The organism is Polyangiaceae bacterium, assembly GCA_015075635.1.
Taxonomy (GTDB): Bacteria; Myxococcota_A; Polyangia; order Polyangiales; family Polyangiaceae; genus JADJKB01.
This window is the reverse complement of the sequence record JABTUA010000001.1, coordinates 1775573-2003880: the sequence shown is the minus strand read 5'-3', so window position 1 is coordinate 2003880 and position 228308 is coordinate 1775573. Positions and strand designations below refer to the sequence as shown.

General features: G+C 70.2%; 210 protein-coding genes, 1 tRNA gene and 3 pseudogenes (1 of these 214 cut by a window edge). 101 read left to right on the top strand and 113 right to left on the bottom strand.

The window, feature by feature from the left end:
- Positions 1 to 472: the beginning of a dicarboxylate/amino acid:cation symporter gene (locus tag HS104_08985; GenBank protein MBE7480104.1), read on the bottom strand. 779 nt of this gene lie to the left of the window's left edge; the window shows 472 of its 1251 coding nt (coding positions 1-472); it begins with the start codon at positions 470 to 472; its stop codon lies beyond the left edge, outside the window.
- A gap of 26 nt (positions 473 to 498) precedes the next feature.
- Here HS104_08985 and HS104_08980 point away from each other — a divergent pair, with 26 nt between their 5' ends.
- From HS104_08980 to HS104_08955, 6 genes are read left to right on the top strand one after another with little or no spacing between them, the layout of a single operon-like run.
- Positions 499 to 852: a hypothetical protein gene (locus HS104_08980; GenBank protein MBE7480103.1), complete on the top strand. Its 354-nt coding sequence runs from the start codon at positions 499 to 501 to the stop codon at positions 850 to 852.
- Complete coding sequence (locus HS104_08975; GenBank protein ID MBE7480102.1) at positions 849 to 2111, top strand: imidazolonepropionase; 1263 nt, start codon at positions 849 to 851, stop codon at positions 2109 to 2111. The genes HS104_08980 and HS104_08975 overlap by 4 nt, the downstream gene beginning before the upstream one ends.
- Before the next feature lie 3 nt (positions 2112 to 2114).
- Positions 2115 to 3335, top strand: a complete 1221-nt coding sequence (locus HS104_08970) for a hypothetical protein (protein ID MBE7480101.1) — start codon at positions 2115 to 2117, stop codon at positions 3333 to 3335.
- 44 nt (positions 3336 to 3379) lie between these two features.
- Complete coding sequence (locus HS104_08965; protein ID MBE7480100.1) at positions 3380 to 4978, top strand: amidase; 1599 nt, start codon at positions 3380 to 3382, stop codon at positions 4976 to 4978.
- A 3-nt stretch (positions 4979 to 4981) separates the two neighbouring features.
- A complete protein-coding gene (locus HS104_08960; protein MBE7480099.1) occupies positions 4982 to 5383 on the top strand; it encodes a hypothetical protein in 402 nt (133 codons plus the stop codon).
- Positions 5380 to 6837, top strand: a complete 1458-nt coding sequence (locus HS104_08955; protein ID MBE7480098.1) for a hypothetical protein — start codon at positions 5380 to 5382, stop codon at positions 6835 to 6837. The genes HS104_08960 and HS104_08955 overlap by 4 nt, the downstream gene beginning before the upstream one ends.
- Here the strand turns inward: HS104_08955 and HS104_08950 are convergent, their stop codons facing one another.
- Positions 6838 to 7296 (bottom strand): FixH family protein, encoded by a 459-nt coding sequence (locus tag HS104_08950; GenBank protein ID MBE7480097.1) that lies wholly within the window; start codon positions 7294 to 7296, stop codon positions 6838 to 6840.
- Positions 7297 to 7354: 58 nt separating this feature from the next.
- Here HS104_08950 and HS104_08945 point away from each other — a divergent pair, with 58 nt between their 5' ends.
- The 6 genes from HS104_08945 to rimO all read left to right on the top strand — a co-directional run bounded on the left by HS104_08945 (position 7355) and on the right by rimO (position 14497).
- Positions 7355 to 8542 carry a hypothetical protein gene (locus HS104_08945; GenBank protein MBE7480096.1) on the top strand — a complete coding sequence of 396 codons (1188 nt, stop codon included), beginning with the start codon at positions 7355 to 7357 and terminating at the stop codon, positions 8540 to 8542.
- Between the two features lie 21 nt (positions 8543 to 8563).
- Entirely contained in the window at positions 8564 to 8995 is a 432-nt protein-coding gene (locus tag HS104_08940) for a hypothetical protein (protein ID MBE7480095.1), read from the top strand.
- Positions 8992 to 10515: a GMC family oxidoreductase gene (locus HS104_08935; protein ID MBE7480094.1), complete on the top strand. Its 1524-nt coding sequence runs from the start codon at positions 8992 to 8994 to the stop codon at positions 10513 to 10515. Before HS104_08940 ends, HS104_08935 begins: the two co-directional genes overlap by 4 nt.
- A 61-nt stretch (positions 10516 to 10576) precedes the next feature.
- Positions 10577 to 11893 carry a dihydroorotase gene (locus HS104_08930; protein MBE7480093.1) on the top strand — a complete coding sequence of 439 codons (1317 nt, stop codon included), beginning with the start codon at positions 10577 to 10579 and terminating at the stop codon, positions 11891 to 11893.
- Positions 11890 to 13017, top strand: coding sequence for a glutamine-hydrolyzing carbamoyl-phosphate synthase small subunit (carA, locus tag HS104_08925; GenBank protein ID MBE7480092.1), 1128 nt, complete (start codon positions 11890 to 11892; stop codon positions 13015 to 13017). Before HS104_08930 ends, carA begins: the two co-directional genes overlap by 4 nt.
- 52 nt (positions 13018 to 13069) lie before the next feature.
- Entirely contained in the window at positions 13070 to 14497 is a 1428-nt protein-coding gene (gene rimO, locus HS104_08920) for a 30S ribosomal protein S12 methylthiotransferase RimO (protein MBE7480091.1), read from the top strand.
- Positions 14498 to 16187: 1690 nt separating this feature from the next.
- Here rimO and HS104_08915 read toward each other — a convergent pair.
- Both HS104_08915 and HS104_08910 read right to left on the bottom strand, forming a co-directional pair.
- Positions 16188 to 16277: pseudogene (locus HS104_08915) on the bottom strand (bacteriocin microcin).
- A 121-nt stretch (positions 16278 to 16398) separates the two neighbouring features.
- Complete coding sequence (locus HS104_08910) at positions 16399 to 16728, bottom strand: hypothetical protein (protein MBE7480090.1); 330 nt, start codon at positions 16726 to 16728, stop codon at positions 16399 to 16401.
- 230 nt (positions 16729 to 16958) lie between these two features.
- On the opposite strand from HS104_08910, the gene HS104_08905 reads away from it, so the two are divergent.
- Genes HS104_08905 through HS104_08895 form a run of 3 tightly spaced genes read left to right on the top strand, consistent with a single transcriptional unit; the run spans position 16959 to position 24442 of the window.
- A complete protein-coding gene (locus tag HS104_08905) occupies positions 16959 to 19562 on the top strand; it encodes a hypothetical protein (protein MBE7480089.1) in 2604 nt (867 codons plus the stop codon).
- Between the two features lie 51 nt (positions 19563 to 19613).
- Positions 19614 to 22475 (top strand): protein kinase, encoded by a 2862-nt coding sequence (locus tag HS104_08900; GenBank protein ID MBE7480088.1) that lies wholly within the window; start codon positions 19614 to 19616, stop codon positions 22473 to 22475.
- 20 nt (positions 22476 to 22495) lie between these two features.
- Complete coding sequence (locus HS104_08895) at positions 22496 to 24442, top strand: hypothetical protein (GenBank protein MBE7480087.1); 1947 nt, start codon at positions 22496 to 22498, stop codon at positions 24440 to 24442.
- 9 nt (positions 24443 to 24451) lie between these two features.
- Here HS104_08895 and HS104_08890 read toward each other — a convergent pair whose 3' ends face one another.
- From HS104_08890 to HS104_08860, 7 genes are all read right to left on the bottom strand, one after another.
- Complete coding sequence (locus HS104_08890; GenBank protein ID MBE7480086.1) at positions 24452 to 27796, bottom strand: fused MFS/spermidine synthase; 3345 nt, start codon at positions 27794 to 27796, stop codon at positions 24452 to 24454.
- A gap of 4 nt (positions 27797 to 27800) precedes the next feature.
- Positions 27801 to 28676: a hypothetical protein gene (locus HS104_08885; protein MBE7480085.1), complete on the bottom strand. Its 876-nt coding sequence runs from the start codon at positions 28674 to 28676 to the stop codon at positions 27801 to 27803.
- Positions 28677 to 28722: 46 nt separating this feature from the next.
- Positions 28723 to 29214 carry a hypothetical protein gene (locus HS104_08880; protein ID MBE7480084.1) on the bottom strand — a complete coding sequence of 164 codons (492 nt, stop codon included), beginning with the start codon at positions 29212 to 29214 and terminating at the stop codon, positions 28723 to 28725.
- A gap of 112 nt (positions 29215 to 29326) precedes the next feature.
- Positions 29327 to 29920: a type II secretion system protein gene (locus tag HS104_08875; GenBank protein MBE7480083.1), complete on the bottom strand. Its 594-nt coding sequence runs from the start codon at positions 29918 to 29920 to the stop codon at positions 29327 to 29329.
- Between the two features lie 118 nt (positions 29921 to 30038).
- Positions 30039 to 30572 (bottom strand): type II secretion system protein, encoded by a 534-nt coding sequence (locus HS104_08870; GenBank protein MBE7480082.1) that lies wholly within the window; start codon positions 30570 to 30572, stop codon positions 30039 to 30041.
- 180 nt (positions 30573 to 30752) lie between these two features.
- A complete protein-coding gene (locus HS104_08865) occupies positions 30753 to 31331 on the bottom strand; it encodes a prepilin-type N-terminal cleavage/methylation domain-containing protein (GenBank protein MBE7480081.1) in 579 nt (192 codons plus the stop codon).
- 77 nt (positions 31332 to 31408) lie between these two features.
- Positions 31409 to 32839: a sigma-54-dependent Fis family transcriptional regulator gene (locus HS104_08860; GenBank protein ID MBE7480080.1), complete on the bottom strand. Its 1431-nt coding sequence runs from the start codon at positions 32837 to 32839 to the stop codon at positions 31409 to 31411.
- Between the two features lie 102 nt (positions 32840 to 32941).
- Here HS104_08860 and HS104_08855 point away from each other — a divergent pair, with 102 nt between their 5' ends.
- Both HS104_08855 and HS104_08850 read left to right on the top strand, forming a co-directional pair.
- The gene (locus HS104_08855) at positions 32942 to 34549 is read left to right on the top strand and encodes a hypothetical protein (GenBank protein MBE7480079.1); all 1608 of its coding nucleotides are present in this window, start codon (positions 32942 to 32944) and stop codon (positions 34547 to 34549) included.
- Between the two features lie 51 nt (positions 34550 to 34600).
- On the top strand, positions 34601 to 36862 hold the full coding sequence (locus HS104_08850; protein ID MBE7480078.1) for a hypothetical protein: 2262 nt from the start codon (positions 34601 to 34603) through the stop codon (positions 36860 to 36862).
- A gap of 19 nt (positions 36863 to 36881) precedes the next feature.
- Here the strand turns inward: HS104_08850 and HS104_08845 are convergent, their stop codons facing one another.
- Positions 36882 to 37727, bottom strand: a complete 846-nt coding sequence (locus HS104_08845) for a rhomboid family intramembrane serine protease (protein ID MBE7480077.1) — start codon at positions 37725 to 37727, stop codon at positions 36882 to 36884.
- A gap of 220 nt (positions 37728 to 37947) precedes the next feature.
- Here HS104_08845 and HS104_08840 point away from each other — a divergent pair, with 220 nt between their 5' ends.
- The 10 genes from HS104_08840 to HS104_08795 are packed head-to-tail and all read left to right on the top strand — an operon-like array spanning position 37948 to position 48287.
- Positions 37948 to 38568 (top strand): RNA polymerase sigma factor, encoded by a 621-nt coding sequence (locus HS104_08840; GenBank protein MBE7480076.1) that lies wholly within the window; start codon positions 37948 to 37950, stop codon positions 38566 to 38568.
- Positions 38565 to 39182: a hypothetical protein gene (locus tag HS104_08835; protein MBE7480075.1), complete on the top strand. Its 618-nt coding sequence runs from the start codon at positions 38565 to 38567 to the stop codon at positions 39180 to 39182. The genes HS104_08840 and HS104_08835 overlap by 4 nt, the downstream gene beginning before the upstream one ends.
- Positions 39182 to 39763, top strand: coding sequence for a hypothetical protein (locus HS104_08830; protein MBE7480074.1), 582 nt, complete (start codon positions 39182 to 39184; stop codon positions 39761 to 39763). The genes HS104_08835 and HS104_08830 overlap by 1 nt, the downstream gene beginning before the upstream one ends.
- Positions 39760 to 40203: a hypothetical protein gene (locus tag HS104_08825; protein ID MBE7480073.1), complete on the top strand. Its 444-nt coding sequence runs from the start codon at positions 39760 to 39762 to the stop codon at positions 40201 to 40203. The genes HS104_08830 and HS104_08825 overlap by 4 nt, the downstream gene beginning before the upstream one ends.
- Positions 40200 to 41159 (top strand): lysophospholipid acyltransferase family protein, encoded by a 960-nt coding sequence (locus HS104_08820; protein ID MBE7480072.1) that lies wholly within the window; start codon positions 40200 to 40202, stop codon positions 41157 to 41159. The genes HS104_08825 and HS104_08820 overlap by 4 nt, the downstream gene beginning before the upstream one ends.
- Before the next feature lie 33 nt (positions 41160 to 41192).
- Positions 41193 to 42677 carry a DnaJ domain-containing protein gene (locus HS104_08815; protein MBE7480071.1) on the top strand — a complete coding sequence of 495 codons (1485 nt, stop codon included), beginning with the start codon at positions 41193 to 41195 and terminating at the stop codon, positions 42675 to 42677.
- Between the two features lie 32 nt (positions 42678 to 42709).
- Entirely contained in the window at positions 42710 to 44536 is a 1827-nt protein-coding gene (gene dnaK, locus HS104_08810) for a molecular chaperone DnaK (GenBank protein ID MBE7480070.1), read from the top strand.
- Positions 44537 to 44564: 28 nt separating this feature from the next.
- Positions 44565 to 45386, top strand: coding sequence for a hypothetical protein (locus HS104_08805; GenBank protein MBE7480069.1), 822 nt, complete (start codon positions 44565 to 44567; stop codon positions 45384 to 45386).
- Positions 45370 to 47334: a M1 family metallopeptidase gene (locus HS104_08800; GenBank protein ID MBE7480068.1), complete on the top strand. Its 1965-nt coding sequence runs from the start codon at positions 45370 to 45372 to the stop codon at positions 47332 to 47334. The genes HS104_08805 and HS104_08800 overlap by 17 nt, the downstream gene beginning before the upstream one ends.
- Positions 47331 to 48287, top strand: a complete 957-nt coding sequence (locus tag HS104_08795) for a hypothetical protein (protein ID MBE7480067.1) — start codon at positions 47331 to 47333, stop codon at positions 48285 to 48287. Before HS104_08800 ends, HS104_08795 begins: the two co-directional genes overlap by 4 nt.
- Here HS104_08795 and HS104_08790 read toward each other — a convergent pair.
- Positions 48180 to 49565, bottom strand: coding sequence for a glycogen/starch synthase (locus HS104_08790; GenBank protein ID MBE7480066.1), 1386 nt, complete (start codon positions 49563 to 49565; stop codon positions 48180 to 48182). The genes HS104_08795 and HS104_08790 overlap by 108 nt on opposite strands.
- Before the next feature lie 98 nt (positions 49566 to 49663).
- Here HS104_08790 and argB point away from each other — a divergent pair, with 98 nt between their 5' ends.
- Complete coding sequence (argB, locus tag HS104_08785) at positions 49664 to 50551, top strand: acetylglutamate kinase (GenBank protein MBE7480065.1); 888 nt, start codon at positions 49664 to 49666, stop codon at positions 50549 to 50551.
- A 27-nt stretch (positions 50552 to 50578) separates the two neighbouring features.
- Complete coding sequence (locus HS104_08780; protein MBE7480064.1) at positions 50579 to 51595, top strand: RluA family pseudouridine synthase; 1017 nt, start codon at positions 50579 to 50581, stop codon at positions 51593 to 51595.
- Here HS104_08780 and HS104_08775 read toward each other — a convergent pair.
- The gene (locus HS104_08775) at positions 51592 to 52116 is read right to left on the bottom strand and encodes a hypothetical protein (protein MBE7480063.1); all 525 of its coding nucleotides are present in this window, start codon (positions 52114 to 52116) and stop codon (positions 51592 to 51594) included. The genes HS104_08780 and HS104_08775 overlap by 4 nt on opposite strands.
- Positions 52117 to 52171: 55 nt before the next feature.
- On the opposite strand from HS104_08775, the gene purH reads away from it, so the two are divergent.
- The 5 genes from purH to HS104_08750 all read left to right on the top strand — a co-directional run bounded on the left by purH (position 52172) and on the right by HS104_08750 (position 56777).
- Complete coding sequence (gene purH, locus HS104_08770; GenBank protein MBE7480062.1) at positions 52172 to 53737, top strand: bifunctional phosphoribosylaminoimidazolecarboxamide formyltransferase/IMP cyclohydrolase; 1566 nt, start codon at positions 52172 to 52174, stop codon at positions 53735 to 53737.
- Positions 53734 to 54201, top strand: coding sequence for a dihydrofolate reductase (locus tag HS104_08765; GenBank protein MBE7480061.1), 468 nt, complete (start codon positions 53734 to 53736; stop codon positions 54199 to 54201). Before purH ends, HS104_08765 begins: the two co-directional genes overlap by 4 nt.
- Before the next feature lie 127 nt (positions 54202 to 54328).
- A complete protein-coding gene (locus HS104_08760; protein ID MBE7480060.1) occupies positions 54329 to 55354 on the top strand; it encodes a ParA family protein in 1026 nt (341 codons plus the stop codon).
- Positions 55351 to 55662, top strand: a complete 312-nt coding sequence (locus HS104_08755) for a hypothetical protein (GenBank protein MBE7480059.1) — start codon at positions 55351 to 55353, stop codon at positions 55660 to 55662. Before HS104_08760 ends, HS104_08755 begins: the two co-directional genes overlap by 4 nt.
- A gap of 35 nt (positions 55663 to 55697) precedes the next feature.
- Entirely contained in the window at positions 55698 to 56777 is a 1080-nt protein-coding gene (locus HS104_08750; protein MBE7480058.1) for a membrane dipeptidase, read from the top strand.
- Between the two features lie 28 nt (positions 56778 to 56805).
- Here the strand turns inward: HS104_08750 and HS104_08745 are convergent, their stop codons facing one another.
- Complete coding sequence (locus tag HS104_08745) at positions 56806 to 57297, bottom strand: hypothetical protein (protein MBE7480057.1); 492 nt, start codon at positions 57295 to 57297, stop codon at positions 56806 to 56808.
- A gap of 398 nt (positions 57298 to 57695) precedes the next feature.
- Complete coding sequence (locus HS104_08740) at positions 57696 to 58214, bottom strand: hypothetical protein (protein MBE7480056.1); 519 nt, start codon at positions 58212 to 58214, stop codon at positions 57696 to 57698.
- Between the two features lie 989 nt (positions 58215 to 59203).
- On the opposite strand from HS104_08740, the gene HS104_08735 reads away from it, so the two are divergent.
- Genes HS104_08735 through HS104_08720 form a run of 4 tightly spaced genes read left to right on the top strand, consistent with a single transcriptional unit; the run spans position 59204 to position 63678 of the window.
- The gene (locus HS104_08735; protein ID MBE7480055.1) at positions 59204 to 60034 is read left to right on the top strand and encodes an alpha/beta hydrolase; all 831 of its coding nucleotides are present in this window, start codon (positions 59204 to 59206) and stop codon (positions 60032 to 60034) included.
- 53 nt (positions 60035 to 60087) lie between these two features.
- Positions 60088 to 60954 (top strand): ABC transporter permease, encoded by an 867-nt coding sequence (locus tag HS104_08730; protein ID MBE7480054.1) that lies wholly within the window; start codon positions 60088 to 60090, stop codon positions 60952 to 60954.
- A complete protein-coding gene (locus HS104_08725; protein MBE7480053.1) occupies positions 60929 to 62683 on the top strand; it encodes an ABC transporter substrate-binding protein in 1755 nt (584 codons plus the stop codon). The genes HS104_08730 and HS104_08725 overlap by 26 nt, the downstream gene beginning before the upstream one ends.
- Positions 62683 to 63678 carry an ABC transporter permease gene (locus tag HS104_08720; protein MBE7480052.1) on the top strand — a complete coding sequence of 332 codons (996 nt, stop codon included), beginning with the start codon at positions 62683 to 62685 and terminating at the stop codon, positions 63676 to 63678. Before HS104_08725 ends, HS104_08720 begins: the two co-directional genes overlap by 1 nt.
- A 3-nt stretch (positions 63679 to 63681) precedes the next feature.
- Here the strand turns inward: HS104_08720 and HS104_08715 are convergent, their stop codons facing one another.
- Positions 63682 to 63834, bottom strand: coding sequence for a hypothetical protein (locus HS104_08715; GenBank protein MBE7480051.1), 153 nt, complete (start codon positions 63832 to 63834; stop codon positions 63682 to 63684).
- Positions 63819 to 66266 (bottom strand): PAS domain S-box protein, encoded by a 2448-nt coding sequence (locus tag HS104_08710; protein ID MBE7480050.1) that lies wholly within the window; start codon positions 66264 to 66266, stop codon positions 63819 to 63821. Before HS104_08710 ends, HS104_08715 begins: the two co-directional genes overlap by 16 nt.
- 62 nt (positions 66267 to 66328) lie before the next feature.
- On the opposite strand from HS104_08710, the gene HS104_08705 reads away from it, so the two are divergent.
- Entirely contained in the window at positions 66329 to 67291 is a 963-nt protein-coding gene (locus HS104_08705; GenBank protein ID MBE7480049.1) for a polysaccharide deacetylase family protein, read from the top strand.
- A 17-nt stretch (positions 67292 to 67308) separates the two neighbouring features.
- Here the strand turns inward: HS104_08705 and HS104_08700 are convergent, their stop codons facing one another.
- The 3 genes from HS104_08700 to HS104_08690 all read right to left on the bottom strand — a co-directional run bounded on the left by HS104_08700 (position 67309) and on the right by HS104_08690 (position 72686).
- Entirely contained in the window at positions 67309 to 69729 is a 2421-nt protein-coding gene (locus HS104_08700) for a response regulator (GenBank protein ID MBE7480048.1), read from the bottom strand.
- A gap of 97 nt (positions 69730 to 69826) precedes the next feature.
- Positions 69827 to 71305 carry a serine/threonine protein kinase gene (locus HS104_08695; protein MBE7480047.1) on the bottom strand — a complete coding sequence of 493 codons (1479 nt, stop codon included), beginning with the start codon at positions 71303 to 71305 and terminating at the stop codon, positions 69827 to 69829.
- A gap of 46 nt (positions 71306 to 71351) precedes the next feature.
- Positions 71352 to 72686, bottom strand: coding sequence for an SPFH domain-containing protein (locus HS104_08690; GenBank protein ID MBE7480046.1), 1335 nt, complete (start codon positions 72684 to 72686; stop codon positions 71352 to 71354).
- Positions 72687 to 72841: 155 nt separating this feature from the next.
- Here HS104_08690 and HS104_08685 point away from each other — a divergent pair, with 155 nt between their 5' ends.
- Positions 72842 to 73966: a hypothetical protein gene (locus HS104_08685; protein MBE7480045.1), complete on the top strand. Its 1125-nt coding sequence runs from the start codon at positions 72842 to 72844 to the stop codon at positions 73964 to 73966.
- Positions 73967 to 74201: 235 nt separating this feature from the next.
- Here the strand turns inward: HS104_08685 and nikR are convergent, their stop codons facing one another.
- From nikR to HS104_08670, 3 genes are all read right to left on the bottom strand, one after another.
- On the bottom strand, positions 74202 to 74633 hold the full coding sequence (gene nikR, locus HS104_08680; protein ID MBE7480044.1) for a nickel-responsive transcriptional regulator NikR: 432 nt from the start codon (positions 74631 to 74633) through the stop codon (positions 74202 to 74204).
- Between the two features lie 32 nt (positions 74634 to 74665).
- Positions 74666 to 75529, bottom strand: a complete 864-nt coding sequence (locus HS104_08675) for an SPOR domain-containing protein (protein MBE7480043.1) — start codon at positions 75527 to 75529, stop codon at positions 74666 to 74668.
- Positions 75530 to 75641: 112 nt separating this feature from the next.
- The gene (locus HS104_08670) at positions 75642 to 76886 is read right to left on the bottom strand and encodes an anthranilate synthase component I family protein (GenBank protein ID MBE7480042.1); all 1245 of its coding nucleotides are present in this window, start codon (positions 76884 to 76886) and stop codon (positions 75642 to 75644) included.
- A gap of 60 nt (positions 76887 to 76946) precedes the next feature.
- Between HS104_08670 and HS104_08665 the strand changes: the two genes are divergently transcribed.
- Positions 76947 to 78281 carry a hypothetical protein gene (locus HS104_08665; protein ID MBE7480041.1) on the top strand — a complete coding sequence of 445 codons (1335 nt, stop codon included), beginning with the start codon at positions 76947 to 76949 and terminating at the stop codon, positions 78279 to 78281.
- On the opposite strand, the gene HS104_08660 is transcribed toward HS104_08665, so the two are convergent.
- A complete protein-coding gene (locus HS104_08660) occupies positions 78269 to 79135 on the bottom strand; it encodes an NTP transferase domain-containing protein (GenBank protein MBE7480040.1) in 867 nt (288 codons plus the stop codon). The two genes, HS104_08665 and HS104_08660, sit on opposite strands and share 13 nt — an antisense overlap.
- A gap of 104 nt (positions 79136 to 79239) precedes the next feature.
- On the opposite strand from HS104_08660, the gene HS104_08655 reads away from it, so the two are divergent.
- The 6 genes from HS104_08655 to HS104_08630 all read left to right on the top strand — a co-directional run bounded on the left by HS104_08655 (position 79240) and on the right by HS104_08630 (position 83568).
- Positions 79240 to 79731, top strand: a complete 492-nt coding sequence (locus HS104_08655; protein ID MBE7480039.1) for a hypothetical protein — start codon at positions 79240 to 79242, stop codon at positions 79729 to 79731.
- On the top strand, positions 79715 to 80251 hold the full coding sequence (locus HS104_08650; GenBank protein ID MBE7480038.1) for a hypothetical protein: 537 nt from the start codon (positions 79715 to 79717) through the stop codon (positions 80249 to 80251). The genes HS104_08655 and HS104_08650 overlap by 17 nt, the downstream gene beginning before the upstream one ends.
- 45 nt (positions 80252 to 80296) lie before the next feature.
- Positions 80297 to 81154, top strand: coding sequence for a hypothetical protein (locus HS104_08645; GenBank protein MBE7480037.1), 858 nt, complete (start codon positions 80297 to 80299; stop codon positions 81152 to 81154).
- 49 nt (positions 81155 to 81203) lie between these two features.
- The gene (locus HS104_08640) at positions 81204 to 82013 is read left to right on the top strand and encodes a rhomboid family intramembrane serine protease (GenBank protein ID MBE7480036.1); all 810 of its coding nucleotides are present in this window, start codon (positions 81204 to 81206) and stop codon (positions 82011 to 82013) included.
- 65 nt (positions 82014 to 82078) lie between these two features.
- Positions 82079 to 82627, top strand: a complete 549-nt coding sequence (gene pyrR / locus HS104_08635) for a bifunctional pyr operon transcriptional regulator/uracil phosphoribosyltransferase PyrR (GenBank protein ID MBE7480035.1) — start codon at positions 82079 to 82081, stop codon at positions 82625 to 82627.
- Positions 82624 to 83568 carry an aspartate carbamoyltransferase catalytic subunit gene (locus HS104_08630; protein MBE7480034.1) on the top strand — a complete coding sequence of 315 codons (945 nt, stop codon included), beginning with the start codon at positions 82624 to 82626 and terminating at the stop codon, positions 83566 to 83568. The genes pyrR and HS104_08630 overlap by 4 nt, the downstream gene beginning before the upstream one ends.
- 6 nt (positions 83569 to 83574) lie before the next feature.
- Here the strand turns inward: HS104_08630 and HS104_08625 are convergent, their stop codons facing one another.
- From HS104_08625 to HS104_08600, 6 genes are read right to left on the bottom strand one after another with little or no spacing between them, the layout of a single operon-like run.
- A complete protein-coding gene (locus tag HS104_08625) occupies positions 83575 to 86652 on the bottom strand; it encodes an efflux RND transporter permease subunit (protein ID MBE7480033.1) in 3078 nt (1025 codons plus the stop codon).
- Between the two features lie 7 nt (positions 86653 to 86659).
- Positions 86660 to 87724, bottom strand: a complete 1065-nt coding sequence (locus HS104_08620) for an efflux RND transporter periplasmic adaptor subunit (GenBank protein MBE7480032.1) — start codon at positions 87722 to 87724, stop codon at positions 86660 to 86662.
- Positions 87725 to 87781: 57 nt separating this feature from the next.
- The gene (locus tag HS104_08615) at positions 87782 to 88627 is read right to left on the bottom strand and encodes a glutamate racemase (protein ID MBE7480031.1); all 846 of its coding nucleotides are present in this window, start codon (positions 88625 to 88627) and stop codon (positions 87782 to 87784) included.
- A gap of 1 nt (position 88628) precedes the next feature.
- On the bottom strand, positions 88629 to 90002 hold the full coding sequence (locus tag HS104_08610; protein ID MBE7480030.1) for a homoserine dehydrogenase: 1374 nt from the start codon (positions 90000 to 90002) through the stop codon (positions 88629 to 88631).
- Positions 89939 to 92629 carry a M1 family metallopeptidase gene (locus HS104_08605; protein ID MBE7480029.1) on the bottom strand — a complete coding sequence of 897 codons (2691 nt, stop codon included), beginning with the start codon at positions 92627 to 92629 and terminating at the stop codon, positions 89939 to 89941. The genes HS104_08610 and HS104_08605 overlap by 64 nt, the downstream gene beginning before the upstream one ends.
- 3 nt (positions 92630 to 92632) lie before the next feature.
- Positions 92633 to 94267 carry a hypothetical protein gene (locus HS104_08600; protein ID MBE7480028.1) on the bottom strand — a complete coding sequence of 545 codons (1635 nt, stop codon included), beginning with the start codon at positions 94265 to 94267 and terminating at the stop codon, positions 92633 to 92635.
- Between the two features lie 310 nt (positions 94268 to 94577).
- On the opposite strand from HS104_08600, the gene HS104_08595 reads away from it, so the two are divergent.
- Together HS104_08595 and HS104_08590 are read left to right on the top strand one after the other, a co-directional pair.
- Positions 94578 to 95285: an ROK family protein gene (locus HS104_08595; protein ID MBE7480027.1), complete on the top strand. Its 708-nt coding sequence runs from the start codon at positions 94578 to 94580 to the stop codon at positions 95283 to 95285.
- Entirely contained in the window at positions 95270 to 96406 is a 1137-nt protein-coding gene (locus HS104_08590) for a hypothetical protein (GenBank protein MBE7480026.1), read from the top strand. The genes HS104_08595 and HS104_08590 overlap by 16 nt, the downstream gene beginning before the upstream one ends.
- A 1-nt stretch (position 96407) precedes the next feature.
- On the opposite strand, the gene lon is transcribed toward HS104_08590, so the two are convergent.
- Positions 96408 to 98843 (bottom strand): endopeptidase La, encoded by a 2436-nt coding sequence (gene lon / locus HS104_08585; protein ID MBE7480025.1) that lies wholly within the window; start codon positions 98841 to 98843, stop codon positions 96408 to 96410.
- 133 nt (positions 98844 to 98976) lie between these two features.
- On the opposite strand from lon, the gene HS104_08580 reads away from it, so the two are divergent.
- Genes HS104_08580 through yfcF form a run of 5 tightly spaced genes read left to right on the top strand, consistent with a single transcriptional unit; the run spans position 98977 to position 104547 of the window.
- On the top strand, positions 98977 to 99909 hold the full coding sequence (locus tag HS104_08580; protein ID MBE7480024.1) for a methionyl-tRNA formyltransferase: 933 nt from the start codon (positions 98977 to 98979) through the stop codon (positions 99907 to 99909).
- A 39-nt stretch (positions 99910 to 99948) separates the two neighbouring features.
- Entirely contained in the window at positions 99949 to 100545 is a 597-nt protein-coding gene (locus tag HS104_08575) for a hypothetical protein (protein ID MBE7480023.1), read from the top strand.
- A complete protein-coding gene (locus HS104_08570; GenBank protein MBE7480022.1) occupies positions 100542 to 103367 on the top strand; it encodes an Hsp70 family protein in 2826 nt (941 codons plus the stop codon). Before HS104_08575 ends, HS104_08570 begins: the two co-directional genes overlap by 4 nt.
- The gene (locus HS104_08565; protein ID MBE7480021.1) at positions 103364 to 103918 is read left to right on the top strand and encodes a J domain-containing protein; all 555 of its coding nucleotides are present in this window, start codon (positions 103364 to 103366) and stop codon (positions 103916 to 103918) included. Before HS104_08570 ends, HS104_08565 begins: the two co-directional genes overlap by 4 nt.
- A complete protein-coding gene (gene yfcF, locus HS104_08560; protein ID MBE7480020.1) occupies positions 103915 to 104547 on the top strand; it encodes a glutathione transferase in 633 nt (210 codons plus the stop codon). The genes HS104_08565 and yfcF overlap by 4 nt, the downstream gene beginning before the upstream one ends.
- Before the next feature lie 528 nt (positions 104548 to 105075).
- Here the strand turns inward: yfcF and HS104_08555 are convergent.
- Positions 105076 to 105813 (bottom strand): triose-phosphate isomerase, encoded by a 738-nt coding sequence (locus HS104_08555; GenBank protein ID MBE7480019.1) that lies wholly within the window; start codon positions 105811 to 105813, stop codon positions 105076 to 105078.
- A gap of 136 nt (positions 105814 to 105949) precedes the next feature.
- Between HS104_08555 and HS104_08550 the strand changes: the two are divergent.
- The 10 genes and pseudogenes from HS104_08550 to HS104_08505 all read left to right on the top strand — a co-directional run bounded on the left by HS104_08550 (position 105950) and on the right by HS104_08505 (position 112039).
- A pseudogene (locus HS104_08550) lies at positions 105950 to 106408 on the top strand (RpiB/LacA/LacB family sugar-phosphate isomerase).
- A 246-nt stretch (positions 106409 to 106654) separates the two neighbouring features.
- Entirely contained in the window at positions 106655 to 107386 is a 732-nt protein-coding gene (gene deoC / locus HS104_08545; GenBank protein ID MBE7480018.1) for a deoxyribose-phosphate aldolase, read from the top strand.
- Between the two features lie 26 nt (positions 107387 to 107412).
- Positions 107413 to 108048, top strand: a complete 636-nt coding sequence (locus tag HS104_08540) for a hypothetical protein (GenBank protein MBE7480017.1) — start codon at positions 107413 to 107415, stop codon at positions 108046 to 108048.
- Between the two features lie 3 nt (positions 108049 to 108051).
- Entirely contained in the window at positions 108052 to 108672 is a 621-nt protein-coding gene (locus HS104_08535; GenBank protein ID MBE7480016.1) for a hypothetical protein, read from the top strand.
- Positions 108673 to 108728: 56 nt separating this feature from the next.
- Entirely contained in the window at positions 108729 to 109046 is a 318-nt protein-coding gene (locus tag HS104_08530; protein MBE7480015.1) for a BMC domain-containing protein, read from the top strand.
- A gap of 12 nt (positions 109047 to 109058) precedes the next feature.
- The gene (locus HS104_08525) at positions 109059 to 109373 is read left to right on the top strand and encodes a EutN/CcmL family microcompartment protein (GenBank protein MBE7480014.1); all 315 of its coding nucleotides are present in this window, start codon (positions 109059 to 109061) and stop codon (positions 109371 to 109373) included.
- Positions 109374 to 109391: 18 nt separating this feature from the next.
- Positions 109392 to 110843, top strand: a complete 1452-nt coding sequence (locus HS104_08520) for an aldehyde dehydrogenase EutE (GenBank protein ID MBE7480013.1) — start codon at positions 109392 to 109394, stop codon at positions 110841 to 110843.
- Between the two features lie 7 nt (positions 110844 to 110850).
- A complete protein-coding gene (locus HS104_08515) occupies positions 110851 to 111471 on the top strand; it encodes a BMC domain-containing protein (GenBank protein MBE7480012.1) in 621 nt (206 codons plus the stop codon).
- Entirely contained in the window at positions 111468 to 111770 is a 303-nt protein-coding gene (locus tag HS104_08510) for a EutN/CcmL family microcompartment protein (protein ID MBE7480011.1), read from the top strand. The genes HS104_08515 and HS104_08510 overlap by 4 nt, the downstream gene beginning before the upstream one ends.
- A complete protein-coding gene (locus HS104_08505) occupies positions 111767 to 112039 on the top strand; it encodes a EutN/CcmL family microcompartment protein (protein ID MBE7480010.1) in 273 nt (90 codons plus the stop codon). The genes HS104_08510 and HS104_08505 overlap by 4 nt, the downstream gene beginning before the upstream one ends.
- A 199-nt stretch (positions 112040 to 112238) precedes the next feature.
- Here the strand turns inward: HS104_08505 and HS104_08500 are convergent, their stop codons facing one another.
- A complete protein-coding gene (locus HS104_08500; protein ID MBE7480009.1) occupies positions 112239 to 112583 on the bottom strand; it encodes a hypothetical protein in 345 nt (114 codons plus the stop codon).
- A 130-nt stretch (positions 112584 to 112713) separates the two neighbouring features.
- Here HS104_08500 and HS104_08495 point away from each other — a divergent pair.
- Together HS104_08495 and HS104_08490 are read left to right on the top strand one after the other, a co-directional pair.
- Positions 112714 to 112992: pseudogene (locus HS104_08495) on the top strand (zinc-ribbon domain-containing protein).
- Entirely contained in the window at positions 112888 to 114270 is a 1383-nt protein-coding gene (locus HS104_08490; protein ID MBE7480008.1) for a zinc-ribbon domain-containing protein, read from the top strand. The pseudogene HS104_08495 and the gene HS104_08490 overlap by 105 nt, the downstream one beginning before the upstream one ends.
- A gap of 28 nt (positions 114271 to 114298) precedes the next feature.
- On the opposite strand, the gene HS104_08485 is transcribed toward HS104_08490, so the two are convergent.
- From HS104_08485 to HS104_08470, 4 genes are all read right to left on the bottom strand, one after another.
- Positions 114299 to 116764, bottom strand: a complete 2466-nt coding sequence (locus HS104_08485) for a HEAT repeat domain-containing protein (protein MBE7480007.1) — start codon at positions 116762 to 116764, stop codon at positions 114299 to 114301.
- Positions 116765 to 116798: 34 nt separating this feature from the next.
- The gene (locus HS104_08480; protein ID MBE7480006.1) at positions 116799 to 117818 is read right to left on the bottom strand and encodes a CDP-alcohol phosphatidyltransferase family protein; all 1020 of its coding nucleotides are present in this window, start codon (positions 117816 to 117818) and stop codon (positions 116799 to 116801) included.
- Between the two features lie 13 nt (positions 117819 to 117831).
- Positions 117832 to 119745, bottom strand: coding sequence for a histidinol-phosphate transaminase (hisC, locus tag HS104_08475; GenBank protein MBE7480005.1), 1914 nt, complete (start codon positions 119743 to 119745; stop codon positions 117832 to 117834).
- A 479-nt stretch (positions 119746 to 120224) separates the two neighbouring features.
- Positions 120225 to 120944, bottom strand: a complete 720-nt coding sequence (locus HS104_08470; GenBank protein MBE7480004.1) for a phosphocholine cytidylyltransferase family protein — start codon at positions 120942 to 120944, stop codon at positions 120225 to 120227.
- Between the two features lie 50 nt (positions 120945 to 120994).
- Here HS104_08470 and HS104_08465 point away from each other — a divergent pair, with 50 nt between their 5' ends.
- Positions 120995 to 122308: an inositol-3-phosphate synthase gene (locus tag HS104_08465; protein ID MBE7480003.1), complete on the top strand. Its 1314-nt coding sequence runs from the start codon at positions 120995 to 120997 to the stop codon at positions 122306 to 122308.
- 420 nt (positions 122309 to 122728) lie between these two features.
- Here HS104_08465 and HS104_08460 read toward each other — a convergent pair whose 3' ends face one another.
- From HS104_08460 to HS104_08450, 3 genes are read right to left on the bottom strand one after another with little or no spacing between them, the layout of a single operon-like run.
- Complete coding sequence (locus HS104_08460) at positions 122729 to 124930, bottom strand: hypothetical protein (protein ID MBE7480002.1); 2202 nt, start codon at positions 124928 to 124930, stop codon at positions 122729 to 122731.
- Entirely contained in the window at positions 124927 to 125691 is a 765-nt protein-coding gene (locus HS104_08455; GenBank protein MBE7480001.1) for a DUF4159 domain-containing protein, read from the bottom strand. The genes HS104_08460 and HS104_08455 overlap by 4 nt, the downstream gene beginning before the upstream one ends.
- Before the next feature lie 16 nt (positions 125692 to 125707).
- Positions 125708 to 126352 (bottom strand): nuclear transport factor 2 family protein, encoded by a 645-nt coding sequence (locus tag HS104_08450; GenBank protein ID MBE7480000.1) that lies wholly within the window; start codon positions 126350 to 126352, stop codon positions 125708 to 125710.
- A 63-nt stretch (positions 126353 to 126415) separates the two neighbouring features.
- Between HS104_08450 and HS104_08445 the strand changes: the two genes are divergently transcribed.
- Both HS104_08445 and HS104_08440 read left to right on the top strand, forming a co-directional pair.
- Entirely contained in the window at positions 126416 to 126946 is a 531-nt protein-coding gene (locus HS104_08445; protein MBE7479999.1) for a hypothetical protein, read from the top strand.
- A complete protein-coding gene (locus tag HS104_08440; protein MBE7479998.1) occupies positions 126946 to 127128 on the top strand; it encodes a hypothetical protein in 183 nt (60 codons plus the stop codon). Before HS104_08445 ends, HS104_08440 begins: the two co-directional genes overlap by 1 nt.
- Position 127129: 1 nt before the next feature.
- Here the strand turns inward: HS104_08440 and HS104_08435 are convergent, their stop codons facing one another.
- From HS104_08435 to HS104_08415, 5 genes are all read right to left on the bottom strand, one after another.
- Positions 127130 to 127975 (bottom strand): hypothetical protein, encoded by an 846-nt coding sequence (locus tag HS104_08435; protein ID MBE7479997.1) that lies wholly within the window; start codon positions 127973 to 127975, stop codon positions 127130 to 127132.
- Between the two features lie 73 nt (positions 127976 to 128048).
- Entirely contained in the window at positions 128049 to 129053 is a 1005-nt protein-coding gene (locus tag HS104_08430; GenBank protein MBE7479996.1) for a glycosyltransferase family 2 protein, read from the bottom strand.
- Positions 129054 to 129479, bottom strand: a complete 426-nt coding sequence (locus tag HS104_08425; protein ID MBE7479995.1) for a peroxiredoxin — start codon at positions 129477 to 129479, stop codon at positions 129054 to 129056. It abuts the gene before it with no gap.
- A gap of 93 nt (positions 129480 to 129572) precedes the next feature.
- The gene (locus HS104_08420) at positions 129573 to 130469 is read right to left on the bottom strand and encodes a serine/threonine protein kinase (GenBank protein MBE7479994.1); all 897 of its coding nucleotides are present in this window, start codon (positions 130467 to 130469) and stop codon (positions 129573 to 129575) included.
- A gap of 16 nt (positions 130470 to 130485) precedes the next feature.
- Entirely contained in the window at positions 130486 to 131412 is a 927-nt protein-coding gene (locus HS104_08415; protein MBE7479993.1) for a CAP domain-containing protein, read from the bottom strand.
- Positions 131413 to 131479: 67 nt separating this feature from the next.
- Between HS104_08415 and HS104_08410 the strand changes: the two genes are divergently transcribed.
- The 3 genes from HS104_08410 (at position 131480) to HS104_08400 (ending at position 134905) form a co-directional block, all read left to right on the top strand.
- A complete protein-coding gene (locus HS104_08410) occupies positions 131480 to 131956 on the top strand; it encodes a hypothetical protein (GenBank protein ID MBE7479992.1) in 477 nt (158 codons plus the stop codon).
- A gap of 114 nt (positions 131957 to 132070) precedes the next feature.
- Positions 132071 to 133483 carry a hypothetical protein gene (locus HS104_08405; GenBank protein ID MBE7479991.1) on the top strand — a complete coding sequence of 471 codons (1413 nt, stop codon included), beginning with the start codon at positions 132071 to 132073 and terminating at the stop codon, positions 133481 to 133483.
- Positions 133484 to 133498: 15 nt separating this feature from the next.
- Complete coding sequence (locus HS104_08400) at positions 133499 to 134905, top strand: hypothetical protein (protein MBE7479990.1); 1407 nt, start codon at positions 133499 to 133501, stop codon at positions 134903 to 134905.
- Between the two features lie 67 nt (positions 134906 to 134972).
- Here the strand turns inward: HS104_08400 and HS104_08395 are convergent, their stop codons facing one another.
- Positions 134973 to 135503, bottom strand: coding sequence for a gamma-glutamylcyclotransferase (locus tag HS104_08395; protein MBE7479989.1), 531 nt, complete (start codon positions 135501 to 135503; stop codon positions 134973 to 134975).
- Between the two features lie 30 nt (positions 135504 to 135533).
- Complete coding sequence (locus HS104_08390) at positions 135534 to 136121, bottom strand: superoxide dismutase (protein MBE7479988.1); 588 nt, start codon at positions 136119 to 136121, stop codon at positions 135534 to 135536.
- 164 nt (positions 136122 to 136285) lie between these two features.
- Here HS104_08390 and HS104_08385 point away from each other — a divergent pair, with 164 nt between their 5' ends.
- The 3 genes from HS104_08385 (at position 136286) to HS104_08375 (ending at position 139804) form a co-directional block, all read left to right on the top strand.
- A complete protein-coding gene (locus tag HS104_08385) occupies positions 136286 to 136792 on the top strand; it encodes a hypothetical protein (protein ID MBE7479987.1) in 507 nt (168 codons plus the stop codon).
- On the top strand, positions 136789 to 138321 hold the full coding sequence (locus HS104_08380; protein ID MBE7479986.1) for a GMC family oxidoreductase: 1533 nt from the start codon (positions 136789 to 136791) through the stop codon (positions 138319 to 138321). Before HS104_08385 ends, HS104_08380 begins: the two co-directional genes overlap by 4 nt.
- 196 nt (positions 138322 to 138517) lie before the next feature.
- A complete protein-coding gene (locus tag HS104_08375; GenBank protein MBE7479985.1) occupies positions 138518 to 139804 on the top strand; it encodes a DUF839 domain-containing protein in 1287 nt (428 codons plus the stop codon).
- On the opposite strand, the gene HS104_08370 is transcribed toward HS104_08375, so the two are convergent.
- Positions 139796 to 140359 (bottom strand): hypothetical protein, encoded by a 564-nt coding sequence (locus tag HS104_08370; GenBank protein ID MBE7479984.1) that lies wholly within the window; start codon positions 140357 to 140359, stop codon positions 139796 to 139798. The genes HS104_08375 and HS104_08370 overlap by 9 nt on opposite strands.
- Between HS104_08370 and HS104_08365 the strand changes: the two genes are divergently transcribed.
- From HS104_08365 to HS104_08355, 3 genes are read left to right on the top strand one after another with little or no spacing between them, the layout of a single operon-like run.
- Positions 140358 to 141182 (top strand): methyltransferase domain-containing protein, encoded by an 825-nt coding sequence (locus HS104_08365; GenBank protein ID MBE7479983.1) that lies wholly within the window; start codon positions 140358 to 140360, stop codon positions 141180 to 141182. The genes HS104_08370 and HS104_08365 overlap by 2 nt on opposite strands.
- A gap of 60 nt (positions 141183 to 141242) precedes the next feature.
- Positions 141243 to 142223: a DUF2891 domain-containing protein gene (locus HS104_08360; GenBank protein ID MBE7479982.1), complete on the top strand. Its 981-nt coding sequence runs from the start codon at positions 141243 to 141245 to the stop codon at positions 142221 to 142223.
- Between the two features lie 54 nt (positions 142224 to 142277).
- Positions 142278 to 143774, top strand: a complete 1497-nt coding sequence (locus HS104_08355; protein MBE7479981.1) for a hypothetical protein — start codon at positions 142278 to 142280, stop codon at positions 143772 to 143774.
- Between the two features lie 206 nt (positions 143775 to 143980).
- On the opposite strand, the gene HS104_08350 is transcribed toward HS104_08355, so the two are convergent.
- The gene (locus tag HS104_08350) at positions 143981 to 144727 is read right to left on the bottom strand and encodes a hypothetical protein (protein ID MBE7479980.1); all 747 of its coding nucleotides are present in this window, start codon (positions 144725 to 144727) and stop codon (positions 143981 to 143983) included.
- A 47-nt stretch (positions 144728 to 144774) separates the two neighbouring features.
- Between HS104_08350 and HS104_08345 the strand changes: the two genes are divergently transcribed.
- The gene (locus tag HS104_08345; protein ID MBE7479979.1) at positions 144775 to 146589 is read left to right on the top strand and encodes a hypothetical protein; all 1815 of its coding nucleotides are present in this window, start codon (positions 144775 to 144777) and stop codon (positions 146587 to 146589) included.
- A 16-nt stretch (positions 146590 to 146605) separates the two neighbouring features.
- Here the strand turns inward: HS104_08345 and HS104_08340 are convergent.
- A tRNA-Leu gene (locus HS104_08340) sits at positions 146606 to 146688 on the bottom strand.
- Positions 146689 to 146702: 14 nt separating this feature from the next.
- The gene (locus HS104_08335) at positions 146703 to 147461 is read right to left on the bottom strand and encodes an SDR family NAD(P)-dependent oxidoreductase (GenBank protein MBE7479978.1); all 759 of its coding nucleotides are present in this window, start codon (positions 147459 to 147461) and stop codon (positions 146703 to 146705) included.
- A 174-nt stretch (positions 147462 to 147635) separates the two neighbouring features.
- Between HS104_08335 and HS104_08330 the strand changes: the two genes are divergently transcribed.
- Both HS104_08330 and HS104_08325 read left to right on the top strand, forming a co-directional pair.
- On the top strand, positions 147636 to 148511 hold the full coding sequence (locus HS104_08330; protein ID MBE7479977.1) for a serine/threonine protein kinase: 876 nt from the start codon (positions 147636 to 147638) through the stop codon (positions 148509 to 148511).
- A gap of 21 nt (positions 148512 to 148532) precedes the next feature.
- On the top strand, positions 148533 to 149108 hold the full coding sequence (locus HS104_08325; GenBank protein ID MBE7479976.1) for a DUF721 domain-containing protein: 576 nt from the start codon (positions 148533 to 148535) through the stop codon (positions 149106 to 149108).
- Here HS104_08325 and HS104_08320 read toward each other — a convergent pair.
- The 4 genes from HS104_08320 to HS104_08305 form a co-directional block, all read right to left on the bottom strand.
- Positions 149002 to 149886, bottom strand: coding sequence for an FHA domain-containing protein (locus HS104_08320; protein ID MBE7479975.1), 885 nt, complete (start codon positions 149884 to 149886; stop codon positions 149002 to 149004). The two genes, HS104_08325 and HS104_08320, sit on opposite strands and share 107 nt — an antisense overlap.
- A gap of 45 nt (positions 149887 to 149931) precedes the next feature.
- Entirely contained in the window at positions 149932 to 150678 is a 747-nt protein-coding gene (locus tag HS104_08315; GenBank protein MBE7479974.1) for an FHA domain-containing protein, read from the bottom strand.
- On the bottom strand, positions 150679 to 151545 hold the full coding sequence (locus tag HS104_08310; protein ID MBE7479973.1) for an FHA domain-containing protein: 867 nt from the start codon (positions 151543 to 151545) through the stop codon (positions 150679 to 150681).
- Between the two features lie 101 nt (positions 151546 to 151646).
- Positions 151647 to 152084 carry a hypothetical protein gene (locus HS104_08305; protein ID MBE7479972.1) on the bottom strand — a complete coding sequence of 146 codons (438 nt, stop codon included), beginning with the start codon at positions 152082 to 152084 and terminating at the stop codon, positions 151647 to 151649.
- A 78-nt stretch (positions 152085 to 152162) separates the two neighbouring features.
- Here HS104_08305 and HS104_08300 point away from each other — a divergent pair, with 78 nt between their 5' ends.
- Both HS104_08300 and HS104_08295 read left to right on the top strand, forming a co-directional pair.
- A complete protein-coding gene (locus tag HS104_08300; GenBank protein MBE7479971.1) occupies positions 152163 to 152903 on the top strand; it encodes a hypothetical protein in 741 nt (246 codons plus the stop codon).
- 191 nt (positions 152904 to 153094) lie between these two features.
- Positions 153095 to 154504 carry an IS4 family transposase gene (locus HS104_08295; protein MBE7479970.1) on the top strand — a complete coding sequence of 470 codons (1410 nt, stop codon included), beginning with the start codon at positions 153095 to 153097 and terminating at the stop codon, positions 154502 to 154504.
- Between the two features lie 109 nt (positions 154505 to 154613).
- On the opposite strand, the gene serC is transcribed toward HS104_08295, so the two are convergent.
- From serC to purD, 4 genes are all read right to left on the bottom strand, one after another.
- Positions 154614 to 155696 carry a 3-phosphoserine/phosphohydroxythreonine transaminase gene (gene serC, locus HS104_08290; protein ID MBE7479969.1) on the bottom strand — a complete coding sequence of 361 codons (1083 nt, stop codon included), beginning with the start codon at positions 155694 to 155696 and terminating at the stop codon, positions 154614 to 154616.
- Between the two features lie 114 nt (positions 155697 to 155810).
- Positions 155811 to 157118 carry a DUF1015 domain-containing protein gene (locus tag HS104_08285; protein MBE7479968.1) on the bottom strand — a complete coding sequence of 436 codons (1308 nt, stop codon included), beginning with the start codon at positions 157116 to 157118 and terminating at the stop codon, positions 155811 to 155813.
- Positions 157119 to 157129: 11 nt separating this feature from the next.
- A complete protein-coding gene (locus HS104_08280; GenBank protein ID MBE7479967.1) occupies positions 157130 to 157756 on the bottom strand; it encodes an L-threonylcarbamoyladenylate synthase in 627 nt (208 codons plus the stop codon).
- Positions 157753 to 159045: a phosphoribosylamine--glycine ligase gene (gene purD / locus HS104_08275; protein MBE7479966.1), complete on the bottom strand. Its 1293-nt coding sequence runs from the start codon at positions 159043 to 159045 to the stop codon at positions 157753 to 157755. The genes HS104_08280 and purD overlap by 4 nt, the downstream gene beginning before the upstream one ends.
- A 75-nt stretch (positions 159046 to 159120) precedes the next feature.
- Here purD and HS104_08270 point away from each other — a divergent pair, with 75 nt between their 5' ends.
- Positions 159121 to 159726: a hypothetical protein gene (locus HS104_08270; protein ID MBE7479965.1), complete on the top strand. Its 606-nt coding sequence runs from the start codon at positions 159121 to 159123 to the stop codon at positions 159724 to 159726.
- A 20-nt stretch (positions 159727 to 159746) separates the two neighbouring features.
- Here HS104_08270 and HS104_08265 read toward each other — a convergent pair whose 3' ends face one another.
- Together HS104_08265 and HS104_08260 are read right to left on the bottom strand one after the other, a co-directional pair.
- Entirely contained in the window at positions 159747 to 160730 is a 984-nt protein-coding gene (locus tag HS104_08265; protein ID MBE7479964.1) for a D-alanine--D-alanine ligase, read from the bottom strand.
- Entirely contained in the window at positions 160727 to 161164 is a 438-nt protein-coding gene (locus tag HS104_08260; GenBank protein MBE7479963.1) for a dCMP deaminase family protein, read from the bottom strand. The genes HS104_08265 and HS104_08260 overlap by 4 nt, the downstream gene beginning before the upstream one ends.
- Before the next feature lie 95 nt (positions 161165 to 161259).
- Here HS104_08260 and HS104_08255 point away from each other — a divergent pair, with 95 nt between their 5' ends.
- The 3 genes from HS104_08255 (at position 161260) to HS104_08245 (ending at position 164072) form a co-directional block, all read left to right on the top strand.
- On the top strand, positions 161260 to 161757 hold the full coding sequence (locus HS104_08255) for a hypothetical protein (GenBank protein ID MBE7479962.1): 498 nt from the start codon (positions 161260 to 161262) through the stop codon (positions 161755 to 161757).
- Positions 161754 to 162839, top strand: a complete 1086-nt coding sequence (locus tag HS104_08250) for a hypothetical protein (GenBank protein ID MBE7479961.1) — start codon at positions 161754 to 161756, stop codon at positions 162837 to 162839. Before HS104_08255 ends, HS104_08250 begins: the two co-directional genes overlap by 4 nt.
- 117 nt (positions 162840 to 162956) lie before the next feature.
- On the top strand, positions 162957 to 164072 hold the full coding sequence (locus HS104_08245) for a hypothetical protein (protein ID MBE7479960.1): 1116 nt from the start codon (positions 162957 to 162959) through the stop codon (positions 164070 to 164072).
- On the opposite strand, the gene HS104_08240 is transcribed toward HS104_08245, so the two are convergent.
- Genes HS104_08240 through hisZ form a run of 4 tightly spaced genes read right to left on the bottom strand, consistent with a single transcriptional unit; the run spans position 164035 to position 168538 of the window.
- Positions 164035 to 165009: a tetratricopeptide repeat protein gene (locus HS104_08240; protein ID MBE7479959.1), complete on the bottom strand. Its 975-nt coding sequence runs from the start codon at positions 165007 to 165009 to the stop codon at positions 164035 to 164037. The two genes, HS104_08245 and HS104_08240, sit on opposite strands and share 38 nt — an antisense overlap.
- Entirely contained in the window at positions 165006 to 165980 is a 975-nt protein-coding gene (locus HS104_08235; GenBank protein MBE7479958.1) for a hypothetical protein, read from the bottom strand. The genes HS104_08240 and HS104_08235 overlap by 4 nt, the downstream gene beginning before the upstream one ends.
- Positions 165981 to 166013: 33 nt before the next feature.
- Positions 166014 to 167318, bottom strand: coding sequence for an adenylosuccinate synthase (locus HS104_08230; GenBank protein ID MBE7479957.1), 1305 nt, complete (start codon positions 167316 to 167318; stop codon positions 166014 to 166016).
- Entirely contained in the window at positions 167315 to 168538 is a 1224-nt protein-coding gene (gene hisZ / locus HS104_08225) for an ATP phosphoribosyltransferase regulatory subunit (protein ID MBE7479956.1), read from the bottom strand. The genes HS104_08230 and hisZ overlap by 4 nt, the downstream gene beginning before the upstream one ends.
- Before the next feature lie 170 nt (positions 168539 to 168708).
- Here hisZ and HS104_08220 point away from each other — a divergent pair, with 170 nt between their 5' ends.
- Together HS104_08220 and HS104_08215 are read left to right on the top strand one after the other, a co-directional pair.
- Entirely contained in the window at positions 168709 to 169455 is a 747-nt protein-coding gene (locus HS104_08220; GenBank protein MBE7479955.1) for a chlorite dismutase family protein, read from the top strand.
- 94 nt (positions 169456 to 169549) lie between these two features.
- The gene (locus HS104_08215; GenBank protein MBE7479954.1) at positions 169550 to 170218 is read left to right on the top strand and encodes an HAD-IA family hydrolase; all 669 of its coding nucleotides are present in this window, start codon (positions 169550 to 169552) and stop codon (positions 170216 to 170218) included.
- On the opposite strand, the gene HS104_08210 is transcribed toward HS104_08215, so the two are convergent.
- From HS104_08210 to HS104_08195, 4 genes are read right to left on the bottom strand one after another with little or no spacing between them, the layout of a single operon-like run.
- Positions 170200 to 170919 (bottom strand): DnaJ domain-containing protein, encoded by a 720-nt coding sequence (locus HS104_08210; protein MBE7479953.1) that lies wholly within the window; start codon positions 170917 to 170919, stop codon positions 170200 to 170202. The two genes, HS104_08215 and HS104_08210, sit on opposite strands and share 19 nt — an antisense overlap.
- A gap of 9 nt (positions 170920 to 170928) precedes the next feature.
- A complete protein-coding gene (locus HS104_08205; protein ID MBE7479952.1) occupies positions 170929 to 172371 on the bottom strand; it encodes a MerR family transcriptional regulator in 1443 nt (480 codons plus the stop codon).
- The gene (locus HS104_08200) at positions 172371 to 172856 is read right to left on the bottom strand and encodes a hypothetical protein (protein MBE7479951.1); all 486 of its coding nucleotides are present in this window, start codon (positions 172854 to 172856) and stop codon (positions 172371 to 172373) included. The genes HS104_08205 and HS104_08200 overlap by 1 nt, the downstream gene beginning before the upstream one ends.
- Before the next feature lie 27 nt (positions 172857 to 172883).
- Entirely contained in the window at positions 172884 to 173885 is a 1002-nt protein-coding gene (locus tag HS104_08195) for a hypothetical protein (GenBank protein ID MBE7479950.1), read from the bottom strand.
- Between the two features lie 235 nt (positions 173886 to 174120).
- On the opposite strand from HS104_08195, the gene HS104_08190 reads away from it, so the two are divergent.
- Together HS104_08190 and obgE are read left to right on the top strand one after the other, a co-directional pair.
- Entirely contained in the window at positions 174121 to 174759 is a 639-nt protein-coding gene (locus HS104_08190; protein ID MBE7479949.1) for a hypothetical protein, read from the top strand.
- Between the two features lie 53 nt (positions 174760 to 174812).
- A complete protein-coding gene (obgE, locus tag HS104_08185) occupies positions 174813 to 175826 on the top strand; it encodes a GTPase ObgE (GenBank protein ID MBE7479948.1) in 1014 nt (337 codons plus the stop codon).
- Here obgE and HS104_08180 read toward each other — a convergent pair.
- The 8 genes from HS104_08180 to HS104_08145 all read right to left on the bottom strand — a co-directional run bounded on the left by HS104_08180 (position 175823) and on the right by HS104_08145 (position 182095).
- Positions 175823 to 176776 (bottom strand): hypothetical protein, encoded by a 954-nt coding sequence (locus HS104_08180; GenBank protein ID MBE7479947.1) that lies wholly within the window; start codon positions 176774 to 176776, stop codon positions 175823 to 175825. The genes obgE and HS104_08180 overlap by 4 nt on opposite strands.
- Positions 176777 to 176829: 53 nt before the next feature.
- Entirely contained in the window at positions 176830 to 178338 is a 1509-nt protein-coding gene (gene dnaB, locus HS104_08175; protein MBE7479946.1) for a replicative DNA helicase, read from the bottom strand.
- Positions 178339 to 178549: 211 nt separating this feature from the next.
- Positions 178550 to 178996, bottom strand: coding sequence for a 50S ribosomal protein L9 (locus HS104_08170; protein MBE7479945.1), 447 nt, complete (start codon positions 178994 to 178996; stop codon positions 178550 to 178552).
- Positions 178997 to 179019: 23 nt separating this feature from the next.
- Complete coding sequence (locus HS104_08165; protein ID MBE7479944.1) at positions 179020 to 179295, bottom strand: 30S ribosomal protein S18; 276 nt, start codon at positions 179293 to 179295, stop codon at positions 179020 to 179022.
- Positions 179292 to 179813 carry a 30S ribosomal protein S6 gene (rpsF, locus tag HS104_08160; GenBank protein ID MBE7479943.1) on the bottom strand — a complete coding sequence of 174 codons (522 nt, stop codon included), beginning with the start codon at positions 179811 to 179813 and terminating at the stop codon, positions 179292 to 179294. Before rpsF ends, HS104_08165 begins: the two co-directional genes overlap by 4 nt.
- Positions 179814 to 179864: 51 nt before the next feature.
- Entirely contained in the window at positions 179865 to 180440 is a 576-nt protein-coding gene (locus tag HS104_08155) for an aminoacyl-tRNA hydrolase (protein ID MBE7479942.1), read from the bottom strand.
- On the bottom strand, positions 180437 to 181120 hold the full coding sequence (locus HS104_08150) for a 50S ribosomal protein L25 (protein ID MBE7479941.1): 684 nt from the start codon (positions 181118 to 181120) through the stop codon (positions 180437 to 180439). The genes HS104_08155 and HS104_08150 overlap by 4 nt, the downstream gene beginning before the upstream one ends.
- 27 nt (positions 181121 to 181147) lie before the next feature.
- The gene (locus HS104_08145) at positions 181148 to 182095 is read right to left on the bottom strand and encodes a ribose-phosphate pyrophosphokinase (GenBank protein MBE7479940.1); all 948 of its coding nucleotides are present in this window, start codon (positions 182093 to 182095) and stop codon (positions 181148 to 181150) included.
- A 192-nt stretch (positions 182096 to 182287) separates the two neighbouring features.
- Between HS104_08145 and HS104_08140 the strand changes: the two genes are divergently transcribed.
- Positions 182288 to 182488, top strand: coding sequence for a hypothetical protein (locus HS104_08140; protein ID MBE7479939.1), 201 nt, complete (start codon positions 182288 to 182290; stop codon positions 182486 to 182488).
- 6 nt (positions 182489 to 182494) lie between these two features.
- Here HS104_08140 and HS104_08135 read toward each other — a convergent pair whose 3' ends face one another.
- The 10 genes from HS104_08135 to gatB form a co-directional block, all read right to left on the bottom strand.
- The gene (locus HS104_08135) at positions 182495 to 183955 is read right to left on the bottom strand and encodes a protein kinase (GenBank protein MBE7479938.1); all 1461 of its coding nucleotides are present in this window, start codon (positions 183953 to 183955) and stop codon (positions 182495 to 182497) included.
- 3 nt (positions 183956 to 183958) lie between these two features.
- Positions 183959 to 184969 (bottom strand): hypothetical protein, encoded by a 1011-nt coding sequence (locus HS104_08130; protein ID MBE7479937.1) that lies wholly within the window; start codon positions 184967 to 184969, stop codon positions 183959 to 183961.
- Positions 184970 to 185073: 104 nt separating this feature from the next.
- On the bottom strand, positions 185074 to 186471 hold the full coding sequence (locus HS104_08125; protein ID MBE7479936.1) for a 2-oxo acid dehydrogenase subunit E2: 1398 nt from the start codon (positions 186469 to 186471) through the stop codon (positions 185074 to 185076).
- A 17-nt stretch (positions 186472 to 186488) separates the two neighbouring features.
- Positions 186489 to 187466 (bottom strand): alpha-ketoacid dehydrogenase subunit beta, encoded by a 978-nt coding sequence (locus tag HS104_08120; GenBank protein ID MBE7479935.1) that lies wholly within the window; start codon positions 187464 to 187466, stop codon positions 186489 to 186491.
- A 109-nt stretch (positions 187467 to 187575) separates the two neighbouring features.
- Positions 187576 to 188709 carry a pyruvate dehydrogenase (acetyl-transferring) E1 component subunit alpha gene (gene pdhA, locus HS104_08115; protein MBE7479934.1) on the bottom strand — a complete coding sequence of 378 codons (1134 nt, stop codon included), beginning with the start codon at positions 188707 to 188709 and terminating at the stop codon, positions 187576 to 187578.
- Between the two features lie 361 nt (positions 188710 to 189070).
- Complete coding sequence (locus HS104_08110) at positions 189071 to 189634, bottom strand: tellurite resistance TerB family protein (GenBank protein ID MBE7479933.1); 564 nt, start codon at positions 189632 to 189634, stop codon at positions 189071 to 189073.
- 41 nt (positions 189635 to 189675) lie between these two features.
- Complete coding sequence (gene lipA / locus HS104_08105; protein MBE7479932.1) at positions 189676 to 190653, bottom strand: lipoyl synthase; 978 nt, start codon at positions 190651 to 190653, stop codon at positions 189676 to 189678.
- Positions 190654 to 190725: 72 nt separating this feature from the next.
- Positions 190726 to 191649: a VWA domain-containing protein gene (locus tag HS104_08100; GenBank protein MBE7479931.1), complete on the bottom strand. Its 924-nt coding sequence runs from the start codon at positions 191647 to 191649 to the stop codon at positions 190726 to 190728.
- Positions 191650 to 191705: 56 nt separating this feature from the next.
- The gene (mtnA, locus tag HS104_08095; GenBank protein MBE7479930.1) at positions 191706 to 192758 is read right to left on the bottom strand and encodes an S-methyl-5-thioribose-1-phosphate isomerase; all 1053 of its coding nucleotides are present in this window, start codon (positions 192756 to 192758) and stop codon (positions 191706 to 191708) included.
- The gene (gatB, locus tag HS104_08090; protein ID MBE7479929.1) at positions 192758 to 194194 is read right to left on the bottom strand and encodes an Asp-tRNA(Asn)/Glu-tRNA(Gln) amidotransferase subunit GatB; all 1437 of its coding nucleotides are present in this window, start codon (positions 194192 to 194194) and stop codon (positions 192758 to 192760) included. The genes mtnA and gatB overlap by 1 nt, the downstream gene beginning before the upstream one ends.
- Before the next feature lie 90 nt (positions 194195 to 194284).
- On the opposite strand from gatB, the gene HS104_08085 reads away from it, so the two are divergent.
- Positions 194285 to 195217, top strand: a complete 933-nt coding sequence (locus tag HS104_08085; protein ID MBE7479928.1) for an SUMF1/EgtB/PvdO family nonheme iron enzyme — start codon at positions 194285 to 194287, stop codon at positions 195215 to 195217.
- On the opposite strand, the gene HS104_08080 is transcribed toward HS104_08085, so the two are convergent.
- The 9 genes from HS104_08080 to HS104_08040 all read right to left on the bottom strand — a co-directional run bounded on the left by HS104_08080 (position 195214) and on the right by HS104_08040 (position 205006).
- A complete protein-coding gene (locus HS104_08080) occupies positions 195214 to 196452 on the bottom strand; it encodes a hypothetical protein (protein MBE7479927.1) in 1239 nt (412 codons plus the stop codon). The genes HS104_08085 and HS104_08080 overlap by 4 nt on opposite strands.
- 502 nt (positions 196453 to 196954) lie before the next feature.
- Entirely contained in the window at positions 196955 to 197614 is a 660-nt protein-coding gene (locus tag HS104_08075) for an NADH-quinone oxidoreductase subunit I (GenBank protein MBE7479926.1), read from the bottom strand.
- A gap of 11 nt (positions 197615 to 197625) precedes the next feature.
- On the bottom strand, positions 197626 to 199404 hold the full coding sequence (locus HS104_08070) for an NADH-quinone oxidoreductase subunit H (GenBank protein ID MBE7479925.1): 1779 nt from the start codon (positions 199402 to 199404) through the stop codon (positions 197626 to 197628).
- Positions 199401 to 200999: a (2Fe-2S)-binding protein gene (locus HS104_08065; protein ID MBE7479924.1), complete on the bottom strand. Its 1599-nt coding sequence runs from the start codon at positions 200997 to 200999 to the stop codon at positions 199401 to 199403. The genes HS104_08070 and HS104_08065 overlap by 4 nt, the downstream gene beginning before the upstream one ends.
- Before the next feature lie 3 nt (positions 201000 to 201002).
- Positions 201003 to 202217 carry an NADH-quinone oxidoreductase subunit D gene (locus HS104_08060; GenBank protein ID MBE7479923.1) on the bottom strand — a complete coding sequence of 405 codons (1215 nt, stop codon included), beginning with the start codon at positions 202215 to 202217 and terminating at the stop codon, positions 201003 to 201005.
- Position 202218: 1 nt separating this feature from the next.
- A complete protein-coding gene (locus HS104_08055) occupies positions 202219 to 202791 on the bottom strand; it encodes an NADH-quinone oxidoreductase subunit C (GenBank protein ID MBE7479922.1) in 573 nt (190 codons plus the stop codon).
- A 57-nt stretch (positions 202792 to 202848) separates the two neighbouring features.
- Complete coding sequence (gene nuoB / locus HS104_08050) at positions 202849 to 203430, bottom strand: NADH-quinone oxidoreductase subunit NuoB (protein ID MBE7479921.1); 582 nt, start codon at positions 203428 to 203430, stop codon at positions 202849 to 202851.
- On the bottom strand, positions 203418 to 203777 hold the full coding sequence (gene ndhC, locus HS104_08045; protein ID MBE7479920.1) for an NADH-quinone oxidoreductase subunit A: 360 nt from the start codon (positions 203775 to 203777) through the stop codon (positions 203418 to 203420). The genes nuoB and ndhC overlap by 13 nt, the downstream gene beginning before the upstream one ends.
- A 119-nt stretch (positions 203778 to 203896) precedes the next feature.
- A complete protein-coding gene (locus tag HS104_08040; protein MBE7479919.1) occupies positions 203897 to 205006 on the bottom strand; it encodes a hypothetical protein in 1110 nt (369 codons plus the stop codon).
- Between the two features lie 131 nt (positions 205007 to 205137).
- On the opposite strand from HS104_08040, the gene HS104_08035 reads away from it, so the two are divergent.
- The 5 genes from HS104_08035 (at position 205138) to HS104_08015 (ending at position 208477) form a co-directional block, all read left to right on the top strand.
- A complete protein-coding gene (locus tag HS104_08035) occupies positions 205138 to 205983 on the top strand; it encodes an MBL fold metallo-hydrolase (protein ID MBE7479918.1) in 846 nt (281 codons plus the stop codon).
- On the top strand, positions 205980 to 206360 hold the full coding sequence (locus HS104_08030; protein MBE7479917.1) for a GFA family protein: 381 nt from the start codon (positions 205980 to 205982) through the stop codon (positions 206358 to 206360). The genes HS104_08035 and HS104_08030 overlap by 4 nt, the downstream gene beginning before the upstream one ends.
- Positions 206320 to 207390: an A/G-specific adenine glycosylase gene (gene mutY, locus HS104_08025; protein ID MBE7479916.1), complete on the top strand. Its 1071-nt coding sequence runs from the start codon at positions 206320 to 206322 to the stop codon at positions 207388 to 207390. The genes HS104_08030 and mutY overlap by 41 nt, the downstream gene beginning before the upstream one ends.
- Before the next feature lie 505 nt (positions 207391 to 207895).
- Entirely contained in the window at positions 207896 to 208156 is a 261-nt protein-coding gene (locus HS104_08020) for a type II toxin-antitoxin system ParD family antitoxin (GenBank protein ID MBE7479915.1), read from the top strand.
- A 42-nt stretch (positions 208157 to 208198) separates the two neighbouring features.
- A complete protein-coding gene (locus tag HS104_08015; protein MBE7479914.1) occupies positions 208199 to 208477 on the top strand; it encodes a type II toxin-antitoxin system RelE/ParE family toxin in 279 nt (92 codons plus the stop codon).
- Positions 208478 to 208751: 274 nt separating this feature from the next.
- Here the strand turns inward: HS104_08015 and HS104_08010 are convergent, their stop codons facing one another.
- On the bottom strand, positions 208752 to 212036 hold the full coding sequence (locus tag HS104_08010) for a hypothetical protein (GenBank protein ID MBE7479913.1): 3285 nt from the start codon (positions 212034 to 212036) through the stop codon (positions 208752 to 208754).
- A gap of 99 nt (positions 212037 to 212135) precedes the next feature.
- On the opposite strand from HS104_08010, the gene HS104_08005 reads away from it, so the two are divergent.
- Positions 212136 to 213236, top strand: coding sequence for a mechanosensitive ion channel (locus HS104_08005; protein ID MBE7479912.1), 1101 nt, complete (start codon positions 212136 to 212138; stop codon positions 213234 to 213236).
- Between the two features lie 46 nt (positions 213237 to 213282).
- On the opposite strand, the gene HS104_08000 is transcribed toward HS104_08005, so the two are convergent.
- The 15 genes from HS104_08000 to HS104_07930 all read right to left on the bottom strand — a co-directional run bounded on the left by HS104_08000 (position 213283) and on the right by HS104_07930 (position 226500).
- A complete protein-coding gene (locus tag HS104_08000; GenBank protein ID MBE7479911.1) occupies positions 213283 to 214110 on the bottom strand; it encodes a carbohydrate ABC transporter permease in 828 nt (275 codons plus the stop codon).
- Positions 214107 to 214916: a sugar ABC transporter permease gene (locus HS104_07995; GenBank protein MBE7479910.1), complete on the bottom strand. Its 810-nt coding sequence runs from the start codon at positions 214914 to 214916 to the stop codon at positions 214107 to 214109. The genes HS104_08000 and HS104_07995 overlap by 4 nt, the downstream gene beginning before the upstream one ends.
- Positions 214917 to 214978: 62 nt before the next feature.
- Positions 214979 to 216232 (bottom strand): extracellular solute-binding protein, encoded by a 1254-nt coding sequence (locus HS104_07990; GenBank protein ID MBE7479909.1) that lies wholly within the window; start codon positions 216230 to 216232, stop codon positions 214979 to 214981.
- A gap of 287 nt (positions 216233 to 216519) precedes the next feature.
- Entirely contained in the window at positions 216520 to 216867 is a 348-nt protein-coding gene (locus HS104_07985; protein ID MBE7479908.1) for a hypothetical protein, read from the bottom strand.
- Positions 216868 to 217030: 163 nt separating this feature from the next.
- Positions 217031 to 217855 carry a DUF2878 family protein gene (locus HS104_07980; GenBank protein ID MBE7479907.1) on the bottom strand — a complete coding sequence of 275 codons (825 nt, stop codon included), beginning with the start codon at positions 217853 to 217855 and terminating at the stop codon, positions 217031 to 217033.
- Positions 217852 to 219159 (bottom strand): radical SAM protein, encoded by a 1308-nt coding sequence (locus HS104_07975; GenBank protein MBE7479906.1) that lies wholly within the window; start codon positions 219157 to 219159, stop codon positions 217852 to 217854. Before HS104_07975 ends, HS104_07980 begins: the two co-directional genes overlap by 4 nt.
- On the bottom strand, positions 219156 to 219779 hold the full coding sequence (locus HS104_07970; GenBank protein ID MBE7479905.1) for a TetR/AcrR family transcriptional regulator: 624 nt from the start codon (positions 219777 to 219779) through the stop codon (positions 219156 to 219158). Before HS104_07970 ends, HS104_07975 begins: the two co-directional genes overlap by 4 nt.
- A 51-nt stretch (positions 219780 to 219830) precedes the next feature.
- On the bottom strand, positions 219831 to 220052 hold the full coding sequence (locus HS104_07965; protein ID MBE7479904.1) for a hypothetical protein: 222 nt from the start codon (positions 220050 to 220052) through the stop codon (positions 219831 to 219833).
- 180 nt (positions 220053 to 220232) lie between these two features.
- On the bottom strand, positions 220233 to 220661 hold the full coding sequence (locus HS104_07960) for a type II toxin-antitoxin system VapC family toxin (GenBank protein ID MBE7479903.1): 429 nt from the start codon (positions 220659 to 220661) through the stop codon (positions 220233 to 220235).
- Entirely contained in the window at positions 220658 to 220945 is a 288-nt protein-coding gene (locus HS104_07955; GenBank protein MBE7479902.1) for an antitoxin, read from the bottom strand. Before HS104_07955 ends, HS104_07960 begins: the two co-directional genes overlap by 4 nt.
- A 172-nt stretch (positions 220946 to 221117) precedes the next feature.
- The gene (locus HS104_07950; GenBank protein ID MBE7479901.1) at positions 221118 to 221444 is read right to left on the bottom strand and encodes a four helix bundle protein; all 327 of its coding nucleotides are present in this window, start codon (positions 221442 to 221444) and stop codon (positions 221118 to 221120) included.
- Between the two features lie 361 nt (positions 221445 to 221805).
- Positions 221806 to 223443, bottom strand: a complete 1638-nt coding sequence (locus HS104_07945) for a hypothetical protein (GenBank protein ID MBE7479900.1) — start codon at positions 223441 to 223443, stop codon at positions 221806 to 221808.
- An 82-nt stretch (positions 223444 to 223525) separates the two neighbouring features.
- Complete coding sequence (locus HS104_07940) at positions 223526 to 224233, bottom strand: hypothetical protein (GenBank protein MBE7479899.1); 708 nt, start codon at positions 224231 to 224233, stop codon at positions 223526 to 223528.
- An 18-nt stretch (positions 224234 to 224251) separates the two neighbouring features.
- Positions 224252 to 225574 carry a GTPase gene (locus HS104_07935; protein ID MBE7479898.1) on the bottom strand — a complete coding sequence of 441 codons (1323 nt, stop codon included), beginning with the start codon at positions 225572 to 225574 and terminating at the stop codon, positions 224252 to 224254.
- 20 nt (positions 225575 to 225594) lie between these two features.
- Positions 225595 to 226500 (bottom strand): DMT family transporter, encoded by a 906-nt coding sequence (locus HS104_07930; protein ID MBE7479897.1) that lies wholly within the window; start codon positions 226498 to 226500, stop codon positions 225595 to 225597.
- A gap of 49 nt (positions 226501 to 226549) precedes the next feature.
- Here HS104_07930 and HS104_07925 point away from each other — a divergent pair, with 49 nt between their 5' ends.
- Positions 226550 to 227521, top strand: coding sequence for a hypothetical protein (locus tag HS104_07925; protein MBE7479896.1), 972 nt, complete (start codon positions 226550 to 226552; stop codon positions 227519 to 227521).
- Positions 227521 to 228126, top strand: a complete 606-nt coding sequence (locus tag HS104_07920; protein MBE7479895.1) for a phospholipase — start codon at positions 227521 to 227523, stop codon at positions 228124 to 228126. The genes HS104_07925 and HS104_07920 overlap by 1 nt, the downstream gene beginning before the upstream one ends.
- Positions 228127 to 228308: the final 182 nt, after the last annotated feature.

The following is a 228308-nucleotide window of genomic DNA, read 5'->3' as shown; positions in this document are numbered from 1 at the left end:
TCGCCAACATGTCGCCGTTGGCCGCCGCCTTGAACACGTTGTCCGGGAAAAGGTTGACGATCAGCGCCACCGGCGAAGTGTCCGTGGGGGCGGCAGCCGCCTTCAGCGTCGCCATCTGGCTGCCCAGGGCCAGCCCGGCCGTCGAGACGCCGCGTCCTGGTCCGATCACGTTCACCAGCGTGATGCCGATGGTCACGGCGATGGCCGAGACCACCACGGTGTAGCCGAGCATGCGCCCGCCCAGCCGGCCCAGGTGCTTGAGATCCAGCTCGCAGACCCCGAGCACCAACGCCGAGAACAACAGCGGGATGACCAGCATGAACAACAGGCGCAGGAAGATCTGGCCCAGCGGCAGCGCGACGTAGTCCGTGAGCAGGCGGGCCCAACGGGCGTCGTGCGCGAAGGCGTTGACCCCGAGGCCCCCGAAAGCGCCCGCGATCAGACCGAGCAGCATCCCACGGTGGTTCGTCACGGGCTCATGCTAGCCTCCGCCGGGCCATGCCCCTGATCCAAATCGTGAGCTCCGCGGAGCCCCCGGCCGCGGCGGCGCGCGCACGCCTGCTGGACGAGCTGTCGCGGCTGCTTTCGGCGCATTTCGCCAAGCCCGAGCAGTGGGTCATGACCAGCCTGATGCCGCGGGCGGAGATGACCTTCGGCGGCACCAGCGAGCCGTGCTGCTACGTGGAGATCAAGAACATCGGCACGATGACGCCTGACGACGCGCGCGCCGTCAGCGCCAAGGTGACCCGAGCGCTCTCGCTCGCCCTCGGCGTGCGGGAGAACCGCGTCTACATCGAGCTCACCGACGCAAAGCCGCACCTCTGGGGCCACGACGGAGACACGTTCGCATGACCGACGCCGATCTCCTGATCGTGAACGCGGCGGAGGTCGTGACCTGCGCGGGCTTCTCCGACGCGCCAGCGCGAGGGGCGGACCAGGGCGTCGTGCGCATCGTGCGCGACGGCGCCGTGGCCATCGCGGGCGATCGCATCCTGGCCGTGGGCGCCAGCGATCGGCTGCGCCGCGAGCACCGGGTGAGCGACGATCGGGTGCTCGACGCCGCCGGCGGCATCGTGCTGCCCGGCTTCGTGGACTGCCACACGCACCTGGTGTTCGCCGGCGATCGCGCCGCGGAGTGGGAGCAGCGTTTGGCGGGCAAGCCCTACCTGGACATCTTGCGCGAAGGCGGCGGCATCCTGAGCACGGTCAAGAAGACCCGCGCCTCGGCCATCGGGGCGCTGGCCACCAACGCGCTGCGCTGGGCCACCACCTGCATGGAGCACGGCACCACCACGCTGGAGGCCAAGAGCGGCTACTGCCTGGACCACGACGGCGAGCTCAAGCTGCTGGAGGTCGCGCGCGCGGTGGCGAGCGAGCTGCCGCTCGAGATCGTCAGCACCTTCCTCGGCGCCCATGTGGTGCCGCCGGAGTACCAAACCCGGCGCGAGGACTACCTCGCCCTGCTCGAGCAGCTCATGGTCGAGGTCAAGGAGCGCTCGCTGGCCGAGTTCGTGGACGTGTTCTGTGAAAAGGAAGCCTTCACCCTCGCCGAGTCCGAGCGCATCCTGACGCGCGCCAAGGCGCTCGGCTTCGGCCTCAAGCTCCACGCCGAGCAGTTCAGCGCGAGCGGCGCCGCCGCCCTCGGCGCGCGCCTCGGCGCGACCAGCGTGGACCACCTGGAGCACGTGGACGCTTCCGCCGTCGCCGCCCTCGCCGCCGCCGAAGAGCCCCCGGTCGGCGTGCTCTTGCCGGGCGTGGCCTTCCACCTCGGCCAGAGCGAGCACGCCCCAGCGCGCAAGCTGATCGAGGCGGGCGTCCCGCTGGCCATCGCCACGGACTTCAACCCGGGCTCGTCGTTCACGCCGTCGCTCCCGATGTGCATCGCCCTCGCCTGCCGCACCAACAAGATGACGGCCAGCGAGGCGGTGGTGGCCTGCACCATCAACGCCGCTCACGCCCTGGGCCGAGGCCGCGAGATCGGCAGCCTGGAGCCCGGCAAGCGCGCCGACGTGATCGTGTGCGACGTGCCCGACCACCGCTGGCTCGGCTACGCCTTCGGCTACAACCCCGTGCGAGCCGTCGTCGTGGACGGCGAGCGCGTGTTCGACTGAGTCGTGCCGGATCGACCTCCGCTCAACCTGTGGCGGGTGGTGCTCGCGCTCGCGCTCTTGCCCGTCGTGCTCGGGCTGGATCGCTGGGCGTATTGGCTGAGCCGCAGCGTGCTCTGGCTGCACCTTCGCGACATCGGCTTGCCGATCTCCACGACCGGCAGCCTGATGACCACGCAGGCGACCCTGAACGCGTTCCTGGTCGTGGCCGGTGGGCTCGTCGCGCTGGGCACCGGTCCGGTGATCCCGCTGGTGGTCGGCCTCGTCCTGTCGGCGCTCGGCTACCTGGTGATCGCCGGCGGCCAGAGCCCCGGCGCGGTCTGGCTCGGCATCGGCGTCTTGGCCATGGGCCAGGGGCTGGCCAAGCCCGCCTGCTTCGCCATCGCGGCGGCGGAGCTCGGGCACCCGCGGGAGCAGCTCCGCGCGCTGGCGTTCGTGTTGCTGTACGCCGTCTTGAACGCCTCGGCGCTGAGCTCCGGCAGCACCGCGGGGCTCTTGGCCACCACCTTCGGCGCACGCGCGGGGTTCGCTTCCGCGGCGGGCGCGACCGGGCTCGGGGCGCTCTTCGCCATCGCGCTCGGCGTGGCCTGGCTCCTGACCCGCCGGAGCGAGCCGGCACCACCGGAGCCGCTCCGCACCGGCCGCGTCCTGCTCGGCGCCGCAGGCCTGGTCGCTCTCGGCGCCCCGTACTCTGCGCTCCTCACCGTCGTGTCTTCGACCAGCTTCTCGGCCACCGGCAGCACCTCGATGGCGTGGGTCACGGTGGTGAACCCCGGCATGGTGATCGCGACGTCGCTCCTGGTGATCCCGATCTTGACGCTGCTCCATCTCAGGGGCGTCGCGCTGCCTGCGCTCTTGGTGGTGGCGGTCGGGCTCTGCCTGGCGGCGCTCGCCGCGGTGCCGCTGATGCTGGCGCGCTCCAGCGTGGCCGCGGCGGCGATCTCCGAGGGCGCGCTGGGCGTGGCGGAGGTGCTGGTCGGCCCGTTCGCGATGGCCCGCGTGGTCGGCGACGTGCCGCGGCGCTTTCAGACGCTGGTCATGAGCGGCTGGTTCGTGGTGTCCGGCGCCGTGCCCATCGCGACCTCGTTCGTCACGCGGAGCTTCCCCAAGGCCGAGCTGATAGTGCTCGCGCTGGTCGCGCTCGGCGTGTTCGTGGCGGGCGCCGTCCTGCTCTTCACGGCGAAGCCGCTGTCGCGCTGGCTGTACGCGCCGGCAGCGGCCGACTGAGCAGGCTCGGCGCGGGGCTCGAAATGCTCTAGCCTCCCCCCGCCGTGGCAGAGACCCCCGATTCCTTGCGCGAACCGTCGATCGTGACGCGGCCCCGCGAGTGGCACCGCGCGAGCGTGCGCGAGATGGCCGAGGCCCTGGACAAAGGCGAGCTCACGAGCCAGGAGCTCGTGGGCGCGCACCTCGAGCGCATCGCCGAGGTGGATCGCGAGATCACCGCCTTCACCGAGGTGTTCCACGACAGCGCCCGGCGTGCCGCCGCGCAAGCGGACGAGGAGCGGCTCGCGGGCAAGCGCCGCGGCCCGCTGCACGGCGTACCGGTCAGCATCAAGGAGTGCTTCGACTTCGAAGGCCGCCCGACCACGCTCGGATTGCCGGCGCGCCGAGCCGCGCGCGCCGAGAGGGACAGCGCGATGGTGCGCGCGCTTTCCGACGCCGGCGCCGTGATCTTGGGCCGCACCAACGTCGCCCAGCTGCTGCTCGCGCTCGAGAGCGACAACCCCGTGTTCGGGCGCACCTCGAACCCGTTCAGCCCACGCCACAGCGCCGGCGGCTCGAGCGGCGGCGAAGCGGCGGCCATCGCCGCGGGGCTCTCCCCCTTGGGCTTCGGCACCGATCTCGGGGGCAGCGCCCGGGTGCCGGCGCACTTCTGCGGCATCGCCGGGCTCAAGCCCACGCCCGGGCGGCTGCCGAACCATGGCTCCCGCGGACCGCTGCCGGGGCAGACCGTGATCGCGCTGCAGACCTCGCTGCTCGGACGCAGCGTGGGCGATCTGGAGCTCGCGCTCGAAGCGCTGCCCGCGAGCGCGCTCGCTCACCTGGATCCAGCGGTGCCGCCGATCACGGACGCGCCTGGCAAGCCCCTGCGCGGCCTGTCGGTGGGGGTCTTCAAGGACAACGAGCTCCTGAGCCCCTCGAGCGCGCTGGTCGGCGCCCTCGAGCGGGCGAGCGACGCCCTGCGCGCGGCGGGTGTGACGGTCGTCCCGTTCTCGCCGCCGGGACTCGCCGAGCTGTTCTTCGACACCGCCGCGCTGTTCGGCGCGGAAGGCGGGCACGCCATGCTGGCGGCCCTCGGCAGTGGTCAGGTCGCGGAGTCGCTGCGCTCGCTGCACAAGCTGGTGCGCGCGCCGGGCGCGGTGCGCGCGGCGCTGCGCAAGGTCGCCGAGCTCTCCGGGGACAAGGAGCTCGCCCGGCTCATCGCCTGCATCGGCGAGCGGAGCGTGGGCGAGTATCAAGCCCTGTGCGAGCGGCTCGACGCGGCAAAGCACGTCATGCTCGAGGCCTGGCGCAGCGCCGGCATCGACGCGCTGCTCTGTCCCCCCTACGCCACGCCGGCTCTGCCTCACGGCCTCTCGGCGGACTTCCTGGTCGCTTCGTCGTATTGCCTACCCTGGAACGCCGTCGGCTTCGTCGCCGGCGTGGTCCCGGTCACGCGGGTCCACGGCGCCGAAGCGCGGCGCGATCGCGCCAAGGGTCAGCTCGGCCGGCTCGCGCGCCGCATCGACGAGCAGAGCGCGGGGCTGCCGGTCGGCGTGCAGATCGTGGCGCCGCCCTGGTGCGAGCGCACCGCGCTCGCGGTGATGAGCGCCATCGAGACGAACGTCTCCGGCGACGTGGACTTCCCCCGCACTCCGGTGTGGTGAGCGGTGAAGCGCCTGGCGTGCCTGCTCGTGCTCGTCGGCTGCTCGGAGGACGCCGACCCGCGCCCCGCCTGCCTCGGCGATCTGCCCGCGACCTGCGCGCCGCTCTACGCGCCGGAGTTCGATCAGATCTACGCCCAGACCCTGAGCAAGAAGTGCGCGACCTCCGGTGGAAGCTGCCACGGCCCGGCCGGAGACAAGGGCGGGCTGACCTTCGCCGACGCGGATGGCTCTTTTGCCGAGCTCACCAGCGAAGGCCGAATCGTGCCCGGCGATCCCGCCTGCAGCGAGCTGGTCGTGCGCCTGGACGCGACGGGTCATGCTTGGAGCATGCCTCCGGGCAAACCCCTCTCGAGCGGCGAGCGCTGCGCCATCCGCACCTGGATCGCCCAGGGAGCCGAGCGGTGAAGCGGGCGCTCCCGCTCCTCGCGCTCTCGGTCGCCGCCTGCGGCGACGACGCCGAGGTGGCGCAGAAGGCCCTCAGCCGTGCCGAGCTCATGAGCCCGGAGACCTGCAAGGGCTGCCACTCTCGCCACTACCAGGAGTGGTCCGGCAGCATGCACGCCTACGCCGCCGAAGATCCGGTGTTCCGCGCCATGAACCGCCGCGGGCAAGAAGAGACCCAAGGGGCGCTCGGCACCTTCTGCGTCAATTGCCACGCGCCCATGGCGGTGCGCGAGGGCGCGACCGCGGACGGCCTGAACCTGGACGAGCTCGACGCCTCGCTCAAGGGCGTCACCTGCTACTTCTGCCACAACGTGGTCGAGGTCCAGGGCAGCCACAACGCGCCGCTCCGGCTGGCCAACGACACCACGCTGCGCGGCGGCATCGCGAACCCCACACGGAATTCCGCGCACGGCTCGAAGTACTCGAAGCTCCACGATCGCGAGGCGCTCGAGAGCGCGAGCCTGTGCGGCGCCTGCCACGACATCGTCTTGCCGTCACCACCGGCGCCGGCGCCGGTCCACCTGGAGCGCACCTTCGCCGAGTGGCAGGGGACCGTGTTCAATCGACCGCCGTCCCAGGGCGGCCTGACCTGCGGCGGCTGCCACATGACCGGGCGGGACGACGTCGCCGCCGACGTCGATGGAGTGCCGCTCCGGCGCGTACACGCCCACACCTGGCCCGGAGTGGATCGGGCCATCACCGACTTCCCGGAGCGCGCGGCGCAGCAGGCGCTGATCGAGCACGAGCTCGACCAGACGCTGCGCTTCGAGCTGTGTGTGCGCCAGCTGCCGGGCGTGGCGTCCTTGCACGTCACGCTGGAGAACGTCGCGGCTGGCCACCATTTCCCGAGCGGTGCTGCGCAAGACCGCCGGGTCTGGGTCGAGATCGGCGCCTGGTCTGGCAGCAGCTTGCTCTACGAGAGCGGGGACGTGCCCGTGACCGAGGCCGTGACCAGCGACCCCGATCCCGCGCTCTGGCTGCTGCGCGACAGAGCGATCGGGGCGGACGGCAAGGACGCGCACATGTTCTGGCAGGTGGCGGAGCTCGAACCGAGCACCATCCCGGGCCCCGTCAGCTTCGACCCCAAGCACCCCGACTACTTCATCACGCACCTCTCCCACCGCTACCCCGCCGGGAGCGAGCTCATCGCCGGCGCGCCGGACCGCGTCAGCTTGCGCGTCCACATCGAGCCCATCGGCCGCGACGTGCTCGACGATCTGGTCCAGAGCGGACATCTCGGCGCCGCCGAGCGCGACGCGGTGGAGCGGCTCGAGCTGTTGCCGAACCGCGGCAAGGCGAGCGTGGCTCTGGAGTGGACGCCGAGCGCCGCGGCCACGCCGCCCCTCGGCTTTCAGAAGACCATCGACGCGGTGCCCGCGGCGTGTGTGACCTCCAGCGTGGCGAAGGCGAACTGATCAGCCCTCGACGCAGAAGGTGTAGACCACGCTGTCGCTCTGCCCACCGGGCAGGCCGACGTCGAGCGTGATCTCCCACTTGCCCGGCATCAGGAGGTTCACCGGGAACAGCTCGTAGCGACCGTCGCTCTTCGGGGTGACCACCGCCTGCACGCTGGTGCCGTGCCCGTGCTCGGGCATGAAGGGCGTGACCGTGACGGTCGCGTCCGAGATCGCCGCCCCGGCCGGGTCGGTCACGCGGATGGTCCAGCGATTGTCGCCCTTCTGCGGCGGCGCCGGATCCGCGGACTCCAGCGTGACCGTCAGCTTGCCGCTCTTGCCGGTCCTCTGGAGCCCGGCGCTGAAGGTGTCGCCGGCGCAGGAGGCGCCGCCTTGCCCGCCGCTGCCGCCGCTCTCGGACTCGTCGGAGCAGCCAGCGACGGAGATCACCGACAGGACGAGCAACAACGCCCAGCGCACGCGCGGAGCCTGACCGCTGGTCCTGGCTTCGTCAACCGGACCGACGTAATCTGCATCGATGCGGCAGTGGATTTCGGCGTGGTTCGGGCTCGCGCTCCTCTCGGCATACGCTTGTGGCGGCGAGGAGTTCAGCGCCGAGAGCAGCGGCGGCGCAGCCGGAAGCACAGTGGGCGGAGCGACGAGCGGTGGGGCCGGCGGGAGCGGTGGCGGCGCTGGGGCCGGCGGTAGCGCCGGCGCGAGCGGCGGCAGCGCGGGCTCCGGCGGCAGCGCGGGCTCCGGCGGCAGCGCGGGCTCCGGCGGCAGCGGCGGTCTGGACGCCAGCACCGGCGGCGGCGGCGGAGCGGACGCGAGCACCGGCGGTAGCACCGGCTGTCCCGCGCCGACCTCGCCGACGCTGCTCACCACGGCGACGCCGAACCCGGAGTACCCGGTCGTGTCCGGCGGCAACGTCTACTTCAGCACCGACCTCTCGATCATGCGCGTGCCGGTCGCCGGCGGGACAGCCGTCCCGCTGCACACGGACATCGCACCGACGCAAATCGAGGGCGTCGCGGTCGCCGGCACGGATCTGTACTGGGCAGATCAAGGCCGCAGCGAGCTCAGGCACGTCGACTTGAACAACAACCAGTTCACGGTCGTCACCTCCGGTCAGACCGGCATCCAGACCGTCGCGGCGGACTCGACGCACGTCTACTGGGCGTCCGACGTCGGCATCCGCCGCCGCGCCGGGGGTGGCAGCAACGAGAACCTCTACGCCTCCGCCGGCGCCTACGCCATCGCGCTCGGCGAGTCGGACGTGTTCTGGGTCACGCTCGCGGGCGGCGTCCACCGCGGCCCGAAGAGCGGCGGGAGCTCGCAGCCCCTCACGAACAAGGCGAACCCCCTGGGCGGCAACTGGAGCGCGGTGAGCATCGCGCTGGACGCGACCCACGTGTACTTCAGCGTGCGTACCCCGACCGGTACGGCGACGCCCCCCGACGCCGTGTATCGCGTTCCCCGCGCCGGCGGCGCGCTGGAGCAGGTGCTCGTGATCTCCGGCGCGGAGGGCATCGCGCTCTCGCCGACCTGCGTCTACATGGGCCACCGCGGTGTCAACGGCCGGATCTACGTACGCCCGAAGAACCTCACCGGCGGGGGCATCGTGAACCTCGGTGGCTTCCAGTACCCGCGAGGTTTGGCCATCTCGGGCGGCTCGCTCTTGATCGCCGACTCGATGGCCGGAACGGTTCAGCGAGCCACGCTCTGACCTGCTACATTCGCTGCCGCCTTGAACTGGTGGTCCTTCGAACGCCGCTGGCTCGCCGCCATCTGGGCGACCATCCTGCCGAGCGGCACCCCCGGCGGCCTCGCGCTCGGCGCGAGTGACGTGCCGCTCGACCGCTTCCTGGACCAGCTCATCGCCCTCGCGCCGGCCCGCGTCAGCTTCGGCGCGCGCGCCTGCGTCTGGCTTCTGACCTTCTGCCCGCTGCTGGTGCTGGGTCGCTTCGCGCTCTTCCCGAGCCTCGAGACCGAGGCACGCCTGGCGCTCCTGGACAAGCTCAGGTCGAGCGACGTGTACCTGGTGAGGGAGCTGCCCATCCTGTTCAAGATGCTGGGCGCGCTCGGCTACGCCGGCCTGCCGGAGGTGCAGCGCCAGATGGGGATCCCGCTCGACGACGACACCCCGCGGCCGGACTGGGCAGCGGAGCCGAAGCCATGAGCGGCGCCATCCTCGAGCTCCGGGACGTCTCCGGCAAGCCGCGCGTCCAAGACGCCGCCGACGTGGTCGTGATCGGCAGCGGCGCGGCCGGCGCCACGGCGGCGCGGGTCTTGACCGAGGCGGGCCTCGACGTGGTGTTGATCGAAGAGGGCGCTCACGTGAGCACCGCCGACCTGCAGAACGACATGTGGTCGAGCTTCAAGCAGGTCTGGCGCGACCTGGGCTTCCAGGTCGCGAACGGGCGTGCGCTCACGCCCATTCTGCAGGGACGCTGCGTGGGCGGCACCACGGCCATCAACGGCGCCATCATCCACCGCATGCCGGAGAAGATCTGGGCCCGCTGGCGCGACGAGTTCGGGCTGGGCGACGCCCTGCCCTACGCGGAGCTCGTGCGCATCTGGGACACCCTCGACCAGGAGCTCCACGTGGGCACCGCGCCGGAGGCAGTGCTCGGCCAGAACAACGCGCTGATGCGCACCGCCACCGAGCGCCTGGGCATCGCCGGCAACCTGATCCGGCGCAACGTGAAGGACTGCCAGGGCAGCGCCCACTGCAACCAGGGCTGCCCCACCGCTCGGCGCCAGAGCATGAACGTCTCGTACGTGCCGCGCTCCGTGGCGGCCGGCGCCCGCGTCTACGCCACCTGCACCGCGACCTCGCTCCTCACCCGGGGCGGGCGGGCCACCGGTGTGATCGGGCGCTTCCGCGATCCGCTGAGCGGCGAGAGCGGACCGGAGCTCCGAGTCGAGGCCCGCCGCGCGGTGTTCTTGGCCGCGAGCGCCATCCAGACCCCGCTGTTTCTGGCGCACAATCGCGTGGGCCGCGGCTCCGGCGTGCTGGGCAAGCGCCTGCAGGCGCACCCGGGCACGGCCGTGGTCGGCGTGTTCGACGCGCCGGTGAAGATGTTCCGAGGCGCGACCCAGGGCTACGAGAGCGTCCACTACTGGGACGAGCGCATGAAGTTCGAGACTGTCGCCATGCCGCCGGAGCTGGCCATGGCGCGCTTGCCCGGGCTCGGCCCCGAGCTGATGCGCGAGCTCGCCCGCTACGCCCACCTGGCGGTCTGGGGCGTGCAGGTGCGCGCGGAGGCGATGGGCTCGGTGCGTGCGGGCCTGTTCGGGGGCACGCACATCGAATACGACATGACCGATGCCGACATCCGCGTGCTCAAGCTCGGCGTGCGGCGACTGACGGAGATGATGTTCGCCGCCGGCGCCCGCGCGGTGCTGCCGGGCGTGCACGGTTTGCCGGCCTCGATCGCCAGCGTGGACGAGCTCCAGCCCATGTTCGACGCCGCCGACGACCCGCGCCTGTTCCACACCATCGCTGCGCACCTGTTCGGCACGGCGCTGATGGGCGGCTCGGCGTTCAACAGCGTGGTCAAGCCCAGCTTCGAGACCCACGATCTGCCCGGCCTGTACGTGATCGACTCCAGCGTGTTCCCGACCAACATGGGCGTGAACCCCCAGCACACCATCTCGGCCCTGGCGTGGCTCGCGGCGGAGCGTCTGGCCTCGTGAAAATCCCGGGTCCGCGCCGGCGGTACCCTGCCCTCGCCGGAGCGTGCTAAGGAGGTCCGCCGTGACGTCGCCAGTCGAGCTCCTGGTCGTGAAGAGCGTGCGGGCCGTCGATCCCGCTGCGGGTCTCGACGGCGAGGTGGATCTGGTGGTCGAGCACGGGCGCATCACCCGGCTCGGCAAGGGCGCCGGGCGCGAGGCCGCCGGGAGCGAGCGCGCCCGGGTGGTGGACGGCGCCGGCAAGTGGCTCCTGCCCGCCTTCGTCGATCTGCACGCCCACCTGCGCGAGCCGGGCCAGGAGTACAAAGAGGACATCGCCAGCGGGCTCGCCGCCGCGGCGGCCGGCGGCTACGCGCACGTGTGCGTGATGCCGAACACCAAGCCGGTGAACGACACCCGCGCCGTCACCGAGATGATGCTCAGGCGCGCGGCGGAGGTCGGCGGCCCGCGCCTGCACCCCATCGCGGCCATCACCATGGGGCAGAAGGGCAAGGAGCTGACGGAGATGGCCGAGCTCCGCGACGCCGGCGCGGTCGCGGTCAGCGACGACGGCGTGTGCGTGATGTCCAGCGCGGTGATGCGCCGCGCCCTCGAGTACGCCAAGACCTTCGACCTGCCGGTGATCCAGCACGCCGAGGACCACGAGCTCAGCGCCGGCGCCGACATGCACGAGGGCGCGGTGAGCGCGCGGCTCGGGCTGCGGGGCTGGCCGCGGGTGGCCGAGGACGTGATCGTCGCCCGCGACGTCTTGCTCGCAGAGTACACCCGGGCGCGCTACCACGTGGCCCACGCCTCGACGCTGGGCACGGTGCGCATCCTGCGCGAGGCCAAGAGCCGCGGCCTGCCGGTGACCGCCGAGGTCACGCCGCACCACCTCTTGCTGACCGACGCAGCGGTGATCGGCTACGACACGGCCTGCAAGGTCAACCCGCCGTTGCGCGAGGAGGCCGACGTGGAGGCGCTCCGCGCCGCGCTGGCCGACGGAACCCTGGACGCCATCGCCACCGATCACGCCCCGCACACCTCGCTGGAGAAGGACTGCGAGTTCTCCTTCGCGAAGCCCGGCATGATGGGGCTCGAGCTGTGCTTCGGCCTGCTGCTCGGCCTGGTGGGCAAGAACGGGCTCACGCTCGGGCGGCTGATCGACGCTCTGTCCACGCGCCCCGCGCGCATCGCCGGGCTCGACGCCCCCAGCCTGCGCGAAGGCGCGCCGGCGGATCTGGTGCTGGTCGATCCGGAAGCGCTCTGGACGCCGGAGCGCGGCAAGCTCCGCTCCAAGAGCGACAACACTCCCTTCCTGGGGCGAGAGCTCCGCGGGCGCGTGCTCGTCACGCTCGCAGACGGTCGCGCCGTGTTCGACGCCCTCGGTGACGCCCGATGAGCGCCACGCGCAAGGCCCACCTGGCCCTGGCCGACGGCACGCTGTTCGAAGGCGAAGCGTTCGGCGCCGACGGCAGCACCACCGGCGAGGTCGTGTTCACCACCGGCATGACCGGCTACCAGGAAGTGCTGACGGATCCGAGCTACACCGGCCAGATCGTCACGATGACGGCGCCGGAGATCGGCAACACCGGCATCAACGACGAGGACGACGAGGCCGTCGGCGGCCGGCCGCAGGTCTCCGGCTTCGTGGTGCGGAGCCCCAGCCCCGTCACCTCGAGCTGGCGCGCCAAGGGCAGCCTGGACGAGTACCTGGCGCGACACGGCGTGGTCGCCATCGGCGGCGTGGACACCCGGCGCCTGACCCGCCTGATCCGCGATCGCGGCGCGCAGAACGGCTGCATCGGCACCGAGCCCCCGGACGTGCTGGTCGAGCGCGCCCGGAGCGCGCCCAGCATGGAGGGCCTCGACCTCGCGGCGCGCGTCACGCCCCAGGAGCGCTACGAGTTCCAGGAAGGCTGCGGCGCCTGGAGCGCGCTCGGAGACGAACCGGCGGCGCAGGCGGAGCGGCCGCGCATCGTGGCCATGGACTTCGGCGCCAAGCGCAACATCTTCCGCTGCCTCGTCCAGAGCGGCTTCCGCGTCACCGCAGTGCCCGCCGCGACCAGCGCCGCCGACATCCTCGCCCTGTCACCCGACGGCATCTTCCTGTCCAGCGGCCCCGGCGATCCCGCCGCGGTCACCTACGCGGTCGCGACCATCCGCGAGCTCCTGGGCAAGAAGCCCATCTTCGGCATCTGCCTCGGCCACCAGCTGCTCTCGCTCGCCCTGGGCGGCCGCACCTACAAGCTCAAGTTCGGTCACCGCGGCCTGAATCAACCGGTCAAGGACCTGACCACCGGGCGCGTCGAGATCACCACGCAGAACCACGGCTTCGTGGTGGACATCGACTCGCTGAAGGGCCACGCGCGCTCGACGCACGTGCACCTGAACGACGGCACCAGCGAAGGCCTGGAAGCGCCGGAGGCGCGAGCGTTCAGCGTGCAATACCACCCCGAGGCCGCCGCCGGCCCGCACGACGCGCTCTACCTGTTCGAGCGATTTCGGCAGTTGGTCGCTGGCTGAGCTCCCTCCCCACTGGCCAATCCGCCCCCCGCGAGCTAAGAGCCGGGCGGCCTTGGCTCGCAAAACCATCCACTTCGTCTCGCTCGGCTGCCCGAAGAACCGGGTGGACAGCGAGGTCATGCTCGGCGTCGCCGAACGCGCGGGCTACCGTCACGTGCCCGACGCGGCGGACGCCTCGGTGATCGTGGTCAACACCTGCGGCTTCATCGACGCGGCCAAGAAGGAGAGCATCGACACCATCCTCGAGCTCGGCCGCCACAAGGAGAGCGGGAGCTGCCAGAAGCTGGTGGTCGCCGGCTGCCTCAGCCAGCGCCACCCGGACGAGCTGGCGGACGGCCTGCCGGAGGTGGATCACCTGCTCGGCTCGAGCGACATGCTCAAGCTCGAAGGCGTGCTCACCGGCAAGGCCGAGCGCATCCTGGTCGGTAGCCCCGCCGACTGGGTGGTGAAGGCCGCCGACCCGCGCACGATCTCGACCCGCGGCGCCAGCGCCTACGTGAAGATCGCCGAAGGCTGCAACCGCAAGTGCTCCTTCTGCGTGATCCCGGAGCTCCGGGGGCTTCAGCGCTCGCGCTCGGTGCGCGACGTGGTCGAGGAGGTGAAGCGGCTCGCAGACGCCGGCGTCCTGGAGGTGAACCTGGTGTCGCAGGACACCGTGGCCTACGGCCGCGACCTGCCGGGCGACCGCAGCCTGGCCCAGCTGGTCGAGCGCGTGGCGGCGGTGTCCGGCATCCGCTGGGTGCGCCTGTTCTACCTGTACCCGGAGAAGCTCGGCGACGAGCTGATCGAGCTCATCGGCCACCACGAGCGCGTCGTGCCCTACGTGGACATGCCGCTCCAGCACGCGGCGGACGCCATGCTCCGGCGCATGCGCCGCGGACACGGCGGCGCGCGCCTGCGCGAGCTGGTGAGCCGCCTGCGCGAGCGCGTGCCGAACCTCACCTTCCGCACCGCCTTCATCGTGGGCCATCCCGGCGAGAGCGAGGCGGAGTTCGAAGAGCTGTGCGACTTCGTGCGCTGGGCGCGCTTCGATCGCATGGGCGTGTTCCGCTATTCGGACGAGGAGTCGTCGAAGAGCTATCACCTGGCCGACAAGGTGCCGCCGCGGGTCGCCGCCTCCCGCGCCAAGAAGCTGATGGCCATCCAGCGCAAGATCAGCCGCGAGAAGCAGCGCGCGCTGATCGGGCAGGAGCTCACCGTGCTGGTCGAGGGCCCGAGCGAGGAGAGCGAGCTGGTGATGGTGGGCCGGCACGCCGGCCAGGCACCGGAGATCGACGGCCAGGTGTTCCTGTCCGGCGCCGAGGTGCGCCCCGGGCAGATGCGCCGCGTGCGCATCGAGCGCGCCACCGACTACGACTTGCTCGGCGAGGTCATCGACGAGGAGCCCAGCGAGCGCGCCCCGCGGCGGAAGCAACCGGGCGCGCCGGTCGTCCACCGCGAGAGCGACGGCCGCAAGGTCGGCCTGCGCGTCGTCACTTGAGGACGGTCACGAGCCGCGCTGCCAGCGCGTCCATCGCCGCGTTGTAGCCGTAGGCGCTGCCCGACGGGTTGGCGACGTCCTTGGGGCAGATGGACGCCACCACCGCCTGGTCACCGACGTCCTTCAGCACCTCGAGGTGGCGCGTGCCGGGATAGGCCTTGGCGAAGGCCTGGAGCTTCGAGTACTGACCGCTCGAGCCCTGGCAGAGTGGGTTGTCCTCAGTGTAGCCCGGGCCGACGTCGTCGCAGGAGCACGCTCCGCCTCCCGAGGAGCCGCAGTCCTTCGGCGTCGAGAGCGGGAAGATGCAGGCGTACTGAAGGTCGCCGTCGCCGGTATTCCACTCGTGCCCGTTGATCTTGCTCGCCATGGGTCCCGCGCTCGGGCCGGCGATCGCCTCGCCGGTGGCCGGGTTGTTCCCGTTCCGGGGCTTCGGGGACTCGACCATGAACGGATCGTCCGGTTGATCCGCCAGGTTCCAGCGCTTGCAGATGCTCATCGGGCGCGGCAGCTCGCTCGGGCTCACCGGCTCCTGACACTCCGGCACGAGCCAGCCCCAGCGACCCTTGGCGGCGAGCTCGCCGGCGCTGAGCAGCGACAGCTCGCTCGGAGAGGCGAGGGTCGCGTCGCTCGCCAGATCCTGCCAAGGCACACCGACGATGCCGACCAGGAACACGAGCCCCGGGTGCCGTCCGCCGGCGAAGAGCGGGTTCGGTACGCGCGCGCCGTTGCACTCGCCCAAGGACAGCGCGGTCGTGGTGCCCAGCCAGCTGTCGCAGATGGTCGGCTGCGTGAGCGCCTCGGCGTATTTTCTCGTCGGATACAAGAAGTCGAGGCCGAAGCGCCGCTTCTGCTCCCAGCAGCGCAGGTTCGGGTGGTCGCCCTGATCGTCCCATGCGCCCTTGCTGCACTCCGGATCGGCGCCGAGGGGCGTGCAGCCCGCTGGCGGCGCCGGCTCCGCGGCTTGGCACGAACGGCAGCAGGGGCTGTTTGGATCGGTCGCGCAGGCGCTGGTCGCGCGCGGCAGGTGGAAGGGGGTGTTGTTCGGGTTCGAGGTCTGCGCGGCGATCCAGTTGAAGCCGCCGTCCATGATGGAGCAGTCGTTCTCGTCCGAGAGCATCAGCACCACGACCGCGGAGTCGGGTCTTAGGAAGTCCTGGCGCTGCTTCAGCACGACCTGATCGACGCCGGTGACGGTCGCGACGTTGTCCTGCACCACCACGTCCTCCGGCGGTGAGGGATCGATCAGGAAGCGGTACCAGGCCTCGAGCGGTGCCTCGTAGCCGCAGCCGCTCTCGCCGACGGCCTCGATGTGGGCGATGAACTGCGTGATGAGCTTGGCTTGGTCGGTCTCGCCGCCGCCTTTGCCTGCGGGATCCCACCACAGGAAGCCGAGGCCTTGGTGGCTGTCGAGGCCCTGCCGCACGCTGGGCATCAGGCGCGCGTGGTCGTTCTGGGTCGGGTTGCCCGCCGGACTGTTCGGGCTGCACTGATCCCCGCCATGCCCGCCCAGGCTCGACGAGATCACGCCGATGTGCAGATCCGTCACCGGCTTGCCGCCGCCGTTGGGGCTCAGGAGCTGGTTCACCAGGCGAGGCACGGCTTCAGCCAAGATCGCCTGCTTGTCCGCCATCGAGCGCGAGTTGTCGACCATCAGGAGCAGATCGACCTTGTCCGTCGGTTGGAGCGGCGCGCCACCGCTACCGCCCAGGCCGCCGCTGCCGCCTGCGCCGCCCGCGCCGCCGGTGCCGCCACTGCCACCGGATGCTCCAGTTCCGTCGCTCGAGCTGTTGCCGCCGCAGCCCGCGCTCGCTAGCGCCGCCGCGAGCATCACCGCGCCCAACCCCGTTACGAGCTTCATGCTGACTCCTGTTACGCGCTCTCGGCGCGCGCTGCCCCCGGGCTCACTTCGGAACCTTGAACACGATCCCCGGGCTGGTCGTCGTGCCCACTTGATACCAGAGCTCGAGCTCGTCGCCGACGACGGCGGCGATGGCGAAGCGATAGTGCCCATCGGGGCCAGTGAACTGACCGCGGATCTCGCCGGTGCGCATGTTGGCGGCGAACACGGTGGCCTCCCCTTCGACGTAGCCGTCGAGGGTGACCATGCCCTGCTGGTCGGGGCCCTCGACCACCGGCTTGCTCGGCGGCGGCAAGGGCAGCGTGGGCGACAGGCAAGCGGTGGCGGCGAGCGAGAGCCCGATGAGCCAGCCGCGGCGCGAGAACCGTCGCATATCTGCCAACAGAGTAGCACGCCGCGTGCCACGCTGGGGCCTGGACAATGTCAGGGCAATGCCGCCAGACACGCCAACCGAGTTGTCGCTGCCGGCAACCGATTGGGCGCGGGCCTCGGGCATGGCTGCCGCTCCGGGAAGATGCTAACCGCGGGCTCGCGTTTTCTCGGGAGATGACGGTGGACAGCGGGCCGAGCGGCACAGCGCCAGCGCAGGCGGTCTCCCCGCGCGTGCCCGAGCTGCGTCCGTGGATGCGAAAGCTCGGCGGGCTCGCGCGCCCGCTGCCGTTCTTGATGGTGCTCGGCTGGCTCGTCGCACCCCGTGCCGCGCCGGCTCCGGCGCGCGCGGAGCCCGAGCGAGCCCGCGCGCTGTGCCTTGCCCTGGCAGAGCGAGGAATGAGCGCGGTCGCCGAGGAAGCGCACTTCCTCGATCCGGCGCCGGGGCGCCTGAGCGCAGGCGGCGGGCGCGTGCGTGCGCTGGTGCGCGCGCAGAGCGGGAGCGAGCCCGCGGACATCTGGCTCACCACCAGCCGCTGGTCACCCGAAGGGCGACTGCTCGAGCTCACCGGGCTCTACAACCTGAGCGACACTTCCGCGGTGGACGAGCGCGAGCTCACGGTGGACGGCCCGCGCGCGGCATGGGTGATCGGCAGCGACGGCAAGGCCTACACGCTCAAGCTCGCGGATCTCTCCGGCGAGCCGGTGCCGAGCGGCTGGTCGGCGCGCTCGCGCTGGCAGGCCAAGATCACCAACCTTCAAGAGACCGGACAAGCGAGCGGCGTCGGGCAGCGGAGCTTCCGCCTCGATCCGCCAGCGGAGCGCGCGGTCTTGAGCTTCGACGAAAACGCGCTCAACGCCGACGTGGACGGGCGCAAGATCCGCATCCCGACCTCGGGCGATCCGACCATCGAAGGCGCGCGCCACTTGATGGAGCAGACGCCGGAGAAAGGCCGTCCCGGCAACCTGGTCACCTGGGCCGTCGATCGCGTGCGCGCGCTGCCCTGGTTCGGCAGCGATCGCATGCAGCTCGTCAAAGCCGTCGCGTTCGAGGCCCTCGACGCCTTCGAGCGCGTGATGGGCGGAGTCACCGGTGACACCGGCGCCGAGCGCGTGAAGGAGGAGCTCGCCGGGCTCGAGGCAGCGCCGCTCGCGCCAGACCTTCCCGATCCCGAGACCGGTTGGCCCCCGGCGCCCATGGAACCGATGATCTCGCCGGCGCTCGAGGGCGAGGGCAAGTGGCGCCCGCTCGAGAAGGATCCGTTCATCCCCACGAATCCCGACGCGCCCGCGCCCTTCGTGCAGTCGTTCATCCGCACCGATCAGAAGCGCGCCTACAACCAGACCTGGGTGCTGGTCTGGGATCCGCGCCAGATCGCGCTCCACGCCATGAGCGGCACCCTCGAGCCGAAGAGCGCCACGGGCGAGACGGGCTCGGGCCTCGTGCCGCGCAAGCCGGAGGTGATGAGCCGGCTCGTCGGCGGCTTCAACGGAGGCTTCCAGGCGACGCACGGCGAGTTCGGCATGATGGCCGACGGCGTCACCTACCTGCCGCCGAAGCCCTACGCCGCCACCGTCGCGGAGCTCGCGGACGGCTCCACGGCGTTCGGCACCTGGCCCAACGACGAGAAGGTCCCGGACGACATCATCGGCTTCCGCCAGAACATGACGCCGCTGGTGATGGACGGCACCATCAACCCGTACAAGCGGAACTGGTGGGGCGGCGTGCCTCCGGGTTGGACCGACGAGAGCCGCACCACGCGCAGCGCGATCTGCCAGACCAAGGAGGGTTTCGTCGCCTACTTCTACGGCGCCAGCATCGACGCCGATCACCTGGCGCTGGCCATGCAGCGTGTGCGCTGCGTGTACGGCATCCACCTGGACATGAACCCGGGGCACACGGGCTTCGAGTTCTACCGCGCGGCGCCCGCGAACGAGCTGCCGTCCCTCGGACGCAAGCTCGACGCGCAGTGGGAGGCGGAGGGCGACGTGCGCGACATGCCCGGCTGGCGCTTCATGGGCCGGCGCATGCTGCGCTACATGGGCCTGATGAACTTCCCGCGTTACATCCAGCGCGAGTCGCGGGACTTCTTCTACCTGACGCTGAAGCACCTCGTGCCGGGCGCGAAGCTCGCGCCGCGCGTGACCCCCGCCGAGCCCGGCGAGGGCGAGTGGAAGGTCAAGGGCCTGCCGCAGCACGGCTGGCCCTACGCGGTCGCGACGACCTGGCTGCGAGCGGAGCCGAGCCGCCCGGACACCAAGCTCACCATCCTGAAGCTCGACCCCAAGGCGGTGCGCCCCGAGAAGCCAAGCGAAGCGGACCCGCAGGTCGTGATCGCGTTCCCTCGCGCCGGCGAGCAGGGACCCGGACTGTGGCTCGGGCCCGCGGGCTTCGCGGTAGGCCCGACTGGCCCGGACGGTGCCGTCGCGGTGGCGCGCGGGCTCTCCACCCGCGGCCCGGACGCGCTGGCCGCCCTCGGCATCGACGGCGCGGGCATGCTCGCCTACGTCGAGGTCACGAGCGGACGCGACGCAACGCGGGACGGGGAGCTGCTCGACTCCGTGCTCGACTCGCTCGGGGCCAAGCCGCGACTGTACTTATCGAAGCCGCTCGGCCTGGCGCTCGGGGGCGATCGCGACCTCGGCGGTCGCGCCCTCACGGCGGGGCCGGACGCGCTCCGGCTGGTGCGGCGGCCTTCGCCGGGGGCCACTCGGATCTTTCCGGACACCCCGGTCGTTCCGGTCAACGTCTGGTACCCGCTCCAGGCCAAGCGGGTGCGCTACTTCCCCAAGCCGAAAAAGGAAGAGAGCGAGGCCGGCGGGGCCGAAGCGGAGTGACATTTCTCAAAATCAGGGGCGGTTTGTGCCAGACTTCTCGCCGGAGATCCGTTGCCCCCGACGCAGCTCTACGGCCCCTTCGAGCTCATCCAGCGCATCAGCGTCGGCGGAATGGCAGAGGTCTTCCTGGCGCGCCACACGCGCACCCGCGACGTCGTCGCGCTCAAGCGCATCCTGCCCAACGTCTCCGAAGACGAGGAGTTCATCGAGCTCTTCCACGACGAAGCGCGCATCGCCACGCACCTCGACCACCCGAACATCGCCCGCACCATCGACGCGGGCCAGGTGGACGGCAGCCACTACATGGCGCTCGAGTACGTCAACGGCCAACCGCTGCGCACCTTGATGGATCGCGCGGCGTCGAACCGCTACACGCTGCCCCCCGAGCTCGCCATCCACATCCTCACCGAGGTCTGCACGGGGCTCGCCTACGCGCACGACCGGCGGGACGGCCAGGGCCGCCCGCTCAACATCGTGCACCGCGACGTGAGCCCGCAGAACATCCTGGTCTCCTACGACGGCCGGGTGAAGCTCATCGATTTCGGCATCGCCAAGGCGGCCGGCAAGATCACGCGCACCCAGGCCGGCATGATCAAGGGCAAGGTCGGCTACATGTCGCCCGAGCAGGTGACCGGCAAGGACGTGGACCGCCGCGCCGACATCTTCGCCCTGGGCATCTGCCTGTGGGAGGCGCTGGCGGGCCGCAAGCTCTACGACGGGGCGAACGAAATCGTCGTGATGAACAAGATCCGCACGGATTCGGTGCCGGCGCCGACCTCCGTGAACCCGCGCCTGCCCCGCGGCGTGGACGCAATCGTACTCAAGGCGCTCGCCAAGGACCCAAACCAGCGGTACGCTACCGCGTCGGAATTAGAAGCGGATTTGCGTGCGCTCTCTCGAACGCTCTCAGCGCCGGGAGACGCAGCGCGGCTGGCCCAACTGATGAGCCAGATGTTCCCTACGGAGGCAGCCCGGGCCGCCTCCGGTCCGCAGGAGATCAACGGGATGAGCGAAAAAGGCGGTTCTGATCTGGACGTTTTCGACGGCCTGGCGAAGAAGTCGGGCCGGCCGGGCCCGCCCTCGCAGGCCCCCCGCTCGCTCCCGGCGCCCACACCGCCCCCCGGGCAGAAGAAGACACTGCTCGGCCTGCCGGCGCCGACCCCTCCGCCGCCCCAGTCCGGCAGGAACCTACCGCCGCCCCCCAGCCTGCGCAGCGGTCCTGCGCCGCTGCCCCCGCCGAGCCGCGCTGGCTCCGGGCTGCCGCCCCCCGCGGTGCCCCCGCCGGTCTCGAAGCCCCCCATGCCCGGGCCACTGCCGCCCAAGCCGCCGCCGGCCGCGGCCGCGCCGGTGGACATGGACTGGGACGACGAGGACGAGAAGACGGCGGTCTTCGACAAAGAGCCCAACGAGGCCCCGTCGCAGGCGCTGCTCCGCCCGGCGCCCCCCACTCCCGCCGCCGGTGGCGGCGCGCCTTCGGCTCGGGTCGGGAGCGCTGCGGCGCTGATGGGCAGCTCCGGCGGCGCCGCAGCCTCCGCTCCGCCGAGCTTCCCCGGCGCCGGCGGCCCCTCGACCGTGCGCGGCATGGGCCCGGGCGGAATGCCCGGTCCCGGCGGAATGCCCGGCCCCGGCGGAATGCCCGGGCCAGGTGGAATGCCGCCGATCCCGGCCTCCATCCCGGGCCCCGGCATGATGCCGCAAGTGCCGGGGCAGATGCCCGGGCAGATGCCGGGCGCGCCCCCGCAGATGTCGCCGCACATGCCGCCGGTCGTCCCGGCTGCCTACCCCGCACCCGCCCCATCTTCCGGCGGCGCGGGTCGCATGATCCTCTTGGCGGTCGCGGGCCTGCTGGTGGTCGGCCTGGTCGCGGCGATGGTGGTGTTCTTCATCCCGCGGAACGGCACCCTGGTGGTCACCGTCGCCGGCCCCGGAAACAAGAGCGTGGACGCGGTGCAGGTCTTCGTGGACGGCAACAAGCGCTGCGACACCTCGCCCTGTCGTGTGACCGAGCTCAGCACCGGCACGCACATGGTCAAGGTCACCGCGGCAGGCTACCAGCCCACCGCCGAGCAAGGCGTGAAGGTCGCGACCGGTGAGGACGCGGTGCTCAACGTCACGCTCTCGCGGGCCAGCGAGGGCACCGGCGTCAAGGTCAGCGCCGACACCATCGGCTCCGTGAAGCTCTACGTGGACGGCAAGGAGATCGGTCCCCTGCCCCAGGAGCTTCGCGACATGACCCCTGGCGAGCACGTGATCAAGATCGCCGGCGACCGCTACGAGGCGTGGGAGAAGCGCATCGCGGTCGAGGAGGGTCAGGTCCAGAGCATCGAGCCCAAGCTGAAGGTCGTGAAGGGCCTGGCCACCATCAAGGCCGGCACCGGCGCCGAGAACGCACGGGTGCTCCTGGTCAGCGGCAACGAGCGGCGCCCGATCCCGAAGCTGCCCATCAAGATCGACATCACCACGGACAAGCCGTGGAGCATCGTCGCCACCAAGGCGGGCTTCGAGGACTTCAGGAAAGACATCAGCTTCCAGGATGGAAAGGCCGAAGAGACCTTCACCATCGACCTGTTCGAGAAGGGCAAGGCGCCCAAGCCCGAGGGCCCCGCCGCCACCGGCGGTCAGACCCCCGTGGGCGGCGGCACCGAGAAGCCCGAGGTCGGCAAGCCCCCTGTCGGCGGAGGCGTCACGCCCCCCGTCGCGGCCGCAGGCACCGGCACCCTGAACATCAACAGCATCCCGGTCTCGAACGTGATCCTCGACGGCAGGCCGATGGGCTCGACGCCCAAGGTCGGCCTCAGCGTACCGGCGGGCAACCACACGGTGGTGTTCGTCCACGCCGAGCACGGCCGCAAGTCGCGGGTGGTGAACGTGCCCGCGGGTGGGTCGGCTACGGCGGCGGTGAGATTTCCCTGAGAGACCCGGGGCCGCCGGCCGTGGCACCAACCGGCGGTGGACTGGAGCCGCTTCCCGCCCGCTGGGTCTGGTTCCTCACTGTTGCGGCCTCCATCGCGGTGGTGGGCGCTGTTCTGGTTGCGCCATACCTCCCGAGCCAGGACGGGCCGCAACACCTGTACCTGGCCCACCTCTCCATCCACTACTCGGACCCGGGCTCCATCTACGCGGAGACGTATCGGCCAACGCAGGCCGTGACCGCTCAGGGGTTCAACTTCCTCTACTCGCCACTGGCCGAGCTTTTGCCCTGGCGAAGAGCACTGCAGGTCACGCTGGGCATCATCCTGCTCGGGTGGTCATGGGCCTTCGTGGCGCTCACTCGCGCCCTCCGTCCGGAGCGATTCGTACTCGGGTTGCTCGGCTTTGCCACAGCGTTTCAGTGGGCGCTGTACATGGGGTTCTTCTCGTTCCTCATCTCCACGTCCGTGTCGCTCGCCATCATCGCGCTGGCTTTGCGGTTCAGCACATGGGACTTGCGCCACCGTGTCCTGCTCGGAGTGCTGGTGACGTTGCAGGGCGTGTTTCACCTCTTCGGGGCACAAGTCACGCTGTTGTTTCTGGGTGTCCTCACGCTGGTGAGACACGAGCGAGGGAGGTGGCTCCGCGAAGTCGGAACCCTCGCGCTCATCAGCTTGCCGATCGCGTGGCTCGTAGCGCGGACTGCCGGAGCGTTCTCGGCGAGCTCGAACCTGCCGAGCGCTGGACCTGACGCTCCGCTTCCCGTCGCTGAACGGCTGTTGCTGATCCGAGGAGTATTCGTCGGTGGGCCCGCGTGGCGCGGATGGCCAGTCTTCGTCCTCGCGCTCGTTGCGCTCGCGTCTTGGTCTTACCGCTGGCGGCGGGGACGCGGCTCGCGCGACGAGCTCGCCTTGGGCGTAACTTCCGCCTTGCTGCTGAGCGCCGGGGTGCTGGCACCTCTCCACCTGGCTACATGGCAGTTCTTCTCCCCTCGCTTCCTTCCGCTCGGCGTGATGCTCGCCCTGCCGCTCTTGTCGGTGGAGGCGCTCACCCGACGGTTCGCGCGACTCGCGTCAGTCGGCGCGATCGTGCTCTTCTCTGGGGCCTCGCTCGCATGGTCCGGATGGTTCAACCGCGCCGCCTACGAGCAATGCCGCAACAGCCTGGCGGGACTCGAGCAGCCCATTCGACGCCAGGGGTACCGCCTCCCCGTAGTACTGCAGGCTGCGTGCGAAAGAGACGTCCACCCAACGATTGCCGAGGCCTATCCCTTCGTCGAGCCCGTGACCAACATCGGCGCACTCTATGCGGTCGAGCAGGGCGGCGTCGTTCCGTACACGTTCACTGCCCGCGCAGACCTCCACCCTTTCGTGCTCACCGACCAAGCGAAGGCCAGTCTTCCCCCTGTTTCGCCACGTTCGCAGTTCTGGTGGGTCTACGAGAACCGACTCACGCGGCTCGACGAGCGCGCTCGCTTTCCGTTGACGACGACGCTGGCTTCCCAGGGCTCTCGCTTCGAGGATGTCCTGTTCCACGGACTGGAGGAAGACCGGCAGGTCTTCCTCCAGCGCGGCTTTCGCACGGTGTGGGACTCGGGGAAGATGGCGATTCTCCAGTTCGAGGGCTGCACTTTGGACCTGACAGTCGAGAGTGCCGCGGAGCCGAAGCACCCGACGCTCCTCGAGTACAGCTGGTTCCCTTCCGACAGTGTCTTCTCTGCGCCGCCCATCCTCGCGAAGGCATTTGCGGGAACCGGAACGGCCACCGCCAGCCTCCGGGGCGTCCCTTGCGGCGTCGTGCGCTTGCGGGTGTTCGTGGACGAGGACGAGTCCGCCGACTTCTCGGCGGCCGACACGACTTGCGAACGGAGCGAGCAGGACGGGGCGGTATTGTTCGACGTCTCACGCGAGAGCCCCCACTTCCGGTGCCGTTTGCCCCCGAAGCCAGTGGATCGGCCCGGCCTGCGCTGATCGGTGGTTCTACTCTGCGGCGTCGGTTGCTGGCGCGGAGCCAGACTTCGCCGAGGCGTCCGCGTCGCTGTGGCCGGCGCCATCCGGGGGCGAACCACGCTCGAGGGGGAAAGCAGCGTCTGCGTGCGGCGGCGTGACCAGGCCGGCATCCAGCCCGTCTTCTGGCTCGAAGCTCGGCAGCAGCGGCGGTGGCAGCGTCAGCCCTACCTCGACGTTTCCGGACGAGCTCGCTACCCACTCGGCCAATTCGGCGCGCGCGCGTCCGGCCGCCGGATGCCCGGCCTTCTCCAGACACTCCGCCCGCGCCGCCAAGAAGCGGAGCTGCCACCAGGGCAGCGCCAGGTTCTGCCCCAGGGACTGCACGCAGAGCGCGGAGTCCCCCGACTGAAAGGCCAAACGCTGCGCCACATTGATGCGCCGTTCTTCTTCGTTGTAGACCGCCAGCGGGCCCGCGAGCAGGCCACGTGCGGCTTTCGCCGCCAGCGCGGGCTCTCCCCGGACGACGAAGAGCAACAGATCGATGGCTTGCCGGTTAGCGTCGCACAGGGGGAGCGCTGTCTTCCGCAATTCGCCGATCGCCAACAGCAGCTCATCGAGGGACTCGACTCGTTTCCCCTGCCCCGCCAAGTAGCGCGCGCGGACGATGTGTTCCTCGGCCGTGTAGCCCTCCTGGCCGAGCTCACCCGCCAGCACGAGCGCACGGTCGTCCTTCTGTTGCGCCAAGATCTGGGCGAGCACGTACTTCTCGACGACGTCCCTCGGAGCAGCGTCCTTCTGCGAGAACCAGAGCCGCTGCGCGGACGCGATGTCACCGGAACATCCGGCCGCAAAGGCTTGGGCTCGTGCCCGTGCGTCTGGGTCGGGAAGCGGCAAATCTGGCCCGGTGCCCGAACCGATGACGAGCCACGCGCGCCCTCTGAGCTCGTCGACACGCCTCCAGTCGACACTGCCCCGAACTTCGGGCCGCGCGAGGCCCCGCGACTGGGTGAGCGAAGCCAGCTGCACCGGGAGCTCAGCGCCACCGATTCCGACTTGGCGCGCGAAAGCGTACTCGAGCACGTTGTCGTCGTCGCTGTTGACGGGTGGCGCACTCGCTTCGCCGATGGCCTTGACCAGCGCGTTCCCAGCGATCAAGCGGGATAAGACCCCCTCCGCGTCACTGATCAATCCTGCGCGGGGCAGAATCGTGCGGTAAGGCTCGACCTGCACGCGCCGGCGCAATTGCTCGGCGTCGTACACTCGCGGCTCCATGCCAGCGAGCAACAGGAGGTCGCCGCCCTGGGTCTGCCAGGCCTCGACGAACGGAAACACCGAGCGCAGCGTGGCGATCACGATGCGCACGGTCTGAACATCGACCTCGTAGCCCTGCACCCACTGCCCAAATAGTCCGTTGGGCTTCATGCGCCGCGCGGCCACCCGATAGAATTCGTGGGTGAACAGCGACGCCACCCCGGCCCGGTAGGGGTTGCTCGGCTCGCTCACGATGAGGTCGTACTTGCGCTCGTGCGTGAGCAGGAACTCGCGTCCGTCGCCCAGGAACATGTGAACGTTGGGGCGTTCGAGCACGTTCTGGTTGGCCAAGGACGCGGCGCGTGCCACCTCGACGATGGCCGGTTCGAGCTCTGCAACATCGACCCGCTCCACGCCCGGCACTGCCGCGAGCCAGCCCGCGCTCATTCCCGTGCCGAGACCGAGCACGAAGGCGCTCTTGATGTCGTCGTGGAGCAACGCCGGGATGATGCCGAGCAGCGTCTGCGTGCCGCGGTCCCCGAACACCGCACCGTCAGCCTTGCCGCTCACCAAGAACGTGATGCCGCCGCCATACGTGACGCCCAGGCTGCTTTCGACCCCGTCGCGCTCCCAGAGCACGCGCAAGCGCATGCGGTGACTCCAGTCTCGGAGCTGGTTGCGATCCAAGCCTGCAAGCGTCACGCGCCCGGCACCGATGGGCGTATGGCGACTGACCGCGGTGGGACCCTCCGCGGTGAGCATCCACAGAGTCAGTACGGCGAAGGCGACGGCGAGCCGCGCGCGTCGGAGCCCCTGTTTCGCGGACGCCTTGAGCTCGAATCCGATCAGAACGAGGGCGAGCACCAGCAGAATTGCGCCCACGAGCTTCCAGATCCCGACCGCTCCGAGGCGAGGCAGGAGCACGAAGCCCACCGTCAGCGCGCCGGCGATGGACCCGGCAGTGTTGAAGGCGTAGGTGAGCCCAACCTGCCGCGCCACTTTGGAACGACCGCTGCCGAGCAGGGCGAACAGCACCGGGAACTGATAGCCCGCAACGACGGCCGCGGGCAGGACTACGACGCTGGTGATGGCGAGCCACGTCACGACCAGCGGGACAAATCCGAGACTCGCCATCGGACGGGTGTACGCCGCGAGATACGCGACACTGTCGCCCAAGGCGAGCGGGGTGAGCACACACACGGCTTCGAGGGCGACAGTGAGCGCGAGCAGCGACAGCGTCGCCGGCCGGTTCGCCGTCCTGCGTGTGTAGATGAAGCTACCGACACCAATGCCCGCCAGCGCCACCGCCAGAACCAGGCCGAAGGTGAAGCTCGAGCCGCCCAGGATCGGACCGAGCATCCGGTACCAGACGATCTCGAGGCTCAGGAACGCAAAGCCGACCACCGCCGCCGCGACGTACACGAGGCGCGATGAAATCCGGCTCGGCGCCGATGCACTGGCCTCGTGCGGGGCCTCGCTCGCTCCGCCGGTCACGGGGACCGGAGCCAGACTGCTGCCGAGCTGCCGCGCGAGCACGGCAACCAGAAGGTTCACGAGCGCGGCGATCCACAACGACAAGCGCGTCCCGAATACTTCGAAGAGCACGAAGGTGCCCAGCAAGGCGCCGGCCACCGCACCGATCGTGTTGGCGGCGTACAGAGTCGCTAGCTGCCCGCGCGAGAGGTCGTCGTCGCGCTCCACAGCGCGCGCCGCCGCGGGCAGCGTGCCGCCCATCAGCACGACCGGCGGGCCGAGAACGATGGCGGCCAAGAGCAGGCGCAGAGCCGTCGCTCCCCCCGTGCCCAGGGTGCCACTGCCGCCGAGCCCCCAGTAGACGCGCGCGACCAGATCCACGAGGAACGGCGTCACCGCTGCCGACAGCGCTACGCCCACCTCGAGGCTGCCGTACAGCCTTAGCGGGCGATCCGCTGCTTCGGCGCGCTTGCCGAGCCAGGCCCCACCGAGCCCGAGCCCGCCGAGGAAGATCGCGAGCACCGCAGACGACGCCGCCGTGGACGCGCCGAACACGAGGCGCAGCATGCGTTCCCAAGCGGTCTGGTAGACGAGCGCCGCCAGACCCGACCCGAACAGGAAGGTGGCGACCCTTGGCGTCAAGGAGCTCATTGCCTCACCTTCGCTCGACTCGCTCTCCCCACGCCCTCCAGCTCGCGCTGCAGCCTGCGGCGCCTCCGGCGCAGCGAGCCGCGTCGATCGGGGGGCCGACGGTCAGGAGCGCATCCTTGCTCACGTAGGACAGGTCCTCGTGCCAGACGTTGGCGAAGCGTTCTACGCGCCAGTGGACCTCGTCACGCTCGCGCTCGCCAACCGTCCTGTTGAGATAGCCGGCGGCCAAGGCACGGACTTGCTCGTCGTCCACCACGGTGAGCACGCGCTCCAGGAATTGGATCGTCGCTTCGCGCTCCCCTGCCTTCGAAAGCAGCGTGGCCGCGGTGATGCAGTGGTAAGGCATGTTCTCGTTGTGGCCCACGAGCTCGCAGGCCCGGGCCAACCGCCGGGCCCCCTCCAGCTTCCACTCCTTCTTGAGCTCCTCGTCCTTGAAGGTGGACGGTGCCAGATAGGCCATGAACTGGCCGGCTTGCGTCCAGAGCTCACCGTCATGAGGGAGCTCCTGCATGCCTCGCTCCAGAATCTTGCGTGCCCGAGCATAGTCTTCGGGGTGCGGGGCGACCGTTCCGAGCGTGAGCAACGTGTCCGCGTAGCGGTAGGGCGCTCGGAATTTGGGATCGAGCTCGTTGATGGTCTCGAGGTAGTTGCCCACGAACTCGAAGCGGCGCCGCTCCTGGAGATGGATTCCATACGAAACGAGGACATTGGAAAAGATCAGGTCGGCGAGCGCGGAGCGCCAGCCGAGGCTCACCACGACCGTCTGCTCCGGGCTCGGCAACGCATAGACGTCACTCGTGGCCTTGATCTCGTGGAAGCGTGTTGTAAGCCGCGTCCTCGTGAATCCGATGACCAGCACCGCCAGGGCTATGGCCAGCACAGCCACCACCTCGGCGCCGCGTGACCTCGAGCGGGTGGACGGCCGCTCACTCGATTTCACGGTACATGTCCATGGCGGAAGTGCTGGGCTCGCCTCCGGCCCGAACTTCGCCCGAGATGGCGAACTCGCTGGTGCTGCCGTCGCCATCGAGGTCGCCCAAGGCCCGCGCCCGGAAGCGCGCGTGGTCGAGGTCGCCCCCGCTCTCGAACGCGAAGCTGAAGGAGTGCGGCACGGTGAACCCGAAGTCGAGCAAGCGCCAAGTCGGGTGATCCCAAGTGCCCGGGGGGTCGGTGACGCGAACGCCCGCCGGCACCTGTCCCGGTGTGAGCCCAACGCTTTCGGGGTAGGCGGACGCGACAGGCCGGCCGGCAGCGAGCGCCATGGCTCGGGTCGCGATTCGGTTCAGCCCCTCGACGGGCTCAACGAGCTTGGATGCGTGGAGGTTGCGCACGAAGGACGGCAAAGCCGTGGCCAACACCGAGCCCGCCACGGCCACCGCAACGGCTGCTTCCAGGGGAGTCAGGGAGCGCACTGCCATGGATTTGCCCCTTTCGAGCGCGGGACACAAGCGCGACCGCGCAGCGCAAATGCGACTACGCCCGCGGATCCTGTTGGGAGCCGCGGGCGTAGGCCATGGAACAAGCGAGAGCCTACTCCTCGGGATTGCTCTCGACGAAGTTCGGCGCGATCGTGAGCTCTAGCGCGCCGTTGCTGCCCGTCTGCACCTTGCCCGTCAGCGTGAACGTCGACAGGATGGTGTCACCGTTCAGGTCGCCGTTCGCCGTCGCGGTGAATTCCGCGCCGTTGCCGCCGCCCTGAGTACCGCCGTTCTGCTTGTAGTCGTACATGTAGTACTGCGGATCGGTCATCTGAAACTTCAGGCAGGCGAACCCGGTGTGAACGAGGGTGCCATCCGCCGCCCACTCCCCCGGATCCGACTGGTACTTCTGGCCCTTGATTGGGCCAGGGCCGGACGGAATGGTCGCCGAAGCCGACGCGCACAGCTTGTTGTTGATACCCGCGACGCTGCCCAGTGCCAGCACTTGTCCTGCCATACCTTCACGCGCATATGCGCTCGCCGCATCCTTGCCGATCTGGCCCAGCGAGTTGCGCGCCTCTGCGGTCTTGGCGTTGGCGATGTACTTGCGCACGCCGTAGATGGCGAGTGCGGCCAGCACGCCGACGATGGCGACCACGATCATGAGCTCGACGAGCGTGAAGCCTCTCTTCAGTTTCTTTTTCATGACTGCTCCTTCTTGTCCTGTCGGGTGGCAGGGTCTCGTCCTCGCGCCCGGCCACCCGCCGCGCGCGTTCGTTTTGGTCGTCACCGGCCACAGCACGGGCCGAGCGATGACGAGTTCGCTACTCGCCTTCGTTCTCCGCGTAGATCTCCGAGGTGAAGCTCGAGCCGACGAACTTGGAGTAGGTGCCGTTGGCGTTCAGATCTCCGACCGCCAACACCAAGAACCAAGGCTCTCCGCCCGTGCTTGCTGGCGGCCAGCCGGGCTGGCTGGTGCCGAGCCCGGGCGGAAGGGTGTTGGAGTCTCCTGACTTCGAGATGTAGCCAAACTGCACCGGGTTCGGAGTCGACACGCCGAGGAAAAGCCACTTCTGCCGGTCACCATGGGACTCGTTCACCCAGTGTCGCTTGGTGTCGCTAGGAACGTCCGGGTAATAGCTCGTCAGCGAGCTCGACACGTCGTAGTAGGCGTGAAACTCCTCGCGCCAGGCTTCTTGCTGGGTCTTGATCTGGCCAATCATGTAGATCGGCTCGGCAGACTTGGACGCGAACACATACTTCCTGACACCGTAGACAGCGAGGGTCGCGAGCGCCGAGACGATGGCCACGACCACCATCAGCTCGACCAGCGTGAAGCCCCGTTGCCTGCCGCGCATCGAGGGACGACGAATGCACCTCCCGTACCAAGCTCGCTTCGCAGGCGCTCCTCGACTCATTCGCGGGATTATGGCACTCGCCAGGTCGGGCGGGGCAAGCCAAGTGACAATTCTCGGCACCCGGCCCGGCGTCGGCTGACCAATCGCGGCAGGGGCCGAGGTGAGTCCTCCGCCCACATGCTACTCCCCTTCTTGTTCCTTGTAGATCTCGCCGTTCAGGCTGGCGGCGACATAATACGACTTCACGCCGTCGGCGTCGGTGTCGCCCATCGCCTGGATGACGAACCACGGTTGCGTCATGTCCGTGGCTTGTGGCCAGGTCGGCTTGTCCACCGTCTCCGGGTCCGGCATCGCCGTGCCCGGCGGCCCCGCCTTGGTCACGTAAGCAAACTGCACCGGGCCGGAAACTGTTGGATTCAGCAGCATCCACTTGGCGTAGTCGTTCCCGGAGACCTGCTTCCAGGCGTACAGCGTGCGGTTGGGCGTCGTGGTCGGATACCACGCGGCCATGTTGTCGGAGACGTCCATGTAGGCTCCGGTCTCCGAGCGCCAACGCTCCTGGGCCACGCGGATGCTCTGGAGCATGCCGATGGCCTCGACGCTCCGAGAATGGAAGACCCACTGCCGAAATAGCACGATCCCCACCGTCGCGAGGATGCCCACAAGCATCACCACTACCATCAGCTCGACCAGGGTGAAGGCCCTGCGTGCCGTGCGCCGGAACATGGATCGCGGACAGGGATGCACGGGCCGTTCCATGGGCGTGCGGCCATTCTAGCGCCGGCAGAGCAGGGATGCCCGCTTTTGGGCTCCGCAACGGATAGCGGCAGCGGAAGTTATTGCGGACCGGAGTCCCCGTCGGACGGCGGCTCGTCGTCCCCGCCCAGGCCGTGCTTCGATAACCGGTAACGCAGCGACCGGAACGTGACCCCGAGCAACTTGGCCGCGGCAGTGCGGTTGCCGCCGGTCCGGTCCAGCGCCGAGACCAGGAGCCGGCGCTCCACCTCGTTCAGGAGCTCGTCGAGGTTCGCGCCCTCCGGGGGCAGGGTCAGGAGCTGGGAGGTAGGGTTGCTCGCCGCACCCGCGACCTCCGCCGGCAAATCCCCGAGGCCGATGGAGCGCGCGCCCGCCAAGGCCACCGAGCGCTCGACCACGTTCTCGAGCTCGCGCACGTTCCCTGGGTAGGCGTAGCGTTCCAGGGCGCGGAGGGCGTCGGCGGTGAAGCCGCCGACGTCCTTGCCCATCTCGGCGGCGAAGCGCCGGAGGAAACGCTCGGCCATCAGCGGGATGTCCTCGCGCCGGTCGCGGAGCGGCGGCAAGACCACCCGGATGACGTTCAAGCGATAGTAGAGGTCTTGACGGAAACCCCCGCGGGCGACCTCGGCTTCGATGTCCCGGTTGGTCGCCGCGAGCACGCGCACGTCCACCGCCGTCTCCTGCGTCGCCCCGACCGCGCGCACGCTACGCTCCTGGAGCACGCGCAAGAGCTTGACCTGAAGCGACGCCGGCAACTCGCCCACCTCGTCGAGCAAGAGAGTGCCGCCGTCCGCCTCGCGGAACAGGCCGTTGTGCCGGGTCTGGGCGCCGGTGAAGGCCCCCTTCTCGTGACCGAACAGCTCGCTCTCCATCAGCGCCTCGGGCAGCGCGCCGCAGTTGACCACGAGGAACGGCCGGCTGCGGCGATCGGAGCGCTCGTGGATGGCCCGCGCCACTCGCTCCTTGCCGGTCCCGCTCTCGCCGGTGATGAGCACCGTGGTCTTCGTCGCCGCGATGCGATCGACCAGCTCCATCACGGCGCGCATCGCGGGGCTCCGGCCGAGCACGCCGCTGTCGGCGCGCTCCACCCGGGCTCGGAGGCGGGTGTTCTCGCGGGTGAGGTCGTGCTTCTCCAGCGCCTTTTGGACCAGCGCGGCGAGCTCCGAGGGCTGGAAGGGCTTGGTCACGAAGTCGTATGCGCCCCCGCGCATCGCGGTGATGGCGTTCTCGACCGTGGAGTGCGCGGTGATCAGGATCACCTCGCTCGACGGGTCCCGGCGCTTGGCTGCGGCGAGCACGTCGAAGCCCGAGCCGTCCGGCATGGAGAGGTCGGTGAGCACGACCGGGAAGGCCTGAGGGCTCGTGGCCAGGGCTTCGGCGGCGGCGCGGAAGCCCGCCACCGAGACCACCTCGTAGCCCTCGCGCTTGAGGGCGATCTGGAGCATCTGGCGGATCGACGGCTCGTCGTCCACCACGAGCAGCCGGTGCGGCTTGGGGATCAGGGACTCCATCCCACCTGGCTAGATACCACGCGGGAGGGGCGTCGCGTGCCCCGCCAGCGCCTTGCTTTGTCGCCCCGAAAGTCTACGCTAGACGCTCTCTTCCCTTCAGACATGGCTAGCCTGGTTCAGCTCTTCGGACGCGCCCGCTGGGCGCTGCCGGTCGCCCTCTCGCTCGCCTCGGGCGCGTGCGGTGGTGACGGCGACGAAGCGGGCAGCGGCGGGAGCGGCGGGAGCGCGGGCACGCCGAGCGGGCCGAGCTCGCTCGCCTTCGACCCGGCCGAGACGCTGACCCTGGTGCCCGGCGAGGTGCGGAGCGTGGCGGTGGTGACCAAGCCGCCCGGACACTACCTGGTGCGCTTCGCCCTGCTCGGCGACGCCAGCGACGCCGCGCTCGACCAGAGCGAGACCACCACGGACGGCTCGGGGCGAGCCGAGGTGGCCGTCACCGCGCCGAGCTCCGCCAGGACCTTCAGCATCCGCGCCAGCTCCGGCGACAAGCTGTCCACCAGCGTGGCGGTGAGCGTGAGCGCGAGCGGCTTCGCTTCGCTCCAGGTGGCGCCGGCCTACAGCGGCAAGCGCAGCGTGTCGCACTGGGTGGCCAGCGCCCGAACCGGGGTCAGCTGCGCGGAGCTTTCGGGCGAGCTCTTGACCGACGGTGACCTCAAGGGAAAGGCCCCGTTCGACAAGGTCCCGCAGGTGGACGACGTCCCGGTGGGACCGGCCATCGCGGTGACGCTGCGGGGAGCGGAGTCCATCGCCGGCTGCAAGGAGGTGGGCAATCTGAGCGCGGGAGAGATCCGCTCGCTGACCGTGCCGGTCTTCGATCTGCCGATGAAGCTCGAGGGCGTGGCGCTCGAGCTCGAGCTCGGGCTCGAAGGCGCCACGGGCAAGTGGCCGGAGCTGTTGCAGGTGAACGCCGCACTCGCCGCGCTCTCTCCCGCGTCGAACGACGCATCGGCGCTCTTGGACGCGATGCAGAGCCAGAGCGCCGACCCCGCCGCGTTTCAGGCTGCGCGCAAGACGGGGAGCTGGGACGCTCAGGTCCAGGGCGCAATCGGCGGGCCGAACGCCATCCGCAGCTTGGTCGACCCTTGGCTGAAGCAGGGCGCGGCCGCGTTCGCAGCACCAGACGCGCTCAGGGGCAGCTTGACCAGCGCCGCGGGCAGCCCGACCAAGGCCTGGCTCGAGCTCGCGAGCGCCGGTGGTGCGGACGCGACGCGCGCGGGCTTCCCGAGCAAGTACCTGACCTCGTGGCAAGCGCACCCCGACGACAGCGTGGCGCTGGGGGTGGAGCTCGCGCTCTTGCCGTCGCGACTGGTGACGGCGCTGGCGCTGGGTCCTGCCCGGGCCGAGGTCAGCGGCGCACCGAGCGTGCCCGACGCGCTGGCGGATCTGCTCGCCTGCAAAGACGTGGCACTGACCCTGGTGGCCGCGGGGTCGGGGCCCGGCGAGGCGTACGCCAAGTGCGATTCCGTGTGCGCCGAGAGCCTGTGTCGCGAAGGGCTGGTCGAGCTGTGGGCTCTGGCGGCGGATGCTTCGGCGGCTCCGACTGCGCCGGTCTCCACGCTGTCGGTGGCGGCGACGGCAACGGCAAGCGTCGACGACTTCGCTCGTCCGTTTGCCTTCTCGGGGACCTGGGTCGGGGCGTTCAGCACGGGCTCCACCTCGGCACCGGTGAGCGGCGCCGCGAACGCGAAGAAGCCCGGACCGCCGGAATGATCGACCCCTGATCGCTTCCCGCGCGCGAACTCCAAGTCTAGGAGTGGTCACATGCCTCTACCCAGGGCGGCGATCCCGGCGCTGGTGGCCCTCCTTGGGGTTCTTCTGGTCCGGTGGGTCGTGGCTCGCTGGGGAAGGACGCGACCCGAGCTCGGCTGGGGCATCGCGCGGCCCTGGAGGGAGACGGGGCTCGTAGTGTGCGGGGCGCTGCTGGCTTCAGCGCCCGTCTTGGCCATCGCTCCGCACCTGCTCTCGCCGAGCTCGCTGCTGCCGTCGGATGCAATCGGTCACGCGGGAGTGGCGCATGCCATCGCTCGGCACGGGCTGCCGCACGGATGGGTCGACGCCTACTACGGCGGGTTTCCCTTCGGCCTTCACTACCAGAGCGTGCCGCTGCTGCTCCTGGCCGGACTGATGCGACTGGGCATCGATCCTGTGGTCGCGGCCAATGCCCTCGGCTTGCTCGGGATTCTCGCTGTCCCGGTGGTCTACGCCGGAGGCGCCTCGCGGGCCGGAGCGTCCGCGGCGGCAGCACTCTCCGGGGCGCTGGTCTTGAGTTGGGTTGCGCCGAGCATGGCGTTCATCGGGGGGCCCGGTGTCTACACGGACCAGGGCCTGTTGTCGCAAGCCGTCGCGATGCCCGTGCTGCTCGGGGCAGCGGGGGCAGTGGTGCTCGAACCGTCCGGCGACCAGCCGCGGGTGCGCTGGGCGCTGCTCCTAGGAGCGCTCAGCATCGCCTGCCACGTCCAGGCGACAGCAGCGCTCATCACCGCCACACTCCCCGTCTGCCTTCTTCTGTGCGGGCCCGGCGTTCGCAGGCGCTGGCTGGAAGCTGCAGGCGGCGCGCTCGTCCTCGGCGTCGCGCTCTACGGTCCTGGACTCTCCAGGTTCCGAGTTCCATTCAGCTGGGTGGCGGTACCACCGTGGAAGATTGTCGGCTTCGGACCGCGCGTCTTCGCGGAGCGCTTGGCGGACGGGTTGTGGTTGGACGCGAATCGAGCTCCCGTGATGACGGTGGCTGCTGCGGCAGCCTGCTGCCTGTGCCTGCTCTTGCCGAGCCGTGTCGGCGTGGCGGCGCTCGCCTTCTTCGGCACAGTGTGCGGGCTCTCTGCGTTGGGGGAGCCCCTACCGAAAGTCGTCCCGCTCGCTCAGAAGCTCGTAGAGGTGTACTCGCCGGTGCGATTGATGGCGTTTCTCCCGCTGGCTGTGGCCATTGCAGTCACCGTGTCCAGCCACGAGCTCCTCGCGCACCTCCGCCAGGTCGGCGCGGACCTCGGCTGGAGCGCTTGCAGGTCGCGTCGCGCCGTGATGGGCGTGATCGCATTCGCGGTCGCGGGGCTCACGGGCGGTGCGCTGCCCGAACGCGTTGACTGGGCCAAGCAGCGCGCCCGGGTCGAACGGGACTGGTCCGGAAGTCAGCAGTGCGGTCCAGTCACACCAGTCGGGTATGATGCCAAACTGATCGCAAGCTGGATACGGGACCTTCGCGGAGCTCGACTGGCCGTCGACCAAGCCTCGTTTCCGACGAGCTGTCCCGGGCTGCGCGGCCTCGACGCACGCGCCCCGGTGCCGCTCGGCACACACGTGGGCGGTCCGGGCACCCAGGTCGGTATCCTGAGCGCGGCATTCGACGCGATTCGTCCGGATCGGGAGGGAAGCGCGCTCCGAGCCGAAGCGATGGGAGTGCGGTGGGTTCTCCTGGCGCGGCGCGAACCACTGCTGCTCGACGGATGGCGAATCCGTCGCCAGGCGGGGGACGTCGTACTGTTGGAACGAGTCAGCGGCGGCGACGAAGTGGGCATCGGATGCATCACCTCGGAGTGGAGCGGTCCAGACCGCGCGCTGCGCGACGCCCTCTGGACCGAATTGCGTCAGCCCAAGAGCTTCCTGGACACGCCGCTCGAGCTGACGCTGCTGCAAGAAGCTCCTGGCGCGTTCGCCAAAGCAACCCTATCAGTTGGCCCCTGCGTCGAGGACGCGGCAAGGGTCGAGCAAGTGCCACGCGAACCCGGCGCGTACCAAGCTCGCATCTCGTCACCGCAGCCCGTGGACGTAGTCGTTCGAGCCACCTATGTGCCGGAGTGGCGCATGACCGTCGATGGTCAGTCGGTCCCCCATCGCAAGGTGGCGCCGGGTTTCGTCGCCGTCCGCGTTCCTTCGGGTGCTCACGAGCTCGTGGCCGTGGTCAGTCTGCCACACGGCTACGTTTGGGGGATCCTCCTTGCCACCGTGGTACTGCTCGGAATCGCGTACGGCGACCTGCTGCGAGACCGGTGGCGACGGCGGGACGCTCGGGGCCGCCTGGAGGCTTGAGGCTCGTCGTTGGTGGACCTCAGTCCCTCCCCATCAAGAGCTCCTGCCTCCGCACCTCGCGCCACACGTCCGAGGTCTGGCAGAGCACGATGGAGGCCACGCTGGCCAGCACCAGCACGACGGCGATGACGCCGAACAGCTTGTTCCTGCCCCACGGCGAGCGCTCCTTGTAGAAGGCGTAGCCGAGCGGGAAGCCCGTGGCGAAACCGCCGATGTGCGCGGCGTTGTTGACCGACATCGCCACCGCGAAGATCACCGCGTAGATGACGACGCGCACCAGGAACTGCTTCCAGGCTGGATCCTTCGCCGCGTACAGGTAGCCGATCAGCGCGCCCGTCAGGCCGAAGAGGCCGCCGCTCGCGCCCGCGGTCAGCGCTGGCGCCCCGGAGAAGGCGTACCAGAGATCGCTGACCACGAAGCCGAGCACGCCGGTCAGGACGAAGATCAGCGTGAAGCGCCCCGAGCCGAGCCGCTGCTCGGTGGCGCGGCCGAAGTCCCAGAGCGCCATCATGTTGAAGCCCAGGTGCAGGGCGCCGAAGTGCACGAACATCGCCGACAGGTAGCGCCACGGCTCTTCGCGCCCGAGGGTGCCGAACACCGCGCCCCAACGCAGCGCCTCGGAGACGCGCACGCCGCCGAGCATCTGGAGCTTTTTGCTGGCCAGCGCGGTCATCACGAAGACCGCGACGCACAGGATCACGTACAGCTTGGTCAGCGGAAATTCGCGGCCCAGCGCCGTGGTCACGAGGCCCATCGCCGAGCGCGTCAGCGGCCCCGGCAGGCGCTGGCCGCAGCGGAAGCACGTCTTCTCGTCGATCGAGTTGAGGCCCCCGCAGTGGGGGCAGATGCTGGAGCCGGAGGCCAAGGCAGGCGGGAATCTTTCGGTCGGAGCCGGCGCTGGCAAGCCCTTTGTCGCCAAATCGCCTGCCGGGCCGGCACTGAACGGGCGGGCGTAAGCTCCGGGGCCCGCCGGCCGTTTCGGGGACATGAGCGCGCTTTGCCTGCCGGCCCCTCTGAGCCTGCCCGCCCCGGCGGGCGGCGCAGCTCTGGGCGGTTGGGCCCTGCTCTCGGGGCTGTTCGGCCCAATGCCCCCGTGTAGAGTCCCCGCCGTGTTGGATCGGGACCCGGCGGAGCTCGAGGAGGAGCGGGTGCTGGCGGTGCAGGCCCAAGCCGGCGACCGCGACGCGCTCGGGACGCTCCTGCGCCGCTACGGCCCGCGCCTTTACCGGAGCGTGCTCCTCCCCCGCCTGGGCAGCGCCGCTGCGGCCGAGGAGGCGCTGAGCGCGACCTACATGAAGGTGGTGGAGCGCTTCGATCAGTTCACCTGGCAGAGCGTCGGCGTGTACCCGTGGCTCCGGGTCGTGGCGCTCCGGGTGGCGCTCGACCAGCTGCGCGCGCGAAAGCGCGAGGTCCTGTTCGAGCCGGCCGACGTGGAGCGCGAGATCGACGCCGCCGGTCGCGAGTCGCGGGAGGCCGAGGTCATCGAGCAGCACGACCTGGCCCATGCCCGCAGCCGGGTCGTGGCGTTGCTCGGCCGGCTGAACCCGCGCTACGCCACCGCCATTCGGCTGCGGGTGCTCGAGGAGCGCTCGCGCGAGGAGGCGGCCAAGGAGCTCGAGGTCAGCGTGGCCACCTTCGACGTGGTACTGCACCGGGCGATGGCCGCGCTGAAGAAGGCGCTCGCGAGCGAGACGGGTGGGTCATGAAGAGCGATCCCCGAGACCTGCTCGACGACGCGCTCCCGCTCCTGCCCGAAGAGCAGGAAGAGGAGCTGGCGCGGGCGCTGCGCGCGGCCTGGGCGCCGAGCGCGCTCGACCCGGCGGTCAACGAGGCGCTGATCGCGCTGGCGCTCGAGGATCCCCTCGCCCCGCCCACCGAGGAGGAGATCGCCGAGAGCGCCCGGCTGCGCGACGCCCTCGAAGGCAAAGGACAACATCCGTCCGCCGAGCTGGCGCGGGCGCTGCGCGCGGCGGCTCATCCGGCGGAGCTCCGACAGCTGGACGCCGAACGCGTGGCGAGCCGTGTGCTCGGGCGGCGGGCGAGCCGCGCGAAGGTCCTGGTCATTGCTTTCGGCAGCGTCGCGACGGCGGCGGTGGCCCTCGCGGCGTCGTGGTTCTTGGTGATCGCCCCCGCGCTCCGCGACGGGCCCGGCGCGGAGCTGGCGGAGCAGGCCCAAGCGCTGGCCGTGTCCCGCTCCACCGCGGCCATGTTCCCCGAGAAGTTCGAGCCGGGCGCGACCACCGCGCGGGTGGACCGCATCGCGCTGGCCCGCTCGCGCGAGCTGCGCTCGAACCGCTACGCCCTGTGGGGGGTGCGCTGATGGCCCGCCGCCTCGCGTTGCTCCTGATGTTGGTGCTCGCCTCGGTCGCGTGCGCCGTCGGCTGCAGCAAGGGCCCGAGCCCGACCGAGGGCGCCGCCGGCGTGCCGGTGGATCCGGTGCTGCTCGCCTTCCTGTCGCGCGCTCGCAGCGCGCACCACATCGCCGATCAACACGAGGAGGCCGGCCGCCTCGAGCAGGCCGTCGATCCCTTGCAGCGACTGGTGGACGGCCCGCTGCCGGGCGGCAACGCGCAGGCGGCGCCGGCCGAGGTGCGCGAGGTGATGGCCGACACGCTGGCGCGGATGGCCGATCTGAAGAGCCAGCTCGGTCGCCACGACGCGGCGCTCGGGGACGTCGAGCGCGGCCTGGAGCTCGCCAAGGAGATCACCTACTTCCGAGGTCACCTGTTCGAGGTGCGGGGTCTGGTCGAAGAGCGCCTGGCCAAGAGCCTGGAAGCCAAGGGCGACGCGAGCGGCGCGGAGGAGGCCAAGAAGCGCGCGCTGGACGCCGCCGAGAAGTCGATGGCCATCCAGGCGGAGGTGATCGAGAAGGCCACCGCCAGCGCCGAGGCCGGCAAATGAGGCTTGGCCTCGTGCTGGCGTGCGCGCTGGGCGTCTCCGGCTGCGGCGCGTCCCAGAAGGCGGCGCCGCCCGCGTCGGCGCCGACCGGTGAGGCCCCGGAAACGCCGGAGTCCAGCGGCGGAGATCTGCTGCAAAAGGGCGAAGGCAGCGAGGAGCCCGAGCGGCCCGGCTTGGGCGGACAGCCGGGCTACGCCCAGCCGCCCCCGGCGGCCCTCGACGAGGCCGAGTCGCTGCTCGAGCGCGACTTCAAGGACGTCGCCCGCGCGCTCGGCAGCGCCAAGGACTGCGAGACCGCGAAGAAGGCCCTGGATTCGATGAAGCGCTCGGCGAGCCGCATCTGCGATCTGAACGGCCCCGACGACCCCGGCGGACGCTGCGCCAGGGCTCGGGACCGCGTGGACGCGGCCAGCGACAACGTGCGGCGCGGCTGCGGGACATGAGCCCGAGGCTCGACTCGCACAGTCTTGCCATGGCGCGCAGCGTGAGCCGCGATCTTCGCCTGGGCGGGCACTGGCGCTGGGGGCAGCGCCTCAAGAATGGAGCGATCCGGCTGTGTGTGATCGGTCTCCTCGGCCTCGCCGATCGCCTGCCGGAGCGCCTCCTCTACTCGGTGTGCCGCGCGGTCGGGCGTCTGGTCTACTGGACGGCGCCGTCGCTCGTGCGCAGGGCGCGGGAACGCGTGGGCCTGGCGCTGCCGGACGCCGAAGTGTCGCGCGTCGTGCGTGAGTGCTTCCTGAACGCGGGCACCACGCTGGCAACCAGCCTGCTTCTGCGCCGCCCGAACGTGAAGGCCAGCGCACTGGTGGCGATCGACGCTCCGGCGCGCGAGCTGCTCGCGGGAGCCGGCGGTGCCGTGGTCGTCAGCGCACACCTCGGCCCCTTCGAGTTAGTGGCGCCCGCGGTCGCCGAGCTCGGGCTGCCGACGGCGATCGTGGTGCGCGAGAGCTACGACCCCGCCCTCGACGCGCACGTGGACGCTCACCGTCGCGCGCGGGGCGTCACGGTGATCCACCGCGGTGACCCCGGGGCCGGGGCGCGCATCGTGCGCGCGCTCCGATCCGGACAGCTGGTCGGCGTGCTGCCCGACTTGCCCGCGCGAGTGGAGAGCGCCCGCGTGGACTTCCTGGGTACCCCGAGCGAGATGCCGATCGGCCCGGCGCGCATCGCCCTCGCGGCCGGCGTACCGCTGCTCGCGGCTTGTCTGGCCCCGCTCGGGGATGGGCGGCGATTCCGCCTGGAAGTGAGCCGTATCGACCCCGCCGGGCTCTCCGCGACGACGTTGACGCAGCGCGTTGCAAATGCGCTTTCCAGGGCGATTTTACTGGCGCCGGCGTGGTGGCTCTGGATGGCCGCGAAGGGGCCGGGCGATTTGGAGAAAAAGCGGTCAGCGCGCTAGGCTTCGACGGTATTTTGGCCGCCGGGAGATCGAGTGCCGCCGAGTGAAGAGGGTCAGCTGCCACGCCTGGTCGATGGCGTGGACATGCGGAAGCTGCCCATCGGCCCAGAGGAGGCGTTCGTGCTGACGCGCATCGACGGCCGCTCGAGCGAGGCGGACATCGCAGCGGCCACCGGCCTCGACGGCGGGCGGGTGCACCAGAGCTTGGTCCGCCTCGTGGAGCTCGGCGCGGTGCGCTACGACGGCGTCGTGGCGAGCTCCTCGCCACCCCCTCGGGAGCGCCCGACCGTGCCCCCCCAAGTGCGGCTCTCGCACCCGGTCATCGAGACGAAGGCGACCGAGCACCCCGACGCCGAGCATCCGGCTGCTGCGCTCTACGACCCCGCGGAGCTCGACGAGCCGGTGGACCTCGACCTTCCGCGCAGGCGCAAGATCCTCGACTACTTCTACCGGCTCGACACGGCCTCGCACTACGAGATGCTCGCGGTGCCCGAGACCGCCGACAAGAAGGACGTCAAGGAGGCGTACTTCAAGATCGTAGGCGTCTTCCACCCCGACAAGTACTACGGAAAGAACCTCGGCAGCTTCAAGACCAAGCTCGAGCGCGTGTTTCAGCGCTTGACCGAAGCCCAGGAAGTGCTGAGCCGCAAGCAGACCCGCGACGAGTACGACGCCTACCTCGCCTCGCAGCGCCGTACCAAGCGCCTCGAGCAGGCCTTCCGCGGCGAGAGCACCGAGCTCGAGGCGATTCGGCAGAAGATCGAGCAGGAAGCTCGGATCTCGGAGCGCCAGAGCCAGGCGCCACCGAGCGGGTCGTCACCGACCGTCACGGATCCCGAGGAGCGGCGCCGCGCGCTGGCCCGCAAGCTGCGAGGCTCCCTCGCGCCCCCGGCCCGCACCTCGGCGCCGCCGGAGCCTCAGGTCAGTCGGGCGGCGATTCAAGAGCACGTCGCCGACGAGCTGAAACGGCGCTACGAGGCGCGGCTCAGCCAGGCCCGCGACAACCAGGTCAAGAAGTACATCGAAGCCGCCGACGGTGCGCTCGCCACCCGCGACGTGGTCTCGGCGGCGAACGCCCTGCGCATCGCCGTCACGCTCTCGCCCGACGACGCCGAGCTGAAGGCTCGCTTCGAAGAAACCCAGACCAAGGCGTCCGCGCTGCTCGCAGACACGTACCTCGAGCAGGCCAAGTACGAGGAGACCAACAAGCACTGGCTCGAGGCCGCTGCGACCTACGAGAAGGTGGCGCGTGGCAAGCCGAGCGCGAACATCTGGGACAAGATCGCGATGTGCCTGTACGAGGGCGGCGGAGACATGAAGAAGGCCGGCGAGATGGCTCGCAAGGCGGTGGCCGCAGCGCCCAAGTCCGCCGAACCGCGGCTCACCCTGGCGAAGATCTACGTCAAAGCCGGGATGAAAGAGAGCGCGCTGGCCGAGTTCGAGCGCGTCAGCCAGATGACGCCCGGGGATGATAACATCAAGGACTGGATCAAACGCATCAAGCGCGGTGAGGTCTGACGTGAATCGCTCGAAGCTCCCGAAAGGCAACAATGGCTGAAAAGGTCATCGGTATCGACCTCGGCACGACCAACTCGTGCGTCGCCGTGATGGAGGGCGACGCACCCGTCGTGATCCCGAATCGCGGCGGCTACAAGACGACGCCCAGCATCGTCGCGGTCACGGAGGCAGGGAAGCGGCTGGTCGGCCACATCGCCAAGCGTCAGGCCATCACCAACGCCGAGAACACGGTGTACGCGGCCAAGCGACTGATCGGCCGGAAGTGGAACTCGCCACAGGTCAAGAACGCGCTGATGACCTCGAGCTACTCGATCGTGGAAGGGCCGCACGGCGACGTGCGCATCAAGCTCCGCGACAAGACCTACTCGGTGCCGGAGATCAGCTCGATGATCCTCCAGGAGATGCGCGTCATCGCCGAGGACTACCTCGGACACCCGGTCAGCAAGGCCGTGGTCACGGTGCCGGCGTATTTCAACGACAACCAACGCCAGGCCACCAAAGACGCCGGCGCCATCGCCGGGCTCGACGTGATCCGCATCATCAACGAGCCGACGGCTGCGTCCCTGGCCTACGGCTTCGGCAAGGACCTCGACCGCACGGTGGCCGTCTACGACCTCGGCGGCGGCACCTTCGACATCAGCATCCTGGAGATCGGCGCCCACGGCGTGTTCAAGGTCGTCAGCACCACCGGCGACACCTTCCTGGGCGGCGAGGACTTCGACGCCCGCGTCATCGATTGGCTGGTCGAGAGCTTCAAAGAGGAGCACGAGATCGACCTGCGCCAGGACCGCATGGCGCTGCAGCGCCTGCGCGACGCGGCCGAGAAGGCCAAGTGCGAACTCTCCAGCGTCAAGGAGACCGAGATCAACCTGCCGTTCATCATCTCGACCGGTCGCAACGAGGCGCTGCACCTGCAGCGCACGATGACCCGGCAGACGCTCGAGCAGCTCACCGAGGACCTGGTCGAGCGCACGGTGGACATCTGCAAGCAGGCCCTGGACGACGCCAAGCTGGGCGTGGACGAGGTCGAGGACGTGATCCTGGTGGGCGGCATGACGCGCATGCCTGCGATTCAGAAGTCGGTCGCCGACTTCTTCAACCGCGAGCCCAGCAAGAGCGTGCACCCGGACGAGGTCGTCGCGCTCGGCGCCGCCATTCAGGGCGCGGCGCTGGTCGAGGACAAGCACGAGATGATCCTGCTCGACGTCACGCCCCACGCCCTGGGCATCATGACGTTCGGCAGCTACTTCGAGGAGCTGATCCCGCAGAACACGACGGTGCCGACCAGCCGCACCAAGGTGTTCACCACCAGCCGGGACAACCAGACCGCGGTGAAGATCCTGGTGATGCAAGGGGAGAGCAAGAAGGCCGACGAGAACGAGTTGCTCGGGGAGTTCATCCTGACCGGGCTCCGGCGCGCTCCCAAGGGCCACGTCGAGATCGAGGTCACCTTCGAGATCAACACCGACGGCATCGTCAGCGTGCACGCCAAGGACCTCGAGACCGGCCAGGCTCAGTCCATCCAGGTGACCGCCACCAGCGGCCTCACCCAGGACGAGATCAAGAGCATGATGGAGAACGCCAAGGACTACATGGTCGAGCGGCGTCAGGACGAGGAGTTCGAGGGCATCAAGCAGCAGGCCGAGTCCTTGATCGCGGAGGTCGAGCGCCTCTTCCCCGACGTCGAGCGCGTGGTCGGCGGCGCGGACTTCGGGCGGGACGCGATGAGCAAGGCCAAGCGCATCGTGGACGCGACCCGCAGCGCCATCGAGCGCAGCGACACCGAGGCAGTGAAGGAGCAGATCGAGCAGCTGCAGCGCACCGAGCGCATGTTCAAGGGCGTGGTCGCCCGTTCCTGAGGACGGGAGCTGACGCCGGGTCGGGTTCATGGGTACGGACAGCGGCAAACCGAGCAAGAAGGGTCCCGAGATCGACCTGATCGATCTCGCCTGGGACGACGACGCGAGCGGAGAGATCCCGGTCGTGGGGCTGCACGCCGTCCCGGACCTGGACGCGAGCGAAGGCGACCGGGTCACGGCCATACCTGTGGAGCCGCCCTCCGAGTACGTGCGCCAGGCCATGGCGCAGGCGGAGGAGCGCGAGGAGAAGTCCGGCGTGCAGCCGGTGGGCGAGCGACCCAGCGCGCGCCCCACGCCGGCGCCGGCCGCTGCTCTCGAGCTCGACATCCCGGACCTCGACGAGCACGACGACCTGGGACTCGACCTCGAGTCCCCCAAGGCGCCGGATCCGATGCAGCTCGGCTTCGGCGCTCGGGACTTCGAGCTCGAGCTGGAGACCCCCGCGGCACCGCCCGTCGAAGAGCCGGCCGTGACTCAGATGCGGGACCGCTACGCGGCGGGTGACTTCACTGGCGCGCTCGTGCTCGCCGAGAGCCTGCTGGAGAGCGATCCGAGCCACCCGGACGCGCTGCGCTTCGCGGAGAGCTGCCGTGACGTCTTGACCCAGATGTACGCGTCCCGGCTCGGCGCCCTCGACCAGCCGGTACACGTCGCGGTTCCGCCGGACCAGGTGCGCTGGCTCTCCCTCGACCACCGCGCCGGTTTCCTGCTCTCGCTCGTGGACGGCAGCTCGACCATCGACGAAATCCTCGACATCAGCGGCATGCCGCGCCTCGACGCCCTGCGCATCATGTACACCCTGTTCGAGCAGCAGATCATTCGGCTCGGCGCCGGTGTCTCGCCTCGCTGAAACGCTGTCCGGTGCCGCGCTCGCGGCCCTCGGGCTCCTGCTCTCGAGCGCCGCTGCCGAGACCCTGTCTCCCCCGCCGCCCGCGCCAGAGGCACCCACCCGTGCGGCCGCCGTCGCGTCGTACGTCCTCGACGCGCGCCTCGACAGCGCAGGCCACCTGATCACCGGGAAGGGCACGCTGACCTGGGTCAACACGGCGTCCACGCCGACGCGCGAGCTGTGGTTTCACCTGTACTTGAACGCCTTCAAGAACGACAAGACGGTGTTCTTGCGCTCACCGTTCGGAGCGGGGCGGAGCGGGGAGCACGCCTCGGACTGGGGCTACATCGACGTGTCGCGGCTGTCGATCCGCGAGCTCGGCGGCAAGGATCTGTGGCCGGACGCGGCGCGCACGAGCCCCGACGACCCCGACGATCAGACCGACATCCGCCTGCCGCTGCCGAGCGAGGTGGCCCCCGGGGCGACCCTGACCATCGACTTCGAGTGGACCAGCCGGTTGCCGAGCATCGTCGAGCGCACCGGCTACTCGGGCAGCTTCCACCTGGTCGGCCACTGGTTCCCCAAGCTCGCGCGCCGGGAGCCCGACGGGCGCTGGGCGCACTTCGCCTTCCATCCCCAAGCGGAGTTCTATGCCGACTTCGGCAGCTACCGCGTCACGCTGGACGTTCCGGCCGAGATGGTGGTCGGCGCCACCGGCAAGCAGACCAACAGCGAGAGCCTGGGGCCGCGGCGGCGCGTGTCGTTCGAGGCCGACTCGGTCCACGACTTCGCCTGGACCGCCTGGCCGGACTTTCGCGAGCGCCTGGAGCGCGTCGAAGGGGTCGAAGTTCGCTTCCTCTACCCGCCCGGCCACGACGCGAACGCCCGGGACAGCGCTCTTGCAGTGCGCTTCGCGCTGCCGCACTTCAACCGGCTCTACGGAGCCTACCCTCACCCCACCCTCACCGTGGTCCACCCGCCGGAGCACGCCAAGAACGCCGGTGGCATGGAGTACCCCACCTTCATTACGACCGGTGGGCCCTGGTGGGCCGCCTGGTCCGGGGTGCGCGCCGTCGAGGGGGTCACCGTGCACGAGCTCGGCCATCAGTGGTTCCAGGGCATCGTGGCCACGAACGAATACGACTGGCCGTTCCTGGACGAAGGCCTCACCACCTTCGCGGAGGTGCGCGCGCTCGACGCGCGCCATGGCCCGCCGTCGTTGTTCTCGTTCGGCGGCGCCAGCGTGTCCGGCAGCGCGGCGCGGCGCGCCGTGGCCATCCCGCGCGGACACGACACCGCCATCGCCCAGCCGGCCGCGCGTTTTCCCGGCTTCAACAGCGTCGGCGCGCTGGTCTACGCCCGCACGTCCATCGCGCTCGAGAGCGTCGGCAACGCCTGGGGCCACACCGCCCTCGAGCGCGCATTCGAGAGCTACACGCGGCGCGAGCGCTTTCGCCACCCTTCTCCGAAGAGCTTCCTGGGAGACGTGAGGGAGCACGTGGGCGCGGACGCGCACGACGCCCTGCACGCCGCGCTGTTCGAGAAGGGCTGGGTGGACTACGAGCTCGGCGAGCTCACCTGCGTCGAGAGCGCGGCGCCGAGCGGCGTGTTCGGTGACGACGACGCGCGCAAGACCACACCGCGAGAGAAGGCGGAGGAGCGCCCCGAGAAGTCGTGCCGCGCGCTGGTGCGCCGCAAGGGCACGCTGCGCTTTCCTGTCACCGTCGAGCTGATCTTCCAGACCGGCAAGCGGGAGCGACGCCGCTGGGACGGTCGCGAGGAGTGGGCGACCTTCGATACCCGCGGGGACGAGGAGCTCGTGGCGGCCATCGTCGATCCCGAGCGCGCGATCCTGTTGGACGAGACGTTCGCCAACAATGCGCGCAGGAAGCGGCACGAGTTCGGCCATCGCACGCTCGAGCGGCTCACCTACGCGGCCCAGCTGGGCCTCGGGGCATTCGGTCCATGAGCGCGCTCGGGCGAGCCTTCGGGACGACGCGGCGCTGCCTGGGTGCCGTCGTCTATGCCTACGCGCTCCGGCTGCTGTGCGCGTGGATCCTGGCAAGCCCCATCGCCCGAGCGTTGACCGCCCCGGTCGCCAGCCGCCACCCGCGGGGCGACGCCATCCTCTTCGACCCGGGCGGGCTCGAGCTCTTGGAGTCGCTGCGGCTCTCGTTCGGCGTGCTCGCCTCCGAGGCCCGGGGCGCGATGCTCGTCGGCAGCGTGCTCGGGTGGCTGGCGCTGATCCCGGCTGCGGGCTTGTTGGTCGCCCTCGACGAACGCGAGCGGAGCGGCCCCGCCGAGTGGACCCGCCGTGGCATCGAGCTCCTGCCGCGGTTCACGCTGACCTTCGGCTCTCGGCTCTTCTGCCAAGGGGTCGTGGCGGTGCTCGCCGCGGTGGGGCTCTCGGCGCTCGATCGCCGGCTGAGCTCGCTCTGGGACGAGCGTCGGACCGACCTGACGCTTCTGTCGCTCGCGCTGCCGGTCTTGGCGGTCCTGATCCTGTTCGGGGTCTTCGAGGATCTGGTGCGGGTGGAGCTGGTGCGCGGGGTTCGCTTCTTCGAGGCGGTCCGCCGCGCCTGGACGCGCCTGGCTCGGCAAGTGTGGGCGCTCTCTGGCGGCTGGCTCCTGATCGGCGCGTGCTCGCTCGCGCTGCCGATCTTGGCGGCACCGCTGGTCGGTCGCCTGGACGTGAGCCGCCCCGAGGCCTGGCGCGTCGTCGCCGTGACGCTCCTGCACCAGGCCGTGGTCTTCTCGCTCGTGGGCCTCCGGGCGCTCTGGCTCGCGCTGCTCCTGGCAGAGCGCTCAGCCGAGTCAGCGCCCCGCGCCGAGCGCCTGGCGGTAGACCTGCAAGTAGCGGCGGGCGGGTCGGTCCCAGCCGACGTCCAGGCGCATGATCCGGCGCCTGAGCCGCGGCAGTGAAGGCGAGGCGTAGGCCGCTAGCGCGCGACCGACCGCCCCGAGCAGCGCCGCTTCCGTCTCGTCGTCGAACAGGAAGCCCGTCCCGGTGTCGAGGGACGCGTCGCAGTCGACCACGGTGTCGATCAGGCCTCCCACGGCGCGAGCGATCGGCAGCGTGCCGTAGCGCTGCGCGACCAGCTGGCCCTGCCCGCAGGGCGCGTGGCGCGGGCAGAACAGCGCCATGTCCGCGGCCGCGTACAAGCGCCGGAGGGCCGCGGCGTTCGGCCGCTCCACCAGCGCGAAGTCGTCCCGGCGCCGCGACTGCGTGAGGCGCAACTTCTTGGCGACCGCGGCCGGGAGCTCCGAGGCCACTACGATCGCGAGCTCCGTCTTCAAGAGCGAGGGCAGCGCCGCGAGGATCAGCTCGGAGCCCCCCTCGGGCAGGAGCGGCCCGTCGATCAACAAGAGCGGGCGGTCGAGCTCGATGGGCAGCTCCAGCTCGCGCAAGACGGCGCTCTTGCAGATCCCCTTGTGGGAGGCGTCCTCGGCGTCGTAGCGGCTGGGCAACGCGGAGTCCGTGGCCGGGTTGTAGACGGCGTAGTCGATGCCGTTCACGATGCCGGTCAGCGGCTTGCCCTGAGTGAGATCCGAGAAGCTCGCACCGAGCTCGGCCGCGTAGGTCGGAGAGACCGTCGTGACGGCGTCGGCCTGCGCGACGCCGGCCCTGAGCAGGTTCGGGTCGGCCTTGAGCTCCTCGAGCAGTCCCTCGGCGTCGCCGGCGTCGAAGGCTCCCTGGCGCGTGGCGTCGTGGATGGTGAGCACCGTCGGCACGCTGGGTCCCGGCACGCGCGCGAGCGCCGCCGGGACGAGCGCCGCGGCCGCGTCGTGCAGGTGGACGATGTCGAACGCCGTCCCCTGCTGGGCGCGCTGCCGCACCAACGCCGCGGCGGCCTGCCCGAGGAGCGCGAAGCGCTTGGCATTGTCGGGGTGATCGACGCCAGCCACCGAGTAGGGAGACGGGCGGTCGAAGAGCACCGGGGCGTCGAACAGCGTGACCGTCACGCCCGAGGGCAGCTGGGCGTCGAGCACCGGAACCTCGCCGCCTCCCGGCAGGGGCAGCGGCGTGAGGCGCCGCGCCATCAGGAGCCCGGACTCCTCGAAGCCGGGCTGACGCGGGATCGCGACGGTCACGTTGTGTCCGAGCTGTCGCAGGGCTTTGGCCAGGGACTGAACCGCGTCCGCCGCCTCCGTCTCGCGGACGAACGGGCTGAGCTCCAGCGCGACCATCAGGATTTCCATCGTGGCGGCGGTGTATCACGGGCGCTCGGCCTCGGGAATGCGGGAGAGCAAACTGTGACGGGCGCTCGACCCGGGGGTCGGCTACGCTCCGCGGCCGCATGGACGAGCTGGTCGAGAAGGCCAAAATCCTCCACGAAGCGCTGCCTTACATCCGGCGCTTCCAGGGCCGGACCTTCGTGGTCAAATACGGCGGCCACGCCATGGTCGACGCCGAGCTCAAGGAGAGCTTCGCGCGCGACGTGTGCTTGCTCCGCTACGTCGGCATTCGGATCGTCGTCGTCCACGGCGGCGGGCCTCAGATCGACCAGATGCTCGAGCGCATGGGGATCTCGTCGTCTTTCCAGGCCGGGCTGCGCGTCACCGACGACGCGACCATGGAGGTCGTCGAGATGGTGCTGGGCGGCGCCGTGAACCAGGACATCGTGGGCCTGATCTGCAAGCACGGTGGCCGCGCGGTGGGGCTCAGCGGCAAGGACGATCACTTCATGCGAGGCGAGCGGCTGTCGGAGGTCCCGGCCAAGGACCCGAGCGGAGCGGACGTGCTGGTGGATTTGGGGCGCGTCGGCGACGTCGAGACCGTGGAGCCCCGTATCGTGGACAAGCTGCTCGACAGCGGCTTCCTGCCGGTCATCGCTCCGGTGGCGGTGGACGCCGAAGGACACGCGCTCAACGTCAACGCGGACACCGCCGCCGGTCGCATCGCCGGGGCGCTGGGCGCCGCCAAGCTGGTGCTGATGACCGACGTGGAAGGCGTGAAGGACGCCGGCGGCACGCTGCTCTCGTCTCTGGGCGCTCGTGAGGCGGAGTCGTTGATCGCCCGCGACGTGATCCGCGGCGGCATGATCCCGAAGGTGCGCTGCGCCCTGGACGCCGTCGCCGAGGGGGTCGAGAAGGTGCACATCATCGACGGCCGCCGGAGCCACGCGCTCCTGCTCGAGATCTTCACTGACCGCGGCGTGGGCACGGAGATCCGGCGCGGGGATTAGGCGCATCATCGTCAGATCGCGATCGTCATGAGCGGCGAAGACGACGAATCCGAGCTGGTGCGTCCGACCGGCATCCCGCCGGACGCCATCGTGCGCGTCGTACGCGTGCCGCCGGAGTCGGAGGGCATGCGGCTGGACGTGTTCCTGGCGACCCAGCTCCGCAACACCAGCCGCACCCGCGCCCGCTCGATCATCGAGAACACTGCGTTTTCGCCCAGCGGAAAGAAGCTCAGGCACAACGATCGCGTCCGCGCCGAAGACCGCATCGTGCTCTGGCGGATGCCCTTCGAAGAGCAGGATGCTCCGCAGGAGCTCGGCGTGGTGTACGAGGACGCCCACCTGCTCGTGATCGACAAGCCGGCGCTGATGGCGGTCCACCCCACGGCGCGCCACCACCACTCGACGGTGGTGAAGGTGCTCCAGAAGTCCCGACCCGGGGAGTTCTTCTCGCTCATCCACCGCATCGATCGCGAGACCAGCGGCCTACTGCTCGTGGCCAAGACTCCGGAGGCGGACCGCGCCTTCAAGAAGCAGCTCGAGGACCGCACCGCGGCTTCGGGCAAAGGGCAGGCCCCGCTGGAGATGGTGAAGGACTACCTGGCCATCACCTGGGGCGTCCCGGAGAGCGGCTTGGTCGAGCTGCCGCTCGAGCTCGACCCGGACAACTCCCTCAGAGTGAAGATGCGCGTGGCGGGTCGAGGCGGGCTGGAGGCCCGCACCGAGGTCACGCTGCTCGAGGCCCGGGGCGGCTACGGCTTGGTTTGCTGTCGGTTGCACACCGGCCGGCAACACCAGATCCGGTTGCACCTCAGCGCCACCGGCACGCCCATCGTCGGCGACAAGCTGTACGGGCCCGACGAGCGCATGCTCGCGCGGGCGGCGGACGGCGAGCTCAGCGAGGCGGATCTGGCGCGGCTGGAGCTGCCGCGTCACGCCCTCCACGCGCACCGCTACCGCCTGACCCACGCGCTCACGGGCGAGGAGTTGCTGCTCGAGTCGCCGCTGCCGGCGGATCTCGCGGCGTTCTGGCGGGCGCGGGGCTAATCCGCCAGCGCGTCGCTGGCCGCTTCTGCGGGTGCGTCGTCGCCTGCATCGGCGCCGGCGTCGACCTCGGCGTCCTCCGTCGCGTCCTGCCCCGAGTCCTCCGGCGCGTCGGGCCCGGCGTCGAACACCGGGCAGCCGTTCGGGGCGGAGCCGGCGAGGACCTTGACCGCGCACTTCTTCTTGGAGAGCGCGTCGCAGCTCGCGTGCCCGGCGATGTACGCGACGCACGCCTCCACCGTGCCCTGATCGTACTGGGAGCAGGTTGGGTTCGACTTGGCGAGGTAGCCCGGACAGGGCGGCCGGGTCACCGGACCGCAGGAGAGCGCGGCGCGCTTCGCGTCCTCGGCGTCGGTGATGGCCTTGCAGGCCTCGCTCTCACCCATCGGCAGGCCGTTGCCGGCGGGCTCGTAGATCGGGTCGCCGCCGCCCCCGCCGCTCGAGTCGTCCGACGAGCAAGCCGCCGCCACGAGCGCGGCAGCCAGGGAAAACGCGCCCAAAAAGCCAGTGAAGGTCCGTCGCATGGCGGCGCAGCATACATGATTGACGCCGCACCGTCCTCCGCTATAGCGACGCGCCATGCCGATTCGACGCGCCTTGCTCTCGGTGTCAGACAAGACCGGTCTAGTGGAATTCGCTCGGGAGCTCGTGAAACGCGACGTCGCGCTGCTCTCCACGGGTGGGACGTTCAAGGCGCTCGAGGCCGCGGGCATCCCGGTCGAGAGCGTCGAGAGCTACACCGGCTCGCCGGAGGTGATGGACGGCCGCGTCAAGACCCTGCACCCGCGCGTGCACGGCGCGCTGCTCGCGCGCGAAGGCACGGACGAAGCGGATCTGGAGCGCATCGGCGCGCGCTTCATCGACCTCGTGGTCGTGAACCTCTACCCGTTCGAGCAGACGCTCGCCAAGCCCGGCGCGAAGTTCGAGGAGCTGATCGAGAACATCGACATCGGCGGACCCAGCATGCTGCGCTCGGCGGCGAAGAACCACGCGCGGGTCACCGTGCTGTGCGATCCCAGCGACTACGCCGGCGTGCTCGCCGAGCTCGAGGCCGACGGCAGCACCACGCCCGAGACGCGCCAGCGGCTCGCCGCCAAGGTCTTCGCGCACACGGCCGCGTATGACGCCGCGATCAGCGGCTGGCTCAGCGCCCAGGGCGAGGCCGACGGCTGGCCGCGTTACCTGACCTGGCCCCTCGAGAAGGGCTACGGCCTGCGCTACGGCGAGAACCCGCACCAAGGCGCCGCCTTCTACCGCGACCGGAGCGCGCTCGACGGCTCGCTCGCGCGCGCACAGAGCCTGGGCAGCGGCGCCAAGGAGCTCTCCTTCAACAACCTGGTGGACGCCGAGGCGGCCCTCGACGCGGTGCGCGAGCTCGACGCGCCCGGGGCCGTGGTCGTCAAGCACACCAGCCCCTGCGGCGTGGCGATCGCGCCGAGCCTGGCCGACGCCTACCGCGCGGCCCGGGACGCCGACGCCATGAGCGCGTTCGGCGGCATCGTGGCACTGAACCGCGAGGTGGACGAGGCCACGGCGGCCTTGCTCGCCGAGACCTTCCTGGAGTGCGTGATCGCTCCGGGGTTCGCGCCCGCCGCCTTGGAGCGGCTGCGCGCCAAGAGCGCGTTGCGCCTCCTGGCCACCGGCCCCTGGCTCGGCAAGGACCACCGAGCGCGGCAGGCCAAGCGCATCGGCGGCGGCTACGTGCTTCAAGACCGCGACGCGAGCGGCGCTGGCGAGGTCGAGAGGGGCAAGGTCGTCACCGAGCGAGCTCCGACCGACGCGGAGCTCGCCAGCCTGGAGTTCGCCTGGCGCGTGGTCAAGCACGTGAAGAGCAACGCCATCGTGCTCGCCCGCCCGAGCGAGAAGCCCGGCACGTTCGTGACCGCCGGCATCGGCGGCGGCCAGACCGCGCGCGTGCTCGCGGTAGAGGTCGCGGTGAAGACCGCCGGCGAGCGGGCTCACGGCAGCGTGCTCGCGTCCGACGCCTTTTTCCCCTTCCCCGACGGCGTCGAGACCGCCGCCGCCGCCGGCATCACCGCGGTCGCGCAGCCCGGCGGCAGCAAGAAGGACGCCGACGTGATCGCCGCCGCGAACCGCCTGGGGCTCGCGATGGTGTTCACGAACGTGAGGCACTTCCGGCATTGAGCCTGCTGCAAGCCATCCTGGCCGTCGCAGACAACGGCGTGATCGGCAGCGCAGGGCGGCTGCCCTGGGACCATCCCGAAGACCGCGAGCACTTCCGCCTCACCACCTGGGGCCACGCCGTGCTCATGGGTCGCCGCACCTGGGAGGAGGTCGGAAGCGCGCTGCCCGGTCGCGAGAACGTGGTGCTGAGCTCGCGCCTCGTCGCGCCGGCCGGCGCGCGCGTGGCCACTTCCCTCGACGCGGCGCTCGAGCTCGCGTTCGCTCTCGATCCGGAGCCCTTCGTGATCGGTGGAGCAGCGCTCTTCGCGGCGGCCTGGCCACGGGTGAGGCGCGTCTACCTGACCCGGATCCCGGGCGCTCCGCCCGGCGACACGCGCTTCGAACCGGATCTGGCCGGCTTCCGTCTGCTCGAGGAGCGGGCCGGCCTGGCGGGGCTCCGCTATCTCGTGCTGGAACGCGCGTGAAACTTGGCCCTGATCGGGGGGCCATGACATCCGGTCGAGCACGCTTCGATAACCGGAAGCGCCTCGCCCCATGCGCCGAAGCTGTAGCATCTGCCAGACCGAGTTTCAGGTTCAGTTCCGCTACCAGATGGAAGTGCGGACCTGCGACGGCGCCGACGCGCTGGCGTTCTTCTGCTCCCAGGCCTGTTTGTCGCGGAGCGCCAGCGGGAAGGTCCTCTGCGACGCCTGCGGCTCGGAGTTCGCCGTCGAGCTTGCCGCGCAGGTGTTCTACCTCGGCGGGCAACGGCGCTACGCGTGCAGCGAGCTGTGCCGAGCGCGCGTCGCCGAAGGGGCACGACGCCCCGCCGTCGCAGCGCCTCCGGCAGAGGGGCGCTCTGCCCGCGTGCTCGCGGTCTTCAACCACAAGGGCGGCACGGGCAAGACCACCACCGCGGTGAGCGTGGCCGCGGGCCTCGCCGCCCGCGGCTCGAAGGTGCTCCTGGTGGACACCGACGGCCAGGGCAACGTGGGGGCTTCGCTGGCGCTCTCCTCGGAGCGCTCGCTCTACCACGTGCTGGTGATGGGGCTGCCGGTCGCGGACGCGGTGGTGAGCGCGCGCCCGGGCCTCGACGTGCTCCCCGCCAACGAGACGCTGGCGGCCGCGGAGCTCTACCTCGCAGGTCGCCGCCAGCGCGATCGCGTGCTGGCCGAGCGCCTGGCACCCGCCCGCCACCAATACGACTTCGTGATCGTGGACTGCTCGCCGAGCCTCTCGCTGATGAACCAGAACGCGCTCGTCTTCGCCGACTCCGTGCTGTGTCCGGTCGCCTGCGACTACCTGTCGCTGATCGGCGTGCGCCAAGTGCTGCGCACCATCCGCCAGGTCAACCGGCTGCTCGGCCACAAGGTGGCGCTGTGGGGCGTCCTGCCGACGCAGTTCGACGCGCGGGCGCGCATCTGCCACGAAGCCCTGGCGACCCTGCGCGAGCACTTCGGCGAGCGCTGCCTGCCGCCGGTGCGCCAGACCATCAAGGTCAAGGAGGCGCCGGCCGAGGGCAAGACCCTGTTCGAATACGCACCGGAATCGAGCGCCGCGTGCGACTACGACCACGTCGTGGACGAGCTGCTCGGAAATTCGACTTCGGAGATTTCCAGTTTGGGAGGTGTGGCGTGAGCGAACGAGACGATTTCAGGGATGCGACGGCCAGGGTGCTCGACCGCGAGGAGGTCGAGGGCGTGCTTTCTTCCAGCTTCTACGCCAGCCCGCGGCCGATCACGAGCGCGCGAGCCGAGCGCTCCCGTGACGACAAGCCGACCCACTACAAGGTCATCTGCATCTCGATGTACACCGACGACCTCAAGCGTCTGGACGACATGGTGGACACGCTGAAGGCCAAGGGGCTGACCAAGGCGAACCGCAGCGCGTTGATCCGTTTCGCGCTGAACGGCGTGGACCTCGAGAACGTGCCCAAGGGGCTGTAGCCTCGCTCCGGCGGGCGCGCTATGGGGTGAGCCCCATGGGCGCGCTCGTCTTCGAGGACCACCGGCAAGACCCGGCCGGCTGGGCCAAACGCTTGGGCATCTCCCGGGAGGCCGTCGAGCTCTACCTCTCGAGTGACGTCATCGACCTCCACGTCGACTCGTTCATCTGGCACCGGGTCGCCGGCTACGACCTGACCCGACGCCACGGTCACGGCCTGTTCGGCGCCCGCTTCTACAGCCAGGTGGACTTTCCCCGCGTGCTCGAGGCGCAGCTCTCCGGCGCCACCTGGGTCATCACCACCAACCCCGCGCGGAGCGCCGAGTCTCGGGCCGACACCTTCGTCCGAAACCTGGCCGAGCTCCGCGCCCAGTTTGCGCGCGTGCCGGAGCAGTTCGCCGTGGTCACGAACGTGGCGGAATATCGCGCCGCGCGCGCCCGCGGCCAGCACGCCGCGTTCATCGGCATCCAGGGCGGCAACGCGCTCGACGTGGCGCCTGATGCCCTCGACCGCATCCCGCCCGGCCTCGTGCTGCGAGTGACGGTGGTGCACCTGTCGTCGTCCAGCCTGGGCGTGACCAGCTCGCCGCTCGCCTCGAGGCGCGACACGGGCCTCACGGGCCGCGGGCGGGAGTACGTGCGAGGGCTGAACGCCCGGAAGCTCTTCGTGGACCTGGCCCACATCAGCAAGCGTGGTTTCTGGGACGCGGTCGAGGTCCACGACAAGTCCCAGCCGCTCATGGTCACGCACACCGGCGTCTCCGGCGTGTTCGAGCACTGGCGCAACCTGGACGACGATCAGCTCCGCGCCGTGGCCGACACCGGCGGCACCATCGGGGTGATGTACCAGTCGAGCTTCCTCGGCGACCCGCTGCTCGGCGGCAAGGCGACCAGCATCGTGCGCCACCTCCAGCACATCGTGAGCACCGTGGGCGCCGACCACGCCTCCCTCGGCAGCGACTGGGACGGCGCGATCTGGCCGCCTCGGGACATGCCGACGTGCCTGGAGCTGCCGAGGCTGGTTCAGCTCATGCTCGACGCCGGCATGGATCCCGACACGGTGCAGAAGATCCTCGGCAAGAGCTTCCTCCGCACCGTGCAGGCACTACGGGGCTGACCGGAGCTGGCGCAGGCGCGTTCGCGCGTCAGGCGTCCAGGGCGTCGAAGTCCGCGTCGTCGCCGTCGAACTCGTCGCTGTCGTCGTCGAGCTCCGGCTTGGGGGCCAGGTCCGACTTGGTCAGCTGCGGCAGGCGACGCTTGCCCACCGGGCCCTCGTCCACGTAGTCGCGCAGCGCCATCATGTCGCGCAGGGCCTCCAGCTTGGCCAGTGCCTTCACCTCGACTTGACGGATCCGCTCGCGCGTCAGATTCATGATTGCTCCCACGTCCTCCAGCGTCGTTCCACCACGGTCGGCCACGTCCAGCGCGCAAGACTCGTTGAGCTCCCAGACCTCGAGGTCGGGGAAGTTGAGCTTGATGGCGCCGGTGCGCGGGGAGACGTCGATGTAGAGGTGGTGCTTGCAGGAAACGTAAGGGCAAGGCCGCGGACCCTCGGCGCACTCGGCGCGCGAGCGCGGTTTCTCGTAGTCGGTCTCCGGGTAGAGCAGCCGGCCGATCTCCAGCTCGCGCTTGGTCATGCGCTTGACGCTGATGGTGCGGGCGCGCACGTCACGCTTGCGGCGCGAACGGCGTTGCTCCCGCGTGATCGCCTCACCCTCCGGCGCTAGAGCGAGGGCGGTCGCGCCCTCCGTCTCGGGCTCTACTTGGGTCTCGCTCATCGACGTATCGGGCGTGCCGCCCTGCTTGTTCGAATCCATGGCCTGCCTCCAGAACTTCCCGTTTCCGCTCTTGTGCACGCACGATCCCCGTCGCGGCCGGGTGCCTGTCCCGATCACGTGGTTTTCGCCTCGACTCTTCCTCACACACCCGCGACACCGTGCCCTTCGTGTGACGAGCCTGCCGTCCCACGCTGGGTTCCCCTGCTCGGCGCCGCGCTAAGTCAGCTGTTCCCCCGGGTACCTTCCGCAATGTTCCATCATGAAGCCACAGCCCTCTCGATCTTCGCCCGCGACGTGAGCCGCGATTCGATGGCCCCGAGCCGGGCCAGCAAGTCTTTGCTGAGCGTGCGCGCGTCGCTCACGTCCCGGGCCACGGCCTTCGCCGTCGCCTCCCCGCGCTTCTTGTCGCCGACGATCCGCCCGAGCTTGTCGAACAGCCCGTCCAACGTCTGCTCGAGCGCCTGCAGGTCGCTGCGCATGAACAGGAACTCGCGTTGGATCTGTTCGATGGTGTAGCTCTCCGACATCATCTGCTTGATGCGCAGGATCTGCCGCACGACGCCCACCGGGTAGATGCCCTGGGAGCCCTGGTGCTTGCCCTTCTTGCCCACCCGGACGCTGCGGGGCAGAAGCCCGAGCTGCACGTACTTACGCAGGGTGGCCTCCGAGAGGGTCACGCCATGGGTCGCGAAGAGGTCCAGGATCTCGGCCGAGGTCAGACCGGTGGGGTGCTCCCGCTCGATCTTGGTCAACGTGGCGTCGTCGAATCCCGGCATGGCGCTCTCGTCGGAACGCCGCGGCGCGGCACCCTCCGACGCGAGCGAATATATTCTATTGAGTGGATCACCCAAAACCCTTTCCCCCATTTTTTTTGCAGTCGAACCGGGGCCGCTCCATGGACGCGGGAGCAGCGCACAGATGAGACATTTATTGTCACAGCAGAGGACTTGTCCATGGAGCTGATTCACTGTCCATGCGCACATGGAACTACATCGTTAAACGGGTCGAGCACGCCGAGTGCTGCACGAGTGAACGCGCACGCGTGTGCAGGTGAATGTCCATTCCCCACTCCATCACACATGGACTCAGATGGAACTACCTCGCGCGCTCGGGCGCGAGGCGCGCAAACTGCGGCGCTGTGACGGAAGCGCGAGCACGATCTCGCTTGACAGCACCCGAACGTGGAGCCCGACACCCTCGCTCTCGTCCCCGTGTTGGGTACCCGAGCGCGAGGCGCACCGCTCACCGCCTTCTGACAGCGCGCTGCCGCTGCTCGAGTTTCGGGAACGCGAGAGCGAGCCGCACGCTGCCGCTCGCGATCAATCGCAGTGCTGCGTCTCGGACCGCTCCGGCTCCGTCCCCAACCCGCTCCGTTTCGATCCGGTCGTGCCCGGCGGAGGCGCGCACGCGCACCCCTACCCGCTCCTCCACCTGCAGCCGCAGCCGCAGCCGCGCTTGCAGCCGCACTCGCAATCGCGCTCGCACTCACAATCGCAATCGCAATCGCACTCGCAATCGCAATCGCGCCCGCACTCGCAATCGCGCCCGCACTCGCACTCGCAATCGCGCCCGCACTCGCAATCGCGCCCGCACTCGCGTTCGCACTCACAATCGCACTCGCACTCACAATCGCACTCGCGTTCGCACTCGCACTCGCACTCGCGCTCGCACGCGAACCTGCACGCACGGGAGACCGCAGGCGCGCAGGCACGCGACATCACGGCACTCCCCGGGATGGGAACCGAGCAGTGGTAGGCTCCGCCCCATGGGCGAGCGGGTCTACCGCGACGTCTTGGCACGCGGCGTTCGACTGCGCGTGGCTGAAGACGGAACGGGTCCTTCCGTGTTGTACCTGCACGGGTTGTATTTGGACCATTCGACCTGGCAGAAGCTGACCCGACTGCTCGGCGAGGGATTCCATCACGTCACTCCGGATCTGCCGGGTTTCGGTGAGAGCGAGAAGCCACCGACCGGGCGCTTCGCCTACGACATCGACGCCTTCACCGACGCCATCGTGGACCTGTACGGGGGGCTCGGGCTCGGACGAGCAACCGTGGTCGGTCAGGGACTCGGTGGGGCCATCGCCATCGCGCTCGCCGCGCGACACCCCGAGCTGGTGAGCAAGCTGGTCTTGCTCGACGCGGCCTGGAACGAGCTCGCGCCCAGCTTGGCCACGCGCCTGGCTCAGGTGCCGGTGCTCGGCAGCTTGGTGGTCAAGCAGCTCGCGGGTCGGGTGGCGTTCCGCGCCTTCTTCCGCCGAACGTTGCTCGCTCCCGACGCCCGGCTCGAAGACGCGCGAATCGATCGCTACTACGACCTGTTCAACACGCCAGCTGCTCGCGGCAGCGCTCTGGCAACGTTGCGCGCGACCGCCGACGCGCGCGCCGTGGCCGCGCTCACTCCACGGATCGAGACCCCTACCCTGGTAGTCTGGGGCCGGCACGACCGCATCTGTCCGGCAGCCTTCGGGCAGCGTCTGGCTCGCGAAATCCGCGGCGCACGCCTGGAGCTCCTGGACGCCGGCCATTGCCCCCAGGAGGAGCGCCCCCAGGAAACCGGCGCGGTGATCCGGCGCTTCCTCGGCGACGAGCGCTGAGCGTCTTTCGACTGGGACGGAGTGAGGGTAAGAAGAAGCGTCCCGCCCGCGCCATGTTCGACCCCCGAGCCTTCCGACGCTTCAAGAAGAATCGAGGCGCCGTGCTCGGCACGGGCCTGGTGGCGCTCTTGGTGCTGTTCGCGCTGCTCGGTCCAGTGTTCGCCGGGCACGATCCCAATACGAGCGACTTCGACGCCGGGCGGGAGGCGAGCGGCGCGCTGGTCGGCCCGAGCGCGAACCACCTCTTGGGAGTGGATCCGCTGCTCCGAGACTCCTTCAGCCGGCTCGCGCACGGCGCGCGGGTCTCGCTCCTGGTGGCGTTCTTCGCCACCACCATCAGCATCGTGGTGGGAGCGGCCGTCGGGCTCTTCAGCGGCTACGCCGAAGGAACGCGCGCCCAAGGGCTCGACACCTTCCTGATGCGCCTGGTCGACGTGGGCTTGAGCTTCCCCTACCTGCTCCTGGTCATGGCCATCGGCGCGGCGGTAGGAGACACCACCATCGTGACCATCTTGATGGTGCTCGGGCTGACCAGCTGGTTCGGCACGGCTCGCATCATCCGCAGCAAGACCATCCAAGTCCGGCACCTGGACTTCATCGTCGCCTCGCGCGCGCTAGGGCAGTCCACCCCGGCGATCCTCCTGCGCCACATCTTGCCCAACGTGGCGGGCCCCCTGATCGTGATCGCCTCGGCGTCGGTTGCGCAGATGATCATCGCGGAGAGCGTGCTCTCGTACCTGCAAGTGGGGCTGCCGCCGCCAATCGCGACTTGGGGGCGCATGCTGCTCGAGGGCCAGCGGTTCTACACCGTCGCGCCGCGCCTGGTGCTCGCACCCGGCATCATGATCTTCCTGGCCGTGCTGGGCTTCAACCTGCTGGGAGAAGGGCTGCGCGATGCGCTGGATCCGCACGAGGACTGAGCTCGCGGTGCTGCTCCTGCTCTCGGGCTGCCGCTCGGGTGTGGCGCCGCCCATCGGCCAGGAGCGTGAGGGCCCGCCCCAGCGCGGGGGCGTCCTGCGCACGGCCTTCTTCACCGACGTGCGCGGCCTCGACGCGGCGACGGCCTTCGACACCGCGGCCAGCGCCATCGAGTCGCTGATCTACGACGGCCTGGTCAGCTACGACGACAGCGGCAAGATCGTTCCCGTGCTGGCCGAGCGCGTGGACATCGCTCCCGACGGCAAGCGCTACGTGTTCCCGCTCCGGCGCGGCGTCACCTTCCACGACGGCACCGAGCTCACCGCCGCCGACGTGAAGCGCAGCATCGAGCGCGCGCTCCACGTCAAGACCCCGTGCCCGGTGCCCTCGTATTACGAGCGAATCGTCGGCTACACCGCCTACCACGACGGCAAGGCCGAAGAGCTCACGGGCGTGAAGGTCGAAGGCGATTACCAGATCGCCGTCGAGCTCAGCGAGCCCGACGCCACCTTCCTGCACATCATGGCGCTGCCCATCGTGGCCCCGGTCTGCAAGAGCGCCGGCAAGGTCTGGGAGCGCAGCTTCGCCGGTCAACCCTGCGGGGCCGGCCCGTTCAAGGTCACGCGCTTCGAGAACGGCCAGATCATCAAGATGGTCCGGCACGAGGGCTACTGGGACAAAGGCAAGCCCTACCTCGACGGCATCGACTGGTACTTGTCGATGCAGACCTTCACCCAGCGCTTCAAGTTCGAGCAGGGCGACATCGACTACATCCGCGAGCTCGGCGAGGCGGACAGCATGCTCTACCGCACGAGCCCGGCCTGGCACGGCCGCGGCGAGTGGGAGCCCTCGCTGACCACCGGCGGCATCTTCATGAACACGGAGATGCCGCCGTTCGACAACCGCCATTTTCGACGCGCCGTCAGCTACGCCATCGATCGCGAGCAGCTGGCGAGCGTGCGGCCGGGGCACGTGCGCGGCCACGCCAAGATGGTGCCCAACGTGCTCATTGCCCCGGAGCCTGGGTATCCCCAGCAGGCCTACGACTACCAGCAGGCGCTCGAGGAAATGCGCCTCGCCGGCTACCCGTACGATCCGAAGACCGGCCAGGGCGGCTACCCGCACGAGATCCCCTACCTGGCCATGCTCGACTCGTTCGCGCAGACCGCCGGCGAGGTCTACCAGCAGCAGCTCGCCAAGATCGGCATCCGCATCAAGATCCAAGTGGTCGGCTGGCCCACGTTCCTGGCCCGCTCCGGACGGCGCAAGACCGTACCCATGGGCTTCTCCGGTTGGCACGCGGACTTCCCGGACCCCTCGACCTTCTTCGAGCCCATCCTGGCCACGAAGGCCATCCAAGACGAGGAGAGCCAGAACGCGGCCTTCTTCTCCGACAAGGACTTCGACGACGTCCTCGAGCGGGCGCGACGCTCCACCAACGACGAGGAACGCAAGTCTCTGTATCGCAAGGCCGAGGAGATCGTGGCGCGCGAGGCGCCCTGGGCCACGACCTACACCTACAGCTACTTCGAGCTCTGGCACCCCTACGTCCGGGGCTACCGCCCGCATCCGGTGCTGAGCCAGTACATGCGCAACACCTGGCTCGACGCCGGCGCCAAGAAGCTCGCGTCTCGCGGCTGCTCGCCCGGGCTGTCCGTCCTCGCCCGTATCACCTGCCGCGAGCAGCGCTCGCCGAAGACGACGCTCGCGTTGGCGGGAGGGCGGCGCTGATGCTCGGCTATCTGGGGCGCCGTCTGCTCTGGTCGCTGTTCACGATCTGGGCGGTCGTGACGCTGACCTTCTTCATCTACAACGTCCTACCGGAAGATCCCGCACGCGTGATCGCCGGTCCGCAGGCGAGACCCGCCGACGTGGCGCGCATCCGCACCCAGCTCGGGCTCGATCGCCCGGTGCACGTCCGTTACGTGCGCTACATGACCGGCTTGGTCAGCTTCGGAAAGCCGCCGGCGGACGCCAAAGACGACAGCGCGTGGAAGCTCGGACCGATGCGCATCGATCTCGGGGTGAGCTACCTGAAGCGCAAGCCCGTCACGGCTCTGCTCGCCAAGGCGCTGCCGCCCACGTTGCTGGTCGGGTTCTTGGCGCTCGCCATCGAAGTGGCCATCGGCGCCGCGGCCGGCGTCCTGGCGGCGATGAGGCGCCACGGCGTGCTCGACTACGGCACCGTCGCGCTGACGTTGGTCGGCATCAGCGCACCCACCTTCTTGACCGCGCTGGTCCTTCAGCACTTCCTGGCGCGTGAGCTCAAGCTCTTCCCCCTGGACGGCTACGGCCAGACCAGCGCCGAGCAACTGCGCGCCGCGATGTTGCCGGCGCTCACGCTGGGTCTGTACGGCGCCGCCTACTACACCCGCCTCGTCCGCGACGAGATGATCACGTTGCTCAAGGAAGACTACGTCCGCACGGCGCGTGCCAAGGGCCAGAGCGAATGGGTGGTCGTGCTGCGACATGCCCTGCGCAACGCGCTGATGCCGCTGGTGACGGTGATCGGCCTGAGCATGGGCACGCTCGTCGGCGGCGCCATCGTGACCGAGAAGATCTTCCGCTGGCCGGGCATCGGCTCCCTCAGCGTCGATGCCATCGTCGAGCGCGACGGCCCGGTGATCATGGGCGTGGTCATCTTGTTCTCGACGGTGGTGGTCGCGGCGAATTTCCTGGTGGATCTCTCGTACGCGGCGCTCGACCCACGCGTCCGGCGCAAGTGAGGCTCAGGCGCGCAGCGCGGCCTGGACCTTGTCGAGCAGCGCGCTCATCGTGAAGGGCTTGGCCAGGAAGGCCACCCCGGCTTCGAGCACGCCGTCTTTCGCGACCGCGGTGTCGGCGAGGCCGGAGGTGAACAGGACCTTCAGACCCGGACGCACGCGGCAGAGCTCGCGGGCGAGCTCCGGGCCGCCCTCTTCGGCATCGTCACGTCGGTGAGGAGCAGGTGGATCGGTCCGGCGTGCGCGGCCGCCAACGAGAGCGCTACTTGTCCCCCGTCAGCCGAGAGCACCGCGTAGCCGAAGGCCGCGAGCGCTCGCGTGACCAGTCCGCGCACCAGATCGTGGTCTTCGACGACCAGGATGGTCTCGCCGCCGGGGATCGCGACCTCGGCCGGCGCCGTCTCGGGTGGCGGGGCCGGCCGGGGGCTCGCGGGCAGGTAGATCCGGAAGCTGGTGCCGCGCCCGGGCTCGCTCTCCACTCGGATGTGCCCGCCGGCCTGCTTCACGATTCCGTACGAGGTCGCGAGACCGAGCCCCGTGCCGTGCCCGACCGGCTTGGTGGTGAAGAAGGGCTCGAACAGGTGCTCACGCGCCTCGGGCGACAGGCCGGTCCCGGTGTCGGTCACGCTCACGACCACGTGGGGTCCAGGTACAGCGTCGGAAAACTCCCTGGCTTCGCTCTCGTGGACCAGCGCGCTCTCGGTCGCGATGCAGAGCCGCCCACCGTCCGCCATGGCGTCCCTGGCGTTGATCGCCAGGTTCATCAGCACTTGCTCGAGCTGCGCCGCGTCGGCGCGCACCGAACCGACCCCTTGATCGAGCGACACCTCGAGCTCGATGTGATCGCCCAGCACGCGAGCGAGCAGCGAGGAGATGCCCTCGACGACCTGATTCGGGTCGAGGGCGCGCGGCTCGATGACCTGGCGCCGCGCGAACGTGAGCAGCTGCCGGGTCAGGTCGGAGGCCCGGCGGCCGGCGTCTGCGATGGGCTCGATGTGGCGCCGCACCGGGTGGTCCGCCGGCAGCTCGCCGAGTGCCAGTCCCACGCAGCCTTGCATCACGGCCAAGAGGTTGTTGAAGTCGTGGGCGATGCCCCCGGCGAGCCGGCCGATGCCCTCCATCTTCTGCGCTTGAAGCAGCTGCTCCTCGAGCCGCCGTCGGTCGGTGATGTCGGTGACCAGCCCCTCGATGCAGAGGAGCTCGCCGGAGTCGGAGTAGATCCCATGCGCCAGGTCCCAGACCCAGCGCACCTCGCCACTCTTGCTTCGGATCCGGTACTCGTTGCTGCACTGGCGTCGCGCGGCCAGGTTCGCCTGACACTTCTCCCAGAGCGGGGCCCGATCTTCCTGGACGATCAGCTCGCTGAAGGCCACGACCGCGTTGTCCCGCAGCTCGTCCGGGGCGTAGCCGGTCACGCGCTCGCAACCGTCGCTGACGAGCTCCATGGTCCAGTCGGCGTCGTTGCGACAGCGGTAGGCCATGCCGTGGACGTTGGAGAGCAGGGTGGAATACGCCCGCTCCTGCTCGCGCAGTCGCGCCTCGGCGCGCCGCTTGTCGGTCACGTTGCGCGCGTTCACCACGAACCCGCTGATCTCCGAGTCATCGCGGAGATCCCGCAGCGTGACCTCGAAATCGGCCCAGCTGCCGTCCCTCCTGCGGATCCTGAGCGACGCCTCCTCTGCGGCGCCGGGACGTTCTGCGGCCGCGGCGAAGCTGGTCCGGAGCCGAGGCGCGTCGTCCGGGTGGACCAAGGCGAACGCGTTGGTGCCCGTCAGCTCCTCGGGTGAGTAGCCGAGGGCCGCCGCCACGGACGGCGTGACGTAGCGCAGCGTCTCTTCGCCATCGATGATGCAGATGACCTCGACGATCCCGGCGAGCAGCGCCTGAAACCTGCGTTCGGCCGCGCCGAGCGCGTGCGCCGCGCGCACGTTTTCCATGAAGGCGGCGTTCAGCGAGCGCTGCTGGCGACCGAGCTCCTCCACCAGCTGGAAGGCGCGCAGGGCTCGCGGCAAGAGCGCGAGCTTGGTCCGGAGCGGAGCGCTCGGCACGGACACCAGCCAGGTCCCGCCATGGCCGTGGGTGTCGGCGACCACGTCCGCGTCGGGCAACCCGAGCAGCCGAGGGATCGCAGCGAGCGTGCCGGTGACGTGGCGGAAGTACCAGGGCGCGGGCGCGTAGCTCGCCGGGATCTCGGCCCGGATCTCGAGGCGTCCGGGGCCGAGGTCCCGGAGCTCGATCCGGAGGTTCCAGAACCAGGCCCGCGCGAGCCACGAGCAACCCGCCTGGTACAGACGCCTGGGGCTGGCCACCGCGCTGACGAAGGCCTGAGCCGACGCGATCATCGCCGGCATGTGGATCACGTCTCGGCCCAGCGCCTCCGCCTGGTCCAGGCCCAGCCGCTCCCCGACGCGTTCGAACAGCGCCGCAAAGACGTCCCAGTCCATGCGCTCTGCCGGATCCCGGAGCCGGTCGACCGACACCGGTAGGTCCGCCGCCAGGTCCTCGAGGCGGGTCCCTGCTCGCTTCGCGAACGAGTCCAGGACCGGAGTGACGCGGCAGCTGACCTCTCGCACGGTGCCCCGAGACCTCACGATACGCCTCCTGCCCGCGGAAAAGTTGCGAAATCCTCGACCGAACCGCCATGCTGGGCGCGGTGCGTCCCCTCGCCTGCTGCTCCCTCTTCTGCCTCGTCGCCTGCGCGACCCCTGCGGCCGCGCCGCCGGCGCAGGCTCCACTGGCTGGGACCACGGACGCGACCGCGCCGCCAACGCGCGCCGTCGCCGCCGAGGCACCCAGCCTGCACGCGCCCGAGCGCGAGCCGGCCGCCTCCCCGCCAGCCCCGCTCCCCGCGCCGCGCTTCTCGTCACCGGTCGTCCCTCGCAGCGAGACGCGCGCGATCGTGCTCCTCTACCACGCCTTCAATCGCGGCGCGCAGCCGCTCAGCGTCAGCACTCGGGACTTCGACGCGCAGCTGGCCTGGCTGGCGGAGAACCGAGTCGAGGTCGTGAGCACCAGTGAGCTCCTCGACTTCCTCGAGGGCTCGCGCGCCCTGCCGGAACGCGTCGCCGTGATCAGCATCGACGACGGCCTGATGAGCGTCTACACGAAGGCCTGGCCGATCTTGAAGCAGCGCAAGGTGCGCTTCACGCTGGGGATCCCCACCGGCATGCTCGAGGACCCCAAGAACGCGCCGGTCATGACCTGGGACCAAGTCCGCGAGATGGTGGCGTCCGGGCTGTGCGAGATCGCGAGCCACGGCCACATGCACCGGAGGCTCGTGGGCCTCGAGGGCAAGCGCCGCTGGGAGGAGCTGGAGCTCAGCCGAGATTTGATCCGAGAGCGCGTCGGCGAGCCGCCCGTCGCCTACTTCTACCCGCTCGGCGCCTACGACCCGCCAAGCGCCGAAGCGGTGGAGAAGGCCGGTTACCGCGCAGCATTTCGCGCCACTGGGGCGCCCATCGCCGCCGGGGCCGGCTCGCACTTCTGGTTGCCGCGCGTGAGCATCTTCCACGGCGAGTCCGCGGGAGTCCTGGCACACTACTTCCGTCCGAAATTCCTGGGCCAGGTGCGTTACAGCGCGCGGCGCGACCCGGGCCTTGCGGCGCGAGCGCCCTGAATCCCGAGCCGTCGGGATCAGTTCGCGGGGAACGAAGCGGTCGGCGGCTTGCCCGTGGTGGCGGGCGGAGGCGGCGGCGGCGGCAGCGGCGGCGGCGGCTCCGGGGGCTTGGGCGCGACGGCGACGGGCTTGGGCAGAGGCTTGGGCGCAGGCGCAGGCGCGGGCGCCGGTGCGGGTGCCGGCGCGGGCTTCGCCGCCACGGGCTCGGGCTTCGGCGGCTCTGGCGGCACGGGCTCGGGCGCCGCGCTGGCCACCGGCTCGGGCTCGGCGCTCGCGACCGGCGTCGGCGTCGGCGCCGGCGTGGGCGCGGGCGTCGGCGCGAGCTTCGGCTCCGCAGGCGGCGCGGCGACGGGCAGCGCCACGGTCGCGGGAGCTTGCGGGGAAGTCTCCACGTCCGTGCGCTGCGACGCGCGGTAGATCGCGAACATCGCCACGGCCAAACCGAAGCCCGTGATCACCGCCACGTAGCGAACGAACTTCGCACGCCGCGCCTCTTGCTCGGGAGTGACCGAGAGCCGGGGCCGGGCTTCCAGCTCCATCTCCGCGTGCTCCTGGGGCGAAGCGTGAGCCGGCCCGCCTTCGTAGCGCCCGGCGTCACCCTCGGCGAAGAAGGTCAGGTGGCCGTGCCACGAGTCATCGGCGCCCTTACCACCCTTGGCCGGGGCCTTGTCGGTGGGCGTCGTTGGCTTCTCGGTCACCTCAGCGGTCTCGCTCGCAGCCTGCGCGGCCACCGCTGCGCTCGCCTCGGCGTCAGCGCTCGGGAGGGTGGTCGCGCCGCGCTTCTGGGCCACGGGGGTCGCGCGCACTGTCTCGGGTGACTCTTGTTTCCGGTTCTTCTTCTTCGCGGCAGCGCGTTTCTTGGCCAAGTCGTTCTCCTCTACCGAGTCCGGCGATGATTCGCTCGTCGCCGTGCTGGCCGGCGGGGCCCCTTCTTCGTCCTTCTTGGCGGGGAATGGGATCACCTTCGCCGGAACGACCGGGGCAGCCAGGCCCCTCGCCTCTGGCGTCTCCCGGGTGGTCGTCGCCGGCACGGACTCCGCCGCGCTGGTGGCGATCGCCACCGCAGCTCGCGCTTCCGGTGTGTCCGGCAAGGTCGTCTTGGGGATCGGCTCCGGCGCCGGCCCGAGTCCCATCTGCGTGCTCGAGAGCGACGTGGGCGGCCCCGCCCGCGTCTCCGGCGCTCGAGAGATCGGCACCTCCACTGGCGGCACCACCATCCTGACGGGTCCGGAGTCTCGCACCGCAGCCGTGCGATCCGCGGGCTCGAGCCCTTGCAGCGTCCGCGGGGCGGCGCTCGGCACCTCCTTGAGCGAGACTTCCGGCGCCGGCGGCCTGACACTCGGCCGCTTCGGCTGAGGCTCGGCGACGGGCAGCTTCGGCTCGCTGCCAGGGCTGTCGCCGACGACGAGCTCCCCCGACGAGCGCGAAAACGGCATCGCTTCGCCATCCGCGCTCGGGACCACGTCGTCGACGGCGTCTTCCGCCCGCGGCTCGCTGGCCACTAGCAGCCCCTCGAAGAACAGCTTGCTCACGGTGGAGAGCGTCGACAGATCCTCGAAGGGCGAGTCGTCCACCACCTCGATCAGCGTGCGCCTGCCGTCGAACAGGCGCAGGATGCCGTTGAGCTCGTCGGGGATCTCCGCCAGCCGCTCGACCAGCTGGTCGTGATCGATCTCGAACACCGTCGTCAGCGGAGGCAGCTGCTCCAGGAGCCGGCCCCACTCGTCGACCCGGCGCATGCCCTCCATGAGCAGGCCCTGGGTCGTGGTGGTCACCACGTCGTCGCTCGAGACGGGCTTGAACTCGACCTCGAAGCTGCCCGTGGCCCAGATCAGCGCGCGGTACACCGCTTCTTCGCCGCGCAGGCGTCCCAAGGCCGCGTCAACGACCTTGCCGTCGCGGAAGTAGATCACCGCCTCCAGGCGCCCGGAGGTGACACGAGCTTCCCCGCTCTTGCGGCTGACCTCGAAGGTCTGGATGATGTCGACGACGCCCATGTCGGCGAGGGAGCCGGAGAGCCGAGTGCGGGCGCCCGCCGGGGTGCTCGTCGCCATGCGCTCCTGCGTGCGTCGAGCCAGGAGCAGGTTCACTCGGGCGGTGAGCTCGCGCACGAAGATCGGCTTGGTGAGGTAGTCCTCGACGCCGAGCTCGAGGCCACGGATCTTGTCCTCGATGGACTTCTGACTGGTGAGAAACACCACCGGGATCTGGTTGAGGTCCGGGTTCTGCTTCAAGCGCCTCACCAGCTCGTAGCCGTCGAGCGTGGGCAAGCGCGTGTCGGTCAGGATCAGGTCGGGCGTCGAGTACTCGATCTTGGCGAGGGCGTCGGCGCCGTCGGAAGCAGTCGTCACGCTGTAGCCCGACTTCTTCAGGCTGACCTCGAGGACCCGTACGCTTCGCGGGTCTGCATCGACCAGGAGGAGTTGCCGTTTCGCCAATGGGTCGCTCCGACCTCGTTTCCCGAGCGCCCTTCGCTTATAGCGAGCCGAACGGTCGCGCGCCAGGCGACACTCGTGTGCGCTCGGCTCCCGCCGCTCAGCGCCCCCAGGGATCGATGATTTCGCCGCTACTCGGCCGTCCCGGCTTGGGGTTTCCCCCCGTCCCGGTGGGTTTGACCGCGGGCGCGCCGAGCGCCTTGGGTGCAGGACGGGCGGCCGGTGCGCTGGAGGCCTCGGTGCCGGCGGAGTCCACGGGGTCCGGCTCGTCGACTCGCGCGGCGCTCCCCGGCGCTGCAGCTGGCGGCGCCACGCTCGGACTGGGCGCCGCGCTGGTCGCCGCCACCTTCGGAGCGTCGCTCGACGCCCGGTCGTCGCGCAGCCCGAGCAGGCCAACCACGCCGACCCCGAAGACGACGACCGCGCCCGCCACCACCCACGGCAGGCGCCCCCCGAGCCGTCCCGGCCGCCGCTCGACCGACATCACGAGCTCGCCGGTGGTCGCTTCTTCCAGCCTGCGCCGTGAGCTCGGCTCCGGGGGCACGCTGAGCAAAGACCCCACCCGATCGAGGTCGGTGAGCACGTCGCCCATGGTGGCGTAGCGCTCGGCGGGCTTCTTCGCCATGCACTTCTTCACCACGTCCTCCACCGCGCCGAGCGGAACGCCGACGATCGCGCTGGGCGACGGAGGTTCCATGTACATGTGCATGGCGAGCACCCCGGTGAAGCTCTCCGCCTCGAAGGGCAGCTTTCCAGTCAACATCTCGAACAGCATCACGCCGAGCGCGTAGATGTCCACTCGGTGATCGCTCGGCTCGCCGCCGGCTTGCTCCGGGCTCATGTAGTGCGGCGTCCCGAACACCATGCCTGCGCGCGTCAGCCGGCTCGTACCGGCCACCTTGGCCAGCCCGAAATCGAGCACCTTCACCACGTCGTGGTGTCCCAGGCGGCGCACGTTCACGTTGTCCGGCTTCAGATCGCGATGAACGATGCCGGCGGCGTGCGCTGCGCCCAACGCCTCGGCGACCTGCACGCTGATTGCGACGGCGCGAGACGGCGTCAGCCGCCCCGACTCGCGGATCAGCGTGCTCAGCGACTCGCCCTCGAGCAGCTCCATCACGAAATACGGCTGGCCCGTGCTCAGCGTGCCGAAGTCGGTGATCTGCACGACGTTGGGGTGCTCGACGGCAGCCGCCGCCTTTGCCTCTTGGATGAAGCGCACCGGCAGGTCGGCGTCCTTCGACAGATCCCGGCGCAGGGCCTTGAGCGCGAGCGGGCGCTCGAGGGCCTTGTGGCGCACGCGGTAGACGGTGCCCATTCCACCCTCGCCGAGCACCGCGAGCACCTCGTAGCGATTGTCCACGACGCTACCGACCAGCGCGTCCTCGCTCGGATCCCAGTCCGCTGCCTCCAGCGGCTCGCCGTCGAAGGGGCAGAACCGCGTCTCGGAGCCGGAGAACTGCTGGCCGCAGCTGCGACACTTCCTGCCGCTCGGCTCGGCAGCACCCGTTTCGGCGGCAGTGGGCGGGGTGTCGCCGCCCGCGCCGCTTCCGAAGAGCATGGTCTTCGCGACTGGCACGCTGCTCACAGCGTACCGCGAAACGGGTGCTCGGGGTGCTCCCGGATCAACCCGCGGCTATGGCTGTCCCACACTCCGCGCAGAACTTCGCGTTCGGGGCGTTGGCAGCCCCGCACTTGGCGCAGGTCGGCCCTGCGCCAACGGCAGGCGGAGCACCGGCGGCCGCCGGCGGGGGACCGTAACCGGGAGGAGGTGCGCCCGGAGGCGGTCCGTAGCCGGGAGGCGCGCCGTAGCCGGGCGGCGCCGCTTGGGGCGGATACCCGGGGGGCGGACCGTAGCCAGGCGGCGCTGCCTGGGGCGGGTAGCCGGGAGGCGCGCCGTAGCCAGGCGGCGGGTAGCCCTGGGGCGGATAACCGGGCGGCGGATAGCCCGGTTGCTGGGGCATCGGCATGCGCTGGCCGTACATCATGCCCGCGCCGAGCCCCATGCCGGCCTGCATCGCCGCCATGGCGCCGGCCCCGCCCGCGGCCTCGCCCCCCTGCGCCATGCCCTGCCCGAGGCCCATCATGGCCTCGGCGCCGGCGTACTGCTGGTAGCGGCCCATGTCGAGCTGGTTCACGTAGCGCGCGCGGTTCGCGAAATCCTGGTCGAGCTCGAACTGGCGCTGCTGGGCCAACGCCTCGGCCTGGCTCACGCCGATCTTGGCCTTGCGGGCCTCGATCTTGGCCTGGACGATCTGGTCCTGGAACTCGTCGATGCGCCCCTGATCCTCGTCGGACAGGTTGATGTTCAGCTTGGCGATCTCGAGCACCTGCACGCCGATCTTCGCGAGGTCGGGGCAGTCCTGCACGATGGCGCGGGCCACGTCGGGACCGGCAGTGCCGAGGTCCATCATGGTCATGTCGCCCGCCTTGATCAGCCGGGTGAGCGTGGTCTTCAGCCCCATCATCAGCTGATCGCGGACCCACTGCATCGCGGCGTCCGGATTGGCGGCGCCGGTCTGCCCGACGAACTCCAGCACGAACTTCACCGGATCGACGACCTTGTACGAGTAGGTGCCGAACGCTCGCGGATTGACGCGGATGTCCAACTCCGGATCGCGCATGGAGCCGATCGGCCCGCCGAAGCCCTGGTTGAACAGCGCCTTCGAGGTGACGAAGAACACCTCGGCGATGAACACGTCGCCGCCGGTGAACTTGTTGATGATGTTGTTGAGGAACGGGATGTTCTGGGTCTGAAGCGTGTGCCGCCCGGGCCCCAGGCCACCCACGTACTGGCCATCCTTGAAGAAGAGGCACACTTCGTCGGAGTCGACGGTGAGCTGGCTCCAGAACGGGATGTTCTGGTCGGGGTGCTTGTAGACGACCAGCTCCTTCTTGTCGTCCGGGCGCGCGATCATCATCTCGCGCACGCCGCCTTTGACGAAGTCCATGATTCCCATTTGTGCTTCCTCTCCTAGGCCTCCGGCGACGAGTGTATTCCCACGCGCCAGAGCGACGGGGTCGAACATAGTCACGGCCCCCTGCCGCGGCAACGGCCCCCGCCGCTGGCCCGGCTTTGTCGCGGGGCGGCATGCGGCTAGGCTCCGAGACCTCCATGCACGGCATCGACCTGACCCAGCTCCCGGCGCCAGCCCAGCGGATCCTGGGGCCTGGCGCCCCGGCGCCGGCGAAGATGATGGCGGCCAAGGGCATCGTGCCCGGCCTCCGGCCCCCCGAGGTGGTCACGGTGCTGGTCGCGCTGCGGGCCGACTCCGACGTGAAGCTGGCGGAGGTCGCGCGCGAGACGCTGGGCAAGCTGCCGCCGCCCATGCTCGCCGGCGCGCTCGGCGCCGACCTCCAAGCGCCGGTGGTGGAGGCGCTCGCGGACGCCTACGCGACCAACGCCGAGATCGTCGAGAAGCTCCTGCGCCTGCCGCGCATCGGCACGGCGGCCCTGGAGATCCTGGCCGACCGCGCCGACGAGCGCATCGGCGAGCTCATCGCCACCAACGAGGAGGCGATGCTCGCCAACCCGACGGTGATCGAGAAGCTCTACATGAACAAGCGCGTCCGCATGTCGACCGCGGACCGCCTGCTCGAGCTCGCCGTGCGCAACGGGCTCGAGCTGAACCTGGCGGCGTTCAAGGAGGCGGCGGCCGCCATCAAGAACGAGCTGATCGCGGAGGCTGGGGAGGAACCCACCCCCGACGACGTCCTGTTCGCGGAGACCGACAACCTCGCGCAGGCCCACGACATCGAGAGCGAAGAGGATGACACCCACGCCGTCGACGACGAAGGCGAAGAGCACCTCAAGGACAAGTTCCTCCCGCTCTACGCGCAGATCGCCCAGATGACCGTGTCGCAGAAGATCCGCCGCGCGCAGGTCGGCACCGCCGCCGAGCGCCTGCTCTTGGTGCGCGACACCAACCGGCTGGTCGCCTCCGCGGCGGTCAAGAGCCCCGCGATGCGCGAGAACGAGGCGGTGATCATCGCCGCCAGCCGCAACGTCGGCGAGGACGTGCTGCGCGAGATCGCGCGCAACCGCGAGTTCACCCGCAACTACCAGGTGAAGCTGAACCTGTCGCGCAACCCCCGCTGTCCGTTCACGTTCTCCGCGCGCATCATCCCGCTCTTGCGCGACAACGACCTGCGCGACCTCGCCAAGAGCAAGAACGTGCCGAGCTCGGTGCAGCAGGCGGCGCGGCAGCAGCTGGAGCGCAAGCGGGGCGGCAAGGGCTGACTCGCGCCCGCGGTCTTGCCGAGAAGCGCGATCAGTCTCGGGTTTCGCTCTTTCGCGCCTCGTGTTTGCCGCCGCGCCCTGCCCCCGTCGAGGTTGTTGTCGAGACGCACTCTGGGAGCGTCAGGCGACAATTCCCACTTGTCGGGCGGAGTGCGCCGGCCTCGCCGGTGTTCTCGTGGGTCTAGGTCTCACTGGCGGATCGCGATCTGCTCGTGCCAGGACAGCGAAAGTCGAGTCAGTGCGCGTGTTTCTTCCGCTTGGCGCTGGGCAACGCGGCGGCTACCACCGAACCGCTCTGGACGCCCTTGGTGTTGGTCAGCCGATCGGACAGCTGGGCCAGCTCTCGCGCTGGGCCGCGGGCCGCGATCACCTCCAGACAGTGATCGTGGTCCAGGTGCACGTGCAGCGCCGAGACGATCCTGTCCCCGTAGTCGTGCTGGATCTCCGTGAGCTTCTCCGTCAGCTCGCGCACGTGGTGATCGTAGATCAAGGTGATGGTGGCGACCGCGGGCTTGCCGCTCTGCCAGACCTCCTTGTCCAGCTCACGACGCACCAGGTCGCGCAGCGCCTCCGAGCGATTGGCGAAGCCCTTCTTCTCGATCAAGGCGTCGAACTCGGCGAGCAAGTCTCGCTCCATCGCCACGCCGAACCGCACCAGCTCTGTCATGCGCGCTGATTCAGCGCGGCGCGCAGCGAGCGTCAATCCCCGCCGCCGCTGGCGACGCGCCCGAGGCCCTTCTTCTTGTCGCGGATGGCCTGCTTCTGAGCACGGATCGTCTCGGCCTGCTTCACCTTGTCGGGATCGACGACGAACGGCGAGACGCGCTCGGTCTTCTCGAACTTCTCGCGGTACTTGATGGCCTCGAACTTGGTCTTGAAGGGGCCGATGCGCACCCGGTGCCAGAGCCCGCGATCCGCCACGTAGGCCGCCTGCCGATAAGCGCGGTGTCCGCGCTTCTGCAGATCCGCCGCGAACGCGTCGGCCTCGGCCGCGACGCGGAAGCTGGCGACCTGGATTTGAAAGCCGCCCTCGGCACCGGGAGGAGCCGCCGTCGCGGTCGCGTCCACCTTGCTGGCGCTGGCGGCGAGCTGAGTCAGCTGGTCCTTCGGCTGGCTGGTGACGCTGGTCTGAGCCAAGAGCGAGCCCGCCGGCAGCGGCACCACGGGGAGCCGGTCCGAGGCCGGCGGCGGCAAGGTGGGGGCCCCCGGCGGGAGCGCCAGCTCCTCGGGTTGTCGCAGCAGGTTGCCGCGCTCGTCCTTCACCGCCGCCAGCGCGGTGGTGGCCTTGCCTTGATCGCTCAGGATTTCGGGGAACGTCACCTGGGTGCCGTCGAGCTTCTCGGCGGGCACGCTGGCGCTCGACTTGGACTGAGCCACCAGCGCCGACAGCGGATCGTCGCTCGCCGTCGCGGGGGGCCCGGTGCGCTTCGCGCTCATCACGCCGGCCATCACGATGGCTGCGCCCCCGATGCTCGAGAGCAACATCACCGCGAGCCGCGACGAACGGCGCTTGGGATCTTCCTCCTGGATTTGCTCCAGGTTCCTGACGTTGACCGAATCCATGGGTGGGGCTCCTCTGGCGGGCTCTTCCTCGCTACGGGATCGCGGTCGAAGTGCCCAGTTTTCTGCGCACTTCAGGCAAGACTGCCCAAGTCGACACCCGCGCGCGTGCGCCCTACGCGCCCAGGAGCCCCAGCGCCTTCCAGCGCGTCTCCTCGGTCTCGCGGACCGGATCGCTGTCAGCCACGATGCCCCCACCGGCGAAGTAGTGCGCCTCGCCCCCCACCACGCTCAGCGTGCGAATGGCCATCGCCAGCTCCAGCGTGCCGTCGTGGCGCAAGAGCCCGACCGCTCCGGTGTAGAGCCCCCGGCGCTCGGCCTCGAGCTCGCGGACGAGCTCCATGGCGCGGATCTTGGGCGCACCAGTCACAGATCCGCTCGGAAGCATGGCCCCGAGGAGCTCGGAGCGGCTGACCTCCGGGCGAAGCCGCGCGGTCACTCGCGCCCCGCGGTGGAAGACGCTCGGGTGCATCACCACCTCCCCCGCCGAGGTCACCCGGACGCTGCCGACGCGGGCGACACGGCCCAGGTCGTTGCGCTCGACATCCACCACCATCGCGAGCTCCGCGCGCTCCTTGGGGTCCCGCCCGAGGTCGCTGGCCAGGCGCCCGTCCTCGGCAGCGTCCCTTCCGCGCGGGCGCGTGCCCTTGATGGGCCAGGTCTCGATGCGAGCGTCGGTGTGCGTGCGCAGGAACAGCTCGGGAGACAGGCCCGCGACTCCGAGCTCGCCCCAGGCGAGGGCGACCCCGAACGGCGCTTGGGCACGCCGGCGCAAGTGCTCCAGGAGCGCGAGCGGGTGGCCTTGGGCCTCGAAGCGAAATCTCCGAGCAACGTTCACGACGTACACGTCACCTCTCGCGATGTGCTCGAGCGCTCGGCGGACCCGCTCGTGGTGCTCGCGCTCGGGCTCCGCCGGCCCGAGCTCCGAGAGCCGAGCCGCCGGCAGCGCTGGCGCCGGCCGGCCGAGCGCGCGCCCCAGCTCCGCGACGCGGGCGCGGTCGTCGCCGATCACACGCACGCGGTCGGCGATCTCGACGACCTCGCGGTAGCGTTGCCAGAGCGGCGCCTCGAGGTGCGGCGACGCGCGTGGATCCGGCGCGCGGGTGCGCTCGAGCTCGCGGCGAGCTTCGTAGGGCAAGAGCCCGATCCAGCGCGGCGCACGCGCGAGATCTCGCGGCGCCGGCCCTACCCCGAGGTTCGGCTCGGGATCCAGCGCTCGGGAGCACGCGACGGGGTCCACGGCCAAGTAGGACACGGCGCCCCGAGCGCCGAGCAGCAGGGAAAAGCCCGCTCGCCCGACCAGTCGTCGGGCGAGCGCGAGCGGGTCGGGAGGCACGTCGACCACCGTCGCGTGGAGCACGAGCGGCTTCTACGATCTTTTGGCGAGCCTCGCCGTCCGAATCGCGGTAGGGCGTCGCCCGTGCGTTGGCTCGCGGCCCTCACGACAATCGCCCTGTGGGGTTGCGGCGAGGAGCTCGTGGAGCCCGGGCGGATGCGCCTGGTCAGCGGGCACGAGCCCGACCCCTGGGCGGTCAGCCCGGCTCCGGATCACGCCGTCGTCTTCAAGGAGAGCGGCAGCGGCGAGCCGACCGAGCTCGCGAGCGGGCCTGCGCCCCTCACGGAGTTCTCTCTCGGCCAGACTGGCGCGGGTCACTACAGCGTCACCGGTCTGGACGCGGCCGAGGTGCCCAGGGTCCGCGCCCGCTCGCTGAAGATCGATCCCGCGGGCTTCGCAGGCGGAACGCTGCCGTTGTTCGTCGCCCGGGCCGGCGAGCTGGCGCGCCCCCCGGGGGAGCTCGCCAGCGAGGTCGGCGCGTCGCCCCTCGCCGCGAGCCTGGCCGCGCGCCACTTGCTGCTGGTCCGCGGCGGCGCGGCCGGCCTCGCGCTCGACGGCTACGACCTCGCCGCCTGGCGCCCGATCGAGCCGACGCCGCTCCTCGACTGCGGCGCGCCGAGCTGCGAGCCGCGCTCGCTCGCAGTGGCGCTGGGCTCCCTCGCGCTGGCAGTCGGCGACGGCTGGGGGTTCTGGTTCGACCCGATCGTCGGCGACTCGAGCCCCATCGCGCCGCCGGACGGCCTCGCCAGCTGGGCCGACGTGGCCGGCGGCGCCACGGTGACGGCCCCCGACGGCTCGACCTGGATCATCGGGGGCACGCGCGCCGAAGCGCCCAGCGCCGAAGTCCTCGCCATCGCGGTGGACGGCACGCTCTCGCACCTGGTGCTCTCGAGCCCGCGCCAAGGCGCGACGGCAATCTGGGTCGACGGGCGCGGGCTGGTGGTGGTGGGCGGCGGCGACGCGAGCGCGGCCGGGGCGGAGCTGCTCGCGGACGGCGCGAAGACGTTCATGCCGCTGCCGCAGCCCCCGGATCAGACCCGCGGCGCGGCGCTGGTGGTCCTGGGCAGCGCCCGCCTGCTGCGCGTGGGCGGCCGCCAAGGCGGCGCACCCGCGCCGAGCGTCGAGCTCGCTCTGGGCTGCGCGGCGAGCTGTTCGCCCGAGGCCGCGGGCGACGAAGTGGATCTCGCCCAGGCTTCGGCCTTCCCGCTCGGCTCGGGTCGGGCGCTCGTGATCGGCTCGAACGATGCCGGCGAGACCCGCGTATTTCGATGGGAAGACGGCCAGGCGGTGGCTGTCGAGCTGCGCGAGCCCCGGAGCAACGCGGCTGCGGTGCTGTTGCCGAGCGGACACGTCGGCATCGCGGGCGGCACGCTGCCCGGCGGCCAGAGCGCCCGCAGCATCGAGCTCTACTTGGAGTGAGCCACTCGCACTACGCGCGCGGGCGTGACGATTGCGTCCTCGAGCGGCGCCTGCACGACCGCGCCGGGCCAGGCCACCACGCGCCGCACCCGCCCCGCTCCCACGACTCGCGCGCCCGCGCCGATCACGCAGGTCTCGAGCGAAACCCCGGCGTCGACCGCCGCGCCGACGCCCAGGTACACCGGCTCGCCGCCGAGCCACGCCAGGTTCAGCGCCAGGTAGGCTGCAGGATCACCGGCATCGCTGAAGCCACCCGGGACCGCCACGGTCTCGATGGGCCGCCCCGCGCGGAGCTCCGGCAGCGCCCAGTCGCCGATCAGGCAGCCTTCGCTCGGCAGGCCGGCCAGGCAGCGGGCGCCGAGAGCCGCGACTCCGACGTAGTCGCCGCCGGCGTGCTCCTCGCCGAAGACCTCCCCGCGCAGGCGCACCACCCGGCCGTCGGCGCGCACCCCTACCGTGCCTTCGCCCTTGGCACGCGGCTGGACCCCAAGCGCCAGACCGCCGGACCTGGCTCCTTCGCACAGCGCCTCGAGCGGCGGCTCCACCAGGATGTCCCCGTTCCAGAGCACGACGGGCGGCTCGCCGAGCAGCTCTCTCGCTCCGGCAACACCGCCGGCGGTGCCCAGGATCCTCGGCTCGTGCACTCGCTGAACTTCGACGCCCAAGCTCGCGTCGAGATTGGCGAATGCGTCGGGCAAGTGGTGCGTGTTGATGACCAGCTGGTCGAAGCCGGCGCGCGCGAGCCGCGCCGCGATGTGCGCCAAGAGCGGCCGGTCCCCGACGGGCACCAGGGGCTTTGGCTTCTCCAGGGTCAGCGGCCGCAGCCGGGTTCCGAGGCCGGCACACAGGACCATCGCGCGAGGCGCCATCGCTCGGAGCTTGCCGCCCGGCGGTCCCGTTGGCCAAGTCCGCCCAGAAACTCGCCTCGGCCGACACAGGCGTGATAGCGCCACCAACAATGATTCCGCTACGCGCCCTCACGGCCGGTGCTGCCTCTGCGCTCGCGGCGTTCTTCGTCGTGCACGCCTCCGGCTGCGGCACCGACGCGGTCGGCGTCGAGGACTGCCGGGACATCGAGAGCGCGCGCTGCGAGGCCGGGAAGTTCTGCGGATTGGTCGACGACGTCGATCAGTGCAAGCGCTTCTACCGCGACCAGTGCTTGCACGGCATGGCGGTGGGCGAACGCCCCGGGGCGCCGCTAATCAAGGAGTGCGTCGCCACGATCCAAAAGGCGGGCGAGTGCGCGAAAGCCGGTGCCACGACGCTAGCGGAGTGCGCAGTTCAGCCGTCCCAGAAGACGTACCACACGGAATCCTGCGACATCGTCAAGGAGCCCGAGGGCACCGAAGAGTGCGAGTTCCTGTTCAAGCCCGTCGAGGTCCCGGATGCAGCGCCCGAGGCCGAAAGCGACGCGGGCAACGAGGCAAGCTCGGATGCACCGGCGGAGTGACGCGGCGGCGCTCTGCGCGGCGCTCGCGCTGTTCGGCTGCGGCGGGCGCGATCAGGAGGCCGAGGCGCCGCAGAAAAAGCTCACGGCGGAAGCCGAGGTCCTCGCCATCTCGAAGGTGTGGCAGGCGCTCGAGGAGGAGCACGGCACGCGCGGGCCGGCGCACAAGGTCGGAGTCTTCGACCTGAAGCAGCGCACCACGCTGACCCTGGCCGAAGGCCATCCGAGCGGCGAAGAGAAGATCGAGATCAAGGAGCGCTTCGAGCTGAAGAGCGGCGCCGTCTACGAGTGCCGCGCGCGCGCGCTCAGCAAGGTACGCGTGCGCTTCGGCCGAAAGAACGGCGAGCCTGCGCTGGAGGTCCAGCGTCCTTCGTTGATCATGGCCCGAACCTGCCAGCCCAGCGACTTCCCGGAGCGCGAGATCCAGCTGCCGGGATCCGGCTCGCGTTTCCTGCTCCAGGACGAGCAGCTGGTGGGGTTCGCGCCGCCCAGCGAAAAGCGCGTGTTCCTGCCCAAACAGTGAATCTTTCGCTTCATTCTGGCGCGGTTGTCCGCTAGAAGCGCCGCCATGCTGCCGCTCCGTGCCCGACCGGCCCGCGTGCTCCTCGCGCTCGCGGCGCTCGCGCTCGGGTGCAGCGTCAGCGGCGGCTCGGCCGGACCGACCACCCCCACCCTGATCGCGGTGTCGCCCCAGGACTTCGCCGGGGACGTGCCGTGCACCAACGCACCCGGCGCGATGCGAAGCTACGTGGTCACGCTCTACGACCTCGGCACCGCGGAGGAGCCGCAGGAGCCGTTCGCGCTGCCGTCGAGCGTGGTGCGGCAGAGCGACGGCAGCTTCGCTCCCGCCCGCTGCGAGAGCGCCACGGCGTTCTCTTTCGTGATCCCGGGTCACCGCTACGACGCGGAGATCGAGGTCTACGACCGCGACGATCTGCGCGCGCTCGGCGCCGGCAGCCGGCACCTGGTGGACGCCTCGGGCAGCTACGTGGCGCCGCGCTGGACGACGACCTGCGGCCGCAAGCAGGGTGGCTCCGCCGCCGAGGGCCCGGTCACTGCTGCCTGGTACCTGACGCGCTTCGTGCGCGGTTGCGCGCCTCTGGCGACGACCCAGCCCGCGACCCCGACCGGGGTCCGAGTGAGCCTGGACGACGCGCTGGGCGAGCTCACCTGCGGGGACGCTGGCGGTCAGATCTCGCTGTTCACCGCGAAGCGCGACGATTCCGAGGAGCCGAGCCAAGGCGCGGCCTGCGGCGAGTCGGTCGAGTTCGTGGGGCTCGAGGCCGGGACCAACTACTCCTTCACGGTCCAGGCCTTCGAGTCCGGCGCGGTGACCCCGCGTTGGGGAACGACCTGCTACCGCAAGGCGCTCGCCGGCGCCGTGGTCCCCGCCGCCTGCGACGCCCTCGTCGAGCTGGAGCCCTGAGCCCGGCGGGCTTGCCCGAGGCCCGCCCGACAGCTAGGACCATTCTCCGATGAGACGGGACGACGTCGCCACGATGGGCGGGCTGCCCCGGCCGGGGCGGGCGCTCTGGGGCGTCATCCTCACGCTGTTCGCCATCTGGCTGGCGTTCGCCGTGGGCCTGAACTGGGGCGGGGTCAGCGAGAACACCTTCCTGCTCTTCGCGGGCAACACCGAGCGCATCCTGCACGGCGAGCTGTGGCGCCTGTTCACCGCGCCGCTGATCCACGTGCCCCGGGTCGGCTCGATCTTGTTCCTGCTCGTGGGCTTCTACTTCCTGACGCCGACCCTCGAGCAGCACTGGGGTGGCGCGCGCCTGATCCGTTTCCTCGTCCTGTCGGCGCTCGTGGCCTACGGGCTGCAGATGCTGCTCGGGTTGGCGCTGCCCGCCTCGCTGTCTCAGAAGCTGGTCGGTGAGTACTGGTTCTCCGCGACGCCGGTGCTCGGAGCGGTCAGCATCGCTTGGGCCCTCACCTTCCGCGGCCAGACGGTGCGGCTGTTCTTCGTCCTGCCGGTCAGCTCCCGGGGCCTGATCGTGTTCGTGGTGGGCGTCAGCCTGCTCTACCTGGTCACCCTGGAGCAGATGCAGTGCGGCCTGCTCGCCCCGTTCGGCGGCATGCTCTCGGGTTGGCTGTTCGGGGGCGACACCCCCTCGCCAGCCCGGCGCTTCTGGCTGAAGCTCCGCTTGGCGAAGCTCGAGCGCGAGGCCAAGCAGGACAATCGCGCGCGCAAGCAGCGCGTCGCGCGCTCGGGTTTCAAGGTGATCGAGGGCGGCAAGGACGACGAGGACGACCGCGGGCCCGACGGGCGGATGCTGAACTGAATGTGAAGGCTCGTTCCAGACCATGATTCCCTGCCACCGGGCGACGTGTTAGACCGCGCTCGCCAATGCGCGTGCTCCTCGACTCGGAAGGCGTCTCGCGCGGCCTGCGCCGCGTCGCTGGGCAGATCGTGGAGCGCCAGCGCGGCGCCGAAGGCCTGGTGCTGATCGGCGTGCGGCGCGGCGGCGAGCCGCTGGCGCGGGAGATCGCCCGCTGGATCCGCGAGCTCGAGTCGCGCGACGTCCCGGTGGGCAGCGTGGACATCACGCTCTACCGCGACGACGCGGCCACGGCGCTGCCCAACCCGCGCATCGGTCCGAGCCAGGTCCCCTGCTCGCTGGAGGGCAAGCGGGTGGTCCTGGTGGACGACGTCGTCTTCACCGGCCGCACCATCCGCGCCGCCATCGACGCGTTGATGGACTACGGCCGGCCCCGCCGCATCGAGCTCGCCGCGCTGGTGGACCGCGGGGGGCGCGAGCTGCCCGTCCAGCCCGACTACGTGGTCCTGACCACTCAGGTCGGCGCCGACGACCGCATCGACGTGCTCGACGAGCCGGGCGGCATCCGCGCCGTGGTCCGGCCCGCGAGCTCCCCATCCGTACCGCCAGAGCCATGACCGAGAAGCGCCTCCGCCACCTGACCAGCGTGCACGATCTCGATCGCGAGATGGCGCTCCGCGTCTTGGACACCGCCGAGGCGTTCCTGGAGGTCACGCGCCGGCCGATCCGCAAGGTCCCCACCCTGCGCGGCAAGACCATCATCAACGCCTTCTTCGAGGCCTCCACGCGCACCCGCACCTCGTTCGAGCTCGCCGGCAAGCGGCTGGGCGCGGACGTGGTGAACATCGGCGGCAGCTCCTCGAGCACCAGCAAAGGCGAGACGCTGCGAGACACCGTGGCGACCCTCGACGCCATGCACGCCGACGTCATCGTGGTGCGTCACGCCGCCTCCGGCGCCGCCGACTACATCAAGAGCCGCACGCGCGCTGCCGTCGTCAACGGCGGCGACGGCATGCACGAGCACCCGACCCAGGCCCTGCTCGACGCCTTCACCATGCGCCGCCACACCGGGCGCCTCGATGGGCTCACGGTGGCCATCTGCGGCGACATCCAGCACAGCCGTGTGGCGCGCTCCAACGCGCTCCTGCTCTCGCTGTTCGGCGCCAAGGTGCGCCTAGCGGGCCCGCAGACGCTCCTGCCGCACGACGTCGCCGCGCTCGGCGCCGAGAGCTTCTCGCGCATCGAGCCAGCGCTCGAGGGTGCCGACGTGGTGATGGTGCTGCGCATCCAGCAAGAACGCCTGGGCGCGGCGCTCCTGCCGACGCTCAGGGAATACGCGCGCTACTATGGCCTGAACCGCGCGCGGCTCAGCCTGGCCAAGCCAGACGCCATCGTGATGCACCCGGGGCCGATGAACCGCGGCGTCGAGATCAACGACGACATCGCCGACGGCGAGCGCAGCGTGATCCTGAGTCAGGTCGAGGCCGGCGTGGCCGTGCGCATGGCGGTGCTGTACTTCTGCGCGACCGAGCCCGGGCAGCCGATCGGCTCGGAGTAGTGTTCTTCACTCCCCCGGGCTCTCGGCCGGGGCGAGCCCGTGCGCCGGCTGCGGCGCGCGCTTCCTCGACAGGAGCGCGTACACCGCCGGCACCACGAACAGCGTGAGCAGCGTCGACACCGCGAGGCCCCCCACGACCGCCACGCCCAGGCTCTGCCGGCTGCCGGAAGCGCTGCCGAGCGACAGCGCGATGGGTAGGATGCCGAGGATGGTGGTGAGCGTGGTCATCACGATGGGACGGAAGCGCGCGGCCGCGGCCTCGAGCGCGGCCTCTCTGGGCGACATCCCTTCGGCCTTGTGCTGATTCGCGAACTCGACGATCAGGATGCCGTTCTTGGTCACGATGCCGATCAGCATGATGATGCCGATCTGGCTGAAGATGTTCATGGTCTGCCCGGTGAGCCACAGGCTCGACAGGGCGCCGAGCAGCGACATCGGCACGGTGAACAGGATGATCAGCGGATCGACGAAGCTCTCGAACTGCGCGGCCAGCACCAGGTAGATGAGCAGGATGGCCATGCCGAAGGCGAAGAACAGGCTGGTCGAGCTCTCGGAGAAATCGCGAGCTTCACCCGCGAGCGAGGTGCGGAAGCTCTGATCGAGGGTGTTCGCCGCCACGGCGTCCATTGCCTTGATGCCGTCGGCGAGCGCGTACCCGGGCGCCAGTCCCGCGGACACGGTGGCGGAAACGTAGCGGTCGTAGCGGTAGATGGCAGCCGGCGCCGTCACCTCCTGGATGCTGACCAGGTTGTCGAGCGCCACCATCTGTCCGCCGCGACCCCGCGCGTGGAGCCGGCGCACCGCCTCCGGAGCGTTGCGATCGGCTGCCTCGACCTCGCCGATCACCTGGTACTGACGGCCGTTCATCACGAAGTAGCCGTAGCGCCGTCCGCCGTAGGAGAGATCGAGGGAGCGCGCGATGTCGGCCACGCTGATGCCGAGCTCGGTGGCCTTGGCGCGATCGATCTGGATCACGCCCTCGGGGCGGTTGAACTTCAGATCCGAGTCCGCGAAGCGCAGGATCGGGTTCTTCGACGCCTGCTCGAGCACCTTCGGCAAGACCTCTGCCAGCGCCTCCAGGTTCGGCGCCTGGATCACGTACTGGAGCGGCATGCCCGAGAAGCGGTTGCCGATGGTCGGGGGTTGTCCGGGAAAGGTGCGCAGATCGGTGAAGCCGTTGAGCTTCTGCGAGAGCGCCTGGAACACCTGCTCCTGCGAGCGCTTCCGCTCGTGGGGTTCCTTCAGGTAGATGTTCTGCACGCCGGTGTTGACCGGCCCGCCGAAGAGCCCGGTGATCGAGTAGGTCCGCGACAGCTCCGGCACGCTCTGGTTCACCAGCGCCGCCAGCTTGTCGAGCTGGGCCGCGGTGTACTCGTAGGTCGCGCCCTCCGGAGCCCGCACGCCCACGCGGATGTTGGACCGATCCTCCAGCGGGGCCAGCTCGGACTTCAGCTTGCCGCCGATGAAGACGGCCAGCACCACCACACCGACGACGATGGGCGCCGCCAGCAGGCGCACGCGCAGGAAACCGCCGAGCGCCCGCCGGTAGATCCGGTTCAGGCCGACGAAGAACGGCTCGGTCACCCGGTAGAACCAGCTCGGGTTCGTGTGCTGCTTCAAGAGGAAGCGGCACATCACCGGCGACAGAGTGAGGGCCACGAACGCCGAAATCAGCACCGAGCCCGCCACCACGACGGCGAACTCGCGGAACAACCTTCCGGTGAGCCCCTGCAAGAAGACGATGGGCAAGAACACCGCGGCCAGGGTGATGGTCGTGGAGATCACCGCGAAGTAGATCTCGCGAGAGCCCACCAGCGCGGCGTCGAATGGGCTCATGCCCGCTTCGACCTTCGAGTAGATGTTCTCGAGCACGACGATGGCGTCGTCCACCACCAGGCCGATGGCCAAGACCAGCGCCACCAGCGTCAGGATGTTGATGGTGAAGCCCGCCAGGTACATCACGAAGAAGGTGGAGATGATGCTGACGGGGATGGCGATCACGGGCACCAGCGTCGAGCGGAAGTTGCGCAGGAACGCGAAGATGACCGCACCGACCAGCATGAAGGCGGTGCCCAGCGCCTCCTCGACCTCGCGGATCGAGCGCCGCACGTAGGTCGTGAAGTCGTAGCCGATGTCGACGCGGAACCCCGGCGGGATCGACTTCTTCACGTCGGCGAAGCGCCGGTAGAACTCGTCGGCGATCTCGATGGCGTTCGTGTTCGGCTGCGGCACGATGGCGACGCCCACCATGGGCACGCCGTTCTGCTTGACGCCGGTGCGCAGGTTCTCGGCGCCGAGCTCGGCGTGCCCGATGTCACGGAACTCGACTTGCCGGCCGCCTTCCTGCCGGATCACCATGCGGTTGACCTCCTCCGGGGTGGACAGTCGCCCCACCGCCCGGAGGCCGATCTCGACGGCGCTGCCCTCGACGCGCCCCGCCGGCAGGTCCACGTTCTCGCGCCGCAGCGCCTCTTGCACGTCTTGCGGGGTCACCCGGTGGGCCGCCATGCGCTCGGCGTCCATGGCCAGGCGCATGGCCCAGCGCTTCTCGCCGAAGATGCGCACGGTGCTCACGCCGGGGATGGTCTGCATCCGTTCCTTGATCAACGTGTCGGCGACGTGGTTGACCTCCAGGATGCTCTTGTCGTCGCTCTGCACCGTCATGAAGACGATGGGCGAGGCGTCGGCGTCGGCCTTCTCGACGATGGGCGGGTCCACGTCCGCGGGCAGCCGGCGCACGGCCCCGGCGACCTTGTCGCGGATGTCGTTGGCCGCCGCGTCCACGTCGGTGCCGATGGCGAACTCGACGCGAATGGCGCTCTGACCCTCCCGCGAGGTGCTGGCGATGTTGCGCACTCCAGCCACGCCGTTCACCGCCTGCTCGAGCGGCTCGGTGATCTGCGAGTCGATCACGTCCGGGTTCGCGCCCGGGTAGTTGGTGGTGACGGTGACGACGGGCGGATCCACGGCGGGGTACTCGCGCACGCCCAGGAAGCGGAAGCCCACGACGCCGAGCACGAGCAGGACCAGGGATCCCACCAGCGCGAGCACCGGGCGGCGTAGGCTGAGCTCCGCGACGTTCACGGAGGCCTCACTTTTCGAGGGTCACGGGAGCACCTTCCCGCAGCCGGAGCAGGTTGTTGACGAGCACCGTTTCGCCGGCGGACAGGCCCGACACGACCTCGACGTCGTCGGCGCTGCGCTGGCCGATCTCCACCGGGCGCAGGCTGGCCTTACCGTCGGCGAGGACCCAGACGCCGTGCCCCTTCACGCTGGGCACCAGCGCCTGGGCCGGGACCGTCAGGACCGGCTTGTCCGCGCCGATGGGCACCTCGACGTTGGCGAACCCGCCGCTCGCCAACACGTCGCCCGGGTTCTCGGTCAGACCGCGCACGCTCACGCTGCGCGTGGCTCGGTCGATCTCCGGCTCGATGGCGATGACCTGGCCCTTGAAGCGCTCCGCTCGGCCTGCGACCCGAAAGAAGAACTCGTGCCCGACCCGCAGGTCCGGCGCGTAGCGCTCGGGCAGGGCAAAATCGACCTTCAGCCTGGAGGTGTCCGAGAGCGTGGTCAGCAGGGTCTCCGGCGTGACCCAGGCGCCGACGCTGACGCGCCGGAGCCCGACCCTTCCGGCGAAGGGCGCACGAATGCGCGTCTTTTGCAGCGTCACGCCCCGCGTGCCGATCTCGGCCGTGATCTCGTCGAGCTCGCTCTTGACCCGATCGTATTCGGCCTGGCTGACCAGGTTCTGCGAGAGGAGCTGCTTCGATCGCGCCTCCTGGGACGCCAGGAGCTTCTTCTTCACTTCCAGGCGCCGGACGTCGGCGCCGAGGTCCGAGGAGTCCAGCGTGAAGAGCACTGCGCCCTTCTTCACCACCGCGCCTTCTTCGACGTGCACCTTGACCAAGCGCCGCGAGATCTCGCTCACCACCCTGACGTACTCGTTGGCGGCGAGCGTCCCGACCGTGGGCACGGTGACGCTGACCGTCCTCTGGCTGACCACATGGCCGCGGGCGAAGAGCGGTGGGGCCCCCGTTGCGGGCCGCGCGCTGGCAGAGCCTGCGGGCGGCTCGGGCTTGGTCGCGGACGCACGATTGCACCCGCACGCGGCGAGCGCGGCGATGACGATGGCGGTTCGAAAGCGAGCGGAAGTCACCAGAGACGCGCTTCGTCTCATAGCACCCAGCCCCGTCGAGCGGCACCCGCCGGACGCTCAGCCGAGGTCGATCTGCGCCACTTCGGGCGCCCGTTCGCCCAGAAAACGGCTGGCCACCTCGGCGAAGGACCGCGGCCGATCGGTGACCAAAACCTCCAGCCGAGGCGTCTCCGAGCCAGAGGGACCGGCCGGCGAGAGCCGACCCTCCTGCATCAGTCGCGTGACGTCGCGCGCGGTGGCGAGGGCGCTGTCCACGATCGGCACCGCGTGCCCGGCCAGCTCCTCCGCGACCCGCGCGATCACCGGTGCGAGCAGCGGGTAGTGCGTGCAACCGAGCACGATCACGCCGGCGCCTTGGGCGAACAACGGCTCCAGGTAGCGCCGCACGCAGAGCTCCGGGACCTGCCCATCGAGCCACCCCTCCTCGACCAGCGGCACCAAGAGCGGGGCAGCCTGTCCGACGACATCGAGGCGCGTCGAGAGCTGGCTCACCGCCCGCGGGTACGCTCCGCTCAGGATGGTGCCCTGAGTCCCGAGCACGCCGATCTTCACCGGCTGCCCCCGCGAGCGCGCCTCGGCCTCCGCCGCCTCCACCGCCGCCCGCGCGCCCGGCTCCACCACGCCGACGACGGGCAGGTCGAGCTCGGCGCGCAGGATCTCGAGCGCCACGGCGCTCACGGTGTTGCAGGCGATGACCAACGCCTTGACTCCCCGGCCGGTGAGCACCTTGGCGCAGCCCCGCGCGTAGCGCACGACGGTCTCCGCCGAGCGCGTCCCGTACGGCACGCGCGCGGTGTCGCCGAGGTAGACGATGTGCTCGTCCGGCAGCGCTTGCGTCAACGCGTGCACCACCGTCAGCCCGCCGAGGCCCGAGTCGAACACACCGAGCGGGGCGTCCGTCACGTCACACGTCCTCGATACGCAACAGGCGCGGGCGCCCGCGCATGAAGCCTTCGCGCCCGATGGCGTCGAGCGCGGCGCGCACCGCGCCTTCGCGACAGCTGTGGGTGATGATCAGCACCGGCACGGCGCCGCTCGCCTCGTCCGCGCGCCCCTCCTGCACCATCTGCTCGATGCTGACCCCGGCCTCCCCGAGGCCGGTGGCGATCTTGCCCAGGACGCCCGGACGATCCTCCACGTCGAAGCGCAGGTAGAAGCGCGACAGCACCTCCGTGATGGGCGCGAGCTGCCGCTCCTTGGTCTGGATGCCGCGCGTGGAGAGGCCCGGCTCGCCGCCGATCTTCGAGCGCGCAACGTCCACGATGTCCGCGACGACGCTCACGGCCGTCGGCATGTCGCCGGCCCCTCGCCCGACCAAGAGGCAGGGTCCGAGCCCACGGCCGACGATGAGCACGCCGTTCAGCACGCCGTCGATGTTCGCCAGCACGCTCCCGCGCGGGATCAGCGCCGGGTGGACTCGCAATGCGATGCGGTCGCCGAGATCCTTGCCGATCACCAGGTGCTTGATGGTGTAGCCGAAGCGCTCGGCGAAGCGGAAGTCGAGCTGATCGACGGGGCGGATCCCCTCGACGGGCACGTCCGCCTCGCGCACGTTGGCGCCGAAAGCCAGCATGCTGATCACGCACAGCTTCTGCGCCGCGTCGTGCCCGTCCACGTCCAGGCTGGGGTCGGCCTCCGCGTAACCCTTGGCCTGCGCCTCGGCCAGGGCGACGTCGAAGCTGACCTTGCCGTCGCGCATGCGCGTCAGGATGTAGTTGCAGGTGCCGTTCAGGATGCCGTGGACGCTCTCGACCCAGTCGCTGGTCAGCGCCTCGCGCAGCGTACGAATGATGGGGATGCCGCCGCCGACGGACGCCTCGAAGGCGAGGTCCACACCTGCCTCGACGGCTTCGTCCACCAACTCCGGCCCATGCTTGGCCAGGAGCAGCTTGTTGGCCGTGACCACGCTCTTGCCTTCGCGGATGGCGCGCTCGATCAGCGACTTCGCCGGCTCCTCGCCGCCCATCACCTCGACCAAGACGTCGATGTCCTTGCCGAGCAGCTCCTCGGCGTCCGTCGTGATCCACTCACGGCGGCACTCCGGCACGCGGTCCTTCTCCGGGTCGCGGACCAGGACGTGGCGAATCTCGAGCGGCGCGCCGACTCGCGAGGTCAGGTACTCCTGATTGTCCTGGATCAGTCGGATCACCCCGCCGCCGACGGTGCCACAGCCGAGCAGACCGATACGGACGGGGAACTTGATGCGCTCTTTGCTCACGGCTTGCCTCCGAACAGCTCCTCGAACGCCCGGGACCGCCCGGCGCGCAGAGCGGCGCAGAGCTTACCCGCCTCCGCCGCCTGGGCTAGGTGCTTGTCCGCCCCCTCGATTCGCTCGAGGCGCGGCCGGAAGAAGGCTTCGGCCTCCGCCACCGCGGACTCGTCGCACAACGCGGCCGCCACCCATGGAAACCTGCCGATCGCGAAGCTCGGCAGCCTGGATTTGAGCGCGTCGAAGTGCCGAGTCAGCCACAGGTAGGTCGGCTTCGCAGTCGCCCGGCGCTGGAAGAGCGGAGGGAACACGTAGCGCAGATCCGAGACCTTGATGCTGCCGTCGAGCGCGTAGCCGAGCAGACGCTCGACCAGCACCAGATCGTCGAAGGCCGACAGGCCCGACAAAGCCAGCAGACGCTCCTCCGGCGTGCTCGCCTGCTTCATGCGCTCGAAGAGGCGGATGAAGAGCTTCTCGTCCCCTCGCCTCGCTGCCAGCGGCAGCGCCACCCGCGCCACGTCCGGGTCCACGGCTCCGGGCTGGTCGAGCCATGCTCCGGCCAGCTTGTCGGCCTCGCCGAGCACCCAGGGTTCGGCGCCCAGATCGCCGAGCAGGCTCAGCACCAGGTTGCGGGCGAGCTTCGTGCCCTCGGCTTCGCCAGCGGTCGGACGGAAACCCAAGCGCTTGCCCTCCTTGCCGGCGAGCAGGCGCACGCGCGCCTGGAACGCGCTCCGCGTCGAGTCGCTCTCCAGGGCCCGCGAAACCTCGCGCAAGGAATCCGTGAGCTGGTCCCAGAGCACGTGGCTCTGCCCCGAGAGCAAGTGGGGCAAGAGCTCGAAGTAGGTAGCGAGCTCGAGGTCGCCGCTCCGGACCAGCGCCCAAGAGTTGCCGAGCAGCCCGACCTTCTCGCGCAGCGAGAGCGTCGGCTGCTTGGCGAGGGCGAGCAACGCGGCCTTGGGCAAGCCGTAGCGGTAGTAGCCGCGCTCGTCGGCGTTGGGGTGCACGGCGGCCGGGCAGCTCCTCACCTCGCGCTCCACGCGGGCGGGCTCCTTGCCGAGCAGCGTGCACACGCGCTCGTTCGGCAAGCCCAGACACACCGGGACCAGCCAGCTCTTGGCGGCGGACGGCGCCATGCTCCCGAGCGGACGGTACTCGCGCTGACTCAGCGTGATCGCGAGCTTCTTTCCCTCGCAGCCGAACGACACGTCGACCAGCGGCACGCCGCTCTGATCGACGAAGCTACTCATCACGCTGGCCACGTCCTTGCCGCTGGTCTTGCCCAGCGCCAAAAACAGGTCCCGGGCTTCGGCGTTGCCGAAGCGGTGAGTGCCCAAGTAGTCGCGGACACCCTGCCGGAACGCGGCCTCCCCCACGTAGCTCTCGATCATGGATAGGGTGCTCGCGCCCTTGACGTAGGTGATGCCGTCGAAGGCCTCCAGGGCTTCGCTCGACCCGCGCACCGGCTGGCGGATGCGCCTCGCGCTCGCCAGCATGTCCACGCCCATCACCCACTGCTTGTCGCTGACGCGCTCCAGATCCACGCCGAACGCGGGCTTGACGCGCTCGACGACCTTGGCGCCCATCCAGGTGGCGAAGCCCTCGTTGAGCCAGAGGTCGTCCCACCACTTCATGGTCACCAGGTTGCCGAACCATTGGTGAGCGAGCTCGTGCGCCATGATGCCGTACAGGCCTCGGCGCGCGTCCAGGGACGCCCGCGCCTCGTCGAGCAGGAGCAGCTCCTCGCGGAACGTGACGAGCCCCGCGTTCTCCATGGCGCCGGCGCCGAACTCGGGGACGGCCACGAGATCGAGCTTCGCGTAGGGGTACGCGACGCCGAAGTAGTCCGCGAGCACGCCGAGCTCTTCCCGCGCGACGTCGAGGGCGAGCTGTCCCAGCCGGCTCTTGCCCGGCAGCGTCACCAGGCGGATCGGCACCGGATCCCGCGCGCCTTCACGGATCTCGAAAGCGCCGATCGCGAACGCGACCAGGTAGGAAGGCAGCGGCGGCGAGGGCGCGAACTCGTAGCTGACCAGGCCGCTCTGACGGTTCTCGCGCCGCCGGAGCTCTGGCGTGTTGGCGACCGCCGTGAATCCCTCCGGCACGGTCAGCGACAGCTGATAGGGCACCTTGAAGCCCGGCTCGTCGAAGCACGGGAAAGCGCGCCGCGCATCGTTCGGCTCGAACTGGGTGAAGGCGTAGCTCTGGCCGCCCTCCTCCACCCGGTACAGGCCGCCCAGGCTCGGGCCGAACGGCGCCTCGTATTGCAGGTCGATCTCGGCCTTGCCCGCCGGCAGCTCCCGCTCGAGCTCGAGCACCAGCTCCTCCGGCTCTTCCTTGCCGTGGGCCGCCCGACGCGTGCTCGCCTTGGCCCAGAGCTTCTGCGTCTCCGAGCTCACGGCCGCGGTGAGGATCTTCGGCCCTTTGGCGTGCAGCACGATGACCCGCGTCGGCGTGGCCACCTCGACGCCGATGCGCACCCGCCCGAAGAAGCTCTTGTCCCTCGGGTCTACCGTGAGCTCCAGGTTGTAGCGGGTGGGCCTGACCCCGGCGGGTAGCCGCCCGTCGTCACGCGGCGCGGGGGCCGAGACGGCGGTGCCCTTGGCCGGGGGTGGATCGGGGCGCCAGCGAGCGTTCGGAGACGGGCTCGCGCAGGCCGAGAGCGCGAGTGCCACGAGGACCGGGAGCGCGCGCTTCATGGCTCAGATGGGCGCCGAGATCAGCGGCGCCGGCTCGCGCTCCGTCACCGCCGTATCTGGCTTCACGATCGACTCGAGCCAACCGAGGCGTGGCCGCACCCGGGTGTGGATGCTGCGCCGCGGAGCCGCCCGCATCTCTCCCTCCCAGGAGCGGATGCGCGGCTTGCCGGCGTTCGACGCGAGCAGGGTCGGCAGGCCCGTGATCGGGTCGGCGTCGTAGACGAAGAAGGAGTGCCAGTGGTTCTCCCCGTCGCTGCGCGGTCCGTGAATCGCCACCACGTCCCCGGGCAAGTAGCGGTCCGCGTGCTCCGCGAGGTGCGTGAAGAACGTCTGGCGCTCGAAGAAACGCACGCGCTCGCTCTCCCCCAAGCCGTACACGTCGAACATCTCGGGCCGCTCTGCGGCGAAACGGATGAACACGTCCACGCTGCGCCGGTTCACGATGCCGATGTCGTCGAAGTCCACGCTGCCGCGGATGCGCTCTCGCTCGGCCCCGCTCGGCGCCCACCAGGTCCCGCCGGCGCGCTCGAAGGCATCGGTCACGAAGTCGATGCACACCTGCGGTACCTTGGGCCGGCCCTTGGCGTCGAACACCAGGTAGGTGTCGTCGTTGAAGGTGTACGAGTCCCAGCCGTGGGTGTAGGCCCAGCGCCAAGCGGGGCGCAGGTTGCCGTCCTGTTGGCCTTCTTCCGTCCTTGGCTCGTCGAAGGGCAACGCCTCGCCGACCATCTCGACGATGGCGGAGCGCAAGCTGGAGAGCACACGTTGCCGCCTGAGAGCCAGCTCCCGCGCGTGCGCCACCTCGTCATCTCTGCCCTCGGGCACGGCCTGGCACTCGACCGAGAGCCTGCCGCCTTCCTTGATGGAGAGCAGCGTCGGGACCCAGTCGTTGCCGTGCCGCGCGTCCATCACGACGTGCTCGGCGCCGATGTGCCGCACGCGCACGCGCTCGATGCCGGCCTCGAGCACCACGCCGCGCAGGCTCAGGTGGAGCGGCGGTCCCGGCTCCTTGCCGCTCGGCCAGACGCGGTCGAGCAGGAGCAAGCGTGCGCGCTGCCCGCGCTCCGGTCCGTCCACGTATTCGTACCAGAAGCCCTTGTTCTTCTTCGCCCGCAGGAGCTGCGTGCCGCGCTGCACGGTGATCTCGGGCTCGGAGAACAGGTGATGGAGCTCGACCACGTCGACGAAGCTGGCGGCGAGCTCGGGGATCTCGGAGTAGAGGTAGCCCTCCGAGAGCAGAAGCGCGCGGGCCACCTCGGGCCGGTTCCGCACGGTCTTGAACACGCCGTGCAGCGCCCAGCCCGGTGAGGGGCTCGCCGCGAGCTGCGCCCGCAGGCTCCGCACCTCGGTCGAGACGTCCTCCGCGGGCTTCGGTGCGCGGCGGAACAACACCGGCTCGGCCTTGGCGCGCCCCAAGATCTCGGCGCGACGCGCCTCGAAGCCCGGTGCGCCAGGCTCGGCGGGCGCGCCCTCGGCGGCCGCGATGCGCGCGCGGCACTCGCTCGCGGCGGGCTCCGCCGGCGACGCGACGACCGCGCTCTGCCCGGCAGCGCCCGGCGCAGGCTGCGGCTCCGCCGGCGCCGGCGCCTCGGCGCACGCCCAAAGACCAATCCAGGCGAAGAGGCCCAAGCGGGACACGGGCGCGCCACGGTACCGGCCTCGTTCGACCGCCGCAACCCGAAGACCGAAGCGTGCCCTCGGTCTCGGTCTTTGCATGAGCGGATCGCGATCCGCCACTGAGACCAAGACCCACGGAAACACCGGCGAGGCCGGCGCGCTCCCCGGGTCAGCTGGGGCAAGTCGCCTGACGCTTCCTGAGTGCACCTCGACAACGACCTCGACTAAGGCGGACAGCGGCGGACGCCACCAAGCGCGAAGAACCGGAGCCCGAACCATGGGCAGCGCCGCCTCGCTCGTCTACGCTCGCGGGCCGGAGCCCATTCCTCGCATGAACACCGCCTCCCCGCGAACCCTCTCGGTCGACATCGGCGGCACCGGGATCAAGATGCTGGTCCTGGACGCCGCCGGACATCCGGTGACGGAGCGAAGCCGCGAGCTCACGCCGCGCCCGGCGGCGCCCGAGGCCGTGCTCGAGGTGCTCCGGCGCATGTTCGCAGAGCAGCGGCCGTTCGACCGCGTGAGCGTGGGCTTCCCCGGGGTGGTGCGCCACGGGGTGGTCAAGACGGCGCCGAACCTGGACACCACGCTCTGGGCCGGGCAGGCCTTCGAGACGGAGATCGCCGAGCTCGCGGACCGGCCGACCCGCGTGGTCAACGACGCCGATCTGCAAGGCTACGGCGTGGTGCGCGGCGAGGGGGTCGAGATGGTGCTGACGCTCGGCACGGGCCTCGGCGCGGCCCTGTTCACGAACGGCCACCTGGTACCGAACCTGGAGCTCGGTCATCACCCGTTCAAGAAGGGGCAGACCTACGAGGAGCGCGTCGCGGAGAAGGAGCTCGACCGCGTCGGCAAGGAGCGCTGGAGCCGGCGCGTGCGCGAGATGCTCGACCAGCTCGCTCCCATCTTCAACTACGACCTGCTCTACCTCGGCGGCGGCAACGCCAAGAAGCTCCAGGTCGAGCTGCCCGAGAACGTCGTGCGCTTCGAGAACGTCCAGGGACTGCGCGGCGGGATCCGACTGTGGGACGATCGCTGACGCTCGCAGCGCTGCTGCTCCTCACGGCCTGCAAGGCACGCCCGGGACCCCCGGCGCCGGCCCCGTCACTCGTCCCCAGCGTGGAGCCGCCGCTCGCGCCGCTGCCCGAGCGCCCCGTGAGCGGCGAGGTGGCGTTCGAGCTCCTCGCAGTCGAGGACGGCGCCCTCCTGGCCTGGGGCGGCCCGAGCGGCCTCCAGATCGCGCTGCTCGACGCCGCAGGACGAGCCCGTGGCGAGGCGCTCTCGGTCCCCGGCGCGCCCGAAGAGAGCGTGGTCGAGCTGGCGGGTGGCAGCTTGGGCAGCCGCGTCGGACTGGCCTTCGTCACGCGCTCCGCGACCGGGGCGGCCAGCTGGGGCACCCTGGGCGACGCCGAGACGCGCTCGTTTTCTCCCGTGTTCGCCCTGACGGCCGCCACGCTCGGGGACGTCACCAAGCGCGGGCACGTCGGCTTCGCGGTGAGCGACAAGAACGAGATGGTGGCGTTGGTGCGCGGGGCGGACGAGCCCTGCGCGGAGCCCAAAGGGCCGAGCTGCGCGCAGTTCCGCTTCCGCGAGCTCCTCGCCACCGGGCCTGAACCACGTGGCTTGCCCATCAGCGTCCCGAGCCCATGCTCGGCGCCCCTGGCCGGCTTCGAGCTGGTGAAGGAGCGCTGGCACTACGGCTTCTGCTCGCAGGCCGACCGCCGACCCGACGTGACCACCTTCATGCGGCAGCGAGAGCCGTTCTACGTCGGCGTCGCGACGCCAGCGCCCGGCTGTCTTCCGCTCGGCGCGACGAAGGTGGGTGACGACGCGCTGTTCGTGTTCCAGTGCGGCGACGCGCGGCGCGGAGTGCGCATCGGGGACCTGAACGCCCGGGAGCGCCAGGTGGACCTCTCAGCCGTGAAGCTCGAGTGCCGCCTGGGGCGGCCGCTGTTCAGCGCCCCCGGCACGCCGCGCCTCGCCCTCGACCTGTCCGGCCCGCTCGGTGGGCTCGGCCCGCTGTTGCCGCAGGCGTTCTCCGCTTCGAATGCGCGCGCCGTCTGGACTGGCAGCGCGCTCCTGGTCGGCTCCTGGATGGCCGGCAAGGTCGTGCTCAGGCGCTTCGAGTGCCGGGGCGCCGAGCTGGCGCGTACCGGCTGAGTCAGTTCGAGTGCGGCTGGGCTTCCTTGCCGGCAGCCACGGCGTCGAGATACGCCTGGCTCGGCTGCGGCATGCTCTCGAGCGCCGCAGCCAGGACCTCGTCGAGCTTGTTCACGATGACGAACTCGAGCTCGTCCCGGACCTCCTTCGGCACTTCCTCGAGGTCGGCCTTGTTCCGCTCGGGAACCAGCACGCGCTTGATGCCCGCCCGGTGGGCGGCGAGCGTCTTCTCCTTGAGACCGCCGATGGGCAGCACCCGCCCGCGCAGCGAGATCTCACCGGTCATCGCCACGTCGTGCCGCACCCGGATGCCGGTGAGCAGGCTCACCAGCGCGGTGAACATGGTGACGCCGGCGGAGGGCCCGTCCTTGGGCATCGCGCCGGCCGGGATGTGGATGTGGATGTCGCTCTTCTCCAGGAAGTCCTTGGGGATGTTGTACTTCTCGGCGTTGGTGCGGACGTAGGACAGCGCCGCGTGAGCGCTCTCCTTCATCACGTCGCCGAGCTGGCCGGTCAGCTGGAGCTTGCCGGAGCCGAACATGCGGGTCGCCTCGATGAAGAGGATCTCGCCGCCGACGCTGGTCCAGGCCAGGCCCGTGGCCACGCCCGTCTCCTCCGTGCGCTCCGCGACCTCGCTCGTGTACTTCACGGGCCCGAGGTACTCGCGCAGGTCGTCCTCGGTCTTGATCACGCGGGGCGTGTGGTCGCCCTCTGCGACCTTCACGGCCACGCCGCGGATGACGCTGGCGATCTGGCGCTCGAGGGAGCGGACGCCTGCCTCCCGGGTGTAGTGCTCGATGATCTCCTCGACGGCCTCGTCCAGGATCTTCACCTGCTCCTCCTTGAGCCCATGCTCCTCGAGCTGCTTCGGGATCAGGTGCTGGCGCGCGATCGCGAGCTTCTCGCGCCGCGTGTAGCCGGGGATCTCCAGGATCTCCATGCGGTCGCGTAGCGGCGGCGGGATCGGATCGGCCACGTTCGCCGTCGCCACGAACATCACGTTCGACAGGTCGTAGGGGATCTCCAGGTAGTGGTCGGCGAAGGTGTTGTTCTGCTCGGGATCGAGCACCTCGAGCAGCGCGGCGCTGGGATCACCGCGGAAGTCGTGCCCAATCTTGTCCACCTCGTCCATCATGAAGACGGGGTTGATGGTGCTGGCCTTCTTCATGCCCTGGATGATCTGGCCCGGCAGCGCGCCCACGTAGGTGCGGCGATGACCGCGGATGGCGGCCTCGTCGTGGACACCACCGAGGGAGACGCGGACGAACTTGCGGCCGAGCGCCCGGGCGATGCTGCGCCCGAGGCTCGTCTTGCCCACGCCGGGGGGCCCGAGCAGGCAGAGGATCGGGCCCTTCTTGTCCTTCTTCAGCTTGCGAACCGCCAGGTACTCGACGATGCGCTTCTTGACCTTCTCGAGCCCGTAGTGGTCCTCGTCGAGGACCTTCCGGACTTCCATGATCTCCATGTTGTCCTCCGTGGAGGTGCTCCACGGAAGATCGAGGATCCAGTCCAGGTAGGTGCGGACCACCGTGTACTCCGCGCTGCCCACCTGCATCGAGCGCAGGCGCTTGAGCTGCTTCTTGGCCACGCTGTCGGCCTCGCTCGGCAGGTTCGCCTTGGCGATGCGCTCTTCGAGCCCGTCCAGATCGCCTTGATCGCCCTCGTCCTCGCCCAGCTCTTCCTTGATGGCCTTGAGCTGCTGGCGCAGCACGTACTCGCGCTGGTTCTTGCCCATCTCCTCCTTGATCTGGGAGTTGATGCGCTCGCGCATCTTCAGGATTTCGAGCTGGCGGGTGAGCAGGCGGAGCACCTTGCGGATGCGCTCCTTGACCTCGATGGTCTCGATGAGCTGCGCCTTCTCCTCGACCGGGGCGTCCAGGTTCGCGGCCACCAGATCGGCCAGCGCGCCCGGCGCCTGGATCGAGTCGATCAGCGAGCCGGCCTCTCGCGGCAGCTCCGGCATCAGCTGGATCACCTGCTTGGCCACGTCGCGCAGGCTCATCGCCAGCGCCTCGGCCTCCACGTCCTCGACCGGCGGCGCCTCCACCTTGGCGATCTTCGCCTTCAAGTAGGGCGTGCTCTGGGTGAGGCCGTCCAGGCGGATGCGGGTGAGGCCCTGCAAAATCAGCGAGTAGTTCCCGCTGGAGTGCTTCAGCGCCTTGAGCACCCGCGCCGCGCAGCCCACCGGGTACAAGTCGTCCGCCCCCGGGTCGTCCGTGGAGGGATCGCGCTGGGCGAAAATGGCGATCACGGGAGACGAGAGGTTGTGAACGTCTTCGACCAGGGCGACGCTCTTCTCACGGCCCACGTCGAACGGCGCCACCGCGCCCGGGAAGAGCACGGCGTTTCGGATCGGCAGCACCGCCAGCTCGTCGCCGAAGCGCACCTCTTCATCGGAGGTCGGGGCGGAGGACGCGGGCTTCTTCTTCTCACTCATGGATTACCTCTCGACCCGAAGCGGGGGGTCCCCCGGCTTTTGTGACGTTCGGGCACGCGGGTCAAGCTAAGCACGGTCCCCGAACGCGTCTATGCTGGCCACCGCTCTCGGAGGGCCACGACCCTTGTCCACGATTCGCAGCGTTTTCTTCGGTACCCCCGCGATCGCGGTGCCAGCCCTCCGGGCCCTCGCCGAGACGACCGAGCTCGTGGCGGTGGTCTGCCAGCCGGACCGCCCCGCAGGCCGCGGCCTTGCGCTCGCCGAGCCAGCGGTCAAGCAGGCGGCGAGCGCGCTCGGCCTCTTGGTGCACCAGCCGACCAAGGTCAGGACCGGTGAGCTCGAGTCGTGGCTCCGAGGGCAAGGCGCCGATGTCGCCGTCGTGCTCGCCTACGGACGCATCTTGCCCGAAGGCGTGCTCGGCGCGCCGCGACTCGGTTGCCTCAACCTGCACGCGTCACTGTTGCCGAAATACCGCGGCGCAGCCCCGATCAACTGGGCCATCGCCAACGGCGAAACCGAGACCGGCGTCAGCTTGATGCAGATGGATGCCGGCCTCGACACCGGTCCGGTGTTCCTGGAGAGGCGCCTGCCGATCGGCCCGGACGAGACCGCGGGCGAGCTGGCCGAGCGCATCGCGGAGCTCGCGGCGTTGGTGGTCCGGCAGGATCTCGGCCGGGTCCTGTCCGGCGAGGTCGTCGCCCGGCCCCAGGACGAGGCTCGGGCGACCCACGCGCCGCTCATCACCAAGGAGCACACGCGGATCGACTGGTCGCGCCCGGCGCTGGAGCTCGTGAACCTCGTCCGCGCGATGGCACCCCGACCCGGCGCGCACACCTCGCTCCGGGGCAAGCACCTGCGAGTCACCCGCGCGCGGCTGGGGCGTGAGGCCGCCCCTGGGGCTCCCGGCAGTGTCGCCTTGGGGATCGGCCGCGAGCTCTTGGTGGCCACAGGGACGGGCAGCTTCGAAATCCTGCGGGCCCAGCTCGAGGGCAAGAAGGAGCTCGCAGCCGCCGACCTGCTCAATGGACGTCAGCTCGGGCCCGGAGATCGGCTGGGCACCCCGTGAAACGGACGGGACGCACGAATCGAGCTAGGATCCTCCCTCGTGGAGCTCGCTGCTCGCCTGATCGATGAGATTGCCGAAGAGTTCCCGCGCTTTCGCATCGTGGACAAGCGCGGCGACGGGCTCAGCCGCGCCATCGACCGCGCGCTCAAAATCGTGACAATCGGCAAGCAGAGCGGGTACTTGACCGTCTACCACACGGTCATCGGAGACACCCTGTACGTCCCTGATTGCTGGCACGACGCGCCGGACGTCGAGCGGGCCATCGTGCTCCGGCACGAGCGGGTCCACCTGCGCCAGCGCCGCCGCCTCGGCCTGCCGCTCATGGCGTTCCTGTACTTTCTCCCCATCTTCCCCCTCGGCCTGGCCTACGGCCGCGCGCGCATCGAGTGGGAGGCCTACACCGAGACGTTACGCGCCACGGCGGAGCTCTGCGGCCTCGGGGCAGCCCGCTCACCCGAGCTGCGCGCCCAGATCGTGCGTCGCTTCACCGGGCCGGACTACGGCTGGATGTGGCCCTTCGAGCGCCAGGTCCAGCGCTGGTACGATGCGGCGCTCGAGCTGATCGCGGCGGACTTCGCCCACCCAGACAAGAACGACCTCGGCTCGACCCGAGCGCACGGAGAACACGCAGCATGACGGTAGTTGGAATCGACCTCGGCACGACCAACACGGTCGTCGGCGTGGTCAAGGACGGGCACGCAGCAGCGTTGGCCGACGAGCACGGGGACCGCCTGATCCCGTCGGTCGTGTCGTTCCACCCGAGCGGCAACGTGCTGGTGGGCAAGGCCGCCAAGGAGCGCCGCCTGGTCGACGCTCCCAACACCATTTACTCGATCAAGCGCCTGATCGGCAGGAGCTGGGAGAGCGAAGAGGTCAAGACGGCGCGCGAGCGCTTCCCCTTCGAGATGCGCGAGGGACCCGGGCAGGCCGCGCTGGTCGTCGCCCGAGGGCAGTCCTACACGCTGCCGGAGATCAGCGCCTTCGTGCTGCGTCGCGCCAAGGCGGTGGCCGAGGCAGCCGTCGGCCCGGTCGAGAAGGCGGTGATCACCGTCCCCGCCAACTTCAACGATCTGCAGCGCGCCGCGACCAAGGTCGCCGGCCGCGTCGCCGGGCTCGAGGTCATGCGCATCTTGAACGAGCCCACGGCGGCGGCGCTCGCCTACGGCTATGGCAAGAACACCAACGAGCGCATCGCGGTCTACGACTTCGGCGGTGGAACGTTCGACGTCACGTTGCTCGACCTGAGCGAAAACGTGTTCGAGGTGCTGGCGACCGCCGGAAACACCTTCCTGGGTGGTGACGACATCGATCTGGCGCTGGCCGAGCGCATGGCCACCGCCTTCCTTCAGCAGCACAAGACCGATCCGCGCGGTGACCCTCAAGCGTTCGAGCGACTGCGCGCCGCGGCGGAGGAGCTGAAGATCCGCCTCTCGCGCGAGAACGAAGTGACGCTCCACTTGCCGGAGGTGGCGCACGGCGCCGGGGGCCGTCCGCTCGATCTCGAGTTCCGGATGAACCGTGCCGAGTTCGAGGCGATGGTCGGTCCGATCGTCGAGCACACCTTCGAGGTGTGCCGCGAAGCCATGAGTATCGCGCGCCTCAGCGCCAGCGACTTCGACCAGGTGCTGCTCGTCGGCGGCTCGACGCGCATCCCGCTGGTGCGCCAGCGGGTCGAGGGGTTCTTCAAGCGCCCGGTGCTCGGCCACATCAGCCCCGACGAGGTGGTGGCGATCGGCGCGGCCATCCAGGCCACGGCGCTCACGGCCGCGACGGAGCGGCGCCGCGAGCTGCCGGCGGCCCCGGCGCCCGCCGCCCGGGGGCCCATGGCCCGCAAGGGCCAGACCTGGCCGCCCCACATGATGCAGACGCCGCCGGTCTCCGCCGACCCGCACACCGAGCCCTACGGCGGACGCAGCCGAAGCCCGACCAGCCCGGGGATCCAGGCCGACTCGGGCGCGCGGCAGCTGCCCGTCGGCGCCGCGCAGCGCGTGGTGGTCCCAGGTGGACCCGGCGTGGCGCCGCCCCCCGGTACGGAGCCACCCGGTACCGTCGCAGGGCTCGGCGCCAAGGGACGCTTCCCGACCGGCGCCGGCCTCGGACCCGAGGCGGAGAAGGCCCGGCGCATGACCGACCCGGGCATGGGCTCCGACGGCCCGAGCCAGATCGTTCCGCCCGAACGGGGCCCGATCAACCTGCCAGGCCTCGACGACCCGACGGCGGAGGCCGGCCACATCGCCAGCTTCCTGGCGCGCTACGCCAGCACGCCGCAGAAGCCGCGCACGACGCAGCCGCAGCCGCAGCAGCCCGTGGTCAAGCCGAAGGACGAGAGCGTCTCCTACCGGCTCAGCGACGACGAAATTCAGTACGACGATCCGAGCGCGCTCCAAGCGCCGAATACGCAGCAACTCCGGCGCATGGCGGGGCCGCAGTCCACCGACGAAGTCACCGAGGTGCACAAGCGCCGCACGGGCTCACGCGTCTCCATCGACGAGCAGGCCCTGCCGTTGCCGAGCATTCCCGACGAAGAGGACATGACGATGGACACGGCGACTTCGCCCCAGGCGAAGGCTCCGGCGCCGTTCGGCGGGACGCTCCAGCTGCCCGCGCAACCTCCTCCCCCGCCCATGCGCGGCGTCCCAGGCTCGCTGACCACGCCAACCTCGCCGAGCCCGCTGCTCGCCGGCATCCCGCAGACGCAGCCCGTCGCGCCGGCGCCGGCGCCTGCACCGGGGCCGTTCGGCCAGGCCAGCACCTTGGTCTCGCCCGCGAGCGCAGGCGCCGTCCCCACCTCCCCGATGCCGCAGATGCAGTTTCCGCTCGGTGCCCCGAGCCCGGCGCCGGGCATGCCACCGCCGTTCGCGCCGGGCGCACCCTTCGGTGCACCCTCGCCCTACGCGCCGGCCCCTTCGCCCGAGCCTGCCCCGGGCCCGGCTGTTCCGCCCTGGGCGCCGCCCCTCGGCGTCGCCGCGGGCGTCGGCGTCGCGGGCTTCGGCCCGGCCCCGAGCCCCGCGGCCCAGCAGATGCCACCCGGCCCGGGCGCGCCGCTCCTGGTCGACGTCACTCCGCTCACGCTGACCGTGGAGACGGTGCAGGGCTTCTGCGATCCGGTGATCGCTCGCAACTCTCCCGTGCCCTGCGAGCGCAGCCGTGCCTTCGTGACGGCCGCCGACAACCAGACCACGGTGCGCGTGCGCGTGGCCCAGGGCGAGTCGAAGCTCTTCCGCGAGAACACCTTGCTCGGCGAGGTCGAGCTGTCTGGGCTGCGACCCGCCGCGCGGGGCCAGGTCAAGATCGACGTGGTCTTCGGCCTCGACACCGACGGCATCCTCAACGTGCGGGCCGTGGACGTGGCGACGGGGCACGAGGCGCAGGTCACGGTGCGGCTCGTGGCGGTGCCTGACATGGGCAACGTCGCAGAGATGGCCGCGCGGCAAGCCGCGATGCCGATGATGTCATGACCGATCCAGCCACGCTCGAGCGCTTGCAGGATTGGGCCGAGGTCCTGGACGACTCGACCTACTACGAAATCCTCGGCGTGCTCGAGATCTGCGACGACGAAGCGCTGCGCGAGGCGTTCCGGAATTTCGCTCTGTCGTTCCACCCGGATCTGTTCCGCGACACCCCCGCGCCGGTGCAGGCGGCGGTGCGGCGGATCTTCCAGCGCGGAACCGAGGCCTACCGCGTGCTCGGCGATCGCGAGCTGCGCATTCGCTACGACATGGGGCTCGAGCGCGGCAAGCGCCGGATGGAAGACGTGCTCGCGCCCAAGAGCGAGCTTCCGCCTCCGATCAGCCTCCGCAGCAAGGGCCTGGACGAGCTGGCGCGCTCCGGGGGCGCCAAGCTCGCGGCCCAGAAGGCGAGCAAGCTGATCGACAAGGGCGACCTCGAAGGCGCCAAGAAGGAGCTGGAGAAAGCGCTCAGCTTCGACGGCAACGCCAATCAGAAGCTGGCCGAGCAGATCGAGGCGATCACGCTGGTGCTCTACGCCGGAGGCGGGAGCTCCGGTTGATCACGCTCTACGCCGAGCCGCTCTGGGACAGTCCCTGGGTCTTCTCCGTGTTCGTCGCCCTGATGGAGAAGGAGCTGCCCTTCGAGGCGCGCACCCTCGACCTCGCGGCAGGTGAGCAGCGCGCCCCGGAGTACCGCGCCGCCTCGCTCACCGCGCGTGTGCCCTGCATCGATCACGACGGCTTCTTGCTCTCGGAGTCCGCAGCCATCGTCGAGTACCTGGAGGAGAGCTTTCCTGCCCCAGAGCATCCGCGCCTCTTGCCCGACTCGATCCACGATCGGGCGAGAGCCCGGCAGGTCATGGGCTGGCTGCGCAGCGATCTGGGCCCCTTGCGCGAGGAGCGCCCGACCAGCTCGGTCTTCTTCGCACCGGTGAGCGCGCCGCTCTCGGCGAATGCGCTCGCCGCCCGGGACAAGCTCGTCTCGATCTGCGAGCGCCTGGTGACCGAGGGGGCCGGCCACATCTTCGGCTACGTCACCATCCCCGATTTCGAGCTCACGCTGGCGCTCCAGCGTTTGATCGCGAACGGCGATCCCATCCCCGAACGGCTGACGCGGTACGCGCAAGAGATCTGGCAGCGGCCGAGCGTACAGGCGTTCGTGAATCACGACAGGCCGAGCGGGCACTAGGGATCTGGGCAAGACTGGTGAAGTCGATCCGGGCCCGGCCTCCGGCCGGGCGGCGCCCTGACAGGTCTCGCGGAAGTGCGCCTGATTCCTTGCGCCTGAATCCTGAATCCTCCCTCTCGCGCTCCGCCGACCCCTGCAGCGCCACGCGACCCATCTCTCGGGACGAACGGCCGGCCCCGGTCCCGGGGTGATTCTCTCGCGCTCCGCCGACCCCCGCAGCGCCACGCGACCCATCTCTCGGGACGAACGGCCGGCCCCGGTCCCGGCCGGTGTTCTCACTCATCTCTCATTGGCAGAACGTGATCTGATCGGGGCAAGACTGGTGAAGTCGATCCGGGCCCCGCCTCCGGCCGGGCGGCGCCCGGACAGGTCTTGCAGAAGAGCGCCTGATTTCTGGCGCCTGAGTCCTCCCGCCTCACGGCCTGTGCCCCTGTGCTCCTGGCTCTGATTCCTGAACCCTCATGCCTGGGCCCGGGCCTGCGCCTCACAGCCTGTGCCCCTGTGCCCCTGGCTCTGAGTCCTGAAGCCTCATGCCTGGGCTCGGGACTGGGCGGCCGCGACGATCTCAGCGAAGCCTGCCGCGTCGAGCGACGCGCCTCCGACCAGCGCGCCGTCGATGTTCGGCTGGGCCAGGAGCTCCGCCGCGTTGTCCGCCTTGACGCTGCCACCGTAGAGAATGCGGGTGCTCCTCGCGAGCTCCGGCGAAGCGCGCGCCAGGAGCGCGCGGATCGAAGCGTGGACGGTCTCGGCGTCCCGGGGGCTCGCCACCTTGCCCGTGCCGATGGCCCAGACGGGCTCGTAGGCGATGGCGCCGAAGCCGGGCTGACGCCCGAGCGCCTCGACCACGGCGCGAACCTGACGCGCGACCACCACGAGCGTGTCGCCCGCCTCGCGCTCCGCGAGCGTCTCGCCCACGCACACGATGGGCCGAGGCCCGGTGGTCATCGCGCGGGCGGTCTTCTTGGCAACGAGGTCGTCCGTCTCCCCGCTCTTCTGCCGGCGCTCGCTGTGACCGAGCAGCACCCAGGTCACCCCGGCGCTGCGTAGCATGCTGCTGGAGATCTCTCCGGTGAACGCGCCGTCCGCCTCTTCACTCATGTTTTGCGCGCCGAGCGCGACGCGGCTCCCGGCGTCGTCGAGCGCAGCACGCACGGCAGCGAGCGCGGTGAACGGCGGCGCGACCAGCACGTCCACCGCGTCGTGCGCGCGCACCGCGCCGGCGACGGCGAGGGCGAGCGCGGCGGCCTCCGGCCCGCCCACGTTCATCTTCCAGTTGCCGGCGATGAAGGGCCTGCGCTCGGGGTCCACCCCCTAGGTCTACTGCCGGAAAGCGCGCACTGTCGACTCCGATCCGGCGCTCTCGCAAGGTGGCGCGAAATGCTCTACCGTCCGAGCCTTCCCGATGAGCACGCCCATCCATGCCGCCGGGCCAGTCGTCCTCGGCAGCGACCACGGCGGCTTCGAGCTCAAGGAGGCGCTGAAGCGCCACCTCGGCAAGCTCGGCGTGCCCGTCCTCGACGTGGGAACACACGGCAAGGAAGCCTGCGACTACCCGGTGTTCGCCCGTGCGGCAGCGCTCGCGGTCGCGCGCGGCGAGGCGTGGCGCGGCGTCGTCGTGGACGGCGCGGGCATCGGCTCGGGCATGGTCGCGAACAAGATCCCTGGTGTGCGCTCGGCGATGGCGTTCGACGTTGCGACCGCGAAGAACGCTCGCGAGCACAACGACGCGAACGTGCTCACGCTCGGGGCCGGCTATCTCAGCGAAGAAACTGCCCTCAAAGTCCTTGACGTCTTTCTGACGACCGACTGTACTCTCGACCGCCACAAGCGCCGCGTGGCGATGATCGACGCGCTCGATGCAGGCAGAAGTCCCCCTGCATCCACTCACGAAAAGAGGATCAGCGAGCACATGACCAGCACCGATCGCGCGTCGCTCGTTCAAGCGATTGTCGACGTGCTCTCCGCGAACCCGTCGCTGCTCGCCGCCGCAACCGACCTACCCGGTGGAGCGCCGAGCTTCTGCGCCGACGGTCGCTGCGTCGCCTGTGGCAGCTGCATCTCCAAGCGCACGGACAGCGTTCGGGCCATCGTCGGGGCCGGCCGACCCATGCGCCTGGCCAGCGCGCCGGGCCTGGGCGCCGTGCCGGAGGACATCGCCAAGTACATCGATCACACGCTGCTGCGCCCAGAAGCGACCTATTCGGACATCGACAAGCTGTGCGACGAGGCCAAGAAGTACGGATTCGCGTCGGTGTGCGTGAACCCGATGTACGTGAAGCGCTGCGCCGACCGGCTCCGGGGCTCGTCGTCACTCGTGTGCACGGTCATCGGCTTCCCGCTCGGCGCCACGCCGCCGGACATCAAGGCGCTGGAAGCGCGCCGCGCCATCCGCGACGGCGCGCGCGAGATCGACATGGTGATCTGCATCGGCGCGCTGAAGAGCGGCGACCACAAACACGTGTACGACGACATCCGGGCCGTCGCCGAGACCGTGCACGACGGGCGCGCAATCCTCAAGGTCATCCTGGAGACGGCCCTGCTCACCGACGAGGAGAAGATCGCCGGCTGCGTCGCGGCCAAGAAGGCGCGGGCGGACTTCGTGAAGACCTCGACCGGGTTCGCCAAGGGCGGCGCCACGGTGCACGACGTCACGCTGATGGCCACCGCCGTCGACCACCGCCTGGGCGTGAAGGCGTCGGGCGGCGTGGGCTCGGCGGAGGACGCGCGCAAGATGATCCAGGCCGGCGCAACCCGCATCGGCGCGTCCGTGGGTGTGAAGATCGTGCAAGAGTCCCGCGGACAGGCGTCCGACCAGTCGTCGGCGAAGGCCGCTTATTAGCCGTCTCGAAAGGTGAGAAGAGCCAGATGGCCGACCTTCGAAGCTTCGTTTTCCTGGATTCACTACAGCCGCAGCTGGCGGCCTACCTCGGCACCATCGCCAAGGGGTTCTTGCCCGTCGCGCACGAGGCCTCGCTGATCGTCGAGATTTCGCCGGGCATCGAGATCAACCGAGTCACCGACATCGCCGTGAAGGCGACGGACGTCCGGCCCGGCATGCAGATCGTCGAGCGCCTGTACGGCATGCTCGAGATCCACAGCCCCTCCCAGGCCGACGTCAGGCAGGCCGGCAGCGCCATCCTGGCGGCGCTCGAGCTCAAGGAGGAGGACCGCATCCAGCCCAGGGTGCTCTCCTCGCAGGTCATCAAGCACGTGGACGACCAGCAGGTTCAGCTGATCAACCGCAGCCGCCAGGGCATGATGCTGATCGCGCAGGAGTCGCTCTTCATCATGGAGGTCGAGCCCGCCGGATACGCCGCGTTCGCCGCCAACGAGGCGGAGAAGGCCGCGGAGATCAACGTGATCGACGTGCGCATGACCGGTGCCTTCGGTCGCGTGTATCTGGGCGGCGAGCAGCGCGACATCGACGTCGCGAGCGTCGCAGCGCAGAAAGCCATCGAGTCGCTGAAGGGGCGCGAGGCGAAGTCCTCGCGGAAGGATTGAGCCGTGGTCGACCTCCGAAGCTTCGTGTTCCTGGACTCGCTGCAGCCGCAGCACGCCGCCTTCCTCGGGACGGTGGCGAAGGGCTTCTTGCCGGTGCGCGGCCAGGCGTCGCTCTTCATCGAGATCGCGCCCGGCATCGAGATCAACCGCCTCACCGACATCGCGGTCAAGGCGACCAGCGTCAAGCCCGGCATGCAGATCGTAGAGCGCCTGTACGGGCTGCTCGAGCTGCACCACGACGAGCAGGCCGAGGTGCGGCGCGCGGGCGAAGCGATCCTGAAGGAGATCGGCGCCGAGGAGTCGTCGCGCATCAAGCCGGAGATCCTGTCCTCGACGGTGATTCGGCACCTGGACGATCGGCAGACGCAGCTCATCAACCGCGTGCGTCACGGCCACATGATCGTGGCCGGGCAGACCTTGTACACGCTGGAGGTGCAGCCCGCGGCGAACGCGGCACTGGCCGCGAACGAGGCCGAGAAGGCCGCGCGCATCAAGGTGCTCGAGATCGTGAGCTTCGGCTCGCTCGGGCGCGTGTACCTGGCCGGCGAGGACCGCGACATCGACGTCGCGGTGCCGGCGGCAGAGAGAGCAATCAACGGGCTCGCTGGGCGAGCCGGCAAGTAGACGAGTAATCCTTCCAGCGGCGATACGACAACGCCTGAGCAACACGGAGAACGGAAATGGCCGAAGCATTGGGTATGATCGAGTGCCGCTCCTTCGCGGCAATGGTTGAGGCGTCCGACGCCATGGTCAAAGCGGCGAAGGTCGAGCTCGTCGCCTACGAGAAGACCGGCGGGGGCTACGTCACCGCGATCATCCGCGGCGACGTCGCGGCGGTGAAGGCCGCGGTCGAAGCGGGTCAGGCCAACGCCGCCCGCGTCGGCGAGATCGTCGCCACTCACATCATCGCGCGCCCCCACGTCAACGTGGACCTGCGGCTCCCGCTCGGCCGTCAAGACGAGGTCGCCGCGGAGCTCAAGTCACGGGGCGGCAAGTAAGGCGGAGAGCCGATGCTCCTGGCAAAAGTGGTCGGGACCCTGGTCGCGACGCGCAAGGATCCGAAGCTCGACGGGCTGAAGTTCATGCTCTTGCGCCAGGTCAACCCGGAGAGCCTGGCCGAGGGCGGCTACGTGGTCGCCAACGACGCCGTCGGCTGCGGCGTCGGCGAATACGTGCTGTACGCGTCGGGCTCTTCGGCGAGGCAGACGGAGGTCACGAAGGATCGCCCCTGCGACGCCGTGATCATGGCGATCGTGGACACTTGGGAGATCGGCGGAGAGACTCGCTTCGACAAGCACGGCCAGGAGCACGGGTATGCGGACTAATCCGAGCGCCAGGGAGGTCTGGCGGTGAGCCCGGAGGAGATCCGCCGCATCGCCGAGGCCATCGCCGACCGCCTGAGCGGCGGTGGCACCGGGAGCGCAGCGCAACCTGCAAAGGCGCCGTCGTCCTCGCTGTCCGCGTCGGGAGACGACGGCATCTTCGCCAACATCGACGACGCCATTCGGGCCTCGCGGGCCGCGTTCATCGCGCTCTCGGCGCTCGGGCTCGAGCAACGCAAGCTGATCATCGAGTCGATGCGCGTCGCCATGCGCCGCGAGGCCGAAGCGCTCGCGCGGATGGCCTGCGAGGAGACAGGGCTCGGGCGGGTCGAGGACAAGATCCTCAAGAACCTCCTGGTCACCAACAAGTCGCCGGGACCCGAGGACCTGTCGCCCATCGCCCATACGGGCGACGACGGCTTCGCGCTGATCGAGCCGGCGCCGTTCGGAGTCATCGGCGCCATCACGCCGGTCACCAACCCGCCCTCGACCATCATCTGCAACGCCATTGCCATGGTCTCGGCTGGCAACGCCGTCACCTTCAACCCGGCACCCGGTGCCAAGCGGGTGTGCGCGGCGACGATCCGAGGCTTGAACCGCGCCATCATGGCCGCTGGCGGCCCGGCCAACGTGCTGACCGCGGTGGCCGAGCCGACCATCGAGAGCGCACAGACGCTGATGAAGCACCCGCTGGTCCGCTTGGTCGTCGTCACCGGCGGTCCGGGCGTGGTGCAGGCCGCCATGCACTCGGGCAAACGGGCGATCTGCGCCGGTCCGGGCAATCCGCCGGCGGTGGTCGACCCTACCGCCGACCTCGAGAAGGCCGGCCGCGACGTGGTGCTGGGCCACTCCTTCGACAACAACGTGATCTGCGTGGACGAGAAGGAGTGCATCGCGGTCGACTCGATCGCGGACTCGCTCAAGGCCGTGATGAAGAAGCACGGCGCCGTGGAGCTCAAGGCCGCGGACATCCCCCGGCTCGAGAAGGTGATCTTCGAGAAGAACGCCGGCCCGCGCGGCCATGCGGTGATCAACCGCAAGTTCGTGGGCAAGAACGCCTCGCTGATCCTGCAGGAGCTCGGCATCCCCGGCGGCCCCGAGGTGCGCTGCGTCTTGATCGACGTGCCCAACGATCATCCGCTGGTCTGGACCGAGCAGATGATGCCGGTCCTGCCCTTGACCCGCGTGAAGACCGTGGACGAAGCCATCGACCTCGCCGTGGAGGCCGAAGGCGGCTGCTTCCACACCGCCACCATGCACTCCCACGACATCGCGGCGCTCTCGAAGATGGCGCGGAAGTGCAACTGCAGCATCTTCGTCAAGAACGGCCGGGCCATCGCCGGATTGGGTGCCGACGGCGAGGGCTACACTTCGTTCACCATCGCCTCACCCACCGGTGAGGGGCTGACGACGGCGCGTTCGTTCTCGCGCTGGCGACGCTGCACCATGGTCGACCACTTCCGCATCGTCTGAGTGGGCGATGGAGTTCGAACGTCGCGCTCCCCTCTCTACCGGGCCCGCGCTCGCGCTGCTCGAGCTCGGCGACGTCCCGGCGGGGCTGGTGGCGCTCGACGCCGTCGCCAAGGAGGCGCCGGTGAGCGTGATCAGGGCGGGCACCATCCATCACGGGCACTTCCTGATCGTCTTCGCCGGCGCGCTGGCTGCGGTCGAGATGTCCCACGCCCGCGCGCTCGAACGCTCGGGTCGGGCCGTGGCCGACTGCGTGCTCCTTCCGGACGCGGAGCCGCGCCTCTTGCCAGCGCTCGCCGATGGCGTGCGCCGTTTCCCCGCGCCCGGGGACGCGCTGGGGATGCTCGAAGCACGCTCGTCGCCGACCCTGGTGGGCGCCCTCGACGCCGCGTTGAAGGGCACGCCGGTGGAGCTGGTGGAGATCCGCCTGGCGGAAGGCCTCGGCGGCAAGGCCGTGGCGTCGCTCTGGGGCAACCAGTTCGACGTCGAAGCGGCGCTCGAGCTCGCCGAGTCCCGGCTGGCGCGGAGTCGCGCCGAAGGAGCTTCGACCACGTTGATCGCCAACGCCCATCCCGAGGTCGCGCGGGTGCTCGAGTCGGGCACGCGCTTCTTCAAGGAGCAATTCGGATGAAGCTCGGACGCGTCATTGGCACGCTGGTGGCCAGCGTGAAGGCCGACGGCATGGAAGGGTTGAAGATGCTGATCGTGCGACCCTTGACCTCGAGGCTCGAGCCCAGCGGCGAGCCCTTCGTGGCGACGGACGCCTCCGCCCAGGCCAGCACTGGTGATTTGGTGACCTGGGAGGCCTCGCGAGAGGCGGCGCTCCTGCACGACCCGTGGTTCGTGCCCGTCGACCACGCGGTCGTCGGCATCGTGGACCAGCACCACTACGACGAAACGGGCCTCTCGGATCCGGGGGAGCGCTCGTGATTCTGGGACGCGTGACGGGCACGGTGGTGGCCACGGTTCAGCACCCGTTCTATCGGGGGCGAAAGCAGCTCATCGTGCGCGCTTGCACGCCCGACGGAGGCTTCGACGGCGAGAGCTACGTCGTCGCGGTGGACCTGGTGGGCGCCGGCGTCGGCGAGCTGGTGCTCGTCGAGGACGAGGGCAATAGCGCGCGGCAGCTTCTCGATGCGCCGAATGCGCCGGTGCGTTCGGTGGTCGTGGGGATCGTGGATCAGGTCACGAGCGGATGAGTCACAGTCGGATCTCCCCGGTCGCGCCCGTCCGTGCCGTCACTCCGCTCGCCTGAGGCTTCGCCCGACGCGCTCAGGAAGCGCCAGGCGACTGCTCCCAGCTGATGGCGGAGGTGCGCCGGCCTCGCCGGCATTCTCGTGGGGTGGTGGCCTCGGTGGCACACCGAGATCTGCTCATCGCAAGCCAGCAAGTGTCGAATCACATCCACACGGCCCAGGCGGGCGACGGCGGCGCGGCGCGGCGCTGCTCGGGCTCGCCGAGCGCTGCCAGCGGCGGCAGCCCCTCGCCCTCCGCGCGCACGGCTTCTGCGAGCTCCCGCTCGAGCTTCCCTGCCAGGAGCTTGCCGCACGCGAGCAGGGTCGCGGCAACGGCCCAGCGCAGCTCGACCGGCCGGCGCGTGCGCCGCATCGCCAGCGTGCGGAGCGCCACGCGCGCCAACCCCACGCTCGTCCGCCCGAGCCCCGCTCGCCCAAGGGCGACCGAGCGGCTGCGGAGCAGGAACAGGGACCAGTACTCGTCGAAGGATTGAAACTCGGAGCTCATGTGCCCTCGGCTCTCCGGGCGGAGTCGCCCCCCGGACGGGTAGCGAAGGTCGGCGCGCTGGGCCAAGAGATCCCAGAGGTTTCCCGGCGCCGTGGCCCAAGCCGGCGGGAGGCTCCGGCGTCCGACGGGGATGGTCGCCCACAAAAGCTCGCTCCTCGATGGGCCCGGGACCCCGGGCCGTGTTAGAACCGGGTCCTCGGCCGGGTTTTCAGACCGAAATGTGAACTCGGACGTATCTCCTGATAATGTATGGGAAAAGCGTTTGCTCCGCCGCGGACTGGTGGGCAACGCAGACAGGTGCACCGTGAAGATCTCGTGTCCCTCGTGCGCGGCCAAGTACTCGATCGCCGACGAAAAGGTCCAAGACAAGCTCGCCAAGATCCGCTGCAGAAAATGCGGGACGACCATCGTCATTGACGGCAAAGTCGATCCGCCGAGCGTGTACGCCGGTGACGCGACGGCATCGCAGGTGGACGCACCGCAGGTCTCGGATCCCGCCGCTGGCGGCGCCGTGGGCCCGGGCGAGTACTCGGTGGACTTCGGGGACAACGACCAGCGCACGATGACCGTCGCGGAGATCGTGGCCGCTTACAACGCCGGGACGATGACTGCGGAGACCTTCGTCTGGGCGGATGGCATGGCCGACTGGCAGCCGATGGGCCAGGTCCCGGCGCTGGTCGACGCGCTGCACGTGGCGGCCTCGGAGCCCGCAGCAGCGGCGTCGCCGAGCAGCGCCATCCACTCCAGCGACATCGCGAGCCCGGCTCCGGCGGCCGCACCCTGGGAAGCAGCCAAGCCCGCCGAGGCCCCTCGTGCTGCGGCACGTGCTGGCGGCCGTGGCTCGACCGCAGACCTGTTCGGTTCTTCCTTCGAGGGTGCCGGCGGCGAAGCCGACGTGACCACGAGCGCCCGCGAGCCTGCGCCCGCGTTGGGGTTGGGCTCGTCCGCCAGCGCTGGCGGCACCGGTGCGCGTAACGAGTCGAGCGTGCTCTTCTCGCTGAGCGCGCTCACCGCGACGGCGGCCCCGGCCGCAGCGCCGTCCGCTTCACCGGCCGTGAAGAGCGCGGGGGCCACTACCGCCACGAAAGAGGACTCGGGTCTCATCGACCTCAAGGCGCTCACGGCGGCCTCCGACCAGCCCGCTCAACAGATGGCGCCGCTCACACCCTCGCCGCTCGGGATGGCGCCCCCGCTCGGCCTCGCTCCGCCGCTCGGCGGCGGCGTAGAAGCCCAGATCGCAGCCCCGATGACCCAGCCCGCGAAGAGCAAGGCGGGCATCTTCATCGGCGCGGGGATCGCGGTCGCCGCCATCGCCATCGCCGCGGCCATCGTCGTCGTCGGCAAGGGCCAGCCACCCCCACCCCCGGCGCCAACCGCCGCAGCCACAGCCGCGCCGGCGCCCACACCGACTCCGGCTCCGACCCCCACCGAGGAGTCCACGGCCAAGCCGCCCGCCACGGGCACGGCCGAGGAAGAGAAGAAGCCGGCCGCGACCGCCAAGAAGCCCGGCACCGGTGGCCCGATCGCCAAGCCCGCCGCGGGTGGCACCAAGCCCAAGCCCGCCGCGGGTGGCGAGACCAAGCCTGCCGCAGGCGGCGAGAAGCCCAAGCCCAAGCCCAGCGGCGGCTGCGGCTGTGCACCGGGCGACCTGCAGTGCGCGATGAAGTGCGCTGCCGGCGGCGGCTGAGCAACTGCGCGCTGGCGCGTCCCTCGCCTCACTTGGCGAGCGGCGCCGGCACGGCCAGGGAGACCTCGCCCGCGGGCGCGTCGTGCTCGAAGACCTCGCCGCGTCGGTCGGCCAGGCCCAGGCGCATGAGGCCGTCGGCGCGCAGCAGCGCGAACGGGGCGCGCGGCACCGGCGCGCTCTCACCCACTGGCACCACGTAGACCATCACGGGCTCGGTGCGCTTGCTCGGCTTGGCCACGTCGGTGGCACACTGCGCCGCCACCGAGCTGTCGGTGTCTTCCGCCGCGCAGGTCTCGAGCAGCCGTTGGTCGCGCGCCGCGTCCTTGGATGGCGTGCTCGCCACGAGCAAGGCCGCGGCGCGGCGCACGACCTCGGAGCGGTCTTCCACCAAGAGCACCGTCTCCTCCGCCCCCGCGCAGCGCGCGCCAGCCACCCGGAGCCCACCCAAGGCGTTCGCGCGAACGTAGGAGCGCGGGTCAGTCAGCCGGGCGCACAGCTCCTTGTCGATCCGCACGCCGAGCCGGCGCCCGAGGCGCCCGAGCGCGGCCGCCGCGTTGCCAGCCACCGCGACGTCCTTGTCGTCGATCGCGCGGGCGACCGACCCGAGCTCGGGCTGCTGGCCGACACTGCCCAGGCCCCAGATGGCGTTGGACCGCACCGAGCCGTCGACGTCGCTGGCCAACGCGCGCAGCGCCTCCAGCGCGTCGGGCCGCGAGCCGAGGGCCTCCGCCACCTTCGCGCGATCGGCCACCTCGCCGGACTCCTTGGCATACGCGGAGAGCAACCGGGTCGCGTCCTTCGACGGCAGACGCCCGAGCGCTTCGAGCAGCGCGTCACGTTGCCCGCCTCGGCTCGCCAGCATCAACTTCCAGGCTCGCGTGAGCAACGCCGGGTCCTTCGCCCGGGCGAGCGCTCCCCCGAGCGCCACCGCCAGCGCTGCGCGATCTTGCTCGGCCGCGCGCTCGAGCCGATCGAGCAGCGTGCGCGCCGCGGCTCCAGACGCCGAGCGCCTCAGCGCGACCGCCGCCGCGAGCCGCACCGGAGCTTCGTCCGCGTCGAGCGCGGCGATCAGCACGCGATCCTGACCCGACGGCGGCAGCATGCCGAGCGCGTCCACGGCGGCGATGCGCAGCTCCACGTTGTCTGCGGCGTCGGCCAGCGGCAAGAGCGGCTTCACGGCACGCGGCGAGCCGGTGCGGCCCAGGAGCCGCGCCAGCGCGGCGCGCTCCGCCTTGCTGGAGCGCGCCTTGTCCAACGCCTGCGCGACCGGATCCACGGCGCGCCCGTCTGGCTTCGTCGGGTCGAGCAACGCGACTGCTGCGTCCACCGCCGCGCGCCTCACCACGGGATCGGAGTCCGCCAGGTGCTCCAGCACCGTTGGCAGGCTCTTCGGATCGCCTAGCCGCTCGAGCGAAGCAAGCGCGGCTGGAGCGCGAAGCACACCGCGCCGGAGCGCACCGGTGATGGACCGCGCGCTCTCCATGCGCCCGGTCTCGGCCAGCCCGAGCGCGCAGTTGTCCGCGACCCGCGCGGCCGGTTGACCCGAGAGGCAGCGCTCGAGCCGCTCCCGCGCCGGCGCGCCGGCTCGCGCCAGCGCCTTGCGCAAGAGCTCCAGGGTGTCCTGAGACTGCTCCTTCTCCAGCAAGGCGAGCAGCGCGTCCAGAGCCTCTTTGGTGCCGATGCGGCCGAGCGAGCCGACCACGGCGGCCCGGACCGCCGGTGAAGCCTCGCTGTCCGCGATCGCGGTGATCGCCAGTGTCGCCTGCGGATCGCGCAGCACGCCCAACGCTTCGACCGCCGCGATGCGTACTCCTTCGTCGCCGTCGCGCAGCGCGAGCACCAGCGCGCTCGAGGCGCGTGCGTCCCCGAGCTCCCCCAGCGCGCGCGCCACGCTCCGGCGCACGGCCGGGCGCGAGTCCTGTATCTTCCCGATCAGGGGCACGACGGCCCGCGGGTCGCCGAGCCGGGACAGCGCCCGCACGATGGCGCTGCGCACCTGCGGAACCGAGTCGTCCAGGTGGCCGAGCAGAGGCAACACGGCGTCCTTCGAAGCAGTGGCACCGAGTGCCCCCGCCGCCGCGGACCGCACCGCCGAATCGGGATCGCCGAGCACACGCCCCAAGGGCTGGACGGCGCGCGCGACCGGGTCGAGCCTCAGGATCTCGGCACCCGCGAGCCGAATGCGCCGCTCTGGATCGTTGAGCCACGCCACCACGAGCTCGCCGGTGCCGCGCAGGCGCTGCTCCAGCACGAGATCCGCCGCCGCCAACCGGACGTCCGCGTCGGGATCCGCCAGCGCCTTCTGCACCAGGCGCTTCTGCGCAGAAGGAGTCAGCTCACCCAAGCGCTGAGCGGCGCGGCGCCGCGACCCCACGTCCGGCTTGGCCAGCTGCTTCTCGATGCCCTCCGCGGCGTTCGGCCAGGTGAAGGCCGACGCCGGCAGGGCCCACGAGAGCGCCAGTGCCAACAACAGGGAGGTTCGGAGGCGAGGCACGCCGGGTGAGTCTACCCGAAAGCGCCCGGGCGTTTCACGCCTTGGCCTGATCCGGCAGCGACAGGCCCATCTCCGCGAAGGCCGCCCGGGAAGCCGCCCGCTGGCGCGGTCGCAGGTAGCCGTAGAACAGCGCGTTCAGCACCACCAGGCGCAGCACCATGTAGACCTCGAGCAGGTCGAAGGCGGAGAACAGTGCGATGCCGAAGACCAGCGAGCCGAAGCCGAAGTAGTTGCGCCACAGCCGCATCAGACCGCCGGCGTGGCGCTCGTAGATGGCCGCACGCTCGGCGCTGTACGGCCCGAACAGCCCGAGCCGGGCGCTGGTGTAGGGATCGAAGCGGTGCACGTAGTCGGTCTGGCTCTTCACGTAGAACAGGTAGATTGGCCAGGCGATGCGGTTCACGAAGAACGAGCCGCCGCGCCGCGACTCGAAGCGCTCCCGAGCCGTCTCGTAGTCCTCGCCGTCCTTGTAGGTCGGGCTGGTGAAGCGCAGGTAGACGTTCTTGTACTGGTCGTACATGCCAGTGTGGAACGAGCCGGTCACCGCCGTCGCAACGCAGAGGGCCAGCACGGCGAGAAACAGCGGTGTCGGAGCCGAGTACTTGGAGCCGATGACCCAGATGCCGCCGCCCACGACGGCGATGCTGACGGCCAGGTCCGCGACGCCGTCCAACATGCGACCGAACACGCTGGAGGTACCGCGCATGCGCGCCAGCTGTCCGTCGGCGCAGTCGAAGACGGCGGAGGTGACGATGGCGAGGGCGCCGAGGAGCATGTGGTGCGGGAAGCTCGAGAAGAAGCAGTAGGCGCCGAGGAGACCGAAGACGATGGAGATGATCGTCACCTGGTTCGGTGTGATCGGCGTCGGGTAGAGCAGCTTGGTGAGGAGGTAGGCCAGCGGGCGATGAATCCAGACGTCGACGGGCTCTTCCACCGCCAACGACTTCAGCGTCTTCCAGTATCCGGCCCAAAAGCCGTCCGCCGGCTGGTCGGAGACCGCCTCGACGCCGCTCACGGCCAGAGGCCGCTCACTGCCGACTTCGACCGAACCCATCGTCATGCTTCAATCACTCCGCGTCTCCGCCGACGAATGCCGGAGCACCGACCTCGCGACCCCCGCGCCGCCCGAGCACGTGCTCGAAGGCCGCGACGCAGCGCGCGTTCTGCTCGCGGGTCCCGATGGTCACGCGCACGTAGGTCTTCTCCGCGTGGTGCGAGCCGAGCGAGCGGATCAACACGCCCTCCGCGAGCAGCGCCTGCACCATGCGGTCCGCGCTCATCCGCGTGTGCGAGATGTCCACCAGAATGAAATTGCCTTCGCTGGGGATGGCGACCACGCCGGGGATGCGCGACAGGGCTCGTCCGAGCTCGGCGCGCGCGCTCTTCAGCTCGGCGATGCGGACGTCGAGCTCCGCCATGTCGTCCAGGGCCGCGCTGGCCGCCGCGATGGTGATGGCCGGCAGGTTCCAGGGCACCTTCACCCGCGACAGCAGCTTGATCACGCTGGCGTGCCCGAGGGCGTACCCGACGCGCAGCCCCGCAAGGCCGAAGGCCTTGGAGAAGGTGCGAATCACCAGGGCGTTCGGGAACTCGCGGATCAGGTGCGCGAGCGAGCCACCCTCGCCGAGCTCGTAGTAGGCCTCGTCGATCACCGTCGGCAGCCCCAGCCTGAGCAGGCGCCGCATGTCCACCTCGGGGATGCGGTTGCCGGTGGGGTTGTTCGGTGTGCACAGGAAGATGACCTTCGTGCGCTCGGTGACGGCGCGCAGCAGACCCGGCAGGTCGTGATCGTGCTCCTCGGTCATGGGCACCAGCACCGGGATCCCGCCGCACACGCGCGTCCGCGCCTCGTACATGCTGAAGGTCGGCACGCTGAGCAGCACCTCCTCGCCGGCTGCGACGAAGGTGCGGATGATGACGTCGATGAGCTCCGTGGAGCCGGCGCCAAGCAGCACGTTGCCGCCGCCCAGGCCCTCACGCGCGCCGAGCTTCTGCCGGAGCTCGGGGCCGCCGCTCGGGTAGAGGTGGCCGCGGGTGGCAGCCCGGACGATGGCGTCGATCACCCGCTGGCTGGGCGCGTGGGCGCTTTCGTTGCTCATCATGCGAGCCACGCCCGTCTTCTCCGCGACCGCGAAGTGGTCTTCGTTGTAGGGCTTGGCCGCCCGCACCCAGCTCGGCGCGAACAGCTCCATGCCGTCGGCGTCGATGACCGCGGGAGCGCCGGCCCCGGGCTCGTCGCCCAGGTGATCGCCGAACACGCGCAGCATGGCTTCGGCGCGCTCCAGCGCGGCCGGCGTGTCCACGTCGATCCAGCGAACGTCGCCGACGTCCACCGCGTGGAAGGCGCCGCGGTGCGCCAGCGCCCGAACGCCGTCGGAGAGCGAGCAGTCGCCGTGTTGGTCGTCCAGCCGCGCCAGCTCTTCGATCAGCGCCGGCCCGATGCGGAACACGCCGGTGTCGAGGGCTTCGTAGCGTTCGAGCTCCTTGCCGATGTCGGCGATCTTGCCTGCCGCCACGCCGACCTTGGTCGCGTCGTCGATGTCGAAGCAGCGCTCGATGTCGTAGTCGACGCCCAGCGCGCAGGAGCCGCTCGGCAGCTCGACGCCGAGCAGACGTCGCACCAGCTCCGGCGAGTACAGATGATCGGACATCGTGAGCAGGCACTCGCGATCGACGAAATCCGCGGCTGCGAGCAGCGACACGCCGTTCTTCGCCAAGTACCGCTCGTTGTTCACGAAGCTGAGCTCGAGCCCCAGGCTCGGATCGGCGACCAGCGCGCGGCGCACGGAATCACCCTGATGGCCCACGATCACCACGGCCTCGCGAATGCCGGCCGACTCGAGCGTGCGCAGGACGCGCACCAGGAGCGGAACACCTGCCACCGCCCGCAGCGGCTTCGGCGTCGGATCGCCCCCCTCACCCAGGCGCGAGCCGGTACCGGCTGCCAGGATGATGGCTCGCGTCACTCGTCGTTCGGTCATCAGGGGGTCTCGCTTTCGACTCAAGTTACTAAGCGCGCGGGGATTACCACGCGCTGCGCAAATCGGGCAAATCCTTTTCTGTTCTAGTAAGTTACGAGATCGCGAGCTGTCGCACGGGGAGCACACTGTGGCGATTCGGCAACACCCGCGTAGGGGATGCCGGGGTCGGCTCGAGCGTCCCTCGAACGAGAAAACCCTGCTGTCGTGTCGGCGGTTTACGCCTCGGGGTCAGGCTCGGTCCGCGTGCTCCACTCTCCTGCCCGCACGAGCAGCAAGCCGAGTGCCAGGCGCCACGGTGCGTCGGGCGTTACGCACTGGCAGCAGCTGCGTCCGGGCCCCGGAGCTCCAAGCCCCGGACCCGCTGGGAAAAGTGGGGTGCGAACCGGGGCGCGCGGGGCTCGGCGCCGGGCCGGGGCATTGGAGTCCTAGAGCCACACTCCGCGACTCCAGCGTCGCAGGGGGCGCACACCCAGCCGCGCTCAGGCGAACAGGGCGCGCGCCCGCCCGAGGTCGATCGGGTCGTCCACCTCGGTCCAGGGCAGGTCGCCGACCTCCACCGCCCGAGCTTCCAAGCGGCCGGCGGCGATCAGCTTCGAATACACGTCCTCATAGTAGAGAGCGGCGCTCTCGGGCCGTGCGAGCTCGGCGAATAGCGCGGGGCTGATGCTCGCGGCCACGCGCTCGATGCCGATGCTCTCCCCGGCGGCTGCATCCAAATCGATGCCTTTGCCGAACGCCTCGATGCGGTCGCCGTCGCCGAGCCGAAACTTCATCGCCTCGGCGTCCGCGCGCCGCGAGCGGTCCACCGCCACGGCGAGCGGCGCCTCGCACGCATCGAGGCGTGCCAGCACTTCCGGGCGAAACATCACGTCACCGTCGAGCTTGAAGAATGCGCGGCCGTCCACGGCACTAGCGCAAAGCGCCAGCGAGACCGCGTTCTGGGTCGAATCGAAGCGCTCGTTGCGACAGTAGATCACCTCGAACGGGGAGCCCGCGAGGGCGCTTCTCAGCGCTTCTTCGCGGTATCCGGTTGCGAGTACGACACGCCCGACGCCGTGCGCAGCCAAGAGCCTGAGCGCACGGCCCAGGATGGTCTCACCACCGACTTCCACGAGCGCCTTGGGGCGGTCGTCGGTGAGCGGGCGCAAACGCGAGCCGATGCCCGCGACCAACAACACGGCCGTGCGCGTGACTTCCATGCGGAGCGCACGATTGCATACGGGCACGCACCTTGCTAGTCACGCTCGCCATGAAGCAGCCGAAGCAGATCGAGAAGGCCGACGGGAAGCTGGGCATCCTGCTCCCGGGCATGGGAGCGGTGGCCACGACGTTCATCGCGGGCTGCTTGCTCGCGCGCAAAGGCTTGGCTCAGCCCGTGGGCTCGCTCACGCAGCTCGGGACCATCCGCCTCGGCAAGCGCACCGACAACCGCTCGCCGAAGATCGACGAGTTCGTGCCGCTCGCGAGCCTCGACCAGCTCGAGTTCGCGGGCTGGGACATCTTCCCCGACACCGCCTACGAGTCGGCGACGCACGCCGCGGTGCTCGAGCAGAAGCACCTGGACCCGATCAAGAGCGAGCTCGAGGCGATCAAGCCCATGAGCGGCGTGTTCTACCCGGAGTACGTCAAGCGCCTGAACGGCACGCACGTCAAGACCGGCGGCAGCAAGGCGGACATGGTCGAGAAGGTCCGCGACGACATCTGCGGGTTCCTGAAGCGCAGCGGGTGTAGTCGCGCAGTCACGGTGTGGTGCGGCTCGACCGAGATCTACCTGGAGCAGACGGCGGCTCATCAGTCGATGAAGGCGTTCGAGAAGGGGCTACTGGACAACGACCCGTCCATCTCGAACTCGCAGATCTACGCCTGGGCCTGCCTCAAGGAGGGCGTACCCTTCGCCAACGGCGCGCCCAACTTGACCGTGGACTTTCCCGCCGCCTACGAGCTCGCGCGCGAGACGAACACACCGCTCGCCGGCAAGGACTTCAAAACCGGGCAGACCCTGATGAAGACCATCCTGGCGCCGGGCCTCAAGGCGCGCATGCTCGGCCTGAACGGCTGGTTTTCGACCAACATCTTGGGCAACCGCGACGGCGAGGTGCTCGACGACCCGGAGAACTTCAAGACCAAGGAGGTCAGCAAGCTCGGCGTGCTCGACTCCATCTTGCAGCCGGAGGTCTACCCGAACCTGTACGGCGAGGTGCACCACGTCGTGCGCATCAACTACTACCCGCCGCGCGGCGACGCCAAGGAGGGCTGGGACAACATCGACATCTTCGGCTGGCTCGGCTACCCGATGCAGCTCAAGGTCGATTTCCTGTGCCGGGACTCGATCCTGGCGGCGCCCATCGTGCTCGACCTGGCGCTGTTCATGGACCTGGCGAAGCGCGCGAGCTTCCGCGGCGTGCAAGAGTGGCTCAGCTTCTACTGGAAGAGCCCCATGACGGCCCCCGGCCTGAACCCCGAGCACGACTTGTTCATCCAGCTGATGAAGCTGAAGAACACGCTCCGGTGGATGCGCGGCGAGGAGTCGATCACGCACCTGGGGCACGAGTATTACGATTGAGGGAATTCTCTTCTCGCTCCGCCGAAGACCCGACCGCCTCGCGTCAGTTCCCACCGGACCAACAGCCCGCGCCGGTCCCGGGGATTTCTTCTCGCTCCGCCGAAGACCCGACCGCCTCGCGTCAGTTCCCACCGGACCAACAGCCCGCGCCGGTCCCGGCCGGTATTCTCACTCGCGCCTCAGTGGCGGATCGTGATCTGATCGTGGCAAGCCCCGACTGTGATTCCCGGGCTCGGCCGACGGCCGAGCGGCGCGCTGTCGGGGTCGCGTCAGTGTCGAGCCTGGCCACTCGAAGCCACGCCCCGCGACCTGAAGTCTGAAGCCTCCCGCCTGAAGCCTGAAGCCCGAAGCCTGAGGCCTCCCGCCTCACAGCCTGTGCCCCTGTGCCCCTGGCTCTGAGTCCTGATCCCTCATGCCTGACTAAGTGAGCCCACCGCGCCTCCGCGCCAGCCAGTGTCCTCCCAAGAACCCCGCCGCGATCAGCGTCCACACCCACGCCGGCAAGAGCGGCGTCACGTGTCGCTCCGCGGCGATGCGCGTCGCGTCCGGCAGCGGGAGCTGTTCCACCCGATCGGCCGCGACCGACCGCCCCCCGGTCACCGCGCTGATGCGCTCCAGGCGCGGGCCGTCCGGGCGCGAGTCCGCGAAGGCGTCGCCGCCCTTCTCACAGGCGAAGTCGAGCCGCGCCGGCGGCGCCTCGCCGATCCTCACCCGCGCCACGTAGCCTCCAGGCGCGAGCTTGCCCAGCGCCACATCGACCGGTCCCGGCGGGGGGCTCGGTAGCTTCTTCTCGAAGGCCTTCTTCGCTTCCTTGCCGAGCCGCTCCACGCTCACGTCGACGTCCCCTATCGCGCCCGGCAGACGGTGCAGGCGCAACGTCGTGTCCTCGTCGCTGATGCACAGGCCGACGAGCTCGGCGCGGGCGACCTCGAAGCGCGGATCGCGCATCAGCCAGCCGAGCAGCCCATCCCAGAGCGCGCCGAAGGCCCGCCCGGACACGCTGGCGGCCAGCTCGCTCCAGGCCAGCCGGTAGCTGCCGTCCACGCCCAGCGCGATGCTGCGGCCGTCGCCGGCTTCCCCGAGCGCGAGCACGGGCATCGGCGAGCCGTCGGCCTTGCGCCGCGGGTGTTCCATCAGCACCAGCGACGCGCCGCGCGGCTTGCCCAGCGTGTTCGAGCCGGTCATGGTCGGCAGGTCTTCGCCGAGCAGGTCGAAGAGGCCCGCCAGGACAGGCGCCGCCCGCCCGGCCTCGGTGTAGCGCGGCGCGAACTCCGCGGCGTCGTGGGGCTCGTCCTTGTCGCTGATTCCCACCGGCAACACGCGCTCGATGTCCGTGCCCGCGTAGTTGCCGCCGGCGAACGACGATGGGCCTCCGACCATGATCAGCCCACCGCCGCTCTCCACGTAGCGCGCCAGCGCCGGCAGGTGACGCGCCAGCTTGTAGGCGACGGCGTCGATGTCTTGCAGCACGATCGCGTCGAAGCTCGGCAGGTGCTCGGTGAAGAGCTCCTCCACCGGAAACGGGATCAACGCGAGCTCCGAGTCGTCGTCCGTCATCGTGTCGTCGGTCATCCCGCGCAGAATGAAGAACGCCACGAGGTCCACCGACTCGTCGCTCTTGAGCCACTGCCGCAGCGTCCGCACGTCGTAGGTAGGGCGCCCTGCGACGTGCAGCAGGCGCACGCGCTCGCGCGCCACGCTGAAGGTCAAGAAGCGCCGGTCGTTCTCGGGAACCTGGTCGCCGTCGGGAGCGTCGATGCTCACCTCGACGACACGCGCGCCCGCACGCTCGAGCGTCACCCGGAGCTCGAGCGTGGCTGTCCCCTCCTCCAGCTTGGCTGTGCCGCTCGCCAGCACAGCCGGTTCCACGCCTTGCCGGTGCTCGCGCACCGCCACCGGTACGTCGCCGCAGGCGAGCCCGCCCGAGCAGCCGACCTCGATGGTCAGGCTGAGGGGCTGGTGCGCGACCGCGGCGCCGGCCGCGCGGACGGCCCGAATGCTGGCATCCTTGGGGCCCGACTCCGCCAGCCGAACGCTGTGCACCGGCACACCTAGACCTCCCGAGGCGCGACGGAGCGCGTCGTCGTCGCTCCCGGGGCCGGGCCGGCTCAAGCGGCCGTCGCTGACCACGACCACGGCGCGCGGACGTTCGCCGGGAGTCTCCGCGAGCAGGGTCAGCGCCGCCGCGAGGTCGCTCTCGGTGCTGCGCCTGTCGCCCACGCCGGTCTCGCCGACCGGGCCCGGGGCCCCCTCGCCGAACCCGAACAGCGCGAGCCGCGCGTCACCGAAGCGCTTCTGCAGAGCCACGACGCTGTCCTTGGCGACCTCGCGGCGTACACGGCCGTCCTCCCGCGGCAGCTCCAGGCGCCGCGACTGGTCCACCAAGATCAAGACGCGCGGCCCGACCAGGCTCCCGCGCTCGGTGACCCGCACGGGCCTGAGCACCGAGAGCGCCAGCGCCAGCGTGGCGACGAGCCCCGTGCCGACGATCAAGGACCCGTAGCGCTCTCGGCGCCCGAGCTCGAGCAATAGGAACGCGACCGAGAGCAGCGCGAAGAGCAGCGTCAGCGTGCTGCTGAGTGACGATAGATCGTCGCTGAACGCCCACGAGCGAGTGCTCATGGGCGGCGGCGGGCGCGGCGGCGCATGAGCCAGGGCGCGTGCACTTGGTCGTCTTTGTAGTCCGAGCACAGGACGTACATGGCGATGTTCACCGCGAGGCGAATGGCGTGCTCGCGCTGCGCGGGCCCCCCCGGCTCGACCTCCAGCGCGAACCCACCCGCGCGGGAGCGAGCGAGCGCGCCCATGAGATCGTGGCTCAGGAAGATGACCTGCGCGTACTTGCCGCGGACAATCGCCTCGATCTCCGCCGGCCCCTGCACGCGTCCGACCGGGCGATCGACGATGTAGTAGCTCTTGAACACGACGTGCGACGGGTCGAGCTTGACCGGCGCCGCGTCGGGCAACACCCGCTTGAGCTCGCGACGTGCGCTCCGGCCGAAGGCGCCGCTCGCCGGGGCGACGTCGTCGACGACCAGCACTCCCCCCATCCTGAGGAAGCGCTCGAGGCCGCGCCGCTCGGGCCCTGAGAGCGGCGCGAGCTCGCTCGACCCGGCCCAAATCGCGAACGGCTCCGCGGAGAACGCCGGTTGGTCGAAGGCTACCGTGGTGGCGGAGAGGCGCCCGGGCGCGCTGGTCCTGCGCACCAGCTCGTAGCCCCATCGCGCCGGCGCGGAGCTGCGCTCGGCGTCGAGCTTGGCGCCGCCGCTGCTGACGACCCGCGGGTGGAACGCGCCGGCGTCCCCGAACGCGTGCGCGCGGTGCGGGGCGAAGGAGCAGAGCGCCGCGAGGCTCGCGAGCGCGTGGCGGCGCGTGACCTTCACCCGATCCGTCTCCCGATCAGTCGAAGTCCTCGACGCGCCAGACCCCCGCCTCGCGCTTGAGCTTCACCGAGTGGCCGCCGGGCACCTGGACCTCCGCGCGGTCGCCGGTGATCTTGACGTCGAGCGTCTCGGGTTGCTCGAGCCCGTCGACCAGCGACTTCATGTCGTTCTCGAGAGCGCTGCGCGATTCGGCGGACAAAACGCGTAGCACCCCGCCGTAGCTGCGGCGCGCCAGCGCCTGCCGGAGCTCGCCCAGTGCTTGGGCAGGTGTGCGGGCGCCGAGCGGCAGCGCGCCCGCGCTGCTCACCCGGAACTGGCCGTCCTCGACCTCGAGACTGGCCTGCTCCCCATCGACGTAGCGCAGCGTCGCCCGCATCTCGACCTTGCTGCCCTCCGCGGCTACCGCGCGCGCGGTGCGGCCGAGCTCGCTCGCCGACTCCTTCACCATTCGCCGGACCCCGGCCTTGCCGTGCGCCCGCTGCGCGTCGCTGGTGAGCATGGCGTACACCGCGTCCGCGTCCCCTTGCTCGATGCGCGCGGCGTATTCGGCGGCGGTGAGCTCGGGATCGGGCAAGGTCTGTCGAGCGCACCCCAAGACGGCGCCGAGGCCAGCGGCCAGGAGGAGCGTCTGGGCGGGAGCACGGGCGGGATGGGGCGACATCCTGGGACGAGAGCTAGCGAATCAGGCGCCAGTTGGCTACCTTTTGCTCCGATGAAGCAGCCCATGAGGTCCAGCGCCTGGCGAAAGCCCCACGCGCTCGCGCTAATCCTGTCGGCCCCCGCGTTCGTCTTGGCGCTCGCGGTCGGCTGCGGCGGCGGCCCCGCCAAGAGCGCCAACCCCACGCGCGCCCTCGACGAGCGCCGCGCCGTGCAGGTGATCGCCCAGGCTTTCCACGACGAGCACGACGCCCCGGTACCCGGGCGAGGCGTGGCGATCGCCGAAGGCAAGACGCTGGAGGTGGACGTGATGAGCGATGGTCGCAAGTACGGAGTCGCGTACGTCACGCCCAACGAGCGGCAGGCGCTCGGCACCGCCTTGCCGGCGAAGTCGCCGGAGCTCGGTGACGCCTTGCAGCTGGTCCACGGCGTGGGCGATGACGCCAACACACGCGTCTTGGTCCTGCACGATACCGACTACCGCTACGACGATCAGGTCGGCACGGCACACGAAGAGACGACCATCACTGCGGAGCGGCGACTCGCCCGCGACGTCCGCGACTTCCTGGTCCGCGCCCACGCGGAGCGCTGGCCCTGATGGGCAACCCGCGCTCGCTGCTCGCCATCGGCGCGACCACCGTGCTCGCGGGCATCGCGATCGCCGCCACCGGCGACCCGACCAGCGGCGGCGTGGTGACCGTGCTGTCTCTGGTCTTGCTGATTTACGCCCTGCACCGCTTCGGGCGCAGCGGGCCCGATCCGGAGCTGGACTTCCGCTGACTCACGTCTCGGAGCGAAGCACGGCCACCGCGACGTCCGCTCCGAGCGCCGGCGCGCGCTTCACACCCAGGCCGAAATCACGACCCGTGATCTCGATGGCCGCGGAGTAGACCGCGTCGCCCTGGGCCTTGCCCAGTGGGTCGTGGGACAAGATGGCCTGCGCGTTCACCTCCGGCGACACCGGCGCGCCGAAGGCCTGCTTCTCGACCACTACGTAGACGTAGAGCAGCGGCTCCTTCTGGTTCGAGCCGAGTCCGCTCTTCACGCTGCCGCGCAGGGCGTTCTCCAGGCGGTAGGCGTAGGCCGACCAGGCGAACCCGGTGGCGTAGAGCGCCTTGACCTTCCCGCCGGCGCTGATCGGCGCCGCCGCGACCCACTGCCCATCGCCCCCCTTCACCCGCGCCGCTTCCTCCATGGCGCCGCGCCCCTCGACGTATTTTCCCTCCAGCGCCGCCTTCAGCGCGGGGAAGCTCGCGAAGGCGTTCTTGCCCGCCATCAGGTCCTGGTCCTGATCGTTGCGCAGGATCAGACCCTGCTCGTCCACCAGCGCGAAGAACGTGCTCTTCGCGACGCGCAGGTCCTGCACCTTGTTGCGCGCCTTGTCGAGGGCCTCCCGCACCGCGGGCAGGTCGTCCTTCGGCGCGGTGGTGCCCTCGAAGAGCTTGCTCAAGTGCTTCGCCCCTTCGGGCAGGCCGGCGCGGATCTCCTGCACGTCGGTCGCCGTCGTCTCGACTAGCGACGCGACGTGCTCCGCCGCCTTGGCTTGGCTCAATTTCTTGCTGCTCTCGCAGCCGGGGAGCGCGGCCACCAGCAGGCCGAAGAGGGCGACTCGACGAAGCGGGCTCATGACGGGAACGTCTACTCCAGACACCGCCCTGCCGCACGGGTTCCTGCCGTCTTCCCAGGCGCCCGCAGTCGGCTCAAGCGGCGACGACGAAGTCCTCGCCCTCTCTCAGTCCCAGGGCTCTGGCCCTGGCGCGGGCCTCGCTCCGCGCCGCGAGCCCGGAGACGGAGATGACCACCTTGGAGCGCGCGCTGGGGGCGAGCTTGCTCGGGTGCACCACCAGCGCGCCGGCGATGCGCTGCCCGATGCGCCGCGGGTGGAGCTCGACGATGGTGTGCGGGCGCTTGCCGTGGGCACCGAGCGCCCGGCACAGCGCGCGGCCCGTGTCCCCGTAGCCCCAGAGCACGTAGCGCTCGGTGCCGTCGAGGAAGCTCGCCGCCAAGTGGTGGGCCTTGCAGGCCACGATGCGCTCGCGACGCGTGTACTCCGCTGTGCGCGTGACGCGCGCCGGACCGTCCCGCCACCCCAGGAGCCGTTCGGGCAAGACCGCGAGCTTCACCCCGGACGCCAGCAGCCGGAGCACCAGATCGTAGTCTTGAGGCCAGCCGGCGTCGCGGTAGCCGTGAGCCGACAGGAGCTCGCGGCGGATGCACAACGTGGGATGCACGATGGGGCACTCGACGAAGGCATCCCGCGCCACGCTCGCCGGATCACCGAGCGAGTTGAGCCACTGCTCGTGCGCTCGCAGCCCGTCGCTGAGGGTCGCGCGGGGAAACATCCAGACGTGGGCACCGACCGCCCCGAGCTCGGGCCGGCTGTCGAGACACGCGACCTGGCGCTCCAGCCGGCGCTTGTGCGCCAGGTCGTCGGCGTCCATCCGCGCTACGTAGCGCCCGCGGCACCCGGCGAGCCCCCGGCAGAGGGCCCCGGCGACGCCGCTGTGGGCGCCGCTCTGCACCACGAAGCGCGCGTCCCGATCGGCGAAGGCGGCGGCGATGGCCCGGGTCTCGTCGTCCGAGCCGTCGTCCACCACCACACACTCGAAATCGTCGAAGGTCTGCCGCTCGATGCTGCGGAGCGCCGCGCCCAGGGTGGCGGCGGCTCGGTAGGCCGGCAGGAGCACCGAGACGACCGGGGCCAATCAGAGCTCTTTAGCAGCCGCGAGCACGCTGTCGACGTGACCGGCGACCTTGACGCCGCGCCAGACGCGGCGCACCACCCCCTTGGCGTCGACCAAGAAGGTGCTGCGCTCGATGCCCATGTACTCGCGACCGTAGTTCTTCTTCTTCACCCACACCGAGTAGGCACGCGCGAGCTGTTTGTCGGGATCGGAGAGCAACGTGAACGGAAGCGCGTATTTCTCGCTGAAGCGCGCGTGGCTCGCCTCGCTGTCCGGGCTCACCCCGATCACGCGCACGCCGGCCTTGCGGAAGGCCGAGAGGCCGTCGCGGAAGTCGCACGCCTCCTTCGTGCAGCCCGGAGTGTCGTCCTTCGGATAGAAGTAGAGCACATACGGCCCGCCCGCTCCGGGCCCCGCGCCCGGCAGCTTGGGAGCCCGCTTGCCCAAGAGCGGATCCGGTGGCGTGTCCTGCTTGGCCGGCTTCTTCGCCGCCGACGGCTTTGCGCTCGGCTTCTTCTTGATTGCCACGTCTCTCTCCTCTCAGCGCGCGCTCGCGCTCGGTTCATCCCGTTCGTACGTTCTGCGGAAATCCAGGGTGTCGAGCAGGGCGTTCCAGGCCGCGCGGATCTTGCGGAAGCGCTGGTCGGGCTCGATGGCGAGCACCTGCTCCACCCAGGCGTCGATGCCCGCGGGCAGGTCGTCGCGGAGCGCAAACAGGCTCGGGCGAGGCGCCTTGGTGATGAGCTCGACCTTGTCCATGATGTTCGGCGCATCGAAGGGGACACGCCCGCCGAGCGCGCGAAACACGATCGCCCCGAACGAATAGACGTCCATGCGGTGGTCCAGGATGCGTGAGTCGCCCTTCCAGACCTCGGGGGCGATGTAGCTCGGCGAGCCCATGATCATGCCGCCCCGGGTGAGCGGCCGGGCGTTGTCGAGCTTGGCCAAGCCGAAGTCGATCAGGCGTACGTCGACGGGGTCGGAGCTCAGCACGTAGACGTTCCCGGGCTTGATGTCGCGATGAATGATGCCGAGCGCGTGGGCCTTCTCCAGCGTGTCCACGATGGGACAGAGCAGCTCGACCAGGCTCCGAACCCCCATACGCCGTCCTTCAGTCGCCATTTCCGCCAGCAAGTCGTCCAGGTCTTTGCCCCGTAAGAGCTCCATCACCAGACACACGGCGCCGTCGGGGCTTGTGGCCAGCCCGCGCACGGGCACGGCGGCAGTGCCGGCCAGGAGCGTCATCACCCGGTGTTCGCGGACCAAGCGGACCGAGTACTCCTCGTTGCCGGCGAACTCGTCCTGGAGGACCTTGACCGCCACGTTCGGCCCGCCCTTGCGGTCGAGCGCGCGGTAGACCACGGAGTGCCCGCCCTTGCCGATCAGCTCGGCGAGCACGTAGCGGTCCGAGACGACTTGTCCGATCCGGCGCGGCATCGACAGACCGCGCAGTCTACCTCACGTCGATGGTCCTGAGGCTCACCATCACGAACGCCTTGTCGCCCGGATAGCGGCCCCAGACGCTGACTTCGAAACGACCGGGACCCGCCGGGTGCTTCAGGTCCAGCTCGATGCTGAAGCGCTTACCGTCGAGCTTCACCGGTTTCGGGGTCTTGAAGCCCGCGGGAAAATACAGGTCCTTCGGGTTCGGCACCGGGTAGGAGCTGGTGCCGTTCAAGTGCGCCGCGCTGAGCTTCTTGGCGGGCTCGATGCGCGCCAGACCGATGCCACCGAACTCCGCGGGCGCGTGGATCTCACCGGCGACGGTGATCTTCTGCCCGAGCTTCGCTTGCTGGGGCAAGCCGTCGTATTCGCCGTATTCGTCAACGAACTCCTGCGCCATGCAGGGCTGGTCGACTCCGACCGGCTTGGCCAGCCCAACGCCCAGCTTGTTGTGCCACTTCTTCAGGATGTTCTTGCGATGACCGTCGTTGGGCGGGGTCTCGTTGATGAACGCGCTCTCGATCTGCTCCAGCTGCTCGGCCGAGAAGCTCGGGTTGGGGTCGAGCTCGCGCACCGTACCGTCGAAGAAGCAGGCCGCGTTCTCCTGGACGAAGTGCACGCCGCCGACCTCCGTGTAGCGCTGCTCCGGCACCGAACCGTCCGTGCCCCAGTGGGCGGTGAAGCCGTTCTTGACCATGTCCTCCACATGGCGCTGGCCCGCGCGCTCCGCCGTCTCGTCGCGCTCGACGGCGGGGAGCCCCTCCTCGGCGCGGTCGCGGTTGACCAGGCCGAGGACGTACCGACGCGCGTCCTCCAGGCCCACCGGCCCTTGGGGGCGCTCGATTGGCTCGGAGCCGGCGCCCCCTGAGCTGCCGCCGCGCGGGGCGCAGCCGAGGATCAGAGCACAGGCGACGGTCGGGAGGGCTCGGGACGACACGGACGGAGTCTGCCAGCGCCGGAGCGCTTGTGCATCGGCGACGATGGGTTAGATTCGCGCCCCTCCCATGCTCGACCTCCCCGATCCCGGACTCTATCGCACGACTCAGCCTTATCCCGGCCACGAAGAGGCCTTCCCCGCCGGCGTCCTTGTCTACCTCGGCCAACCGCAGAACGGCGGCGTGAAGTTCGTGGTACGCCCCGGACAGAACCGCAACAACCGCTGGTTCTGGGGGGATCCGACCACCCCTCTGCGCTCGCCGACCTGGGCCAAGACGCTGAAAGCGCTGCCCTCCGAGGGCTACTACACCCTGCCGGAGTCGCTCGACCTCGAGGGTGGCGGCCGCTGGCTGAAGAACGCCATCGTTCAGCTCGGTTACAACGAGAGCGGCCAGGGAATCATCTTCGTCGCGGAGCAGCGGGAGGGCGCCGAGGAAAACGCGCTCTTCTTCAGCGATCGCGGCATCCTGGTCGACGACTCGATGCTCGGGCGCCTGATCTGGGCCCCGATCCTGCCCGTCCAAGCGAGCTCCGGTAGCGCCTGAGCGGCCCCGGACAGCCGCCGGACCTGTGCTAATCTGCAGGCCGGATGCGCCCCGACCGACCGCGCTCGCGCGGCCCGGGGAGGGCAGTTCTTTAGCTTGATGGAGACGAGATCGATGAGCTCACCGCTTCGCTACGCGGCGTTCGCAGCCGCAGGGCTGATCTTCGGCGGAGCGCTCTCCAGCGCCTGCAGCGCCAGTGACTCCGGCGGCGGGAGCGGCGGCGGGAGCGGGAGCGGGGCCACCGGCGGCGCCGGCAGCGGCGGCGGCGGGAGCGGCGGGACGGCGGGCATCGACGCCGGCGGCACCGGCGGCGGGCTCGACCTGGACGGCAGCCTGAACGACGGGAACATCAACCCGGACGCCGCCTGCGATCTTCAGACCTACCAGGCCACCGTCACCAAGCAGCCCGTGGACGTCATCTTCGTGCTGGACAACTCGTGCTCGATGTCCACGGAGATGATCGCCATCCAAGACAACATCAACCTGAACTTCGCCCAGATCATCGCATCGAGCGGCATCGACTACCGAGTGATCATGATCGGCGAGCACGGCCCCGCCACTGGGGACCAATCGATCTGCATCGGCCCGCCGCTCGGCGGCAAGCCCTGCACGGGAGTGACGGCCAACACGCCGCCGAGCAACAACCCGCCGGTCTTCTACCACTACGACCACGACGACATCGAGAGCTGGGACGCCTGGTGCAAGATGGCGGACTGGTACAAGGCACCGGACCGCTACAACCTGGCGCCGGGCGGCTGGTCGGAGTGGCTGCGCAAGGAGGCCATGAAGACCTTCGTGCTGGTCTCGGATGACCGCATGGACTGCTACTGGCCACAGGCCACGACGTATTACTCCTCGTGCTCGACGCCGGCGTCGAAGTGCTACGACGACGGCACCAGCACGACCTACGCCGCGGCGGCGGTGCAGGCTGCGCAGTATTTCGACGCCGACCTGCTCGCGCTCGACCCGCTGCAGTTCGGCACCGCGCAGAACCGCAACTACGTCTGGCACAGCCTCGTCGGCGTGCCGAAGAACGGCGCGAGCGCCACCGGCGAGTACCAGCCGACCGACGCCTTGGTGCCCTACTCCACCAAGTGCTCGACCGCGGTCAACTCCGGACCGGGCAGCCAGGCGCTCAGCATGTTGACGGGCGGCCTGCGCTACCCGGTCTGCGAAGGGGTCGGCTTCGACGTGGTGTTCAAGAAGATCGCCGAGGGCGTGATCAAGGGCGCCAAGATCCAGTGCGACTTCCCCATGCCCGCACCGCCCCCCGGCAAGGATCTCGATCCGAAGACGATCCAGATCCAATACACGCCGTCGGCCGGCGGGAGCCCGGAGAAGTTCGAGCAGGTCGCGGACGCCTCGCAGTGCAAGCCGAACGCGTTCTACATCCAGCCGGGCGCCGACGGCGGCGACGCTGGCACCGATCTGCTGGTGCTGTGCGACGACACCTGCAAGAAGGTCCAAGGCGACAACAGCGCCAACATCGAGATCCTCGCCCTGTGCAAGAGCGGCGGCCCCATCTGATCGACTGAGTACAACATGAATTCATCCTTGCGCACCATCTGCTACGCAACCCTCGGCCTGCTCGTCGGCGCCGCCCTCTCTGGAGCGTGCAGCGCCAGCGACGCCGGCGGGGGCGGCTCGAGCGGCGGCGGCGGCGGCGCCACCGGTGGCACCGGCGGCGGCGACTCGAGCCTCGGCGGAGCGGGGGGCGAGGCCGCCGCGGACGGCGGAGGCACCGGCGGTGGCCTGAACCTGGACGGCAGCCTCTCCGATGGCAGCATCAGCGCGGACGCTGCCTGCGACCTTCAGAAGTATCAGGCCACGGTCACCAAGGCGCCGGTGGACGTCATCTTCGTCGTCGACAACTCCTGCTCGATGGCCGAGGAGATGAAGGCCATCCAGGACAACATCAACACCAACTTCGCGCAGATCATCGCCTCGAGCGGCATCGACTACCGGGTGATCATGATCGGCGAGCACGGCGGGTACAACACGCCCACGTCCTACGAGTCCTCGATCTGCATCGGGCCTCCGCTGGGCGGAAAGCCGTGCACCGGCGTGGGGATCAACACGCCACCGAGCAACAACCCGCCGGTCTTCTACCACTACGACCACGACGACGTGGAGAGCTCGGACGCCTGGTGCAAGATGATGGACTGGTACAAGCAGCCCGACCGCTACAACCTGGCGCCGGGGGGCTGGTCGGAGTGGCTGCGCAAGGAAGCCCTGAAGACCTTCGTGCTGGTCTCGGACGACCGCATGGACTGCTACTGGCCCCAGGCGACGACGTATTACTCTTCGTGCACGACCAACGGCTCGAAGTGCTACGACGACGGCTCGGCGCAGATGGCCGCGCAGAACTTCGACCTCGACCTGCTCGCGCTCGACCCGGTGCAGTTCGGCACGGCGCAGAACCGCAACTACGTCTGGCACAGCCTCACCGGCGTGATCAAGAACGGCGCCAGCGCCACCGGCGAGTACCAGCCGACCGACCCCATCGTCAGCAGCAAGTGCACGACGGCGGTGAACTCCGGACCGGGTAGCCAGGCCCTGAGCATGCTGACCGGCGGGCTGCGTTACCCGGTGTGCGAGGGCCTCGGCTTCGACGTGGTGTTCAAGAAGATCGCCGAAGGCGTGATCCAGGGCGCCAAGATCCAGTGCGACTTCCCCATGCCCGCGCCGCCCCAGGGCAAGGAGCTCGATCCGAAGACGATCCAGATCCAATACACGCCGTCGGCCGGCGGGAGCCCGGAGAAGTTCGAACAGGTCGCGGACGCCTCGCAGTGCAAGCCCGGCGCGTTCTACATCGAGATCGGCGCGGACGGCGGCGACGCCGGCGGCGACAAGCTGGTGCTGTGCTCCGACACCTGCAAGAAGGTCCAAGGCGACAACAGCGCCAACATCGAGATCCTCGCGCTGTGCAAGAGCGGCGGGCCGATCTGAGCGACGCTGCCGGCACCCGTGACGACTGGTGCACGGGGCGCTGCGTCGCAGATGCGTGGTCGTCGATTCAGTGCTTGCGCGCCGACGGCGGCACCAGCAGGCGGTGGGCCAGATCGATGGCGTGGAAGGCGGCGCCCCAGAGCTCGTGGATCACGGGCAAGTAGAAGCGAGGGTGCGACTCGATGCGAGCGATCCACTCCTCGGGCAGCGCACGGGCCCGCGCGCCTTCGGCGATGACCCGGAGGTAGCGCCGTGAGGGCGCGCGCTCGCGGGGCCGCTCGGCGGTCACGAAGGTGCGGGCCGGCACCCGCCCCCCACCCGACTCGACCTCGACGCCGATCTCGAGGTACGCGGAGCCTTCGAAGCTGCGCAGCCGCGCCAGATCCGCGACGCTGAGCTCGTACAGCACCCCCCAGACGTGGTCGTCCCCCTGCGCCAGGCTGGCGAAGGCCGGCTCGAACCACGGGATGCCCGGCGTGTCGAACACCAAGCGGTAGCCGTCGAGTCGAGCCGGCGCGAAGCGGCGGGGCGTGATGCCCCGCCGATCCAGCGTCGCCGGGTGCACGTTCGCGCCGAAAGCGAAATAGCGCTCCGTCACGCTCGCGAGTCTACCCGACCTCGCCTGTGATCACTTCGCGCCCTTCAGGTTCTTGGCGACGAACTCCCAGTTCACCAGCTTGTCGCAGAAGGTCTCGAGGAAGCCTTTGCGGTTGTTGCGGTGATCCAGGTAGTAGGCGTGCTCCCACACGTCCGCCGTCAGGAGCGGCGTGGCGGCGGTGGTGAGCGGGGTCTCCGCGTTCGGTGTGTCCAGGATCTTGGCCTTGCCCTCGTCGAGGACGAGCCAGACGTAGCCGGAGCCGAAGCGGCCGATGCCGCCCTTGACGAACGCCTCACGGAACTTGTCGAGCCCACCGAAGTCGCGGTTCAAGAGATCGAGCACGTCGCCCGTCGGCGCGCCGCCGCCGTTCGGCTTCATGCCGTCCCAGAAGAAGCTGTGGTTGTAGACCTGCGCGGCGTTGTTGAAGACGCCGCCGGAGCTCGACTTGATGACCTCGATCAGCGATTTGCCCGCCTCGGGCTTGCCCTCGAGCAGCCCCTTGAGGTTCGTCATGTACCCCTTGTGGTGCTTCTCGTAGTGGAACTCGAGCGTCTCGGCCTTCATGACCGGCTCGAGAGCGTCCTTGGCGTAGGGAAGCGGGGCGACCTCGAAATCCATTTCGTTCTCCTTTTCGACGAACCGACGATGCGTTGGGCCAATGGCCCGGGAGCGCAAGGGGCCGAGCCGTGGGCCCGACCGACCGGGCCGCGCAGTATAGAGCAATGTGGGGATGACGACGCACGCTTGTCGGCGCGCGCCATCCCGGGCAGGCTCCGGCCGCCGTGCGCCCCAAAGACCGTGAATCCGATCCCGGCGACGGCGCGCCGGGCTCCGAGCCTTCCCCCCTGGCGCCCCTGCGCAACGACGACGGCAGCCCCATCGTCTCACCCCGGCTCATCGCCCGAGCCCGGACCATCGCCGAAGCGCTGTTCCTGACCGACGCGGGCCCGCCGCCCCCCGAACGCCTCGACTGGCTGGCCCGGGAGGTCGAGGACTTCCTGGCCCGGGCCGGCGCCCGCTCGCGCTTCGTGGTGGGGCTGGCGCTCTGGGCCGTGGGGATCCTCGCACCGCTCTTCGTCCTCAGGTTCGTCTCGCTCGGCCGCATGGCCGTGCGCGAGCGCGCGCGGGCCCTTCAGCAGTTGGAGGACCGCTTCGGCGCGCCCGTCCTGGCGGTCAAGGCCATGCTCTGTGTGCTGTACTACGAGCACCCGGACGCGGCGCGAAACGTGGGCTTCGACGGCGCCTGTCTGAAGGAGCCGGATCGGCTGCACCTACCGGTGAGCTCATGACCGACGAGTCCATCGTCGAAGGCCGAGCGCACTCGGGCGACCTCTCGCTCGACGCGGACGTCGTCGTCGTGGGTTCCGGCGCGGGCGGCGCCGTGGTCGCGGCCGAGCTCGCCGAGGCCGGCCAGCGCGTCGTGATCCTGGAGGAAGGACCGCACGTTCCCCCGGAGCGCTACTCGCGCATGCGGCCCAGCGAGAACATGCGGCACATGTGGCGTGACGGCGGGCTCACCTTCGCCGTGGGCCTGGGCGACACGCCGGTGATCAACGTGATGATGGGTCAGTGCGTGGGCGGCTCCTCCGTGCTGACCGGCGGCGTCTGCTTCCGCATCCCGGACAGCGTGATGCACGAGTGGGTGACCGAGCACGGACTCGACGACATCAACCCGAAGCGGATGGAGCCGGTGTTCGAGGAGGTGGAGCGCCGCATCCACGTCGAGGAGGTCCCCGCCTCGATGCGCTCGCGCTCGACGCAGCACTTCCTGAACGGCCTCGACGCCCTCGGCCTGGGCTGGCAGCCGATGCGCCGCAACACCAAGGGCTGCAACGGCTGCGGTCGCTGCAATTTCGGCTGTCCGCACGGCGCGAAGCTCTCGGTGGACGTGAGCTACCTGCCGCGAGCCTTCGCCGCCGGCGCGCGGCTCTACTCCGACTGCCGCGTCGAGCAGGTCACGTCGAAGAGCGGGCGGGCGAACGGCGTCACCGGGCGACTGCTCGGCGGCGCGGGGCGCAAACCGCGCGGACGCCTCACGGTGCGCGCCCGGCGCGTCGTCGTGGCCGCGGGCGCGTACGCCTCGCCGCTGCTCCTGATGCAGAGCGGCGTCGGTCGCCGCTCCGGACAGGTCGGCCGAAACCTCACCGTGCACCCGGGCTTCCGCGTGATGGCCCGCTTCAAGGACCCCGTGCAGGGCTGGAAGGGCGCTTTGCAGAGCGCGTATTCGGATGCGTTCGAGCGCGACCGCATCACGATGACCAGCCTGTTCATCCCTCCCGGCGCCCTGGCAGGCACGCTGCCCGGCATCGGCCTCGCTCATCAGCGTGTCGCCGAGAGCATCCCGAACCTGGCCGTGTTCGGCGGCATGATCCACGACGAAGGCGGCGGTCGCATCCACCAGGTGTTCGGCCGCACGCTGATGACCTATCGCATGGCGCCGAAGGACCGCGCGGCGATCCCGGTGCTCATGCGCGGCATGGCCGAGGTGTTCTTCGCCGGCGGCGCCGAAGAGGTGTACCTGCCGGTCTTGGGCCTGGGCAGCGTGGATCGCGACCGGCTCGCCCGGATCGACCTCGAGCACGTGCCGGCCACGGCGCTGGAGAGCGCCTCGCAGCACCCCCTCGGCACCTGCCGCATGGGGGTCGCGCCCCACGGCTCCGTGGTCGATCCATTCGGACAGGCCTGGGACCTGCCGGAGCTCTACGTGGCCGACGGCAGCATCCTGCCCACCAGCCTGGGGGTGAACCCGCAGCTCTCGATCATGAGCATGGCCCTGCGCATTGCTTGGCACTTGCGCGAGAAGAAGCTACCTAGCTAGGGGTGAACTCCCGCTGTCTTGCCATGATCAGATCGCGATCATCATACGTGGCACAGACCCACGGAAACTGCCGGCGAGGCCGGCGGAGTCCCCCTCGTGCGGGCGTGAGTCGGCACTTTTTGGCGGGTCGCGCTTCGCGGGTGGCCTCGAGGAAATCCGCTCGCGGCGAGGTTTCTGCGGCGCGAAGGCGCACGGGATAGACATGCGATTGACGCGCCGAAAGCTGTTGGTGCTCGGAGGCGTGGCAGCGTCGGTGGCGGCCCTGCCGCTGATCTTCCGCTCGCGACGGCCGCGCAGCTCGCGCCTGCTGCGGGATCCGGCCAAGATCCTCGATCTGCCGCCGGGCTTCAGCTACCGCGTGCTCGACCGCGCCGGCGAGCCGATGAGCGACGGCTATCGCGTGCCCAATCTGCCCGACGGCATGGGCTGCTTCGGCAACGACGAGGGCCAGCTGATCCTGCTCCGCAACCACGAGGTGACACGCCACTTCGGCCACGGCGCCCACGGCTCGGGCCAGGCGCCGCCGGAGGCCTACGACAAGACCGCGCTCGGCGGCGTCACGCGCCTGGTGCTCGACGCGAAGACCCTCGAGCGGGTCTCGAGCAACCTGGCGCTCACGGGCACGCTGAAGACCTGCGCCGGCGGCACCAGCCCCTGGGGCTGGATGGCGTGCGAAGAGACCAGCGAAGAGGGCCACGGCTACGTGTTTCTGTGCCGCACCGAGGCGCCTCGGCTCATGCCGCCGGAGCGCCTCACTGCCTACGGGCGCTTCACTCACGAGGCGGTGGGCTTCGACCCGAGCACGTACGTGGCGTACCAGACCGAAGATCGCGCCGACGGCTGCCTGTATCGCTTCGTACCGACGTCCAAGAGCGAGCCCTTCGTGGGCAAGCTGTCCGCCCTCGCGCTCGTGGGGCGGCCCCGGCTGGAGACCGCGCTCGATCTGTCGCCCGGGCAGCGACACGCCGTCGAGTGGGTCGACGTGCCCGAGCCGGATCCGCGCGAGGACACCACTCGCCAGCAAGCGCAGGAGCGCGGCGCCGCGCGGTTCCGCCGCGGTGAGGGCGCATTCTTCCACGGCGGCGCGCTCTACTTCGTGACCACCCTCGGAGGACGCAAGGACCGGGGCCAGGTCTTCAAGCTGAGCCCGGGCAACGGCAGCGGCCCCGATCAGCTCGAGGTCCTGGCAGAGTCGCGCGACGCCGAGGTGCTGGACTGCCCGGACAACATCACCGTCGCCCCGTTCGGACACGTGCTCATGGCGGAGGACGGCAGTGACGGGAATTTCATCCGCGGCCTGACCCCCGAGGGGTACATCTACGACTTCGCTTTCAACTCGGGCGGCCCCGGCGAGCTCGCGGGCCTGTGCTTCTCTCCGGACGGAGGCACGCTGTTCGTGAACATGTTCCTCGAGGGGATGACGCTCGCCGTCCAGGGACCGTTCGCGTCCCTCGGGCGTGCGCCCTCCGCAGCGTCAGGCTGAGTCGAGGCGCGCCGCGACGAGCTCGAACGGCAGGTGCTCGCGCACGCGTTCCGCGGTCTGGCGCTGGGCGTAGGACAGCAGCGGCAGGAGCGCGCAGTCTCCGGCGCCGAACAGCGCCGCCTGCGCGGCATTCGCCGCGGCGCCGGCGGCCGAGTCGGCGTCCTCCACCGCGCACAGCGCCGAGAGGCACGCCGCAGCAGCCGCCGCCACCGCCGGATCCGCGGGAGAGTAGCGCTCGAGCGCCAGCGCCTGCTCGCGACATTGGTCCAGCGACGCCCCGCCGCGCGCCCAGGCCTCCGCCACCTCGAGCGCACCCTTCGGACGCGCCTCACCCTCCGGTAGCGCCTCCAGCGCGGTGCGCGCCGCCGCCGCCGCCGCCAAGACCAAGAGCGGGCGCTCGACCTCGAGGCGCGCGGCCAGGCCGAGCAACCAGTCGCCGCGGGGGCACTCGTTCCACAGGCGCTGCCAATCATCGGCGTAGGCAGTGGCCCACTGGACCACATCGTGGTGTGCTGCGTGGGCGCTGAGCCACTCGGCCGGTGACGGGCGCGGCATGTCGCAAATCCATAGCACAGCGGTCAGCTACGCCGGCACCGAGCTTCACTACGCGTGCGACCGCGCGCGTTTGCCGGCCGAGCTCCGCGAGCGCTTCGTGCGCCTGGAATTGGACGACGAGACCCGCGCCTTCATCGACGCCGCGGCGGCCTCTCGCCACGGCCGCGCGCTGGCCGCCACCCACCGCCTGCTCGGTTGGTTCCTGTCCGACTTCGACGTGAACGGGCTGCTCGGCACTTACCCGCTGTTCTTGCTCAGCTCCGAGCAGTGGCGAGCGGTCTTGGGCCCGGAGCGCGTCGAGCGCTACCTGGACGTCGGCGCCGGCAGCGGCGACGTCACCGCGCGCATCGCCGAGCTCGCTTCGGAGGTCGTGACCAGTGAGACCTCGTGGGCAATGGCGCGACGGCTCGAGCGGCGCGGGTTCGCATGTCTCCGCGCGGACCTGGCGGAGCTCGAGCTGAAAGAGCGCTTCGATCTCGTGACCTGTCTCAACGTGATCGACCGCTCCGCCCGGCCGGGGACGCTGCTCGCGCGCCTGGCACGAGCTCTCTCGCCGGGCGGGCGCTTGGTCGTCGCGACTCCCCTGCCCTACGCGCCGTTCGTCTACGCCGGCGGCACCACGCGCGCGCCAGCCGAGCGCCTGCCTCTCGACGCCGGCGACTGGGAGTCGGGAGTCGCGAAGCTCGCCGAGCGCGTGCTCGGGCCGCTCGGCCTCGAGCTCCTGGCGCTGACCCGCGCGCCGTACATCTCCGGCGGCGATCCCGGCAGATCGCTCTACGTGCTGGACGACGCGGTGGTGGTGTGCCGCAAAAAGCCCGCGTGATAGCCTGAAGGCCCGCGCGTGACCGAGCTGACCCAGACCCTCGCCGAGCAGATCGCGGGCATGGTCTTGTCGGCCGTCGCTCGAGAGTACCCGAACAAGATCCTACACGCGCTCTCGAGCGACGCGGACGTCGCGCCGCCACGCGAGCTCACACCCGCCTTTTTCGGCTGCTACGACTGGCACTCGGCGGTGCACGGGCACTGGACCCTGGTGCGCTTGATCCGGACGTTCCCCACCGCGCCGTTCGCTTCCCCCGCCCGCGCGGCTCTGGAACGGAGCCTCTCGGCTCCGAAGCTCGAGGGCGAGCGGCGCTACCTCGAGCACCCCGACCACGCGAGCTTCGAAGTCCCGTACGGCATGGGCTGGCTGCTCACGCTCCACCGAGAGCTCTGCGAGTGGGAAGACGTCGATGCCCGCCGCTGGTGTGCGTTACTCGCGCCGCTGGCGGAGCTCGCCGCGCAGAGAGTGCTCGGCTACCTCTCGCGGTTGCCATTTCCGGTGCGCAGCGGCGAGCACTCGCAGACGGCGTTCGGCGCCGCGCTGTTCCTGGACTGGGCGCACGGCACCGGCCAGAGCGAGAGCGTCCGGCTCGCCGGCGAGCGAGTGCGCGCGCTCTACGCAACGGACAGCGCCGGCCCACTGCACCTCGAGCCTTCGGGCTACGACTTCCTCTCGCCTTGCCTGGCCGAGGCGGACGTGATGCGGCGCGTGCTCGAGCCCGAGGAGCTCGCGGGGTGGCTAGCTCGGTTTCTGCCGGGCATCCCCGCGGAGCCGGACCCCAGCTGGCTCCGCCCTGCCGAGTGCCCCGATCCGAGCGACGGCAAGCTGGTGCACCTCGACGGGCTCGCGTCGAGCCGCGCCTGGATGCTCGAGGGCATCGCGCGCGGGTTGCCCGAGCGCGATCCGCGGCGCCGCGCGCTCGTCGCCGCCGCCGCCGCGCACCGGAGCACCGCCTTGGGCGCGCTCCGGCCCGAGCACTACGCCGGCAGCCATTGGCTCGGGACTTTCGCCGTCTACCTGACCACCGAGCGCGCCGGCTGACGGAGGCCAGCTCCGGGGTGGGACCTGGAGCGGAGTCCGGGCTATCCTGCCCGGATGGTACGCTTCGGTGCTTCGCTCTTGATGACGCTCGGGCTCGCGGCGCTCGGGTGCGGCGACGACGGAGACGCGGAGTCCGGCAGCGGCGGCAGCGCGGGCGGCGGCGCTGCGGGCGCAGCGGGTTCCAGCCCGGACGGCGGCGGGGCTGGTGGCAGCGGCGGCAGCCCGAGCGGCGGCAGCGGAGGCGTGGCCGGCTCGGCGACGGGCGGTGCCGCGGGGGCCACCGGCGGCACGCCCAGCTACGACCTGCACGCGGCCGATCGCAAGAGCTGCAAGTTCACCTCCGGCGCGAAGACCACCGAGACCATCGGCCCGAACGTCCCCCACGGTGACGCCCTGCCGTTCCAGCACATCGTGGTCTTGATGCAGGAGAACCGCAGCTTCGATCACTACTTCTCGAACCTGGCGGCCTACGGCGTCAAAGACGTGGACGTGCCGGCGTCGAACGCCTCGAACCCCGACCCCGACGCGAACCCGCCCTCGAGCGTCGAGCGCTTCCACGAGACGCGCTACTGCGTCGAGGACGTCGCGCACGACTGGGAGCAAGTCCACGACCAGTACGATGGTGGCAAGATGGACGGCTTCGTCGCGACCAACAACCCCGGCGGCGCGCGCGCCATGGGCTACTACACCGAGCAGGATCTCCCTTACTACTACTGGATGGCGAAGACGTTCGCGATGAGCGACCGCCACTTCTGCTCGCTGCTCGGGCCGACCTGGCCGAACCGCCTGTATTTCTACGGCGGCACTTCGTGGGGAAACATCAAGACCGGAGACTTCGGCTTCCTCACCAACAACGTGTACCAGAGCTCCGACAAGCTGCTCGACACGATGGACAAGGCGGGAAAGAGCTGGAAGATCTACCGAGACGGGATCACGTCGTTCGCCGTGATCATGGGCCTGAAGTACCTGGGCGTCGGCCTCGACCAGTTCGACAAAGACGTCGACGCCGATCAACTGCCTGGCCTCTCGATCATCGATCCGAGCTTCACCGGTGGCAGCCAGAACGACGAGCACCCGCCATCCAACATGCAGCTCGGGCAGGCGCTGACGGCGCGCGTGCTGAACAAGCTGATGAGCAAGCCGGGCGTCTGGCAGAAGACGGTCTTCATCTGGTTCTACGACGAGCACGGCGGGTTCTACGATCACGTGCCCCCGCCGGAGGCATGCGAGCCCGACTCGATCTTGCCCGCGACGCACAAGTTCAATCGTCTCGGCATCCGCACGCCGCTGGTCGTCGCCGCCCCCTGGGTCAAGCCCGGCTACGTGAGCCACGTGGACACCGACATCACCAGCGTCACGCGCTTCATCCAGAACCGCTTCGACCTACCGGCGATGACCGCCCGAGACGCGAACGCCTGGCCCATGCTCGACATGTTCGACTTCCAGAGCCCGGCGCTCACGACCCCGCCGAGCGGCGCGCCGGACGCCAAACCGAGCCAGGCCGGCCTCGACTGGTGCAAGAACAACCCGCCCGGGACCGGGAAGCCCTGACTCGGATTCGACTCTCGCTGTCTTGGCATGAGCGGATCGCGATCCGCCACTGAGGCCAAGCCCATGAGAACACCGGCGAGGCCGGCGCGCACCTCTCCGCCAGGCGGAACGTTCCGCCCGGCGTCGCCCGAGTGCATCTCGCCGAGAACCTCGATGATCGCGGGGCGCGGCGAGAAACAACGGGGCACGAAAGAGCGAAATCCAGGTCAGAAGTGATAATCGACGGTGTACGGCGTGCAGGCCGTGGCCTCGTCGATCCGCACCGTGACGCGCGCCGAGTCGTCGTCGCTGGGGCTGCCGGTGCAGTCGTAGTCGATCTTGACCTCGTTCGGCGCTTGGACGCAGCAGCCGGGGGCGCCGCTGGTGTCCACCGCCAGCCCGCCGGGACACGCGCTGACCTTGCTGGCGCCGTGCTTGCACGAGACGAACAGGCACAGCCGGAAGCCGGAGTCCTTGGTCTTGGCAGTGGCGTCCACCTGACACAGGCCGAGCTCGTCCTTGCCGTCGAAGCGGAAGTGATCGAGATCGCCGCTCGAGACCACGCCCTGGATGCTGGGCTTGGGACCGCCATAGCCGCTCGAACCCTCGTTGTTGCAGTCGCCGATCTCGCAGACCGGCGTGCCACAAGCGGGAGTCGCCAGGACCACGCTGTCGTTGGGCTCGGGTCCGGGATCGACGCAAGCGCCTCCAGCACCCGCGGCGCCGCCGCTCCCGCTCGCGCCGCCGCTCCCGCTCGCGCCGCCGCCCCCGCTCGCGCCGCCGCCCCCGCTCGCGCCGCCCGTTCCGCCGCCCCCGCTCCCGGCTCCGCCCGAGTGAGCGGCACCCGAGCCGGATGCGCCCGCGGCTCCGCCGCTTCCGCCCCCAGAGGGCGAGCCCCCAGTGCCGCCGGACGCCGCGCTGCTCTCGCCCTCCGCGGAACACGCCGGCAAGAGCAAGGACAGCGACAAAATCATCGATCCCCGACCAGCGCCCATCGAAGAAAAGAAGTTAGCATGTCCCCGTGGACGAAGTCGGCGCGGGCGGAGCCCCGGACAAGCCCGCAGGCCCCCCGGCCCCGGCCCCCTTGCGGACGAAGAACGCGCTCCTGGCGCTGCTGCTCCTGGCGCTGCCGATCGCCCTCGGGGTGTCGTGGCTGTCGGCGCGCAGCCGGGGGAAGCTGCTCTCGAAGCAGCTCTACGAGGCCTCGGTGGAGCTCTCGGAGTGCGTGCAGGCAGCGAGCGGCGACGCCGCAACGCTGCGCGAAGCGGTCGAGCTGTCACCCGCGAGCTCCACGCCGCTCGGCGGTTGCGCCTCCTTGGCTGCGCGGGCGCACGCGACGCTGGGAGACCTAGGCGCCCTGCGCTGGGCGCGCGACAGGGAGGGGGTGCGGGAGCTCGACACCATCGTCCGCGTGCTCGGCGAGGCACGCTTCGGCGAGCGCGCCGACGTGCTGGCCGCCGGGGAGCTCGAGTCTCTGGAGAGCGGCGTGGCCGGCCTGCTCAAAGGTGCGTGTCGCGTCGCCATCGGGGAAGGCAGCCTGGAGCTCGGCGCGTGCCCGCCGAGCGAACGTGCCATCCCGGCGCGCGCGCTCCCCGTACCGCGCTTGGTGCTGGACGCGCCCGCGGAGTTCCTGCTGAAGACCGCCTTCTCGGTCGACCCGGGGAGCGAGGGCGAGCTCCGGCTGGCCTTCGCGACGCGCGAGCGGGACAGTGCCAGTATCGGTCTTCGACTCGGCAGCTCGAAGGACGGCGGCAAGAGCTTCGAGTTCGTGGCCGGCTCGGCGGGGCGCGCCGACGGCCTGCCGGCGCTGCCTGCCGTGGGCTTCGCCCAGGGCGCGCCGCAGCTCGTACTCTCGACCCAGCGCGACGAGAAAGGCGCCTACAAGACCAGCTTCATCGTGCGCTTGGCGGACGGCGGGCAGCGCTTCGAAGACGCCATCGAGGTCCCGGCCCTCCCCGAGGGCCTCGAGCCGCTCGCCGCGGGCACCCCCGTCTGGCTGAGCGAAGGCCCGAAGAAGCAGCTCGTCCCCACGCTGGCCATCGGTCCGCGTGATCCGAGCCGCGTGGGCGGCGCGCTGGTTCGACTGACCACCCCGGGCCAGCTCGAGCTCTTGCCGGCGCCGACCGGCACCCTGATCGCGGCCGCGACCGAACCGCGGCCGCGCCTCGTGTCGTTCGAAGCGGCCGGTCCCTCGAGCTCGCTGGTGCTCTACGACGTGCCGAAGGCCGGCGCGGCTTGGACCCCCGTCGATCGCGTGGAGCTCCCAGCCGGCAGGCTGGTCGCCGAGCCAGCGACGGAGAGCCGCTGCGGCGTCGCCGGCGAGAAGCTGTTTCCGTTTGCGGCTCGCTTCGCCGACCGATCGTTGTTCGCCGCGATCGGCGCCGCGCGTCTCTTCACGTACCGGTTCGACGCTCCGCCTGCGAGTGAGCTCACGCGCGTGTGCGGGAGCTGCCCGCCGGCCCTCCTGGCGCGCGCCGAAGATGCGTTGACGCTGGTCAGCCCCATCGGCAACCGCATGGTCCCGATGGACGCCGGCGCGCCCGTGGTGGTGACCGCGGCCCGGGCGGGAAGGCACAGCGTCGCGAGCTGCGAAGGCGAGGTCGTGCTCGTGGTGCACGTCGTTCACGGCAGCGTCTACGCGCAGGTCGCGCGCTTCGGCCACTGGCAGTTCGGGCGCCCCACGCTCCTCGGCGCCCCCAACTCGGACGGCACGCCGGTGGACGTTCGCGCCACGACGGCCCAAGGCAAGCTGTTCGTGTTTTGGCGGCGCGACCAGCGCATGCGCCTGCGCGTCGAGATGCTCGCCAGCGACGACGGCGGCGTCAGTTGGCGCTGACGCCGCGCTCGCTCGGTGCCGAAGGAGGGACTTGAACCCACACTCCCGTTAGGGAAGCGGATTTTGAGTCCGCCGCGTCTGCCATTCCGCCACTTCGGCTCGGGAATGCGGGTCTATAGCCGATCCGGGGCCCGGTGCGCCAGTCGTTCCTCACCCCGAGAGCGCGCTCGCCGGCCGCGTCCCCGCGGTCGCCCGCTCTCGGCGACCGAGCCTCGCGAGGCCCCAGGCGAAGAGCGCGTCCAGCCAGGACGTGGGCATTGCGCTGGCCAGGAACAGGAACGAGCGTGCGGACCATGGGGCCACGTAGCGCGCGCGCGGCGGGCGGTGATCGCGCGCTCGACCGCCAGCGCAATGCACTCCGGCCCCACCGCGCCCTGCTCGGAGGCCGCGCGGATCGCCCCGGCGTTCGCGTAGACCTCCGCGAACGGCGAGGCGGAAGGCTCGGTTCGCGTCGCGACGAAGGCCATGGACTTGTCCGCGAACTCGCTCCGGATGAGCCCCGGTTCGATCACGGAGATACGAATGCCGAACGGCAGAAGCTCGCGCCGCAGCGCGTCCGACAGCGATTCCACCGCGTCCTTCGTCGAGTTGTAGGCGCCCATGAACGGCAGGGTCACCCGGCCACCGACGCTGCTCACGTTGATGATCCGACCCGAGCGGCGCGAGAGCATCGCAGGCACGAAGGCCCGCGTGACCGCGAGCAGCCCGAACACGTTGGTCTCGTACTGTGCCCGCACGTCGGTGTCGGAGGCCTCGATCAATGGTGCCGCGATGCCGAAGCCGGCGTTGTTGACCAGCACGTCGACGCCGTGGCCGTCCGTGAGGCGGTCGATCTCGGCGCGAGCCGCGTCGATGGACGCGGCGCCAGTCACATCGAGTGGCAGGGTGTCGAGCCGAAGCCCGACGGCCTCGGCCGGAGCGCCGCCAGGGAGTCGAGCCTCCGCCCCGTACCGAGCACGTGAAAGCCCTGCCGCGCCAGGTGCAGCGCCACCGCCCGTCCAATCCCTGCCGCCCCTGAGCGCGGCGTGTTAACCAAAAAGCTGCCCATGAGCCTGCGCCCCCCTCTGGACCGGACCGGCGAGCTGATCCGCGGCCGCTACCGGGTGGAGGCGCTGCTGGCGGTCGGCGGCCAGAGCGCGGTGTACCGCGCGCGGGATCAGGTCGACGGGGATCTGGTGGCGCTCAAGGTGCTGCACCCGCAGGCGGCTCGGGACAAGGCCTGGGTCGAACGCCTGTTTCGCGAGGCCCGGGCCATGACCAGCCTGATGCGCACCGCCGCGGTGCGGGTCCTGGATCAAGCGTGGACTGACGACGGCTGCCCCTGCCTGGTGCTCGAGTACCTCGTGGGCCGCGACCTGGACGATCACCTGCGTGCGCTCGAGGAGAGCGGCCAGCGCATCTCGCCGCGAGAGCTCTTCGATCTGCTCGGCCCCGTCGCATCGACCCTGGAGCAGGCCCACGCGCAGGGCATCGTGCACCGTGATCTCAAGCCGCCGAACATCTTCGTGCTCGACGCGGCGCTGGGGGGCGGCGTGAAGCTGCTCGATTTCGGGTTCGCGAAGTTCACGCGCTCGCGACCGATGACGGAGTTCGGTCAGATCGCCGGCTCGCCGAGCTACATCGCCCCGGAGGCGTGGGCGGGCGACTCTTCGGTGCTCGACCAGCGCGTGGACGTGTACGGGTTCGGGGCGATCGTGTTCCGCGCGCTCGGCGGCAGGCCGCCGTTCGAGTCGGACAACCTGTTCGAGCTGATGACACAGGTCATGAAGGCTCCGCGGCCGAGCCTGTGTGCGCTCGCGCCGGCGCTCCCCGTCGCCATGGACGACTGGGTGCTCCAGTCACTCGCCGCCGATCCGAAGGACCGGTTCTTGGCCATCCGCGGACAATACGCGGCCCTCGGCCACGCGCTCGGCCTGGGCTGAACGTGCTAGCTTCCCACGCCCATGGTGAGGCGCTCCACGACCCGCAAGAAGGGGCCTGAGCCACTCGGTCAGCTCTTGACACAGGCCCGGAACACGGCCGCGCGACGCGCGGGCGTGGCCCTGGATCACGAGACCTGGCGAGAAATTGCCGGCGACCGCATCGCTCAGCGCAGCGCGCCCGGTAACCTCGACAGTGGCGTGCTCACCGTCGTGGTGGCCTCGCCGGTGTGGGCGCAGGAGCTGTCGTTCCTGGCGGACGAGATCATGGACCGGCTCCGGAAGCGCGGGCTCGGGGTCAGCTCGATTCGGTTCCGCACCGGCGCAGTGGCCAAGCGCGCGGAGCAAGCCCCAGCGCGCCGTATCCCGAGACCCGTCGAGCTGCCCGCAGACGCGGCGGCGCGCCTGGAGCAGGTGGAGGACCCGGCGCTGCGCGACGTCATCGCCACCGCCATGCGCCAGTCGCTGGCCAACCAAGAGCGAAAGCCCCGGCTCAAGCCGAAGCGAGGCGCTCCAGACCCTCGATGCGCTGAGCCAGGAAGCGTTCGTTCGGACCGAGTCGCGCCGAAACGGAGCGCAGGACCGCGACGTACCCCCTAAGAAGATTGATGTTCAGCCCCGAGACCTGGCGCAGCACCGTGTAGAGCTGGTCTACGACGGGGCCGGGCAGGGGTCGCCGGCAGACCGTGTAGAGGGCGAACGCGTAGTCGATCCACTCCCCCTTGCGGGTGGCTGCCGCGAGCTTGACCGCGTAGCCGACCGCCTTCTCGGCCGCCTCCGGCGACGCGGAGCTCGCCTTCTGGGCCGTCGCCAGGTAGTTCCGGAGGTACGGGCCGATGATGCGCTCGGCCTCGTCGCCGCGCCCGAGCGCGAGCACCTTGTCCACGACGCCGCCGAGCAGGCTGAGCGCGTCGCCCTGGTGGGTGGCCTCCGACTCGTCCGCGGCGGGCTTCGCCGCCTGGATGAGCGGCGATTCGAGCCCGACCAACGTGTCGGCGCTCAGGCGCGCCGTGGGCGACTCCGGCAGGAGCGACGGGTTCACCGCGGCGAAGATCGTCATCTCCTGCTGGCCGATCACGAGCTTGTCGCCGTCGATGAGCGGACGCCGGCCGCTCACACGGAGCCCGTTGACGAACACGCCGTTCACGCTGCCCAGGTCCACCAGGACGGCCGTGCTCTCGGTGACCTCGAGCTCCGCGTGCTTGCGTGAGACCAACGCGTCGTCGAGCACCAGCTGACAGCCCGTGCCGCGCCCGATGACCAAGGTGCCGGGCTTCAGCTCGAAGCGATGCCCGCGGTACAGCAGCGAGAAGCGCACCGCTCGCTCGGTGGTCTCGAGCTGCTTCACCACCGGGTCGGTGCGCCGAACGTCACTCACGGATAGCCCGAGAACCATACCGCGAATCGGGGGCGATTCCACCCCTCAGCGCAGGGCGGCCAGGCGCTCCAGCCCTTCGATTCTGCCGATCAAGAAGCGCTCGCTCGGCGAGAGCTCCGGCGCCCGGGCTCGAAGAGACTCGACGTAGGCCCTGAGCTGTACGCGATCCACGGCGCCCACCTTGCGCAGCACCTCGTGGAGGGCGTCGACGACGGTCACCGGCAGCGGGCGCTCGAGCGCCTGGTACAGGCGAATCGCATAGTCGACCCAGTTGGCCTTGCCCGTCGCGAGCGCCAGGCGCGTGGCGAACGCCGCCGCCTTCTCGTTGGTGTCGGAGTCTGCCGCGCGGCCCGCTTCGGCCTTGGCGGCGATGTCTTCGAGCGGCCCGGCGAGCAGCCGCTCGGCCTCGTCCGGGTGGCCGAGCGCCAGGGCCTTGTCCGCGAGGCTGCCGACGACCCCGAAGGCCGAGAACCGGGCCGTCGGTGCAGCGCGGGTCACGGCCCGCGGCGCCGCGGCGTCCAGCGAGAGCAGCATCTCCTGCGATCCGATCTTCACGCGGTCGCCGGACTTCAGCCGCACCGTCCCGTCGATGCGCGCGTCGTTCACCAGTACGCCGTTGCGACTACCCAGGTCTTCAACGCTGACGCCGTCGGGTGCAACGACCAAGACGGCGTGCTGGCGGGAGACCAGCGGATCGTCCAGCGCGAGCTCCGAGCTCGCAGCTCTACCGATCACGAATCGGCCGGGCTTGAGCTCGATCTCGTGGCTCTTGTAGCGGAGGACGTAGCCCATTCACCGCGAGACCGTCAGCGACTCGACGCGCAGGAACCCGTCGCGGTCTTCCTCGGTTGGACCGCCGCGGGCCGTGACGCTCTCGAGCACTCGTGTGGCAGCAGGTGCCAGTGACTTGCGAGCCTGAGGCGGCAGCGTGGACAGGCGCTCGGATATCGTGGGGTGCGGCACCATGCCGAGGGCGGCGTAGACGTCGAGCAGCCAGTTGCCCCACTCCGCCGACTGCCGCTCCTCCGCCAGCCGCGCGGCCGCCTCCGCGAGCCGGTCCAGGTGCTCTTGCTGGACGGGCTGGCCGCTCTGCACCCGCTCCTCGATGTTGGCCTGCGAGCGCCTGAGCATGCGATCGACGTCGTCCCAGCGGTGGAGAGAAGCGGCGCGCTGGAGCACCTCGACCAGGAGCTCGAGGGTCCAGTTGCGGTTCGGCTCGCCGACCACCCCGCTGACCGTGTCCTCGTCCATGCGTTCGCGCGAGCCGCAGCTCGGGCACTGCGGAGACTCCATCGGGTACGGCAGTCCGCAGGCGGCGCAGTGGCACATGAACCCGGTGGGTCGAGTGCCCACGCTCGGTCCGGTCTTTGCCGGGGTCCGCACCGCACAGAACACCAGCTCCTGCGTCCCGATGCGCACCCGGTCACCGTCCGACAGCTCGTGGGCTCCGCGCACCGTGCGGCCGTTGATCACCAGGCCGTTGCGCGACCCCATGTCCTCCACCGTGGCGCGGTTGCCCTCGATGCGGAAGCGCGCGTGCTGGCGCGACACCAACGGATCCTCGATGGTCACGTGACAGGAGGCGCTCCGCCCGACCAAGGTGTCCCCTTGGGGCAAGTCGATTTCCTGCAACAAGAACCGGAGTCGGTATCGGCTCACGCGAAATTCCGCCTAGCTTCCTGGATACGCTACCGGTCTCGGTCCCATCCGTCAAAGCCGGCGCCCCCGCTCGGGCGAGATCGGCCGCAATTCCGAGCTCGTCAGCCAGCTTTGCCGGCGTCGGACGACAGCAGGCGAAGCAGGCGATAGACGAGGCGCGGATGCGATGTCAGGCCGTAGATCTTGAGCTTGCCCGATCGCAGCGCTCCCAGCACCTGCGCCAGCGAGCGTCCCGACGCCACCACTCCGCGCGCCGGCAGGGCTGGCAGCTCGGACAAGGCATCCAGCCCCAGGGTGATTCCGCGGATGGTCACCGTCGGGACTCCGATCAAGCCTTCGTGAATCGTCAGCCGGCCAAAATCGAAGCGCAGCGTCAGCGCGGTGTCGGCGTCGTCGGCCACGATGCCCACTGCGCCGCGCATGCGGTCGAAATCGCGCTTCGAGCCTTCGCGCGTGATCGAGGCGCGAATGCGCTCGGCGATCTGCCGAGCCAGCGGGTCGTGGTCGGCTCCCGGGGCGAGATCGACGACGGGGTCCACGCCTGCCCGCGTAGCGCTCGCCGAGCGCCCCCGTCAAGGCCTTGCAGCGCGAACGAGCGAGGGGTTCCATCGGGCCCGATGGCCCGACCGAGCTGGGCAGCCGCCCTGGTGCTCTCGACTTCCCTGACGGCGCTCTTGGGCGCTGGACCCCCTGCGCCAGAGGACGCGGGCGCCGGGACGGATGGCGCGCCGAGCGGCAGCGTCGAGACGGACGCAGCAGTGGCCGAGCCTGCCGAGGCGGCGGCCCCACCCCATCAGGTCGCGCTCCCGCCGTCGAAGAGCGCCGCGGCGCCGAGCGCGCCGCCTCCCGACGCTGGCCCGCTCGACGACTCGCCGACGCTGCACTCCGCCTTCGTTCACGTCTTCGTCGACTACCCGGACGCCGTGCTCGAGCTCAGGAGCTACATCGACGACACCGATTGGACGCAGGCCTGCCGCGCCCCGTGCGACCGGACGCTGCGCGTGGAGGGCATGGACGCCAGGGTGCGCGCCCCGGGCATGACGGCGTCGAACGTCTTCCGCATCGACCCGGGTCGCGGCACCGCGAACCTCAAGGTCGAGGGCGGCAGCGCACGCTCGAAGACCATCGGAACCGTGGGGTTCGCCGGCGGCATCCCGCTGGGGCTCGTCGGAATGGGCCTGTGGAGCTACGGCAAGCTCGAGGACCGCGCCTCGCTCCAGACCGCGGGCATCGTCACCATGGGCGTCGCCGCCGCGCTGGTGCTCGGCTCGCTGCCGTTCCTCAGCGCGGGTGGCACCCGGGTCAAGGACGGGAAGGGCAAGGTCATCGCGACGACCTTCGCCCCTCCCCGGCTCTGACTCGGGCCTCGCTCCTTCGCGGCCCGCGTTCGCCGCCAGGGCTCGTTTTCTTCAGGGTACTCGCCGAGCTGCGGACAGAACAGCTTGGCGACGACTCCCACCTGACGGCGCGGGTGCGCCGGCCTACCCCTCCGGCTCAGGATCATACACATCTCGTTGCCAGGACCGCCGCCGTATGATCTACGGGTGAAATGCGAGCAACGGAGTGGCTGAACCAGCCGATTTCGGTTGAGTTCGAGGGCGCAATACTCGGCGACAGACGGCGCAGCGATCGGCTGAAGTGGCTCGCCGAGAAGGTGATGACGTCGCCGGGGGTGGGTTTTCCTCAGGCCGTCGATACCCCATCCGAGCTGGAGGGCGTCTACCGATTCCTGCGAAACGAGCAGGTCGCCGCGGCTGAGGTCCTCGAACCACACCTATTGGCGACTGCGGAGCGCGTGCGCTCTGAGGGCGTGTGCATCGTGGCACACGACACAACTGAGGTGACGCTCGGCGGCTCCAGTCGGCGCGAGGGGCTGGGGGCTACGTCTGGCGGTGGTCAAGGCTTCCTCGCTCATGTCGCGCTGGCCGTGCTTCCGGGTGAGGACCGACTGCCACTTGGTGTGCTTGGCCTGCACCAGCACGTCAGGACCAAGTACAAGGGTGGGCGTCGGGGCCGCGCAGCCGATCGCCGGAAGGATCCCGAGCGCGAGTCGTTGCGCTGGCCAGCGATGCTCGATGCCGTCCATTCGAGATGCCCGGATAGCCAACTAGTTCACGTGATGGACCGCGAAGCAGACATCTTCGAGGTGCTGGCGAAGGCCCAGGAACTCGGCTCTCGTTACGTCATCCGCTCGGCTCGCGACCGAGGAACCGAAGAAGTCGGAGTCTGTTTGCGCGCGGCCCTGTCGGAGCTCGAACCGCAGCTATCCCGCACGATTTCGGTGTCGTCAAGGCCGCGGAGCAGTCGCGCGCACGCCGCGAAAGAGCATCCGCCGCGAAACGCGCGAAGCGCGGAGGTCGGCGTGGCTGGTCGGCGCTTGACGGTGGTGCGTCCGCGCAACTGCAAGCACTCGACGGCAGCCATCGAGCTGAACGTTGTGCGAGTCTGGGAGCTGGCACCGATCGAAGGCGAGCCGCCGATCGAATGGGTCTTGCTCACCACCGAGCCAATCGACACCACCGCCGAGCTCGCCACCGTTGTCGACTACTATCGCAGCCGCTGGGTGATCGAGGAGTTCTTCAAGGCACTCAAGCAAGGGTGTTCGCTCGAGAAGCGACAACTCGAGTCGTATCAGGCATTGAGCAATGCCCTGGCAGTGTTTCTGCCCATCGCCTGGCGCCTCCTGCTCATGCGCTCGCTGGCCCGCGTCGCGCCCGAGCAACCAGCCACAACCATCCTGACCGAGCCGCAGTTGCTGGTCGTCAAGTTCAAGCTCCGACTCCCGGCGGTCCCAAGAACAATCGGGGATGCACTGCTCGCCGTTGCCCGACTCGGCGGCCATTTGCGAAACAACGGCATGCCGGGCTGGCAGACCCTGGGGAAGGGCTACCAAAAGGTCCTCGACTACGAGGTTGGCTTCCTCGCCGCGCTCGCCTGCGCGAGATCCGATCAATCATGAGCCCTCCGGGTATCGCGAAGCGCGTTCGCCGGAATTCGCGTTGGGTGTCGACTTCAGTGGCGACTCGCGATCTGCTCTTGCCAAGACAGCGAGTCTCGAGAACGCGGGCTCAGCGGCCCTTCTGGAACTCGGTCATCAGGTCCACCAGCGCCTGCACCCACTCCCGGCTGCAAGCGTTGTAGATGCTGGCGCGGATGCCGCCCACCGAGCGATGCCCCTTCAGTCCGACCATCTTGCGACGGCTGGCCTCGGCCAGGAACTCTGCCTCCAGGGCCTCGGTCGGCAGCGTGAACACCACGTTCATGCTGGAGCGGCTGTCCTTGTCGACGGGGCAGCGGAAGAAATCCGGGCGCGCGTCGATGGCCGCGTACAAGAGCGCTGCCTTGTCCTGGTTGTGCTTCTCCATCGCGCCAAGGCCGCCGGCCTGCTTCACGGCTTCGAGCACGTTGCGCAGGATGTACACGCCGAACGTCGGAGGCGTGTTGTAGAGCGAGTTGTTCTCGGCGTGGGTGCGGTACTGGAAGATGGCGGGGATGTCCTTGCGCCCCGCGGCGACCAGCTCCTTCTTCGCGATCACGAGCGTCACGCCCGAAGGTCCCAGGTTCTTCTGCGCGCCGGCGTAGATCAGCCCGAACTTCGACACGTCGAAGGGCCTCCACATGATGTCGCTCGACATGTCCGCCACCAGCGGCACGCTGCCGGTGTCCGGGAACGCCTGCCACTGGGTGCCGAAGATGGTGTTGTTGCTGGTGATGTGGACGTACGCTGCCGCAGGATCGAGCTCGAGCTCGCTCTGCTTGGGGATGCGAGTGAACTTCTTGTCGACCTCGGTGCTGCACGCCACTCGCGCCTTGCCCACGGTCTTCGCCTCCTTGTAGGCCTTCTGCGACCAGGAGCCGGTGAGGACGTAATCGGCGCTCTTGTCGGGCGTGAGCAGGTTCATGGGGACCACCGCGAACTGCTGGCTCGCGCCACCCTGGAGCAGGAGCACGTCGTAGCTGTCCGGAACGCCGAGCAGCTCTCGCGTGAGCGCGATGGCCTGGTTGTGGATCGCCTCGTAGGTCTTGCCGCGATGGCTGTGCTCCATGATGCTCATGCCGCTCCCCTCGACATCCAGGAGCTCGCGCGCTGCGCGTTCGAGAGCGGAAAGGGGAAGCGCCGCCGGGCCGGCGTTGAAGTTCATGGCTCGCATGGGACAGCTCCACTCGCGGGCGTTCGGGTCCCAACGACTCGGGAGCGCGACGCTCGCGCGAGCTGTCGAGTAGCGCCTGTGCCGCGTCGCGTCAAGGCGCGCGCCTGCGCGCGGTCAGCTCACGCTGCGGGTGGGATCCAGGGTGTGGAAGAACAGCCCCGTCGGCACCTTCGGATAGAAGAAGGTCGACTTCTGCGGCATCACCTCGCCAGCCTCCGCGACCTTGCGCACGACGGAGACCGGCGTCGGTTTCATCAGGAACAAGAGCTGCCCAGCGCCGCTGCCCAGGGCGGCGACCCCTGCGCGAGCGTCTTGCAGGTAGCGGATGTTGGTCTTCGCCGCTTGCGCCTCGGGGGAGATGCCGAGCACGTGCTCGAGCAGCCCGTCGTGGAGCAGAGTGACCGCGGTCTGACGCAACACCGCCGGGCGCTTGCCGAGCACGGGGTGTGACTCGAGATCGACGTCGCTCCGCGCGACCAGGAGCGCGGCGCGGCCGTCGGGGCCCACCACGCACAAGCTGGCCTCGGGCGCCCTGGCGAGCGCGCTCGCGAGATCCTCCACGGCGCCGCTGGCGGGCGTGACGGCGAACAGCTCCTCCGCCCGGACCAGCAGCGTGGCGAGGTCGGCCTGGGCGAGGGAGTGCACCAGGCGATGCGTCGGAAACACCACCAAACCCGGATCGTCGCCGTTGGCGAGCAGCACCGGGAAGTAGTGGTGCTCCGCACGCTCCGGCACGCGGTGTCCTGCTGCGCGCGCCTCGGCGTCGATCTCGCCGGAGAGCGCCAGCGCCGTTTCGTAGCGATGGTGCCCGTCGGCGATCAGCAGGCGCGCGTCGGAGAGGGCGCTGGCGATACGCACCACCGATGTGGCGCGGCTCACGCGCCAGAGCTGGTGCCGCACGCCGTCGTCCGTGGAAAAGTCGGCGATGGGCGTGCCGTCTTCGAGGTGAGCGTCGAGCGCACGCTCCGGATCCGAGTACAGCATGAAACCCGGCGAGATCGCGGTGCGCGTCGCACGGCCGAGCTCCAGGCGATCGAGCTTGGGCCCGGTCAGGGTGCGCTCGTGTGGCAGGACCACGCGAGCCGAGTACGGCTCCACCTTGACCAGCGCGAAGAAGCCACGGCGCGTGCGCCGCTCGCCGCCGCCGGGCGGGTCGAAGGTCTGGGCGTAGCGCCAGAACCCGGGCTGCGCGTCGCGGACCAGGACCCGGCGCGCTTGCCAGTCGGTCAGGAGCCGGCGCGCCTCCGCGTACTTCGCGGCACCTTCGCCGCTGGGCAGGTCCACGTGAACGACGTTCTCCGGATGGCGCGCCGAGAGCGTTCGGCGGAGCTCGGCGTCGATCACGTCGTAGGGAGGCGCCACGACCTGTGGCAACAGGTCGGGAGCGTAAGAGAGCGGCGCGAGCGGAGCTACGTCTGCCATGCGGGCGAATGCTATCGCATTTGCCCGCCGGAGCGGGCGGACTCTACGACCCTCGCGATCCGCCCGGCGTCGATGGCGCCCTCGCGCACGATCTCCAGTGCGTCACCGCGCACGACGATCACGGTGGAAGGCGGGCCACCGGGCGCGGGCTCGTCGACCACGAACAGGTTGCCGGCAGCAATTTCGGTCGCGAAGCTCCGACGCACGACCCGCGCGTCGGCCGTGGGCGGCGAGCCGCTCGGGTTCGCGCTGGTCGCCGTCAACGGGCGGCCGAAGGCCGAGCAGAGGCGCGCCGCCGGCGACGCCGCGGGCAGGCGGACCGCGACCGTTCCCCCCTCGACCAGGTGAGCATCGAGAGAGGCCCGGGCGGGCACCGCGAGCGTGAGCGGCCCGGGCCAGAACGCTTCCGCCAGCGCTCGGGCCAGCTCGGGGATCTCCGCGGCGACCAGCGTCCAGCTCTCACGGTTCGGCAGGATCAGCGGCAAGGCCTTGTCCGAGCGCGGCTTCAGCGCCGCGACCCTGTCGACCGCCGTCGGCGAGGTCGCGTCTGCCAAGAGGCCAAACAGGGACTCGGTCGCCGCCGCGACGACGCCGTCGCGACGGAGCACGCCGAGCGCCGCGTCCAAGCTCGTGGTCATCGTACGGGCAGCGCCTGCGCTGCGATGTCGTGGCGCATCTGCTTGCCCTCGAACTCGATCAACTCTGCGGCACGGTAGGCGCGCGCATGCGCCTCGACCAGCGTCTCGCCGCGCGCGGTCACTCCGAGCACGCGACCGCCGCTGGTCACGCAGCCCGCGGCGTCGAGGCGCGTGCCAGCGTGGTAGACGCGCACGCCCTCCAGAGCAGCCGCAGCGTCGAGCCCGAGGATCGGCGTACCCGTCCGGGGCGTACCCGGATAACCAGGCGCCGCGAGCACGACGCACACGGCGTGCCGCGGGGAGACCCGAAGAGAGCCCGGGGACATGCGTCCCGCCGCGGCCCCCGCGAGCAGCTCGGCCAAGTCCCCGTCGATCACGTTCATCAGCACCTGCGTCTCCGGGTCTCCGAAGCGCACGTTGAACTCGAGCAGGCAAGGCTCTCCCGCCGGCGTGATCATCAGCCCGGCGAACAGGGTGCCGCGGAACGGGTTACCGTCGGCTGCCATGCCGGCCACGGCGCGCTCGATGATCTCGCGGCGGATGCGCTCGCCGAGCTCCGGGGTGACGAGCGGGGCCGGAGCGTAGGTGCCCATGCCCCCGGTGTTGGGGCCGGTGTCACCGTCACCGATGCGCTTGTGGTCCTGAGCAGCTGGCAGCAGGAAGGCGCGCTCGCCATCGCACACCGCGTGTACGCTCGCCTCGTGCCCCAGCAGGCGCTCCTCGATCACGACCCTGGCGCCGGCTTGGCCGAAGCGACCGCCGAGCATCTCGCGGGCGGCGCCGATCGCTTCGGCGTGGGACTCGGCGACCACGACGCCCTTGCCCGCGCACAAGCCGTCGGCCTTCACCACCGGAGGCTCGTCGAAGCTCCGCACCACGCGCTCCACGGCGGCCGAGTCGGTGACGCTCTCGTGCCGCGCGGTGCGCAGGCCGTGGCGCCGCGCGAAGTCTTTCATGAAGGCCTTCGAGCCCTCCAGCGCCGCGGCGCGCCGGCTCGGACCGTAGGCGAGGAAGCCCGCCTGCCCGAGCTCGTCGATCAGCCCCTCCGTCAGCGGCGCCTCGGGGCCGACGACGATCAAGTCGGGGCGCTCGGCTCGGGCCAGGTCGAGGGGTGCTCCGCTGGCGTTGCGCAGGCGCTTCGGCGCCGAGAGCCAAGCGGGCACGGAAGCCGTGCCGGCGTTGCCGGGTGAAACGACGACCTCGCCCACCGATGGCGACGCGAGCAACGCGTCGGCCAGGGCGTGCTCGCGCCCACCGGACCCCAGTATCAGAACCTTCCGACCCGTCATGGACCGCGCCGAAGCCTACCCCAGCGCCCGGGATACGCGACGCCGATTTGCCTCGCGGCGCTGGTACCGGTAGAAATGTCGAACCTCTCCGTGGCGGATCCCGTCGTTCTGCGTGTGCACCGTCCGTTCGCGGACGAAGACGCATATCTCGTGGCCGAGGCGTGGAGCATCGACGACAAGGCCGTCTTGCTCATCGATCAGCCCGCGCTGCCCAAGGACACGGTGGTGCGCTTCGAGATCGTGCTGGAGGATGGCAGCAAGCCCGTGCGGGCCGAGGGCAAGGTTCACAAGGCCGTGGCCGCGGAGGGCGACCGTCCCGGCGGCCTCCGCGTGCGTTTCCGTCGTTTCGATGCGGGCACCAAGCGCTTCATCGATCGGGTCATGAGTGAACGCCGAAAAGAGCGCCGCTCCCGCCGCCCGCCCGCTGCCGAGCTGACGCCGCTGGTGCTCGAGCCCGAGCCGGTGATCGGCAGCGACGTGGCCGAGCCGGCGCAGCCCGAACCGAGCGCTCCCGAGCAGAGCGCCCCCGAGGTCGTGTCGCAGCCCCTCGGCTCCGCAGCCGCGGCAGCGGCGGCCGAGCCTGCCCCGACGGCACCAGAGCGCGGCCCGGGGCCCCGTGCGGTCACCGCGCCGGAGAATCGTGACGAGCTGCTCGCCCGCCTGCGCGCGCGCAAGCGCTGACTCGGCGCTCGCCGTCGGACTCAAGGCATGGCGATCGGGACGGGATGCTTGCGCGCGGGGCGCTCGTGGGCGCGGCGCGCGAGCTCCGCGCACAACCTGGGAAACTCGATGCCGACCGCGGCGGCGGCCTCCGGGAACAAGCTGGTGCTGGTCATGCCGGGCAGGGTGTTGATCTCGAGCAAGGTCACCCCGGACGGGTCGTCTCCTTCCGGGACCACGAAATCGGCGCGCCCGAGGTCGCGGCAGCCCAACGCCCGGAACGCGGCGAGCGCGACCTCCTGCACCCGGGCCGTCACCGCCGCGGGCAGCGGCGCGGGACACTGGTGTGCGCTGCCGCCCGCTCGATAGCGTGAGGTGAAGTCGTACCAGTCGGCGGCCTTCGCCGAGATCAACGTGGGCGGCAAGACGCGCGCGCCGCTTGGACCCTCGAGCACCCCGCACGTCACCTCCAGCCCCGCGACGAAGCGCTCGACCAGCACGTCCGCGTCCACGGCGAAGGCCGCCTCCAGCGCCGCCTCGAGCCGTTCGTCAGCTGGATCGACCCGCGTCGTGCCGATGGCCGAGCCGCCCGACGCGGGCTTCACCACGACTGCCCCGTCGAAGCGCTCACGCACGCGTTGGGCGGCGCGCGCCACCCCCTCCAGCTCGGACACGGAGAGCTCCTCTGCCAGGGGCAGCGCGCTCTGCCGGAACAACGCCTTGGCGTGAGGCTTGGATGCCGCGAGCGCGCTCGCCAGCACCCCCGAGCCGACGTAGGGCAATCCGAGCACCTCGAGCAGCCCCTGGAGGCAGCCGTCCTCCCCGAGCGGGCCGTGGGTGACCGGGAACGCGACGTCGAAGCGCCCCTCGCGGAGCGCGGCCGGGAGCGCCGCTTCGAGCTCCAGGACGGTCGCTCGTTGACCCGCCTGGCCGAGCGCGGCGCACACCGCCCCGGCCGAGGTGCGGCTCACGTTCGCTTCGGCCGACGGTCCTCCGGCGATCACCGCGACGGACAGCGCCTTCATCCCGAGTGCCCGCCCTCGTGATGGACCAGGTCGATGCCCAGGAGCTTGCTGAACTCGAAGATGCGATGGTCGCGGTAGAACTCACCGAACACGATGCGGCGGATCCCCGAGTTGGCCACCAGCTTGAAGCAGCCGAAGCAGGGCGAAGCCGTCACGTAGATCCCCGCCTCGTCGACCCGCACGCCGTTGCGGGCCGCCTGGACGATGGCGTTGGCCTCGGCGTGCACGGTGCGCACGCAGTGGTTGTCCTCCATCAGGTGACCTTCGTCGTCGCAGTGGGGCAACCCTCGGATCGAGCCGTTGTATCCCGTCGCCAGGATCATCTTCTCGCGCACGATGACCGCCCCGACGTGCTTTCGGTCGCAGGTGGAGCGAGTCGCCACCTCGCGTGCGATGGCCATGAAATACTCGTCCCAGCTCTTTCGCATCGTCATCGTCTCCGGGCGGGGGCCTATAGCCCGATCGCGAGCACGCGACGAGGGCGCGCGCGAGACTTGACCCGGCGAGAGGCTCGTGGCTTGTTTCACCCGTGAAAAGCTCGCCCCGTTGGGCCTCGTCACTGGTCGTGCTCGCGCTCTGCCTGAGCCTCGGAGGCGCGGCGTTCGCGACGCGCACGGGCGACGACCGAGGGCGCGCCGAAGCGGCCCTCGCGGCCCTCTCCGCCGTCCCCGCGCACGCTCGCCTCGCCCACGAACCGATGACCGCCGCGCGGCGCGCGCTCACGCGCGCCGAGGAAGCCCGAGCTGCCGGCGATACCAAGCACGCCCCGGAGCTCGAAGCGCTGGGGCGCGAGCACGCGGAGACCGGGACCGATCTGGTGCGCGCCGCCGAAGCCGAGAAGAAGCTCCGCGACGTGCAGAAGGATCTGTCCGACGTCGAGACGAAGCTCTCGCGCGCGCGGGCGCTGCTCGAGGAGACGCTGGCGCGTCGCGGGCGCGCGCAGGCCAAGCTCGACGAGCTGGAGAAGTCGAAGGCCGCGCCGCCACCTGCCGCTCCGACCCCGAAGAAGGCCGGAGGCAAGCCGTGAGGCGCTGGGCCCTGTTGCTCGCTTGCGGAGTGCTCGCCGCGTGTGCGTCCGCGCCTCGCCCGCGCATCATGGCGGACCTGGATGCCGCCGCCGGCACCGCCCAGGCCCGCGAATCGAAAGAGCTCGCGCCGCAAGCCCACGCCCGGGCGGAGGCGCTCCGGCAACAGGCGGAGGCCGCGCATCGCGACGGCGACAGCGCTTCGGCGCAGATCCTGAGCGAGCACGCCCTGGCAGCGTACGGGCGTGCCTTCGTGTTGGCGCGCCTGGCCCGGGCCGAGCGCGACCTCGAGCAGGCGAACCGCGACCTCGCTCTCGCCAAGACCGCGCTGGCGGACGTGGACGAGAAGCACCAGCGCGTCGCGGCCGAAGCGAACGACCTCGAGCTCCGGATCCGCGTCGCGGAAGACGCCTTGCCACTGGCCCCGAACGCGCCGGCAGGCCCCGAGCGCGAGAAGGCGCGCTTGGAGGCGGCGCGCGCCCTGGTGTCGCAAGCCCGGCTGCTCTGCGTGGCGGCTCGTCTGGTGGCTCCGAACCGCGACGGCCCGAGCGGGGAGCTCGGCAAGCTCGCGGAGCTCGAGCGCACGCTCGGGTCGAGCCCCAAAGCCACGCCCATCGACGCGGCGGTGGCAGCACGTTCGACCTGCCTCAAGCACTTGACCGACGCCCGACGCCCCGCGACCCAGGCTGCGCCCGCAGCTGGGCTCGCCGACGCGCTCTTGGCAGAGCTGAGCCGGAGCGGCTCGCTCCACCCGTTCCGTGACGACCGCGGCGTGGTGATCACGCTGCGCGGGCTGTTCGACGCGAGGGGCGCGCTGACGAGCGATGCAGCCCGCACCCTCGAGGCGCTCGGGCGCGTCGCCAAGGCGCACCCGGGGTTTCCGATCCTGGTGGTGCTCCACGGCAGGGCTGCCGGCGAGGAGGCGCGCAAGAAGAGCCTGTCCGACGCGCTCGCGGCCGCCGGCGTGACCCGCCTGGAGGTGATCTCGGCCGGCGCCGCGCAGCCTGTGGTGGATCCGGCGCGAGCGGGCTCGAGCCAGCGCAACGAGCGAGTCGAGATCGTGTTCGTGGCCCCGTCGTCCTGACGCCCTCCCGGCCCGACGACCCATTCCTGCCACGCTGGAATGATTTTGGTCGCTAGACGAGTGCTGGTCGCGCCCTCAAACTTTCCGAGAGGCCCAGCCGTCCAAGCTTCGAACCACGTGCCGCGCGACTCGAGATACGGAGAGCAGATCGTCTGGACGGGCCGCCCCGAGCGGCTCGAGACTCCGATGTTTCTTCGGGGCGCCGCGCTGGTGATGTTCGCCGCCGCGCTGGTGAGCGTGTGCTTCGCCTTCGTGGTGGCCCGCGCACTGGGCACGTCCCCTGCCCCCACGCTCCTGTTCGGCGCCTGGGCGACGACCCTCGGGCTCGTGCTGCTGCACGGTCCGCGCGTCTGGCTCGCTCGAGTGAGCTACGAGGTGACGGAGCACCACGTCGTGTTCAAGCGCGGGCCCTTTCGCCGCAGCATCGAGCGCAGCGAGATCAGCTTCGCCCGCATTCATTGGTCGGGTCCGGGTGTGGGCGACGTCGAGCTCGTTCGGGCCGTTCCCACCGGTGCGCTGCGCCGGCGCCTGATGCTGCGCCTGTACGGCCTGAAGGCGCCCGACCGCGTCGCCGCCATCATCGCGGGCCACGAGGACGTGGTGCTGCCGGGTCGAGATGACCGGCTCCTGGCTCAACGACTCCAGCTCGGCGAGCGCGTGCTGTGGGCGGCGAATCCGCGTCCGACCTGGCGCTCGTACCTGCCGCGGCAGCGCGGCTGGACCAACGTGGCGCTCTCGGCGATCTTGCTGGCTGTGGCCGTGCGCATGGTCGTCACCGGCGTGCCGACGCTGCAGAAGCTCGTCGCCGCCGACATGTCCGAGCAGGCGCTGACCTTCGAGGCCCTGGTGACCGGCCTCGGGCTGGCCACGCTGACCGTGCTGGCGACCTCCTGCGTGCTGTTCTATTGGGCCGTGATTCGGCCCGGGCGGCTCGCCGGGACCACCCGCTACCTGGTGACCAATCGCCGGGTGTTGATCCAGCGCGGGAAAGAGGAGCTGCACCTCGATCGCAAGAAGATCGTGGACGTCATCGACGCGCCTGCCGGCGGCGGCCTCCGGGACGTGTTCCTGGTGCTCGACGGTCCCCACGCCCGCGCGCTCGCCGCAAGCGGTGCGTTCAGGGACGACGAGGCCATGCCGGGGCTGTGCCCGGTGCTCGAGCGCGTCGAGGACGTCGAGGGCTTGAGCCGCGCGCTCAACGCCCCCGACGAGTCGCTGCCGCGCGCCGCCTGATCTCGGGCGTGAGCTTCGCGAGCCGACCGAGCAGCGTCGCTTGGTGGCGCTTGGCGTGCCCGACCCAGCGGTGACCCTCGGGGATGGCGTGCTCCAGGTACTTCTGCCAGTGCTCCCCGGCGTCCAGCAAGGACACGGCGACGAGCTCCGGCTTCTGCGCCGCGCGGGCCTCCGCCATGGACGCCAGGGCACGGTAGTAGTGGACGTCGTAGGCCGGCACGAAGAACACGCTGGGCAGATCGAGGGCCGAGCCGACGCCGGGGATCTGGATGGCGCTGGCGACCACCATGGCGTCGAGCGCGCGCGGCAGGTCGCCGTTGCGCTCGAGCGCGACGCCGAGCCCGTAATACGCCAGCGCCGACAGGTCCGGCCGGTCTGCGACCGCGATCGCCCGGCGGTAGTCCAGGATGGCGGCCTCCAGCTCCCCGAGCACCATGCTCGACTCGCCGCGGTTGGCGAGAATGTTCGCGCGAAAACCCGGCTCCCACACCCGCTCGAGGGCGCGACTGTACGCCTCGCGCTCTCGCTTCGGATCGCCCAGCCGAGCCGAAGCAATCGCGACGTTGAACCACGCGCGGCCAGCCAAGGGCGACGCCGGTTCGAGCGCAAGCGCCCGGTCGAGCAGCTTGCGCGCGTCCTCGTCGCGGCCGACCAGCGGATCCGAGAGCAGGTCTCCAGCGATGAACAGGAGGCGAGCATCGTGGCCCTCGGTGCCACCCGCCAGCTCCACCATCGCCAGCGCCGCGCGCATGAATCGCTGCGGCAGCGTGGGATCGAACCAGGCGCTGTCGTCGCGAGCCACCATACGCTCGACCGCCACCAGCGTCTGGTAGTCGCGGGCCGCCTTGGGCTCGCGGGCCGCGTCCCAGATCGACGGCTCCGCTCGCGCCGTACCGGCTGAGGCGACGAGCACGGCGAGCGCACAGGCGGCCCTCATCTCGCGGGCTTCCCGCCGCGGCGCGGACCCGCGCCGACCGACTCCAGCTTCTTCTTCGCGTGTGCGAGCCAAGGGGAGCGGGCGGCGTCGGGGCTGTCCAAGAAGGCGCGCCAGTGCTTCTTGGCCACCTCGGGGTGGCCGCGCTCGGAGAGCATGGCGGCAATGGCGGACAGCTCCGATGCCGGGAGCCAGACCACGCGCTCGCGATCCGGCGAGCCGGCCAACCGCACCACACCCAGCGGCCCACGGGCTTCTGCCGCCACGCCTCGCGCTTCGTCGTGGCGGCCCTGCCGGTCCAGCGTCAGGGCCGTGGCGCCGAGCACCACGTCGCTCAGGCCGGGTAGACCGCGCAGGCGCCGCGCTTCGCCCAGGTACCCCAGCGCTTCGTCCAGCGTGCTCGCGTCGCCTCGCATGACCGTCATCGCTGCCTCCAGGTACACGCGCTGGCGCCGGCGCGGGTCGGCCAGCATGCTGGCCCGAGGCACGAGGGCGCGGTAGGCCGCCACCGCATCGGCCTGCTCCTGGTTGGCCAGCGCAGCGAGCGCGAGGTCGTGGAGCGCCGCCGGCTCCGCGAAGCTCCGGCTATCGAGCGAGCGCGCGCGCAGGAAGGCCGGCCATGCCTCCTGCTCTCGCCCGCTGCCCACCAAGGCACGGCCCTCGAGCACGAACGGCGCGGCGCTGCCCGGAGCGAGCTCCTTGGCGCGCGCCGCCGCCGCGATGGCTCGGTCCGGCGCCCGGAAGAGCTCCGCGTAGCCCCGCGCCAGCGCGTCGCAGAACGCCCGGGCTCGCGGACGCCGCGCGCGATCCCAGTGCGAGCGCGTGCCCCCCGCGTCGGGAGCGCACTCGCGCGGGCGCGGGCTGGCGGCGCTCGCAGCAGACAGATCCGCCGCCAGCTCGCCCGGCGGCGCGGCTTGCCCGAGCGCCGCAAACGACACGGAGCTGACGGCCAGGACGATACGGAGCTCGAACACGGCGCTCGAAGCGTACACGCAAATTGGCGCGCGTCAGCCGCTCTTCGCGAAAGGATGTCGGAGCTCGATGGTCTCCGCCCGGCGCGGACCGACGCTGACGAGATAGAGCGGCGCGCCCGCGCCCTGCTCCAGGAAGCGCACGTAGGCTCGGGCAGCCTTCGGAAGGTCGTCGAGGCTTCGGGCGGAAGAGAGCGGTTCCGTCCAACCCTCCAGGTCCTCGTAGACCGGGGTGACCAGGCCGGGCGGATCCAAGAGGTCGATGGGCAGGTCGTCCACCCTGCCCTCGGGCGTGTCATAGGCGACGCAGACGCGCACGCGCTCGAGCCCGGTCAGGACGTCCAGCTTGGTCAGCGCCAGCCCGTCGAGCCCATTGACCCGACGCGCGTAGCGCAGCGCGGGCAGGTCGAGCCAGCCCGTGCGGCGCGGCCGCCCGGTGACGGAGCCGAACTCGACGCCCACGTCCCTGAGGTGCTTGCCGGCGGCGTCGTCGAGCTCGGTCGGGAACGGCCCCGCCCCGACTCGCGTGGTGTACGCCTTGGTGATGCCGACGACGCAGTCGATGCGGCTCGGCCCGATGCCCGCGCCCGTGGTGGCGCCGCCGGCCACCGCGGAGCTCGAGGTGACGAAAGGATAGGTGCCGTGGTCCACGTCGAGGAGCGTGCCCTGCGCTCCCTCGAACATCACGTCCTTGCCGGCAGAGAGCGCCGCGTCCACCTCCCGCGAGGCGTTGCCGAGCAAGGGAACCAGCCGCGCCGCGAAGGGCGCCAGCTCCTCGACGACGGCGCTCGCGCTCGGGCACTGGCCGCCGAGCGCGCTCAGCGTCGGGCGCCAGGCGTCGAGCGCGGCCTCGACCAGCGCGGTGAGGCGGCCGAGATCGCGGAGATCCCCGGTGCGGATCCCGGTGCGCCGGGCCTTGTCCTCGTAGGCCGGACCGATACCCTTCTTGGTGGTGCCGAGCGCGCGCTCCTGCCCCAGCGCCGCCTCTCGGAGACCATCGACGACCAGGTGATAGGGCAAGATCATGTGGGCGCGATCGCTGAGCAGAAGGCGGCTCTGGAGATCCGCATGGCCGCGCTCGACGAGCTGGTCGATCTCCGAGAGCAGCACCTTGGCGTCGATCACCATGCCCTGGCCGAGGATGCAGCGCGTGCTGGGACGCAGGATGCCGCTCGGCAGCAGGCGCACCACGAGCTTGTCGTCGCCCACCACGAGCGTGTGGCCGGCGTTCGGTCCGCCGGCGTAGCGCACCACGACCTGGGCCGATTCGGTGTAGTAGTCGACGATCTTACCTTTGCCCTCGTCGCCCCACTGCGCACCCACGATCACAACCGCAGTCATTGATTGTCGTCCTTCTGAATGGCCAAAGCCGCGATGCTCGCGGCCAGAGCGCTGGGATCACCGCTCGAGAGCACTTCCGCGGCGCCGCCTCGAATCCGGCTTAGGCGCGCGCTCGGCTCGCCGAGCTCGAGCACGTGGCTGAAATGCCACGCCTCCGCGTGCGCCCACGCTGCTTCGGGAGCCGCGGCGCAGGCGACGCCCGCGGCCCGCAGCGCAGCGAGCACGTCCGCCGGAGCGGGCCCGCTGACCAGCACCCGCAGCCGCTCGGCAGAGCGCTTCTCGCCCAGGGCCCAGCTCAGGTGGTCGAGGGCGACCGCGAAGCCGGCGGCGGGACGCGGCGCCCCGAACTGCTCGAGCAAGCGGTCGTAGCGCCCGCCGGCTCCGATGGCCGCTCCGGGCCCCTCCGCGAGCATTTGGAAGGTCACGCCGGTGTAGTAACCCAGGTCACGCACCTCGCCGAGATCGACGCTGATCTCGGGGGCCAGGCCCCGCTCCGAAGCGAACCGCCAGGCGCGCTCGAGCTCCGCGAGGCCGGCGCTGGCGGCCGTTCCGGCCAGCAGGCGCTCGGCCCGCGGCCAGACCTCCGCGCCGCCGTGCAGCTCGGAGAGGCCGGCGAGCGCTCGCACCAGACCTGCGTCGAGCCCGAGAGCCCGCGCGCGCCGCTCGAGCTCGAGCGGGTCCTTCTGTCCGAGCGCCTCCACCAGGGCTGGCCGGTCCCGCTCAGGCACCGGCTCGAGCAACGCCCCGGCGACGCGCGCGTGACCGAGATCGAGCACGTAGCGCCGCAGCCCGGCCCGGCCCAGGGCGGCGCAGGCGACCTCGAGCACCTCGAAGTCCCCCTGTGGCGCGGCGCTGCCGATGAGCTCGATACCAGCCTGGGGGATCTGCCGGTGCTTGCGCGCGCGCTCCCGCCGCAGGCGCACCACCGAGCCCTCGTAGGAGAGTCGAGCCGGGCCCGGCAGCGCGCCGAGGCGGGTGGCGGTGAGCCGGGCGATCTGCGGAGTCATGTCGGGGCGCAGGGCCACGACCTCCCCGGACTCCGGCTCCACGAAGCGCAAGACCTCGCGCGGATCGAGGGCGCCAAGCCCGCGCTCGAGCACCGCGGCGTACTCGAACACCGGCACCGTCACGCGCTGGTAACCGTGGAGCTCGAACGTCTCGAGCAGGTCTCGCCCCAACCAGGACAGCGCCCGGCTCTCGTCCGGGAGCAGGTCGCGCATTCCTGCAGGCAGTGGGTGAGCAAGAGTCTCGTCACCAGGTCGCATGGCGGCACACCGGTCGGGAGGGCGCCCGAGTCTAGACACGGATTTGTCGGGTGTCTCGCGCGGACGCCGAAATCGGCGAGCTTCGGGACTGCCCGGAACGAGCCTTTTGAGCTACGACCGTGCGCATGAGCCACGGAGCCCCGGAGTCACCCCCCATCGACCTGCGCGAACGCGGCGCGCCACGCGACGGTGAGCCGCAGCTGCTCGACCGCCGCGTCTTCATGCAGCTCCTGTGCTTCGAGTGCGGTCCGACTCTCGGGCCCGAGACGGCGATTGCGCGGCTCGGAGCGCGGCTAGAGGCCGCCGGCATGCCCTCGGTCATCTACGAAGACGTGAACCATCCCTACGGCATCGCGGTGCTCGGTTTCTCGGAGAATCCTTCTGACTTCGTGACCAAGGTTCGACCCGCGTGCTCGGACGAGGGCCTCGTGGGGCTCAGGATGCGTCCCGAGCTCACCATGCTCGGTCGGAGCTACTCGACCGGCTTCGAGCAGGACCTGGCCTTCTGGTTGATCGAGCGCCCGAAGCAGACCGTGCTCAACCAGGCTTGGCCCTGGGCCGTCTGGTACCCGCTCCGCCGCAAGGGCGCCTTCGAGCGGCTCGACCCGAAGGAGCGTGGCGGCATCATGCGCGAGCACGGCGGCATCGGTAGGGCCTACGGCGAAGCCGATCTGGCCCACGACGTGCGCCTCGCCTGCCATGGGCTGGACGAGAACGACAACGAGTTCGTGATCGGTCTCGTGGGCAAGGAGCTGTTCCCGCTCTCGCACGTGGTCCAGGCCATGCGACGCACGCGGCAGACCGCGGAGTTCATGGAGAAGATGGGTCCGTTCTTCGTGGGCCGCGCCGTCTGGCGTCACGCTGGGAGCTGAGCTCTCGCGGTAGATGCCGACACCACTGCCGGCGTCCAGAGGACCTCTGATCGCCGCCCTCCGGCGTGATCTTCTCCGGCAAGACTTCGAACGCATGCTGATTGTCTTCGACCTGGACGGCACGCTGGTGGACTCGCGCGCGGACATCGTCTGCGCCACGAACCACGCGCTCCTGGAGCACGGCCGGCCCGGGCTGCCGGACGAGCTGGTGACGAGCTTCATCGGAGACGGCGCGCGCACGCTGATGGCCCGGGCCGCGGGTTTGCGCGAGGACGACGCTCGGCTCGAGCCCTTCTTGCAGGCCTTCCTCGACTATTACGCCGCGCACGCGGTGGTTCACACCACGCTCGTGCCGGGCGCCATTGCCGTGCTCGACACGCTGGCGGCGGGGTTGCCCCTGGCGCTCTGCACCAACAAGCCGCGCCAGACCACGCTCCGCGTTCTCGACGCGCTGGGCCTCCGCGGCTACTTCGCGGCGCTCTCGGCCGGCGGCGATCAAGCGCAGAAGAAGCCCGACCCGGAGCCGCTGCTCGCGCTGGGGGAGCGGCTCGGCTTTGCGCCGGGAGACATGGTTTTGGTGGGTGACGGCCCGCAGGACATCGAGTGCGCACGCCGCGCCGGAGCACGCAGCGTCGGCGTGGCCGGCAACATCGCACCCAGAGCGCTGCTCGAGCGCGCGAGGCCCGACGCTCTGCTCGAGGAGATCCGCGCGTTGCCCGGGCTCCTGCACCGCTGGCGAAACGTTCACGCCACCAGCAGGTGATACGCGGCGCTGAGCTCGGCGAAGCGCTTGAGCAGCACCGCGCGCTCCTCCGCGCTGGCTTCGGGGTGGCGATCCGGATGCACCGCCGAGGCCAGCGTGCGGAACGCGCGTTGGACCGCGTCACGGGTCGCGGCTCCTCCCAGGCCGAGCACTGCCAGCGCCTCGGCGCGGGCCCGTTCTCGGCCGGCGTTGGGACGGGCGCCGTTCGCCCGAGCTCCGGCGTCACGCCGGCGCGGCCGGCCGTGGAGGAACTCTCGGGGCGACAGCGGGATGTTGCGCTCGTTCTCCGGCCGCGCCACACGGAAGCGAATCTCGGCGTCGGCCAGCCGAAACAACGCGTCGAGTCGTTGCCGGAGCTGCCGCCGCAGCGCTGCGTTCAAGGCGTTCTCGCTGAGCTGAGGGTCTTCCAGCAGGATCTCGCCGGCTCGCCGTCCCGGCGCTCGCGTCAGCTCCCGGGTCAGGCGCCGGAGCGCTTCGTCGCCGACGAAGCCCTGTTGCTTCAGGATCTCGCCCACCCGAGCCACGGAGAGCGACGTCTCGACGCGCGACACCAAACCTCGAGAGAAGTGGACGCGGTGCGCGCGGCCGCGCGTCGCACCGTCGAGCTCTATCAGCTCGAGCACGCCCGAAGCCCGGTCGCGGTGGACGAGCCCGAGGAGGTCGCCGAGGGTGGTCGCCGAGAGACGACCCGGAAGCCGCATTTCCGCCGATTACCTCGCGCGCTCGCGCGCGGCCAAGATCTCGGGCGGGGCCTCGGCGAGGGTGCTCTCCGCGCTCTGGCCAATCGGCCCCGTCGGATCGAGCGCGACCGCCCGCGCGAGCTGCGCTCGGCCCTCGGCCAAGCGCCCCACGCCGAGCAGATGACGCCCGAGCGCGAGGCGCGCGTTGCCCTCGATGCGAGCGTGCGCCGCAGGATGCAGCCGCCCCGGCGCGCTCAGAACCACACCGATCGCCGACTCGAGGTCGCTCACCGCGCTCGATCCACGGCCCAAGGCCCGGGGCAAGGCGAGCCCGACCAGGCCGCGACGCAGGAACGCCAGCGCCGACGCCAGCGGATCGGCGTCGTTGCCGGGGTCGGCCCGGAACAGCCTCCCGAGCGCCGGGACCACCCCCTCGAGCACGCTCGCCCCGGCCTGCCCGTGCGCGAGGGCGTTCGACAGGGCGCGCTCGGCCGCCAGCACCTCCCCGAGGGGGAAGCTACCCGCGCGCGACAGGATTCGGTCGATCTGGTCCGGCTCCGCCTGGTTGCTCCACGCTGCGAGCAGCTCCGCGCGCGGCCTGAGCGACTCCGCCGGCAGCCGTCCGAGGTCGCGCGCCGGGCCCACGGCGAACAGGTGCCACGCCAGGTCGTTGGCTTGGGCGAAATCGCCCTGCAGCGCGCCGGCGGCGAGCTTCGCTCGGTGCTCGTCGGCGCCGAGCCGCGCCGCGAGCTCGGAACCGAGCGGGAGGGGGCTCGCCTGCTCGACCCGAGCCGACGCGCTCTGCACCGCCGAGATCAGCGCGTCCACGATGCGCCGCAGCATCAAGTCTCGGTAGGCCGCGATGAAGCGGGCGACCGGCGCGCGCCCCGCACGCAGCGCCACGACGGCTTCGCTCATCTCTCCGCGCCGAATCACCGCGTCGAAGAACACCGCTGCCTCCGCCTCGACCAACGCCCCGACGGCGGTCGCGCTGACCCGCAGGTCTTCGAGCGTCAGCTCTCGCGTCAGACCTTCCAGGGCGACGACCTCGGCCACCGTGCCGAGCACCCGCGCAACGGTCGGATCGGCGCTGCTCTCTCCGGCCATCAGCAGCCCCAGGTCCTGGGCCACCCGCGCGACCTCCTGGTCGACGACCGGAGCCGGAGCCGGCTCGCCACCCAGGTGGGGATCGATCCGCAGCACGTCCGCCAGGGTATCCAGGTCGCGGCTCGGGGGGCGTTCGAGCCCTGCTCGAAGAACGCTGCGGATCACCGCGACTGGCAAGTACTTTTCTTCGCGCAGCTGCCGCACCAACCGCAGCCGTTCGAGGTGGGAGTCGTCGTACAGTGCCTGCGTCTTGCCTTGCCGGGTCGGCGCCGGCAGGAGGCCCTCTCGCAGGTAGTAGTGGATGGTCTCCCGAGGCACGCCCGACAGGCGCTCGAGCTCCGCCATGCGCATCAGTCTGCGTGCCATCAACGCTTCGGCGAGTCCGTGCTGCCCACCTCGACCCGCGCGCTGACGACGCGCGAGCTCGGAGAGCAAAGCTCTCGCCCCTCCCCGGTCGGGGCGCAGGCGACGTAGCGCGCGCGCACGCCGAGCTCCCCGCTACCCGTCGCCGTGGCCGCCAGCACCAGCGGCAGTCGCAGCCTGCGTGCCGTACCTCCGGCCGCGCTGCCTGGTCCGACGCGCGTGCGCAGCGGACGGGCAAACTCCGGGGTGCGCTCGACCAGCGCATCCGCCCAGGCCAACCGGCCGCGGGTGACCTCGACCTCGAGCTCGCACAAGACTCGTCCTGGGGCGGCCTCACGCCGACACGACAAGCGCGCGTCCTCCGGCGGCACGTCGGCGACCACGCCGGGAGCCACGAACAGGACCGTCGACAGGCCGAGCAGCGTGACGCGCAATTTCGACGCTTCGAGCACCTCGGCAATGATGCCGCGGAACCGCGCGAGGTTCACAGCGAAATCGCGCTGACCGGTCTCTGCCTAGCTGGCGCTCGGCGGCGCGTAGAAATCGACCAGGCGGATTGGCTCACGAGATACCCGAGCCGCCACGCGGGCGCGCTCTCCCTGAGGATCTCCGCCGATCTGGAACACCGTGGGCGGGTCCATCTCGATGCTGACGGCGTCCACCAGGTAGTCGAAGACGATGTTCGGGTCGTGGTACTCACCGCGCCAAATCGCTGGGAAATTCCGCACGAATCCCAGCGAGCTGACGGTGGACACGCGGAGCTGCATGCGATCGGGGCGCTCGTCGGCGAAGGGGAACATGCGGAAGCCGAAGCCGTAGTACGGGATGGTCGCGAGGCCGACGATGCGCGCCGGTCCCTCGTAGATGGTCTCGCCTTTGGGGATGGGCTGCCCGACCAGGCCGCCTTTCTCTCCGATGCGGTAGGCCTCCGCTCCTTCGTTGCGCACGCGGCAGTGGGGCACCGGGCGCACCACGAAGGTCGGCAGCGAGCGCGTCACCGAGGCCAGCGTGTAGCCGAGTGCTCCCGCGGCGAAACGCTTGAGCGGCGTCCGGGAGAGCATCGCCTTGACGTCCGCGTAGTCCTTCAGCACCACCGCATCCACGCCGAACCCGGCGAACGGCGCGAGGAATCCCTCGACTTCCACCAGGCGCAGCGGCCGGCTGCCGGCGTCTTCGCGCAGGCGCTGGATGTCCGCCGACAGCCCGCGTCCCTTGGCGCGACTCGCGCCGGCGACCCAGGCCAGCGCGTTGCCCGTTCCGAGCTTCAGCAAGCCGAAGCGGGGCACCGGTTTGTCCTGGGCCCTCGCTTCACGAACCACTTCGGTGACCATCACCGTGAAGGTTCCGTCGCCGCCGCCGGTGAGCACGGTGCCGTAGCCGCGATTCACGAGCGTGCGCGCGATTTCCGAGGCATCCTCGAGCCTCCGGGACACGAACAGGTCGCCGCCGAGGAGGATCTGGTCCAGCGTGGAGATCACGTCCGCGGTGACGCTCTTGGCGTTGCCGTTGACGACCACCGCGATGCGCTCCCGGGCTGGGGGTACGCTCGGCGCCGACGCTCTCTCGTCCGTCACGCGCGCCCCTGTACCACGGGCCCCCGCCAGAAGCCGGGGCGACACGGAGGCCCCGAAACTACAGAGGGAATTTGGCGTCGGGCCGCGCCATGGACTACGCTCTCTGAGACCCGGGGGTCCCGGCTTCTTGTGAGCCCCCAAAGCGCCCTGACCTGAGCCGGCCGGGGGGATTCGTTCGATGGGGAAGAAAGAGAAAACCAAGGCGAAATCGGCGGGCAGCTCGAGCGCCAAGCCCGAGAAGAGCGCGTCGAAGAAGGGGGCTGCGAAGGGCGCAGCGGCCGCGGCTGACAACGACCCCAAGCGCAGCGGCCTGCGCGGTGCGGCCCCCTGGGCGGCCCGGCACGCGGCCAAGCACGCCGCAGAGGCCCGTGCCCGCAACGCCTCGCCTCCCCCACCCGGTAGCGCCCGGGCCACGCTGCGCGTCCCGGAGAAGGCGGAGCTCATCAAGGCCAAGGTCGCCGAGCTGCACAACGCGATGGTCCGGATCCGCGCCCTGCGGAAGCACCCAAACGAGAAGTTCTACGAGCTCGGCCAGGTGCTGGGCATGATCCGCGACGGCCGGCTGTACGAGGCCAAGGGTTTCAACTCCTTCGAGGCGTTCGTCGAGCGCGAGGTGGACCTGAGCAAGGCCACGACCTTGCGCCTCGAGCGGGTGCCGCGCTTGTTCTACGAGGCGCAGGCGCGGGAGGTGGGCCTCGAGGCCGTGCTCGCGGCGGTGGAGGCCATCGACGCGGTGCTCACCGGCCAGCGCCAGCCGGCTGCTCGTGCCCAGCAGGCGGCTGCGCTCCCGCTCAAGCCCCCCACCGGTCGCAAGTAGCCGGCGCGAAATGCGCGATACACGCGCTCGGCTGTGATAGCTCTGCCCGCCGAATGCGATTCGTCGACGAGTGCACGCTGCGCGTGGAGGCCGGTGACGGCGGACGCGGTGCCGTGGCCTTTCGCCGCGAGAAGTTCCTGCCGTTCGGCGGTCCAGCCGGGGGCGACGGCGGACGCGGCGGGGACGTGGTGCTGGTCGTCGATCCCGGGCTCGGCACCCTCTACGATCTGGCCCACCTCCGGGTGCTGCGGGCCGACGCCGGGGAGAACGGGCTCGGCAAGGACATGTTCGGAAAAGCCGGAGGCGACGTCGAGCTCAGGGTGCCGCTCGGGACCATCGTGGTGGACGTGGACCGCGGCGAAAAGCTCTGCGAGCTCACCCGAGCTGGCGAGCGGGTGATCGTCGCCAAGGGCGGCAGAGGCGGCCGCGGCAACAAGCACTTCGCCTCGAGCGTCGAGCGCGCGCCGCGCCGAGCCGAGCCCGGCGAGCCCGGCGAGCAGAAGAACCTGCGCCTCGAGCTCAAGGTGATGGCCGACGTCGGCATCCTCGGCTACCCGAACGTCGGCAAGAGCACGCTGATCAGCACGGTCAGCCGCGCTCGACCCAAGATCGCGGACTACCCGTTCACGACGCTGGTCCCTCACCTCGGCGTGGTCAGCATCGGCGATCACCGCGGTGGGCTAGGCAAGAGCTTCGTGCTGGCGGACATTCCCGGCTTGATCCCGGGCGCGAGCCAGGGCGCGGGCCTGGGGATCCGCTTCTTGAAACACGTCGAGCGCACGCGCGTGCTGCTCCACCTGGTCTCGCTCTCGGAGGAGCCTGGTCGCTCACCCGTGGCCGACTACCACGTGATTCGGCAGGAGCTCGGCGCCTTCAATCCCGAGATGCTCGCGCGCCCCGAGGTCGTGGCCATGACCAAGGCAGACTTGCCGGAGGTGCGCGAGGCGTACCCCGACGTGAAGGCCGAGTTCGAGAAGCTCGGCAAGGAGCTGCGCCTGATCAGCGCCGCGACGCACGAGGGCACCGCGGATCTGATGCGCGAGCTGGCCGAGCACTTGTTGCTCTAACGCCCCACCGCGTCGAACACCTCGATCGACGGCACGTAGACCGGACCCGCCGGCAAGCCGGTGCTCGCCGCCATCTCCGGCGTGACGTAGCCGGAGAAGCCACCGGCGACCGGAGGCAGCTCGGTCTGGGAGCCGCCTCCAGGCGCCGGGCCGCCTCCGCCCGGCGGGGGCAGCCCGCCGCCACCGGTGACGACGCCGATGCAGCTCTGCCCGCAGTTCTGCGCCAGGCAGGTGAAGACCTGGAACGCCTTGATGGCAGCCTGGAACTTCCCTTGGAAGCACGAGAGCACGCACTGAAGGTTGAACCCGCCGCAGCTCGTCGCGGCGCACACCACGCCCGACGCGCAAGCCGGGTCGTTGTAGCAGGCGTTCACCTGGTTCTTGCAGTTCTGCTCCGCGCAGCTCACGCAATTGAAGATCGGCCCGCTGTCGGGGAACGGGAAGGCGTCGAAGAAGTTGCCGCCGTCGGTGACGCTGCCGCCGCTGCCGCCGAACGCGCCGATGCCGCCGCTGCCGCCGGTCGTGCCACCGAAGCCGCCGACTGGAACGCCGCCGGTCGCGCCCACGCCACCGAAGCCACCAGTCGTGCCGCCGAAGCCGCCCATCGCGCCGGCTCCCGCCACGCCGCCGAAGCCGCCCATCGCGCCCGCTCCCGCCACGCCGCCAAAGCCGCCCATCGCGCCGGCTCCCGCCGCGCCGCCGAAGCCGCCCATCGCGCCGGCGCCCGCGACGCCGCCGAAGCCGCCCATCGCGCCGGCGCCCGCGACACCGCCAGCCCCGCCCAGGTTGCCGGTGCCACCGGAGCCGCCGCCGTCGATGACGGGAGCGCCGCCGAAGCCCGCGCCGCCGATCCCCGGCAACTCGAGATCGTCTTCCATCTCGGAGCGCCCGCAGGCGACGAACGGCAGAGAGAGCAACACGACGCTGGAAAGGAGTGCCCGAGCTCGCATGACGCGCGAAGCCTAGCACGCCCTCGGGCCACCGGACGCCGGGACCCCTCCCCTCAGGCCGCGCCGGCGTCGAACCCGTCGAATTCGTCGAAGTCGTACTCGTCCGGGGCTAGGTCGTCGAAGCGAGTGAACTCCGAGCTGAACTTCACCTTCACCGAGCCGGTGGGCCCGTTGCGCTGCTTGGCCACGATGATCTCGGCGATGCCGCGGTCCGGGCTGTCCTTGAAGTAGTACTCGTCGCGGTAGATGAAGAAGATGGCGTCGGCGTCCTGCTCGATGGCGCCCGACTCGCGCAGATCGCTGAGCTGCGGTCGCTTGTCCTTGGTGGTGCGCGTCTCGACCGAGCGATTCAGCTGCGAGAGCGCCATCACCGGAACGCCCATCTCCTTGGCCAGTTGCTTCAGCCCGCGCGACAGCTCGCTGATCTCTTGCTCGCGGCTGGCCGCGTCGCGGCGCCCCTGCATCAGCTGCAAGTAGTCGATGCAGACCAGCCCGAGCTTCCGCGCGCCACCGGGCGCGTCGCCGCGCTTCACGTCGGCCTGGAGCCGGCGGATCTTCGCCCGGAGATCGAGCAGCGTGAGCCCCGGCGTGTCGTCCAGCCAGATGGGCAGGCGCCCGAGCCGCGCGGCGGCGTCAGTGAGCTTGTTCCAGTCCTCGCGTCGCATGTCGCCGCTGCGGATGCGTGAGACGTCCACCCGCGCCTCGACCGCGAGCAAGCGCGATGCCAGCTGCTCGCGCGGCATCTCCAGCGAGAAGAACGCGACGCCGTCGCCGGCCTCCTCGATGTCGCCCTCCCCGTACGGATCCGAGCTCTCGTCCACCGCGCGGCGCCGCGGCATGGCGATGTTCACCGCCATGTTGAGCACCAGCGAGGTCTTCCCCATGCCGGGCCGGCCCGCCACGATGTAGAGGTCACCGGCGTGCAGGCCGGCGGTCTTGCGATCGAGCTGCTTGTAGCCGGTCGGCGTACCGGTGATGCCACCGCCGCGCTTGGCTGCTTCGGCCAAGATCTGGAAGGCGCCGTGGATGGCGTCCTTCACCGACACGATGGACGACCCCTCCGGGATGCGCGCGATGTCGAACACCGCTTGCTCGGCCTGATCGATGAAGGCCTGCACCTCCTCGGCATTCGAGTAGCCCTCGGCGGCGACGCGCTGGCAGGTGGCGATGAGCTGGCGCATGCGCCACTTCTCGCGGATCAGCTTGGCGTGGCTCTCGACGTGAGCCACGGCCGGGGTGGCGTCGGAGAGCTGCGCCAGGTACTCCATGCCGCCCACCTGGGCGATGCGCTCCCGATCCCTGAGCCAGGCCGCCACGGTGACCAGGTCCACCGGTTTGCTCGAGCTGTGCAGATCGAGCACCGCTTCGAAGATGCGCCGGTGGGCGTCCGCGTAGAAATGCTCCGGGGCCAGCACCTCCTGCACCCGGTCGAACGCCTCGGCGGCCAGGAGCACGGCAGACAGCACCGCTGCCTCGGCGTCGAGGTCGTGGGGTGGGATGCGGCCGGCCACCGGCTTCAGCTCCGCCGCCAGGTCTCGGTTTCGCTGTCGATCCGCGCTCATGCTCGCCGTCTCTCTCGCATACCTCGAAACGTCCCCCGAGATCGGTCAGGCAAAGTCCGGGCTCGCTCCCGAGCTTGCCCATACCTGCTCCACCAGTTGTCCCCAGGGTGCCAAAAACACGACACCCCGGCGTGCACGAGGCAGCCGGGGTGTCGGGGTCGCTTCTCTCAGAAGCGCTCGGGAGATTCAAGCTTGAAAGTCGGAAACCTCTTCAGGCCTCCTTCACCACTTCGACCTTGAGCGCAACGCTGACCTTGGGGTGCAGCTTGAGCATCACCTCGTGCAGACCGAGGACCTTGATGGGCTCCGCGAGCGCGAGCTTCCTGCGATCGATCTCCACGCCAGCTTGCGCGAAGGCTTCCTCGATGTCGCGGGTCGTGACCGACCCGTACATCTTGTTCTCCTCGCCCACGGCGCGTGCGATCTTCACGCTGACGCTGCCGATCTTCTTGGCGATCTCTTCGGCGCCCGCGAGCTCCTTCTGCGCGCGGCCGGCGGCCGCTCGCTTGAGGTCGTCCACGCGCGCCAGGTTCGACGGCGTGGCCGGGACTGCGAGGCCACGGGGGATCAGGAAATTGCGCGCATAGCCGGGGCGAACGCGCACGACATCACCGCTCGAGCCGAGGTTCTCCACGTCCTCGCTGAGCACGACTTTGATGGGAGTAGCCATGGGTCGTCTCTTCAGTTGGAGGTGAACGGCAAGAGCGCGATGTTGCGCGCGCGCTTGACGGCGACCTGAATCTCGCGCTGGTGCTTGGCGCACGCGCCCGAGATTCTACGCGGCACGATCTTGCCGCGCTCGGTCACGAAGTAGCGCAGGGACTGCGGGTCCTTGTAGTCGATCTTCTGCGCCTCGTCGGAGCAGTAGGTGCAGCCGCGACGGCGCGCGCGGCGGAATGCGCCGGCCATTTCGCCGCCGGGAGGCGGCGGCACGGAGCCTCGGTCCTTGTCCTTCATTTGTCGTCCTCCTCGTCGCCAACGGCAGCGAGCACTTCTGCTTCCTCGTCGTAGCTGTCGTCACGCAGCGGCGGGGCGTCCGGGCTGTCGACCAGACCCAGCTCGCGCTCGAGCGAGTACTCCTGCTCGTCCTCGGGCGGGGCCTCGATGGCCTCGAACTTCACCGCGTCCGGATCCACCGCGACGCTGGCGAGCTCGGTCTCGCCGCCGGTCTGTACGGTCTGATACTTGATCACGTCGTCGAGCATGCGGAGGTTGCGCTCCAGCTCGTTGACCAGGGCGCCGCCGCCCCAGTACTTGACGTACACGTAGACGCCGCGACGCTGCTTGGCGACCGGGTAGGCGAGCGCACGCCGACCCCAGGTCTCGACCTGGGTCAGCTTGCCACCTTCCCGCCCGACCACCTCTTCGATGCGGCCCGCGACCTTCTCCGCGGCTTCCTTCGCCACGCTCGGTCGCATGATGTAGATGGTTTCGTATTCGCGGGCTCTCGGGCCCGCGGTCGTGGTCTCGGTCATGTCTTCTCCTTCTGGACTGCGGCCCCCGGACGAGCCGGGAGCAAGGAGCCCTCAGCGCGGAATGCGCTGATTGATCACGTTCATCGCTGCCGGGAGGCCCCGGCTCGCCAGGAGCGTGATCGCCTCGACGGACCGTGCGAGCACCTCGTCGAGGGTCGCCCGTTCGTGAGGGGCGAACGCCTGTAGCACGAAATCTGCGACGTCACCGCGAAAATCGGGGGGTGGGCGGCCGATCCCGAGACGCAGCCGCAGGTAGTCCTGGCCCAGGTGCCGGGTGACGGAGCCGAGCCCTCGGTGTCCGGCATCCCCCCCACCCTGCTTCAGGCGCAGCTCGCCCAGCGGTAGGTCCAGCTCGTCGTGGACGACCAAGACCGAGCTAGGCTCGAGCTTGTAGAACGCGGCACAGGGCTGAACGCTGCGCCCGGACTCGTTCATGTAGGTCTGAGGCAAGAGCGCGAGCAAGGACGCCCCGCCGGCCGAGAACGGCGCCAATCGGGCGCTGAATTTTTCCCGCCAGGGGCCGCCGCCAGCGCGCTCGACCGCGCGCTCCACCACCATCGCGCCCACGTTGTGGCGCGTGTCGGCGTAGCGCGGACCGGGATTTCCCAGGCCGACGACGAGGATCACTTCTTCTCGGGCTTGCCTTCAGCCTTGGCCGGCGCGGCACCCGCCGCCGGAGCAGCTGCGCCAGCAGCCGGGGCGGCGCCCGGAGCGGCAGCCGTGGTAGCCGCGGCCTCTTCCTCGACCACCTTCTTCATGGTGGCCACGGCGGCGACGGTCTGCTCCGCAGGCAGGCGCACGCTGACCCCCGCCGGCAGCGCCAGCGCGCTCACCGGCAGCGAGTGGTCGAGCCCGAGCTCGGTGATGTCGTGAACCAGCTTCACCGGGATGTCCTTGGGCAGGCAGCGTACCGGCACCTTGCGGTAGACCTGGCGCAGCTCGCCGCCCTCCACCACGCCCTTGGCCTTGCCGGTCAACTCGAGCGGCACCTCCACGTCGACGGGCGCGTCGAGGGCGATCTTGAGGAAGTCGGCGTGGAGCAGCTCACGAGACACCGGGTGGTACTGGTAGTCCGTGAGCAGCACGGTCAGAGTCTCTTTTCCCTCGACGTCGAGCTCGATGGGCGAGTTGCGCCCGAGCGGCCGAGCGAGCACGCCCACCAGATCCTTGGGCGAGACGGCGATCGCCAGCGCGGGCTGGCCCTTGCCGTAGGCGACGGCCGGAATGGTGCCGGCGAGGCGCATGCGGCGCGACTTGTTCTTTCCGGCGGCTTTGCGGTGGGTGGCGGCGACTTTGGCGAGCTGCATGACGACTTTTCCTTCGAACTCACGAGCTCACACGAAGAGCGAGCTCACGGAATCACTGTTGTGGATGCGGCGAATGGCTTCGCCGAGCAGGCGCCCGATGCTGAGCACCTTGATCTTTTCGCAGGCGCGCGCCTCTTCGGAGGGCGCGATGGAGTTGGTGACGACGACCTCTTTCAGCGCGGACTCCTGAATGCGCTGGATGGCAGGGCCGCTGAACACGCCGTGCGTGGCGCAGGCGACGACGCTCTTGGCGCCGGCGTCCATCAGCGCGCGGGCCGCGTTGCACAGCGTCCCCGCGGTGTCGATGATGTCGTCGACGATGATGCAGTCGAGCCCCTCGACGTCACCGATGATGTTCATCACCTCGCTGACGTTCGCGCGTTCGCGCCGCTTGTCCACGATGGCCAGCGAGGCGCCGAGGCGCTTGCTGTAGGCGCGGGCACGCTCGACGCCACCGGCGTCCGGCGAGATCACGCAGGCGCCCGCGTCGAAGCGCAGCTTCAGGTAGTCGTCCAGGAACACGGGCAGCGCGTACAGGTGGTCGAACGGGATGTTGAAGAACCCCTGGATTTGACCGGCGTGCAGGTCCACGCACACCACCCGGGTCACCCCGGCGGTGACCAGGACGTCCGCCACCAGCTTGCTGGTGATGGGCGTGCGCGGAGCCACCTTGCGGTCTTGCCTGGCGTACCCGTAGTACGGGATGACGGCGGTGATGGAAGCGGCAGACGCGCGCCGGAGCGCGTCGCACAGGATCAGCAGCTCCATCACGTTGTCGTTGACCGGCGAGCTGGTCGGCTGGACCACGTAGGTGTCGAGCCCGCGCACGTTCTCGCGCACCTCGCAGAAGGTCTCGCCGTCGCTGAAGCGCGACACGCGAGCCTCACCGAGCGGCGAGCCCAAGACCCTGGAGATCTCGTGCGCCAACTCGGGATTCGCGTTCCCGGTGAAGAGGCAGATTCGCTTGACGGCCACGGCTCACACCCGCCCGCTAACCCCGCGAAAGGACGAATGAACCCTGCGCCGGGGAGAAAGGGGTGGCGAGAACTAGCAGCCAAGCACGGCGCTGTCAACGGAGCGGGATTTCTGCCGGATTCTCCCCGCGACGCTCGGCTCGAGCCGGCGCCGCTGGTTGACAGGGCAGCACCGGCGCCCATCTTCCCGGGCATGAGCAAGCCCGGGGTCGCCGCCGTCCTGTCGTTCCTGATCCCCGGCGTCGGGCAGTTCTACAACGGCAAGTTCCTGCGCGGGTTGTTCTGGCTGATCGTCACGCCGGGCCTGTGGCTGGGCACGGGCGGGTTCTTCGGCTGGGTGTGCCACCTCGCCGCAGCGTACACCGCGTACGCGTGGGCGAAGGACCACCCCTGAGCTGGATCACCGATACGGGTTGCTGGGCAGGTCGTCGCCGCCCTTGCCGCCCCCGGTCTTGCCGCCCCCGGTGGGCCGCGCTGGCTTCTTCTGGCTCGCCGAGGCGCTCGGCGTCGGCTCGGCGCTCGGCGTCGGCTCCGGGCCCGCGCTCGACGGCGGAGCCGCGGGCTCCACGCTCGGCGCGGGTGGCGTCACCACGACAGGAGCCGTGGCGGCTGGGCTCGTCGGCGCGGACTTGCTGGACCGACCGAGCAAGAACAGCCCGCCTCCTCCCAAGAGCACGACCAGGGTGCCGATGGCGAGGTAGAGGCCGGTCCTGCGCGGCGCGGCCGGTGCAGCCATCGTGACCTGACTGCGCGACATGGGCTCGGCGACGGTGAGGTCGCCTTCGCGGGGAACGAACATCGCCGCGCTCGAGACGCTGGAGCTGATCGGGCCGCGCGACAGCGGCGAGACCTGACTCGGCTCGCTGCGCGCGAGCCATGCGCGCACCGCGTCTCGCTGCTGGGCGATTTCGTCGCCGAGCACGCTGCTGACGTATTGAGCGAGCTCCTTGGGGCTCGCCAACTTTCCGGCCTGCGTCGCGGCCCGCTCGAGGGCATCGGCGAACTGCGCGGCGGTGGTGAAGCGCTTGTCGCGGTCGCGCTCGAGGGCCTTCATGGCGACCTCCGAGAGCGCCGCGTCCACGTCGGGTGCCACCGCCTGCAAGTTGGAGATGGGGTCGTTCAGCACGCGGGAGAGCGTGCCGGCCTCGTTCGCCGCCTTGAACAGCCGCCGCCCTGCGAGCACCTCCCAGAGCACGATGCCCCCGGCAAACACGTCGGCGCGACGATCGATGTCGGCGTGTCCGAGCGCCTGCTCGGGGGCCATGTAGGCGATCTTTCCCTTGAGCTGCCCGACCCGCGTGCCAGAGAGGCGCGTCGCGGCCCGCGCCACGCCGAAGTCCGTGATGCGGCAAACGCCGTCGGTGCCCACGAGGAGGTTCTGCGGCGACACGTCGCGGTGGACCAGCTCCGTGGGCTGGCCCATCTCGTCCTTGAGCTCGTGCGCAGCGTGCAGGCCCGCCAGCATGTCCAGCACCACCCGGAGCACGACGGGAGCTGGGACGCGTTCACCGGAGGTCGCGGCGCGCGCGAGCAGGCGCGCCAGCGTGTCACCCTCGATGTACTCCATCACCAGGTAGTAGCCGCGGGGGCTCGCGCCGACCTCCAGGATGGGCACCACGTTCGGGTGGTGGATGCCCGCGGCCAGCCGGGCCTCGTCCAGGAACATGTCGACGAACTCTTTTTCGCCGGCCAAGTGCGGGTGCAGGCGCTTGATCGCGACCAGGCGCTGGAAGCCTCCGACGCCGGTGAGGCGCGCCAGGAAGACGGTCGCCATGCCGCCGGAGGCGATCTCCGCGACCAGCTCGTAGCGATCGATGAGCTGGCGCCCCTCGGTGTCCACGTCGATGAGCCGCGCGGCCATCGCCTAGAACCTCCCCCGGGCACCGACGGAGCCCAGGCCGAGCCACGGTTCGACCCGCGCGCTGTCCTGCTTCGACCCACCGGACCAGTCGGTGAAGAACGCGCCGATGACTCCGCTGGTCACGGCCAAGCCCGCGCTGACCCCGAGCAAGATGTTGGTGCGGTTCTGCCGATCGAGCCCGTCCTGGTAGGCCGGACAGCTCGTGCCCTGACCCGCGCACTCCTCCCGGACCTTGTCCTTGCCCGGGTTGTTCTGCGTGTCGATGCCGCTCCAGACGGTCACACCAGCGGCGACGACGGTGAGCCCGGCGCCGATGAAGAACACTACGGGAGGCAGCCCCCCGCCCTCTTTCGTCCCGGTGTCGCGCGTCGGTGTGGGCGCGGGCGACGGCGCGGGGGTTGGGCCTGAGCCGCCCGCCTTGGGCCCGGGCCCAGACGCGGGCAACTCCGGTGGTTTCTCTTCCGGCGGCGCGTCGAACGAGACCTCGCTCTGACCGCCCTTCACTGCCTGGACCGGCGTCACGCGCGTCCGACCGCCGGACCAGCTGGCGTTGACCTGCACGCCGCCGGGCGCGAGGTAAACCGTGCGCTCGGCAGCGGCAGCGCCGTGGACCAGCTTGGTCCCGAGCACCAGCTCGCAGGCCGGCGTACACTTCACCTTCAGCGCGTGGAGCTCGGAGCGCGCCCGCTTGAGCACGCCTTCGGCGAGCTTCGTCAGACCGGCCTCCTGGGCGTGCCGGCCGAGGGCGAGCTCGGCCAGCGTGGCGGCTCGATCCAGCTGTCCCGCTTTGTCTCGGGAGCGCACCGCCAGCTCGAGCGCGACGGCGCTCGGCGCACGCGCGTCGGCCGCCTCGAAATGCTCCGCTGCCTCGACCCAGGCGCGCTTCTTGTAGGACTGCTTGCCGAGGTCGAACTCGGCGCCCGCGGCCTTGATGTCCTCAGCCGAGGGGCCGGCAGGTTGTGCGCGAGCCGCACCCGAGGCGAGGAGCAGCAGCGCCGCGGCCGACAGGCCCATTCGGAACGACTTTGTCGGCTGGCCCCTCATCGCTCTGGACGCAGAAAGGCTACACCCAAACCGTCACAGCGGCGACATACGGTGCTCGCGCACACTCACCCACATCACGCCATCGTCACCAGCAAGCGCTCGGGCTCTTCGAGCAAGCCGATGATCTCCTGCGCGAAGGCCGCCCCGACGTGACCGTCGATGATGCGGTGATCGAAGCTCAGGCTGAGCAGCATCACCTCGCCGATCACGATCTGATCGCCCTTCACCACCGGGCGTCGCTTCATCTCGTGCACGCCGAGGATGGCCACCTCGGGGTAGTTGACGATCGGGGTCGCGAACAGGCCGCCCAGCTTGCCCAGCGACGTGATGGTGAACGAGGAACCGCCGAGGTCCTCTTTCTTGCTCTTGCTCACTCGGGCGTCCGCCGCCAGGCGCTCGAGCTCCGCAGCGATCTCGATGATGCTGAGGCGGTCGGCGTTGCGCACCACCGGCACGATGAGCCCGGCCTCCGTCGCCGCCGCGACGCCGACGTCGTAGTTGCCCTTGAGCACCATCTCCCCAGCCGTGTCGTCCACCAGGCAGTTCAGCGCCGGGAAGCGCTTCAGCGCTGCGACCACCGCCTTGACGATGAAGGGCAGGAACGTGAGCTTGACCCCATCGCGTTCCGCGAAAGCCCGGGTGCGATCGCGCAGCGCCTTGAGCGCGCCGACGTCGCACTCGTCCACGTAGGTGAAGTGGGCCGCGGTGTGCTTGCTGCGGGCCATGTTCTCGTAGATGCGCTTGCGCAGCCCCCTGAGCGGCACGCGCTGGTCGCCGGCGACGCGCGGCGGACCGACGATCTCCGGCTTCTTCACCGAGCGAGGCTCGCCCTCTGGGACCACCGTCACCGCGTGGTGGACGGAGACCTCGGCGACCGGCATCTGGATCAGCGGCGCGGGCGCCTTGGCGCGCACCGCGTGGCGCTCGACGTCCTCGCGGGTGACGCGGCTGGCAGGCCCGCTCGGCGCCACATGGCGCAGATCGACGCCCATCTCCCGGGCGAGCTTGCGCGTGGCCGGCGCGGCCAGGGGCTTGTCGTTGAAATAGCCGCCGTTGCCGGCGCTGGGTGCGGGCGCGGCCGCGGGCTTCTTGCTGGCGAACGCAGCCATGCCGGGCAACGTCTCGCGGATGTCGCCGACGGCGGTCGCCGCCGGGCCTTCGTCCTTCTTGGCCGGCGAAGGCGTGGTGGGCGCCTCCGGAGCGGTCGCGACCGGCTGGGCCGCGCCGCCTCCCGCGAGATCGATCACGACCAGCACCTGACCCACCGGCACGATCTCGCCGATCTTGCCGCCGAGCCGGACCACGCGCCCGGCCTTGGGCGCGCCGATGGTCACGGTCGCTTTGTCAGTCATGACCTCGACCATCTCCTGATCCTCGCGGACGCTGTCGCCCTCCTTGATCAGCCAGTTGACGATCTCGCCTTCGGTCACGCCTTCGCCGATGTCGGGCAGCTTGAACTCGAAATTGCTCATGCGTCGGGCTCCGAATCTCAGACGGCGCGGGCCGTCTCCAGGATGGCGGGAAGGATGCGGTGGGAGAGCGGCAGGTATTCCATCTCGAGCGTGTACGGGAACGGAGTGTCGTAGCCCGTCACGCGGACCGGCGGCGCTTCCAGGTGGTAGAACGCCTTCTCGACCACCAGGCTCACCAGCTCGGAGCCGAAGCCGCAGGTCTTCGGCGCCTCGTGCACGATGATCAGGCGGCCGGTCTTCTTCACGCTCGAGACGATGGTCTCGATGTCCACGGGCCAGAGCGTGCGCAGATCCACGACCTCGGCGTCCACGCCTTGCTCGGCGGCCTTCTGCGCAGCGTCGAGCGCTTCGTAGAGCATGGCGCCGTAGGCGATGACCGTGACTTGGCTGCCTTCGCGCACGACGGCCGCGCTCTCGAGCGGCACGGTGTACTCGCCCTCGGGCACGTCGCCCTTGGCGGCGCGGTACACGCGCTTGGGCTCGAAGAACAGCACCGGGTCGGGGTCGGCGATGGAGGCCAGGAGCAGGCCCTTGGCGTCGTAAGGGTTCGACGGGCAGACCACCTTGAGCCCCGCCACGTGGATGAACTGCGCCTCGGGGTGCTGCGAGTGGTAGTGCCCGCCGCGGATGCCTCCGCCCACCGGGGTGCGGATCACCATCTTCGAGGTGTACTCGCCGCCGGAGCGGTAGCGGTACTTCGCCACCTCGCTCACGATCTGGTCGTAGGCCGGCCAGATGAAGTCCGAGAACTGGATCTCGGGCACCGGGACCATGCCGTAGAGCGCCATGCCGACGGCGGCGCCGATGATGCCACCCTCGGAGAGCGGCGTGTCCACCACGCGGCTGTCGCCGAACTCGTCGTACAGGCCGCTGGTCACGCGGAACACCCCGCCGACCTTGCCCACGTCTTCCCCCATCACGACCACGCGCTCGTCCTTGCGCATGGCGATGCGCAGCGCGTCGTTGATGGCCTGAACCATGTTCATTTGCGTCATGTCGATTGTCTCTCTGCGTCAGGTGGGGCTGCGAGGCCGAAGGCCGAGCCCGGAACAACTTCTGGGGTCTTGGCAGGATCAGATCACGATCGGCCAGAGTGGGGTGACATCAATGATGCGCGCTGGGCGCGCGCGGGCCCGCGAGCAGCTCGTCGCGCTGCTCGCGCAGGTTCCAGGAGAGCTTCTCGTAGACGTCCTCGAACAGGGACTCGAGGGCGGGTGCCGGTGTCTTCTCCGCGATCTCGACGGCGTCCTTCAGGCGCGCGTCGATCTCGGCCTTGAGCTTCTGCTCCTCCGCGTCGGTGAACAGCCCCTGCTTGTCCAGGTAGCGCTTGATGCGGGTCAGCGGGTCCCGTTCGTGCCAGGGGTCGAGCAAGGTCTTGTCGCGGTAGCGCGTCGGATCGTCGCTGGTGGAGTGGCCACCCATGCGATAGGTGATGGCCTCGATCAGCGTCGGGCCCTCTCCCTGGGAGGCGCGCCGCACGGCGTCGCGGGTGACCGCGATGACCGCGAAGAGGTCGTTGCCGTCCACACGCAGCGAGGGGATGCCGTAGGCGATGCCCTTCTCGGCAAAGGTGCGCGTGGCGGTCTGGCGCTCGGTCGGCACGCTGATGGCCCAGCCGTTGTTGCGGCACAAGAAGACGGTCGGGGTCTTGAACACACCGGCGAAATTCAGCCCGTTGTGGAACTCGTTGGAGCTGGTGGCGCCTTCACCGAAGTACGCCAAGGTCACCAGATCCTTCTTCTGGATCTTGGCGGCCCAGGCGAAGCCCACGGCCTGGGTGATCTGCGTCCCGATGGGCGAGCTCACGCTGCCGAACTGGGCGGCCTTGCAGGTGTAGTGATCGGGCATCTGCCGGCCCTTCACCGGATCGTTGGCGTTGCCGAACATGTTGTCGACGTAGCGCTGGAGCGGCATGCCACGCAGCAGCGCGGCGCCGAACTCGCGGTAGCAGGGGAACAGCCAGTCCTGCTTGCGCATCGCGTAAGCCGAGCCGATGATCGCGGCCTCCTCGCCCAGAGAGCCGATGTGAAAGCCGATGCGGCCCTGGCGCTGAAGGGTCACCAGGCGCTCGTCGATCATGCGGGTCAGGAGCATGTGCCGGTACAGGTGCACGGCCTCCTCGGCGGAGAGCCCCGGGTCGTGCTGCGAGTCCAAGCTGCCGTCCGTCCCGAGCACGCGTACGACGTCGTCGTCGCGCTCGACCTGATCGTAGATGCTGCTCTCTTGTGCTGACGTCATCGGTCCTTGGGCGCCCGCGGGATGCGGCTCCGCCGAGTGGGCGCGGCGGTGGACCGGCTCGGGGCGCGAGCGCAGCCTAGACCAAGCCGCCGCCTGCCCCAAGCCGAGAACGCGCGGGCTGGCGCGCAGGGAAAATGTCTGGAAACTCCGCCGCCGAGCCAACGCGTCGCGTCAGGCCAGGCTCGTGTTCGTTCTCACTCTCGGGGCGAGCAGCGCCCGCGTGATCGGCACGGTCACGCGCTGCGCCTCCTTGCGCAGCGCCCCACCACAGCTCGCGCACACCGCGACCGCGGCGTGCCCCGGCCCAGCCGCTCTCGTGCGCCTCCCGATAGGCGCCGCAGTGCTCGCAGAAGCGGCGCACTCACTCGGCGAAGGCGCCCTCGGCCTCGGACAGCGCGCGAGCCAGCGCGGCGTCGTCCAGCTCGAAGGCTCGCTGGAGCTTCACCAGCACGTCGCGCTCTTCGTCGCTGACTCCGCCGGAGACCTGCGCCAAGAGGGAGGCCACCCGCAGCACCTCTTGCTGGTGATCGACCTTCGAGATGGTGCGAGCCACCATCTCGATGCGCTTGTCGATGCCGTCCTCCTGCACCAGGTCGGCAAGATCCTCGATCAAGGCGTGGACCTGGCCCTCCTCCACGGCGCCCTGACAGGCGGTGACGACCACTTGCTCGAAGGCCGCACGCTCGGTGTCGTCGAAGTGGCCGTCGGCGTTCGCCACCAGGTACGCGCTCTCGACCACGGCCTCGAACAGCGCCGCCGCCTCCGGGTCGAAGCCGGTCGGTTGAGTGACGTCGTCCGTGGTCGGCTTGCTGCCGAAAGACGCGGCGGCCACCGTGAGGATGGACCCCTTCTGGCCTGGCTCCGCGTAGGACGGAGGTTCGCTGAGCTTGGTCGCGACGCGTCCGAGCAGGCTTTCGTCGGTCATCATGGTCCTTCCCGAGCCGAGCGAGCCTAGCCGAACTCCGCTCAGCCGTCAGCGGGTCGGCGCGCCAGGCGCGCGGCCGGGACGAACGCCGCCGGGGCGGCCGGCTCGGGGGGTTTCGCGGCCATTTCTGGGCTGGTTTCGGGGCGGAGCTGGGCCAAGAGGAAGGCCTCGGCGGCGTGGTAGCTCGAGCGCACCAGCGGGCCGGCCGCGACGTGCGCGAAGCCGAGCGCTCGGCCCATCGCCGCCCAGGCCTCGAAGCGCTCCGGCTCCACGTAGCGCGCCACGGCGGCGTGCTTCTCGCTGGGCCGGAGGTATTGGCCCAGCGTCACCACGTCCACGCCCGCCGCGCGCAGATCCGCGAGCGTCTGCTCGACCTCGTCGTCGTGCTCGCCGATGCCCACCATCAGCGAGCTCTTCACGAAGCGTGCTGGCGCCCGCGCCTTGGCGTGACGCAGCACTTCGAGCGAGAGGTCGTAGTCGCAGCGCTGGTCGCGGATGGTCGGAGTGAGCCGGCGCACCACCTCGATGTTGTGGGCGAACACGTCCGGCGCCGCGTCCAGCACTACGTCCACGTCGCGTTTTCGGCCCCCGAAATCGCCGACCAGGGCCTCGACCAGGAGCTCCGGCTGGTGTCGGCGCAGCGCGCGGATGGTCGCGGCCACGTGCGCGGCACCCCCGTCCAAGAGGTCGTCGCGGTCGACCATGGTCAGCACGACGTAGCGGAGCCCGATGCTGGAGAGCGCCCTTCCGACGTGCTCCGGCTCGCGGGGATCCACGGCGCCGCGGGGGTTGCCGGTGGTCACCGCGCAGAAGCGACAGCCACGCGTGCAGGTGTGGCCGAGGATCATCAGCGTCGCGGTGCCGGCGCCCCAGCACTCCCCCACGTTGGGGCAGCGCGCCTCCTCGCACACGGTGTTCAGGTCGAGCTGGCGGAAGGTCTGCTTGAGCGCCGCGTAGCGCTCGCCGCTCGGCGCCTTGACCTTCAGCCAGGCCGGCTTGGGGTCGCGGATCCCCACCATCTTCACGTCGGAGGCCAAGGCGCCCGGGAATCTAGAGCGAGGCGGCGCCGGTGACCAGCGGCGTCGACCGAATCACTTCGGCGTCGGGTACGGCTTGCAGTAGGTGTCCTTGACCGCCGCCGGGATCGCGTCCGAAAGCGACACCGTCCCGCTCATCACGTCGTCCAGCTTGTAGACGCCGCCGCCGGTGGCGTCCGGGATGCTGGGGCTGCCCGCGACGGTGGTGAACCAGCCCTGGCTCACGTCGTCGGTCTCGAAGGGGCCGCCGAGCAGCGACGCGAAGCCGAACACGCGCACCTGCTGGTCCTGGAGCTGCTTCACCGTCTCGGGGTAGTTGTGCAGCACCTGCACGCCGTTGTGGGTGGTCGGGCCCTGCACGAAGGTGTCGTCGGTGGTGTGGATCACCAGCCTGAGGGTCGTCTCCTTGGGGCGCCAGGCGAACTCCTTGGCCGCGCGATACAGGGCGTCGAGGCTGTTCTCCGGGAAGGTGGTGTTGGCGTTGCCGCCGGCGGTCTGCTGGTTGCTCGAGGTGAAGCTGGCCCAGGACTTGAAGTCGGTCTCGAGGGTGAGCACGTCGGCGTAGGGCTGAGACGAGTTGGCGAACAGCGTGTCGTCCACGAACACGATCAGGCCGTAGTGCGGCTCGGCCGTCAGGTTCAGCGCCTTCACGGCCTTGTCCACCGCCTCGATCTCGTCGGCGAGCTTGTTCAGGAACGCGCCCATGCTGGTCGAGACGTCCATCGAGAACACGATGTCGATGGCCTGACTGCACCCGCCGCCGGTGCCGCCGCCGGTCGCGCCACCGCCGTCGATGTCGAGGCCCCCGCCGGAGCCGCCGAGGGCGATGCCGCCACTGCCACCGCTGCCGCCGGCGCCCGCGCCGCCGAAGCCACCGGCGGCGCCGCTGCCACCGCCAGAGTCGTTGGCGCTGCTGCACGCTCCGAGGGCCAGCGAGACCGAGAGCGACACACCCAGAAAGAGCTTCGAAGGATTCATGGCCACCTCGCGCGCCCGAGAAGGGTTTCTCACGTGGCGGGCTCGGTCAAGGGAGCTCAGAGCGATCCCGCGCTCTCCAGCGAAAGGACCCCCGCTTCCCCCACCGGATCGATCACGCCGCGCTCGGTGAAGATGGCGCTGACCAGGCGAGCGGGCGTGACGTCGAAGCCGGGGTTCCGCGCGCCCACGCCCTCCGGCGCGATGCGCGCGCCGGCGAAGTGGGTGATCTCGGTGATGCTGCGCTCTTCGATCGGGATGTCGGCGCCGCTCGGGCAAGCCACGTCCACGGTGGACCAGGGCGCGGCGACGTAGAACGGTCGCTCGTGCAGGCGTGCCAGGCAGGCCACCGAATAGGTGCCGATCTTGTTGGCGACGTCACCGTTGCGCGCGATGCGGTCGGAGCCGACGATGGCGAGATCGATGGCACCCTTGGAGAAGAACCAGCCGGCCATGCCGTCGGTGAGCAGCTCGACCGGGATGCCGTCCTGGTTGAGCTCCCAGGCAGTGAGCCGGAGCCCTTGCAGGTAGGGCCGCGTCTCGTCCGCCAGCACGCGCACGCGCTTGCCCGCCTCCACCGCGGCGCGGATCACGCCGAGCGCGGTGCCGTAGCCGCCGGTGGCCAACGCTCCGGCGTTGCAGTGCGTGAGGATGGTGGCGCCGTCCGGCACCCGCGCCTGGCCGAGCTCGCCCATGCGGCGGTTGGCGCGCACGTCGTCCTTGTGGATGGCCCGGGCCACCACCGCCAACGCGTCGGCATCCAACGAGCGCGCGGCGGCGCCCAGCATGCGATCCACCGCCCACATCAGGTTCACCGCCGTCGGGCGCGCGCGCCGGAGCTCGGCGGCGAGCACCCCCAGCTCTTCGCGGCTCTTTGCCTGCCGCGCGCCGAGGACCATGCCGTAGGCCGCGGCAATGCCGATGGCGGGAGCGCCCCGCACCACCATGTCGCGGATCCCCCGCGCAACCTCCGCCGACGTGGTCAGGCGCTCGTAGTGCTCCTCGTTTGGCAGGCGGCGTTGATCGAGCATCAGCACCGCGTCGTTCTCGGGCGTGAGCTCGACGGCGGAGTAGCTGCTGCCGGAAAGGGGCTCGGGGTGCGGGATGGGCACTAGCTCTTCTCCTCTCGGATCAGGCGCTCGAGGAGCGCGTTCACCAGCTTGGGATCGGCCGCGCCGCCGGTGGCCTTCATCACCTGACCGACGAAGAAGCCGAGCATGCCCTTCTTGCCGGCGCGCACCTCTCCGACCTGCTTCGGGTGCTCGGCGATCAAGCGCTGGCAGATGGGCAGGAGCGTGCTCTCGTCGGAGACCACGGCGAGCCCGCGCTCCTCGACGATGGCGCTCGGCAGCTTCTCGGTGCCGGCCATCGCCGCGAACACCTCCTTGGCCTGCTTGCCGCTGATCTTGCCGGCCTCGATCAGCGAGAGCAGCTCCGCAACCTGAGCGGGGCTCACGCTGAAGCTGGCCTCGAGACCGTGGAGCTTCGCGTCGCGGAGCACCTCGGTCTGGACGAAGTTCGCCACCTTGAGCGCGTCCGGAGCGCGGCTCAGCGTGTCCTCGAAGAAGCGCGCGATGCCCGGGTGCGCGGTCAGCGTCTGCGCGGCCTGGGCGGACAGGCCCAGCCCGACGTAGCGCGCGCGCTTGTCGGCCGGCAGCTCCGGCATGTCCCGGAGCGCGATCTCGCGGAGCTCGGCGCCGACCGCGAGCGGCGGCAGATCGGGATCGGGGAAGTAGCGGTAGTCGTGCGCCTCTTCCTTCGAGCGCAGCGAATAGGTGCGGCCGGCGTCGTGGTCGAAGCCGCGGGTCTCTTGCACGACCCGGTCGCCCGACTCGAGCAGGGCCACCTGCCGCGCGATCTCCAGCTCGATGGCGCGCTGCACGAAGCGAAAGCTGTTGACGTTCTTGATCTCGGTGCGGGTCCCGAGCTTCGGATCGCCGGCCCGGCGCACGGAGACGTTGGCGTCGCAGCGGAAGCTGCCCTCCTCCAGGTTCCCGTCGTTCACGCCCAGGAACACCAGCACGTCCCGCAAGGCGCGCAGGTAGGCCGCGGCCTCGGCGCCGCTCCGCAGATCCGGCTCGCCCACGATCTCGACCAGGGGCGTGCCCGCTCGGTTCAGATCCACCAGCGAGTCACCGCCCACGCCGTGCACGTTCTTGCCGGCGTCCTCCTCCATGTGCACGCGGGTGATGCCCGCGCGCCTTCGCTCGCCGTCGAGCTCGATGTCCAGGTGCCCGGCGCTGGCGAGCGGGCGCTCGTATTGGCTGATCTGGTAGCCCTTGGGCAGATCCGGGTAGAAGTAGTTCTTGCGGGCGAAGACGCTCCGCTCGTGGACGGTGCAGCCGAGCGCCGTCGCCGCGCGCACGGCCAGCTCGACCGCGCGCCGATTCAGCACCGGCAGCGCCCCCGGCAGGCCCAGGCACACCGGACACACGTTCCGGTTCGGTTCCTCGCCGAAGCGCGTGGGGCAGGCGCAGAACAGCTTCGTCTCCGTCAGGAGCTGGGCGTGGACCTCGAGTCCGATCACGGCTTCCCAGCGCTCGGGCATGTTCTCGAAGCGCTCGGGTAGCACGGGGGGTGCGTCGGGAAAACTGCGGGATTTCGCGCGAGCCCGCCGGAGCTGATAGACTCCAGCGTCGTGCGGCTCTGGGTTCTCGGCCTCCTGGCGATGGTGTCGATCGGCGCTTGCTCGTCGTCGACCACGAACGAGGGCACCACCGGGGGCAGCGGCGGCGCCGCCGGAAGCGGGGGCAGCAGCGGCACGAGCACCGGCGGAGCCCCGACAGGCGGCAGCGCGGGCAGCGGCGGAGCGCCGAGCGGCGGCTCATCCGGCAGCGGCGGGGCGCCCGACGGGGGCTTCAACTGCCCCGTGGGCAAGAAAGGTCCAACCCTGGTGCCGGTGGCACAGAGCTTCTGCGTCGATGCGACCGAGGTCACCAACGGCCACTACTCGAAGTTCCTCGCGGAGATCGGCGCAGCGGACGCGAGCCCGACGGATCTGACGAACCTCACCGCCTGCGCCACGCTCACCGACTACAACCCAAAGAGTTGGGCCGGCTGCCCCACGTTTTCCTCCGGCAAGGACCCGGACTTCCCGATCCGCTGCGTCGACTGGTGCAGCGCCTACGCCTACTGCAGATGGGCCGGCAAGCGCCTGTGCGGCAAGATCCCTTCGGGTCCGGTGTCCCCCAGCGGCGCCGCGACGCAGGAGAACCAGTGGTACACGGCCTGCGCTGGGCCTGCGGGGGCGGACAAGTACTCCTACGGCGACAGCTTCGAGCCGGGTCGCTGCGTCGACGACACGCTCACGGCGGTGCAGCCGGTCGCGTCCCACCCGAACTGCACGAGCTTCACGACGGGGAAGCTGGCCTTCGACCTGATCGGCAACGTCTCGGAGTGGGAGGACGCCTGCGACAAGCCCCAGGATGCAGACGCCAACTGCAATCACCGAGGTGGCTCGGTCTTCACCGCTGACGTCGCCATGACGTGCGCTCCGGCCACTCCGCTCTTGCGCTCGTCAGGTGGCCCGGACATCGGTTTCCGCTGCTGCTGGGACGCGAGCGTCAACTAGTTCGGCGCGCACGTCACCCGCGCGCCGCTCGACACCCCGCAGCTCCCGCAGTTCACGCTCGTGGTCTGCGAGCTGACGTGAAAGCCCGCAGGACACGACGACCCGCAAGCGGTGAACGAGCCGGTCGGGAGCTGGTTGCAGGTGTACCGCTGGCCGCTCGACACCCCACAGCTCCCGCAGCTCGTGCTGCACGACGTGCTCGCCGCGTAGTAGCCGCTCGGACAGGGATCGCAGCTCACGAAGCTCGAGCCGGTGTCCTGGTTGCAGGTATCACGCTTTCCGCTCGACACCCCGCAGCTCCCGCAGCTCGTGCTGCACGACGTGCTCGCAGGGTGGTAACCCGCCGGGCAGCCGCCGCACACCGCGAAGGACGTGCCGGAGATCTGGTTGCAGGTGTAGCGCTGGCCGCTCGACACCCCGCAGCTGCCGCAGCTCGTGCTGCAGGAAGCGCTGGCCTGGTAGTAGCCGCTGGGGCAGCCCCCGCACGCCGCGAACGAGGTGCTGCACGCGGGGTTACAGGTCGAGCGCGGTCCGCTCGGCGAGCCGCAGGTCGAGGAGCAGCTGTACGAGGCAGCGTAGTAGTTCGCGGGACAGGTGGTCCCGCACTGGGTGAAGGAGCTCGGCGCCGAGCCCGCGGCGCAGTTACCGCTCTGGCACTTCTCGTCACCGTTGCACCAGTTGCCGTCGCCGCAGTCGGTGCCGTTCGAGACCGCCGCGTTCTGGCAGGTCCCGCCGGCGCAGGTGTCGGTCGTACACACCTTGTTGTCGTTGCACTGCGCCGCGGAGGTGCACTGCGGCGTAGTCCCGCCGCTGCCACCGCCGCTCGGTGCGCCGCCGCCGCTCGGTGCGCCGCCGCCGCTCGGTGCGCCGCCGCCGCTCGGTGCGCCGCCGCCGCTCGGTGCGCCACCGCCGCTCGGTGCGCCACCGCCGCTCGGTGCGCCACCGCCGCTCGGTGCGCCGCCGCTGGGCATGCCGCCGCCGCTCGGTGTGCCGCCACCACCGCTCGGCCAGCCCCCGCCCCCGGCCGCTCCCCCGCCTCCATCCGTGCCGCCGCTCGCCGACGAGCCCCCGGTGCCCGGAAAGCCACCGCCGCCTGCGATGCCTTCGATGGATGCGTCACCCCCGGAGGCGCCGCCGTCCTGGTCGGTGAGCAGCGACTCGGCGTCGTTGAACGCGGTGCAGGCATAGAGAAGGCCGGCCGCGACGGCGATCGCCGAGAGGGAACGAGCGCGCACGAGGGAGATTGTACACCCACCCGGCCCGGCAGCCCCAAACCCGCCCGGGAGAGCCGGGAGAACCAGAACCAGAACCAGACGCCGATGCGAGCACTCGGCCACAGACCGAGCCCGTGGGATGCGCCTGGTCTCGGAGAACCAGAACCAGAACCAGACCGGGACGGGGACGGGGTCGGGGTCGGGGTCGGGATCAGAATCAGAGCCAGAATCAGAACCAGAGCCAAACCCAGAATCAGAACCAGAGCCAGGACCTGATGCGGGACCTGCTCCAGGACCTGATGCTGGAACTGCTCCAGGACCTGATGCTGGAGCTCGCGAGGCAGTAGGCCGAGCCCGCAACTACATCCTCAGTCTTGCCGCGATCAGACGACCGGAGGAAGCACCCGAAGGGTGTCACGATCAGCCACTGAGAGGAGAGTGAGAATACCGGCCCGGGCCGGCACGGGCTGTTTCAACGGGACGGAAGAGTGGCCAGGCACCGCACGCGCCCGCGGAGCGAATTCTAGTGCCCGCGCTCCCGATCAATCCCCGGGTGCCCCGGCTCCCCCACCTCTTTGCGCGGGTTCGCCGTCTCTTGCGTGCCGTCCCGGCCCGAGAACGACATCAGGCGCTCGCGCTCGAAGATGAACTGATCCCGGGAGTCGTAGGGCGCCGCGTGCATGCCGGTGTCCATGCGGATGGCGTCGCACGGGCAGGCCTCGACGCAGAAGCCGCAGAACACGCAGCGCAGCTCGTCGATGACGAACTTCTTGGGGTAGCGCTCGTAGCCGCGGCGCGGGTCGCCCTCCGGGTACTCGCCGGCCTCGATGTGGATGCACTGCGCCGGGCACGCTGTCGAGCAGCACAGGCAAGCCACGCAGCGCGGCGAGCCGTCGGCGCGGTGCGTGAGCCGGTGCAGGCCGCGGAAGCGCGCCGGGTACGGCCGCCGCTGCTCCGGGTAGCTGATGCAGTTGATGCCGTCGTCGATGGACTCCAGCACCGGGTCATTGCGCTGGCCGAGGGCCGTCTCCTTCGTGTTGACGAAGAAGTGCTTCATGGTGATGGCGAGGCCCTTCGCGATCTCCGGCACGTAGGCCTGCACTTGCAGGCTGCGGTCCGGGCGCGGGATGGCCTTGCCGGCGACCTTCTTGGGTCCGAGGGGGGCGTTGCTGACAATCGGCATGACTTTCTCCCTCACGCTCCCATTCTAGCGGTGCGTGTGCCCCCGAGCTGAGCCGCGAACTGCGCGGCGGTCGAGGCCAAGATGCGCTTCTTCTTCACCGGGCTGGTCACGAAGACCACGAACCAGACGACGAGGCAGACGCCGCCGACGGCGACCACCAGCTGGGTGACGTCCGCGGCGACCTTCAGACCGTTCTGCACGCTGCCGCTCGCGCCGGCGATGAGCAGCATGACCAGGCCCGTGACCAGGATGTTCACGAGCGACGCCGGCAAGAGCTTGCGCCAGCCGAGGCGCATCAGCTGGTCGTAACGGAAGCGCGGCAGGGTCCAGCGGATCATCAGCTGGAGCCAGGAGAGCGCGATCACCTTGCCGATGAAGGCCAGGACGCCGATCACGATCACGGCGACGTGCGACAGCGTCTGGTGCAGCAGCACCGTGTCGCCGATCTGGATGTGGAGGCCGGAGCGGTCGATGAACGGCAGGTGCCACCCGCCCAGGAAGAGCACGGTCAGGAGCGCGCTGGAGGCGACCACGGCGACGTACTCCGCGAAGAAGAACATCGCGAACTTCATGCCCGAATACTCGGTGAAGTACCCGGCGACGAGCTCGCTCTCGCCTTCCGGCAGGTCGAACGGGATGCGCTTCGACTCCGCCACGGCGGCCGTGAAGAACAGCACGAAGGCCAGCGGCTGGACGAAGATGCCCCAGGTGTTCTGGGTCTGCCAGCGCACCATCTCGTCGATGCGCAGCGTGCCGTAGACCATCAGGGCGCCGACGATGGTCAGGCCCAGGGTGACCTCGTAGGAGACCATCTGGCTGGCGGCGCGCACGCCGCCGAGTAGGCTGAACTTGTTGTCGCTGGCCCAGCCGGCGAGCGCCGCGCCGACGATGCCGGTGCCAGCGACGGCGAAGAAGTAGAGGATGCCCACGTTGACGTCGAGCACCTGGAGCGGCACCGCGCCCTCGGCGCACAGGCCCTCCCGGGGGACCACGCGCTGGAGCTGGGAGAAGTCGAGCTGGCCGTTCTTGGTGCCGAAGCACAAGGTGTCACCGAACGGCACCACCGCCATCACCACCAGCGCCGGGAAGAACGAGACGATGGGCGCGAGGCCGTGCAGGAACTTGTCGGCGTTCGGCGGGATGAAGTCCTCCTTCCAGATGGTCTTCAGGCCGTCCGCCGCGGGGTGCAGCAGGCCGAACAAGCGCAGGCCGACCCGCTCCACCTTCTCGAAGGACCAGGCGGCGTAGGCGGCGCCGCCGACGAGCGCGGCGGCGAACACCGCGGGGCCGGCGCCGTAGCCGACCTCGCGCAGGTTGCGCCCGAGATCGGTGCCGCGCATCAGCGCGGCGACGGCCAGGGTGACGGCGTGGGCGGCCAGGCCCAGCCAGAGGAAGTTGCGCGGATCGCCGATGCTCTTCACCCAGGCGTCGAAGCTGTTCTTGACGCCGCGGCGCGCGACGCGTCCGCCGATGGCGAGCAGCACGGCCCAGAGCGCGAAGATGGCGAGCTGGCTGAAGAGCAAGGCGCGTCCGAGGCGCGGGGCGCCTTCGACCTTGTGGGTGTAGACGTAGCCGAGGACGGCCGCAGCGATCAGCACCGCCGGGCCGAGCACCATGGCTTGCGCCAGGCGCTTGGGCAGCCAGGCGACGGCGCGGTTCGGGCCGACGCGGTCGTTGATCATGGCGCCCTGGCGGCGATCCGCCCAGGTCAGGATCACGGCCACGTTCATGCCGAACATGACCATGAAGAAGGCCTTGCCCGCGGCTAGTGCGATGACTTCCCAGCTCATGCTTCTGCTCCCGTCGCCTCTGCCACCGTCGCGCCTGCCTCCGGCGCCATGGCTCGCCTCACCTCGGCGAGCTTGGTCCAGGCCATGGGCAAGCCCAGCGCCTTGGCGAGCAGCGCGGTGAGCTTCCAGGCCGGCAGGCTCTCGCCGCGCGGCGTGATGACCTTCTCACTCTCCTGCGCCAAGCCCTTCGCGTTGACGAAGGTGCCGTCGCACTCGGCCCAGCTCGACGCCGGCAGGACCGCCGTGGCGTACTTGGCGAGGGGTCCCTCGTGGGTCGCGAAGGTGACCAGCCCCTGGAGCCTGCCGAGCGCGTCGGTCTTCTCCGCGTCGGACGAGTACGAGCCCAGCGCGAGCACGTGGGTGATGCGTCCGTCGTGGATGTCACGGGCCAGCTCGGAGAAGGACTTCGGCGGCGTGCTGGTACACAGGGCGGTGACGCCGGCCGTGTTCGGGTTCTTGTCCGCGTGCTTCAGCACCGCGTCGCCCAGGCCCACGGCTCGGCCGCTGACGTAGAGGTGACCGGTGCCGAGGTAGTCGCGACCCAGGCGCAGGAGCGCGAAGTTGTCCTCGTTCGAGTGCTGGGCGGAGAGCACCACCGCCAGCCGATCCGGATCCACGCCGGTCAGGACCGCCGCCGCCTTCTCGAGGGCGTCGCCGAGCTCGCTCTTCTTGCCGCGCACGCGCGCCGCGAGCACGCGGCTCTCGTGGATGCGGCGGTAATCGAGCATGCCCTCGTCGCACATCCAGTGCTGGTTCACCGCCAGGTTCTCCCGCGGCCGGTAGCGGTACACGGTCTGGTCGCGCGGATCGTAGTCGGTGAAGGAGTTGCAACCGGTGGCGCAGCCCGTGCACACCGTCTGCGCGCTGCGCAGGAACCAGACCCGGGCCTTGAAGCGGAAATCCCGGGCGGTGAGCGCGCCCACGGGGCAGACGTACTCGGTCATCAGCGTGTAGCCGTGATCGAGCTCGCGGCCCGGGGCCAGCACGATCTCGCTCAGGTTGCCGCGCTCGCGCTTCTCGAGCACCGGGTCCTTGGCGACCTCCTCGCAGAAGCGCACGCAACGCGTGCACACGATGCAGCGCTCGGCGTCGTAGACGATGGTCGGACCGAACACGACGCCCTTGGGCTTGTGCACGATCTCGTCGCTCATGCGCTTCTTGGTGCCCTGGTGCTCGAGCCAGTAGTCCTGAAGCCGGCACTCCCCGGCCTGGTCGCAGATCGGGCAGTCCACCGGGTGATTGAGCAGCAAGAGCTCCTGCACCGCGCTCCGCGCCCGCGCCACGTGCTCGCTGGACGAGCTCAGCACCTCCATGCCGGCGCCGGCCGCCTGCTGGCACGAGGGCACGAGCTTCGGCTTCTTCGCCGGGACGTAGTCCTGCTTTTCAGCGTCCCACTCCAAGACGTCGAGCATCAGCGCGGGCCTGCCGGGCGGCGGCAAGAGCTCCACCAGGCACATGCGGCAGTTGGCGGCCACCGAGAGGCCCGGGTGCCAGCAGTAGTGGGGGATGTCCACGCCGGCGCGGCGCGCCGCGGCGATGATGGTCTCCCCGGGCTCGAAGGGGATTTCCTGTCCGTCTAGCTTGAATGTGGCCATGCGCTACCTGTCGCACTCCCCGCCGATCATGTTCAGACTGCCGAAGCACGGCACGACGTCCGCGACCATCTGACCGGTGATGAGCTTCTCCAGGCCACCGGTCGCGTAGAAGCAGGGCGGACGGATGCGCACGCGCCAAGGCGTGCCGCTGCCGTCGCTCACCAGGTAGAAGCCGAGCTCACCGTTGCCGCCCTCGGTGTAGCTGTAGACCTCGCCGGCCGGGATCTTCAGGCCCTCCATCACGATCTTGAAGTGCCGGATGGTGCCCTCGATGGTGGTGTAGACCTCGTCCTTGGGCGGCAGCACCACCCGCGGGTCGTCCACGTTCACCGGGCCGTCGTCGGCCAAGCGCTCGAGGCACTGGTCGATGATGCGCGCGCTCTGCTCCATCTCGTCGATGCGCACCATGAAGCGGTCGAAGCAGTCGCCCGCGGAGCCGATGGGCACGTCGAACTCGACCTCGCCGTATTTCATGTACGGGTAGGACTTGCGCACGTCGTAGGGCACGCCGCTGCCGCGCAGCGTGGGGCCGGTCCAGCCGAGCGAGAGGGCGTCCGTCGCGCTGATCACTCCGACGTTCTCCAGCCGGTCGAGGAAGATGCGGTTGCCGAGCAGCAGGCGCTTCACCTCGTCCATGACGTGGCGGATGTGGTCGACGACCGGCCGGACGTGCTCCTTGAAGCCCGGCGTCGGTGGGTGCGCCATGCCGCCCACCCGGCCGAAGCTGTGGGTCAGCCGCGCTCCCGTCTCCTCCTCCATGATGTCCCAGATCATCTCCCGGGCCTTGACCATCCAGAGGAAGGGGGTGAACGCGCCGAGCTCCATCGCCATGGCGCCGTCGCAGGTCAGGTGATCGGAGATGCGGGCGAGCTCACCCAGGATCATTCGGTACCACTGGCAGCGCTCCGGCACCTCGATGCCCAGCATCTTCTCGCAGGCCAGCGAGAAGCCGACGTTGTTCAGCATCGGCGAGACGTAGTTGCAGCGGTCCACGTACGGGTACACCTGGGTCCAGGTGCCGCGTTCGCACATCTTCTCGAAGCCGCGGTGCAGGTAGCCGACTTGCACGTCGCAGCGCTCGATGACCTCGCCGGAGAGCTCCATCACCACGCGCACGGTGCCGTGCATGGCCGGATGCGAAGGCCCGACGTTGATCAGCATGGGCTCGGCGGCGAGCTCGAGCTCGGTCTCGTCGAGATCTCGGTCCAGGGGCTCCATCTCAGTCCTCCCCCCGCGAGAAGGCGTGGGTCTGGCGACCGAAGCTCATGCCCTCGTGCTCGTCGAACGGCGGGAGCTTGTCGATGTTGTCGACCTCGCGGTACGGGACCAGCGGCTGGATGCGCTCCGCCGGGTAGTCCTTGCGCAGCGCGTGTCCCTGGAACTCCGGGTAGGTCAGCATACGGCGCAGGTCCGGATGGCCCTTGAAGACCACACCGAACATGTCCCAGGCCTCCCGCTCGGCCCAGTTGGCCGAGGCCCAGAGCTCCGTCAAGGAGTCGATCTCGGCGCCTTCGGCGTCAGCGTCGCCGACCCGGGCCTTGAGCCGCAAGCGCTGGCCCTTCGACAGCGAGTGCAGGTGCGCGACCACGTCGAAGCGCGGCTCGCGGTGCAGGAAGTCGACGCAGGTCAGGTCGACCAGCATCTCCATCGCGAGCTGGTCCCGGGCGAAGCGCGCCACCTCCTTCCAGCGCGAGGGCTCGACCACGACGGTGTCGTCCCCGTGTTGCGAGTGGGTCTCGAGCACCGCGTCGGGCAGCTCGAGCTTGATCAGTTGGAGCAGGGCTTTGGCCATCGAAGGGTCCTCGAAGGCGTGGCCGCGGCCGGGCCGGACCACGCAGCAATCTCGAATTCATCCATGCTTCGAGCGCCGGATCTGCACGACGCCCATGTCGGGTCGCGTCACCGGGTCGAAGCGGGGCTTCACGATGCCGGGACGGCGGTCGCCCGACTGGATCTTGTCCTGGAGCAGCATCAGGCCGTCGAGCACCGCCTCCGGGCGGGGGGGGCAGCCGGGGATGTAGACGTCGCAGGGGATGATCTTGTCGATACCGGCGACGCAGGCGTAATTGTCGTAGAAACCGCCGACGGAGGCGCAGGTGCCGAAGGCCAGGACCCACTTGGGCTCGGCCATTTGCTCGTAGATGCGCTTCAGGATCGGCGCCTGCCGCTGCACGATGGTGCCGACCACCCAGAGCAGATCGCTCTGCCGGGGCGAGAAGCGCGGGGCCTCGGCGCCGAAACGAGAGTGGTCGTAGCGCGGGCTCGACACGGCCATGAACTCCATGCCGCAGCAGGCCGTCACGAACGGGTACATGAAGAGCGAGTACTTCTGGGCCCACGCCAAGAGGTCCTCGAACTTGGTCGTGGCGAACCCTTGTCCTGAACCGGTCTCCAGGATCTCTTGGGTCGTGGGCTGCTTCAGCTCTCCCATTCCAGCGCTCCCTTCTTCCAGCAGTAGGCCAGCGCCACCAGGAGCGCGACGATGAAGACCAGCATGGTCATGAACCCGCTCCAGCCCAGGCCCTTGAACAGGGCAGCCCACGGGTAGATGAAGACCGCTTCGATGTCGAAGACGACGAACAGGATGGCGGTCAGGTAGAACTTCACGCTCAGCTTGACGCCGCGGGCGCCGGCGGTGTCGTTGCCGCACTCGAAGGGCAAGCGCTTCTCCGGCGTGGGGTTCTTGGGGCCCAGGTACTGGCCGCCCAAGAACATCACCGCGCAGATCCCCGCGGCGATGGCGAACATGATGAACATCGGCAGATAAAGCTCGGTCATCTTTTCATCCGGCGACACGTAACCCGCGGAAATTCCGCGTGAACGCTCGGAGCGTGTACCACAGCCAGCGGGGCCAAGCCTAGCCCCACGAGCCCCGGCAAAAACCCGAGAAAACGCTCTCAGCGACCGACCAGCGCGTGCCAGCCGTCGAGGCCGGGTCCCAGACCACGCTTGATCCGCTCTACGCTCTGCTCGAGGGCCGCGCCGTCCACGCCGGAGGCCTTGGCCTCGAGGACCGCGCCGTAGGCGGCCAGAAACCGCCCACGCTCGCTCAGCGCCCGGGCCAGGAGCGGCCAGACCCGGGCGCCGTCGGCCCCGAGGTTCATCGCCCGCCGGAGCGGACCGATGGCCTCGCCGTGGCGGTCGCTGCGCACCATCGACTCGCCGAGGCGGGCGTAGATCTCGGGGGCGGCCGGGCCGTCGCCGGCGTACTGCACGGCCAACCGGAGGATCTCCTCGCCCTTCTGCACCTCTGCCAAGGCGATGCAAGCCGAGCCCAGGTAGCCGAGCCCCCGGGCGATGAGCGCCCGGGTGTCCGGCGCCAGGAGCTGGCCTTCGGGCGTGCGGAGGAAGATGGCGAGCGGCGCGGGCCAGGCGCCCAGGAGCTCGATCACCCGCAGCGGCTCGCCGCGGTTCTCCGCGGCCTCGGCCTCGCCGATGCGCGCGAGATCGATGGCGCTGCGCCCGCCGCGCTGCACTCGATCGAGCTCTTCGCGCACGTGGGTGCGAATGCGCGCGCGGAGCTCCGCGAGGTCATAGCGCTCCTCGACACCGTCGTGCAGGAGATCCAGGTGGGAGTCGCGCCCGACGACCGTGAGCTTGGTCAGGCTGTAGCCGTACAGGGGGGCGAGCAGGAGGTAGCGCACGCCGATGTGCAGCTGCACCGCCTCGGTGTCCGTCGGGCGGGCCGGCGGCGCCGCGATGGGCTCCTCGGTGACCAGCGCGGCCACCAGGCGCCGGCGAAAGTCCGCCAGCGTGAGCCGCTGCGTGTCAGCGTCGGTCACCTCCGCGTCCGGCGCGCCGACCACGAAGTCCACCAGCGTGTTGTCGGGGTTTCGGCGATCGACGGTGAGCGCAGTGATGCGCGCCCCGGTGATCATCGCGAAGGCGAAGAAGCGCGCGCCGATGATGTCGCAGAGCGCCTGGAAGCTGCCGATGCTCTCCCCGATGCGCTCGAACCAGCCATCCGTGCGGATGGATTCGAGCGGGATTTCCGTGGGGTTGGACATCGGCCGGTCAGCTTACCGCGCCGGAGCGCGGGGGCGAAGGGTTTCGGTGGAGGCACCCCCGCGGCTCGCCGGGCCCCCGGCCCCACCGGCGTGCGCCCGACGTCGGCATTTCGTCTACTCTCCCGGCCGGCATGAAAGTCCACCACCTGAACTGCGCCACGATGTGCCCGCACGGCGGGCGCCTGCTGTCCGGCACCGGGTCGCTTCGCACGCAGGCGAAGCTCATCTGCCACTGCTTGCTGATCGAGACCTCCGAGGGCCTGGTCCTGGTGGACTCGGGCCTCGGCACGGCGGACGTCTCGAGCCCGGAGCGAACCGTGGGGCGGCATTTCTTGCTTTTCGCCCGCCCCGGGCGCGACCCCGCCGAGACGGCGCTCTCCCAGGTCGAGCGACTGGGCTTCAGCAGGGACGACGTGCGCCACATCGTCCTGACACACTGCGATCTGGATCACGCCGGCGGCCTCCCGGACTTCCCCAAGGCCACCGTGCACGTCCACGCCGACGAGCGCGACGCGACGCTGCACCCGCGCACGCGGCTCGAGCGCACGCGCTACGTGAAGGCGCACTTCGCCCACGAGCCCAAGTGGGCCGTGTACCGTCCGAAGGGCGAGCCCTGGTTCGGCTTCGACTGCGTGCGCGATCTCACGGGCCTACCCCCCGAGATCCTGCTCATCCCGCTCCACGGCCACACCCGCGGGCACTCCGGCGTCGCGGTGCACACGCGGAGCGGCTGGCTGCTCCACGCCGGGGACGCCTACTTCCATCGTCTGGAGATGGCGCCGGACCGCCGGCGCTGTCCGCCGCTGCTCGACGCCTTCCAGCGCATCGTCGAGATCGACGGACAGGCCCGCATGAAGAACCAGGCGCGCTTGCGCAGACTGGTCCGCGAGAGCTCGGACGAGGTGCGGGTGTTCTCCGCCCACGATCCGGTGGAGCTCGAGCGCTGCCGCGAGCGCGCCGCCGAGGCCGGCGAGTGAACGCAGAAGCCGGCTGGCACCCCGGGGGCTGCCATTGCGGGGCGGTGCGCTTCCGGGTGCGGATCCGCCGCTGGGTCGCCATCGACTGCAACTGCTCGATCTGCACGAGGAAGGGCTTCCTGCACCTGATCGTGCCGCCGGAAGACTTCGAGCTCGAGCGCGGCAGTGACGCCCTCGCCGAGTACCGCTTCAACACCGGCGTGGCCTGCCACCGCTTCTGCAAGACCTGCGGCGTGTTCCCCTTCTACACGCCGCGCTCGCACCCCGATCAGATCGACGTCAACGCGCGCTGCCTGGACGGCGACGCTTGCGCCCGCTTCGCGCGAGAGCCCTTCGATGGCCAGAACTGGGAAGACAACGTCGAAGCCATCCGCTGAAGCGCTGCTCGAGTGGTACGCGGAGCACGCGCGCGACCTGCCCTGGCGGCGCACGCGCGACCCGTACGCCATCTGGGTCAGCGAGGTGATGCTCCAGCAGACCCAGGTCGCCACCGTGATCCCCTACTTCGAGCGCTGGATGCGCCGCTTCCCGAACGTCGCGGCGCTCGCGCGGGCCGACGAGCACGACGTGCTCCACGCCTGGCAGGGGCTCGGCTACTACTCGCGGGCCAGGAGCTTGCGCGCGGGCGCGCAGGCCGTGCTCGATCGCCACGCGGGCGCGGTACCGGCGAGCGTCGAGGCGCTGCGGGCGCTGCCTGGTGTTGGCCCGTACACGGCCGGCGCCATCGCCAGCATCGCCCACGGAGAGCGCGCCGCGCTCGTGGACGGCAACGTCGAGCGGGTGCTGTGCCGGGTCTTCGGTCTGGGGGGAGATCCCAAGAAGAACCCGCAAAGATCCCGCTTGTGGCAGCTGGCGCTGGAGCTCCTGCCCGAGCGGCGCCCGGGCGACCTGAACCAGGCTTTGATGGAGCTCGGGGCCACGCTCTGCACGCCGAAGGCGCCGAGCTGCGAGCGCTGTCCCTGGCGGAAGCCCTGCGTCGCGCGCGCGACGGGCAGACAGCTCGAGCTGCCGGAGCTGCCCCGCCGACCCAAACCGACCGCGATAGCGATGGCCGCCGCCGTCGTCGAGGTGCGCGGCCGCTGGCTGGTCACTCGGCTCCCTGCCGATGCCCCACGCTGGGCGGGTCTCTGGCAGTTCCCGAGCGCGGAGCTCGGCTCCGGTGAGAGCGCGGAGCGCGCGCTCGGCCGGGTGCTCGGAGTCCCGGTGCGAGTCGGCGAGCGGCTCGAGCGCGTGAAGCACTCCGTGACGCGCTACCGCATCACGCTGGACGTGTACCGCTGTGCGCTCTCGAAGCGCCCGCGCGGCGGCGAGCTCGCCTGGGTGCGACCCGCGGAGCTCGGCGAGCTGGCGATGCCCGCGGCGCACCGGCGCATCGCGGGGGTGCTCACGACAGCGCCGTCAGGGTAAGTCTTTGCAGCAGCGGAAGCCGGTGGCCATCTTGTGGTCCCCGCGTTGCATCGGCGAGTACCATCTGCGTGAGAGTTGGTCTTCAGGAGCTATTCCGCCGCCGCGTGCAGCGCACTTCCAGCTACCGCCGGCCGGGCTCGAGTCCTGCCACCACACAGGCACTCGTCCGTCAACTTGGAAACGATCGCGCGGAAGCGCGGCGCCATGATCGCGACGGATTCGACCAATGTTGGGCTGGTTCCGCGGAGTTCCTGCAGCGCCAACGCCGATCAATGCGCCGCGGAAACGAACATCGTTCCCAGTCGGGTCTGCCGGTGTGGGCTGGACCATGCGCGGAGGAGCACCGTCCGCGCAAGCCGAGGCGGCGAACGTGATTACACCTGCGACGAGGGGTCTGAGCCGCATATCACTTGGGTGTCTGGCGACACGCCGACCTTGGGTCCGCGAAGCGACGAGTTGTCGGAGCCGCCCGGAGGTGACAGAATCACGAGAACGAGTCGCCGCCATGGCACGCCCGATCCAAGCCGCTGACCTGCCCGAGGACATCGCACGTATTGCCGAGGCGCAAGTGGCGGCGGGCAACTACGCTAGCGTGGAAGAAGTCGTGCGCGCGGGGGTGGAAGCCGTTGCCCGCATGGAACGGCGGAAGGAGGACAAGCTCGCTGCTTTGCGCGCCGCGCTCGAGGAGGGTGAGCAGAGCGGTATTGCAGACGAGTCGAGCCTCGCGGGCATCCTCGCCGAATTCCGCGCGGGTCGCGCTCCCTGAGGCATGCCGGGATTCCGCTTGCTCCGTAGAGCTCGCACTGACTTGGTCGAGATAGCCCACTTCACCGCGGACCGGTGGGGCGAGCCGCAAGCGGAGCGCTACGTCACTCAGCTCTACGAGGGCTTTCAGCGCCTCGTCGATTTCCCGGAGCTACGGCGCCCCAGCCCGGACATGCCCACGTACTTTCGGGCGCTGGAGGGGAAGCACGCCGTCTTCTATCGAGTCTCGGACGGCGGAGAGGTCTTGATCGTCCGCGTTCTCCACGGCGCGATGCTTCCAGAGTTGCACCTAGAGGAGCCGAGCGAAGGCAGCGACGAGTAGCTCGGCCGTGGAGCCGCCCGCGGATGAGCGCGAACGCGCGTGCGCACTTCACGACCACTCTTACGTGCCTTGACGGGGCACGCAGCGTGTTCAACCCACCCTCGCATGCGGTGAACTTCGGAATCGGGGCGCTCGCCGTCCAGTTCCCCGACGCCGGCAGCGTCGCAACCGCGGATCCCGCCCTTGCACGCTTCGCCCTTTTTCGCGACGTCGGGGCGGAGCTCGCCCAAGCGGCAGCGAGCTCACCGATCGTGGTGGTGCTCGAGGACCGAATTCAGCGCAACACGACGTCGATGCGCGAGACGTCCCCGCCGCGCACCGCGCGGGCGTGGGCGGCAGGAAGCGTCGCCGCGGCGACCCGCGCCGTGCGACCGCTGCGGTACGCGAGCTGGTAGGAGCGCGGGCGGGCCGCCCCGCGGCCGAAGGTGTCCTTGCGGCTCGCGTTGTCGTAGACGACCAACGTGTGCCCGAACAACTTGTAGGCGAAGGCGTTGGCCGGCACGCGGAGCTGGGTCCAGCCGTCGCGCGGATCGAAATAGGGGCGCTGGGTCTCCTCGACGGTGAACAGCCAGCCGGGTAGTCGTGGCTCGAGCGCCAGCTCGAGCTTGCCCTGCCGGTCGAGCCGAAGCGGGTGCTCGCCCGCGACCGCGAGGATCCACATGTGCAGGTACTCGCAGGTGATGCCGGACAGGCGCGGCTGGAACGCTCGGCCGTGCAGCGCCGGGTCGACGTACGCGCTGGAGACGATGAAGGAGGCGCCCTCGAGCGTGCTCCTGCCGTAGACGGCCGGATCCATGAACGGGATGAGCGCTCGTTTGGCGTCGTGCCAGAACTCTGCGCACAGGCCCGCCCGCAGGACCTCCAGCAGGTACTTGTACTCCATGTGCAGGTAGATCGACTCGTTCTCGATCCAGCCGCGGGGGTAGGCGCCGACCGCGCGACCGAGCTCCGGCGACTCGCCCCGCATGTTCTCGCAGCTCTTGTACATCTTCAGCTTGCGATCGAAGAGCGGCGAAGCCGCGACCGCGTCGTACACGGCCTTGGCCTCGGCGCGCCGGTGCTTCATCCAGTGGACCGACCCCTCCAGGAACAGCTTGGTGGGCCGCTGCTGGAAGGCGAGCGGCTCGACCGTGGGGTGCCCCAGCGGGCTCTTTTCGCCCGTCGGCTCGTAGTCGGTCACGTCGTTGACGAAGTAGGTGTGGGGCACGCCGCTCTTCGAGAGCACTTTCTGGCGGTTCTTGCCGCTGAAGCTCCGCTCCAAGAGCGCCTGGCCGGCGCGCAGGAACGCCGCGATTTCCCGGAGCGGAACCCGCACCTCGCGACCCGAGACCCCGAAGCGGGTCTGTTCACGGTACGCCTCCTTGAGCGAGCTCGACCGGGACCAGTACGTCAGGCTCGCCCGCGGTGAGCGCGTGCTGGCGGCGCGCTTCATCTCCGGCTCGAGTGCCCGCATCAGCTCCGCCAGCTCCTCGTAGACGAGGACGCCGCGGGTGCTCGCGCCCTTCAGGCGGCCGAGGCAGCCCTCCAGCATCTCGATCGCACGCCCGAGCTCCAGGGCCTCGCTCAGGCCGGACCCGAACAACCCGGGCAAGCCGTTCATCGAGTCGTTCCAGCCGGGCTTGCCGGCTTCCATTTCGACGCCCGTGCCTTCCGCGTCCAGCGTCGCCAGCCGATTGACGACGATCGTCAGGAGCTTGACCAGGAGCGTGGTGCGGTAGATCTCCCCCGCGCCGTGGTCGCTGCGCATCGCGTGGCGACGGTCGCTCCGCTGCCTGAGGCGCGCCAGCTTGTCCGGGCTCCGCACCACCGCCCCGTAGGCGCGGATCTTCCCGCCCACGTCGCAGGCATTCTCGCTCCGGGTCACCACCACGTCGGGGTTGTCGAAGTAACCGTAGCGGGGCCGACCGAGCAGGAATTCGTCCAGCTTGTCGGGGTGGACCATCAAGAGCACCTCGAGCAGGTCGAAGTTGTAGTGCCAGTGATCGACCCAGAAGCCTTCGTGGAGAGCGCCGAGCTCGTCTTCCTCGCAGAAGAGCAGGACCTCCTCGAGCGCGCCCAGGCGGCGTTCCGCGTCGAAGCCGAGGTCCTCCAGCCGCATCACCAGCGCGCCCGGCGTGAACCCCGCCGCCATCCACTCGAGCAGTGAGCCGCGCTCGCGCGGAGCGATGCGGCGCTCGGCCCAGGCCTCGGCCTGCGCGCGATCGGCGACGTGATACGAGACGCCGAGCACCTCCAGCGGGTTGTAGCCGTCGAGCTGGATCAGGCCCATGAAGCTGCGGAGGTTCGCGTCCTCGGTCTCCGGAAAGAACCAGGCGTCGGTCCGGCGGTTCTGCAGCACGCTGCGGTAGTGCCCCGTGCCTTGCGACAGGTAGGTCGGTTCCAGCACGAAGTGATGGTAGTCGCGCTCCAGGTCGCCGTTCTGGCGGGAGTAGAGGTACACCGCGCTCTTGCCGTCGCGGCATTGGAGGGTGAGCGGCATGCCGCCCCGGAGGACGTTGTCCAGGAAGTCCTGGCGCGAGTAGGCGTCGAGCTCCCGAGAAGCGGACGCAGTGAAGGCGAGATCCGCGATCTCCTCGACGGTCCGCTCGTTCTCCTGGCGCTTCTCGTCCAGAAAGCCCGGGCGCCGCGTCTTGGCGACGAGCGCCTCGAGATCCCGGTCTCGCTCGGCGTAGCCGAAGATGGTGGCGAGCTCGGTGTGCGCTCCGGGCTCGAGCGTGGCGGTCTGTCCAGAGAGCGCCGCCGGGGTCTTGTTCTCCCAGCACTGCGCTGCCTGCAAGACCGCGCGCAGACCGCCGGCCGAGAAGCGGCGCGGCACGTCGTAGCTGAAGGCTTCGCCGAACACCGCCTCCGGATCGACGATGAGGCCCTGGACGTCCCCGCGGCCGATGCGCAGGAAGTAGTGTCCGCCCTCGAGCATGCCCACGCGCTCGCTGTCGTCCGCGCTCTGCTTGAGACGGTAGACCGCGACGCCGCTCTTCTCGAACACGCCCATCATGCCTTCGACGTGGCGCGGAATGCCCTTGATGCGCTGCTGGTCGAGGCCGTGAGGCAGAATGCGGGGCAGGCCGTCGAGCCACTCCACCCGCCGCCGCTTGCGCTTGAGGTTCTTGATTCGGACGCTGCGAACCAGGCCCGCGACGCGCAGGTTCGGCAGACCGAAGTACGTCACCTCGGTCTCGATGCCGACGACCGGGTTCCGCTCCCGTAGCGTCAGCTCCGCGGGCGCGATCAGCATCGTCTGCTCGACGCGCGGGTCGTCGCTCTTGCGGAACGGCTCGTACACCTCATCCCCGTCCAGGCGCAGGAAGGTGCGGAATCCTTCCCGATCGATGCGCATGCAGGCCTGGTTGAACGATTGGAACTCCAGAATCTGGTGATCTTTGTCGCGCACGCCGAACGAGCACACCGCCTGGCCGCGGTTGACGTAGAAGCACCAGAGCGGGATGCCCCACTTCCCGGCTATTCCCGGCAAGAAGCTCGAAAACGGGGGCGCGGCGGCGTAGCCGTGGACCGTGAAAAACGACGTGGTCGGGTCGACGTAGCTCCGGGCGGTCGGCATCGAAGGGTTTTATCCCTCACCGTCCGCGGAATGGAAGTCGCCCGAGGGGTTTACACGTCCAGCCGGTGACCGTACGCAGTCTCTCGAAAGGAGGTGAGCATGCACGAGCTTTCAGTCGGACTCCCTGGCCCGCTTCGGGAGTTGAGCCAGGGCCTCGAGGGCACGCAGTGGAAGGACGCAGCGTGGGCGCTCGGCATCGTTCTGGTCGCGCTGGTCGCCGGTCGCGTGACCGCCGCGCTGGCGCTGCGCGCCATCGGCCGCTGGGCGGCTCGCACGGAGACGACGGTGGACGACGCCATGTCCACGCATTTGCCTCGGCCCGTGCGTTGGCTCTTGCCCTTGGTCGCGCTCGAGCTCGTGATGCCACTGCTCGGGCTGTCGAAGCAATGGGAGGACCGCCTTCAGCACGCGCTGCTCGTGGCCATCATCGCCGGAGTGGGCTGGCTGCTCGTCAAGGTCGTGAAGGTCGTCGAGGACGCGGCATGCAGGCGCTTCGACTCCACGGCCGACGACAACCTGAAGGCGCGAGCGATACAGACCCAGGTGCGCGGGTTCCGGAACGTCGCCGTGTTCGTGGTGGTGGTGCTCACGCTGGGCTTCGTCCTGATGACCTTCGAGGCCGTGCGGCAGGTCGGGACCGGCCTCTTGGCGTCTGCAGGGGTGGCTGGTCTCGTGCTGGGCTTCGCGGCGCAGCGGAGCCTGGCCACGCTCTTGGCTGGAATTCAGATCGCGCTCAGCCAGCCCATTCGCATCGACGACGTCGTGATCGTCGAGGGCGAATGGGGTCGCATCGAAGAGATCCACCTGACCTACGTCGTGGTCAGGATCTGGGATCTCAGGCGCCTGATCGTGCCGGTCAATTACTTCATCGATCGGCCGTTCCAGAACTGGACGCGCACCAGCGCGGAGGTCCTCGGCACGGTGAACCTGTACTGCGACTACTCGGTGCCGGTGGCGGCGATCCGCCAGGAGCTCGAGCGCATCCTGGCGGAGTCGGAGCTCTGGGACGGCAAGGTGTGGAGCGTCCAGGTCACGGACGCGAGCGAGCGGGCGATGCTGGTCCGACCGCTGTTCTCCGCGCGGAACTCGTCCGACCAGTGGAACCTGCGCTGCGAGGTCCGCGAGAAGCTGATCGCGTTCCTGCAGCGGGAGTACCCCGGTGCCCTGCCGCGGCTGCGGGGCGAGTTGAGGGTGGCTTGAGGGCCGTCAATGCCTCTCGGGGCGTGCCGATGGCCGGCGCCGACGTTCAGCCCTTCACGGCTCCCGCGCCGAGGCCGGCCGTGATTCTGCGCTGAAATACCAGAGCCACCGCCACCACCGGCAGCGTGACCAGGACCGCGGCGGCGGCGATCGCAGCGGTCGGATGCTGGAACTCCGATGCGCCGGTGAAGAACGCGAGCGCCGCCGGCACTGGGCGTGAGCGCTCCGTCGAGGTGAGCGAGATGCCGAACAAGAAGTCGTTCCAGGCGAACAAGAAGACGAGAACCGCTGCGGTGAGCACACCCGGTGCGGCGAGCGGCACCATCACCTTGCGAAACGCCTGCCAGCGCGTGGCGCCGTCGATCTGCGCCGCTTCCTCGAGCTCCCAGGGAAGTTGGCGGAAGAAGGCCGTGAGCGCCCAGATGCCGAGCGGCAGCGTGAACGAGGTGTAGGGCAGGATCAAGCCGAGCCAGGTATCGTAGAGTCCGACGCTGCGCCATAGCTCGAACAGCGGACCGATCAGAGACACGCCGGGGAACATGGCCGTACACAACGAGAGCGCGAGCAGCAAGCGCTTGCCGGGGAGCTCCGAGCGCACGATGGCGTAGGCGGCGAGGCTCGCGAACGTCACCGAGAGCAGCGTCGCTCCGAGCGAGACCACGACCGAGTTCCGGAGGGCGCTCACGAACAGATCCGTGGCGAACACCGTGCGGTAGTTGTCGAGGCTGGGGGCGGCCGGCAGGAAGCGGCCGGAGTGGACGTCGTCGCCCACCTTGAGTGACAGAGAGACGATCCAGGCCACCGGGAAGAGCGCCCAAGCCGCGACCGCAGAACCGGCCGCGGTCCAGACGAAGCGCGAGGAGCGCGTGCTCATCGCTCCGCCTGATCGAGGTCGGGCTTGCCGACGAGCAACAAGGAGCCGGCCAAGAGCAGCGCGGCCAGAAAAGTGACCACGGCCACTGCAGAGCCGAGCCCGAGCGCGGTGCGCCCGATCATCTGCCTGTAGGCCAAGAACGACACGCTCTCGGTGCCGTGCGCGCCGCTCGTCATCACGAACACGTTGTCGAAGATGCGGAATGCGTCGAGGGTTCGGAACAGGATCGCTACCAGTAAGGCGTTCCTGGTGCACGGCAACGTCACCTTGACGAAACGTTGCCAGGCGCTCGCGCCGTCGACCTTGGCAGCGTCGTACAGGTCCTCCGGTACCTGAACGAGTCCCGCCAGTAGCAGCAGCGAGACGAACGGGGTCGTCTTCCAGATCTCGCTCACGGCAATCACCAGGAGCGACGACTCGCGGCGTCCGAACCATGAGAAGTCGGCGAGCCCGAGCCAACCGTTCACGAAGCCCGAGTCGAGCGCGAAAGCGTAGCGCCAAGCGAACGAGGACACGACCGTGACGATGCCGTAGGGAACGAGCAGCGCCGTGCGAACGAGGCCCCGCCCGATGACGATGCGGTGCATGACCATGGCGAACGCGAAGCCGAGCACGAGCTCCACCACGACCGTGCTCACGGTGAGCAGGAGCGTCGTGGTCATGTCGCTCCAGAACAGCGCGTCGGTGAGCACGACCCGGTAGTTGTCGAGGCCGACGAAGCTCCGCGCTCCGGGATCGGTGATCCGGTAGTTGTAGAGCGACAGCCGGACAGCCTCGAACAGCGGGTAGCCGACCATCGACAGCATCGCGACGAGCGCAGGCAATCCGAGCAAGAGGCCTAGTCCCCGCTCGCGCGCCGCTCGATCGCTCACAGGAGCACCCGGTCGTGGAGGACGTCGACGATCAGACGCGACGCGGCCGCGGGTGTGCGCTGCGGATTCACGCTTGCCGGCGGATGGAACATTCGCACTACTGCTGCACTCACGTCGGTGTAATACGGAGTCAACGGTCGCGGCGACGCGCTCTCAATCGACTCCCGGACCAGGTCCGCCATCGGGAACACGCGCCGCACCTCGGGGTCGTCGTACACGGCGCGACGCGCCGCGGGCGACTTGGCGCGAATCATGTGGAGCTTCTGGTTCTCTTCGGAAGTGATGCAACGGATCGCTTCGCGCGCGAGGTCGGGGCTCTGACTGAGCGCGCTCACGCCCAGCACGATGCCGCCGAGGGGTGGGCGACTCTCGCGCGCGGGATCGACGCGCGGATAGCGTGCCCATCCAATGTCGTCGAGCAGCGACGGGTCGGCGGCGCCATAGACGTACGGCCAGTTCACCATGAAGCCACCGCGAGGGCCCTGGAAGCCCAGGCGTGCCGCCTCCTCGTCGGCGCTAGAGAGTGCCGCGTTCCTCGCGGGCGAGCTCGCCAGCTCGGCGATGATCCCCGCCGCTCGTCGCCCGGCCTCGGAGTCGATGCCGGGTACCGCGTCTCGGCCCGCCTCCGGGTTCGTGAGGATCGCTCCTCCCGCCGACGAGACGAGCGCATTGATCCAGACCGTGTAGCCCTCGTAGCGCCGTGCTTGCACGTCGACGCGAGTGCCGGTCGCGCTCGCGGCACGGACGAGCTCTGACCAAGTGAGCGGGCGGCGCTCCGGATCGAGGCCGGCGCGCGCCGCGACCGATTTGCGAAACCAAAGGAGTTGCGTGTTCGCCCAGAACGGCACGCCGAAGAGCTGTCCGGCAAAGTGCGCAGACTCGACCGGGCCCGCGAGCACGCCGTCGGTGAGCTCGGCAGCGTCCTCACCCTCGAACGGGCGCAGGAACCCGGCGGCGCCGAGTTCGGCCAAGAACGGCGGATCGATGCTCATGAAATCGATCGAGCGGTCGCGGGCGGCGAGCCGCCGCACCAGCTGTTCGCGCTGCGCGCTCGCGTCGCGCGGCAGCACCGAAACCTCGATCCGATAGCGGCCACCCGACGCGCGCGAGCACAGCTGGGCCAGCTCCGCCTGCGTGCCGTCGTCGGGGTTGGCGTACCAGCTCAGGATCGGCACGGCAGGCTTCTCCGTGCAAGCCGAGCCGAGAACGGCGAGCGCGACCGCGGCGCTCTGGACGAGCCGTCCGCTCATTAGCTCGCCCACCTCCACATCCTCCGCTCCATCTAGGGTGTGGGGCCGCGCGCGTAAACCCCGGCGGCCGAGAGTCCTTCTCCGGGCAGATCGACGCACTTTCGCCGGGGCCCGCCTCTACGCAGCGCGAGACCCGGAGCGCGCTGTCCGTCCTCTGCACCGCGACCACGCCGCCCGTGTGCGCGTCTGCTACGCTCGCCAGGCCGAGCTCGCGCTTGGCGCGCCAGCGCAGCGAGCGGTCCACCTCCGCCATGAACCCGCTCACGACCTCGGCGCAGAGCTTCCGGTCATAGCCGAGCAGGGCGCGCAGACCCCAAGGCAGCGAGCAGATCCATTGGCGGAGGCTGTGCGAGGAACTCCTGGTACTGCCCTTGCGTCACCTCGGTGCGGTCGATGCAGTACTTCACGCCTTTCGGCGTCGCGACCTCCACCATGGCCGGGCCGGGTAGTCCCAAGCACGACCCCGACGCGCCCGAGACTCCGGCGGTACCGCCCTTCCCGCTCACACCCCCGGAGGCGCCTCCCGTTCCGCCGGGGCCGGTCGTGCCACCAGTGCCGGGCTGGATCTGCTCGGCTCGCTTGCCGTCCTCCCCGCCAAACAGGCCGCAGCCGGTCGTGAGTGCCAGCGCCACCACCGCGGTCGAACTTTGCTGTCATCCTGGCCCCGCAGAGCTTCGAAACCCGTCAGCCGCCGCGCGCGCCGAATCCTTGCTCGAGCGCGTCGACGCGTTCGCGTGGCGGCTCATCCATGTATCCCTCAGCTTAGCACGCGACGCTCCAGGAGATCGGCTTCCGGAGTCAGCTCGGGGCACTCGAGAGCGCGCGCTTCGACCCGAGCGCGCGCTCGAGCCCGTCCATGAGGCGCGTGCCGATGTCGTCCCAGACCAGCGCGGCGAGCCCCCACCAGAGCGCGATCCAGAGCGGCACGCCGCCGAGCCAGCCGAGCCGATACGCGTGCAGGTGCCCTACCTGAATGTAGAGCGCCTCGACCGCTGGCCCGATCGCGACGACGAGCACGAGCAGCCTGAGGCGCGCGCGCTCGGGGCGGAAGAGCGCGAGGTAGGCCAGGATGGCCACCGCGAACGGCAGCCAAGACCACAAGACGTGGTCGTAGAGGCGATAGATCGCCTGCCGGGTCGCGAGCACGAGCCCGAGCAAGAGCAACACCTTGAGCAGCGGGCGCGCAGAGGTCCGCCGCCCGAGCCACACGCCGTCCCCGGCCCTCCCGAGCCCGCTCCGCCGCCAGTGGAAGACCGTGAGCACGAAGCGCAGGATCAGCCCCCAGTAGAGCAGCATCCAGATCGGAATGTGCGAGAGCCCGGGCAAGTCCGTGGGCACCGTGTAGTCGTAGACGCGATGGCGGGTGACGCTGTTCCAGTCGTTGAACGCACCGAACAGGGTGGCCATGAGAAAGAACGCGACCTCGGCGCGCCCGCCGAGATCGCGCTCGGCGCGGGGCAGCGCGAGCCAGAGGCCGAGGCGTGCGAGCAGCACGACCGGCACCAGCACGCTCATCAGCGCGAGCCGCTCGCTCCACAGGCAGATGAAGAGGCTGATCAGGCCGACCGCGGCGGCGTCCACCAGGAACGGCCGATCGCCGACCCGCCGCTCCGGCGAGCTCACGCGGGCCTCTTCAAGAAGTCCGCGACCGCGCCGAGCAGCGAGAGCGGGTGCTCGAGCCCGTGGGCGTATTCGTCGGTGGTGTAGTTCTGCGCCCAGCAGCAGTCGCCGCCGCACTGCTCGGGACCCGGCCCGTGGAAGCCCTTGGGATCGCGCCGGCGCGTGGCCTCCGCCCAGATGGCGTCCACGTGGTCGAAGGCGAGCACGTCGAGCCACTCCGGCTCGACGTTGACCGTCGCCTTGCACGGCCAGGCCAGGCGTCCGTCGTGGTCCACGTGGGGCTTGAGCGTGTTCCGGCAGTCGAGGGGCGCCGCGGAGAGCAGTCGCCGGTTCATGCGCAAGGAGCCGCTGATGCGCGCGCCAGCGGCCTTGCGCGCGAGCAGGTGCGCGACGAACGCCGGGTACTCCGGATCCTCGAGCAGGGCGCGGTCCACGCGCGGCCCCACGTTGCGCGGCACGGGGCAAAAGCCGATGCCGAGATCCTCGGTCAGATCCAGCACCGCCCGCGCCTCGGCAAGCAGCCCGGGCTGGAGCACGGTGTTGACCATCAGCTTCACGCGCGAAGCAGCCGCGAGCTCGCGCAGGAGCAGCAGGTTGCGGACCACGTCCTCGGGATGAGGCGTGCGCCACATCTCGGCGAGCTTGCCCAGATCGAGGGCGTCGAGGCTGACGACCAGGATGTCGACGTCGGCGAGGAAACCGCGCCACTCGGGTTTTTCCAGCAGGCGATGGAACAGGCTGCCGTTGGTGTTCAGGACGATGGGGAAGTAGTCGAGGTCCCGCGCCCGGCGCGTCAGCTCTGGCAGGTCCTTGCGCAGCGTCGGCTCGCCGCCGGCGAAGTAGACGCTGGTCGCGCGCGTGCGCATCACGCGCAGGAGCTCGAAGCCCTTCTCGGTATCGAGCTTGCCGTGCCCGTCCAGCTCCGGGTAGCGCGCGCCGCGGTGGTCGTCGCAGTAGTCGCAGCGGAAGTTGCAGGGCCGGAGCGTGGTCCAGATGAAGTAGAGCGGCAGCAGATCTTCGCGGCCGGCCCGGGCTCGGCGCCGGTTCTCGAGGTAGCTCGCCAGGGCCGTGCGATAGCTCGAGAGCTTGCGCATGGCCTCGCGGGGACCGCGCCGCGGCGGCTCCAGCGCGGGCCCGAGGCGCGCCGCGAGCTCACGGGCCTCGCGGGCGAGGCGCGGGAAGTCTGGATGCCCCGCCCGCGGCACGTAGCGCGAGAACTCCGGCAGCGAGCCAGGGACCTCCGCAGCGTACTCGCGCCAGGGCGCGGCCTTCGGCAGTGAGCGAACGGGCGCGGGTACTTGCATCATGATCGACCTCCTCGAAGCGCGGGCGCGACCGACGAGAGCGCGCCCAGGGACAGAGTCGCGAGCAGCTTGGCCGTGGCTTGCTTGGAGAGCCGCGGTCCGAACACGTAGCGGAGCCCGACGCGCATCCACATGCCGAGCAGCGCCTGGGCGACGAGCTCGAGATCCGGCACGTCGCCGGCGACGGCGCGCAGGCGCGCGAGCAGGAAGTCCGCGACGGGCGGGCTGATGCCGTCGCGCAGCGTGGTGAGGCTCGCGCTCGCGGCGGCCCGCTCGGCGAACGCCGCCAGGAGCTCGCGCTCGCGCGTCCAGTGATCGAGGCAGGCTTCGGCGAGCCGCTCCGCGAGCAGCGCCGGGGGCTCGGCGGCGTGCTTCTTCCAGGCTTTGTCCAGCCGCGCGACCAGCGCCTGGTTGAACTCGACGAGCAGCTCGTCGGTCAGCTCGCCCAGGGTCTGGAAGTGGACGTAGAAGGTGCCGTGCGCGACCCCCGCGCGCCGCGCCACGTCGCCCACCTGGGTCGCGGCGTAGCCCTGCTCGGCAAAGCACTCCCGGGCCGCTGCCTTCAGGGCGGCGCGGGTTTCGGCCTTCTTCTGGGCTCGGGGCCCCGCCTGTTTCGCTGACACAGATTCACTGATAGCAAGTCAGCGAAGACTGCGCAAGGGGGATCCTCGGCTTCAGTTCGAATCGCCAAGCGCTTCGGCAAGTTCCAGCGTGATCACGGGCTCGCCGGCCTCGCGCAACGCCCGACAGATTGGACAGTCGTCGTCGGGCAGGCTTCGAGACCCACCCGACAGGTCCACCACGATCTGCACGCCCTCACCGATGGGCCACGTCGCGGTCTTGGTCAGATACCGCGCCCGGGCACGCTTGCGCCTCAGCTGCTTCTTCAGGGACATGCTCGAGCTTCGGCAACTTGCTCGAGCGAGTTGCGCGTCTCGTCGTGGCCATGGAGGCCGCGACCGCGCAGGCGGCCCTTCATGTGGCGCTCGACCGAGCGGCGAGCGAGCGCGCACGGCAGCCATCCGGTCCCTCTTCCCTCCCGGCCCCGAGCCGGGGCGCTTGCGCGCCGGCCTGGCTCACTCCAGCGGGTTCGTCCACCTGAGTCCGGGAAACCGCGCGAACTCCCGGTCGTTCGAGAAGACCTCGCCTCCGCTCTCGATGGCGTGCGCGGCGATCTGCACGTCGCTCGTCAAGTTGGCGGCGCTGCCGAGCTTCTCCAGGAAGCCGAAGGCGATCTCGAGGTGCCGCGGGCCCGGAGTCAAGAACGTGACATGCGGGCGCTCGAGCCACTCTCTCACCCGCCCGAGCGCGTCGTCGATGGACAGCGGGGAGACGAAGACGCGCCGATTGGTGGAGATTCGCACGAAACCGAACAGGCTCACGGGAGGGATCCCGACCTGGCGATCCCCGTTCATCACGTCCTCCCACCAGCGCCGCGCCGCGGCGTGGGCCGGAGTGGCGTCGAGCTCGGCGTAGAGCAGGAGGTTGATGTCGACGATGATCACTTCGGCCCTCGCCCCGCGCGCGGGCGGGCCGACATGCTGGCCACTGCCCCTTCGTCCTCGAGCTCGTCTGCCAGGGCGTTGAAGGCCGCGTGATCGATCCCAGCGCGCAGCTTCGTCACGTGCGGACGTACGCGATAGCGCTTGCTGCGGGGCGCGCGCGCGGCCGGCGCAAGGCCACGGCGAATCGCCTCGTTGACCACGTGCTTGAACGGCTTGCGGGTGCGGTGCGCCTCCTCTTCGAGCATGATCGCGACGTCAGGATCGAGCGTCAAGGTGGTCCGCATGAGAGCATCATGATGCCTTACCCCTGAGGGGTCAAGGCTCGCGCTGGGCTCCCCGCCGGTACCCTCGCGACACTCCCCGCCCCCGCCTGCCCCACGCCCCACCCCGCGCTGCCGCTGCCCGCTGCCCGCTGCACCCGCGCACCTCGGGCTCAGAGTGCACGAGGAGTCGCAGTCACCCCGCCCGCTCCACCAGCCGCACCAGCGTGCCGATGATCCGGTCGAACCTGGCGCGCATCTCCTGGGCGAGCGGCGCGGTGTACCCGAACGCCTCCGCGAGCTCCAAGCACGCCAGCATCTCCCGCGCCGACCCCAGCGCGACGTGATACTTCGCCGCCCGATTGCGCCCGCGGGAGTACATCCCCTCTGCCAGGTTCTGGCCGACGCTGGCGGAGCAACGCCGGAGCTGGCGCCCGAGGTCGCGGTCCTTGCGATCGATGACCGCCATCACTGGCCGAAGCTGGCGGATGACATCGAGGACGACAGGATAGATGCGCAGCATTCGCTCTTCTCTCTTTCTGCTCGTGAGAGCGAATGCGCCCCGCCGCCGCGCGCAGACCGGGTCCAGGCTGCGAGCGAGCGCGAGCGAGCGAGCACCGCGGCGTCAGCCGCGGCCGCGGCCTGGACGCGGTCGAGCACGGCGGGACAATCGAAGAGCGAGCGAGCAACTCCCTCCTGTCCGCTCCCCGCCCCCGCCTGCCCCACGCCCCACCCCACGCTGCCGCTGCCCGCTGCCCGCTGCACCCGCGCACCTCTGGTTCATCGCGCGCATGCGCGAGCCCCGCGACGCTCCTCGCCGGAAATCGCGGGCCGAGCGCCGCGCCTCGCCGCTCAGCGCGCCTGGTTCAGTGGTGCGAGGATCTTCAGCCGCACTTGGCGGCGTAGTCCGCGCAGCAGTCGCCGAAGCCGGTGCACGACGAGTCGCAGTAGCAGGACGGCGAGCTACCCGGCGCCGGAGTGGACTGCCCGCAGTGGCCCTCGCAGGTCGGGCCGCTCGCGGCGCCGCCAGTGCCGCCACCGCTCGAGCCGCCGGAGCCGGAGCTGCCGCCCGCGCCGCCGGTGCCACCACCGCCGCTGCCGGCCGCGCCGCCGCTGCCGGCGACCCCGCCGGTGCCGCCGCCGCCGGTGCCGCCGGTGCCGCCAGTGCCACCGGTGCCGCCGGTGCCGGTGCAGAGCGAGCCTTGCGGCGAGAAGCAGTTGTCCGTCACGCCGCTGGCGCCGAAGGTCGAGTCACCGACGCGGTTGCGCACCGCGAGCAGGAGGTCGCGCCAGGTGACGTTGTAGTTGTGGTCGAGCGCCCAGGCGATCTTGGCGAACACCGGACCGGCGATGTCGTTGGCGTCGGCGGTCACCTCGACCGTGCTGGAGACCAGATCGAGCTTGGACCAGCTCTTCTTGCCCGCGAGGATCGGGCGCACGTAGTACTCGTAGCCGAGGCAGCCGCCGTACAGGTAGATCTGGTAGAAGTCGGGGTAGTTCGGCTTGGACCAGAAATCGCTGGCGCCCAGCATGCTGTGGCCGTCGTAGACCACGATCTCGTGCTCGCCGATGGCCTTCTGGAAGTTGCCGAAGTGCGCGTAGTCGGAGAGCCCGGCGAAGTCCGTGGGCGCGTACAGGTCGATCTCGAAGTCGACCTCGCCGATGTGCTTGGAGAAGCGGCGCCCGACGGGCGCGGGCGTGATCTCCTTGTAGCCGCCCTGCTTCAGCCAGCCCGCCATGGTCTTCATGTTGCGGACGCCGGTCTCCGAGTCGTCGATGGGGCCGTCGCCGATCTGGCCGAACAGCACCACCGCGGTGACCTTGCCGTCGGCGACGAGCTGGTCGAACTCCGGGTAGGTCTTCTGCGGCTCCGCAAACATCTTCGACACGGTCAGCTCGAGCTGCTGCGTCGGCAGGGTGCAGCCGGACTTCTCGGGGTTCCAGAGGTACCAGTACACGGACTGGCTGAGCGGCATGTGGCTGTCGTAGTTGGCGCACTTGTCACCCGCGTCGCTCATCACGGTGTTCGGGTTGAGCGGCACCTTGGCCTCGAACACGGTGCCCTCCTGGACGCCGTTCTTGGCGCTGTTGAGCAGCACTGCGTTGACGCCGCGCATACGGAAGCGCTTCAGCTTGCTCTTGTCGACGCTGGCGGCCTGCGCGCCGGTGATCCAGCTGCCGTCCACCAGCCACTCGACGCGATCCTTCGACGTCACGTCCTCCGCCAGGGACTCCAGGTAGAACTCCTTGCGCTCGCGCAGGTAGGTGGTCGCGAACTGCGCGACCAGGACCGGCGCCTTGAGCAGCTGGTAGTCGGATGCGGTGACGTCCGCCTCGATGTCCACCTCGACCTCGATGCCGTCGGGGTTCAAGTAGGCGGTGTCCGCCTTGCCCGACGGGGTCTGGTCCTCGAGGAACGGGTTCGACCCCTCGCTCCCCCCGCCGGGGCCTCCGTCGCTCGAGGAGCAGGCCAGGAGCAGGGCGGGGATGGCGGCGAAAGAGGCGAAACGGCGATACGACATGGTGGGTCTCCCGTTCGTGCAGGTAGGATATATAACTACCATCAACTACACCCCGCCCGCAAGCCTCAATTTTCCCAGGGTTTTACAGCCGACCCGCGACCTCGCGGAGCACCTCGGCCGCCCGGTCGTCGACCAGATCGCCGTGGCCGGGGATCAGCCGCCGGACCTCCGGGGTGGCCAGCCGCTCCAGGTGGGTCCTGAGGGCCGGCTTGTCCTTCACCACCAGGAGGCGCCCGATCAGGGTGACCTTGGGGCCGCCGGTCGAGCCCAGGAGCCCCATCACGAAACCGGTGAACCCGGGCAGGCTCGCCACGTTGAACAACACGTCGTTGAAGATCAGCGTCAGGCCGTCCTTCGAGCGCACGCTGAGCACGCCCTCGGCGTCGCGCACGCCGTCGAGGTGCTCGAAGCGCACCGCGTCGTCCGCCGGTACTTCGGCGTAGCTCAGGTCCACGGGCACGACCTCCTCGACCTTCTTCTTGGCGCCGGCTGGGCAGACGACCTTCGCGTCCGGGTAGCGGCGCTTGAAGTTGGCGGCGTCGAGCCGGTGGTAGCCGTTCGGCACCACCAGGAGCTCGGGCTTGCCCCACGCCTCGAGCTTCGCCATCTCCGCCTCCTCGAGCGCGACGGGGTTGTGGACGACCAGGCCGCCGCTGCCGAGCTTCACGAGCGTCATGCGGCGCTTCAGCGGCATGTTCGGGATGTCGCCCACGACCGAGCGCAGATTCTCCGCGTGCTCGGCGACGGGCTCATGCGGCAGCGGGCTCCAGGTGTCGAAGGCTTTGGCCATGGCGGTCTCCTGTGGTTCTCAGAGCTTCGCGAAGAAGGGCGCGAGCGCCTCGCGTAACGTGGGCGCGCCGCGGTCGGCGTAGGCGTAGGTGACGCGCACCGTGGGCTGGCGGATCGGGAGCAGGCGCCGCAGGTCCACCGGGGTCGCGATCACGACCACGTCGCAGTCGCAGCGATCGATGCTCGCGCCGAGCTCCGTCACCTGAGCGTCGCCGTAGCCCATCGCCGGCAAGACGGCGTCGAGGTGCGGGTACTTGGCGAAGGTCTCGGCCAGCGTGCCGACGGCGGAGGGCCGCGGGTCCACCGCCGTGGCGCCGCCGTCCCGCGCGGCGACCCAGCCCGCGCCGTAGGCCATGCCGCCATGGGTGGTGGTGGGGCCGTCCTCGATCACGAGGGCGCGCGCGCCGGAGAGCAGCTCGGGGCGATCGACCTCGATGGCGAGATCGCCCTCCACCAGGCGCGCGGCGGGGTTCGTGGCGCGGGCCGACTCGCGCACCACCGCGACGTCTGCCGGCTTCGCCGTCCCGACCTTGGAGAGCACGAGCACGTCGGCGCGCCGCAGGTTGGTCTCGCCGGGGTAATAGCGCGCCTCGTCGCCGGGGCGGTGCGGATCGCAGAGCACGATCTCGCAGTCCGACACGTAGAACGGGAAATCGTTGTTCCCGCCGTCCCAGAGCACGACGTCGGCCTCCTGCTCGGCGGCGCGCAGGATCTTCTCGTAGTCCACGCCGGCGTAGACGACGTGTCCCTGGCGGAGGTGCGGCTCGTACTCCTCCATCTCTTCGATCGTGCACTTGTGTGCGCCGAGATCGTCCAACGTGGTAAAGCGTTGTACCGCCTGCGCGGCGAGGTCCCCGTAGGGCATGGGGTGGCGCACGATGGCGAGCGACTTCCCTGCATCGCGCACCAGGCCGGCGACGTGGCGCGTGGTGGGGCTCTTGCCGACGCCGGTGCGCACGGCGCACACGCTGATGACGGGCTTCGAAGAGCGCAGCATGGTGGTGCGCGGCCCCAGCAGGCGGAAGCCCGCGCCGGCCGACTGCGCGCGGGCCCCGAGGTGCATCACCGTCGCGTGCGAGACGTCGCTGTACGAGAACACGACCTCGTCCACCTGGTGCTCTTCGATCAGCGCCTCGAGCTCGGCCTCCGGGAAGATGGGGATGCCGTCGGGGTAGTGCGGCCCCGCCAGGCTCGCCGGGTACCGCCGCCCTTCGATGTTGGGGATCTGCGTGGCGGTGAAGGCGACCACCTCGACGCTCGGGTCGGAGCGAAACGCCACGTTGAAGTCGTGGAAGTCGCGTCCCGCGGCTCCCAGGATCAGGATCCTCTTCCGCTCGGGCATGGCGCCGACTCTGGCAGAAATCAGCCGGCGACTGAAGCCTGGGCGCGCCTTTTGCGCAGCGCCGCCGACAGATCGCTCGAGAGCGCCACCCCCACCACGATCACTGCGCCGGCGACGAAGGTGCGCAGCGTGGGCGCGTGCCGCAGCCAGAGCCAGGCGGCCAAGGTCGCGATGACGGGCTGCACGTAGACGTAGACCGCGACCACGCTGCTCTCCACCCGGCGCAGCGCGTAGGCGTTCAGGAGATAGGTCGCGAGAGTGGCTCCCAGCAGGATGAAGCCGAGGGAGGCGTGGATCGAGGGCGGCAGCGCTGCCCAGCTCACCCGGGTCATCGCCGGCAGCGTGAGCGGGGCCGCCTCGAGCGCGCCGAACAGGAACACCCAGGACATGGTGCGGAGCGAGCCGAGGCGGGCCAGGACCGGGCGGGCCAGGACGATGTAGATGGAGTAGGCGCTGACGTTGCAGAGGAGCATCAGGTTGCCGATCGTGGCGCGATCGCCGAGATCGAAGCGCTCCACCCGGAGCAAGAGCGCCGCGCCCGCGAAGGAGAGCGCCACGCCCCCGAGGCGCGCGACGCCGGGTCGCTCGATGCCCGCCAGGGTCGTGATGACCAGCGTGAGCGCGGGCATGAGCAGGATGGACAGCGACGCGTTGATGGGACCGGCGCGGAGCAAGCCCTCGGCGAAGAGCAGCTGGTTCACGCTGATCCCGAGTGCGCCCAGCAGCGCGAGCCGCCCGAGATCCGGCAGGCTGGGCGGCTTCTGCCAGGGCAGACCCGCCCAGAGCGCGAGCAGCGGCGCGCCCAGCATCAAGCGAAAGCCGATCAGCGCCGCCGGGCTCATGTGGTGCATCACCGCGCTGCCGGCGACCGGCCAGAGGCCGAACAGGATCTGAACCAGCAGAAGCGCGAGGTGAACGCGGAGCAAGCGGCGCGAGCGTAGCCCGCACCCGCGTTCCGTGCGAGAACCGAGCGGCATGCGCTCCGTGGCTCTGGCCCTCGCGCTCTCGGCTTGCGCGCCCGAGCCGGCGCCCGTGGTACCGGAGCCGCCGCCAGTCGAGCCCAGCGCCGCGGTCGTGGAGAGCGCCGACGCGAGCGCGCCCGAGGTGAGCACCCCCGAAGTCGTGGCGAGCGCGGATGCCGCTCCCTCACCCGCCGTTCGCCCCGCCGACTACCCCGAGGACGTGCCCTTCGTGCGCGGCGCGCGGGTGAGCTCGCGCTCCGCCGAGGGGCCCATCGTACGGCTCGAGATCGCCAAGGACGGCCGCGACACGGCGCAGGTGTACGCCGAGCTGCTGTCGGCGGCGCGCGAGCAGGGCTTCCGCGTCGTGACCGAGCACGCCGCCGAGCAGACGCTGGCCTTCGAGCGCGGCGGCAAGAGGAGCTGGCTCCGATTGCTCCATGGCTACTCCCGCGCCGCCTACGCGAGCTTTCACCGCGCGGGCGCCGCGCCGAGAAAGCTCGCCGGGGCGTGCGTGCCCATCCCAGAGAAGCAGCTCGAGTACACCGTGGACGCCTCCGGCATCGATCAGCAGGGCGAGTCCTTCGGCGACTCGAGGCGCTGGCTCATCCGCACCGCCCACCTGGCGGACGTGGACGACGACGGCGAGCCCGACGCCTTCGTCCCCGTCACGGGCGGCAAGTGCCCCTGGGATGTGCGCTACGCCGTGTACGCGCTGCGCGGCAAGTGCGGGCACAGGCTCGGCGAGGTGGGCCCGGGACAGCTCGGCGAGCGGACGCACGAAGAGCCGGTGGGGCCGTCGGGCTTTCGCGCCCTGCTCCTCGACTCCGACTCCGCGAGCTACGGCGCCCGGGGCGTCCCGGAGTCCGTGCGCCGCACCCTGGAGTTCCGCTTCGATGGCGGCACGTACCGGAAGGTGAAGGACGAGACCCAGCGCGGCAAGTGCCACCACTGCGCGGTGACGCGCTGCAGCCGGACGAAGCCCTGATGCGGGTCAAGTCCCCGCGCCCCAGCAGCGAGCCGCGGCAGGCGCGGATCCGACTCCTGGTGGACGCCGACCACTACGCCGAGCTGGTGCAGAAGGAGCTGCCGAGCGCCGAGGTCGCGCTGTGGATCGCCACGGCGAACTTGAAGGAGCTGCGCGTGGAGGCGCCCGTCGGCACGCGCGCGCGGGCGCGCGGGCGCTACGTCTCGGTGCTGGAGACGCTGGAGTCGCTGGCGAATCGCGGCGTGGACGTGCGGATCCTGCACGGCCGAGCGCCGTCGCGTGCCTTCGCCGCCGAGCTCGCGAGCCGGCGCGAGCTCGCGGACAAGGGTCTGCTCCGCGAGTGCCCGCGCGTGCACATGAAGCTGATCGCGGTGGACGGCCGCTCGCTCTACCTGGGCAGCGCCAACTTCACCGGCGCCGGCATCGGCGCCCGGGGCGAGTCACGGCGCAACTTCGAGATCGGCATCCTGACCGACGACGAGCACCTGCTCGACGTGCTGCAAGCCCGCTTCGACGCCATCTGGTCCGGCATGGAGTGCTCGGGCTGCGGCCTGCGCCGCGAGTGTCCGAAGCCCATCGACACGCTCGCGCGCAAGAAGCGCTAAGCTCGGCGGGATGAAGCGGGTGGCGACGATCGTGCTCGGGCTCGGCCTGGCGAGCTGCTCGGGCGATGACTCCGGGGGCGGGAGCGGCGGCGCTGCGAGCGGCGGCAGCGCAGGCAGCGGCGGCAGCGCAAGCGGCGGCGGCGCAGGCAACGGCGGCGCGAACGGCGGCAGCGCGGGCGCCG

Bases quoted from the DNA above. Each gene is read 5' to 3' on its own strand.
- HS104_08980 (MBE7480103.1), top strand. From the start codon at position 499: ATGCCCCTGATCCAAATCGTGAGCTCCGCGGAGCCCCCGGCCGCGGCG.
- HS104_08975 (MBE7480102.1), top strand. From the start codon at position 849: ATGACCGACGCCGATCTCCTGATCGTGAACGCGGCGGAGGTCGTGACC.
- HS104_08945 (MBE7480096.1), top strand. From the start codon at position 7,355: ATGCGGCAGTGGATTTCGGCGTGGTTCGGGCTCGCGCTCCTCTCGGCA.
- HS104_08935 (MBE7480094.1), top strand. From the start codon at position 8,992: ATGAGCGGCGCCATCCTCGAGCTCCGGGACGTCTCCGGCAAGCCGCGC.
- carA (MBE7480092.1), top strand. From the start codon at position 11,890: ATGAGCGCCACGCGCAAGGCCCACCTGGCCCTGGCCGACGGCACGCTG.
- HS104_08910 (MBE7480090.1), bottom strand. From the start codon at position 16,728: ATGCGACGGTTCTCGCGCCGCGGCTGGCTCATCGGGCTCTCGCTCGCC.
- HS104_08890 (MBE7480086.1), bottom strand. From the start codon at position 27,796: ATGAGCTCCTTGACGCCAAGGGTCGCCACCTTCCTGTTCGGGTCGGGT.
- HS104_08880 (MBE7480084.1), bottom strand. From the start codon at position 29,214: ATGGCAGTGCGCTCCCTGACTCCCCTGGAAGCAGCCGTTGCGGTGGCC.
- HS104_08875 (MBE7480083.1), bottom strand. From the start codon at position 29,920: ATGAAAAAGAAACTGAAGAGAGGCTTCACGCTCGTCGAGCTCATGATC.
- HS104_08870 (MBE7480082.1), bottom strand. From the start codon at position 30,572: ATGCGCGGCAGGCAACGGGGCTTCACGCTGGTCGAGCTGATGGTGGTC.
- HS104_08865 (MBE7480081.1), bottom strand. From the start codon at position 31,331: ATGGAACGGCCCGTGCATCCCTGTCCGCGATCCATGTTCCGGCGCACG.
- HS104_08860 (MBE7480080.1), bottom strand. From the start codon at position 32,839: ATGGAGTCCCTGATCCCCAAGCCGCACCGGCTGCTCGTGGTGGACGAC.
- HS104_08855 (MBE7480079.1), top strand. From the start codon at position 32,942: ATGGCTAGCCTGGTTCAGCTCTTCGGACGCGCCCGCTGGGCGCTGCCG.
- HS104_08850 (MBE7480078.1), top strand. From the start codon at position 34,601: ATGCCTCTACCCAGGGCGGCGATCCCGGCGCTGGTGGCCCTCCTTGGG.
- HS104_08840 (MBE7480076.1), top strand. From the start codon at position 37,948: ATGCCCCCGTGTAGAGTCCCCGCCGTGTTGGATCGGGACCCGGCGGAG.
- HS104_08835 (MBE7480075.1), top strand. From the start codon at position 38,565: ATGAAGAGCGATCCCCGAGACCTGCTCGACGACGCGCTCCCGCTCCTG.
- HS104_08830 (MBE7480074.1), top strand. From the start codon at position 39,182: ATGGCCCGCCGCCTCGCGTTGCTCCTGATGTTGGTGCTCGCCTCGGTC.
- HS104_08825 (MBE7480073.1), top strand. From the start codon at position 39,760: ATGAGGCTTGGCCTCGTGCTGGCGTGCGCGCTGGGCGTCTCCGGCTGC.
- HS104_08820 (MBE7480072.1), top strand. From the start codon at position 40,200: ATGAGCCCGAGGCTCGACTCGCACAGTCTTGCCATGGCGCGCAGCGTG.
- dnaK (MBE7480070.1), top strand. From the start codon at position 42,710: ATGGCTGAAAAGGTCATCGGTATCGACCTCGGCACGACCAACTCGTGC.
- HS104_08805 (MBE7480069.1), top strand. From the start codon at position 44,565: ATGGGTACGGACAGCGGCAAACCGAGCAAGAAGGGTCCCGAGATCGAC.
- HS104_08795 (MBE7480067.1), top strand. From the start codon at position 47,331: ATGAGCGCGCTCGGGCGAGCCTTCGGGACGACGCGGCGCTGCCTGGGT.
- HS104_08790 (MBE7480066.1), bottom strand. From the start codon at position 49,565: ATGGAAATCCTGATGGTCGCGCTGGAGCTCAGCCCGTTCGTCCGCGAG.
- argB (MBE7480065.1), top strand. From the start codon at position 49,664: ATGGACGAGCTGGTCGAGAAGGCCAAAATCCTCCACGAAGCGCTGCCT.
- HS104_08780 (MBE7480064.1), top strand. From the start codon at position 50,579: ATGAGCGGCGAAGACGACGAATCCGAGCTGGTGCGTCCGACCGGCATC.
- HS104_08775 (MBE7480063.1), bottom strand. From the start codon at position 52,116: ATGCGACGGACCTTCACTGGCTTTTTGGGCGCGTTTTCCCTGGCTGCC.
- purH (MBE7480062.1), top strand. From the start codon at position 52,172: ATGCCGATTCGACGCGCCTTGCTCTCGGTGTCAGACAAGACCGGTCTA.
- HS104_08760 (MBE7480060.1), top strand. From the start codon at position 54,329: ATGGAAGTGCGGACCTGCGACGGCGCCGACGCGCTGGCGTTCTTCTGC.
- HS104_08750 (MBE7480058.1), top strand. From the start codon at position 55,698: ATGGGCGCGCTCGTCTTCGAGGACCACCGGCAAGACCCGGCCGGCTGG.
- HS104_08745 (MBE7480057.1), bottom strand. From the start codon at position 57,297: ATGACCAAGCGCGAGCTGGAGATCGGCCGGCTGCTCTACCCGGAGACC.
- HS104_08740 (MBE7480056.1), bottom strand. From the start codon at position 58,214: ATGCCGGGATTCGACGACGCCACGTTGACCAAGATCGAGCGGGAGCAC.
- HS104_08735 (MBE7480055.1), top strand. From the start codon at position 59,204: ATGGGCGAGCGGGTCTACCGCGACGTCTTGGCACGCGGCGTTCGACTG.
- HS104_08730 (MBE7480054.1), top strand. From the start codon at position 60,088: ATGTTCGACCCCCGAGCCTTCCGACGCTTCAAGAAGAATCGAGGCGCC.
- HS104_08725 (MBE7480053.1), top strand. From the start codon at position 60,929: ATGCGCTGGATCCGCACGAGGACTGAGCTCGCGGTGCTGCTCCTGCTC.
- HS104_08720 (MBE7480052.1), top strand. From the start codon at position 62,683: ATGCTCGGCTATCTGGGGCGCCGTCTGCTCTGGTCGCTGTTCACGATC.
- HS104_08690 (MBE7480046.1), bottom strand. From the start codon at position 72,686: ATGGGAATCATGGACTTCGTCAAAGGCGGCGTGCGCGAGATGATGATC.
- HS104_08685 (MBE7480045.1), top strand. From the start codon at position 72,842: ATGCACGGCATCGACCTGACCCAGCTCCCGGCGCCAGCCCAGCGGATC.
- nikR (MBE7480044.1), bottom strand. From the start codon at position 74,633: ATGACAGAGCTGGTGCGGTTCGGCGTGGCGATGGAGCGAGACTTGCTC.
- HS104_08675 (MBE7480043.1), bottom strand. From the start codon at position 75,529: ATGGATTCGGTCAACGTCAGGAACCTGGAGCAAATCCAGGAGGAAGAT.
- HS104_08660 (MBE7480040.1), bottom strand. From the start codon at position 79,135: ATGGTCCTGTGTGCCGGCCTCGGAACCCGGCTGCGGCCGCTGACCCTG.
- HS104_08655 (MBE7480039.1), top strand. From the start codon at position 79,240: ATGATTCCGCTACGCGCCCTCACGGCCGGTGCTGCCTCTGCGCTCGCG.
- HS104_08650 (MBE7480038.1), top strand. From the start codon at position 79,715: ATGCACCGGCGGAGTGACGCGGCGGCGCTCTGCGCGGCGCTCGCGCTG.
- HS104_08645 (MBE7480037.1), top strand. From the start codon at position 80,297: ATGCTGCCGCTCCGTGCCCGACCGGCCCGCGTGCTCCTCGCGCTCGCG.
- HS104_08640 (MBE7480036.1), top strand. From the start codon at position 81,204: ATGAGACGGGACGACGTCGCCACGATGGGCGGGCTGCCCCGGCCGGGG.
- pyrR (MBE7480035.1), top strand. From the start codon at position 82,079: ATGCGCGTGCTCCTCGACTCGGAAGGCGTCTCGCGCGGCCTGCGCCGC.
- HS104_08630 (MBE7480034.1), top strand. From the start codon at position 82,624: ATGACCGAGAAGCGCCTCCGCCACCTGACCAGCGTGCACGATCTCGAT.
- HS104_08605 (MBE7480029.1), bottom strand. From the start codon at position 92,629: ATGAAGCGCGCGCTCCCGGTCCTCGTGGCACTCGCGCTCTCGGCCTGC.
- HS104_08595 (MBE7480027.1), top strand. From the start codon at position 94,578: ATGAACACCGCCTCCCCGCGAACCCTCTCGGTCGACATCGGCGGCACC.
- lon (MBE7480025.1), bottom strand. From the start codon at position 98,843: ATGAGTGAGAAGAAGAAGCCCGCGTCCTCCGCCCCGACCTCCGATGAA.
- HS104_08570 (MBE7480022.1), top strand. From the start codon at position 100,542: ATGACGGTAGTTGGAATCGACCTCGGCACGACCAACACGGTCGTCGGC.
- HS104_08565 (MBE7480021.1), top strand. From the start codon at position 103,364: ATGACCGATCCAGCCACGCTCGAGCGCTTGCAGGATTGGGCCGAGGTC.
- HS104_08555 (MBE7480019.1), bottom strand. From the start codon at position 105,813: ATGAACGTGGGCGGGCCGGAGGCCGCCGCGCTCGCCCTCGCCGTCGCC.
- deoC (MBE7480018.1), top strand. From the start codon at position 106,655: ATGCGCCTGGCCAGCGCGCCGGGCCTGGGCGCCGTGCCGGAGGACATC.
- HS104_08540 (MBE7480017.1), top strand. From the start codon at position 107,413: ATGGCCGACCTTCGAAGCTTCGTTTTCCTGGATTCACTACAGCCGCAG.
- HS104_08530 (MBE7480015.1), top strand. From the start codon at position 108,729: ATGGCCGAAGCATTGGGTATGATCGAGTGCCGCTCCTTCGCGGCAATG.
- HS104_08525 (MBE7480014.1), top strand. From the start codon at position 109,059: ATGCTCCTGGCAAAAGTGGTCGGGACCCTGGTCGCGACGCGCAAGGAT.
- HS104_08515 (MBE7480012.1), top strand. From the start codon at position 110,851: ATGGAGTTCGAACGTCGCGCTCCCCTCTCTACCGGGCCCGCGCTCGCG.
- HS104_08510 (MBE7480011.1), top strand. From the start codon at position 111,468: ATGAAGCTCGGACGCGTCATTGGCACGCTGGTGGCCAGCGTGAAGGCC.
- HS104_08500 (MBE7480009.1), bottom strand. From the start codon at position 112,583: ATGAGCTCCGAGTTTCAATCCTTCGACGAGTACTGGTCCCTGTTCCTG.
- HS104_08480 (MBE7480006.1), bottom strand. From the start codon at position 117,818: ATGGGTTCGGTCGAAGTCGGCAGTGAGCGGCCTCTGGCCGTGAGCGGC.
- hisC (MBE7480005.1), bottom strand. From the start codon at position 119,745: ATGACCGAACGACGAGTGACGCGAGCCATCATCCTGGCAGCCGGTACC.
- HS104_08470 (MBE7480004.1), bottom strand. From the start codon at position 120,944: ATGGAAGTCACGCGCACGGCCGTGTTGTTGGTCGCGGGCATCGGCTCG.
- HS104_08465 (MBE7480003.1), top strand. From the start codon at position 120,995: ATGAAGCAGCCGAAGCAGATCGAGAAGGCCGACGGGAAGCTGGGCATC.
- HS104_08460 (MBE7480002.1), bottom strand. From the start codon at position 124,930: ATGAGCACTCGCTCGTGGGCGTTCAGCGACGATCTATCGTCACTCAGC.
- HS104_08450 (MBE7480000.1), bottom strand. From the start codon at position 126,352: ATGTCGCCCCATCCCGCCCGTGCTCCCGCCCAGACGCTCCTCCTGGCC.
- HS104_08445 (MBE7479999.1), top strand. From the start codon at position 126,416: ATGAGGTCCAGCGCCTGGCGAAAGCCCCACGCGCTCGCGCTAATCCTG.
- HS104_08440 (MBE7479998.1), top strand. From the start codon at position 126,946: ATGGGCAACCCGCGCTCGCTGCTCGCCATCGGCGCGACCACCGTGCTC.
- HS104_08435 (MBE7479997.1), bottom strand. From the start codon at position 127,975: ATGAGCCCGCTTCGTCGAGTCGCCCTCTTCGGCCTGCTGGTGGCCGCG.
- HS104_08420 (MBE7479994.1), bottom strand. From the start codon at position 130,469: ATGCCGCGCCGGATCGGACAAGTCGTCTCGGACCGCTACGTGCTCGCC.
- HS104_08410 (MBE7479992.1), top strand. From the start codon at position 131,480: ATGCTCGACCTCCCCGATCCCGGACTCTATCGCACGACTCAGCCTTAT.
- HS104_08405 (MBE7479991.1), top strand. From the start codon at position 132,071: ATGAGCTCACCGCTTCGCTACGCGGCGTTCGCAGCCGCAGGGCTGATC.
- HS104_08400 (MBE7479990.1), top strand. From the start codon at position 133,499: ATGAATTCATCCTTGCGCACCATCTGCTACGCAACCCTCGGCCTGCTC.
- HS104_08390 (MBE7479988.1), bottom strand. From the start codon at position 136,121: ATGGATTTCGAGGTCGCCCCGCTTCCCTACGCCAAGGACGCTCTCGAG.
- HS104_08380 (MBE7479986.1), top strand. From the start codon at position 136,789: ATGACCGACGAGTCCATCGTCGAAGGCCGAGCGCACTCGGGCGACCTC.
- HS104_08365 (MBE7479983.1), top strand. From the start codon at position 140,358: ATGTCGCAAATCCATAGCACAGCGGTCAGCTACGCCGGCACCGAGCTT.
- HS104_08370 (MBE7479984.1), bottom strand. From the start codon at position 140,359: ATGCCGCGCCCGTCACCGGCCGAGTGGCTCAGCGCCCACGCAGCACAC.
- HS104_08360 (MBE7479982.1), top strand. From the start codon at position 141,243: ATGGTCTTGTCGGCCGTCGCTCGAGAGTACCCGAACAAGATCCTACAC.
- HS104_08355 (MBE7479981.1), top strand. From the start codon at position 142,278: ATGGTACGCTTCGGTGCTTCGCTCTTGATGACGCTCGGGCTCGCGGCG.
- HS104_08350 (MBE7479980.1), bottom strand. From the start codon at position 144,727: ATGATTTTGTCGCTGTCCTTGCTCTTGCCGGCGTGTTCCGCGGAGGGC.
- HS104_08330 (MBE7479977.1), top strand. From the start codon at position 147,636: ATGAGCCTGCGCCCCCCTCTGGACCGGACCGGCGAGCTGATCCGCGGC.
- HS104_08325 (MBE7479976.1), top strand. From the start codon at position 148,533: ATGGTGAGGCGCTCCACGACCCGCAAGAAGGGGCCTGAGCCACTCGGT.
- HS104_08315 (MBE7479974.1), bottom strand. From the start codon at position 150,678: ATGGGCTACGTCCTCCGCTACAAGAGCCACGAGATCGAGCTCAAGCCC.
- HS104_08300 (MBE7479971.1), top strand. From the start codon at position 152,163: ATGGCCCGACCGAGCTGGGCAGCCGCCCTGGTGCTCTCGACTTCCCTG.
- HS104_08295 (MBE7479970.1), top strand. From the start codon at position 153,095: ATGCGAGCAACGGAGTGGCTGAACCAGCCGATTTCGGTTGAGTTCGAG.
- serC (MBE7479969.1), bottom strand. From the start codon at position 155,696: ATGCGAGCCATGAACTTCAACGCCGGCCCGGCGGCGCTTCCCCTTTCC.
- HS104_08285 (MBE7479968.1), bottom strand. From the start codon at position 157,118: ATGGCAGACGTAGCTCCGCTCGCGCCGCTCTCTTACGCTCCCGACCTG.
- HS104_08280 (MBE7479967.1), bottom strand. From the start codon at position 157,756: ATGACCACGAGCTTGGACGCGGCGCTCGGCGTGCTCCGTCGCGACGGC.
- purD (MBE7479966.1), bottom strand. From the start codon at position 159,045: ATGACGGGTCGGAAGGTTCTGATACTGGGGTCCGGTGGGCGCGAGCAC.
- HS104_08270 (MBE7479965.1), top strand. From the start codon at position 159,121: ATGTCGAACCTCTCCGTGGCGGATCCCGTCGTTCTGCGTGTGCACCGT.
- HS104_08265 (MBE7479964.1), bottom strand. From the start codon at position 160,730: ATGAAGGCGCTGTCCGTCGCGGTGATCGCCGGAGGACCGTCGGCCGAA.
- HS104_08260 (MBE7479963.1), bottom strand. From the start codon at position 161,164: ATGACGATGCGAAAGAGCTGGGACGAGTATTTCATGGCCATCGCACGC.
- HS104_08240 (MBE7479959.1), bottom strand. From the start codon at position 165,009: ATGAGGGCCGCCTGTGCGCTCGCCGTGCTCGTCGCCTCAGCCGGTACG.
- HS104_08230 (MBE7479957.1), bottom strand. From the start codon at position 167,318: ATGACTGCGGTTGTGATCGTGGGTGCGCAGTGGGGCGACGAGGGCAAA.
- hisZ (MBE7479956.1), bottom strand. From the start codon at position 168,538: ATGCGCGACCTGCTCCCGGACGAGAGCCGGGCGCTGTCCTGGTTGGGG.
- HS104_08220 (MBE7479955.1), top strand. From the start codon at position 168,709: ATGAGCCACGGAGCCCCGGAGTCACCCCCCATCGACCTGCGCGAACGC.
- HS104_08215 (MBE7479954.1), top strand. From the start codon at position 169,550: ATGCTGATTGTCTTCGACCTGGACGGCACGCTGGTGGACTCGCGCGCG.
- HS104_08210 (MBE7479953.1), bottom strand. From the start codon at position 170,919: ATGCGGCTTCCGGGTCGTCTCTCGGCGACCACCCTCGGCGACCTCCTC.
- HS104_08205 (MBE7479952.1), bottom strand. From the start codon at position 172,371: ATGGCACGCAGACTGATGCGCATGGCGGAGCTCGAGCGCCTGTCGGGC.
- HS104_08190 (MBE7479949.1), top strand. From the start codon at position 174,121: ATGGGGAAGAAAGAGAAAACCAAGGCGAAATCGGCGGGCAGCTCGAGC.
- obgE (MBE7479948.1), top strand. From the start codon at position 174,813: ATGCGATTCGTCGACGAGTGCACGCTGCGCGTGGAGGCCGGTGACGGC.
- HS104_08180 (MBE7479947.1), bottom strand. From the start codon at position 176,776: ATGCGAGCTCGGGCACTCCTTTCCAGCGTCGTGTTGCTCTCTCTGCCG.
- dnaB (MBE7479946.1), bottom strand. From the start codon at position 178,338: ATGAGCGCGGATCGACAGCGAAACCGAGACCTGGCGGCGGAGCTGAAG.
- HS104_08165 (MBE7479944.1), bottom strand. From the start codon at position 179,295: ATGAAGGACAAGGACCGAGGCTCCGTGCCGCCGCCTCCCGGCGGCGAA.
- rpsF (MBE7479943.1), bottom strand. From the start codon at position 179,813: ATGACCGAGACCACGACCGCGGGCCCGAGAGCCCGCGAATACGAAACC.
- HS104_08150 (MBE7479941.1), bottom strand. From the start codon at position 181,120: ATGCAGCTCGCCAAAGTCGCCGCCACCCACCGCAAAGCCGCCGGAAAG.
- HS104_08140 (MBE7479939.1), top strand. From the start codon at position 182,288: ATGAGCAAGCCCGGGGTCGCCGCCGTCCTGTCGTTCCTGATCCCCGGC.
- HS104_08135 (MBE7479938.1), bottom strand. From the start codon at position 183,955: ATGGCCGCGCGGCTCATCGACGTGGACACCGAGGGGCGCCAGCTCATC.
- HS104_08130 (MBE7479937.1), bottom strand. From the start codon at position 184,969: ATGGGCCTGTCGGCCGCGGCGCTGCTGCTCCTCGCCTCGGGTGCGGCT.
- HS104_08125 (MBE7479936.1), bottom strand. From the start codon at position 186,471: ATGAGCAATTTCGAGTTCAAGCTGCCCGACATCGGCGAAGGCGTGACC.
- HS104_08120 (MBE7479935.1), bottom strand. From the start codon at position 187,466: ATGACGCAAATGAACATGGTTCAGGCCATCAACGACGCGCTGCGCATC.
- pdhA (MBE7479934.1), bottom strand. From the start codon at position 188,709: ATGACGTCAGCACAAGAGAGCAGCATCTACGATCAGGTCGAGCGCGAC.
- HS104_08110 (MBE7479933.1), bottom strand. From the start codon at position 189,634: ATGACCGACGAAAGCCTGCTCGGACGCGTCGCGACCAAGCTCAGCGAA.
- lipA (MBE7479932.1), bottom strand. From the start codon at position 190,653: ATGGTGGGGATCCGCGACCCCAAGCCGGCCTGGCTGAAGGTCAAGGCG.
- HS104_08100 (MBE7479931.1), bottom strand. From the start codon at position 191,649: ATGAATCCTTCGAAGCTCTTTCTGGGTGTGTCGCTCTCGGTCTCGCTG.
- gatB (MBE7479929.1), bottom strand. From the start codon at position 194,194: ATGCCCGAGCGCTGGGAAGCCGTGATCGGACTCGAGGTCCACGCCCAG.
- HS104_08075 (MBE7479926.1), bottom strand. From the start codon at position 197,614: ATGCCGATTGTCAGCAACGCCCCCCTCGGACCCAAGAAGGTCGCCGGC.
- HS104_08070 (MBE7479925.1), bottom strand. From the start codon at position 199,404: ATGAGCTGGGAAGTCATCGCACTAGCCGCGGGCAAGGCCTTCTTCATG.
- HS104_08065 (MBE7479924.1), bottom strand. From the start codon at position 200,999: ATGGCCACATTCAAGCTAGACGGACAGGAAATCCCCTTCGAGCCCGGG.
- HS104_08060 (MBE7479923.1), bottom strand. From the start codon at position 202,217: ATGGAGCCCCTGGACCGAGATCTCGACGAGACCGAGCTCGAGCTCGCC.
- HS104_08055 (MBE7479922.1), bottom strand. From the start codon at position 202,791: ATGGCCAAAGCCCTGCTCCAACTGATCAAGCTCGAGCTGCCCGACGCG.
- nuoB (MBE7479921.1), bottom strand. From the start codon at position 203,430: ATGGGAGAGCTGAAGCAGCCCACGACCCAAGAGATCCTGGAGACCGGT.
- ndhC (MBE7479920.1), bottom strand. From the start codon at position 203,777: ATGACCGAGCTTTATCTGCCGATGTTCATCATGTTCGCCATCGCCGCG.
- HS104_08040 (MBE7479919.1), bottom strand. From the start codon at position 205,006: ATGTCCAACCCCACGGAAATCCCGCTCGAATCCATCCGCACGGATGGC.
- HS104_08035 (MBE7479918.1), top strand. From the start codon at position 205,138: ATGAAAGTCCACCACCTGAACTGCGCCACGATGTGCCCGCACGGCGGG.
- mutY (MBE7479916.1), top strand. From the start codon at position 206,320: ATGGCCAGAACTGGGAAGACAACGTCGAAGCCATCCGCTGAAGCGCTG.
- HS104_08020 (MBE7479915.1), top strand. From the start codon at position 207,896: ATGGCACGCCCGATCCAAGCCGCTGACCTGCCCGAGGACATCGCACGT.
- HS104_08010 (MBE7479913.1), bottom strand. From the start codon at position 212,036: ATGCCGACCGCCCGGAGCTACGTCGACCCGACCACGTCGTTTTTCACG.
- HS104_08005 (MBE7479912.1), top strand. From the start codon at position 212,136: ATGCACGAGCTTTCAGTCGGACTCCCTGGCCCGCTTCGGGAGTTGAGC.
- HS104_08000 (MBE7479911.1), bottom strand. From the start codon at position 214,110: ATGAGCACGCGCTCCTCGCGCTTCGTCTGGACCGCGGCCGGTTCTGCG.
- HS104_07995 (MBE7479910.1), bottom strand. From the start codon at position 214,916: ATGCTGTCGATGGTCGGCTACCCGCTGTTCGAGGCTGTCCGGCTGTCG.
- HS104_07990 (MBE7479909.1), bottom strand. From the start codon at position 216,232: ATGAGCGGACGGCTCGTCCAGAGCGCCGCGGTCGCGCTCGCCGTTCTC.
- HS104_07975 (MBE7479906.1), bottom strand. From the start codon at position 219,159: ATGATGCAAGTACCCGCGCCCGTTCGCTCACTGCCGAAGGCCGCGCCC.
- HS104_07965 (MBE7479904.1), bottom strand. From the start codon at position 220,052: ATGTCCCTGAAGAAGCAGCTGAGGCGCAAGCGTGCCCGGGCGCGGTAT.
- HS104_07955 (MBE7479902.1), bottom strand. From the start codon at position 220,945: ATGCGGACCACCTTGACGCTCGATCCTGACGTCGCGATCATGCTCGAA.
- HS104_07950 (MBE7479901.1), bottom strand. From the start codon at position 221,444: ATGCTGCGCATCTATCCTGTCGTCCTCGATGTCATCCGCCAGCTTCGG.
- HS104_07945 (MBE7479900.1), bottom strand. From the start codon at position 223,443: ATGTCGTATCGCCGTTTCGCCTCTTTCGCCGCCATCCCCGCCCTGCTC.
- HS104_07940 (MBE7479899.1), bottom strand. From the start codon at position 224,233: ATGGCCAAAGCCTTCGACACCTGGAGCCCGCTGCCGCATGAGCCCGTC.
- HS104_07935 (MBE7479898.1), bottom strand. From the start codon at position 225,574: ATGCCCGAGCGGAAGAGGATCCTGATCCTGGGAGCCGCGGGACGCGAC.
- HS104_07925 (MBE7479896.1), top strand. From the start codon at position 226,550: ATGCGCTCCGTGGCTCTGGCCCTCGCGCTCTCGGCTTGCGCGCCCGAG.
- HS104_07920 (MBE7479895.1), top strand. From the start codon at position 227,521: ATGCGGGTCAAGTCCCCGCGCCCCAGCAGCGAGCCGCGGCAGGCGCGG.